The following is a 230686-nucleotide window of genomic DNA, read 5'->3' on the forward strand; positions in this document are numbered from 1 at the left end:
ACGGGTTCTTATAAACTGAAGCTTAGAGGTTTTTCTTGGAAGTTCTTAGCCGCACTATCCACGCGTCCGAAGAGTTGTGGTACTATCACATTTCAGCTAGGTCTGCGGATTTGCCTACAGTCCCAATACCTACGTGTTTCAACGAGCTATTCCGTCAGCTCGCGGCGGGTTCATTACTCCGTCACCCCATCGCATTTATAAGAAGTACAGGAATATTAACCTGTTGTCCATCGACTACTCCCTTCGGATTCGCCTTAGGTCCCGACTAACCCTCAGCTGATTAGCATCGCTGAGGAAACCTTAGTCTTTCGGTGAGGGGGTTTCTCGCCCCCTTTATCGTTACTTATGCCTACATTTTCTTTTCTATACGTTCCAGCATGCCTCACAGCACACCTTCAGCACATATAGAATGCTCCCCTACCACTTTATTAAGTCCATAGCTTCGGTAATATACTTATGCCCGATTATTATCCATGCAGAACCGCTCGACTAGTGAGCTGTTACGCACTCTTTAAATGAATGGCTGCTTCCAAGCCAACATCCTAGCTGTCTAAGCAGTTCCACCTCGTTTATTCAACTTAGTATATATTTGGGGACCTTAGCTGATGGTCTGGGTTCTTTCCCTCTCGGACATGGACCTTAGCACCCATGCCCTCACTGCTGAGAAACATTTTATAGCATTCGGAGTTTGTCAGGAATTGGTAGGCGGTGAAGCCCCCGCATCCAATCAGTAGCTCTACCTCTATAAAACTTTTACTCAACGCTGCACCTAAATGCATTTCGGGGAGTACGAGCTATTTCCGAGTTTGATTGGCCTTTCACCCCTATCCACAGGTCATCCAAAGACTTTTCAACGTCAACTGGTTCGGTCCTCCACTGTGTGTTACCACAGCTTCAACCTGCCCATGGATAGATCACTCGGTTTCGCGTCTACTACTACTAACTAATTGCGCCCTATTCAGACTCGCTTTCGCTTCGGCTCCGGACCTTAAATCCTTAACCTTGCTAGTAACAGTAACTCGTAGGCTCATTATGCAAAAGGCACGCCGTCACACAGTAAATGTGCTCCGACCGCTTGTAGGCGTACGGTTTCAGGTTCTCTTTCACTCCCTTACTTAGGGTTCTTTTCACCTTTCCCTCACGGTACTAGTTCACTATCGGTCTTTCAGGAGTATTTAGCCTTACCAGATGGTCCTGGCAGATTCATACAGGATTACACGTGTCCCGCACTACTCAGGGTACTGCTATATCCTCTTCGTTTACCTATACGAGACTATCACTCTCTTTGGTTAGTCTTTCCAAACTATTCTAGTTCACTTAGATTCTAATGTCGCAGCCCTACAACCCCCAATTTGCCGTAACAAATTAGGTTTGGGCTAATCCGCGTTCGCTCGCCACTACTAACGGAATCACTATTGTTTTCTCTTCCTCCGGGTACTTAGATGTTTCAGTTCTCCGGGTTTGCTCCTTTCGGTGACATGTCTTCAACATGCCGGGTTGCCCCATTCGGAAATTAACGGATCATAAATTATGTGCATCTCCCCGTTACTTATCGCAGCTTATCACGTCCTTCTTCGCCTCTGAAAGCCTAGGCATCCGCCATACGCCCTTATTTAGCTTATTGTACTTTTTGCTCTAGCATTACACTAGAACGAGCTCTTTATAATTCTTTATATTTTTATAAAAATAATTCGTTAGATATTTATCTAACTCTCTATCTTGATTCTTTACGATATCATTTTACCAATATGTCAATGAACTTTAGGTTATAAAAACCTCGTGGAGAATACCGGAGTCGAACCGGTGACCTCTTGCGTGCAAGGCAAGCGCTCTAGCCAGCTGAGCTAATTCCCCTTCTCTAGTAAGAGGAGCCTCATGAGCGATTAAGTTACTTAACACTCTCACCCAACTTCTAGAATTTCCTTACTTCGACCTTAATTAAAATAGTAGTCTCGGGCAGACTCGAACTGCCGACCTCTACATTATCAGTGTAGCGCTCTAACCAGCTGAGCTACGAGACTATTAAGATCTTAGTCTTTTTTTTAAAATTAACAGCAAAGAGTAAATTACCTCTTTTGTAACTCACCATCTTTCTCTAGAAAGGAGGTGTTCCAGCCGCACCTTCCGGTACGGCTACCTTGTTACGACTTAGCCCTAGTTATCAGTTTTACCCTAGGCCGCTCCTCTCGGTGACGGACTTCAGGCACCCCCAACTTCCATGGCTTGACGGGCGGTGTGTACAAGGCCCGGGAACGTATTCACCGGATCATGGCTGATATCCGATTACTAGCGATTCCAGCTTCACGGAGTCGAGTTGCAGACTCCGATCCGAACTGTGATATGGTTTATAGATTCGCTCCTATTCGCATAGTGGCTGCTCATTGTCCATACCATTGTAGCACGTGTGTAGCCCAGGACGTAAGGGCCGTGATGATTTGACGTCATCCCCACCTTCCTCGCGGTTTGCACCGGCAGTCTCGCTAGAGTCCCCAACTTTACTTGATGGCAACTAACGATAAGGGTTGCGCTCGTTATAGGACTTAACCTGACACCTCACGGCACGAGCTGACGACAACCATGCAGCACCTTGTAGAGAGTCCGAAGAAAGTCTATCTCTAGATCATGCACTCTACATTTAAGCCCTGGTAAGGTTCCTCGCGTATCATCGAATTAAACCACATGCTCCACCGCTTGTGCGGGCCCCCGTCAATTCCTTTGAGTTTCAATCTTGCGATCGTACTCCCCAGGTGGGACACTTATCACTTTCGCTTAGTCACTGAATAATTCCAACAACTAGTGTCCATCGTTTACGGCGTGGACTACCAGGGTATCTAATCCTGTTCGCTCCCCACGCTTTCGTCCATGAGCGTCAGTACATACGTAGTAGACTGCCTTCGCAATCGGTATTCTGTGTAATATCTATGCATTTCACCGCTACACTACACATTCTATCTACTTCCATATGACTCAAGTCAACCAGTATCAAAGGCAGTTCTACAGTTAAGCTGTAGGATTTCACCTCTGACTTAATTGACCGCCTGCGGACCCTTTAAACCCAATGATTCCGGATAACGCTTGCACCCTCCGTATTACCGCGGCTGCTGGCACGGAGTTAGCCGGTGCTTATTCTTACGGTACCGTCAGTTACCCACACGTGAGTAAGTTTCTTCCCGTATAAAAGCAGTTTACAACCCATAGGGCAGTCTTCCTGCACGCGGCATGGCTGGTTCAGAGTTGCCTCCATTGACCAATATTCCTCACTGCTGCCTCCCGTAGGAGTCTGGTCCGTGTCTCAGTACCAGTGTGGGGGATAATCCTCTCAGACCCCCTACCTATCGTTGCCATGGTAAGCCGTTACCTTACCATCTAGCTAATAGGACGCATAGTCATCTTGTACCGATAAATCTTTAATTAGATAGTGATGCCACTTCCCAATATTATGGAGTATTAATCTTCATTTCTAAAGGCTATCCTCCTGTACAAGGCAGATTCTATACGCGTTACGCACCCGTTCGCCGGTCGTCAGCAAAAAAGCAAGCTTTTCTCTGTTACCCCTCGACTTGCATGTGTTAAGCCTGCCGCTAGCGTTCATCCTGAGCCAGGATCAAACTCTTCATTGTAAAATCTTTAATAATTTTAAATGTTAAGCTTCAAAAGAATTTTTGGTAACCTAACCTAAATTAGGTCGCCGTGGTAATTCTACTCTTTAATTACGCTGTCAATTTCAATATTTTCAATGAACTTGGTTAGTCTCTAAATCACAAATAATTTCATTGTATTTTCAACTTAACCTCTTTGTAGAAACACTAGAATCGAACTAGTTGATTTGTCTTAAATCATTCCAAAATCTCTCTGAACTTTTGCTCTTTTTAAAAGCGAGTGCAAATATATAAACTCTTTTTAATCTGACAAAAACTTTTTTAAAATTTTTGAAGTTTATTTTTACACTATTTCAACGAACTTTCGTTTTTAAAACGGACTGCAAAGTTACCTATTTTATTTCCGATTAAACAAGAAAAAATTAAACTATTTTTTAACCCTTTCTTAACCCTTCACATATCCTATTTTAATGAACTTTGCAATCTTCTAAACACTATCCGTTTTGCGATTGCGGGTGCAAACATACGACGTTTTTTTAATCCCACAACACCTTTTTAAACCTTTTTTTAAACTAAAAAACTAACTACCTTAAAAACAACTACTAAACCTTCTAGTTTTTTTACTTCTTCTCTACAAAACCTAGCAGCCCCCCATTATAAGCTCCCTAAAAAAAGCCCAAAGATTCCTCTTTGAGCTTTATAAATACTACTATATGTAGTTTATTTTACTTTCAACTTATCTTTTACTTCTTTAGACAAAGCATCTTTATGAAGCAACACAGAAATTGTTTTCAATTTAAAATAAGGGATCGACATATATACATATCCTTTATTACCCTGATTTTGCCCCCAAGAATTCTTTACTTTAAAATATGTATTTCCTTTTTGATCTTTTACCAATCCAACTATATGCATCAAGTGATCATCAGTAGTATTAAAGTTTTCAAATTCAGATTGACGATACTCCTCTGTAATATTCTTTTCTTTTACTATTTCTTTTAAAGCCTTTTCATTCTCAAAACTACTTGCTGGAATTACAGCAACTCCAGCCTTTGATGAAAATGTCTTTTCAGAAACATCACAATCTAACTCTATCGTATACCCTTTTTCTATAGCTTCTTTTGTAATACTTGTTAACTCATCTAGCGTTACATTATAAAATGCTCCATTAGAAAAGTTATCAGGAATATTTAAAATGAATTTTTCATATTTCTTGGCATGTCCAAAAGAACTTATAGTTATATAATTTGACGGATCTATCTTCACAAACTCAGCAAAAGTTTGTGGAGTATACTTTTTCCCTTCAAAAACAAATTCTTTTTCATTCTTTCCTAAATAAACATCCAACACTCCTTCAATTGCTTGTTTCCATCTTGGACTTAGTTCTCCTGCAGGGTTCTTTATGTAAGTATTTAACATACTTTTTAAAACCGCTATCATTTCCGAATGATTATGTCTATCTACTCCTAATTCTAATCCCGTAAAGGTTTGTTCAGGAACCAACCCATACTTTCTAACAGCATTAATTACATCATGTGCTAAACCTCCCTCACTAAATTGCGCTTTTCCCTGACGGTATAAATAATTATTCGCTTTTTCTGAATATGTATTCCTTACTGTATACATCTCTGATAAATCAATTTGTTTACCTGTTAACCTAATGATTTCAGATTCTAAAAAAGAAGTTGTAGAAAAACTCCAACAAGTTCCAGTTCTTCCTTGACTTTTTACTTGTGTATTTTCAATATCTTTTATGGTTTTGAATTGATATTCTTGAGCTACCGAACAAAACCCTACCATAGCAGCAATAGCAGTTATAATAAATTGCTTCATTATTATTTTATTTGTGTTTTTTGAATGAGCAATTTAAGTTTTTTACACCTTATAAAAAGTTAAAGTGACTAAAAATCCATTATCAGCCCAATTCTAGGTAAAATTCTACCAGATGTATTTTCTATTTCTTCCAAAACATATCGATTCGAATCATTAGGATCAACTACTCTTGTTCCATCTGGGTTCTCGGTTGGTAATAAAAAGGCTTGTTGCTCGGTACTACTTGCGTACAAATTTTGAATATCTAGATATAGATTAATAGACCATTTCTTCAAGAACCAAGTTTTATCCACCCTAACATCTAATTGTGTATACGTTGAAAACCTTTCTTGATTTAATCGAGTATAATCTAAAACCCCTCCGTTTCTAACATTATATGTTTCTATTAAAGAAGATGCACTCTCATCATAAGGTGTATACGGTCTTCCTCCCACCAACCTAAACCTTGCTCCTACTTCCCAATTCTTATTTAATTTCTTACCACCAGTTACAGTTAATAAATGTCTGTTATCCCATGTGGAAGGCACATAGGTATTATTTACATCTTTGAACTCGCTCCTAACAAATGTATATGACAACAAACCATACAAACCGTTAAAAGATTTTTTTTGAGCTAGTAATTCAAATCCATATGCTCTACCTTCGGAATTAGAAACGACCTCCTCACTTCCGACTACTCCAAAATCCGCTCCCAGGTTTGCTAGACTTATTTGATCTCTTACAGAAAAAGGATAATTTCTATATTGTTTGTAAAATCCTTCTATAGTAACTTTTGAAGTTTTATTTGGTAAAAATTCTACACCGGTGACATAGTGGTTTGAGCGAATATATTTCAATTCGTTTTGATTTAACAAAACCCCTTGATCATTTCGATAACCTAATACTGTATAAGATGGTAACTGATAATAGCTTCCAATAGAACTATTCAAAGACCATTTATTGTTTAAATTATAACTTAAAGCTAATCGTGGAGACAATTGATTAAAAATATTACTCATATTTGAATTATAATCTACACCATCTAAACGAACCCCCAAAGAGACTCCTAATCTATTTTGAAAATACCTCTTAGACATTTGACCAAAAAGTCCATACTTAAGAAAACTTACTTCAGAAGAAAACTCATCTATTTCTACTCCATTTACATTGGCTATTTTTTGAAAAGTTGCATTAGTATATTTTGCAGTTTCTAAATTTCCGCCAAAAGTAATTTTGTAATCATTATTGGTTTTTAATTCATTTTCATATCGAAATTTATTCTCTATTTCTTTAGACTCATAATTCAATAATAGATTACTAGGTGTTTCTATATTTAAGAAATACTTTTCCGCTTTATTCTTCCATTCATTTCTACTTAATACAAAAGTGTGTGTAGAAACATTACCGAAATACTTATATCTAGCTCCAACTGTATAATTCCACTGCGTATTAACAGGCACTGCATTTAAAAACACTTTGTTCTTTTTGATTATATCTTCATCAGTTTCTCCATCATTCACTTCTGTGTTGATTTCGAAATCATCAATAGCACCTAAAGCTAGTATTGACAATTCACTATTCTTAGATAATTGGGAATTTAGGTTTAGTTGAAAATCGGTATAAGTTGGCAAAAAGGGAAGCTTTATCAACTTAAACAAAAATTGTAAATAGGATTGACGCACAGACAACATGTAATTTGTTTTTTCTCCTAATGGTCCATCAATGGTAATACCTGCGTCCGATGTTCCTACCGTAGCTCTTGTTTGTATTCTATTTGGATTTCCTCTTTTCTGCGTGAATTCAATTACAGAACTCAATGCATTCCCTCTGTTCGCAGGAAAGGCACTAGCATAAAAGTCTACCTTCCTAACTAAGTCTACATTTATAATTCCTACAGGTCCTCCAGTAGCTCCTTGTGTTTGGAAATGATTAATTACTGGTACTTCAATTCCATCTACATAAAACTTATTCTCTGAAGTTGCTCCTCCTCTAATGATAATATCATTTCTAAACCCTGGATTTGAAGCAACTCCTGGAAAAGATTGAATTACCTTTAAAACATCTCTATTTCCTCCAGGATTTCGTTCTATTTCTTCCACCCCCAAAGATTGTAAGGACAATGGGCTTTCCAATGGTTTCTGAAACAACTTCGCCGTCACCTCAACTTCTTCTAATGTTGCTACTTCTTGCTCAAGTTCCACTAACACAAAAGGCACCTTATCTTTGGTCACTAAATAATCACTTGTAACAAGAGTTTTATACCCTACAAAAGAGACCTGAATTTTATTATAACCTAACACCACTCCGGTAAGTTCAAACATTCCTTCATCATTAGTTGATACACCAACACTTCCTTCATTAACTGTTATATTTACAAAAGGCAATACTTCTCTCGTTTTTTTATCTATCACCTTACCCTTAATAACTCCAGTATTCTGAGAAAATAAACTAACACTACAAACTAGAAAAAATGCAAAAACATTAATTTTTAATAAGTTATTCATTGGAAATATATTTTGTTTAACAAATTTAATAAAAAATTAAACAACCAAACATTAAGATATAAAAAAACCTCAATCTTCTAATTGAGGCTGGTGGGGAGAGCAGGATTCGAACCTGCGAAGTCGAAAGACAACGGAGTTACAGTCCGTCCCATTTGGCCGCTCTGGAATCTCCCCAGAGCTATTAAAAAAAGCTTCCGTAAATGAAGCTTTCTTATAGTGACCGGGCTGGGGCTCGAACCCAGGACCCTCTCCTTAAAAGGGAGATGCTCTACCAACTGAGCTACCCGGTCATTGTATTTGCGAATGCAAAAAGACATAAAAAAACCTCAATCTTTTTAATTGAGGATAGTGGGGAGAGCAGGATTCGAACCTGCGAAGTCGAAAGACAACGGAGTTACAGTCCGTCCCATTTGGCCGCTCTGGAATCTCCCCAAAACTGTTAAAAAAACTTCAGTTATAGAAGTTTTTCTATAGTGACCGGGCTGGGGCTCGAACCCAGGACCCTCTCCTTAAAAGGGAGATGCTCTACCAACTGAGCTACCCGGTCATTGCATATACATTTCTGCGTTTGCGGGTGCAAATATAGGAGCTTTTTCTAGTTTGGCAAAAGTTTTTTTAAAATAATTTCTCAAAAAAAACACCTTTATATTTTAACTACTCATTCACAAACTTTTACCTAATGATCATTTAAATATGCTTGACGCACTTTTTTAAACAAATTAGAAGAATACACGAAATTGACCACCGATTCATTATCAGTTTTAAAGATTTCCTTGCTACTTCCTTCCCAGGCTTTATATCCTTTATTTAAAAAAACAATTTTATCTCCTATTTCCATAACAGAATTCATATCATGTGTATTTATAACTGTTGTTATTTGATATTCATCTGTAATTTCTTGAATTAAATTATCTATCACAATAGAGGTTTGAGGATCTAAACCTGAATTTGGCTCATCACAAAACAAATATCTAGGGTTCATAACAATTGCTCTTGCTATTGCGACCCTTTTTTGCATCCCTCCTGATAATTCTGCTGGATACTTTCCGTTTGAGTTTTCTAGGTTTACTCTTTTCAACACCGCATTCACTCTATCTAACATTTCATCTTCTGGTTGTTGTGTAAACATCTTCAAAGGGAACATTACATTTTCTTCTACAGTTTGCGAATCAAATAACGCACTTCCTTGAAATACCATTCCCAATTCTTGTCGAAACAATCGTTTGTCTTCAATAGACATTTCTGTATTTTTCCTACCGTCATATATGATTGCACCTTCTTCTGGTGTATGCAACCCAATTAAAGATTTCAAAAATACCGTTTTACCCGATCCACTTTGCCCAATAATTAAACTTGTTTGTCCTGGTTGAAAAGAGGTTGAAATACCTTTCAAAATCTCTACCCCATTAAATCCTTTATGTAAATTATTTACTTCTATCATAACTAAGTAAGCAGCATTTGTGTTAAGAAATAATTGGCTATAACAATGACTACAATAGTCCATACTACCGATTGCGTACTTGCCTTTCCTACTTCTAAAGAACCACCTTTCACATAATAACCATGATATGACGGTACTGTAGCTATTATAAAAGCAAACACAATTGTTTTAATAAGGGCATAGGTTACTAAAAATGGGTCAAACTCTAATTGAACCCCATTCAAATAATCTACTGAAGAAAATATTCCTGACGTAGCTCCTGCTACCCATCCACCTAATATTCCTAAAAACATTGATAATACTACCAAAAACGGATAAAAAAATACAGTTGAAATTATCTTAGGTAGCACTAAATAATTTAAAGAGTTAATCCCCATTACTTCCAGCGCATCAATTTGTTCTGTAACTCTCATCGTACCAATACTAGAAGTAATATAAGACCCAACTTTTCCAGCCAATATAATTGAACAAAATGTTGGTGCAAATTCTAGAATTATAGAGCGTTTTGTTGCGAAACCTATCAAATATTTAGGTATAAAAGGGCTTTCTATATTTAATGCAGTTTGCAATGCAATAACTCCACCAATAAAAAATGAGATAAATGCTATAATTCCCAAAGATTTATGCCCCAATTCTTCAACTTCCCTAAACAAAGCTTCTCTGAAAACTCGGCCTCTTTGAGGTTTGGTAAACACCTGCTTTAGCATTAGAAAATATTTACCAATATGCTCAATGTAATTCATCTAAAGTTTTTTCTTTTTGCTAAAATATTAAATTATCATCAACCAAGAGAATGTATTAGTTATTTACTCTCCATTTAATTAACTTTGGCCATGTTAAATCAAAATATATTATGAGAAAAATCTCACTTTTAATCATTGCTATTTCTACTTTTTTTAGTTCTTGTAAAATTGAACATAAAACTGACCAAAAACCAAAGTTAGTTGTAGGAATTGTAGTAGACCAAATGAGGTATGATTATTTAACCCGATTTGAAAGTAAATATGGAGAAGATGGGTTTAAAAGACTTTTAAACAATGGCTTTTCTTTAGAGAACGCCCATTATAATTACATCCCTACTTATACTGCTGTAGGGCATACTTCTATATATACTGGAACAACTCCTTTTAATCATGGAATTATTAGTAACAATTGGTATGACAAATTTATTAAAGAAACTATTTATTGTGTTGACGACAATAACTACAACACTGTTGGTAATGATGGTGATGGCGGAAAAAAATCGCCTAACAGAATGTTAACCACGACCGTTACCGACCAGTTACGTTTAGCTCAAAACATGAAAGGTAAAACTATTGGTGTTGCTATTAAAGATCGATCTGCTATTTTGCCTGCTGGGCATACAGCCAATGCAGCATATTGGTTTGATGGAGGAAGTAAAGGAGAATGGATTACATCTTCATATTATATGAATGAATTACCTCAATGGGTGAAAGATTTTAATGCTTCAAAAAAAGCAGATGAATACCTTAGTAAACCATGGGAAACCTTGTATGATATTAGCACTTATAATGAAAGTATAGCTGATGATAATTCGTTTGAACAGCCTTTTAAAGGTCAAGAGAAACCCACTTTTCCTCATAACATTCCTGAATTAAGAAGTAAAAACAATGATTATAGTATTTTAAAAGCTATTCCAGCAGGAAATTCTTTTACTAGTGATTTTGCCAAAGCCGCTATTGTTAATGAAAAATTAGGAAAATCGGAATACACGGACTTTATCACTATTAGTTTTTCTTCTACTGATTATGTTGGTCATCAGTTTGGAGTTGCTTCTAAAGAAATAGAGGATACTTACTTACGTTTTGATAGAGATTTAGCAGATTTATTTCAATTCCTAGATACTGAAATAGGAGAAGATAATTACACCTTGTTTTTGACAGCCGATCATGCTGCTGTTCAAGTTCCTTCGTACTTACAATCTGTAAAAATTCCGGCACATTATTTTAGCAATAAGAAATTTACAGCATTTGTAAACAACATTACCCAAAAACACTTTAACTCTGACCAGCTTGTTGAAAACATTTCCAATTTTCAAATATTTTTAAATAAAGAAAAGATTGAAGAATTAAAACTAGAAGCTAATACTGTTGCACAAAAAATTGCAGATGAAGTTATTAATTATAAAGGTATATATAAATCAGTAACTGCAAGAACTTTACAAACTACCTCATTTACCTCTGGTATTTTAAATTCGCTACAAAATGGTTATAACCAAAAATTCTCAGGTGATGTTTTATTAATTCCTAATCCTTCTACTTTAAGTACTTATTATAAAAAAGGAGGTACCTCACATGGTTCAGGTTATTCATATGACACCCATATTCCTTTAATTTTTTATGGTAACGGTATTCAACCAGGTAGCTCTAAAACGAAATATGAAATTATAGATATTGCTCCAACGATTTCTAATTTATTACAAATTGAATTTCCAAACGGAAGTACAGGTAAAATTATCGAAGAAGCTTTAAAATAAAATAGAAAAACTGCACTCCCCAAGAGTGCAGTTTTATTTTACATTTAAGGGAATTTATATGAAAGGGTCTTTACTTCTTTTTTTTACTTTTTACATACACCTTACTTGTTCTTAACTTATTAGAACTAGGCTTTATTGTACATAAAATAAATATTGTAATTAAGGTAGCTATAAATAATGTCATGTTTTATCTTTTTGGTTTCTAATAAATTAGACACACAAAAAAAACAAAAGGTCACAACTTTTTTTAAAAAAATTATTTTAAAATACTCAAATCTAAAAATTTAGAATCTAAATAAGTTATCTCAAAGGTTAAAGTTTCCTTTGATTTTAGATCTATAAACAAAGTATCTGTATCAATTTTCCAATTCCCTATTCTTTCTTTATAAACAGAAGAAAACAAATCAAAATAACAACGAACTATTTGTTTTCCCGATTCTTTTTTAAAGTCTTCAAGTTTTCTCTTTTCTTTATTCTTTAAAACAACTGTACCATCTTCTTCAAAATTGAAAAAAGTAGTATTATTAAAAAGTTTTTTTTTCAATCTCATTTCACCATTAAAATCGCTTACTAAACTCCAACTACCTGCGATATCTTTTACAGAAATATTTTTTTGAGTAATACATGAATTCAGTACAATAATTAAAACACAACTTATTGTTGCAAGTTTCATTTTAATTTGAGCTGTTTAAAATCACCAAGGCCCCTATAACTCCTGGAACCCAGCCACAAAGTGTTAGCAAGAAAACGATTACAATAGAGCCACATCCGTAGCCAATAACCGATAAGGGAGGAAAAAAAATTGCCAATAAAACGCGTAGTAAACTCATAGTCTTTTTTTGATTGTTTATTTAAAAGACGAATTATCTGGAGTTTTGTTACAGTGCCCGTTATTTAACATTTCTTTTTTTTAATATTTCTGTTTATACAAGTATATTTGTTTCAAAAATTGTAATCATGAAATATACTGGTGTAATTACCGTACTATTGCTCTTATTTTCTGCAACTTGTTTTTCTCAACTTGAAGCTCATCTAATAGACAAAGAAGGATGGGTAAAAGGGAATTATGTAGAAATTGGAATCAATCATCAAGGTGTTTTTGGTAACAAAACCGCCAACAAGCCTGCTTCTTTTCACGACAATAGAGAAAATGTCAATTTTTTGTTTGGATTTATTGCCAATCCACAAAAAGACAACTGGGTAGATTACGATGGTGATTTTTTCACTCCTGGATCTCCAGAAGAAGGATTTTCTATTGAAATAGATGGAATAAATTATAGTAATAATACTCTAGGGCCTACAGAACAAATCCCTGGAGAGGTTATAAGTAGTAAAACTCTTGAATCTGATTGCTTTGAAAGTTTAGCTCAAATTGAATGGGCTGGAAGAGTTAATGGACTAGAAATTCAACGTTTGTATAGTGTTACCGAAAATGGTTTATTCATTCAAATGATTACTTCTATTACGAACACAAGTTCAGAAATAAAAAAAGATGTATTTTTCATGCACAATGTTGATCCTGATAATAATGTTACTATTAATTTTAATTATTCAACTGCAAATGAAATCATCAGTCAACCAGACGCCACCTCAAGTGTTTCTCTTGTAAAAGCTTCTCAAGATCCTTTAACCACCTCACTTTCCACTATTCCAGATGCAGATGGTTCTAGTGTTAGTTTATATGCCAATGACAATAGAGCTAAAGTATCTTTTGGGGGGTTTAGTAATAGAAACGCTAGTGATATCTGGGAAGGTTTTGGTGTTGTACAAACTGTAGGAGCTTCAAAAACTGAAGATGAAGCGATATCAATAGCTTTCAATTTAGGCGATATTTTACCGAATGAAACTAAGACTTTCGTATACTATTATATTTTAAGAGAAATTGATGAAACTTTTGTTCCATTGATTGTTAATATATCTACGGTTAATCCAACTGGATGTAACACAAATGATGGTATTATAAGATTATCTGGTTTAGTAGCTGACGAAATCTATACCATAGACTATGAAAAAAATGGTGTAGCTGTAGCACCTCAAGATTATACCGCAAACTCTTTAGGAATTATTGAAATAACAAATCAAGAAGAAGGAGCCTACGGAAATTTCAATATCAAATATGATTCATGTAATACAGAACTCAACACGGTGTATAACTTAACGCCACCAGATCCTGTGCGTCCTGTTTTTTCAGAAACCAACCCTTCTAGTTGTGGAGGGAATGATGGTAGTATCGTTTTATCAAACCTTAATGCTGGTGATGATTATTTGTTAAGTTATGTTTATAACGGTACCACTACTATTGAAAACACTTATACTGCAAACGGTGGTGGCACTATTGAAATTTTAACCCTTGAAGAAGGAACTTATTCTGATTTTAAAATTACTTACAAGGGTTGTGTTACAGACTTTAGTGTTAATTACACCTTGGTCCCACCTCAACCTGAAGACCCTAGTTTTAGTTTCTCTAACCCTTCAAATTGTGAAGGGGATAATGGTGAAATAGTAATATCTAAACTTAGACCTAATGAAAATGTGGTGATCAACTATCAAATTGACGGAACAAATGCTCCTGAAACCACATATACCTCTAATGCAGCAGGGCAAGTTATTCTTACTAATTTGGTAAATGCTGTATATTCCAACTTTAGTTTTGTTCATGTAACAATATCTTGTTCCAACTCTCCTAGCGATAGTATTACTTTAAATGGAACTGCTCCGTTTACTATAGCAGCTATTCCAGATCAATTTTACTGTGATAATGATTTTGATTATATCAACACCATAGACTTATCACCTATTGACACAATTGTACTAGGGGGATTAGACAACACAATCTACTCTGTAAGCTATCACTCATCAATGGATAATGCTACTAATAACATTGCTCTTGATAAAAACAACTACATCACTAATGGAACAAATACTTATTCTTTATTTTCTAAGGTAACAAATAATGCTACTGGGTGCTTTGAAGTAGAGGAGTTTAATATCACTATCAATATTCCTGCTGAGTTTGATCTTGATAGTGCTTTTTTATGTAAACCAACGGATGACAATTTTGTTGTTCCTGAGATAGATACTGGTTTAAATAGTAGCGAATATACTTTTGAATGGTTTTTAAATAATGTTTCTTTAGGTTTTACCACCTCTTCTATTTCTGCCGAAGCATCAGGAACCTATAAAGTAACTGTTACCACTATAGCAACGGGATGTTCTATAAGCAACGAAACTGAAATTATACCTTCTGGTGAACCCGATATTTTACAACTAGAACTGGTTTCTGAATTATTTGCAGATAATCACATTGTAAAAGTGATTGCTTCGGGACCAGGAAAATATTTATATAGATTAAATGATGGATTGTATCAAGAAGAGCCTGTTTTTGAAAATGTTCCTGCAGGAAACAACACCTTCTATGTATTAGATGATAACGGTTGTGGAGAAACGAGTATAAGCAAGGTTATTATTGATTACCCTAGATTCTTTACACCAAACAACGATGGTACAAATGACTCTTGGCATATAATCGGAGTAGAAGAATTAAGAGAACCTGTTGTATACATTTTTGATAGGTTTGGGAAAGTTTTACATTCTTTAGATAAAAACAGTGAAAAATGGAACGGAACCTATAATGGTAAGCAACTTCCTAACAATGATTATTGGTTTGTTCTTACTTTTATAGATGAAAATGGTAGACATCAACAAGTTAAATCACATTTCTCTTTATTATATTAAATAAAAAACCCCGTCTTGTAGACGGGGTTTTTCTTTTATTTCTTAACAAACTTTATACTTCTTAAATCATCTTCTTCTTTAAAAATAATCGTGTACATTGCTGTTTTCAATTTACTTACATCGATATAATCTGTAGCTGTTCCTTTCTTTACTTCCTGTCCTAAAATATTATAAATTGTATAATCTGCAGATTTCATTCCAACAGGTTTTATCAATTTAATTTTATTGTATACCACAGGGTTAGGGTAAATTCCTAATTCTACAGAAGGAATCGTTTCGGCTCTACCAATAGCAGAAGCACTAGTTGAATTCAATTCAAAAGCATCTATAGCAATATCAGCTCTCCAGGTACTTCCTGTAAAACGATTAAACCTTAATTTGATTCCTTTACCAATATAACTACCTAAATCTACAGAAGCAGACAACCATGAGTTTCCTTTATTTCCAGATTGATTCCAAATAGAAGTCCAAGTTGCTCCATCATCTTCACTTATTTCTAAATCGATTGTTCCCATATCTGTTGCTCCATACATATGGTATTGGAAAGAAACAGACGCAGCAGACAATCCAGACAAATCAAAACAAGGTGAATTTATAATTGCTCTTTTATTTGGGTATCCTGTATTTCTTCCAGATGCTTCTACATATATATAATGAGAACCATTTGTAGCTGCACTTGGACCAGTATTATTTGAAGGTGTTCCTCCTGTTCTTCTAGACCAATCTAAATCATCTCCTCCAGCTTGAGTCCATTGGCCAAATGAGCTATCAAAAGATTCGGTATATGGATAACTCCCTATTCCTCCTGTACAACCCGCTACTACGGCATTTACATTGACCGTTCTCGTCACAGCTGTTGCAGCATTTCCAGCAGCGTCAGATACATTATATGTTAGTATATAAGTTCCTTGTGTATTTGTATCTACTGATCCTGAAACTACAATATTACTACTAATGTCTCCATCAACATTATCGCTTGCTGTTGCTCCTGCATCCGTATAAGTATCTCCGACCGAAATACTCACAACACTATCACCCAATAATGAAATTACTGGAGCCACTGTATCTGCCCCTGCATCTGCAATAGTTACTGTATAATCTTCCACTTCTCCATATGTAAATTCTCCACATGGACTTGGTATTGCATTATATCTTAAAATGACTCTCATTCTTGTATCTCCAGTAACTGCTGACGCTGGAACTGTGAAACTACCTGAAACCGGAGTATCTGTTGAAGCGGCTTTGCTCCAAACTAATTCACCGGCATCTGTAAACACCCCATTCTTATTATAATCTATCCATACTCCATAACCTTCGCTATAAACAGTACCCGTCCAAGTTGGTGTGATTGTTATGGTTTCTGAAGCTCCTTTTGTTATCGTTGTAGAGATATTGGTGAAATCTGAGTAAAATTGTCCGGTAGATGTATTATCTATAGTATTTAACTTAACATTCGATATATATTCATCATTTACATTTGTACTATTAGCTGTACAGTATACCAGTTGTACATTTGTTGTAGTAAAGTTAACTGCAGTACTAAAATTAGAAGAAGTTCCATCAGTACAAACACTTTTTACTCTTACTTCATAATTCGTACTTGCATCAAGCCCAGATAATGTTGTACTTGTCCCAGATGTATTACTCGAAGTCCAAGATGCATCAGATACTTTTTTATACTCTACAGTGTATGTTGCTCCTGAAACTGTATTCCAAGAAACTATAGCTCCCGAAGCTGTAACACTTCCCACACCAACACCTGTTGGCACTGTTGCTGTACATGGTTGGGGACTTGATATGGTAAAATTAGTATTAGAAATATCAAAGAAAATATGATTTGTTCCTTTCACCATAATTCTATTTTGGTTACCAACAGAATTTGGCACTGTTATATCGTGCGAACCATCATTAGGAACTCCACTTGCCAATACTACTGGATAAGTGTCTCCACCATCTGTTGACATTAAAATATCAACATTAGCCGCATTTACTCCATTTGCTGTTGTTCCTGCAACATCCCATGTTACTGTTTCTGTTGCTCCTGCACTTAAAGTTACATTTGTATTAGGAGAATTCACTACAAATGGTCCAGCAGTTCCATTCACAGTTACAACCATATCATCACTGTTATTTGTTCCTCCTCCTGCTCTATTATCTCTTACAGTTAATCTAAAGTTTAAACTTCTTGCCACATTTGGCACTGCTTCCCATTGCCAAGAAGTACTTCCTGTTTTGATAGTCTCCAACCTTGGAAAATATCTTGATGCATTTGTTGTTGGTGAATACGACCTAAAAGCTACTCCAGCAGTTGCCGTAACACTCGGGTATGTAGTAGCCGCATTGTTTTCATCCATTTGCTCCCAACAATAAGAAAGCACATCTGATGCATCTGCATCATTTGCTGTTCCTGTTAAAACAAAAGCTGTTCCTTTTGGAATTGTATAATCACTTCCTGCATTTACAGTTGGTACATTATTTCCTGTTGATGTATTTGTTTGACAAGAAGTTGTTTTAATATAATTCGTGATCTGTTGAATTGTAATCGCATGAAAATAAGGATCACTATTTGATTGCACATCTGTAGCTCCGGTGATACCCGCGTACCCCATTATTGTTGTACCACTTCCTGGCTCCATATGCACATTTGTTCCTTCATTTCTAATAGTAAACGTATGATTTCCTCCAAATTGATGTCCAATTTCGTGTGCTACATAATCCACATCAAACGGGTCACCTTCTGGAGTTGTACGAGAAGTAAAAGCACTTCCTTTACTTCCATTTACACAAACACATCCGATACAACCAGCATTTCCATTATTTGATGCTTTCGCAAATAGATGTCCTATATCATAATTTGCTTCACCAATAACACTTGTTAATGTTGATTGTACTTGAGAGTTAAAACTTCCATTAGAATATGGATCTGTTGATGCGTTGGTATAAATTACATCTTCATTATTTGCAATGATGATCATCGTTAAGTTAAAATCCATTTCATAGATTCCATTAACCCTTGTCATGGTAGTATTCATTGCTGCCAATGCTTGCGCTTTTGTTCCACCATGGTGCGCCGTATACTCTCCTGTTGCAGAAATTGCAATTCGATAAGTTCTTAGAATACCATCATCTGCATTTTTAAAGGAAGATGAACTACCAGTACTTTTACTCCTATTATTCGGATCAACATCACATTTAAAGCCATCTACCTCACGAGGTTTATCTGACCTCTTATAAATAGTATACTTTTTTAGGTCATCTGAATAAGGTTCGATAAACACTGTAGGTTTATCAATTCCTAAACGCATACTTTGTAAACCTTTAGCGTTTGAAAGGCTAAAACGAATTCTATCTGAAGGATCGTCTACCCCTACTCCCATATATGATTTAATATCTGGGTATTTTTTTGATAAACTCGGATGTAAAACTGAAGCTTCAGTGATTCGATACTTTTCCATTATTCCTTCCGCATTTGGAAAGGAAATAATTACGTTGGATCGTTTTCCAACATTTCTTTCTGGCGCATTGGTTAAAGCTTGTTTGAATGCCTTTAAATCCAACTGATAGATTTTTTTATCTGGCAGTCTCTTTTGTAAAGCAGCATTGCTTGCTTTAACCTTTACATTTTCTTGTTTTTTCCACAATTCGCTGTTTTGAGAAAATAAAACAGACGTAGCCAAGGACATGGCTAAGAATAGCTTGTTTTTCATTGAGGGACATTTTTGATTAGTTATGGTAAATATATAAAAACCCCTCAATAAAAAAAATAAAACACTAAAAAACAATCACTTAACTACATCATCTTTCCAAAGAAAATAGCGTTCGCCAACAACTTATTAGTACCATACCAAAAAGCTCTAAAGTTCGTATTATCGGTAAAAACAAGGACTCTTCCTCTTCCTAATCTTTGCGAAACAAATGGAACAGTATTTTTTAGTTCTTCTAAATTCTCTTTTGAAATATATCCACTTAATAATGGAGTATTTGTGTATTGAATAGGGTTATTATAACTCTTTTTATTCGCTTTAATAAACTGACGTGTATTTCTAAAAAGTGCAATCTTATCATTCTTGTATCCAAAATTGATTGGATGAGAACGATCTATATTGGCTTCAAAAATTGCTCCTCCGATTACTTGTGCTCCAGATTGTAAAGACCTATCCTCAAAAGAAACATTTTCAACAGTATCAATCTTGGTCTTGTTAAACTTCACGTTTACAAACCCTTTATTAGATAACCAATTTACAGCATTTCTATAACCAATTAATACTCCTCCATTACTTACCCATGTCTTTAATTTTTCTTCTAAATTTTTATCTAATGAGTAACTATTCGGAACAATTATCGTTGTATATCTGCTTAAGTCAACACGAGTTGCATAAGAAACATCTAGTTTAGTTAATTTGATATCAAAACGCTGATCTAATAAATGCCATATTTCACCTGCATCATAACTTGTTATTCCACTTCCTACTAACATTGCTACTTTAGGTTGTTTTACTGATCTAAAGTTTCTACTACCAAGGTCAATACCCTCATTCAATCCAGTATTAACTCCTTTAATTTCTATGGAGTTTTCTTTAGCTATAGTTTCTAAAAAACCAAAAAGTTCTTCTGCTTTCAAAGTTTGATTTTGAGCAGGTATAAAAATTGTTCCATAATCATAAGAGTCACCATTGTTCTTAAACTCTTTCATTGCAACCTTTGCTCTTAAGCCTTTTTCTAAAATTGTATTTAATGCTTTAGGAGTATTATATTCATTCCAAGAAAACAAATATCCTACAGAGCTTTTATTCGTTATACTTCCCTCATTAGCTTTTATTTCAACAACCTCTCTTCCCGCTTTGTTTAAAGAAATATTATCAGCATAATCAACTCCAAAAGCATGATTAAAGGTCCAAGCTGAAACATCATAAAACAAACTGTCTTTAAATTTTGTTCTAACATCAAACATCGCTTTCACCAAACGATGATTCTTCTGATTCATCGGTACTACATAACTATATCCTTTTTTGAATCTTTTTCCATTGGCAGTAAAATCATTTGATAATTCATGAATTTTTATTTTGTGACGCTTAAGTACTTTAGCCAATTCATTTGTTTTTGCTGCATCTTTTTCATCACCAAAAACAATAGCTTTCTCCATTCCTGAATTTCTAGAGTTTTTATGAAAATTTTGTTGATACTTTAGTATCTTAACTCTCATGTTTTTTGCTGCTTCTAAAGTAGATAAGGTAGCTGTAAACTGATTTCTAATTGTAAATGGAAACGTTAAAATACCATTCTCACTTTCTTGCGCATGTCCTCGAGAGCTTCCTTGTTCAAATAAAATTCCTATACTTCCATTAATATCGGGAAAGGTTGATCCTTTACCATAATAGAAATCATCAAAACTTTCTTCTGAATAATAGGTTGAGCCTATTTTATCAAATGCTTTAGCATGGTATCCTGCTATTTCTTTTGTTAAATCCTGATTCATTTGTGGTGTTAAAGGATTGGTTCTACTAGGTATCCCTGGTTGAAAAAAGAACGTAGAGTTTGTTCCCATTTCATGATGGTCAGTTAATATGTTCGGTAACCATTTATGAAAAGTCTTTATTCTTGCTTTACTTTCAGGTAATTGTACTGGTAACCAATCTCGATTCATATCAAACCAATAATGATTTGTTCTTCCTCCTGGCCAAATTTCATGATACTCTCTATCATTTGGATCTGGATTTATATTACTCGCTTTATTCGTATTTGCCCAGTACGCAAAACGTTGTAAACCATCAGGATTCATAGCAGGATCAAACAAAACAACAGTATTATTTAAAAGCTCTGATATTTTAGTTCCTTCTGCAGCAGCTAAATAATAGGCTGCTGCGAGCGCAGCATTAGCTCCACTTGCTTCATTACCATGAATTGAAAATCCTTGATACACCACAATAGGTAAATTAGATACATCTACCGTAGCATCCTCAGTTGCATTGATATGACTTTCTCTAATACTATTCAATTTTTGATGATTCTCAGAAGAAGTAATTGTTAATAATAACAAAGGTCTTCCCTCAAAAGTTTCTCCTCTATTTTCAATAGTGACTCTATCTGATGCTTTCGCCAAAGCTTTCATATAGGTTACTAATTTATCATGTGTTACATGCCACTCTCCTACTTCATGTCCTATGATAGACTTTGGAGTTGGAATAGTTTTATTGTAAGTTACATCGTTTGGTAGATAATATGATAAGTCAATTTTTTGTTGAGATAAGATTGATAAACTCACAAAAAATAATAGAAAGCTTAGCTTTTTCATGTAAAAGATTGATTTGTATAGACTAACAAATATATTGAACCTTTTTTCTATTTTTGAGACTATAACATAATATTAACGTATGTATATCAAAAGAACCTTTCCGCTTAGAGGAATGTTACGTTGGACAAGAAGAAATATTTATCTTTTCATTATTCTTGCAACCATTCCTGTTTTTTTATTTGACATTGTAGGTCTAAAATGGTTACATGTTCCATGGCTTCCATTAGGTGTTCTAGGTACTGCTATTTCTTTTTTAGTCAGTTTTAAGAATAACGCTTCTTACGACCGACTCTGGGAAGCTCGTAAAATCTGGGGAGGCATTGTAAATTCATCCAGATCATGGACCATCATGGTAAAGGATTATATTAATAATGATCATGCTAAAGACAAACTATCAAATGATGGCTTATTTGATATTCATCGCGAATTAGTTCATAGACATGTGGCTTGGCTCACTGCATTACGATACCAATTACGAAAAGATAAACCTTGGGAAATGCATTTAATTAAAGATAAATCAAATGCAGAGTTTAGAAAAGAAAACTTCTTTGTTTATGAAGATGAAATACCTATTGAAAATGTTATTAAAGATTATATTTCTACTGAAGAATACGAAGAGCTCTTTGCCAAGGGAAATCAAGCTTCTCAAATTTTAGGAATTCAATCTCGTCGTTTACGAGAATTAAAACAACAAGGTTTTATAGATGACTTTAGGCATGTAGAAATGGAAAATATGCTGGTAGAGTTCTACACCCTACAAGGAAAAAGTGAACGTATTAAAAACTTTCCTTACCCTCGTCAATATGCCACCATGAATTATCTTTTCGTTTGGTTATTTATTATTTTATTACCCTTCGGAATTATGGAAGGTTTTGAAAGTATAGGAAAACATATTATTGAAGATCTAACAACACATCAATCAAGGACTTCTTGGGGACACCAAATTCAAGAATTTCTTGCTGAACGTTTTGTTTGGCTTTCTATACCTTTTAGTGTGATTATCTCTTGGGTTTTCAATACAATGGAAAGTATTGGAGAAAATTCTGAAAATCCATTTGAAGGAGGACCAAATGATGTTCCCATTACAAATATGAGTAGAGGAATAGAAATAGATATCCGTCAATTGATTGATGATACAGATATTCCTGCTCCATATGAATGGAAAAACGATATTGTGTTATAATCGCTTTATTTATTATCTTTTATTCTTTTACTATCTTTAAGTCAAAGAATTACATCATGAAGTTAGGAGAAAACATAGCATCTGAATTTAACGAATTTGCGAAAGACTATACGAATGATATGATTCGTTGTGTTCCTTATTATGAAAAATTAATACTTAGCTTTACACAATATTTACCTGAAGGTTTTTCTCCTCATTCAATCTTAGAACTTGGAAGCGGAAATGGTAATGTAACTGCTACTCTTTTACAACATTTCCCAAATGCAAATTATACTTTAGTAGATGCTTCAAAAGAAATGATTGATTTATGTAAGCTACGATTTAAAGGTTTTTCCATGATCTATTCAAATTCTTATTTCAATGAATTTCATTTTAACGAAAATCATTACGACTTGATAGTAGCTGGTTTTAGCCTACATCATTGTAATGAAGAAGAAAAACAAGTAATTTTTGAAAACATTTATTCTTCTTTAAAGCCTAATGGCATATTTTCTTGCAGTGACTTAATGATCAACAAAAAGTGTCCAGAACATTCAGATTTATTAAAAAATTGGGAAGCATTTGTATTAAGCAATTACCCTACTAGAGAAAAGTGGGAATGGCTAATGGAGCACTATAATACTTTTGACAACCCTACAAATTACAATACCCAAATGGAGTGGTTAAAAAAAATAGGTTTTTCAAAAGTGCACACTCCTTTTAGAGAAGAATACTGGACATACCTACAAGCAATCAAGTAAATTCATTTTAAACCTTTTTACGTTTATAAGGTCATAGATATAGTTAACTTTAAAAATTATGTATTATGAATGTAAAAGTTTTATTTGTAGCGGTAAGTTTTACTTTTAGTGGAATAGCTTATAGTCAAAGTACTCCTAAAGTAGACAAAAGGCAAAAAAATCAAAAAACAAGAATTGTTAAGGGTGTAAAAAGTGGTGAATTAACAGCTAGAGAAACAAAACAACTAGCAAAGCAACAAGCAAACATCCGTAAAATGGAAAGAAGGGCAAAGAGTGATGGTGTCGTTACCAAAAAGGAAAGAGTTCGTTTACAAAATGCTCAAAACAGAGCAAGTAAAAACATTAAACGTAAAAAGAACAACAATCTAAACAGATAACAAAAAAGAGCTTACTATTAAGTAAGCTCTTTTTAATTTAGTTTCTTACAAAATAGACTTTTGCTATCTTACCTTTTTCTATTTTATAAATTGCAATAGCAGTAAACGAACCTTCTCCTATTCCTGTAATTCGCTCGTGATCTATCACTGTGTTTTTGTTTACAATTCTTTTTACTAATTCACAATGCAAATTTGGGTATTTTTCAAACATCTCCTTATATCCAGGTCTTATCTTATCTTTTCCTTTATTGGTCAAAGTATTTGGAAAGTTATAGATTTCAACATCTTCACTATAAGGAGCCAAAAATGCATCAATATCTCCGGCATTATATGCATTTAACTGTTGTTGAGCTAATTGTTCTGGTGTGTTATAAATAACTTTTTCTGGTGTATACACCCTTCCTGCCTTTACTATATGAGATATATTTTTTAATGCTTCTAAATTTTCTATCGGATTATTATTCAACAGAACCAAATCTGCTAATTTGTTTTTAGTAATACTTCCTAACATATTTTCTTTCCCTAATACTTTTGCTCCATTAATTGTCGAAGCCTTAATGATATCAATATTAGAAAGTCCACTTTTTTTCATTGCTGCTATTTCATCATAATAAGATGAAGCATGTAATGTTCCAATATTACCTGCATCGGTACCAGTAGCAATAATAACCCCTGCTTCATTTAACTTTTTCAAGTTTTTTCTCATTAACTTTTCTTCCTTTATTCCTCTTTCCTTATTCTCCTCCTTAGAATAGTACTCTTTATAACGTTTTAAGTTTTTATCGTTTAAATGAAAAACATCTTGTAACCAACCGATTGTTAACGGATTGGTTATTTCAAAATCTTCTGAACTAAACTTTATACTTTGAGCAAAAGACTTTTGATAATTTTTAGAAACAATCATTGTTGGAACATATACAATGTTCTTTTCTTTCAACATTTTAATAAATTCATCATCTACTTCCTCATCATCAACGCTATGAACTAGAATATCAGCACCTGCCTTTACAGCTAATTTTGCAGTATGCAATTGTGTTGCATGTACTGCCACTTTTAATCCATTTTTATGACTTTCGGCAATCGTTGCTTTCACAAGATCAAAATTCTTATTTGCTTCTTCCTTCCCTCTAGCGATGTACCAAATTTTTATAAAATCAGGTTTATGTTCTAACTGATTTTTAACCATTGCAACCGCTTCTTCTTTTGTTTTTGCTTTAAGAATTGGGGCATCTGAAACATCTTTATAGGCAGCAGGTTGATATGTTGAAACTAAAGGCCCCGCTAAATATAGATTCGGATATTCATTAATATCAGATAATTTATTTCTTATATCAAAATTATACATTGGTCCCCCAACATCTATTACCGAAGTAACTCCAGCTTTTAAATATCTTTTCAAGATGTCGGGAGCATTTTTTCTTAACCATGTTCTTTCCTCTTCATAGGGTCTAAACGTTGTTAAATCAATCACATCTGGCCTTGTATATAATCCTCCTGATTGAAACATATGAATATGAGCATCTACCAAACCCGGAATTAACCATTTTCCTTCCCCATTAATCACAAAAACATCTGTATTCTTAATTGTTTTTTTAGAAATAGCTACAATCTTACCATCTTTTACCAAAATGTTTCCTTTTTTGATCTTACCTTTAAGAACATCAACGTAATTCACATTGGTAATTAATACGTCATCACTATTTATATTTTCTGCATCACTCGTTACTTTTACAAAGGCATTTTCACCTTCATCTTGATAAATATTTCTACCCATCATTAATAAACTTCGTTTCCCTTTGTAAACAGCGTTTGTACTTGATTTTATTTCAAACTCTCTTACTTTCTTTTCCTTTTCATTGGTTCCTTCTTTCCATCCAATAATGTTTTCATTTTTCACCTCATCTTCAAAACCATTATTCACTACATTTACTGCTATCCATTCTCCTGAACCATTCTGTACCTCTAGTTTAAAATCATCATAATAGAAATCTCCTTCTCCATAACTGACCACTCCAAAAAACAATTTTACATCTTCTTCTGTTACTTGATGAGATATTGTCACCTTTTCCCAATTTTCTGAACCTTCATATACTTCTTGTGAGTTAGAATACCACCCCATTTCTCCATCTTCCTTTGCGGTACGCATCCATAAAAAAGAAAACACCTTCTTCTTCATTGATTTCTGTTTTAAAAAACCAGTAAACCTAACTTCTTTTACTTTAGAAAGAGAAATTACCTGATTAATGGAAGTCCATTCTTGTGACACCAATTCCTGTCCCTTTATACTGGTTACACTTAAACACACTAAAAGAATTGCTAACAATTTTTTCATAGTTCTATTTTATAAGTTTCCAACAAAAATAAAAATACTCTCTTTGGGAACTAAGTTTTTTCTTTAAAATATAAAATTGAAAGTTAAGATGGAGAATACCATACTCATCTCATGATAAAAGTATGTGGCTCAATAAGAAGTTTAATAATAAATCGACATACTTTTGAAAGTATAACCCAAACAGTATCACGGAAAAATAAAGTCAAATTGATTCAAAAAAAACTCTTTTTTTAGCTAAAACTGTCTTTTCAACTTCTCAAAACTTCCCTATAGAGTCAAATTAACCTAAAAATAAAAGATTTAAAACAAAATTCATTTTTGTTACACTTAAAAAAAATTAAATTCATTTAATTTGCAGTGAAATTTAATGAATTATGTCATCAAAAAACACAACAGAAAGTTTTAATCATACCACTGAGGGATTTGTCTCTCCAGAATACATTCGTAATCGATTTTCTAGGATTATGTCTGACATGTACAAAGAAGAAGTACCATTATACGGTGAGTTACTTGATTTGGTTCATGGAATTAATGAAAATGTTCTTTCAGAATCAAAAGAAGTTAAGCAACATTTAGCACACACTGGAGAAATAACTCGATTAGATATGGAGCGTCATGGAGCTATCCGTTTAGGTAAACCTTATGAGTTATTTACCATGAGACGTTTATTTAAAGTTATGGGAATGTACTCTGTTGGATACTATGATTTAGCACCAGCTGGTGTACCTGTACATGCTACAGCATTTAGAGCTATTGAAAGTACTGCTCTTAATCAAGCTCCTTTTAGAGTTTTCACCTCTTTATTACGTATCGATTTAATTGACGATGTACAACTTCGCAGCAATGTTGAAAGTATTCTAGAAAATCGTCAAATTTTTACAGAACAAGCTTTAGAGCTAATCGATAAATCTGAAAAAGAGGGAGGTTTAAATAAAGAAGATGCTGAAACTTTTGTTCAAGAGGCTTTAGAAACTTTTCGTTGGCATGACACTGCTACGGTAGATTACAAAATGTACGAAGCGTTATTAAATCAACATAGGTTAATTGCCGACGTAGTTGCATTTAAAGGACCACACATCAATCACCTAACTCCTAGAACTTTAGACATTGACAAAGTACAGGTAAGTATGGAAGCTCGTAATATTCCACCAAAAGATAATATAGAAGGGCCTCCTGCTAGAAAATGTCCAATTTTATTACGTCAAACTAGTTTTAAAGCATTAACCGAAAAGGTTACCTTTAAAGACAATATTGAAAATGAAGAAATGGGAGAGCACAAAGCTCGTTTTGGAGAAATAGAACAACGTGGTGCTGCTTTGACACAAAAGGGGCTTGATCTATATCATGAATTACTAAATAAAACTCGTAAAGCGATTGGTGGTTCTCCAACTGCTGAAAACGCTGATGAATACAACCAATTATTAGCAGAAAACTTTAAAGTATTTCCTGATAACTATAGCGAGTTACAATCTGAAGAATTAGCGTATTTCCACTATTTCACAACCGATAAAGCCAAAAACATTTCTAAAGAAAAAGAGTATACAAAAGTAGATGTAAAGCAATTGTTAGAAGACGGTTACTTAACGATAGAACCAATGGTTTATGAGGACTTTTTACCAGTAAGTGCAGCAGGAATTTTTGCTTCAAACTTAGGTACAGATGATGCAAAACGAGAATACCAAGGTACCTCTAATCAAGAATTGTTTGAAAATGATTTAGGTGAACCTGTTTATAAATTGACCAAATGGTATGAAGATATGCAGGATGAAACCATTAAAAAATGTTTAGCAGAAATAAATGCTTAATTATATAATATCTAAATTTTAAAATTGTGTAGTCGTATATTTACATTTTCGGCTACACTTTTTGCATTAAAGAGATTCTAAGCTTGTAGCTTACATTGAATGTATTCTAACAAACCAAAACTATTCTTTTGAAAGATCAATTTGATTATATAGACCAACAAATACTTCTCAAGCTTCGAAAAGATGCTCGTAAAGCCTATTCGCAAATAGCAGAGGAGCTAAAAGTATCAAACTCTTTAATTCACCAGCGTATTAAAAAGTTAAACGCTGAAGGTGTCATTCAAAATGCCGAATTTATTTTAGACGAAAAGAAATTAGGTTATAAAACCAAATCTTATACTGGAATTCGTTTACGTGAAGCACGTTTTGCCAAAGATGTTATAAAAGAATTAGAAAAGATTGATGAGATAGTAGAATGTAATTTTGTTTCTGGTAACTATGCAATATTCATTTTAATATATGCAAGAGATAACGAACATCTTAGAAAAATACTCTACGACAAAGTTCATTTAATAAATGGTGTAGCTGGTACCGATACTTTTATTTGTTTTGATACTGGTTTTAAACGTAATGTTCCAATAGGTTAGTTATTATGAATACAACGGCAGCAGTTTTATGGACTGGAGGAAAAGATTGTGCCTTAGCTTTTTATAAAGCACAACAAAAAGGGTATATCATTACTCATTTAGTAACATTTACTCCTGAAAACCCAGATTTTAAAGCACATAATTTATCTTTAATTCAAAAGCAAGTAGCAACTATTGGGCTACCACATCTTTTACTAACAGTAAAAGCTCCCATGCAAGAAAGTTATGAGGATAACATAGCTACCTTGAAAAAGCAATATAAAATTGACACTTTAATTACTGGTGATATTGATGAAGTTCAAAATCATGATAATTGGATTGAAAAATGTTGTCAAAAATCGGGAATGTTAGTCTATAATCCACTTTGGAAAAAAGACAGAAATGAATTACTCAATGAATTAATCAGTAAAAATTTCAAAATTATATTCTCATTGGTTAAAAAACCATTTTTTAATAAGAATTGGGTAGGAAAAGTAATCGACTCAACTGTTATAGAAGAATTAAAGAAATTAAATATTGATATTTGTGGTGAAAATGGAGAATACCATACGATGGTATTAGATACTCCTTTTTTTTCACAGGAGCTAAAAATAGATTCATATACTATTACTGAACATGAACACTATTTTTACCTTAACAAACAACTAACAACATCATAAGGTGTAAACCATGATACAGAAAGCACAATTACAAAGTTTAGAAAAATCGTTAACTGGCGAATTATTCTTTGACGATTTACATAAAAATATATATGCTACCGATGCTTCGGTATATCGTAAAATTCCTTTGGCTGTTGCCTATCCAAAGAACAAAAAGGATATTCAGCAATTAATTGAATTTGCTACAAAACATCAAATAACTTTAATTCCACGTACAGCCGGAACTTCATTGGCTGGACAATGCGTTGGAGACGGAATTGTGGTAGACGTTTCTAAACACTTTACCAATATTTTAGCTTTTGACGAACAAGCAAAAACAATAACCGTTGAACCAGGAATCATTAGAGACGATTTAAATCGTTTCTTAAAACCCTTTGGGTTGTTTTTTGGTCCAAACACCTCAACATCAAACCGATGTATGATTGGAGGAATGGTTGGAAACAATTCTTCTGGAAGTACTTCTATTCGCTATGGTGTTACCCGTGATAAAGTAGTAGCTATTGATGGTTTATTAAGTGATGGTTCTGAAGTTACGTTCGAAGAAATTTCTTCTCAAGAATTTAGAACAAAATCCTTGCAAGACAATCTTGAAGGAAAGATATATAAATCTATTTTCTTTGAATTAAGCTCTAAAGAGAATCAAGATGAAATAAAGAAAGAATTTCCAAAAGAAAGCATTCATAGAAGAAATACTGGATATGCAGTAGATGAATTCTTGACTTCCAATTTGTTTGGAGGAAATCAAGATTACATAAATCCTGCTAAATTTTTGTCAGGAAGTGAAGGTACTTTAGTTTTCTCAACAGCTATTACGATTCAATTAGACGACTTACCTCCTACACAGAGTATTATGGTTTGTCCGCACTTTACTAGTGTAAATGAAAGTTTAAAAGCGACTGTTACTGCCATGAATCATAAGTTATATGCTTGTGAGTTGATGGACAAGGTAATTTTAGACTGTACGAAAAATAACCGTGAACAAGCTAAGAATCGTTTTTTCTTACAAGGAGATCCAGAAGCTGTATTAATGTTGGAAGTTTCTGCAGAAACAATCGAAGAAGCAGAAATTTTAGCTGATAAATTAATTGAAGATTTAAAAGTTAATAACTTCGGATATCACTACCCAAAGGTATATGGTGAAGATATTGCCAAAGTACATTATTTAAGAAAAGCTGGTTTAGGTTTATTAGGAAATATTGTAGGTGATATGAAAGCTGTTGCATGTATTGAAGATACAGCTGTAGCTTTGGAAGATTTGCCAGAATATATCGAAGAATTTACCCAAATCATGGATAAATACCAGCAAGAAGCAGTTTATTACGCACATGCTGGAGCTGGAGAATTACACTTACGTCCAATCTTAAATTTGAAAAAGCAAGAAGATGTAGTCCTATTTAGAAAAATCACTACAGAAACTGCTGAATTGGTAAAAAAGTACCAAGGTTCTTTTAGTGGTGAGCACGGAGATGGAATTGTACGTGCTGAGTTTATTCCATTAATGATTGGAGATAAAAACTATGAATTGCTAAGACGTATTAAAAAAGCATTTGACCCAAATAACGTATTCAACAAAGGAAAGATTACAGATGCTTTTCCTATGGATCAAAGCTTGCGTTATATAATAGATAGACAAGAACCTGAAATAGAAACCATTCAAGATTTTTCTGATAGTGAAGGTATTTTAAAACTTGCTGAAAAATGTAATGGTTCTGGTGACTGTAGAAAATCTCCAGAAGCAGGTGGTACTTTATGTCCTAGTTATAGAGCAACCAGAAATGAAAAGGAAACTACAAGAGCTAGAGCAAATACTTTAAGAGAAGTACTCACCAATAACACTGCTAAAAACAAATTTGATTCTAAAGAATTAAAACAAGTTTTAGATTTATGCTTAAGTTGTAAAGCCTGTGCTACTGAATGTCCGAGTAATGTTGATATTGCTTCAATGAAAGCAGAATTTTTATATCAATACCAAGAAACAAACGGATATTCTTTTAGAAGCAAACTCTTTGCAAACAACGCAAAATACAATAAGCTAGGAAGTAAATTTCCTAACTTAACGAACTTCTTTACCAATACAATCGTTGCAAAAAAAGTAATGGGAGTAGCTACCGAACGATCAGTTCCTAAACTTGCAAAACAACCATTAGATGCTTGGTTAAAAAGTCATCAAACTAAAGCTAGTAATAAGACGGTTTATCTTTTTAACGATGAGTTTACCAATTATTATGACGCCGAAATTGGAAAAGATGCTGTAATTGTTTTAGAAAAGTTAGGGTATGAAGTTAAAACAATCACTCATGAAGAAAGTGGACGAAGTTATATTTCTAAAGGTTTTTTAAAAGAAGCCAAAGAAATTGCAAACAAAAACGTAGCTACTTTTAAAACTTTAATCTCAGACCAAACTCCTTTGGTTGGAATTGAACCTTCTGCTATTTTAACTTTTAGAGATGAGTACATCCGTTTAGCTGATGATAAAGCAAATGCTGAAAATATTGCTAAACACACTTTTACTATAGAAGAATTTTTAGCTTCTGAACATAAAAAAGGAAATATAGATACTTCTTTATTTACACCTGAAAATAAAGAATTAAAAATACATGGACATTGCCATCAAAAAGCATTGTCTAGCACCCATGCTTCTTTTTCTATTTTAAATATTCCAAATAACTATAAAGTTACCATTATGAACACAGGATGCTGTGGTATGGCGGGTTCTTTTGGGTATGAAAAAGAACATTATAAAGTAAGTATGCAAGTTGGTGAAGACACCTTATTCCCAAAAATTAGAAACTGTTCAGAAGCTACAGAAATTGTAGCTGCAGGAACCAGTTGTCGTCATCAAATCTACGATGGAACTAAACGCATAGCAAAACACCCTATTACAATTTTGAAAGAAGCCTTATCTTAGGCAGATGCAAAACAAGAACAAAATTACATCTATGCTTTCCTTGATCATTGCAGGGGAAGCTATTTTTTTATTGCCTTTTATCTTAATGCGTGTTTTTAAACCGGTAATTAGAGAGGCATTTTTAATTACGGATGCACAAATTGGAGAAGCGCAAGCCTTATATGGCATTACAGCTGTAATATCGTATTTCTTTGGAGGATTTATTGCTGATAAATGGGAAGCCAAGAAACTTCTTACACTTTCATTAGTACTCACCGCTTTGGGAGGAATATGGATGCTTTTCATCCCTTCTATTATTGGATTAAAATTCTTGTATGCATTTTGGGGTATATCTACCATCCTTTTATTCTGGGCCGCTTTAATTAAGGCCACCAGACAATGGGGTAATGAAAACAACCAAGGATTGTCATTTGGTTTACTAGATGGAGGTCGAGGTTTTTTTGCAGCAACTACTGCCCTATCTGGTGCAGCAATTTTAAGTTTTTTCTTTCCAAAAAGCGGAACAATAACTCTTGAAGACAAAATAACAACTTTGCAATATATTATAGGAGCTATTACAACAATTGTAATATTCGTTGCAATCTTTGTTTGGTTTTCGCTACCTAAAAATGAATTCAACCAAGAAGACAAGAAAGAATTTCAATTCGACTTTAAAAAAGCCCTATTACTCATTATTCAACCAAAAGTAATTTTTCATTCATTTATTATTTTTTGCGCCTATTGCGCTTATAAACTCACTGGTACCTACGGAACATATGCCAAGGATGTTTGGAATTACTCTTTAGAAGAAGCAACTTATTTTGCAGTATTTATACAGTATTTAAGACCTATTGCAGCAATCTCTATAGGTTGGATTGCTGATAAGTTTATTCCATCTAAGTTAATCATCCCTTGTTTTACCGTTTTGGTAATTATGTCTTCAATATTAGGTTTTATAGGGAACGTTCCGTTTTACCTATCGTTTACCACTTTTGTGTTTATGGCTTTTGGCACCTATGCTTTAAGAGGTTTATATTTTGCGATTATTGAAGAAACCAAAACACCTATACAACTTACAGGAACTTTGGTTGGAATTATTTCTGTTGTTGGATTTACTCCAGATATTTTCATGTCGCTTTTTATCGGTTACATGCTAGGCGATAACCCAACCATAACAGAATATCAAAATTTATTTTCTTATTTTTCAATTATCCCTATCGTAGGTTTATTAGCTACCATTGGCTTTAAAAAAACTTCAATTAGACTATAGAAAAGCACCATCAAACTTTTTTCTAATTGATTTTCAATTAGTTATTTTGTATATTTAAAGTGTAAATCATTTTTAAATATACATTTATGTCAAGTACCAAAATAATCATCAACAATGCCTTATTGATTTTTGGAGGGATTGTTGGGTTCTTTTTTTTGATGAAAATTTTTGGATTAGACAATGTTTCAGAACTTCGTTTATTAAATTTTGTTTTTGTGCTGTGGGGTATTAACCGAGCTATAAAAACAAACATTAATATCAACAAAGAAACATTTTATCTAAACAATCTTTCTATTGGAATTGGAACCTCAGTATTGGCAGTTGGATTAACCGCGCTTGGTTTAATTATTTATGTAGACTACATAGATAATTCTTTCCTATCTGTTCTAGAAGATTCGTTTTTCTGGGGAAGTAACCTCACATTGCCTTTAGTTGTTTTTGCCTTACTCATTGAAGGAGTAGCATCTTCGGTAATATGTTCATTCATTTTAATGCAGTACTATAAGAATGTTAAAGTAAATAGTACTTCTATAGCTTAGAACTTCGTTTTCATTCATATTAATAACAATTGTCTTAAGAGAATATTATAAATTCTTCTTAAGACAATTGTCGTTTATGACTTTGGTAAGAAAACTTCTGCCATCATGCAACGCGCACTTCCACCACCACATGTTTCAATAGTTTCTAAAGAAGAATGTACTATTGGATTATGCTTTTCTATTTTGTGGAGTTGCTCTTTAGTTAATGAATTGTAAGCAGAGGAACTCATTACTAAATACACCTGATCATTTTCTCCTTTTACTTGCAACATATTTCCTGCAAACTGATTTACTTGCTTTTCTGAAATAGCAATCACTTCTTTCCCGTCCGTTTTTAAATGCTTTAATAGGTTTTTCTTTTCCTTTTTATCATCTATGGCATCCAAACAAACAACTGCAAAGGTTTCTGCAACACACATCATTACATTTGTATGATAGATTTCTTCTCTGTTACCTTCTACCGTTTGATTTGCAGTAAAAACCACAGGCGTATATTCAAAATCTTCACAAAACTCAATAAAAAGTTCTTCATCTGCTCTTGGAGATAAAGCACAATAGGCTTTTCTATGCACTCTATCTAACACCATACTTCCTGTTCCTTCTAAAAAAATCTCTTCCTCTTCTGCTTCTGAATAATCAACTACATTTTCAATAGCAAAACCTTTCTCTTCCAATATTTCCAAAGCATCTTCTCGACGTTCTAATCGACGATTTTCAGCAAACATCGGGTAAATTCCCACATCACCATTTTTATGAAAAGAAATCCAATTATTCGGAAACAAAGCATCTGGAGTATTTGGCTCTTTGGTATCTTCTATTACCACTACTTCTACCCCAACAGCTCTTAACTTTTCAACAAAAGCATCAAATTCCTGTTGTGCCTTAGCGTTAATTGACGCCGGTAACATTCCAGATAATTCTTGTTGATAATAATTATTTACCGCCGTTTGCTCATTCATCCTGAAATTCGCAGGGCGAACCATTAATATTGTATTTGTAGTTTGCTGCATAACGCGAAGGTATAAGAATTATCGTTACAAAACATAAACATTTATTCAAGAAGTATATTTAAACTTAGCACTTTAACAATCGTAACATTTTTGTATCTTGCCCCACTGCTTATGATACAATTTATACTAAATAATCAACTAATAAAGACATCTGCACATGCAGGTATTACATTACTTGATTTCATTCGAGACAACAAACAATTAAAAGGTACAAAAATAGGATGTAGAGAAGGTGACTGTGGTGCTTGTACTGTTTTAGTTGGAGAATTAAAAGATAATAAAGTAACCTACCAAAGTAATACATCATGTATTTCTCCTTTAGGAAATGCTAATGGTAAACATATTGTTACTGTAGAAGGAGTTAATCTTCCTAATGAATTAAATACAGTGCAAAAAGCCATGACCGATAACTATGCTACCCAATGTGGTTTTTGTACACCTGGGTTTGTGGTTTCTATGACTGGATATGCGTTAGAAAACAATAAGGCTAACTCTTGTAATGATGCTATTAGCGGAAATATTTGTAGATGTACCGGTTATAAATCAATAGAAAAAGCTGGATTGGCTGTTGAAGAAAAACTACAGCAAAAGGATGAAAATAATGCTGTAGCTTGGTTAATTAATGAAGGATTTGTTCCTAACTATTTTGATACCATTCCTGAAAGACTATCGCAACTTCAACCAAAAACTTTTGAAAAGAATGGAGTAAAAGTTGCTAATGGTACCGATGTATATGTGCGTTATGCTGATCAAATGGCAGAAGAAGATGTACATTTATTAACCGATCAAAATGCGTTAAAAGGAATTTCTTTTTCTGAAGGAGTATGTACTTTAGGAGCCAATACGACGGTTACTGAAATAGCTGAAAGTAAAAAGCTGCAAACTGTATTCCCTAAGTTAAAACAGTTTTTAAAATTGGTTTCTTCTGAACAAATTAGAAACATGGGAACTATTGGAGGTAACTTTGTAAACGCATCTCCTATTGGTGATATGTCTATTTTCTTTTTAGCCTTAAACTCTACCTTGACTATTCAAAAAGAAGATGGAAGCGAGCGACAAATTCCTTTCCAAGAATTTCATCAAAATTATAAAGTATACGATTTACATGACAATGAGATTTTAAAAGACATTTCTTTTAAAGTGCCTCAATCAAATGATAAATTCAACTTTGAAAAAGTAAGTAAACGTACACATTTAGATATTGCTAGTGTAAATGCTGCTGGAAGAATAACTGTTGAAAATGACCTTATCACTGATGCTCATTTTTCTGTTGGAGGAACAGCAGCAATTCCTAAGTATTTATCTAAAACCAATGCGTTTCTTATTGGAAAAACGATCAATTCTGAAACAGTTAAAGAAGCAGAGACTATTTTACAATCAGAAATCTCACCGATTAGTGATGTTAGAGGAGCTTCAGAATACAAGCGTTTGTTAGCAAAACAATTGTTCTTTGCACACTTTATCGAATTATTTCCAAAGCAAGTTGAACTTAAAAAACTGATGGCCTAATGAAAACAATGAAGAATATTGACAGTTTTACACATGTTCGAGGAGAATCATTGTTTGTTGATGATTTAATGCTACGTCAAGATACCTTGTTTGGATTGGTATTTGACTCACCAAAAGCACATGGAAAAATAAAATCGGTAGACTATTCTAAGGCAGAAGCTTTAGAAGGAGTTGTAAAGATATTTACATACAAAGACGTTTTAGGAGAAAACCAAATTGGAGGAATCATTCCTGATGAACCTCTTTGGGCAGAAGATGAAGTACATTTCTGGGGACAACCTATTGCCTTTATCGTTGCAGAAAGCGAAGCCATTGCCAAAAAAGCAAGAACTTTAATTAGTATTGATATTGAAGAGCTTCCTGTAATAACTACCGCAAAACAAGCAAAAGAAAAGCAGAGTTTTATCAATGCTCCACGCTCCTTTAAGCTAGGAGATTCTAATGCTGAATTTGCGAATTGTGATTACGTATTTGAAGGAGAAACCTTTTCTAACGGACAAGAACATTTATATCTTGAAACGCAAGGATGTTATGCAGTACCTCAAGAAAACGGAAACATCAAATTAACCTCATCTACCCAAGGCCCCACTGCTGTTCAAAAAACAGCCGCAAAGGTATTAGGAATACCAATGCATAAAATTGAAGTAGATGTAATTCGTTTAGGTGGTGGTTTTGGTGGAAAAGAAGATCAAGCAACACCTTGGGCAGTAATGACTGCGGTTGCCGTACAACACCTAAATCGCCCTGTGAAATATATGTTGAATCGACATGATGATTTACGAATGACCGGAAAGCGTCATCCATATTCATCGTTCTATAAAATCGGTTTAACCAAAGATTTAAAAATAAAAGCTTTTGAAGTAGAGTTTTTACAAAACTCTGGAGCAGCAGCAGATTTATCTCCTGCAATTGCCGAGCGAACTTTATTTCATGCTACCAATAGCTATTTTATTCCTAATGTAAGTACTACAGTATATAGCTGTAAAACAAACTTACCTCCTAATACGGCTTTCCGAGGATTCGGAGGTCCGCAAGGAATGTTTGTTATCGAAAGTGCTATTGCCGATGCTGCAGCACAAATTGGAATTAACAGACGACAAATTCAAGAAGCTAATTTATTGGCAGAAAACGACGAGTTTTCTTACGGACAAATCGCTACAGAAGTACAGGCTCAAAAAGCTTGGTTCTCTGCTAAAGAAAAATTCGAATTTGAAAAATTAGAGCAAGAAGTAGCTCAGTTCAATCAAGAAAATGAATTGTTTAAAAAAGGAATTTCTTTAATGCCTATCGCATTCGGAATTTCTTTTACAAACACTCCTATGAATCATGCCAGAGCTTTGATACATATTTATCAAGATGGTAGTGTAGGTGTTTCTACAGGAGCAGTTGAAATGGGGCAAAGTGTAAATACTAAAATGCTACAAGTAGCACAATCGATTTTAGGTATTTCTGCGAACAAAGTAAAGCTAGAAACTACCAACACTACCCGTGTTGCCAATACCTCTCCTACTGCGGCGAGTTCTACTGCCGACTTAAATGGTAAGGCTGTTGAAATGGCTTGTAATTCATTAGTAGAGCGATTAACTAAGGTTGCTGCCGATCTGCTTTCTACACAAGAAACAAATGTTTCTTTTAAAGAGGATGCAGTTTTTGTTGACAATACCAAAACAGAGATTACTTGGGAAGCATTAATTGCAGAAGCTATGCTGCGTCGTGTTGCTTTGTCTGAAAATGCACATTACGCAACACCAATCATTCACTTTGATAAAACCAAAGAAAAAGGACATCCTTTTGCCTATCATGTATACGGTACCGCTGTTACAACGGTAACGGTTGATTGTATTCGTGGGAATTACGAAATAGACAGTGTGAAGATTGTACATGACTTCGGAAAATCAATGAATATCGGAATTGATGTTGGTCAGGTAGAAGGAGCTTTAGCACAAGGTATTGGTTGGATGACTATGGAAGAGATTGCCTATAACGATGATGGTCGTTTGCTTTCAAACGCTTTATCAACCTATAAAGTTCCAGACATCTTTTCTGCTCCAAAAACGGTAGATACGATTCCATTAGAAACAGAAGGAAATCCTTTGGCTATTCAAAAGTCAAAAGCTGTAGGAGAACCTCCATTAATGTATGGTATTGGAGCTTATTTTGCCATTCAACAAGCCGTAAAAGAGTTTAATCCGAATTATAAATTAAAGTTCCACGCACCTTTTACACCTGAAAAAGTGTTGATGAGCTTATACGAGAAATAGGAAAATTATCAAACTACAATACACGCGACATAATATAATTAGAGGTGCTATTATTTATAGTACCGGTGATACCATTGCTTCTTTGTTATTAAACGAATTTTCTATTTATAGATTAATCGGAATGATACTTATTGGAGCAACGGTATATGCTTTTGAAATTCCCAATTATTTTGCTTGGATCGATCGAAAAACAGGTTATCTAAATGGTATTCAAAAAACACTGGCTAAAACAGGATTGGCAATTGCTTATTTCAATCCATTGTGGATATTTAGGCATTTGGCTTTTATTAAATTATTTTCTGGAAATTATGAGCATATAAATAGTGGATTACTATTGATTGCCCTTTGGTCTTTTTTAGCAAATATTCCTATTTCGTTTATAGCGAATTTTATCATTCAAAATAAAATAAAACTAGATTGGCGCTTTTTAGCCAGTGCAATATTCTCTGCACTCATGGCTATTTACTATGCCCTAAGTGAAACAATTTTTAATTAACTCTCATGTCAGTTCGAGTGAATTTATGAAGAATGAATAAATTTGTATCGAGAACTTATTCTCTTCTCTATACGGTTTTCTTTCAAAAATCACTCGAAAAGATAACTTAGAATACAATGAAATTCTGGCAATACATACACGATAAACTTCAACTACAACAAAAAGTATTTGTTTTAACAGTCATTGAAAACTTTGGAAGTTCACCAGGACGCAAAGGTTTTAAAATGTTAATTGCTGAAGACGGATTTATCTATGGTTCTGTAGGTGGTGGTGTTATGGAATTTGCTTTGGTGGAAGAAGCTAAGGAATTATTACAAAAGGAAAACACGCCTCCTTTTATCAAAAAACAAATTCATAAAGGAAACATCAAAGATGGATCAGGAATGATTTGTTCTGGAGAGCAAACGGTGGCTTTTCATTGCTTAAACAAGCAACATATTTCTGTTGTTGAAAGTATTATTGATTGTTTAAAAAATGGCGCAAAAGGAACACTTTCTTTAACTCCGAATGCTTTTGACTTTAGCACAACGAAAATCTCTGTGCAATTTGAATATCAAATAAACACTAAAGTAGATTGGTTTTTTAAAGAGCATATTGGGTTTAAAGAAACCCTTTATATTGTTGGTGGCGGACATGTTGGAGTAGCTGTTTCAGAGCTTTTTGTAAAGTTAGGGTTTTATGTAGTTGTTTTTGATAATAGAGAAAACCTCAACACTTTAGAAAATAACCAAACTGCTCATAAAAAGTTGGTGATTGACTATAATAATATTGAAAACCATATTGACGCTTCTTCAAGCAGTTATGTAGCAATTATGACCAACAAATATACCGATGATAAATTAGTATTAAGTAAGTTAATACATCATAACTATGGTTTCTTAGGTGTTTTGGGTAGTAAAGCTAAATTACATACCATGTGGGAAGTTTTACAAAACGAAGGTATTACGCAAGCACAATTAGATAAGGTACATGCTCCTATTGGACTCTCTATAAAAAGTGAAACCCCAGAAGAAATTGCCGTAAGTATTGCCGCACAGGTTATTCAGGTAAAGAATCAAAATAGAACGTAAGTTTATTTTTAACAAGGTTAATATTTCTTCACACACCACTTTTTGAATGATAAAGAATATATTTGTTTCATAAAGGCTATAAAAATTGCTACTAATGAAAAAAACACTAAAATTTATACTTTTATTATCACTAATCCTCTCCTGCAAAAAAAACATTGAAATAGGTAACAATGGAATATTTATCAATGGAGGAATTAAAAGTGAACTTGTGATACAAAAAATAGTTAACAATAACCCAAGCGATACAATATCTTTTCCAAGTAATTTTTACATTAAAGAAAAAGTAAAACTTAAAATAGTTGGTGAAGGGATTTCAAAACAATATGAAAATGGTGTGGTTAAATTTTATATTGATGGAGAACCTCTAAAAATGAAAGCATTCATAGATCTCAAAAATAAAAATCAATTCTTTCAGTGGACAAGAGAAAAACCATCAGACAATAAGACTTATAGCACGTTTCCAATGGAGTTTGAAAAAGAGCACTGGTATTCTATTCGAAATATACATTTTAGAGGCTCTGATTGTTATTTTCACTTTTATATAAACAAAAAAGGAGAATTTGAGTATGATGATGTTGGCTACATCCATTTAAGTCCAATATAAAGTTCTAAACAAAAAGAATACAGATTAAAACCTGACTGAAAACTATTTAAATATGTATCAACATGCTCTGGAAAAGAAAAAACAAACTACCTATTACCCCAGAAGATAAAATCTGGATTGATGAAGATCTTCATTGGTTAAGAGAAGAACTGGGAGAAAAACATTTCTTGGAAATAAAAACCGTTACCCCTACCAAAGATTTTTATAATAGAGATTTTGATGGATCAGAACAAGATGCTCACTTTGTTTTAAAAAGAACTATGGAATTGATGTGCATTGGCAACATTGACATTAAATTAAAATTCTTTGATGATGACGTTGTAAAAACGGAGGATGGAAGTATATTATCAACACCAGCAGAAGGCATCGAAGGGAGTTGGGAAAGTGCTGCAGGAACCTATGAAATAAATCAAGATAAAGAAGTAACCTTATCTATTTCTACTAGAAAATTAAATGACCCAATCTCTTTAATTGCCACTATTTCACACGAATTATCCCATCAAATATTATTAGGAGAACAAAGAATAGAAGAAAATGATGAGTTCTTAACGGATTTAACTGCAATAACCTATGGTTTCGGAATTTTTATTGGGAATTCACGTTTTAACTTCTCTCAATTTCCTATTAATAGTGGACATGGATGGCAATACAGCGGGCAAGGCTACTTACCTGAGCAAATTATTGCATATGCCATGGCTTGGTTGTCTAATGAACGAAATGAGAATACAGAGTATTCACAGTATATGAAAAAGTCTATCAAAAAATATTTTAATAATAGTTTTGAGTATTTAACTAAGTAAAATGAACGAACAAGAAACAGATATCGAATTTTTAGTTGCAGCATTTACCTATTCATATGCTTCTATGAACCAAACCTTTTATTTAAGAAAAAGAGACTTAAAGGTAATTGGTGTCCATATATTCGATTATTCCCTAATGTCAGAATGTAAATCAGATTATGAAACTGGTTTAACCAAAGAAGAAGAAAGAGATATTAAAGAAGCCATTATTGCTAACGAAAAAGGTTATGACACTCATGTTTACATCCCTAGATTAACCAGAGAGCAAAGGTTTCAAATCATAGAGGAATTTATCAACATTAGTAATTCTTATAAAGAGAAACTCTTAATCAATAAAGAAGAGCTCATTCAGTCCTCTCAAAAATATAGTTCCGTTTTTTATAAAAAAGGAATTAAACCTGGAGTTGAAATGGAATATCTTACTAATGGAATCACTAATGAAAATTTTAAATCTGAATGGACCGATTTTTATGTTGCCAAAACTAGACCTATTGCTCTAGAATGGTTAGAAAAACAAAAAAGAAGTTTGCAACAAAACACATAACACAAACTAAAGCATAAGAAAACCAAAAATGAAAATAGATAAGTTAGAAGTACCATTAAAAATACTTTGGATAGGGTTAACCTTATACTCTATCTATATTTTTAGCTGGTTAACTTTTGGGTTTCTAACTTTTGGTAATCTCTTCAAAGAAAAATATACTATTTGGAATTTACTACTTCCTAATATTATAACTATTGGAATTGTAATATTTCATGCAAAAGAAATTGTCTTGGGGTATAAACCTGTATCGTATCGTAAAAACATAATATCATTAATTTTTTTTTCTATTGTTATTCTAATTTTAGTGGACCTACAAGCTCTTCAGTTTAAATTTCTATTTGAAAAATCTACCGTTGAAAATTGGGAAATTTCTATAACTCTAATCATGATTTTAGCTTCATACATTGGGATTATTATGAATAGAATTTTAAAAATGAAGAAATTAAAAAATCATCTTGACTAAAAATACTATGAAAACAGAAACAAACTTAATTAAAGACTATTTAAATGAGTTATTAGCATATGATTGGAATAAGTTTAATGACCTAGATTTTTTACAACAATTAACTTCATACAATTTATTAATTAATAAATTTCTTAAAATCATTGGCAAGCATGGAGAAATAAGTCCTATTCTTTTTAAAAGAATAACAAAGCCATATGAAAGTCATTTTAAAAACCTAGTAATCAAAGGAAAAAGCTTACATCATTTCCCTCCATCTATTGAGAATAAAAATGGGACTCGTTTAATTAAGTATGAAGGTAGCTTTATTCTACATCGATTAAAAAGTGTTTTAAAAGACTTAGAATATGAAAAAATGAAAAGCAATTTTAAGTGCAACTGTAAATTAGCTCTAACATATAACAAGTCTCCTGACTATGAAAATATGGAAAAGATTGGTTGGATTAATGATCATTACTATCTCCCTGAAATTTATAAATGTACTATCTGCGATTTTAAATGGTCTACTTTCATCTTAGATGATAGTTCAGGGAGAACTGTTTGGGAACAACTGGATTCTCAAGACTTAAAAAATATTATCTATGATAAATAATATTTCTCCTCTTTATTAATACTTACTTTTACTATAACTTAACTTATAAAAATTGTTACTATGAAAAAAACAATAAACACATCATTACTATTCATTCTAAGTTTTATATCACAAATCGGTTTTAGTCAAGAGTATCTTGAAGAATTTTACAAGTATCTCGACACCAACGACACCATCAATCAAGTAAAAATTTTAGAGAAATGGAAATCTGAAGAACCTAACGATCCTGAGTTATTTACTAGCTATTTCAATTACCACTTTAACAAATCGAGAAAAGAAGTACTAGCTTTAACAAATGACCAACCTAATGATGATAGTCTTATTATTAAAGACAGTTTAAATCAAAATGTTGGTTTCATTGGAAGTCAGGTAGTTTTTGATGAAAAAGAACTACAAAAAGGCTTAGACAAAATAGACGAGGGAATACAACGCTATCCAAACCGCCTTGATATGAGATTTGGAAAAATCTATGCACTTGGTCAGATTTATAAATGGAATGATTTCGCTTCAGAAATAATTCAAACAGTAAAATACTCCACTAAAAATAATAACAACTGGACTTGGACTAAAAACAAAAAGTATGAAGGAGGGCAAAAAGAGTTTCTCTTAAGTATTCAAAGTTACCAACTACAGTTATACAATACAGGAGATGATGCACTACTTAAACACGTACAAGATATTGCAAATACTATTTTAAACTATTATCCGAATCATATAGAAAGTTTATCTAATCTATCTATTACATACTTAGTAGCAAAAGAATATGACAAAGCAATAGCAGTACTTTTAAGAGCTGAAAAAATAACTCCAGATGATCCAGTTATTCTAGGAAATCTTGCACATGGATATAAGCTTAAAGGAAATAAGAAAAAAGCTATTGAATATTATAAAAAACTAGCTAAACATGACAAGGAAGATGTTAAAGCTTTTGCAAAAAAACAGATTACTGAGTTAAATCAATAAAATTCCTTTCAAGCTCTATGAGAAATTTAACCTTAATACTCTTTGCAATCTTCAATGCATTTGTGTATACCTTAAGAGGACAAGAATCAAGTTTCAAAGAATTGGATAAACTAATACACTTAAAGTCAAAAGATACTTTATGGTTAGATATTCGAAAAGGAGGATGTTTTAATGAAACATGGAACAAAATCATGTTTACTAAAAAAAATGACGATTACGAATTGGTTAAAATCAATGATATAACCAATATTCTTTTAAAGCATAATAAAACTCAATTCTTAAATGATAATCAAGATATCTGGATTAAAAAAAATATAAATCAAACAAAGACTAGCTCTACTTTAAAAACACTTAGCATTGAAGAATATCAAACAATTATTAATTATCTAATACGATCGCTAAAGGCTAATAAAAACTGTACAACCGAAGTTACCGGAGTATATCATACTATTTCACTAAAAACTAAAAAATTAAAACTAAAATATCACTACAATTGTACCCTTCAATTACCTTTCTAAAACAAGAATAAAATTTGATAACTAATTTAATTTAAAATTCTTTCTGTAACCTCATTTGATTTCTAATCGTCCAAAGACAAAACATAGAAATCAATCATGAAAAAAACACTTTTTATACTTTTTGTATATACACTACTACAAGCTGGAGTTATAACTACCAATGTACAAAACAGTCCGTTATATACTAAAATAGATAATTACTTAACCGCAGGAGTTGAGAATGGTTTTTCTGGCGCCATTGCCGTTGTAAAAAATGGAGAAACAATTATTAACAAAGGATATGGCTTTGCGAATAAAGACACACAAACATTGAACAATCCAAATACCATTTTTGATATTGGCTCTAACACCAAACAGTTTACTGCAACTGCTATTTTAAAACTAGCCGAACTAGGAAAGCTTCAACTAACCGATTCTATAGCAACTTATTTTAAAAACGTTCCAGCAGACAAACAAGGAATTACCATTCATCAATTATTATCGCACTCAGCAGGTTTTGTAGATGCCATTGGTCGTGATTTTACCAAAATTTCTCAAGAAGAATTCTTTACAAAACTCTTTGCTACAAAGCTACAATTCGAACCAGGAACAAAATACGCCTATTCAAATACTGGCTATAGTATTTTAGGTCGTATCATTGAAATTACTTCTGGACAGCCTTATGAGATCTTTTTAAAGGAACAATTGTTTCTACCTGCTGGAATGCATCAAACAGGGTACTTATTGCCTAAGTGGAACAAAACTCAAATTTCTCGTAGCTATAATAGAGGTATTTTAGAAAGTGACTCCCCTATTCTACGTTATCAAAAAGACAAAGGTCTTAATTGGCATCTAAAAGCCAATGGAGGAATCAACGCAACTCAAAATGATATGATACGTTGGTACGAGGCTTTAAAAACAAACAAAATTCTCTCTAAAGCATCTACACAAAAATTAATGACTCCACATATATCCTATACTCGAGGAAAGTATCAATTTGGATATACTTATGGTTGGGGACACCGTATTTTAGAGAACAAAATGCTACGATTGTCTCATAACGGTTCTAATGGAGCTTATTCACACACAATCATATGGTTTCCTAATGAAGATATTTATATATCGTATGCTACCAATGCCAATAGCGGAATGGTAGAATACTTAGCTTATGATATTACCAAAATGATATTGGATAATAATTACACTCCTGAACCAATTAAAAATAACATATATGCTTTTGTTATGGACTATGTAAAGAAACATCCAACACAGGCATCAAACAATCTCATCAATTCTTTAAAAGAACAATATGCAGATGAATTCAATGCACGACCTTTAAACACCATTGGAAATTTATTACTCCAAAAAAATGAACATATTGATTGGGTTGTAGAGCTTTTTAAACAAAATGTAATACTGCATCCTAAAGATGGTAATTTATGGGACTCTTTAGGGGATGGATACAAGGCAAATAAACAAACAAAAAAAGCCATAGAGAGTTATAAAAAAGCTATTGAGTTAGGCTATAAAGATGCTCAGAAAAAATTAACAGCTTTACAAGCGAATTAAAATTATAAATGAATCTATTTGAAAAACCATTGTGTTTCTTATAGATTCATTTTCTTTTAGTAATTTAGACTCATAACGTTGACGAATACTTCTATGAAAATTGAAAACTTAGATGAGTTGATACATCAATCTTCACTAAAACTACATGAAGATTATATAAAAAAACTTGTAAAACCTTGTCTTGAAATAGTACAAACCAATATTGAAATCAAGCTAGGTTCTAGTAAATTAGGAGGTATTCCTGATCTACCTATTAACTTTGAATGGCCTGCACATACATATGGAAACTACAGATTTGTAGCTCAATTTAATTTGGGAGAAATTCCACAAGGATTTCCTTACCTTCCTAAAAAAGGACTGTTAAGTATTTTTATTGCAGATGATGAAGACGGTAATTATTTCTGGGGAGATGATGGATATGCCAAAGTTTTTTTATTTGAGAATATTGAAGGATTATCATCTCCAACCAACCTCAATGTTCCTTTACAATCTGTAACTTCTATTTCATTTAAAAGTACCATTGATATTCCGCTTAGAGAAGAGCTATACGAGAACAATCCTTTAAATGAAGAAGAATTAGAAGAACTAATTTATGGAACAATAGAAGAGAATGAAAAAGAATACAACTATATGTTTGGATATCCATTTTTTTCAACATTGGCATACAATCCTATCCCCGATAAAAATTGGATTCCTTTTTTAACACTTTCTTCAATAGATAATTTAGATTGGAATTGGCATGATGGAGACTATTTAATGTTATTTATTGAAGAAGAAAAACTTCAGCAAGGTGATTTTTCTTATATTAAATCGGATGCTGGCTAATTATAAAAATTAGTTTTTCCACAAATAAAGCAACATGAATAATCTTAAACAAATAATTGATTTTATTAAGGAAGAAACTGGAAATAATCAAATTTCTAAAGATTCAGATATCTGTGATGGGATTGGAATTTATGGTGATGATTTTCATGAATTAATCGATGCTTATGCGAAAAAATTCAATGTTGACATGACTAATTACCTATGGTATTTTCATGCTGAAGAAGAAGGGTATAATATTGGTGGATTATTTTTTGACCCTCCATACAAACGCGTTAAAAGAATCCCTATTACACCTCAAATGTTAACCGATTTTTCTATGAGTGGAAAATGGTCATTGAATTACCCAAAACATTCTATTCCGAACAAAAGAATAGACCTTATTATCAATCGTTTCTTTTTCTTTTTAGCTATTTTATTTCTAGCAATATGGGCATTTACTAAACTTTAAATATTCTATGAAAAAATTAATTATAGCCTTCTTTTTGATATCCTGTAGCTGTTCTTCTGTAAAAAATAAATACAGAAAATATGATATAGAAAAAGGAATATTAACTTATTCTATTCATCATTATTTTAAAGATAGTATACTCCAAAAAATATATTTTACCAATTACGGAGCTACTGAATACATAGAACCACTAAGAAAAGATAATTCTTCAATTTTACCTATACTAAAAAATGAAAAATCCGAATATATCTTTGTGTCAGATTCTATGGTTATTTCTTCGAATAGAGGTTTTGATTATATATATGAAAAACTGGTTACTAATACTAGTTCTGAGCTATTCAACAACACTTTAAATATCACCCATAAAAAGGATACTGTTGTTAATAATAAAAAATGTGATTTCATCCATTTTCAAATATCTAAAACCGGACAATCTGGAAAAGCTATATTATGGAAAGGAATTCCTATTTGGGTAATCTCCCAAGTCGAGAAAGGACTTTTTGAAAAAGTTAATTTAATATCTATAGATTTAGAAAGTGATATTCCCATGCAAAAAAGAAAATTAATGCCATATGTGGATTCTGAATAAAAAACTACTGTATTTACTGCTTTTGATTTCTTGTACCATTCAAGCACAAGACATTTTATTTGTTGGTAATAGTTTAACCTATTATAACAACATGCCAAAAATTTTGGAACTTCTAGCTGAAGAAAACGGAGTTCAAATACAAACAACCAGCTTATGTTTTCCTAATTATGCTATTATTGACCATTTAGACAGTGGAAAACTTCAACACCTATTAAAAAAGCAATCTTTTGATTATGTAATTGTTCAACAAGGACCTTCCTCACAAGCACAAGGAAAACAAATGCTATTTGCCGATGGAGCCAAAGTAAAAGCCCTTTGTAAGCAATATAAAGCACAGCTTGGATATTATATGGTATGGCCTTCCCTTCAATATTATTATACTTTTGACAAGGTGATTAAAAATCATACTCTAGCCGCGCAAAAAAATAAGGCACTACTTTTTCCTGTAGGAGTGGTTTGGAAAAAATACAATACCTATAAAAGTAAAACTTTGTTGTATGATTCTGATAATTTTCATCCTTCCAAAGCAGGAAGTTTTTTAGCAGCACTTACTATCTTTCATACATTATATCCTAAAAAAAACCTTTACCAATTACCTTATGAAAACTATTCAAATTGGGTAAACGATAAAGATTCTTTTCAGTTAATTGTAAAACTAGTTAGCGAACCTAAGTAATACGTTTACTTAAAAGTTTTTAATTCGTTCAAAAGTAATCTCATTAAAATCAGAAACTACTTTTTGTGCTAGTTCATAATTTTGTTCTTTTGAATGTGTGCTTTTATATCCTACACAATAAATTCCAGCATCATACGCTGCTCTGATTCCATTGGTTGAGTCTTCAATTACCAAACAGTTCTCTCTATTTTCTTCGGCTATCTCTGCTGCTCTAATAAATATTTCTGGATGTGGCTTTGAAGCCTTTAAATCTGCTCCACTAATTTTTCCCTTGAAATATGGGTTCAAATCAAATCGATCAAAAACACTATTTATGGTAAACATGGATGCCGAAGATGCCAATACCAAGGTTACTCCGTTATCATAATAATTTTTAATCAATTCAAAAACACCTGGAATTAGTTGTAGATCATTAGTATCAGCAAAAAAGAGCTCTTTAAAAAAAGCTCTCTTATAGGCAACCAATTCAGTTGGTGCCAATGATAAGTTAAATCGATCTACTAAGTCTTCACAAATTTGTATGGTAGATTGTCCTGTGTAAGAATTGTATAATTCGCTTGAAACGGTAATTGCTACTTTTTCAAACATTAAGTGATATGCTTTTTTATGAAGTGGTTCGGTGTCTACGATTACTCCGTCCATATCAAACAATACTGCTTTTAAAGCCATGATTTTAGTTTTGTGTTGTGGCCGATAAAAGTAGTTAATTGTTCTTTAACTTTTTTATTTTCCTTCACATTGTTCTAATACTTTTTCTGCTCTTGTAACATCAAATCTTGGATAAAACTTAATACTTATTTCTTCTTTATTTCCTAAGTCAATTGCTTTTTGAATATTCTTACAAAATGGCTTTGTCGACTGCCCGAAAAAACGTGCTGCTCCCATATCAGACTCTGCCTTACTCAATATTACACGTGGATTTTCAGGTGCTAATTCAAATGCTTTCTTGTATAAACTTGCATTCTTCATAGACATGGTCATTCCGTATTTCTGACCATCAAATGCCATATAAGCAACATTTAACAATGCTTGACGTATTAAAATTTCTGGATTGTTAGGAGACAATGAGCTTGCCATATCTAAAAACTCTTGAGCCTTGTTAAGTTTAGCTATCAATTTAGCCTCTTCTTTGATTTGAAAAGCTTCTAAAATTTCGATAGTAGCAGCGTAATACGGTGGTAACCAATTTTCTTTTTCTGCATTAGCTATTCGTTCAAACAATTGGCTTGCCTCTTTTGTTTTATTGGCTCCCCAAAGTTCAAATGCTTTGTTCATTCCTTTTTCATACTGTGTTTGCGCCGATACTTGTATTGCGAATACGAATACAATAAGTGTGATTATTTTTTTCATTTTAATTGATTTTAGACATTACAATTCCTTGAAAGCAATCTGTATGGTTTAGATTACCTAGTATGTTGTTCGAAAGTTCGAATCAACTAATTATAATGTTGAATGATTATATTAGATTAGTTTACATTAATTGATAACTCTACGTCTTTATCTACTAAAAACTTAGCGTCTTTATACTTTGGAGGTCCCATAAAACCTTTAGCGTCATTTGACATTCCGATAGGTTCCTTAGGGATTCCGAAAATTCGAGTGTCCATTTTTTTATTATCGTTCTCATCGTGAAAACATGAGATTGCATATTCTCCTTTTGGAATATTTTCAAATACAGCTTTGGCAGTCTTATTATTAACCTTTACAATGCTTCCTTTAAAGGTCTTTTTTAAAAACTCCCCCTCTTTATTATATAAAGCCACATATAAATCTCCTTTATCAGACTCCATACCTGAGAAATTCGCAGTTATTGTAAAAGTTTCTTGTGCTAGAGAGCTCAATACTCCTCCTATTATAAATATTCCTATTAAAAATAAATTCTTCATGTCTTTTGTTTTGATGATTCAAATATCTTGTATTATGTGAGTTTTTAATAATTAAAACTACTCAACTGTTATTTTTTCCTACTGAATTGTTAAGAGTTTGTCTATTTCTTTAAATACCACTTTCGTTTCTAACTTTATGGCATTTAAATGATCTTCTTCTGACTCAAAGAAAACCTTCGGTTCTTGTGCATTTGAATATACAATTTTGGATTGCTCAATTGGTATTGATTTATCAGCTTTTCCATGAATAATCAACTTTGGCACATTTATAATTTCTTTTATTTCTTCTTTTGATGGATACATTTTCCCTAAGGCCATATCAATATAAGTATGTGCTTCTTTAGGTGCGTATAACTTAGCTACATCTGCAAACGATGCAAAACCTCCATCTAAAATTAAGCCATTTATTTCTTTCTGATGTTTATTTGCGATATATGTTGCTATTTGACATCCTAAAGATGCTCCATATACTATTAGTTTAGTATTCTTAACAGCTGCCGTATTCTGTACTCTTTGAAAAAACATCTCAGCATCTTGCTTAACATTTACATGCGTTGGTTTTCCTGTTGATTTTCCATATCCTCTAAAATCAACCGCATAGACCTGATATCCGTTTTCTACCAAAGGTTTAATCATATACATATAGGTAGAGATATTTCCTCCTGCGCCATGAAAAAATAAAATCGTCGCCTTTATTTTCTTATTAGTTTGAAAAAATGTAGTATGAATCGTATCATTTTCAACAGCAATAAACTCTTCAGAATGCGGAATGTGTACTTCTTTCCATTCTTTCTTCGGAAAGTAAAACTTCTCATCAAATTGGGCATTTACAAATTGGCAAAACATGACCAAAACTAAAAGTATATATCTGTTTTTTGTTCTCATTTTTATTTCATTAAAATCGTTTATCAACTATTTATTTGAACTCCTATAAATTATTTAACTGATTGTCTTTTTTATTATCGCTAATCGTCCAAAAGAATCCTACAAAGAAAAACCTATCTGCAGCGGGCACTCTTGCTTGCCTATCAAACATTCCATTTGCATTAGGTGTATTTTTATAATTGTATCCAAATACATTTTGCGTTCCTAAAACATTGTTTACAGAAAAGTATAAGATCTTTTGTTGACTTAATAAATACGCCCAATTTAAACTTACCGAATTATAGTTTTTAGTTTGTTGGTTTAAGAAGCCATTAATATTCGGGTTTGTGTAACTTCTACCTGAGGCAAAATTGTAGCTAATTCCTATTTGACTTTTCCATTTGTCTACCCAATATTTCCCTACAACTGATAAATTATGTTTAGTAGCAAAGTTTGGTGTTGCTTGTACCGGATAATTTTTAAAATCTCTTTCTGTATCTAAGTAAGAATAAGATACCCAATAATCTAAACTCTTAATATTTTTACCATCTCTCCAAAACACATCAATTCCCTTAGCAAACCCACTTCCCAAATTGGTGAAATTTGTGGTAGGTAGCGGCATATTAGTATCATACTTCACTAAATCTTTATAATCTTTGTAATATCCTTCAATTCTAAATATTTGTTTGTTTTTTACATATTGATAATTTGCAATTAAATGTGAAGTATTTTCAGCTTCAAAATCTGAACTAAACTTTAAATATTCATTTCTTGGATTTTGGTAAAAGCGTCCGTATGCCAATGAAAACTGACTATTATCTCCAGATTTATAAGCTATAGATGCTCTTGGCGAAATTGTAAATTGCTTTAATAATTCTGAATTTTCTACACGTACCCCTACTTTAGTTGCTAACTTTTTTGAGAAGAAAATATCTGCTTCTGCAAAGCTTCCGAAGATATTATTATTAAAACCATAGTTTGCATTTCCATTGGTAGTGCTTCTATATTTTTCTTTAAAATTGGTTATAAAATACTCGGTACCAAAACTTAACTTAAATCGATTAGAGAAACGCTTACGTAGTTTAACTTTAAAATGGGCTGAATTTTCAGTGTCGGTAATTTGATCCTCAAAAATTCCAATATTGCTATTATCATTTGTAAAAGAAGCCCCTCCTGAAACTGTCCAATCATTTTCCAAACGATGTTTATATGAACCATTGAAATACAAGTTTCTATTTTTTAAAGCAAATTCAAATCCATTTTCATAGTTAATATCTTCTTGTATTAAATCAAAATTCGTGTAACTGTATGCTCCATATAATTTTAACATGGCATCATCATTCACTTTATAACGATATACCATTTCTCCACTAGAAGCTTCAAACGGTTTCTTCCATGTATTTCTATCTGGAAATAATTCTAAGTAAGGCTTTAAATTGATATAAGAAACATTTACACTTAATGAATTCTTCCCGAATATTTGTGTATTCCCCACGGCTCCTCCAACCGTCATAAAAGCCAAATCGGTTTTCTCTTGTGTAGGCTCGTCAATAGTATTTAACAATAATACACTTGATAATGCTTGTCCGTATTCTGCTGAGTATCCTCCAGTTGAAAAAGTGATTCCTTTAAATAAAAATGGTGAATATCTACCTCTTGTTGGTATGTTATTCGTTGTTGGTGAATATGGTGTAAACACACGAATTCCATCAATAAATATTTGTGTTTCTTCAGCACTCCCCCCTCTTACAAATAAACGTCCATCTTCTGCTACCGTAGAAGTACCTGGTAATGTTTGTAAAGCTCCAACAAAATCTCCCAAAGCACTTGCTGTAGTTACTACATCTAAGGGTTTCAAAGCTGTTACTTTTGCATTGTCTCCTGCTTCAAAAGTTCCTGCATTAATATTTACAGCATCTAAAGTATTTACATCTTCTCTTAGTTTTATATGTACATCATGTAATTGAGCGATGTTAGTAGTTGTTATAAATGTTTCAAAAGAAATAAATGATACTATTAATGTTTGATTTCCCTTTTCTGAAGTAGTAAACGAAAAACTTCCATCGGCATTTGTAGAAGTACCGTCATATGTTCCGTCTAAATATACATTTGCACCTTCTATCACATTTCCTTTAACATCGGTTACTTTACCCGATATGGTTGTTTGTGCCATTAAAAAGCTACAACTAAAAACGATTAAAATGTTTATTATTTTTTTCATTGTTTGGTTTATTTACACTGCAAAAGTGTTTTAGAAAAAGAAAAAATTCTAAAAGAAAGTTCTCAACTGTATTATTTATAGGATGAACTGTAGCAAAAGTATTTTTAAGTCTAATATTGCCTTTTACAAATCTTGCTTTTTAATTGACAAATCTTGCTAAATTACCTTAGTATGTTGTATTTTTACTTTAGTTATAAAGATTCACATGTCACACGATTTAAGCGATTATAGAAAGTCTTATGAAAAGGAAGAATTACTAGAAAGTAATTGTCCTGAGAACCCAATTGAATTGTTTAGAAATTGGTTTTTAACGGCCGATGCTTCTGAAATGGTTGAGGAGGCTAACGCTATGAATATTAGCACTATTGGTTTAGATGGATTTCCAAAAAACAGAATTGTTCTTCTTAAAAAATATACTTGGGAAGGATTTATTTTTTATACCAATTATCAATCAGAAAAGGGACGCGCGATTTTAAACAACAATCATGTTTGTTTGTCTTTCTTTTGGCCTGGATTAGAACGCCAAATCATTATTAAAGGAAAAGCGGAAAAAGTAGCTACTAATTTATCTGATGGTTACTTTGATTCTAGACCCGATGGAAGTAAATTAGGTGCTTGGGCTTCTAACCAAAGTGAAGTAGTTACCTCTAGAGATGAGCTAGATGATAGCTTAATTAAGTTCGAAAAAAAATTTGAAGGCCAAGAAATTCCAAGGCCTGAGCATTGGGGTGGATTTATTGTAAAACCAGTTTCTATAGAGTTTTGGCAAGGACGTCCAAATAGAATGCACGATAGGATAAGATACTGTATGGAAAAAGAATTTTCTTGGAAACTTGAACGTTTGGCTCCTTAATTTTATATTTACATATCGTTTTTAACTAAACAATGAAAACATTATACATAGTTCGTCACGCAAAGTCATCTTGGGCTTACGATAGCGTTAAAGACATTGATCGCCCTTTAAAAGAAAGAGGAATCAATGATGCGCATTTAATGTCTAAAATTTTAGCAAAAGAAATTAAAAAACCCGATGTTTTTGTATCTAGTAGTGCAAACAGAGCTTTGCATACAGCGGTCATTTTTTGTGAAAATTTTGGTTACCCATTATCAAACTTGCAAATTAAGCGTCAATTATATAGTTTTAGCGACGGATACCTAGTAAAAACTGTAAAAGCTTTAGATGATAGTTTTGATAGTGCTATTATTTTTAGTCATGACCATGGTATTAATACTTTTGTAAATAAGTTTGGAAGCAAACCTATTGCACACGTAACTACCTGTGGAGTAATTGGTATTCAGTTTGACGAAAAACATTGGAAAAATATCAAAAAAGGTACCACTACCTTAATTGAATTTCCTAAGTATCATAAATAAAAGATTCTCATTTTGAAAATAAAGAAGTACGGAGCTATAGACATAGGATCAAATGCTGTAAGATTATTAGTAGCAAATGTGGTTGAGGAAAAAGATAAAGAACCCAAATTTAAAAAATCTTCATTAGTTCGTGTTCCTATACGTTTAGGTGCAGATGCCTTTGTTGAAGGGCACATTACTGAAAATAACATTCACAGAATGATTGAAGCTATGAAAGCTTTTAAATTATTAATGAATGTTCATGGTGTAGAAAAATACAAAGCATGTGCTACTTCTGCCATGCGAGAAGCATCTAACGGACAAGAAGTTGTTGAACAAGTTTTAAAAGACACCGATATTGATATTGAAATTATTGATGGTAAAAAAGAGGCGGCTATTATCTCTTCTACAGATTTAAATCAACTAATTGAATCTGATGCAACTTATTTATATGTTGATGTTGGAGGTGGTAGTACAGAGTTTACCCTATTTTCTAATGGTAGAATAGTGAATTCTAAATCTTTTAAAATAGGTACTGTACGTTTAATCAATAACAAAAAATCGGAGAACAAAATCTTATTTAAAAAGGTACAAAAGTGGATTGAAGAGAACACCAAAGACTTTAAACGTATCTCGTTAATAGGTTCTGGAGGTAATATTAACAAGATCTTTAAAATGTCTGGAAGAGAAATGGGAAGACCTATTTCCTATATTTACCTAAATGCTCAATATCAATTCTTAAAGAAAATGACTTATAAAGAACGTATTTCTGAATTAAGTTTAAATCCAGATAGAGCCGATGTGATTGTTCCTGCAACAAAAATTTATCTTTCAGCAATGAAATGGAGTGGGGCAAGAAAGATATATGTTCCTAAAATAGGATTGTCTGACGGAATCATTAAAAGCCTATACTACAACAGGTTGCACTAAGCAAAAAACTCTTTTAAAACCCCTCCATTTTTTCTTGCTCTTGAATAAAATGTGACTTTTTATGCCCTTTAGTGTCATATTGAAGAAAGCTAAATAATCATTAATTAAATTTTATTCATTATGAAGAAACTATTATTAGGGGCATTAGTAGTTACAAGTGTATCTGCTTTTTCACAAGATTTACCACAAAATCCAGAACCAGGAAAATGTTACGTACGTTGCAAAACTCCTGAGGTATGGCAAAACCAAGATGTAACTATTGAAGTAGCACCTGCCTACAAAAAAATAGTTACACATCCTGCTGAATACAAAACAGTAACGGAAAGGGTAATGATTAAAGAAGCTGGACAACGTTTAGAAGTTGTACCTGCTGTTTGGGAAAACAAGGTTGTCACCTATACTGCGAAAGAAGATGCTAACAGGTTAAGAGTTGTAAAAGCTACATTTAGACCTGATGAAGAAACAATTGAAACAAAAGCTGCTTCGGCGCGTTGGGAAATGAGTGAAAAGGCTCCTGATTGTGAATCTAGCGATCCAAATGATTGTAGATATTGGTGTTATAAACCTACTCCTGCAACATTTGTAACTATTCCTATTACAAAGTTAAGCAGTGATGCAAATACTCAAAAAATTGCTGTACCAGGATTTGAAAAAACATATACAAAGAGAGTAATGGTTCAACCACCAACTACACGTTCTATTGAAATTCCTGCAGTATATAAAGAAATTAGAAAAACTGTATTAGTAAAAGATGCTTGGCAAGAAGAGATTACTGTTCCTGCGAAATATAAAACAGTTACTAAAGAAGTATTAATCAACAAAGGAGGATTAACTACTTGGAAAGAAGTTGAGTGTGAGTTATTAACTTACAACCCATTACCTATTAATTGGAATTTAGGTAGTGCTACGTTAACTTCAGCAGCAAAAAGATTAATCGATTCTAGATTATTACCTGTATTAAAAGATGGTGTACAAGTAGAGTTAGCTTCTCACACTGATTCTAGAGGTTCTAAAGCTTCGAACCTAGATTTATCAGAAAGAAGAGCACAATCTGTAGCAAACTACTTAATGTCTAAGGGGATTAATGCAAGTCAGTTAGTTGCTAAAGGTTATGGTGAGTCTAAATTAAAGAACAGATGTTCTGATGGTGTTACTTGTACTGAAGCTCAGCATAGAGTAAATAGAAGAACTGAATTTAGAGTAATTAACCAAAAATAATATTACCTAAATCTAACACAAATCAATCATAAAAAAACGCTGCAAATGCAGCGTTTTTTATTTTATATAGCTTTCAAAAAAGGGATAATAATATTCGGTTAAGATCAATCCTTTTTTAATTCCTAATACTTTTTGTTTGTGATTTAAAACAAGTATTGTTGGATAAGAAGATACTTTAAATTGCTTTACTAACTTCTTGTTACTTGCAAGTCTTTCTTTTTCAACCAAATCTTGATTCATCGGAATATCTGCTTCATACAACACAAAATGTTTTTTAGACAAGTTGATAAATTTTTCTGCACTAAACAATTCTTTATCTAATGTTTTACAAGGCCCACACCAATCAGACCCTTTAAAATACACCAACAAAGGTTTCTTTTCATTTTTGGCTTTCTTTAAAGCTTCTTTATAAGAAAGAGACCAAATATTTTTTTCTTCTAAAGCACCTTTTTCCTCTTGGGCATATAACATATTGGTCGCAAGTACAAAAAATGCGAGGAATACTACTTTTTTCATTGAATCATTGTTAGATGTTTTAAAAATAACAAAAATAATACCAAATAAAGTGACTCTTTATAGATATCCGTGTCATATGAAATGTAATTAGTTTTCAAATACTATTTATTTGATACATCTAACAATTTATCAAAAAGAAAACCTCGCTAATGCGAGGTTTTTTATTTAAATAGCTCTTTTTATTCTTATTTTTCTGAAGCGATGTATTCATCAACCTTTGCTTCTAAAACATTTAATGGTAATGGACCACTTGTTAATACCACATCATGGAATTTTCTAATATCGAACTTATCTGCTAATGCTTCTTTTGCTTTTTTACGTAGCTCTAATATTTTCAACATTCCAATTTTATATGCTGTAGCTTGACTTGGCATAACAATATGCCTTTCTACCATTTTTATCGCATCTAACTCAGCATTTGGTGTATTATCTGTATAATATTTAATTCCTTCTTCTCTTGTCCATTTTTTAGCGTGAATTCCAGTATCCACTACTAAACGACATGCTCTCCATAATTCCATTGCTAAACGACCAAAATCTGAATAAGGATCAGCATAGAATCCCATTTCTTTTGGAACATATTCAGAGTATAATCCCCATCCTTCAACATAGGCAGTATAGCGTCCGAATTTTCTAAACATTGGTACGTCTTTTAATTCTTGTGCAATTGCTATTTGCATATGGTGTCCTGGGATTCCTTCATGGTATGCCAACGCTTCCATTTGATAAGATGGCATGCTTGCCATATCATACATATTTGCATAGTAAGTTCCAGGTCTTGAACCGTCAATTGCTGGTTGTTGATAAAAAGCTTTTCCTGCTGATTTTTCTCTAAATGGTTCTACAGCCTTTACAATTAAAGCAGCTTTTGGCTTGGTTATAAACAGTTCATCCAAACGAGTTTTCATACTGTCTATCATATGAGTTGCTTTTGCCATGTATTCTTCTCTTCCTTCCTTAGAATCTTCAAAGTAAAATTGCTTATCATTTTTCATAAACTTGAAAAAGTCTTGTAATGTTCCTTCAAAACCAACCTTTTTCATAATGGCACGCATTTCATCATGAATTCTTGCTACTTCTTTTAATCCTATTTCATGAATTTGTGCTGCAGTTAAATCTGTAGTAGTTGTACGCTTCAATGCATTGTTAAAAAATGCCTCTCCTTCAGGTAATTTCCATGCTCCATCATCAGTAGTAGCCACTTTTTCCTGAGCTTCTAAAGTTTCTATTAAACTCGTATAAGCAGGTAAAACCGATGCTAACAATGCTTCTTTAGCTCTATTTATCAAAGATTCTTTTTCTGAATCTTCCATTTCTAATTTTTCAACTTTTGATGTAAAGTCTTTTAATAAAGTACTTTGAGCATTCGATTTATCAAAAGGTACTCCTTTAATAATGTTTCTACTATCGTCTAATACTTTAGCAAATACAAACTTTGGAGGCATAATACCCTTTTCTTGTCTCAATTTTAAATTGTTAACCAATTGATCAAACAACGGTTTCAAGTTTTGTAAACGTGCAATATAATTTTCTGCATCCTTCACATTGGAAACCTGATGCATGTTTATTAAAAATGCAGGAATCTCAGCGTGCATTCCGTGCATTTGATTTACAGGATAGTTATGAAAACGATATTTAAAATCTTCGATTGTATTTTCTAATTGCTGCTTAAATAAATCGTAGCTTAATTTCGTATCTGCATTTAAAGCTTTTACATTCACCGAGTCTTTTAACCACTGTAAAGATTGCTCGGTTAAGGCCAACTCTTTTTTAACAAACTCATCAGATATATCATTCCATTTATCAGCATCCTTTTTAATACCAATATAGGTTTGGTACATTGGATGTCTATTTAAATTCTCTTGGAACTGAGTATCAAAATAAGCGTTTAATTTTTTCGATTCTTGCAATATTGCTTCTTCAGAAATTACTTCCTTGCTTTCTTGTTGCTTACAAGAAGTAAAGAAAGGGGCTACTAAAAGAATAGCAATCGTTATTTTATAAAGTTTCATTGGGTAATAATTTAAAACTGAAAGGTACAGAATTTAGTTCATACTATTTTTTAATTAACATATATGACTTTACATTGTCTTGTTTACTATAAATTCAAAACAAAAAAGATGAACCGTAGCTCATCTTTTTGCTTGTTTTAGTTATTAATTAATTCTTCTCACTCACTCTTACTCAACCACACGATACAATCGAGCGGGAGCGAGGTGAATAAAACTTTAAATTTACTTTTTTCCCTTTATATATTTCAGATAATATAATCCTTGTAAATTATCAGTTCTATAAACATCAAAATCACTTTTTTCTTTACTCCATATCAGTTTATCTCCAATATAAAGTTCTCCTGTCTCGAGAAATCCTATATTATAATTTACTTTTTTAAAATTAAAAGTATATTGTTGACCTACTTTAATATTGACTGCATTCTCATTCTTACAATTCTTTCTATTTGTCTTCCGATTTACTTTATCAACCCATAGTAGATACTTCTTTCCCTTTTCATTAGAACAACTTATCAAATGATGTTTCCCTATATTATCAATACTTTCAATCTTTAAAACTTCAATATCCTGATTGCTTTTATCCTGTCCATAAATATTGGCCACAAAAAACAAAAGCAGTATTAAAACTATTTTTTTCATTTATCTTATTTTTCTTTCCTATTTTCTTTGTCTTTACAGTAAATAACTCTCTACTTTTTCCTGCTCTATTAGTTATAATACGAGTTAATTTTTTTCCATTCCAAGAAACTGACGACTGTATAATTGCCCTAGCCAATCAAAGGATGCAATCTTTCGGGAGGAGATCAACACATAACATTTACTCTAAGATGTCATTTTACAAATAAACAAAAAACCGAAACTAAATCAGTTTCGGTTTTTTGTTTTATGCTTCTCCAGTAGTTCCACCAAAATTCATAGGAATTGGAGGTTGTTCATAGTCTTTAATTTCTCCATGTGCTTGCTCAAACTTTCTTACATTGTCTGCCAATGCTTTCGATAAACGTTTCGCATGCTGTGGTGTTAAAATTATTCTAGATTTTACTTTTGCCTTTGGAACTCCAGGCATAATATTTATAAAATCAACAATAAATTCAGATACCGAATGATTTATAATCGCAAGATTACTGTAAGTTCCTTCTGCAATTTCTTGGTCTAATTCAATATTTAATTGTGGTTCTTTTTTTTCGTCCATTTACAATAAGTTTTAAAAAAGAAAGACCTCTAAAATTTAGAGGTCTTTTCTAATTGAAATTATAAACTGTTTTCAATTTCGTCTTTCGGTCCTACAATTAATTTATCGTAAGATCTCATTCCTGTACCTGCAGGTATACGCTTACCTACAATTACATTTTCTTTTAATCCTTCTAAAGTATCTACCTTACCATTTACGGCAGCTTCATTTAATACTTTAGTAGTTTCCTGGAACGACGCAGCTGAGATAAACGACTTCGTTTGTAATGAAGCTCTTGTAATACCTTGTAATACCTGTTCAGCTGTTGCTGGTTGTGCATCACGAGCGATTACTAAGTTCTTATCTGCTCTACGTAAAATTGAATTTTCGTCTCTTAAATCACGAGCAGATATCATTTGTCCTGCTCTTAAGTTTTCAGAGTCTCCTGCATCTTCAACAACTTTCATTCCGAACATTGCGTCATTTTGCTCAATAAAGTCATTCTTATGAACTAATTGATTCTCTAAGAATAAAGTATCTCCAGAATCAATAATTCTAACTTTACGCATCATTTGACGAACAACAACTTCGAAGTGCTTGTCGTTAATTTTTACCCCTTGTAAACGATATACTTCTTGAATTTCATTTACTAAGTACTCTTGTACTGCAGAAGGTCCTTTAATATTTAAGATATCAACTGGAGTAATTGCTCCATCAGATAAAGGCATACCTGCTTTGATAAAGTCATTCTCTTGAACTAAAATCTGGTTAGATAATTTGATTAAGTACTTATTAACCTCTCCAGTTTTTGATTCTATAATAATCTCACGATTACCACGCTTTATCTTACCAAAAGATACAACACCATCTGTCTTAGCAACTACTGCTGGGTTAGAAGGGTTACGTGCTTCAAACAATTCTGTTACACGAGGTAAACCTCCTGTGATATCCCCTGCTTTACCAGATTTTCTAGGAATCTTAACTAATGTATGACCAGATTCTACTTTGTCTCCATCACTTACCATTAAATGAGCACCTACTGGTAAACTGTATGAACGTAAAGCATTTCCATCTGCATCTTCAATAATTAAAGAAGGAATAATCTTCTTATTCTTAGAATCTGTAATTACTTTCTCTTGGAATCCAGTTTGTTCATCAATTTCAACAGAGAAGTTAATTCCTTGCTCTAAATTGTCAAACTTCACTTTTCCTGAGAACTCAGAAACGATAACTCCGTTAAATGGATCCCACTGACATACAGCTTCTCCTTTCTTAATTTCTTTACGTTCTTTATCGAAAATAATAGATCCGTAAGGAATATTGTTTGTACTTAACGTAATATCTGTTTTCTTATCTAAAATCTTAATTTCAGCTGTACGAGAAATAACGATTTCAACTTCTTCTCCGTTACTATCTTTTCCTTTTACAGTACGTAAATCATCAATAACAACTTTACCGTCAAACTTCGCTATTAATTTATTCTCTTCTGAAATGTTTCCTGCTACCCCTCCTACGTGGAATGTACGTAATGTTAACTGCGTACCTGGCTCTCCAATAGACTGTGCAGCAATCACACCAACAGCTTCTCCGATTTGAACTTTCTTAGCATTCGACATACTTTGTCCGTAACACTTCGCACAAATTCCGCGCTTAGCCTCACATGTTAATGCTGAACGAACTTCTACTCTATCTAATCCTGAAGCTTCAATTACATCTGCTAATTTTGGTGTAATTAACTCTCCTGCTCCTACTAATAATTCATCCGTAGTTGGGTGATATACATCATATAATGCAGAACGTCCTGAAATTCTTTCGCTTAATGGCTCAACGATTTCATCGTTCTTCTTTAATGGTCTTACTTCTAAACCTCTTAATGTACCACAATCTTCTTCGTTTACGATAACATCTTGAGATACATCTACTAAACGACGAGTTAAGTAACCCGCATCCGCCGTTTTTAAAGCTGTATCGGCAAGTCCTTTACGAGCACCGTGCGTAGAGATAAAATATTCTAAAATTGATAACCCTTCTTTAAAGTTAGAAAGAATCGGGTTTTCAATAATTTCTCCACCTCCTGCAGTAGATTTTTTAGGTTTTGCCATTAATCCACGCATACCAGTTAACTGACGAATCTGTTCCTTAGATCCACGAGCCCCAGAATCTAACATCATAAATACCGAGTTAAATCCTTGCTGGTCTTCACGTAAACGTTTCATTGATAATTCAGTTAATCTATTGTTGGTAGATCCCCAAACATCAATTACCTGGTTATAACGCTCTTTTTGCGTTAACATACCCATGTTATAGTTCATAACGATTCCATCCACTTCTTTGTTAGCTTCAGCAATCATTGTATGCTTTTCTTCTGGAATAATGATATCTCCTAATGAGAATGATAATCCTCCTTGGAATGCAAACTTATACCCCATTCCTTTGATAGCATCTAAAAATCTACCTACAGATGGAATGTCAGTTACTTTTAAGATACCTCCAATAATTCCTCTTAACGACTTCTTTGTTAATACCTCATTGATATACCCTGCTTCTTCCGGTACTACTTCGTTGAATAATACTCTACCTACAGTAGTTGGTATAATCTTAGTTACTAACTCTTTATTTTCGTTTAAGTCTTGAGTTCTTACTTTAATTCCTGCATTTAAGTCTACTCTCTCTTCATTGTAAGCAATTGTTACTTCTTCTGGTGAATAGAAAGTTAACCCTTCTCCTTTAATTGGCACTTCTGGTGTAGACTTACGCTCTTTTGTCATATAGTATAAACCTAATACCATATCCTGAGATGGTACCGTAATAGGAGCACCGTTTGCAGGGTTTAAGATATTATGCGAAGCTAACATTAATAACTGCGCTTCTAAGATAGCCTCTGGTCCTAATGGTAAGTGAACCGCCATTTGATCCCCATCGAAATCGGCGTTAAATGCCGTACATACTAATGGGTGTAAACGAATCGCTTTTCCTTCAATTAATTTAGGTTGGAATGCTTGAATACCTAAACGGTGTAAGGTAGGGGCACGGTTTAATAACACCGGGTGTCCTTTAATTACATTTTCTAAGATATCCCAAACAACAGGCTCTTTTCTATCTATAATTTTCTTTGCAGATTTTACTGTCTTAACAATACCTCTTTCGATTAACTTACGAATTACGAAAGGCTTGTATAATTCAGCTGCCATATCTTTTGGCAATCCACATTCATATAACTTTAATTCAGGTCCAACAACAATTACCGAACGTGCAGAATAATCAACACGCTTACCTAATAAGTTCTGACGGAAACGTCCTTGCTTACCTTTTAAACTATCAGATAAAGATTTTAATGGTCTGTTAGATTCCGTTTTTACTGCTGAAGCTTTACGTGTGTTATCGAATAATGAATCTACAGATTCTTGTAACATACGCTTCTCGTTACGTAAAATTACCTCAGGAGCTTTAATCTCCATTAAACGCTTTAAACGGTTGTTACGGATAATAACACGACGGTATAAATCATTTAAATCAGAAGTAGCAAAACGACCACCATCTAATGGTACTAATGGACGTAATTCTGGTGGAATTACCGGAACTACTCTCATTATCATCCATTCAGGTTTGTTCTCTCTATTCTTTTGAGAATCTCTAAATGCTTCAACAACATTTAAACGCTTTAATGCTTCGTTTTTACGTTGTTTAGAAGTTTCAGTATTTGCTTTATGACGTAATTGATAAGATAATTCATCTAAATCAATACGAGCTAATAACTCCTCTAAACACTCAGCTCCCATCTTAGCGATAAACTTATTTGGATCAGAATCGTCTAAATATTGGTTATCTTGTGGAAGTTCATCTGCAATGTCTAAGTATTCTTCTTCAGTTAAGAAATCCATTCTTTGTAATGGTTCTCCTTCTGCATTTTTAGCAATACCTGGTTGAATTACTACGTAACGCTCGTAGTAAATAATCATATCTAACTTCTTAGATGGTAACCCTAATAAGTATCCCATCTTGTTTGGTAAAGATCTGAAATACCAAATATGAGCAACTGGTACTACTAAATTAATATGACCTACTCTATCTCTACGTACCTTTTTCTCAGTAACTTCAACACCACATCGGTCACAAACGATCCCTTTATAACGGATACGCTTATATTTACCACACGCACATTCATAATCCTTTACAGGACCAAAGATACGCTCACAGAATAATCCGTCACGTTCTGGTTTATGTGTACGATAGTTAATTGTTTCTGGTTTTAAAACCTCTCCTTTTGAAGCTTCTAAAATTGCCTCTGGAGAAGATAAACCAATTGTAATTTTGTTAAACTTCTTAACAGTGTATTTTTCGTTTTTTCTTGCCATGATAATGGATTCGAATTATAATTGAAAATAGCCTTTAAAAGACTGCTATTGAAAAAATGATTTGCCTCAGAGTCTAAACTCTGAGACATTTCACTGTGCTTATTCTTCTAATCTAACGTCTAATCCTAAACCTTTCAGTTCGTGCATTAATACGTTAAATGATTCTGGTAAACCTGGTTCTGGCATTGCCTCTCCTTTAACGATAGACTCGTAAGTTTTAGCTCTACCTAATACGTCATCGGACTTAACAGTTAAGATTTCTCTTAAGATACTTGATGCACCATATGCTTCAAGTGCCCATACCTCCATTTCTCCGAAACGCTGACCTCCAAACTGTGCTTTACCTCCTAATGGCTGTTGTGTAATTAACGAGTAAGGACCAATAGAACGCGCGTGCATCTTATCTTCAATCATGTGTCCTAACTTAATCATATAAATTACCCCTACAGTTGCAGGTTGATCAAAACGCTTACCAGTTCCTCCATCATATAAATATGTATGACCATATCTTGGAATTCCAGCCTCATCTGTTAATGCATTAATCTCATCGATATTTGCACCATCAAAAATTGGAGTCGCATACTTCTGATCTAATTTTTGACCTGCCCATCCAAGAACAGTTTCATAAATCTGACCAATGTTCATACGAGAAGGTACCCCTAATGGATTTAATACAATATCTACTGGTGTACCATCTTCTAAGAATGGCATATCTTCTGCACGTACTATCTTGGCAACAATACCTTTGTTTCCGTGACGACCTGCCATCTTATCTCCTACTTTTAATTTACGCTTTTTAGCAATGTAAATCTTAGCAAGCTTTAAAATTCCAGCTGGTAATTCATCACCTACAGATATAGTAAATTTCTCACGACGTAACATACCTTGTAAGTCATTTACTTTAATCTTATAGTTGTGAATTAATTCACCAACCATTTTATTTAATTCTTTATCTGTTGTCCAATTTCCACTTAAGTGTGTATAATCATCGACAGAATTTAACATCTTCTGAGTAAACTTCTTACCTTTTGGTAATACTTCTTCTCCTAAGTCGTTAAAAATTCCTTGAGAAGTTTTTCCGTTTACTAAGAAGAATAACTTTTCGATTAAACGGTCTTTTAAACCTTCAAATCTAGAAGTGTAAGATGCTTCTAAAGTAGCAATAGCTTCTTTATCTCTAGCTCTCTTATTCTTATCCTTTACAGCACGTCTAAATAACTTCTTATCTATTACTACCCCTCTTAATGATGGTGAAGCTTTTAATGATGCATCTTTTACATCACCTGCTTTATCACCAAAGATAGCACGTAATAATTTTTCTTCTGGAGTTGGATCAGATTCTCCTTTTGGTGTAATCTTACCAATTAAGATATCACCAGGCTTCACCTCTGCTCCAATACGAATCATTCCATTTTCATCTAAGTCTTTTGTAGCCTCTTCTGATACATTTGGAATATCATTCGTTAACTCTTCAGCACCTAATTTTGTATCACGAACATCTAATGAATACTCGTCAATGTGAATAGATGTGAAAATATCTTCTCTTACAACTCTTTCAGAAATTACAATCGCATCCTCGAAGTTATACCCTTTCCAAGGCATAAAGGCTACTTTCATATTTCTTCCTAAAGCTAATTCTCCTTTTTGTGTAGCATATCCTTCACAAAGTACTTGTCCTTCTTCAACTCTATCACCAACTCTTACAATTGGTTTTAAGTTAATGTTAGTACCTTGGTTAGTCTTTCTAAACTTAATTAAGTCATACGATTTCTCATCAGTATCAAAGCTTACTAAACGCTCATCATCAGTTCTATCGTACTTAATTGTAATTTTATTAGCATCAACGTATTCTACTACTCCAGCTCCTTCTGCATTTATTAAAATACGAGAATCTTTAGCTACTCTACGCTCTAATCCAGTTCCAACAATCGGTGATTCAGGTCTTAATAATGGCACTGCCTGACGCATCATGTTAGATCCCATTAACGCACGGTTTGCATCATCATGTTCTAAGAACGGAATTAATGATGCAGAAATAGAAGCGATTTGGTTAGGAGCAACGTCCATATAGTTAATTGCTTCAGGAGTTTCCACAGGGAAATCACCTTCTTCACGAGCAATTACTCTATCTGTTCCAAAACTTCCATCTTCGTTGATAGGTAAGTTAGATTGCGCAATCTTCATTCCTTCTTCCTCTTCAGCAGATAAATAGATAGGCTCTTCTGGTGCAACTACTCCGTTATCTACCTTCTTATATGGAGTTTCAATGAATCCCATATTATTTACCTTAGCGAAAACCGCTAAAGATGAGATAAGACCAATGTTCGGTCCTTCAGGTGTTTCAATAGGACATAAACGACCATAGTGTGTATAGTGAACGTCACGAACCTCGAAACCTGCTCTTTCTCTTGATAAACCTCCAGGTCCTAATGCCGATAAACGACGCTTATGAGTAATCTCTGCTAATGGGTTTGTTTGATCCATGAACTGAGATAACTGGTTGGTACCAAAGAATGAATTAATTACAGAAGATAAGGTCTTAGCGTTAATTAAGTCAATCGGTGTAAATACTTCGTTGTCACGAACATTCATTCTTTCACGAATGGTACGTGCCATACGAGCTAAACCAACTCCAAACTGACCTGCTAATTGCTCACCTACAGTTCTAACACGACGGTTAGATAAGTGATCGATATCATCTACTTCAGCCTTTGAATTGATTAACTCAATTAAGTACTTTATAATAGTAATGATATCGTTTTTAGTTAATACCTTTTGATCTAAATCTTCATTTAGATTCAATTTAGTATTCATTCTAAAACGTCCTACTTCTCCTAAACTATAACGTTGCTCTGAGAAGAATAACTTCTCGATGATACCACGTGCAGTTTCCTCATCTGGCGGTTCAGCATTACGTAATTGTCTATATACATGCTCTACTGCCTCCTTTTCAGAGTTTGTAGGATCTTTTTGTAATGTATTATGGATGATAGCATAATCTGCTTGTAAGTTATCTTCTTTATGCAATAAGATAGTCTTAGCGCCAGCTTCGATTATTTCATCAATATGTTCTTTATCTAAAATAGTATCACGGTCGAAGATGATTTCGTTACGCTCAATAGAAACTACTTCTCCTGTATCCTCATCTACGAAATCTTCGTGCCACGTCTTTAATACTCTTGCAGCTAATTTTCGCCCTAATACCTTTTTTAATCCAGCTTTTGAAACTTTAATTTCTTCTGCTAAATCAAAAATTTCTAAAATATCTTTATCTCTTTCAAAACCTATGGCTCTGAATAACGTTGTTACTGGTAATTTTTTCTTTCTATCAATATAGGCATACATTACCTGATTGATATCGGTAGCAAATTCAATCCATGAACCTTTAAAAGGAATTACTCTTGCAGAGTATAACTTGGTTCCGTTAGCGTGGAATGATTGCCCGAAGAATACACCTGGTGAACGGTGTAATTGAGATACAACAACTCTTTCTGCTCCATTAATAATGAAGGTACCAGAGTTTGTCATATATGGAATTGTACCTAAGTATACATCTTGAACAATTGTTTCGAAATCTTCGTGTTCAGGATCGGTACAGTATAATTTTAAACGAGCTTTTAAAGGTACACTATACGTTAACCCACGCTCGATACATTCTTGGATGCTATATCTAGGTGGATCTACAAAATAGTCTAAAAACTCTAATACAAATTGGTTACGTGTATCGGTAATTGGAAAGTTATCCATAAAGGTTTTATACAACCCTTCTTCACCTCGCTCTTCCGCTTTTGTTTGTAACTGGAAAAAGTCTTGGAAAGATTTCACCTGAATATCTAAGAAATCAGGATAATCAGCTCCTAAACGAGAAGATGCAAAGTTAATTCTTTCAGTAGTGTTTATCGTTGCCAAAAGAGATACTATTTTTAAATTAAAAATATTTTTTTTGAAACCTACAGGTTCAATATTGCAATTTTAATTGCTATTACTGATTAAAAATCAGTGCCTTATAATCGATTTACAGTTTCTTTGTAAGATACTATAAAATAACGAACGAATATATACACAAAATGGTTTAGGCCTAGAAACCTAAGTTTCTAATACCTAAACCTTTATTGTTTTTTCCCGATGTTAAACTCGGGATAGTGAGCTTACTTTAATTCTACTTCTGCTCCAGCCTCTTCTAAAGACTTCTTTAATCCTTCAGCTTCATCTTTAGACACAGCCTCTTTTACTGGTGCTGGTGCGCTATCAACGATTGCTTTAGCTTCTTTTAATCCTAATCCAGTTAATTCTTTAACTAACTTTACAACTGCTAATTTAGATCCTCCAGCTGCTTTTAAGATTACGTCGAATTCAGTCTTTTCTTCAGCTGCATCACCACCACCTGCTGCTGGTCCTGCTACTGCTACAGCTGCTGCTGCAGGCTCAATTCCATACTCATCTTTTAAAATATCTGCTAATTCATTAACTTCTTTTACTGTTAAGTTAACTAATTGTTCTGCGAAATCTTTTAAATCTGCCATTTTGATTTGTTTTTAAAAATTTTTATTATTTAGTTTATTAGTGCGCTTAATTATTTTTCCGATAAGGTCTTTAAGATACCTGATAACTTACCTCCACCTGATTGAAGAGCTGAAACAACATTCTTCGCAGGAGATTGTAATAATGTAATGATATCTCCAATAAGTTCTTCACGAGACTTGATGTTAACAAGAGCGTCTAATTGGTCATCCCCAACATAAACTGCCTCCTCTACATAAGCTCCTTTTAATAAAGGCTTATCAGACTTCTTACGGAATTCTTTAATTACTTTAGCAGGAGCATTTCCAGCCTCAGCAATCATTAATGATGTGTTACCTTTTAATACTTCTGGTAACTCACCAAAATCTTTATCAGAAGCTTCCATTGCTTTCTCTAACAATGTATTCTTCACAACAGCCAATTGTACGTTTGCTTTAAAACAAGCTCTACGTAAGTTAGATGTAGTTGTAGCATCTAACCCAGAAATATCTGCTAAATAGATAGTATTAGTATCTGCTAATTGTGCTGTTAAATCTTGAATTACTTGTGATTTTTCTTCTCTAGTCATAATTGAAAAGTTTTAACTGCCTTACGATACAGATTTTACATCTACTGGTACAGAAGGACTCATAGTTGAAGACATGAAAATACTCTTAATATAAGTTCCTTTTGCAGCCGTTGGCTTTAATTTAATAAGTGTTTGAACTAACTCGTTTGCGTTTTCAGCAATCTTATCAGCGTCGAAAGATGCTTTACCAATAGCAGCGTGAACGATACCAGTTTTATCAACTTTAAAGTCAATCTTACCAGCTTTTACTTCAGTTACTGCCTTAGCAACGTCCATAGTTACCGTACCTGTCTTTGGGTTTGGCATTAAACCACGAGGACCTAATACACGTCCTAAAGGACCTAATTTACCCATTACAGATGGCATAGTAATAATAACGTCTACATCTGTCCAACCTCCTTTAATTTTCTGAAGGTATTCATCTAATCCAACATAATCCGCACCAGCTTCTTTAGCTTCTGCTTCTTTATCTGGAGTAACTAATGCTAAAACTTTTACATCTTTACCAGTTCCGTGAGGTAATGTTACAACTCCACGTACCATTTGATTTGCTTTACGAGGATCTACTCCTAAACGTACTGCTAAATCTACAGATGCATCAAATTTTACATTTGTAATTTCTTTTACTAAAGCTGATGCTTCACTTAAATCGTAAACCTTAGAGCTATCAATTTTAGCACGAGCTTCTTTTTGTTTTTTAGTCAATCTTGCCATGTTCTAAATTGCTTTTAAGTTTACTCTGCAGGAGCATCACCTGTTACTGTTAATCCCATAGAGCGAGCTGTACCAGCGATCATTCTCATTGCAGACTCCACTTTGAAGGCATTCATATCTACCATCTTGTCTTCTGCAATTCCACGAATTTGATCCCAAGTAACGCTTGCTACTTTCTTTCTGTTTGGTTCTCCAGAACCTTTCTTAATTTTGGCCGCTTCTAGTAATTGTACTGCAGCTGGTGGTGTTTTTACAACAAACTCGAAAGATTTGTCTGTATAAACGGTAATAACAACTGGTAAAACTTTACCTTGTTTGTCCTGTGTACGAGCATTAAACTGCTTACAGAACTCCATGATGTTAACACCGGCAGCACCTAAAGCGGGTCCAACTGGTGGCGACGGATTCGCAGCACCTCCCCTAACTTGTAGTTTAACTAATTTACTTACTTCTTTTGCCATTGTTTAAAATTTAATAACGTGTTTAAAATTGGAAGCTAAAAACACATTTCTATGGTGTAACAATTAAATTTTCTCTACTTGCATGTAGTTTAACTCTAAAGGTGTCTTTCTTCCAAAAATCTTTACCATTACCTCTAGCTTACGTTTTTCTTCATTTACCTTCTCTATAATACCATCAAATCCATTGAATGGCCCGTCGATTACTTTAATAGTTTCTCCAACTGAGTAAGGTATTACTACATTTTCATCTTTTACAGAAAGCTCATCTACTTTACCTAACATTCGATTTACTTCTGCTTTACGCATTGGTACAGGATCTCCTCCTTTTGTTTCACCTAAAAAACCAATAACTCCTGTTACTGCTTTTATTACGTGAGGAACCTCTCCAGCTAAATTAGCTTCCACCATTACGTAACCTGGAAAATAAACACGTTCTCTGTTTATTTTTTTTCCGTTTCTAATTTGAATAACTTTTTCGGTTGGAACAATCACTTGATTCACAAAGTCCGACAAACCATGACGTGCAATTTCTGTCTCGATATAAGTCTTCACCTTATTCTCTTGACCTCCGATTGCTCTTACTACATACCACTTCATTACCGAATCAGCCATCATTAAAACATTTTAAAGAAGTTATCTAATCCAGTTTGAAAAACTTTATCTATAGCCGCAACTGCTAATGCAAAAATAATTGTAAATGCAGCTACCACTACTGTAGACTTTTGCGCCTCTTCACGAGATATCCAAGTCATATTAGTGTTTAATTCTTCAAAAGAATCCTTGATATATTGTATAAAGTTATTCATGTTCTTATCCTTTTAACGAGTTGCAGTAAAAACAACTACAACTCGCTTTATTTGCACGGGTTGAGAGACTCGAACTCCCGACACCTGGTTTTGGAGACCAGTGCTCTACCAACTGAGCTAAACCCGTATTTCATTTGAAAGGAGTCTCTCTTTTAAAGAGACTCCTTATAATTTATATTAAACTATAATTAGTCTAAAATTTCAGTTACCTGACCAGCTCCTACTGTTCTACCTCCTTCACGGATAGCGAACTGTAAACCAACGTTTAATGCGATTGGTTGGATTAAGTCAACAGTGATTGTTAAGTTATCACCAGGCATTACCATTTCAACACCATCAGGTAAACCAATGTTACCAGTTACGTCAGTTGTACGTACGTAGAACTGTGGACGGTAGTTATTGTGGAATGGAGTGTGACGTCCACCTTCTTCTTTCTTTAAGATATATACCTCAGCTTTAAACTTAGCGTGTGGAGTAATAGAACCTGGCTTACAGATTACCATTCCTCTCTTGATATCAGTCTTGTCAATACCTCTTAATAAGATACCAGCGTTATCTCCAGCTTCTCCTCTATCTAAGATTTGACGGAACATTTCAATACCAGTTACAGTAGAAGTTAACTTCTCCTCACCCATACCGATGATCTCTACAGGATCTCCAGAGTTGATGATACCAGTTTCGATACGTCCAGTTGCTACAGTACCACGACCAGTAATAGAGAATACATCCTCGATTGGCATTAAGAAATCCTTTTCAGTATCTCTTGGTGGCTCTTCAATCCAAGTATCAACAGCTTCCATTAATTCTAAAACTGTATCTACCCACTTTTGCTCTCCGTTTAAAGCACCTAAAGCAGAACCCATTACTACAGGACCATTATCTCCATCATACTCATAGAAAGATAATAAATCTCTAACTTCCATTTCTACTAACTCTAATAACTCCTCATCGTCAACCATATCAACTTTGTTTAAGAAAACAACGATACGTGGAATTCCAACCTGACGACCTAATAAGATGTGCTCACGAGTTTGAGGCATTGGACCATCTGTAGCAGCTACTACTAAGATAGCACCATCCATTTGCGCAGCTCCAGTTACCATGTTCTTTACGTAATCCGCGTGACCAGGACAGTCAACGTGTGCGTAGTGACGGTTAGCTGTTGCGTACTCTACGTGAGAAGAGTTAATTGTAATACCTCTCTCCTTTTCTTCAGGAGCGTTATCAATTTGATCGAAATCTCTTTGCTCAGAATATCCTGCGTCAGCTAATACTTTAGTAATAGCAGCAGTTAATGTAGTCTTACCGTGATCTACGTGACCGATAGTACCAACGTTTAAGTGTGGCTTCGAACGATCATAAGTTGCTTTTGCCATGATTATTAATTTTAATTCTTAGTTAAATATATTTAGTGTTACTTTAAAACTCGTTGTTTAACAAACTCTAAAAATAGAGCCAACAACGGGATTTGAACCCGTGACCTCATCCCTACCAAGGATGCGCTCTACCAACTGAGCTATGTCGGCAACAAATTTAGAGCGGGAGACCGGGTTCGAACCGGCGACATTCAGCTTGGAAGGCTGACGCTCTACCAACTGAGCTACTCCCGCAATAAAAAATTAAAGATTTTGTGGGGAGAGCAGGATTCGAACCTGCGAAGTCGAAAGACAACGGAGTTACAGTCCGTCCCATTTGGCCGCTCTGGAATCTCCCCGATAAAATCTTAATATTTTAATGAACTTTTGTTTTATTTGAGCCGATAGAGGGACTCGAACCCACGACCTGCTGATTACAAATCAGCTGCTCTAGCCAGCTGAGCTATATCGGCTTTTGCCATAAAAAAACAATCCGCTATTTCTAACGGACTGCAAATGTAAAAAGTTATTTCGAATTTCTAAAACTTTTTTTAAATATTTTTTCATGTTTTTATGATACTAAAGAATCTTTCAATTTCTCTTTAGATTTTCTCAACTGTCTTTTTAATGATTCTACAGCTACGCTTACCCCTTCCTCAAAGGTTTTACACTGTTTCTTCACAATAAGTTCACTCCCTGGAATATTAATTTTAACTTCCGTTATTTTATTTTCTTTTTCACTCGTTTTTTGGACTTTTAAAAATACTTCTGCATCTACAATCTTATCATGAAATTTTTCCAACCCGCCAATCTTCTTTTCAATGTAGTCTAATAATTTACGATCTGCGGTAAAGTTAATTGATTGTGTGAATACCTTCATAATTTTACAATTTTTAGGTCGACTCTCTAGGATGAGCCTTGTTATACACTTCTTTTATTTGTTCCAAGCTACTATGTGTGTAAACTTGAGTTGAGGCTAAACTTGAATGCCCTAGTAATTCTTTAACCGTATTGAGAGATGCTCCACCGTTCAATAAATGAGTCGCGAAGGTATGTCGCAACATGTGCGGACTCTTTTTCACCTTCGTTGAAGCCCTACTAAAGTACGAATTTATTATTCGGTAAACAAGTGTTTCATATAGTTTATTTCCTCTTTCTGTAACTAACAATTCATCTATATTCGTATCTATTTGTTTTTTAGACTTTAAATACCTTTTAAGAGTATCTAAAACCATATCTAACAACACCACATACCGTTCTTTATTCCTTTTCCCAACCACCTTAAGAGTCTTATCATTATAATTCACATCCAACTCTTTAATACGAATCAACTCGGCTCTACGTATACCTGTGGTGTACAACAATTCTACAATCAATTTATTCCGAATACCAACAAAATCATTTTCTTCTACCATTTCTTCAAACACTTTCAACACCTCTTCTTCAGAAAAAGGTAACTGAACCTTTGCTTGTACCTTTAATGATTTATGACTTGACAATGGATTTACTTCTATTTCTCCAATTTTTTGCAAAAATTTATAAAACGATTTTAACGAACTCACTTTTCTGTTAATAGACCTATTTGCAACATTAGCATTTACCAATGACACTATCCAATTTCGAATTTGATTATAATGTAACTCTTCAATATCCTCCTGATCAAACTCTTTTACACAAAACCTCTTAAAAGCCATCAAATCTGCTTCATAAGCTTTTATCGTGTGCTTAGAGTATTTCTTCTCTAACGATAGGTAATCAATAAATGCATCTATTAACATTAATTCAAGTATTTTATCAAAAATAAAGTTTTAAAAATAAAAAAACCTGTATTGAAACAATACAGGTTTTAATCTTTATAAGGTTATTGATTAACCTAATTCTTCTTGAGTTCTTAATCTTTGAACGTAAGATGCTTTAATTTTTTGAGCTCTTTTCGCTACAGAAGGCTTTGTAAACTGCTTTCTACCACGTAATTCTCTCATGATCTTAACGTTAGAATATTTACGCTTATAACGCTTTAATGCTCTATCGATATTCTCTCCTTCTTTAACTGGAATGATTAACATGTGTTTGCACCTCCTTTCATTGTAGTCTTCTATATTTTTTAATGTAACATTTAAGTTACTAATTGTTTTTATTTTCGGACTGCAAAGATACATAGAGTTTTTAAATTAACAACACTAAGTTCAAAAAATTATTTTGGTGCCCAAACTGAATAACTCTTAGGTGGTACTTGAATCTTTACCCAGCGTCCTCCTTGGGTTACAGGCTCCCAGTTAGAATGTCCTGTATAATCCTTTATACGAGTATTAGACCAATTGGTTTCTACCCATCTTTCTTGCCAATGATTTGCATTATTAATGTATACAATTAACCCAGCATTGTTATGCCCATTTCTCTTAGCTATATACTCGTCATTGTCAGTATATAATATATTCGTACCTCCTCCCGCAAGATTATTATGAATCCAAATCAAGTTATTCAATCGCTCTTTATTCAACCATTCTTCATAATCTCTATAAAAAATTGTAGGATATCCTTCATGCGTTAATATATAGGCATAGGCCAGCATTTTACCGTGATAAATCTCATTAGTGTCATGATTCGTTACGAAAGTAACCGCTCTCATTGAGTTTCTTTTCCATAACATATCATCATTTAGTTTATTTAAGTTATTTCCATCAAAAGCATCTTTCATTCTATAATAACATGCAAAATCAAAAGCACTTGCTTCCGCTTGTCCAGACCACCAATCTAATGTAGCTGCATTCCCATCCCAGTATTCTCCTACGGTAAACCCTCCAACTTCATTTTTCCAATCTTTTACTACCCAAGGTTCAAATCCTTTAACATAGTCGAAACGCCAACCATCAAAACCAATTACATTCTTATAATACTTTGCAACGGACTCTGGATTTTTCCATAGTTCATTTTGCACTCTAACTTGGTGATGAGACAAATCTGGAAATCCTCCAAACACTCCAGTATCACTTGTAAAGTTATGATTAGGATGAAAATCATTATAGTCTCTAATAAACCTTCCTGATGCTGGTGTAAATTTGGTCCAATAATTTTGATTACTTACTGGGTTAAACTCGCTATCTCCACCACTATTATGATTGATTACAATATCTGCTATAACACTTAATTGAGCATCATGCGCTTCTGTAATTAACCCTTTCAATTCATCTTCTGAACCAAAACGAGTTTCCACACTCCCCATTTGATCATACTTTCCGAAATCGAAATAATCAAAAGGATCATACCCCATTGACATTGCTCCATTTTGTGCCTTGGAAGCTGGTGGTAACCAAATGGCATCGATACCTGCATCACTCCAATCTTGCACCTTATCCTTTACCGTATTCCACCAAGTACCTCCAGCAGGAACATCCCAATAAAAGGCCTGCATCATTACTCCAGAACCTATTGGTTTTAATCCTGCTCTTTCCGATTGAACATAACTTTCTTTTACTTTACTCTCTTTTAACTGTTCTCCTATTTGGTTTTCATTAGAACAACTCAAAAAAACGGTTACCATTGGTACTATATACCAACTCTTTTTTAGAAGGGATCTCATACTTATTTATTTTAAAATTTCTTGAAATTAAAAATAGAAAATGAAACCACGAAATCGATATAGAGACGAAATCGTTTTCGTGTTGAAAACTTATTAATATTTCAATATCAAATGTTTAAAAAATTGTAATTCATAAAAAAACCACTCAAAAATTGAGTGGTTTTTATTTTATATAATTTCTTAAAGAATTAAGCAACTAGCTTATACTCTTTTCTATCGATTACCATTTTTGCGATATGAAAACGTATTTTCGCAAAAAGCTAATCTAGAAAGCTTATGTAGCCGGTTTATACTCTTTTTTATTAATTACCATTTTTGCGATACGAAAACGTATTTTCGCAAAAAGCTAATCTAAAAAGCCTAGGTAGCTGCTTTATACTCTTTTTTATCAATTACCATTTTTGCGATACGAAAACGTATTTTCGCAAAAAGCTAATCTAAAAAGCCTAGGTAGCTGGTTTATACTCTTTTTTATCAATTACCATTTTTGCGATAATCTCTTTCAGGATTTCAGAAGTTCCTCCTCCAATAGGACCCAATCTACTATCTCTTAGTAAACGAGCCATTGGATATTCTTCCATATAACCATATCCTCCTAATAATTGTAATGCATCATAAATAACTTCATCAGCCATTTTCGTAGAAAGTAACTTACTCATACTTGCCTCCTTTACTACATATTGACCGTCATTTAAACGTTTTGTAATAGAGTAATTATATTCCTTACACATATCTACTCTACTCGCCATCTCTGCAACTTTATGACGTAAAGCTTGAAACTTATCTAATGTCTTACCAAAAGCTTCTCTTTCACTCATATACTGTAAAACATAGTCTACAGCATATTCAGCTCTTGCATGAGCATTAACCCCCATTACTAATCGTTCTAAAGCAAAATGCTGCATGATATACGGAAATCCTTTCCCTTCTTCTCCCATTAGATTTTCTGCTGGAATTACCACATTATCAAAAGCTATTTCAGCGGTGTCTGATGCTCTCCAACCTAGCTTATCTAATTTGGTTGAAGATATTCCTGGAGTATCTCTATCTACAATAAAAATACTCATTCCTTTATGTTTATCTTCTGGATTTGTTTTTGCCGCTACTACTAAATAATCGGAATACACTCCATTTGTAATAAACGTTTTAGACCCGTTGATTACATAAGTGTTATCTTTTTTTATTGCTGTAGTTCTCATACCTGCTACATCACTTCCTCCAAAAGGTTCTGTAATACATAAGCATCCTATTTTCTCTCCATCAATACTCGGTGTAAGGTACTCTGCTTTAATTCTATCGTCTCCTTCTTTATTAACATGTGTCATGGCTAAATAAGCATGTGCCCACATGTTGGCAGCAAATCCTCCTGAATTAATTTTTTGTAATTCTTCCAAGAAAATTACAGTGTAAAACAAATCAAGATTCAATCCTCCATATTCTTCAGGTTGATTCAATCCAAAATACCCCATTTCTCCAAACTTCTTCCAAATGAAACGCTCTACAGTTCCATCTTTTTCCCATTTTTCTATATGAGGCACTACTTCTTTCTGTAAAAAATCTCTAAAACTATCACGAAAAGCTTCATGCTCTTCCGTAAAGTACATACTGTTCATCGGTTTGTTGTGAATTTGTTGTTGTTTGTTTATTTGGCTTCCAAATATACTATTATTCTATCGTATTTCTCTAAAGGAAAATCTTTAATATTTCTTAATTCTGATATATCTTGGAGCTCTGCTACTTCATCTCTATATTCAAAAATCTTTTTACAAAGATCGTAATTTATTCCTGGTATTTTTAACACTTCCTTAAATTGAGCCGTGTTAATATTTATTTTTTTAATTATTTGGAAAGATTCTAAATCACTAATCAAATTACTTTGTTCTACAATATCTTGTTGACGAATATTCTTTCCTAAATACTTTTCCTGTTTCTTTCTATTTTTTTCGAGTACCCAATCAGGAAATTTAAAATAAGGAGCAATACGTCTTAATAAGCTATCTGAAATCTTAGTAACTCTTTGAAAATCCCGAGCAGAATTAACATATCTTCCCTTTTTTCTAAACTCTAACAGCCGATCTATCTCTTCTGGTAACATTCCTAGTTTATACCCCTTAAAATCAGAAATAAAATTTGGGTTAAAAGGATAGAGTTTGGGCTTTCTACGTTCAATTTCTAAGAGTTTAAAACTATCTATTTTCTGTTGAAAAGCAATTAATTCTATCGATTCTATTACCTCTTTTTCTGTACCTTGATTAAAACCAATCATCCAGTACGTTACTTGAAGTACTAAGATTATTAATAGCAAAAAGAAAATCCCATTTCTTTGGCGTTTGTTATACCAGAAATGGGATTTAAATATTTTCATGTTATCTTTTCTTAGCTTTTTATAGCCTCAAGATAACGTTTTAATTGCTTTTTAACAACAGGCATTAAGAAATATAGTCCTATCATGTTAGGGAATACCATTGCAAAAATCATTGCATCTGAGAACGCCCAAATAGAATTCATACTTGCTGCTGCACCAATCACAACAAAAGTTAAAAATAATAACTTATAAGTTAAATCTGCTTTTTTACCTCTACCAAATAAGAATTTCCAAGATTGTAATCCATAATAAGACCAAGAAATCATTGTAGAAACTGCAAACAATACTACTGCAATTGTTAAGAACACATTTGAATAAGGAATGTACTGTGCAAATGCTTTTGATGTAATCCCCGCTCCTTCGTACGCTACACCATCAATAAATACAGATCCTGATCCATCTCCTCCATATTCAAATGCTCCTCCGAAGTTAAAAATGATTATTACTAAAGCTGTCATTGTACAAATTAATACTGTATCAATAAATGGTTCTAATAATGCCACCAAACCTTCAGAAGCAGAATACTTGGTTTTTACAGCAGAGTGTGCAATAGAAGCTGAACCTGCTCCTGCTTCGTTAGAAAACGCCGCTCTTTTAAATCCAACTAGTAATACTCCTATAATACCTCCAACTCCAATTGCTGTTGGATTAAATGCTTCACTAATAATTAATCCGATAGCATCATCAACTAAAGAGAAATTAGCTCCCAAAATATAAATACATGCTAATAAGTACATCAATGCCATAAATGGAACGACCTTTTCAGTTACCGTAGCAATTCTTTTGATACCTCCAATGATAATAATACCTACTACAATTGCTAACACAATACCAATCATTGCACCAGCTCCAGCACTCTCTAAACCTAACAATTCTTTAATTACAATAGTTGCTTGGTTAGACTGTGCAGCATTACCACCTCCAAAAGATCCTCCAATACAGAAAATTGCAAAAAACACTGCTGCAATTTTTCCTAACATTTCAAATCCTCTTTCTTTTAAACCTTTAGATAAATAGTACATTGGTCCTCCGTACACAGTTCCATCTTCTCCCACATCTCTATACTGAACTCCTAAAGTACATTCAACAAATTTTGTTGACATCCCTAACAAACCACAAACGATCATCCAAAAAGTTGCTCCCGGCCCTCCTAAAGCAATTGCTAAAGCAACTCCTGCAATGTTCCCGTTTCCTACGGTTCCTGAAACTGCTGTTGCCAATGCTTGGAAGTGAGACACTTCTCCTTCTTGACTTTCATCTCTAATTGTTTCAATTGAATCTCCCCCAGGAGTAACATCTCCATAAGCTGGTTCAACTACTGCATGATCAACATTGTCATACTTTCCTCTTACTACATTAATAGCTGTAAAAAAGTGACGTACATTAGGAAAACCGAAGTATATGGTAAAGAAAGCGGCACTCGCTACTAATAAAATCAATACGAATGGAGTTCCGAAAACTTGAAAGAAAATTACATTACTAAAGAAATCTGAAATTGGTTTAAATCCTTCATCAATTTGTTGATCTAAACCTTTTTCTTGTGCGAAGGTTAACATCGGTGCTATTAAAAATAACAACGTTAGAAGTCTTTTCTTCATGATATATGTGTTGGTTTTTTGAATTAGTAGCCCGCAATATCTTAAAAAAATGCACTTTCGACAAGTTTTCGTTGTTAAATATAAATTTTAGCCCAACTTTTCTTTAAATCTTTGTAAATCTTGTTTAAATGTTTTGGGATACAAACCTAAAACCTTATTTGTTTTGGTTAAATCGAAACCTGTTTTTGCTGGTCTTTTAGCTCTTTGGCTTAGTACCTTAGAAGAAATTGGTTTGAGTAAATTTTTATCTAAACTAAAGGTTACTGCTATTTGTTCTGCAATCTCAAACACACTCAATAACTGGCTTGATGAGACATTAAAAACACCTATAGTCTTTTTATCCATAGCTAACTTACATGCCAATGCTAAATCCTCCACATAGGTTGGCATTCGAAATTGATCATCAACTATTGTTAATTCTTTTCCTTCTTCTAAAGATTTTTTCACCCATAGAACTATGTTATTTCTAGACATATCAAATACTTGCCCATAAACTAAAATAGTTCTTAGAATGGTATAGTCTATTTGTGTTTGCACTAAAATTTCTTCAGACTTCAGCTTTGACATACCATAATAACTTAACGGATTTGTCTTATCTGTTTCTTTATATGGTCCGTTTTCTCCATCAAAAATAAAGTCGGTAGATAAATGAATTAAGTGTGTATTGTTTTTTTGAGAATATTCCTTTAAATATTCAACAACTTCTATATTGAGTTTATCACAAGCTTCCTTGTTATCTTCACAAGCATCTACATTAGTCATTGCCGCTGTATTCACAATCACATCAGGATTAACTTTATTTAATTCTGATAACAATTTTTCTTTATGGGTAATATCCATGGAAACATATTCAAAATCATCTCTTCCACTTCTATTCTCTCCTCTTGAGATTCCCATTACTCTATACCTATCTTTCTCTTGTAATAATAAATTTACTAAGGTTTGTCCTAGTAAACCATTACTACCAGTAATAACCACTTTCCTCATTAAAACAATTCTCTTAATTTAGTAATTTGTTCAGGACGTCCTAACACAATTAAATTTGACCCTGCTTCTAGCTTAAGTGATGCTTCCGGATTTATGATATATTCTTTTTCTGGAGTTCTATACCCAATAACTGTGCATCCAGTCTTTTTACGTAAATCTAAATCTAAAATAGTTCTATCTACATATTTAGAAGGTAAATCATCAATCGCAACTTCTTCTAAATTTGCAGTAGTATCTCCTTCAATAGTTAATCGATCTACAAACTCAATAACATCTGGGGTTATTACTAAAGTAGCCATATGTGCACCACCCAATTTATCAGGCATAATTACATTATCGGCCCCAGCAATTTTCAATTTACTATAAGATGTTTCTTTAGATGCTCTACTTATTATTTTACACTTCTTATTTAATTGATTTGCTGTTAATACTACAAATAAGTTATCAGCATCTGACGGCAATGCAGTAATTAAATAATTTGCATTTAAAATCCCTGCTTTTATTAAAGTTTCATCGGTTGTAGCATCACCTTCAATATTTAATATTCCTTCAGCATCAAGCCTTTTAATAAGCTCTTTATCTTTTTCAACAACCACAAAATCTTTCTTATAGCTTTTCAATTTTGCAATTGCCTGTCTACCATTTCTACCATAACCACAAACAATGGTATGTCCATTTAACTTGTCTATCATCCTTTGCACTTTTTTTATTTTTAATTGCTGAAAAAACTGACCACTTATTAAGTATTCTGAAAATGACGATACTGCATATCCGAAGATAAATAAACTAGATAATATCAAGCCTATTGTAAAAACCTTTTCTCCTGTTCCAAACGGATGTACTTCACCAAAACCAATTGTTGTAATGGTGATAACCGTCATATAAAGCGCATCAATAAATGAATAGTCAAATAACAATGCATATCCAGAAACCCCAATTAGTAAAACTAATGAAGAAAAGAAAATAGCTTTATATAATCTTGATTGAAAAACTTTATTCATTATAGATCAAAAACAGAAGTACGTTTGGTATAAATCATATCTTTTAATCGTAATAAGAAAGCCAATGTCAAATACAACCCAAACGACAAACCTACTGTTACGAAAGATATGTAAATAAAAAACAATCTTACATTCGTAGCTCTCATACCCAAACGATCAGCAAAACGAGAGGATACATTAAAACCGTGACGTTCAAAAAAATGGCGAACCGAGTTAATAAAATTCATATCAAACTTCCTTTTAAATGCAAGATACTATTTTTGATTGAGTTCTTTATATCTTCTATAAAAATACATTTGGTTTTGGTAACTTTGCATCTTTCTGTAAAATACTGGCCTTGAAAGAACAAGAATATATTGAAGTTTACGGAGCACGTGCTCACAACTTAAAAAACATAGATATTAAAATTCCTCGAGAAAAACTAGTTGTAATTACTGGTTTAAGTGGAAGCGGTAAATCATCTTTAGCATTTGATACTATTTATGCTGAAGGACAGCGTCGTTACATTGAAACTTTTTCTGCTTACGCACGTCAATTTTTAGGTGGTTTGGAACGTCCAGATGTAGATAAAATAGACGGTTTATCTCCAGTGATTTCTATCGAACAGAAAACAACCAATAAGAGTCCTCGTTCAACGGTTGGAACCATTACTGAAATCTATGATTTTTTACGCCTTTTGTTTGCAAGAGCTTCAGAGGCCTACTCTTACAATACAGGCGAAAAGATGGTTAGCTATTCAGATGAACAAATCAAAGATCTAATTTTAAAAGATTTTGATGGGAAACGTATTGCTGTTTTAGCGCCATTAATAAAATCGAGAAAAGGACATTATCGTGAACTTTTTGAACAAATTTCTAAGCAAGGTTTTCTACGTGTTCGTGTAGATGGTGAAATTCGTGAGATTGAAAAAGGAATGAAGCTAGATCGTTATAAAACCCACGACATTGAGGTTGTTATAGATCGATTAGTTGTAAATAACAGTGCAGAAAAAAGACTAGAAGAAACCATTAAAACTGCCTTGTATACAGGTGATAATATTTTAATGGTAATTGATGTTGATAATGAAAAACCTCGTTACTTTAGTAGAGAACTAATGTGTCCTACTACTGGAATTGCATATCCCAATCCAGAGCCAAATACTTTTTCGTTTAATTCACCAAAAGGTGCTTGTAACACCTGTAATGGGTTAGGAACTACCAATGAAGTAAATTTTCAAAAGATTATTCCTGACGATAGTATTTCTATCAAAAAAGGTGGAATTGTTCCTTTAGGTGAACAAAAGAACAGTTGGATTTTTAAGCAATTACAGACTATTGCAGACAGACATAATTTTAAACTTACAGATCCTATTCGTAAGATTCCTAAAGAAGCTATGGAAGTTATTTTGCATGGTGGAAAAGAAAAGTTTTCTGTAGAGTCTAAAAACTTAGGAGTTACTCGTAACTACGAAATAGATTTTGAAGGAATTATTGCTTTTATTGAAAATCAATATAAAAACTCTGATAGTTCTTCTATAAAAAGATGGGCTAAAGGTTTTATGGACGAAGTCACATGCAGTGCTTGTGAAGGAAATCGATTGAAAAAAGAAGCACTCCATTTTAAGATAGTCGACAAAAACATTAGTGAGTTAGCTAAATTGGATGTTACTGAATTGGCTAGTTGGTTTGAAAACATTGAACAACATCTTTCTGAAAAACAACTTAAGATTGCTTCAGAAATCTTAAAAGAAATCAGAACACGTATTCAATTTTTATTAGATGTTGGTTTAGATTATCTCACACTTGATAGAACTTCTAAATCACTATCTGGTGGTGAAGCGCAACGCATACGATTGGCTACTCAAATTGGTTCACAGCTAGTAGGTGTTTTGTATATTTTAGATGAACCTAGTATTGGGTTGCATCAAAGAGATAATCAGAAATTGATTGACTCACTTATCAAACTTCGTGATGTTGGAAATTCCGTTTTAGTAGTTGAACACGACGAAGATATGATTAAACATGCTGACTTTGTATTGGATATAGGGCCTGGAGCCGGTAGACATGGAGGAGAGATTGTAAGCGAAGGTAATTTTGAAGAGTTAAAGAATCACGATACACTAACAGCTGATTACCTATCTAAGAGAAAAGAAATTGAAGTTCCTAAACAACGAAGAGAAGGAAATGGAAATGTGATTAAACTTTTTGGAGCTTCAGGAAACAATTTAAAAAATGTTTCTGTTGAATTCCCTTTAGGTAAAATGATTTGTGTAACAGGAGTTTCTGGAAGTGGAAAATCTACTTTAATTAATGAAACCCTCTACCCAATTTTAAATGCACATATATATAGAGGTGTTAAAAAACCAATGCCTTATAAAAAAATTGAAGGTTTAGAACATATTGATAAGGTTATTGACATTGATCAATCACCTATTGGGCGTACTCCTCGATCAAATCCTGCAACTTATACTGGCGTGTTTAGTGAAATTAGAAGTTTGTTTGCTAAAACCCCTGAAGCCGCTATTCGAGGTTATAAACCCGGGAGGTTTAGTTTTAATGTAAAAGGCGGTCGTTGCGAAACTTGTCAAGGAGGTGGTGTTCGTGTAATTGAAATGAACTTTTTACCTGATGTTCATGTAGAATGTGAAACCTGTCAAGGAAAACGTTTTAATAGAGAAACTTTAGAAATTAGATATAAAGGAAAATCTATTTCTGATGTATTAAATATGACCATTAATGAAGCTACCGAGTTTTTTGAACATATTCCAAAAATTTATAGAAAACTAAAAACTATTAAAGATGTTGGTTTAGGATATATTACACTTGGACAACAATCTACCACGCTTTCTGGTGGAGAAGCGCAACGTATTAAACTAGCTTCTGAATTATCTAAAAAAGATACCGGTAATACTTTTTATATTTTAGATGAACCTACTACTGGATTACATTTTGAAGATATTAGAGTATTAATGGAGGTATTGAACAAGTTAGCTGACAAAGGAAATACAGTACTTATTATTGAGCATAACTTAGATGTAATTAAACTAGCCGATTATATTATTGATGTTGGTATGGAAGGCGGTAAAGGTGGAGGGAAAATTTTAACCAAAGGTACTCCTGAACAAGTTGCCAAGCATAAAACAAGTTATACCGCAAAGTTTTTAAAACGAGAATTAACTAAATAGATATTATCAACAAAAAAGAGCTTCTAAACATTTAGAAGCTCTTTTTATATCTTAAAACTAGACTAGTACCACTACTCTAACTTTTCTAATAATTCTCTTGCTTCTTTTTGTTTATAATTTGATTTAGAGACAAGTTCCTTTAAAACTTCTTTTGCCTTATCTAAGTGTTTTGATTTTATATATAGTAAAGACTTGTACCAATATCCTTTAGGAGCGTCTATCAAATCACTGTTAATTAAAAGATCTAGTTCATTTTCTGCTTCATTATACTCTCCTATTTCTATTAATGAAACTGCCTTATACACGTGGTAGTTTCCATCTTTTAATTCTTCATTTGAAACCTTATTTAAACTTTCAACTACCTCTTTGTACTTTTTCTCTCTAAACAGTTTTTCTGCTAAAATTAAATTCTCCGTCTCAGATACTTCTCCTCTATTTGTAAAAGAAGGTAATTCATTTAACATGATATAGTCATTATAATAATCTCCTGAATTATTTCCTCCACTAAAAAAGTTTAATGTAAGAATTACCAATACTGCGGCCGCTATACCTGCAATATAAAACAACTTACTTTTTACACCTGCTCCTTCTTTTTTAAAGTCTTTATTTACCTCAGAAAGTGTTGCTTTTAAACTATTTGCTTCGTCTGATCTAAATAGTTCAATATACTCCTCTATCTCTTTAGTATTTGTATTCTCTATAAAACTCCATTCTTCTTCATTTAGAGATTCAAAAAGCTGCTTTTCTAAAAGAAACTGTTCCTTGAACATTTCATCAGTATCTAACCTTTCAAGAAATTGATTACTCTCTTCATTAGAAAGTTCATTTCTTAAAAAACGTTCTATTAAAATATCATCTTCTAAACCCATGTTTCTCGTAATGAATTATACCTTTTATCTGCTTTAATAATTTCAGTCAATTTTTTCTTGCATTTAAAAACTCGTTGTCTTACAACTGTTTCTGAATTATATTCGGTACTAGCCACAATCTCAGCATAAGATGTTTTTGCAAAAAACATAAACAAAATTTTCCTACAGTTTTCAGAAATTTCATTCATCTTTTCAATAAACAACTCTTGCCTTTTCTGTTCTACTAATGCCAAAGAACTATCTCGTTCTTCATTAGCTAGTTCAACAACCTCACTGTTTGTTACCTTGTTTTTATGTTTATTTAGTTCTCTGCGCCATAAATTTTTACAAACTGTAAATAAATAGGCATCAAAACTAGTAGTAATACAAAACTTTTCTTTTTTGTATCGCATAGCTATCTGTAACAAAGCTTTTTGAAAAACATCTTCTGCGTCTTCAATATTACCATTGTTATGCAATACAAACTTTTTAACCTTAGGAAGGTTATTTTTATAAATAGTAAGTATGGTTCTTTTATCTTCTTTTACTAGCGCTTTTAAAAAAAAATCTCCTCTCATTTTTTTAAGTTAACACACAAAAATAAAGTTTTTATATTTTTGCGCGGGTAACATTTAAAAAATTCTTACACAAAGAAGAAGAAAACAATTTAAAACAAAACAAAATGAAGAAAATATTTTTATTGGGATTACTAACCTTAATTGTTATTGTTAGTTGTCAAAACAATCAAGAAGTTATACCTGAGGAAAAACAAGAAACAGAAGCACTTAGAACTAGTCCTATAAAAATTGAAGATTCTCATTTAGATCCAACTACACCTGAAGATTTAGGATTTGAATACGAAGAAGGCTCTAGTAGTAGTACGGCTAGTCACCCTTTTTTATACAAACTTATTAAAGTTCAATTTGCTAGTGGAACCACAGAAGAACAAAAAATTGCATTTCGTAGTAACTCAAGTCTTTATGGACTTAACGGTTGGGAATTTTTTTACTATGAAAAGTGTATAACAAAACCAAACATAGAGTTTTGGACAGTTAGAATTCAACAAAGTCAGTACGACCCTGCTGTCAATGATCCTGTAGAAGCTATAAAAGGAAATAAGGCTGGCCCAGGAAATGGAGGAACTGGAGGTGATGAACCTATTGAATGTACCGCACAAGAAATTGAAGATAAAGTAAAAGAATGTTTATAAAATCTATTAATCATCTTTTACTATTCTTTTGGCTATTCATAGGGTTTATTACCTCTATGAATAGCCAAAACTGTTTTGATTCTTTTTTAAAAAAACATAAAAATAAGAGTTATATATCTCCTGTTAAAGTTGATTCTTTATTAGAAAACTGCCAAGACCCGATAAATATTAAAATCAAAATTGCTGATCATTTTTCAATTTATTACAGAAGAAAAAGGAAACTTGACTTAGCCATTAGGTACGCTCAAAAGGAAATTGACTATTATAAAAACATAGAAGAAAAAGATTCCAAATATGAAAATGTTCTTTATAATAAAGGAAGATTTCACTACTACAATAATGAATATGACAAAGCTATTTCTCTATTCGAGGAAATAGTAGATTTAAAAATAACTTCAAAAACATACTGTAGAGCCCTAACACAGATTGGAAAGTGTTATGAAAAGAAAGGCGACTTCTTCAAAGCAAAAAACTACTACAACAAATCTATAAACTCTTTTAAACAAGAAGATTACGCAAGACACTTATTTAACACTTATCTCTACTCCATTAACAATAACAGACTTATAGGAGATAGAGAATCAACTGTTTCTAATATGTTTTTATTAAATCAAATAGAAGAGCTTTTAGAGATAAACAAAGACATACAGGCCCCTCATAGATATTTCATTCTTAATTTTTTAAATGGCAACGCCTATTCTTCATTGTTAAATTTAGATTATTCTTCCGATTCATTAAGAAATAAACATTTTAAAAAGAGTAAGTTTTTTTTTACAAAAGCGCTATCTACAGCAAAAAAAATTAAAGATTCAACTCGAATAGCAGTAACCCATATTAACCTTGCCAGTATTCATATTACACAAGAAAAGGACAGTGCTTTGTATTACTTACAAGAAAGTCTGAGGTACAACAATAAAAATAGCTACAATAAAGCTTTAAGCTATAACAATCTTGCCTACTACTACTTATCTAAAAAGAAATTAAACCTTGCTATTGAAAACATTCAAAAAGCCATTAATGTTAATTTCTCTATAGATGAAAATTTAAAAAACTTTACCCCTTCAAATTTACAATTACATCTCACTGAAGATAAAGCAAACACTCTTTTATATTTAACAAATAAAGCAGAAATATTATTAGATTTTTTTAATTCAACAAAGGATAATTCTTTCTTAAAAAGAATTATTGAAACCACACAAATAAGCAATAAACTTGTTGATATCATTCTTGAAAACAGTAACGAATTAGAAACTAAATTTTTATGGCGAAAAGAAATATCACAAGCGTATTTGTTAGGAACTGAAGCTGCTCGATTGCTTGGCGATTATAAAACTATGTTTTATTTCATGGAGCGTAATAAAGCTCTTTTATTAATTGAAAGTATTCAACAAAACTCAAATCTCTCTGATCTTCCAAAGAGAACTTCAAATCGAATTAAATTTTTCAAAAGAAAAATTTTTGAATTAGAAGATTCAATCAAGGACAACTCTGCAGATTCTAATTCTCAAAAAGATTCTTTATTCTTTATAAAAAAAGAGTTTGATATTTTCAATGATTCTTTAAAAAAACATTTTCCTGAATATTATTCGAATTCTATTTACATAGAATCAATGGATAATATTATTTCTAGCCTTTCAAAAAACTCAGTTATTGTTTCTTATATGTCTAACAAAATAAGTAATAAAACTGAATTTTTATTAGGTCTCATAATTTCAAAAAACAAGACTTTTAGTTTTAAAATAGAAAACTTAGAAGCTTTTAATAAAAACCTAATTCAATATAAAAAATTGATTTCGCAACCTTTAAAATCGAAAAACGATTTTAACACCTTCAAAAAGGTTTCTAATAATTTATATAACTTTTTCTTTCCTTCATATGAAATAAAGGAAATAATTAAGAATAAAGAGCTTACAATCATACCAGATATTAGTTTTGAAAACATCCCTTTTGAATCATTAAACACAGATAAAACTAATCTGAATTATTTAATTAATTCGAGTAATATCAACTATGCTTATTCCATTTCATTTAACAAATTCAATAGTAAGGTTGAGAGAAAAGCTTCTAAAGATTTAGCATTATTTGCCCCAATAACTTTTCATAATGACGCTACTAATTTAGAATATACAAAACATGAAGCTGAAGCTATAAATAAGATTATGGGAGGAGATCTTTCTATATATGAAGACGCCTCAAAGCATAACTTTTTAAACGAATCTTCTAATTATAAAATTATTCATTTAGCTACTCACGCTTCTGCTAGTAATAATCCAGAAATACGATTCTCACATTCTACTCTTCCTTTACGTGAAATATATGCTTATAAAACCAATGCCGATTTAGTTGTTTTAAGTGCTTGTGAAACCAATTTAGGAGAAACCAAAAAAGGAGAAGGAACTTTAAGCTTAACAAGAGGTTTCTTTAATTCAGGGGCTAATTCAGTTGTTTCAACCTTATGGAAAATCAATGATGCCAGTTCTTCTGAAATTATGCAAAATTTTTATCAAAATTTAAAAGACGAGCAATCTAAAAGTGAAGCTTTAAGTAATGCAAAAAGAACTTACTTAAAAAATCATTCTTTAGGAGAGAAAGCACCTTATTATTGGGCTTCATTTGTATTAATTGGTGATACACAACCTGTTTTTAGCAATAACTATATCGTATATGTACTAATTGGTTTAATAACTCTATTTTTTCTTGTTTTGTTTTTCTTTAGACGAAAGAAACAATAAATAAACTCCTTTGATGTTGTAAAAAAAGCTACTTTTTTTAATAAAAATGAACATTATAAATTTTCATACTTTTGCGAGGGTAACAAAATCAACTAAAATTGCACAACTAAGAAAACAACATTAAATTTTTAAATTTTATGAAAAAATTCAACCTACTACACTAGGCTTTGATTTTCTCTTTAACATTTTTAATCTTTAGTTTTAACTCTAAAGAAAACCCTGTAAATAAAAGTGTTATTACTAAAATTCAAAGTAACACAAATCAATTACCTAGCAACACCTTATTAATAATTTTCTTAGAAGGAACTTCCGATAGTGAAAAACAAACTATAAGAAACTGTATTTCTTCAAGTTTTAATTATAGTCTAGTTGGATATTCTAAATGTAAAAGTGATGCCAATGCTGAGTTATTAGTATTTAACAATACGGTCGTTTTCCCTCCTACTAATGGAAAGAACAATGATGATGATGATGACGGACTTCCACCTACTATGGATCTACCTACTTTAAATAGTGTTATTTTAAATTGTGGCGGACATCAAATAATTGCATACTCTACCGTATGGGGGTGCGGTGATTTAAGTCCTTTTAGTGGAATTTAATTTTCAAAAAACATGTCTAATAGAAAGCTTAAAAATTTAATTACGTGTTTATTCGTTTTCTATTTACATATTTCTATAGCTATAGGTCAATTTTCTTATAAAGAGATTTCTTATAAATATAAAAATGAAAAACTTTCTTTAGAAAAAGTTGATAGTATCCTATCAACTTTTTTACCTAAAGATTCAACCTATGCTCAAATTGCCCATAATTTTTCCTATTATTTCTACAAGAAAAAAAGGCTATATGATTTAGCTATACAATATGGAAAAATTGAGGTTGCCGTTTTAGATAGTTTAAATTTAAAAAATGATAATTACACCAATGCCCTCTACAATTTGGGTAAATTTCATTTCTATAAAAAAGAATTTGATACGGCTATTATGTATTATCAACAAGCGATCAATTCGAATAAGTTTCCTAAAAAAATTGGGCAATCTTATTGTGAGCTTGGTAAAATATATCATTTTAAAGGGGACTTATACAAAGCCCTAAATTACTACAATTACGGAATCAATATACTAAAAACACATGGTAGTTTAAAAAGTAAAATTTCTCAATATATCAGTTTAGCTTATGCTTGTAAAGACATGAATACAAAGAATACAACTATCTTAGGGATTGCTTCGCTTCAAAAAGCTGATAGTATTATTAAAGAAAATAACAATTTAAATACTTCTCATAACTTTTATACACTTAATACCAATTATGCCAATTTATACGCCTTAAAGCATCAGTATAACTTTAATAAAGCGAAAAAACACTATCAAAAAAACCTGAAAAGGGCCTTAAATGAGCATAATGAGGAGTATATCATCAATTCTTATTTAAACCTAGGAGAGTTATATTTGAATGAGCAAAAAGATAGTAGTTTATTCTTTTTACAAAAAAGTATTCAATTTGATATTGATGAAATCGAAGACAAAACCATGTTCTCGGAGGCTCATAGAATTTTATCAAATTATTATGTTTCTAAAAACAATCTTACTACAGCTCTTGAACATATTAATACCTCTTTAAGCATTAGTTTTAATAGCGAACAACTTAAATTGCTATCACAGGATGTCCTAATCAATGCCTTGGATAAGCCTAATATTATAAGAGCTTTGAAAGGTAAAAATGAAATTCTAATTAAGTTACATGAATTAGAGAAACAACAGCATTACCTTGATGAAGCGATATTCAATACAAATTTTGCGAATCGGTTTATCCAAACAATTATTGAATTCAGTTCAGAAACCGACACTAAATTCTTATGGAGAGCTGGTATTTCGGATATCTTTGAGCTAGGTATAAAGAGTGCATATCTTCTAAGTAAACCTTCTTTAATGTTTGAGTTTTCAGAAAAAAACAAAGCTTTTTTACTTACACAAAGTATCCATAATAATGAACAGAACTCAGGATTACCAGATAGAGTTAAAAATTTAGATATCTCTTTTCGAAAACAAATCTTACATCTTGAAGAACACAATAGTTCAACACTTAAAAAAGATTCTCTTTTCAATCTCAAGGAAAAATATATCAGTTTTAAAGATTCTATCAGTCAATTATACCCGTTGTTTACTAACTACAAAAAAAAGAGTTATTATACTCCTTTAAGCCTTGTTCAAAAAAAGTTATCTCATAACCAAATTGTTTGTTCTTTTTCTAATATCTCTTCAAATGATAGTATTAACAACATTTACGGAATAGTTATTTCAAAAAACAAAATATTTCCTTTTACCAGTATTCTTAGTAACCAAACCTACAACACTTATAAAGAATTAATTTCTAAACCTTTAAAAAACAAGTTTGAGTTAGATAATTTTAAGATAATATCTTTTAAATTATACAATCAACTATTCCCTTCGAATGAAATCAAGGAACTTCTTAAAAATAAAAACCTAATCATAATTCCAGATGTTTCATTCGAAAACATTCCTTTTGAAAGTTTAATTACTGAAGAGAATAAAGTTAAATATCTCGTAGAGAGTTCTAACATTAGCTATGCTTATTCATATTCTTTTTTAGATTACAATAAACAGTTAAAGCGAAATACAAACATTGATTTTGTGAGCTTTGCTCCAGTAAATTTTAGTAATCCAAAATTAAATTCTTTAAATAATACATTAAAAGAAACCAATAACATTGGTAATTTGATAAACGGAACACAGTACTTATACAAACAGGCTTCTAAAGCCAACTTTTTTGATTCTAGTTCACATTCTAAAATAATTCATTTAGCAACACATGCAAACTCATCTCAAACTCCAACTATCTATTTTACTAAAGACTCTTTAAAACTCCATGAACTCTATACTTTTAAAAACAATGCAGATTTAGTAGTGTTAAGCGCTTGTGAGACTAATTTGGGAAAGATAAAAAAGGGAGAAGGGACTTTAAGTTTATCCAGAGGGTTCTTTCACTCCGGTACCAATTCGGTATTATCTTCTTTATGGAATGTAAATGATAAATCCACAAGTTTTATTATGAACCAATTTTACAAAAACTTATTAAATAAACAATCTAAGAGTGATGCTTTAAACAATGCAAAAAGAGTTTATTTAAAAAAGCATTCTCTAACGGAACAATCTCCATACTACTGGGCTTCGTTTGTTTTAATCGGTGATACACAGACTGTTTTTAATTCTAATCTATGGATATATATCTATTCTGCAATAAGTTTAATCATATTCTTAGTGATATTTATTTATTTCAAAAAAACAAGTCTTAAATCTTCTAGAGATAATTAAACTATAAAATATTCAAGCTATATATTGGGTAACAGAATCCTTTAAATTGAACAATTAAAAAGAATATTAAAACATAAATTTCATGAAAAAACTCAATGTATTACGTAATTCCCTACTGTTAGCTGTAACTTTTATTATGCTTAGTTTTATTAATAAAGAACATTTATCAAATTTTGCTCTTAATACAGAAACTAAAGAAAGTACACCATACCAAGTTAATAACACCTTGTTAATTACTTATGTTTCTGGAACTACAGAAGCTCAAAAACAAGCTATTAGACTTTGTTTGGTCAACAGTTTTGAAGCTAGCATCATTAGTATAACTCCTTGCTCTGTGAATCAAAATGCAGAAGTATTAGAGTTTCATGAAACTATTTTTCCCATTGGATCAAACGGAAAAGCTAATGACGATGATGACGATAGTAAAGATTTTAACCAAATCACTTTTGCTACTTTAAATAATGCTATTAATAGCTGCAGCAATTTTAACATCCTTTCTTATTCAACAATATGGGAGTGTAGTGATCTAAGTCCATTTGTTAATGGAGACAGTGGCTTTTAAAAATAATTCATGTTGCATTTTTGAGATTTATATTATACGAGTATCTGTTCAATACAAATTTCAAATTAGAAAAAAGTTGATAGAATACTATCAGCTTTTTTTATTTCTAATTTCTAAAATCACTCTATAACTAACCTATTTTCTTTCTAGATTATTGATTTCACTCATCTAAACAACCATCATAAATACCAGTTTTTGAATAACTTTACTTACAGTCATCATGTTTTTTCATTTTTTTTCAAAAAAAAGGGTAACATAAAACTAAACACGTAACTGTTTAGTAAATACTCTTATTTTGAAAGACACATTATTTATTTTAGTTCAAAGATTATTAAAGAGCAATGCTATTTCATTTGATAAAGACGAATTAGCATTCCAAATACAAAGTCATCCATCATATCCAAGTTTACATGCCATTACAGGTGTGCTAGATCATTTCAATATTGAAAATGTTGCTGCAGATGTTCCTGCTAATAAAGAAACTTTGGTACAATTACCTGATTCTTTTCTTGCTCAAATATCCACAGATAAGGGAAAAGACCTTGTCATTGTACAAAGGAAAGGTTTAGACTATTTTATTTACAATTCAGAGAACAAAAAAGAAAAACATACTGAAGAAGAGTTTCTTCAAAAGTTTACAGGAATTATTGTTGCTGTAGAAAAAACAGGTGAGAGTGTTCAGCCAGAAAAGAAATCTAATCTTATCAAATTTATAGCTCTTGGTTTATTAATTGGTTTAACAGGTTTCTCTTTATATCAAAGCTCAGTTAATTTATTTACACTTGGCTATTTCGTATTATCTGTTGTTGGAATTGTTACAAGTATTGCTATTGTTAAACAAGAATTAGGATTAAAAACATCTATCGGAAATGCCTTTTGTTCAGGAGCAGATGATAAGAAAGATTGTGATGCTGTATTAACCTCTAAAGGAGCAGAAATTATAAAAGGATATAAACTTAGTGATTTAAGTGTGTTATATTTTTCTGGACTTACTCTATTAACGTTAGCACAAATTTCTAATCCTGCCATTGCCTATACCATTAGTTTATTAGCAATTCCAGTTACTTTATATTCTATCTATTATCAATATGCTGTTGTAAAAAAATGGTGTATGTTATGTTTGAGTATTGTAGGGGTTTTATGGTTACAAGCAGCAGTTCCTTTAATTACCAATACGTATATCACTGAATTTGTACCAACCAGCTTTGTTACTTTTGGTATCGTTGCTTCAATAACCTGGTTAGCTTGGTATTATATAAAACCATTAGTAGCAGAAGTAACTGAATTAAGAAAAGAAAAAATAGAACATGTTAAGTTTAAAAGAAACTTTACGTTGTTTGATAATTTATTACAAAAATCACCGCAATTACATACCCAAATAACAAACAGTCAAGAGATTGTTTTTGGAAATCCTAACTCAACTTTAGAGTTAACCATTGTAACCAATCCATTTTGTGGACATTGTAAGCCTGTGCATGAGCATATTGATGAGATTTTACATCGCTATGCAAATAATGTAAAGATCAAGATCAGGTTTAATATCAACATTCAAGACAAAGAAGGTGATGCTGTAAAAATTACTAGTCGACTCATAGAAATATACCATACCCAAGGAAGTGAGGCTTGTTTAAAAGCTATGGATGCCATTTATGGAGGAGAAAAGCCAGAAAAGTGGTTGCAAGCTTATGGTAATTGCACTCAAAAAGAATTGTATATCGAAGAATTAGAAAGAGAAAACACTTGGTGTCAAGACAACTCGATTAATTTCACTCCAGAAATATTAGTAAACGGAAGATCATTCCCTAAAGAATACAGTAGAACAGACCTAATCTTCTTTATAGAAGAACTAGAAGAAAAATATCAGGAATTTGTTTCAGTACCTCAATAAAATTGCTATTACTAAAAAAAGAAATGCCGTTTAGGGAAAATTGCTCAAATACTATGAAAACAATCAAAGCATAAGCTTTAAATATTCTCTCGCACTTAACATAGATTTTAATAAGACTCATCCCTTGAGGGTCTCTAAATGTTCGAGGATTAATTTAATTTAATTATTATTTAATCATGAAAAACCAAATTTTAAACTTCGGAAAAGCTTTAAACAACGCTGAGCAAAAAAAAGTAAATGGAGGTAAGTTCGAAATGTCTTGCGCAGAAGCAAACTGGACTCCTTACACTTGTGAGTTAGCTCAACAAAATCCACCAATGTATGATACTATGTATCGTAAATGCTGTTAAGCTAATTACCTACCAAATGAGCTTAGCCATTTGGTAGGTTTTTATATCGAAGATTTTAAAATAGCCCCTCAGCGTTTCTTATTACTTCGATTGTTTTATACATCTTAAACCTACTATATAGTTGAAAAAATTTCCATCATATCGACAAACTGAAGCAAAAGATTGTGGACCAACATGTATCAAGATCATTGCAAAGCATTATGGTAAAACAATTAACACACAACAACTACGTAAATTAAGTGAAACCACTAGAGAAGGTAGTAGTTTATTAGGATTAAGTGAGGCTGTTGAATCAATCGGATTCAAATCCTTAGGGATAAAACTAGCGTTTAATAAACTTAAAGAAGCTCCTTTTCCTTGTATTATCCATTGGAATAAAAATCACTATGTAGTTTTATATAAAATCAAAAAGGATACAGTATACATTTCTGATCCTGCTCATGGGCTCATCACCTTTACCAAAGAAGAATTCATTCAACATTGGATAGGTAACAATGCCGATGAAAACACAGAAGAAGGTATTGCGTTACTTGTTGAACCTACTCCTAAGTTTTACAGCGAGGAGTTTGAAGAAGATGAAAAGTTTGGCTTTGGATTTATTTTCAGATATCTCTTTAAATACAAAAAGTTTGTTGTTCAGTTAATCATTGGGCTATTAGCAGGAAGTTTATTACAATTAATTCTTCCTTTTTTAACCCAAAGTGTGGTAGATGTTGGTATTAAGAATCAAGACATCAACTTTGTGTACTTAATCTTATTTGCACAGTTGTTCTTGTTTATTGGAAAAGCTTCTTTAGAGATTATTAGAAGTTGGATTCTATTACATCTTAGTACAAGAATCAATATTTCTTTGATTTCCGATTTTTTCATCAAGTTAATGAAATTACCTATTTCTTATTTTGATGTGAGAATGACAGGAGATTTATTACAAAGAATCAATGATCATAAACGTATTGAGAGAATCTTAACGACATCCTCTTTAACAGTATTGTTCTCCTTTTTCAATTTAATCATATTCAGTTTTGTACTGGCATACTATAGCTTACAAATATTTGGTGTTTTTGTACTGGGAAGTGTCTTGTATTTCGGTTGGGTACTTTTCTTCTTTAAGAAACGAAAAGAGCTTGATTACAAACGATTCTCTCAAGTAAGTCAAGAACAAAGTAAAGTGATTGAGCTGATCAATGGAATGCAGGAAATAAAACTCCATAATGCCGAAAGACGTATGCGATGGAATTGGGAATATGTACAAGCCAGGTTGTTTAAAGTAGCGACCAAAAGTTTAGCCTTAGAACAAACACAAAGTGTAGGATCTAACTTTATCAACGAACTTAAAAACATGTTCATTACCATACTCTCTGCCAAACTAGTAATTGATGGAAACATCACACTAGGTATGATGATGGCTATTAGTTATATCGTAGGACAATTAAATGGTCCTATTACACAGCTAATCAATTTTATGAGAGATGTACAAGATGCACAAATATCGGTAGACAGGTTAGGAGAAATACACAACATGGAAGATGAGGAAAAACCAGAAGATGAAAAAGTAACACAAATTCCTCCAAATGCAGCCATCAAACTCAACAATATCTCTTTTAGATATACTGGAGGATTAGAACCTGTGTTAAAAGATTTATCTCTTGAAATACCGGCTAATAAGACTACCGCTATTGTAGGAGTTAGTGGTAGTGGAAAGTCTACACTTATGAAACTATTGTTAGGCTTTTACCAAGTAGACAAAGGAGATATTATGATTAACAATTTCAATTTAAAGAATATCTCACAAAAGGAATGGAGAAGAAACTGTGGAGTGGTGATGCAAGAAGGATACATCTTTAATGATTCTATTGCTAAGAACATTGCAGTAGGAGAAGATTATGTAGATAAAGAGAAACTAGCACATGCTATCGATGTAGCAAACATCTCTGATTATATAGAGAGCTTGCCTTTAGGATACAATACCAAGATAGGAAGTGAAGGTAACGGATTAAGTACAGGACAAAAGCAACGTTTACTCATTGCTAGGTCTGTATATAAAAATCCGAAGTTCTTATTCTTTGATGAAGCTACTAGTGCTTTAGATGCCAATAATGAAAAGGTAATTATGGGAAAACTGAATACCTTTTTTGCAGATAAAACTGCAGTGGTGATTGCCCATAGATTGAGTACGGTAAAAAATGCACATCAAATTGTGGTGTTAGACAAAGGAAAGATCATTGAAAAAGGAACTCATCAAGAGTTAATTAAAATAAAAGGAAGCTATTATCACCTAGTAAAAAATCAATTAGACCTAGGTAAGTAAACATATTTTTTCGCGAAAAATAGACACAAACCTTGAGTGTCTTTAAATAGTTCAAGGATTTTATCAAATTTTTAAATTATTAAAAAATGAAAAAATCAATTTTAAATTTAGGAAAAGCTATCGCTAAAGCAGATCAAAAAACTATTAATGGAGGTTTCTTTGATAAAGATCCATGTCCATGTTCTTCTAACTATGTAGTACATTCAGATGGAGCTTGTTCATATGTTTCTAGCTTCCCTGGATCTCCTTTTAGATGTTTCGCTCAACATGGGCCAGTTAACGGTCTTTGTTGCGAATAATTAAACTAAACCTATAAATTTATTATTATGAAAAAATCAATTTTAACTTTAGGAAAAGCTATCACTAAAGCTGATCAAAAAACTATTAACGGAGGTATTGCTCCTTGTGACTACTACCACCAATATAACTTATGTTTCGGACCAGTTCCTGGATGTCAACCTTGTGGTAGAATAGATGACTACGTTGGAGCAAGAAGTTGTGGGTTATTTATCCATTTTAGTTGTGAAGGTAGCGGTGGTTTCATTCCTAAATTCTAATATCTGATGAAAAAGTCAATTTTAAACTTAGGTACAGTTCTTAATAAAAAGGAACAAAAAGAAGTTAACGGAGGACTATACTGGTGTGCTGGTGGTAATGCCCACACTACAAATAGATGGTGTCCAGTACGTTGCTTCAAAGGGAACTGCTTGCTATAATTATAGCTGCATCAATTAGCTTAGGAGGGGGTAACTCCTCCTTTTTTTAAAACAATACTTATGCCTCAGAATAATTCAGACATAGAAATTCGCAGTGAAGAAGTACAAGAAATTTTATCGCATGTGCCCAATTGGATGATTCGTTGGGGAAATACCTTATTTCTTCTATTGATTCTCTTATTACTATTTATTTCATGGTTTATCAAATACCCCGATGTCATATCTACACAAGTTATGGTAACAACTTCTTTTCCTCCAGAAAAAATATACGCAAATACGCGAGGAAAATTCGAAGTTTTTTTAACAAACGAAAACAACCCAATACAAAGAGGAGATGTACTCGCAGTTATTGAAAATAGTGCATCTTATAAAGATGTTTTACTTTTAAAAAGCATCATCGATACAATTCACACAAATGTCAATAACTTCAAATTTCCAATAGATGAAATCCCTCCAATGATTCTTGGAGATATTACTACTAGCTACTCTCAATTTGAAAACGATTATTCTGAATATATCTTAAACAAAAAGCTAACTCCTTTTAAATCAGAAAACATTGCTAATCAAATGTCTGTGATAGAGTCCAAAAGCAGACTACAAATCCTATTATCTCAAAAAGAAATGAGTAGTAAGGAACTCAGTATAAAAGAAAATGATTTAGAAAGAAGTCTTAAAATGTATGAAAAAGGAGTTATTTCAGCAAAAGAAAAAGGACTTAGAGAAGTATCTTTTCTACAAGCTCAAAGAACACATCAAGGTTTAGAAACTTCTATTTCACAAATACGAGAACTTATTAGTAGTTCTAATAGAAATTTAAAAGGTTCTTCTATCAAAAAAATTCAAAATGACACCCGCCTTCAAAAGAAAGCGATTCAATCATTTTTATATTTAAAAAAAGCTATTAAAGATTGGGAAAGGCAATATGCCTTAACAAGTTCAATAAATGGCAAAGTATCTTTTTTGTCATATTGGAATGAAAATCAAACCGTTCAACAAGGTGATCTAATCTTTACAATTTTACCAGATAAAAACACAACTTTTATAGGTAAAATAAAAGCTCCTGCTACCAATTCAGGAAAAATTAAAAAAGGACAAAAAGTTCAAATAAAGCTACTGAACTATCCTTCTGATGAATTCGGAGAACTCAATGGAGAAGTACAGTCAATTTCACTTTTACCGGATGAAAAAGGCAACTACCTAATAGATGTTAAATTACCTCAGGATTTAAAAACAACTTATGAAAAAGAAATTGTATTTCGACAAGAAATGCAGGGGACTGCAGCTATTATAACTGAAGATTTACGATTGATAGAACGATTTTTCTATCAACTTAAAAATATAATTAAATAAAACATCATTCGCGAAGGATAGACACAAGCCTTGAGTGTCTTTAAAGTGTTCAAGGGTTTAATCAAATTAATCTTATTAATATGAAAAATTCAATTTCAAATTTAGGTTCAATACTAAGTAGTAAAGAACAAAAAAGCATTAACGGAGGGAAACATGAATCTTGTTTTACTCACAAAGATTGCCCTGCTGGTCAAGGTTGTTGTCCAATGCTCGGTTTGTGTTTTAGAGATGACTACCCTAGTTGTCATTTAATCTAAAATATCAACTTACGTAACCAAACTAACAAACTATTATAAATAAGATTTGAACTCTTTTTACATGTATAATTTATAACCCTTAAATTTTAAGGAAACAATCAAATTTTAATTATGAAAAAAAACATTTTAAACTTAGGAACACAGTTAAACAGAATTGAACAACAAACTATTAAAGGTAGTGATTTTGACAATGCTCCACTAGGGGAGTGCTTAGAGCCAGGAACATTTCCTCCAGTAGTTATTGCTAGAGTTCCTTGTAATCAAAAATGTCCAAATGGGTTAACTCCTTTTTGTTTTGCTACAGAAGGAGGAGAGTTATTTTAATATACTTATCTCGTTTAACTAAGAAAATCAAAGGAGAAGCCTAGGCTTCTCCTTATTTACATTATGTTACATATTAAGTCCAAATTAATCCAATTTATCTCTCAATATAAAAATTAAAGAATTCGCATTTTCAGGATCAAAATTTTCAGGCAAATAATGTCCGCTACCATCTGTTTTTAGAATCAGACCATCGCTATAAAAAGTAAACTTATCTAAACTCCACAAACAAGTCAATACATCATGATTATTTAGGTAATAAATTAAATCTTGTAAATCATTTATATACAATTCTTTATTTGGAAAGTAAATTTCTAATTTTCTATTCTCAATTATTTCGATTAAATATTGATAATAAGACATTTGAGAATCTAAGATACCTCCCCAACGAAAAGGGTCTGGTATTGCGGCTGATTTTGGAGGTGTTCCACCACTAGCAGTTGGGCTAGTATGCCAATTATAATTATTAAATTGTTCATGAAAAGCAATTTCAAATGGATTTTCATCTAACAAGTCTGAATCTAATAGTGACGCCAACTCTATTTTTTTTGTTCTCTTATTTGTTATAAACCTATTAAAATAATGTCTAGCATCTTTATTTTCTATTATTGCCTTTCCAATTAAAAAAGAAGCCATATACATGATACGTTCATTTTCATCTTTAACATTATCTTTTACAGGTTCTGTTAAAAATAAATTCCTCTCCTCCCCTTTTTGTAACTTTTGAACAATTTCAACTTCGTCGTTATTTTGTGTGCAAGACGCACAAAAAATAAGAGCCATACTAATTAATCTTAAAAACTTCATAAATTACTTTTAAATATTCATACTAAGTTCAAAAGTACAAAGGAACTTAGGGGCAACTTTATCCAGTTCAAATTCGTTCATGCTGAGTTCAAATACGTTATAAAAGAATTAAAACAAATCTTTTAAAACCATCTCTTTTCTCCTAGTAGCTACTGGGATTTGAGCTCCTGTTTTGGTAATTAAAAAGCCTTCATTTGTGTACTTAGTTATGTAGGCTTTATTTATGATATAAGATTGATGACACTTTATAAACCTTTTTTTATCTAGCAATTCTTCCACTTTCTTCATAGGCTTAGAAATGACAATATTCTCCTCAAAAAGATAAAAAGTTGTATAATTTCCTTCTGATTTACAATACAGTATATCGTCAAATGAAACTAAATGCTGAGTATCTAATGTTTTCAGTACTATTCTACGATGTTCTCCTTCTCTATAATAATGATTTGCAATATTAACAGAGCTTCCTGTAGTGTTTTCTTTTTCAATTGTATTAATTGCCTTGTTTACAGCCTCCTTAAATTCATCATCATCTATGGGCTTTAATAAATAATCTAATGCTCCCAAACGAATTGCTTTTATGGCATGAGAGTCAAAACCAGTTATAAAAATAATCTTGAAATCAATCTCGTTTAACTCTGATAAAATGTCAAAACTAGTACCATCTCCTAAATCAACATCCATAAAAACTAACTGAGGTTGGTACCTTATAATTTTTTCAATCCCTTCTTTAACAGAAATTGCTTCATCTATTATGGTTAACTCATTGCGAAAATCTTGAAAGACTCTCTTTTTTATGTTTTCCCTTACATGTCTTTCATCTTCAACTATCAATGTTTTTAGCATTTCTAATATAATTTATAAGGTATTTTTAATAACACCTTTGTTCCCCTATCTTGTTTGTTTAATTCCTTTTTATTAACAATAATTATTCCTTTTCCTGTCATTTTTTTTAAAAACTCATCAATTAACTTTACTGAAGATTTCTTATTCAAACCATTTTCATCAATTCCAACTCCATCATCGTCAATAATACAACTAAGAAACTTATTTTCTAACTCTAATTGAATTTTTATATTTCCTGTAACCTCCTCTTTTTTAAAGGCATGAAGTATTGCATTTTCAACAAAAGGCTGCAACAGCATGGGCGGTATTAGTACTTCATCTTCTTCATTTATGGTGTTCTCTATACTATAGTTAAACCTTCCTTGAAATCTAAATTGTTGCAGTTCTATATAGTTTTGTAAAGACTCTAACTCATCTTCTATGGGCACATAATTTTTTGTAGAATTTTCAAAAATAGCCCTTAACAACTTAGAAAATTTTTGAATATACTTTAATGACTTTTCTTTATCATCTTCAATATTATTCTTTATCAAACTTAAGCTATTAAATGTAAAGTGAGGATTCATTTGAGAACGTAACAAACGCTGATGTAATAAAAAGTTATCCTGTTCTATTTTAAACTTACGTTGTCTGTAAAAATTCAACACAAGTATTCCTATTACTATGGCTAATAACAATAATACTGCTAAAATGTATTGATTTCTTTCAAAAATAAAACTCTCTATCTCTGCTTCTCTCTTTTCTTTTTCTAAGGTAATCTCTTTTTCAAAAGCCACTTTAGAAGCTTTTAGCTCGCTATCAATCCTTTCTGAATAATTCTTATCCTGATACTTAAATATTGAATCTAACTTAGCCATCACTGAAGTCAAATTTTCTTTTCGGTAATGTGATACTTCCAAACTCTTTTTTAGAGCTGCTCGTTGATCATCATACTCAATATCACTGATTCCTAAATTGTATACAGAATCTAAATATTGTTCAGCGATGTTGTACTTTTTTAAACCGATATATGAATTTGACAGGTTAATATAATTATTAACCAACCTTTGTTTAATTAAATTCTTTTGTTTTAACTGTTTTGTAAAAAATAAAGCTTTATCAAATTCAACAATGGCCTTATTATAAAAACCATTCTTGTTATAGTAATAGCCTTTAGAAGCATAAAGTTGATATTTCCCAAGTGAATCTAGTTTATGTTCAAACTTAAAATTATCTAATATATCACCTGCCTTTTCTTGATTTTTTAAAGTACTATATAAAACAGCATTACTAATTTTTGACATACCATGATTAGCAGTATCTCCTGCTTTTAAAAAGTAATCTGCAGCCAATTTACTTGCTGCTAAAGCTCCTTCATATTCTTCTAAAGCTAACTTTACGTTGTGCTTAAATTGATAAACAAATGCTTTATTTTTATAGTCATCATCCTTTAACAAGGCTAACAACTTCTCATTTATTTTTTCTGCACTCAGATAATCATTCTTTTTACGATAATACACTAGAGACAACGCCCGGAAAAACAACACTTCTCTATCTGATTTTATTCTATCTGTTGTAAATGACGTTACATAGTTTAATATATTGATTGCTTCATCATATTTACCCAAACTATAATTAAACCTTGATTTAGCAAAACTATACTCTGCTTTTAATGAATCCGATAAGTGTTCTTTTGGTATATTTTCTAATTCTTCTAAGTAGTAGTTTAATGAATCTGTTTCTAAATAAACTTTCGTATTGTAGTAATGTGGTAAGTTCGGTTCTTCTAAATTGCTCAGTCTTTTTTGACATCCGAAAAACACAATAAAGCTAAACAATAGTTGTAGTAGTATTCTTTTCATACAAACTTATAAATAAATTTAACAAAGCTAATTATTTTCTATTTATGTTTTCTCTATATAAAGAACGTTCAGCTTCTGATTTTCTTTTATTTACTTAATTTTATAATGAAAACAGAAAAAATATAGAATGAAAAACAAATAATCACTAAATCTTAACAGTTTTGAATTCATTCTGCACAGATATGAATTTGTCTAAAAATGCTGTTCTTCTACTTCTATATTCGTCTTCACAATTAATAACCTACTACTTATTTTATGGAACACTCATTAACAAATCTTGTACAAAGATTATTAAAGAGCAATACAATCTCTTTTGATAAAGACGAATTGATTTTTCAAATACAAAGTCATCCGTCATATCCAAGTTTACATGCTATCACTGGTGTATTAGATCATTTCAATATTGAAAATGTTGCTGCAGATGTTCCTGCTAATAAAGAAACTTTGGTACAATTACCTGACTGTTTCTTAGCTCAAATATCCACAGATAACAGAAAAGATCTTGTTATTGTACAAAGGAAAGGTTTAGACTATTTTATTTACAATTCAGAGAACAAAAAAGAAAAATATACTGAAGAAGAGTTTCTTCAAAAGTTTACAGGAATTATTGTTGCTGTAGAAAAAACAGGTGAGAGTGTTCAACCAGAGAAGAAATCTAATCTTATCAAATTTATAGCTCTTGGTTTGTTAATTAGTTTAACAGGTTTCTCTTTGTATCAAAGTTCAGTTAATTTATTTACACTTGGCTATTTCGTATTATCTGTTGTCGGAATTGTTACAAGTATTGCTATTGTTAAACAAGAATTAGGATTAAAAACATCTATCGGAAATGCCTTTTGTTCAGGAGCAGATGATAAGAAAGATTGTGATGCTGTATTAACCTCTAAAGGAGCAGAAATTATAAAAGGATATAAACTTAGTGATTTAAGTGTGTTATATTTTTCTGGACTTACTCTATTAACGTTAGCACAAATTTCTAATCCTGCCATTGCCTATACCATTAGTTTATTAGCAATTCCAGTTACTTTATATTCTATCTATTATCAATATGCTGTTGTAAAAAAATGGTGTATGTTATGTTTGAGTATTGTAGGGGTTTTATGGTTACAAGCAGCAGTTCCTTTAATTACCAATACGTATATCACTGAATTTGTACCAACCAGCTTTGTTACTTTTGGTATCGTTGCTTCAATAACCTGGTTAGCTTGGTATTATATAAAACCATTAGTAGCAGAAGTAACTGAATTAAGAAAAGAAAAAATAGAACATGTTAAGTTTAAAAGAAACTTTACGTTGTTTGATAATTTATTACAAAAATCACCGCAATTACATACCCAAATAACAAACAGTCAAGAGATTGTTTTTGGAAATCCTAACTCAACTTTAGAGTTAACCATTGTAACCAATCCATTTTGTGGACATTGTAAGCCTGTGCATGAGCATATTGATGAGATTTTACATCGCTATGCAAATAATGTAAAGATCAAAATCAGGTTCAATATCAACATTCAAGACAAAGAAGGTGATGCTGTAAAAATTACTAGTCGTCTTATAGAAATATACCATACCCAAGGAAGTGAGGCTTGTTTAAAAGCTATGGATGCTATTTACGGAGGAGAAAAGCCAGAGAAGTGGTTGCAAACTTATGATAATTGCAATCAAAAAGAATTGTATATCGAAGAATTAGAAAGAGAAAACACTTGGTGTCAAGATAACTCGATTAATTTCACTCCAGAAATATTAGTAAACGGAAGATCATTCCCTAAAGAATACAATAGAACAGACCTAATCTTCTTTATAGAAGAACTAGAAGAAAAACATCAGGAATTAGTTACTGTTTGATCGGTCAATTGCTATTCTTAAAAGAAAACGTTTTTGGGAAAATTGCTCCTTTAAAATAAAATATTCTCTCGCGAAGAATAGACACAAATGGTGAGTGTCTTTAAATGTTCACCTAACAAATAACTTTAACTATTTTCTATTATGAAAAATTCAATTTTAAACTTAGGAACAGCATTAAAAAGAGCTGAACAAAAACAAATTAACGGTGGACGAAAATATTGCGAATCACATGAAGATTGTGGAACAGGATGCTGTAATACCTCGCGTTTCTGCCAAGTTTTTGGAGCTCCAAACACAGGAGGGCTTTTATGTGATGGGAGTTTATCTCTATAAAAAATCTCATTCATAAAAACTGCAAGACTAGTATTAATATAATTAAAAAACATGAAAAATTCAATTTTAAACTTAGGAACAGCTTTAAAAAGAACTGAGCAAAAACAAATTAATGGAGGTAGAAAACAATGTGATGCCAACGATGATGGAAACTGTGAAGATTTCGGAAGACATTGTGCTGAATTTTATTGTCGTTTTATTCTTCAATAAAACAACCTAAAAACAGTGTTATGCAGAATACTGTTTCTAATTTAAAAAGGAGAATTAAATGGTTCTCCTTTTATCTAAAACTATATATAGTTGAAAAAATTTCCATCATATCAACAAACTGAAGCAAAAGATTGTGGTCCAACATGTATCAAGATCATTGCAAAACATTATGGTAAAACAATTAACACACAACAACTACGTAAATTAAGTGAGACCACTAGAGAAGGTAGTAGTTTATTAGGATTAAGTGAGGCTGTTGAATCAATCGGATTCAAATCCTTAGGGATAAAACTAGCGTTTAATAAGCTTAAAGAAGCTCCTTTTCCTTGTATTATCCATTGGAATAAAAATCACTATGTAGTTTTATATAAAATAAAAAAGGATACAGTATACATTTCTGATCCTGCTCATGGGCTCATCACCTTTACCAAAGAAGAATTCATTCAACATTGGATAGGTAACAATGCCGATGAAAACACAGAAGAAGGTATTGCGTTACTTGTTGAACCTACTCCTAAGTTTTACAGCGAGGAGTTTGAAGAAGATGAAAAGTTTGGCTTTGGATTTATTTTCAGATATCTCTTTAAATACAAAAAGTTTGTTGTTCAGTTAATCATTGGGCTATTAGCAGGAAGTTTATTACAATTAATTCTTCCTTTTTTAACCCAAAGTGTGGTAGATGTTGGTATTAAGAATCAAGACATCAACTTTGTGTACTTAATCTTATTTGCACAGTTGTTCTTGTTTATTGGAAAAGCTTCTTTAGAGATTATTAGAAGTTGGATTCTATTACATCTTAGTACAAGAATCAATATTTCTTTGATTTCCGATTTTTTCATCAAGTTAATGAAATTACCTATTTCTTATTTTGATGTGAGAATGACAGGAGATTTATTACAAAGAATCAATGATCATAAACGTATTGAGAGAATCTTAACGACATCCTCTTTAACAGTATTGTTCTCCTTTTTCAATTTAATCATATTCAGTTTTGTACTGGCATACTATAGCTTACAAATATTTGGTGTTTTTGTACTGGGAAGTGTCTTGTATTTCGGTTGGGTACTTTTCTTCTTTAAGAAACGAAAAGAGCTTGATTACAAACGATTCTCTCAAGTAAGTCAAGAACAAAGTAAAGTGATTGAGCTGATCAATGGAATGCAGGAAATAAAACTCCATAATGCCGAAAGACGTATGCGATGGAATTGGGAATATGTACAAGCCAGGTTGTTTAAAGTAGCGACCAAAAGTTTAGCCTTAGAACAAACACAAAGTGTAGGATCTAACTTTATCAACGAACTTAAAAACATGTTCATTACCATACTCTCTGCCAAACTAGTAATTGATGGAAACATCACACTAGGTATGATGATGGCTATTAGTTATATCGTAGGACAATTAAATGGTCCTATTACACAGCTAATCAATTTTATGAGAGATGTACAAGATGCACAAATATCGGTAGACAGGTTAGGAGAAATACACAACATGGAAGATGAGGAAAAACCAGAAGATGAAAAAGTAACACAAATTCCTCCAAATGCAGCCATCAAACTCAACAATATCTCTTTTAGATATACTGGAGGATTAGAACCTGTGTTAAAAGATTTATCTCTTGAAATACCGGCTAATAAGACTACCGCTATTGTAGGAGTTAGTGGTAGTGGAAAGTCTACACTTATGAAACTATTGTTAGGCTTTTACCAAGTAGACAAAGGAGATATTATGATTAACAATTTCAATTTAAAGAATATCTCACAAAAGGAATGGAGAAGAAACTGTGGAGTGGTGATGCAAGAAGGATACATCTTTAATGATTCTATTGCTAAGAACATTGCTGTAGGAGAAGATTATGTAGATAAAGAGAAGCTAGCACATGCTATCGATGTAGCAAACATATCTGATTATATAGAGAGCTTGCCTTTAGGATACAATACCAAGATAGGAAGTGAAGGTAATGGACTAAGTACAGGACAAAAGCAACGTTTACTAATTGCTAGGTCTGTATATAAAAATCCGAAGTTCTTATTCTTTGATGAAGCTACCAGTGCTTTAGATGCCAATAATGAAAAGGTAATTATGGGAAAACTGAATACCTTTTTTGCAGATAAAACTGCAGTGGTGATTGCCCATAGGTTGAGTACGGTAAAAAATGCACATCAAATTGTGGTATTGGACAAAGGAAAGATCATTGAAAAAGGAACTCATCAAGAGTTAATCAAATTAAAAGGAAGTTATTATCACCTAGTAAAAAACCAATTAGACCTAGGTAAATAAAACAGACATACACCTTGAATGTCTTTAAATAGCTCAAGGAACAATTAATCAAACTTAAAATTTTTTAATTATGAAAAAATCAATTTTAAATTTAGGAAAAGCTATCACGAAAGCTGATCAAAAAACTATTAACGGAGGTAGAATGTTAGCTCATGGTGGTTACCAATGTTGTAATGCTTGGGGATGTGGTGCATGTGTTACTGGTTCAAATGAAGACTGTAGCGTATACGGAGAAGATGTATATGGGCAACATTGTACCGTAGGAGGAGCTTCTTTAACGGCAGCTATACAATAAAATGCTTCCAAAAGCCCACGTAATCGTGGGCTTTTTTAAATTAAACTTACTTAAAAATTGTAACAATATCATTGTTATAATGATTACACAAAACATATAAAACTTTCGCGAAGAATAGACACAAACCTTGGGTGTCTTTAAATAGTTCAAGGATTTTATCAAATTTTAAATTATATAAAATGAAAAAATCAATTTTAAACTTAGGAAAAACATTAGACAAAACTGAACAGCAAAACATTAACGGAGGTATGAGACGTTGTTCTTCATTATTCTTTTGCGCATTTGATTGTGGTGAAGGAGATGCATGTGCCGTTCCAAACGGATTAGGTGGAGCGAATAGAGGTACAATTGTTAACGGACAATGTTGTTTATAATATTATGAAAAAGTCAATTTTAAACTTAGGACAAGCTTTAAACAAAGCTGAGCAAAAACAAGTTAACGGAGGAAATAGTTGCCCAGGCCCAATTTGTTATGGAATTAGTGCAATGGGATGTGGTACTTGTGAGCAATATCATACACTTCCTGACAACTGTAAAATGAGAGTTTTAGTAAGCGTTAACTGTTTCGGAATTTAATTATAGAATGAAAAAGTCAATATTAACTTTAGGAAAAGCCTTAAATAAGGAGGCACAGCAAAAAGTGAACGGAGGTATGTTTACCAACAACTGTTTTAACATTACAGATAGCTCTAGCTGCACTGCTAAAAGAGGTTGTCAATGGTTTGGATGTTATTGTGGACCAAATACTCCACATTTTGCTCCTTGCTAGTATATAATCAAATCTTTCGCGAATAACGACACATTCCTTGAGTGTCTTTAAATGGTTCAGGGGTAAGATTCAATTATAAAAATCATAGAAATGAAGAAATCTATATTAAATTTAGGAAAAAGTTTAAATAAAAATGAGCAAAAGCAAATTGCTGGTGGTAAAAGACGTTGCGAAACTGTAAGCGACTGTCCACCTAATAATTGCTGCATGCATAATGCCTGTTTACCGGAAACACATTTTCTTTGTTTTTGGATTGGGTAAATTATTTGCTTTATTTGACAAATCAAATTACGATGCTCGTATCATATACGAGCATCTTTTAACAAAAAAATATGCCAGAAAATAATTCAGACATAGAAATTCGAAGTGAAGAAGTACAAGAAATTTTAAGCCATGTTCCTAATTGGATGATTCGATGGGGAAATACTTTGTTTCTTTTATTAATTATAATGCTATTATTTATCTCATGGTTCATTAGATATCCTGATGTAATTTCTACCCAAGTCATGGTAACCACCTCATTTCCTCCAGAGAAAATCTACGCGAACTCAAAAGGTAGATTTGAAGTTTTTTTAACCAGTGATGATCGTAAAGTACACTCGGGTGAAGTATTAGCCGTTATAGAAAATAGTGCCTCTTATAAAGATGTTTTATTATTAAAAAGTATTGTTGATAATATTAAAACCGACACTGACGATTTCAAATTTCCCTTAGATGATATTCCTCCTATGATTTTAGGAGACATCACTACCAGCTATGCACAATTCGAAAATGATTATTCTGAATACACTTTAAATAAAAAGCTCACTCCTTATAAATCTGAAAGCCTTGCCAATCACATGTCTGTCTTAGAAGCTAAAGGCAGATTGCAAATTTTACTATCTCAAAGAGAGTTGAGTAAAAAAGAACTTGAAATCAAACAAAATGACTTAGAACGAAGTCGCAAAATGTTCGAAAAGGGAGTAATTTCTGCTAAAGAAAAAGGGCAAAGAGAAGTAGAACATTTACAAGCAGAAAGAGGTCATAAATCACTAGAAACCTCAATTTCTCAAATTCGTGAACTAATCAGTAATTCCAATAGAAATTTAAAAGGCACATCGATTAAAAAGACACAAAACGATATTCGCTTACAAAAGAGGGCCATTCAGTCTCTCTTCCATTTGAGAAAAGCTATTAAAGATTGGGAAAGACAATATGCCTTAACCAGTTCTATTGATGGAAAGGTTTCCTTTTTATCATATTGGAATGAAAATCAAAACGTACAACAAGGGGATTTAATCTTTACCATTATTCCAACTAAAAGTACTTCTTATATCGGAAAAATAACTGCTCCTGCGGCCAATTCAGGAAAAATTAAAAAAGGACAAAAAGTACAAATAAAACTATTGAATTATCCTTCTGATGAATTTGGAGAACTCAATGGAAAAGTGAAGTTTATTTCGTTGCTCCCAAATGAAAAAGGAAACTATTTAATAGATGTTGATTTACCACAAGATTTAAAAACTACCTACGGAAAAGAAATTGCTTTCAGACAAGAAATGCAAGGAACAGCTGACATTGTTACTGAGGATTTAAGATTGATAGAACGTTTTTTCTATCAGCTTAAAAATATTATCAAATAATATTGAATCTCATATCATAAAAAACACTAAATTAGCAGGCTTGCTAAAAATGTAAGTTTAGCAAACCAAATTGTTAATTAATTTAAAAGATATATGAGTATGAGTCCGAATGATGACAGAAAAATAAAAGAAAAATTACAATCAAAAACTTGGAACGAAATAAAAACTAACGATAGCTGGGCTATTTTTAAAATCATGTCTGAATTTGTTGAAGGATATGAGAAATTAAGTAAAATTGGACCATGTGTATCAATCTTTGGTTCTGCTAGGACAAAAACAGACCACCCTTATTATAAATTAGCAGAAGAAGTTGCTTTTCAATTAACTCAAAACGGATTTGGAGTAATTACTGGTGGAGGTCCTGGTATCATGGAAGCCGGTAATAAAGGTGCTCATAGAGGAAAAGGTACTTCTGTAGGTTTAAACATTGAATTACCATTTGAACAACATGACAATCCATGGATTGACCATGATAAAAACTTAGAATTTGATTATTTCTTTGTTCGTAAAGTAATGTTTGTAAAATACTCTCAAGGTTTTGTAGTAATGCCAGGTGGTTTTGGAACTTTAGATGAACTTTTTGAGGCAATTACTTTAATTCAAACTAATAAAATTGGACGATTCCCTATTGTTTTAGTTGGAAAGAAATTTTGGAGTGGCCTATTAGATTGGATTAAAAACACCCTTTTAGAAGAAGGAAATATCAGTGAAAAAGATTTAAATTTGTTTAGAGTGGTGGATACGGCAGAAGAAGCGGTAGAGCATTTTAATAAATTCTATGCTAAATATCAATTGAAACCAAACTTCTAAATCATTATATTTAAAGCTCGTTAACGTTAACGAGCTTTTTTATTTTATACTTTGAAGTTAAACAAACCTCTTTTAATACTCTACTTATCTTGCTTGTGCTGTTTACAATTAATAGCACAAACGAATGTTATTGAAATAAAGGCCCGATTGAATGATGACCAACAAACGCTTTTTATTCAACAAAACACTTTATTTTACAACAACTCAAAAGATACACTTACCAGTGTTTTTCTACATAACTGGGCAAATAGTTTTAAAAATAATGACACCCCACTTGGTAAAAGATTTATGGAAGACTATAAGAAAAACTTCTATTTTTCTAAAGATAAAGACAAGGGGTACACAAAAATTAACAACCTAAGCGTTAATTTCGAACCAACAGCTTTTAAGAATGTTAGAAACAAACCGGACATTTTAGAAGTTCTTTTAAACCAAAAATTACTACCAAAAGATAGTATTAACATTACAACTACCTATAAAGTTAAAATTCCAAATGCAAGGTTTACTAGTTATGGTAAAACCAAAAATGGATATCATTTACGATTTTGGCATTTGATTCCTGCAGTATATGACGGCCAATGGAATATCATGAGTAATCTTAATATGGATGATTTGTTTCAAGAACCAACAAATTATAAAATCAAAATAGACTTACCCAAAAAGTTTGAACTTGAAAGTAATTTATACCAGTACAAAACTCCAAAAGACACTATTAATGAATATTATTTAATTGGGAATAAAAAGAAAGATATAATCCTTAATATCAATACACCTTCTAAATTCTATTCATTCAAAGCACATCAAAAAGAGATTAAAACAGATGCATTTAACGGTAAACTAACTAAAAATGAAATCTCTGATATAATTGACCGACAGCTAAAGTTTATTGAAAACTATCTGGGAAAAAATCCTCATAATGAATTTTTTTTAGACTCCAGAACTGTTAATAAAAACTCTTTAAGAGAAATTTATGGTTTACCTAGTTGGCTTAAACCTTTCCCAAAAACTTTTCGATGGGAAGTACGCTTTTTTAAAGCGCTCACAAAGAAATATATCGATGACGCTTTAAACTTTAATAGAAGGAAAGACTATTGGTTTGCAGATGGACTCGAAACTTTTTTAATGATGGAGTATATGAAAACCTATTATCCAGATATTACAATACTGGGTAAATACTCCAAATACTGGCCCATAAGCACCTATAACTTAGCCAAACTAAAACAAAACGATAAATACCCTTTTATTTACCAATTTAGTGCAAGAAAATTCTTTGATCAGGCATTAACAACAAGGGCCGATTCTTTGTCCAATTTTAATAGAAAAGTAGTAAGTAAATACAAAGCTGGTCTAGGATTTAAATACTTACAAGGTTTTATTGGTGATAGTATTTTAAAATCCTCTCTTCAGGAGTTTTATAAAAAACAAAGTTTTCGTACAACCTATAGTCAGGTATTCAATGAAATACTACAAAAAAACACTTCTGAAAACTTAGATTGGTTCTTTAATGATTACCTGAAAACAAGTAAAAAAATTGATTACACCATTAAAAAGGTAAAGTTTACAAAAAATAGAGATTCTATATTAGTAACAATTAAAAATAAAAGAAATGTAACTGCACCAGTAGCTTTATACGGAATCCAAGATAAAAAAATTGCTACTAAAACATGGATTTCAGGAATTGATTCTACAAAGACTGTAAAGCTTAAACTTGGTAATTATAACAAGTTGGCCTTAAACTATGAACAAATATATCCTGAACATAATTTTTTAGACAACTTTAGAAACGTTAATAATAGTCTTATTAACAAACCTTTACAGCTGCGTTTTTTTAAAGATGTGGAGAACCCGTACTATAACCAAATTTTCTATTTCCCAGATTTTAAATACAACCTATACGACGGAGTTATTTTGGGTATTAACTTTAACAACCAACATATTATAGAACGTAATTTTGAATTCAGATTAACTCCAACTTATAGTACCAGAAGTCAAAACTTTACAGGTTCCTATCTTTTTGCATACAATCACTTTCTCGAAGACTCTAAAATTTATAAAATACGATATGGAGTTAGTGGTAGTAATTTTCATTATGCTCCAGAACTAGGTTATAATACCTTCTACCCATTTTTTACACTTCAATTTAGAAGAAATACTTTAAGAGATGTAGGTTCTCAATTCATTTTAGGTAGATTGATTTATGTTAATAAAGATGTTGCTATCAATACCCCAAAAACAGATAGAGACAATTACAAAGTTTTAAACTTAAGATACATTTATAGTAAACCAAATGTTATTCACAGGCTTCAATATGCAATCAATGCAGAATATTCAGAAAACTTCTCAAAAATCTCTACAGATATTCGTTATAGAAAATTCTTTGATGTAAATAAAAGTTTTGACATTCGTTTCTTCGGAGGTGTATTTACCCACAATAATACAGAAGGAAACTACTTTAGCTTTGGTTTAAATCGAGGTACGGATTATTTGTTTGAACAAAACTTATTTGGAAGATCAGAAAACTCAGGTTTTTTTAGTCAGCAATTTGTTATTGCCGATGGTGGATTCAAATCCAACTTCGATCAACCCTATTTTGCCAATCAATTTATTGGTTCTGTAAATACTAGTGTAAGTATATGGCGATGGGCTGAGGTATATAACGATTTTGCTGTTTTAAAAAATAGAGGAGCCAACCCAAAGTTCTTTTATGAAAACGGAATTCGTTTAAATTTTATTCCAAATATTTTTGAATTTTACTTCCCAATATATACAAATCAAGGTTTTGAGGTTACTAAAGAAGCTTATCCTACAAAAATCAAATTTATAATTACCACAAACTTAGACCAGATTTATAATTTTTTCAGAAGAGGAATATTATAAAACATTCAATAAAAAGTCTTTTTTTTCTTTTTTTTTGAATTATTCTCAGTAAAAATTAAAATTTTTAAATATCAATTAAAAAAACTATCTTTGTAAGCGTATCAAAATTAGAAGATTATGACGCAGAATACCGAACTAGCTAACACTCAACAACTTTCTTTCGAAGATTTTAAAAATGAAGTTTTAAATGATTACAGAATTGCACGTATAAGTCGTGAATGTAGTTTATTAGGACGTAGAGAAGTATTAACAGGAAAAGCGAAATTCGGAATTTTTGGTGATGGTAAAGAAGTACCTCAACTTGCCATGGCCAAAGCATTTCAAAATGGAGATTTCAGATCAGGTTACTACCGTGACCAAACATTTATGATGGCTATTGGAGAATTAAATCCTCAACAGTTTTTTGCTGGATTATATGCTCATACCGATATTGCCATAGAGCCTATGTCTGCAGGACGTCAAATGGGAGGTCATTTTGCTACACATTCTTTAGATGAAAATGGAGAATGGAAAAATTTAACTGCTCAAAAAAATTCATCGGCTGATATTTCACCTACTGCTGGGCAAATGCCACGTTTATTAGGATTAGCTCAAGCTTCGAAGATATATAGAAACGTAGAAGGGTTAGAAAACCACACTAATTTTTCTAACAAAGGAAATGAAGTTGCTTGGGGAACAATTGGTAATGCCAGTACCAGTGAAGGGTTGTTTTTTGAAACAATTAATGCAGCAGGAGTTTTACAAGTACCAATGGTAATGAGTGTTTGGGATGACGAATATGGTATTTCAGTTCACGCTCGTCATCAAACAACCAAAGAAAACATTTCAGAAATATTAAAAGGATTCCAAAGAGATAATGAAAATAACGGATACGAAATTTTTGTTGTAAACGGATGGAATTATGTAGAGTTAATTGACACGTACAATAAAGCAGCTAAAATTGCTCGAGAAGAGCACGTACCTGTTTTAATTCATGTAAAAGAGTTAACGCAACCACAAGGACACTCAACTTCTGGTTCTCATGAACGTTATAAGTCTAAAGAACGTTTAGAATGGGAACAGGATTTTGATTGTATTGCTCAAATGAGAAAATGGATTTTAGAGTTTGAATTAGAAGATGAAAATGGAGCAACTTTAAAATTTATTGATACTGAAGAAGATTTAATTGCTATTGAAAAAGAAGCAAAAAAAGAAGTAAGTAAAGCAAAACGTGCTGCTTGGAGTTCTTTTACAAACGAGATAAAATCGGAAGTAGCTACAGCTCTTGATTTACTGGACAGGGTAGCTCAAAAAAGTAGTAATCGTACTTTTATAAGTAAATATAAAAGCGATTTAGCAGCTATTGACGAACCTATTAGAAAAGACATTTTAGTAGCTGCTAGAAAAAGTTTACGTCATTTAAAAGACGAAAGTTTTGCTGAAAAAATAGAATTACAAAATTTCATAAAAAATGCCATCGATGCTGCTGCAGTAAAATACTCTGCTCATTTACTAAGTGAATCTGAAAAGGCTGCTCAAAATATAGCATCGAATGTACCAACATATGCTTCAGAAAAAAATATGGTAGATGCTCGTGTTATTATGCGAGATAATTTTGAAGCTATCTTTAAAAAACATCCAGATGTACTTGTTTTTGGTGAAGATGCAGGACATATTGGAGACGTAAATCAAGGTCTAGAAGGTTTACAAGAAAAATTTGGTGAATTACGTGTATCGGATACTGGAATACGTGAAGCAACTATATTAGGACAAGGTATTGGTATGGCAATGCGTGGTTTAAGACCAATTGCCGAAATTCAATATTTAGATTATTTATTGTATGCTTTACAAATTATGAGTGATGACCTAGCTACACTTCGTTACCGTACTTTTGGAAAACAAAAAGCACCGCTAATCATACGTACTCGTGGACATCGCTTAGAAGGTATTTGGCACTCAGGATCTCCAATGGGCGGAATCATCAACAACATTCGAGGTATTCATGTATTAGTACCTAGAAATATGACAAAAGCAGCTGGTTTCTATAACACTATGTTAGAAAGTGATGATCCTGCTTTAATTGTAGAATGTTTAAACGGATACCGCTTAAAAGAGGAATTACCAACCAATTTAGGTGAGTTTAAAACTCCTATTGGTGTTGTTGAAACAATTAAAGAAGGAACAGATATTACCATTGTTTCTTACGGATCTACATTAAGAATCGTTGAAGAAGCTGCTAGAGATTTAGCTCAAGTAGGCATTGATATTGAAATCGTTGATGCACAAAGTTTATTACCTTTTGATATCAATCATGACACTGTAAAATCGGTAGCTAAAACAAATCGTTTATTAGTGGTTGATGAAGATGTACCTGGGGGAGCTTCAGCATACTTATTACAAGAAATTGTTGAAAACCAAAATGGATATCGTCACCTAGATAGTAAACCACAAACATTAAGTGCGAAAGCACATAGACCTGCTTATGGTACTGATGGTGATTATTTCTCTAAACCGTCTGCCGAAGATATTTTTGAAAAAGTTTATGAGATAATGCATGAAGCAAATCCTCAAAAATTCAAAAGTTTATATTAACAAAATAAAAAAAGCGACTTTGTTTAAAGTCGCTTTTTTTATTCTTTAGGTTAGTTTAAGTCTATTTAGAATCTTCATTCTCTGCCTTAGCTTCCTGAAGATCTACAAGAGTATTCTTAGATTTATAATCCTCTATTTTTGATTTTATCTTTTCGATAAATACAGAAGAAGATAAGTCTGAATTATCTATAATTTCTTGTAATGCCTCTATTCTTTCTGTAATTGTAGGTGCTTGATTTGCTAAAAAGGCATATTTAGCAGTAGCAATATCGACTGTGTTATTTGAAATATTGGAAGATTTTATCCATCCTTCTTCAATATATTCTCCATCAGTTCTTTTTCCTTTTACTTTAATCCACTCTCCTTGATTTTCTAGTGTTCCAATAATATCCATAACACTATATTTTTTGTCGGTCTTGGTAAGTAAATCAGGTCTCTTGTAAACGGTAGCATCTTCTAGGAAAGTCCCTACTTCACCATTAACAGCTAAAAAGCTAGCTCTCGTCCATCCTTCTTTACCATCTGTCAACTTTACTTTATAGTAAAGTTTTTTAGTTTTATCATCTGTAGTTTCTTCCCCTAATAAAGTAATTTTCTCTCCTAAACTCATAGAAGTTACCCATTTTCCTTTCGCATCAGGAGTTTCTCTAATAGATAATTTTTCTAACAAACAAATAGCAGAATTAGTTTCTTTGGTTTCTTTTTCTTGCAATTCAACTTTACTCTCGTTCGCAATGTTTTCTTTAATTTCATTTGATTTTCCGTTTTCTTTACAACTTGTCAAGAAAACTGACACTAACATAATAGCAATAAATATTCTTTTCATTTTAATTAAATTTTCAACAAATATAATTTTTTGAAAGAAGAATAACATGTTTATTTGAATTCTTAGCTAAAAACTCTTTATAAATATTCAAGCTATTAATTTCCTAATTCCAGTTGATTTTTTACTAGGTGATAATATTCTCCTTTACGATCTGTCAATTCCTTATGATTTCCAGACTCTACAATCTTTCCTCTTTTCAATACAATAATATTATCTGCATTTTTCACGGTTGAAAGTCGATGTGCTATGATAACTACAGTTTTACCCACAAAAAATTCTTGAAGATTATTGTGAATCAGTTTTTCATTTTCTGCATCCAATGCACTGGTAGCTTCATCTAAGAATATAAAATCAGGGTTTTTATAAATAGCTCTGGCAATCAATATTCGTTGCTTTTGTCCTCCACTTAGTTGCAGTCCAGAGTTACCTATTTTAGTATTGAATCTCATTGGTAAATGATTAATAAAATCGTTTGCACATGCAATATCACATACTTTCACCAATCTTTCATAGTCAATATTTGCATCAGAGAACGTTATATTTTCTGCAATGGTTCCGCTAAAAATATTTCCATCTTGCAGTACAATTCCACATTGCGATCTCCAGCTTGACGGTAATACATTATTCATATCTATGCCATCTACCGTAATTGCTTTAGGTTTGGTACTGTAAAAAGACAATAACAATTTTAACAACGTAGTTTTTCCACTACCACTCGCTCCTACAATTGCCGTTACTGTATTTTTCTTAATATTAAAACTAATATCATCAAGAATAGTAGGGCTAAATTTACCTGGATATTTAAACGATAAATTATCAACTACTATATCTGAAACTTCTCTCTTAGAAAAATCAATGTTTTTATTTTCATTCTCTTCCTTAGTTGCATAAATATCATTAACCCTATCATTAGATAATTTTGCGTCTTGTGTATCCTTAATAAAGGTGACTAAATTATTCATTGGACCAGTTAATTGACCAATTACATATGAAATACTTATCAAAGCACCCAATGTAATTTCACCCTCAATGATAAAATAAGCACAAATTCCTATGGCAATAATCTCCTTAATTTTGGTCAAAATATTTACTCCTACAAATTGATATGTATTGAGATACAACGAACGTAACTCTATATCATTCAATTTTTTTTGGATACCCGATATTTTATTAACAATATTGTCTTGAGCATTATTAACTTTAATCTCCGGCATATTCATAATAAATTCATAAATATGATTACTATTCTCTGAACTTTTCAAGAACATTGCATATTCTAAGATTGCCCTTCTTTTTAAAAATAGGAAAACCCATATAAAAGAAATGATACTCAAAGTAAAATAAGATATGAAAACCGTTGTATTATAATACAAAAGAATACTTCCAAAAATCAAAATATTTAAAATACTAATAACCAATTCTGGTCCTTTCCATGTCATATACGTTTGTATCTTATTCTGATCGTTAATTCTTTGAAGAGTTTCCGTATTTAATCGCGTATCAAAATATCTGACAGGTAGTTTGATTAATTTAAAGAGTAGATTTTCCTTTAAGTTAACACTCAAAGAAAAATTAAATTTCGTTAAGATGAGCCTGCTAAAAAATTCAGAAATAAAATAGGATAAAAACAATACTGCCTGAGACATAAGGAAAAAGTATACCATATTCATGCTCTTCGACATTACTCCTTCATCTATAATTTTTTGAAATAGAAATGGGATGGTCCAATTTGCTACCAAACTTATGACTAATAAGGTGAAGGCCAAGAGATACTTTACCTTATTTTTAATCAAAAACTTTTTGATATAATTGACAATAGGACTTGACAGTGGCTTTATAACCCCTTCATTATTTTTGAATTGAACTTTTTCAAAATCTTCATTGGGCTGTAATACAATTGCAATACCTTTTTCGTTGATACCTTTCCATTCATTTTCGAAAGTCTCTTTATCTAATTTCACTTTTCCATATGCTGGATCAGCTAAGTGAAACGTCAAATTTTCCCCTTTCTTATTTGCTTTATCATACACTAAAAAATGTTCTTGTTTCCAGTATAAAATAGTAGGATATGGAATGGTAATCAATTCCTCAGAACTCACTTTTATTACCGTAGGAGATAATCCAATCTTTTTTGCAGCATCTACAATATCATTAATAGAAACACCATTTCTTGTAAATTCAAAGTGTTTCTTTAACCCATTCAATGTTGCCTTTTTACCAAAATAGTTCACAATCATACATAAACATGCGGCTGCACAATCTGTACTAGTTAATTGGTAAACAAAAGGAAGTTTTTTACTCCTATTATACGGCAGCTTCAAGTATGTCTCTAACCTTAGCATAAATTACTTTATCTTTTTGAACATCATCAAATGAATACACACAATACCCTTCGTCATTCTCAAGGTTTTCTATTGCATGCTGCGTACAACCACCATTACAAACTGGCATTAACCTACAAGACAAACAAGGCTTGTTATTGAACTTAGAATTCATTCGTTTCTCTTCATATCCATCATCCCAAATTAAGTTTCCTTCTACATCAATATATCCGTTTCTGCTTTCCTTCTTGAAATCTCTTGCCGTGCATTTATACAAGTCTCCATTGTAATTAATAACGGCACTATTTCTCTTATCTGCATAACAAGAATCTAACACATTGTTTGCAGAGAACGAACCAGTAACTTTAAATCCTTTACTTGTAATTATTTCCATGTTTCTGTTCAATACAAGATCCAAATCATCTACTTGATCATTTTGCCATACTCTGTGGTAATCAATCAACAAGTTGTTTTCGATATTCTTCATATCAACATCTGCAAAATCATCAATTATCTTAAAGGTATTTTCTAAGTTTTCGTTGGTATAATTGATACGAAGTCTTACAAAAAATTCATTTTTTATAAGTAGTTTAATATTATCTACAATCTCAAAATAAGATCCTTTAGTTTTAGATACATATCTAATTTTATCATGCTCTTCTCTATATCCATCCAATGTGATTTGTAGGTTACAACTTAGGTCATTATCGTGGAAAAAGTCAACAAATTCTTGGTTTATCAAATAACCATTAGTGGTAAAACTAATATTATAGGTTTTGTCATACACCTCGCTTTCCTTTTTCAAATGCTCAATAATAGGAATGACATTTCGCTTAAAATACAGCAATGGTTCACCTCCAAAAAACGCCAATGTAAAATGTTTTAAGTTTTCATCTTGCAATTTTTTTGTAATGAATTTATTTACCCTTTCTACCATTTGATTTTTTAACCTAGAAGCTTTGATATGATCTTCATAACAATACCAACACTTAAAATTACAGTTCATGGTAGGGTTAATAGTCAAATGAAAAAACGAGTTGTTTTCATCAACTTTTTTTGAGACTTTTCTTACTTTTTCAACCTCATCAATTTCATTTTTAACTAAAAAATTATTTTCTGAAAGGTATTTGTAAAAAGCTGGATGAATTTGTTCTAATTCATCAATGTTTTCATTTTTCCCAGCTAAAAGCAATTCCTTTAAATCGTGTTCTAAAAAAATAACTTTATTGTCGAAAGAATTGTACAATGCATACTTATCTTGATATGGTATGACTGAGTTAAATTGACTGTATTTCATAATGATTTTATTTTTATTTAGAGTATAGAAATCCAACAGCTACCATGAAACTAAATATTCATGAATGCCTATAAGTTTTCTAAATAAATTTCTGATTAAATAAAATTGAAAGTTTTATTGAAGTAAGAGCACTTCTTTTAAACTTTTATTTAAACGAATATTCGTTTTTGGAAATAAACCAAAATGGTTTTCTTTGATACAAAGGAATATGTAAAACATATTCCTTTGTATAGTATCCTTATGCTTGGATTGAAGATGCTCCACCACCACATCCTGAAACGCAGTTACCTCCGTTACAGTTGTTTGTAGTTGCTCCACAGTTCTTAGCTAAGTTTAATGCTCCAATAATGTTAGTATCTAATCCAGCTCCAGTTGATAAAGCTTGAGAAAATCCTCCTTTTAAGATATCATTTGACGTTTCTAAAGATTCAAATTTCGTTAAGTCTAATTCTTGTTTTTTCATAATTAAATAGTTATAAGTTAATAATTAATTTTTTGAAGTTTTACACTTCTTCTTGTTGCAACTTTAGCTTACTTAGCAATTTATACTGCGCATTATAAAACACTTAGTAAACCTTTTTCTTTTATATTTTAATTTGTTCTATTCTTTTCATCTACATTACTCATTTTCCTATTCGTCTTTCTCACTTTTCTATTTCCAAAATTGTAATTGATTGAAAACTTTAGGTATTGAGTATCGTAATAACCATTGTAAATGGCATCTGTTTGATTTCTTGTACTTCGATTATTAAAATTAAATTCTCGTAAAATATTATTGACCGTTAAAGAAACCTCTAAATTATTAGTAGCGTTATATTTAATAAAAGCATTGAGTAAATACTGTTCAAAATTATATACGATATCTTTTGAGGTATTTGGAAAACGATAGGTAAAATCAAACCCAACTAATGTTTTTTGTTTTTTATCTAAAACAAAATGATTTGTAGTTTTTATGATTCCTCCGATACCAGTTACCGATGCAGGAGTAATCGGTGCAATTTTTGAATCTGATGTACTATGGTAAATTTGAAATGTAGCTAAACTTTGCCACCAAGTTTTCTTAGCATATAAGTAGTTCAACATAAGTCCTACATCAAAACTATCAAAGTAGTTTAATCTTGTAATTGACTGGGTTAAATTATCGTTGTCTAGAATTGCTACTTGTCCTGAGTTATTTTCCGTTTGAGAAGTATAAATTTCTGCACTAAAAAAGTTCTTGTATAGATATCCAAAAGTAACATTAGAGGATAACACAGGCCTTAAATTAGGGTTTCCTTCTGCATATGAAAACGGACTTGTATAGATTCTAAATGGATTAAGTGCACTAAAGCCTGGTCTATTTATTCTTTTCGAATAATCAAGAGAAAAATTATGATGTTGACCTGGCCTATACGTTACATACACTGTAGGAAAAAAGTTCACATAGTCATTTCTTACTTCAGTATCCAAAACATGTTCTTTAGACAATGTTTCGGTTCTTTCCATTCGTAAACCAGATTTAAAACTCCATTGTGTCAAACCAAAAGAACTGCTCAATGAAGCATATAAAGCTTGAATATCCTCTTTATATGTAAACATGGTTTCTTGATCAAACCCAACTCCTCCTGTTATAAATACATTATTATCTGTTTCTGAAAATGAAACCTTACCACCAAAGTTTAAGGCTACGTTTTTAATTGGATATTCGACATCAACCTGCGAAGAAAAATTAGAGATTTTTTGTAATGAATTATTGGTTATCCTAGTTACATCTGAAAGACTATTACCACTAGTTTGTATGGTATTTATTATACTTCCTTGTTCTCGTTCAAAATCGAAATAATCAAAATCAATATTAATAACTCTCTTTGGTGTTATATTAATTACACTATGAAAATTTAAACCATTTAATTTTCTTTCCCCTTCTTCTACTCCAGTATTATTAATTTTTGCAATAGAGTTACTCGGTTGCTCTACTTTAATAGTACCCTGACTAGTATTTCCTGGAGTATTAAAACTACCAACATATTGTGCTCCAATCAACCATTTAGAATTTATTCTATACTCTGAAGAAAGGTTGGCTGTAAATAAGTCTGTTTCATATGTATAGTTTGTTTCTTGGTTCCATAAATTATTAGGATAAAAGATTTTATTTCTTTCCTCTCCTCTCCACTTCCCATTTATATAACTAACATTTGTTGAGAAGAAAAATTTCTTTTTGTTATAATTAAACGATCCCGTACCTGACACCAATGCATTATGACCTTGACGGTAAGAAGCCCCTATATTACTATTCCAAAAATCAATCGTTTTCTTCTTGGTAATAATATTTATAAGGGCGACATTACCTTCTGCATCATATTTAGCCGGAGGATTCTTAATTATTTCTATACGATCAATATCAGTAGCTTTTAATGATTTCAAAAAAGCTGTTAAACTATTTCCCGATAACTTCGTTTTTCTTCCATTGATTAAAATGAGGGTTCCATCTTTTCCAAAAACTTGAATAGTTTCTCCGTTAACAAAAACCCCTGGAGTAAAACTTAACAGTTCTGTCATATCACCGTTAGCCTTCCCTATTAAACTATTCTTTACATCAAAGACAAGACGATCTGCTGTTCTTTTAAACACTTTTTTAGAGGCTTCTATTTGTACTGCTTCCAATTCTTGACTATTCTCTAAAAGTGTTATCGATTCTTCAACAGTTCCTACAGCATTTACTTTTTTACTCCAATCTTTATATCCTAAAAAACTAACTCTTAAAGTATACGTACCTTCTTTTGCAACTATTTCGAATGTTCCTTTATCATTTGTAACGGTACCCTTGTAAATTCCTTTATCAGAAAGTAATACCACATCAGCAAATTCAACAGGTTCATTATTCTTGTTAGTTACTTTTCCCTTATACACTACTTGCGAGAATCCATAAGAAGTATATAAGCCCAGTATAAAAAATATTATTCTGTGCATTGTTAGTTTTTGTTTACAATTCAAATTTATTTTAAAACATCTGTGCATGAATTACACTAAAGGGTAGTTATACGATTTACTTTTGTCTCTTAACATTAACTCATTGATTTTAAACGCTTTTAAAACATTCTCAGGAACCAAATTTTTGTTTTTATCATAAAACTTCACCAATCCTTCACTATAAATACATATAGGAACTTTTACAGATCCGACAATCTTCACACCTTCTCCTACCTGAATTATATCAATCCCTAAAGCACGCATTACTCGAATCAACTTTTCATCACACTCCGCAAAAACTATTGAATTTGGTTGGGCATATACTGGTGTTAGCGCACATGCAATTAATTTTTTAAACAACGATAAGTCTTTTACTTCTTTTCGTATTGCCAACCTTCCAATATGCCAAACGTGTTTAAGCATGGTATTACCTATTATATCTAATGGTTTAATTCCAAATAACTCTTCAATAGGCAGCATATCTTTATAATTCCATTTTAAAATTCGAATGGATGCTGCAATTTGCTGAGCCTCATTTTCAATAATAAAAATAGATGAGTCTTTTTTAGTTCTAATTTCTTGTTGAGTAAGAATAGAAACTAAATCTTGATAATCATCAGAGCTTTCACCATTACTATGATGGCATAGATTCTGTTCAACAATAAATCTTGATAAGTTCGTTAAGTTCTCGTTTGTTTTTGCAGTTAACATTTGAATGTTTGAAGTCATAATTGCTTAGCTTTTTCGAAATTTTTAATTCTTTTCAAGCCAAATTATCATTTCACTGTCTTCCTTTGCTTACACTAAATAGTAGTATTCTTTTGACAATCAATATACTACACAAAAGTGTAGAAGTTTATCGTATCAATAACTTTTACTAAATTTGCATAGCCCTCGAAATTTTGATTATGAAAAAAAAAGTAGATGATTTCTTCTCTCTCAAGAATAGTATTCAGAGGCTCACGGAGAAAGATTTTGAAAATGACTTTGATTACTTGGCTTCAATTGAAGCTTTTGCTAGAACTACTTATAAATCCATAATTGTAGTTGACTACGATAAAAAAGGTTTTGAATACGTTTCGGAAAATCCTTTGTTTTTATGTGGAGATTCTCCAGAGGATGTAAAGAAAATGGGCTATGCCTATTACTTTAAAAATGTAGCTGAAGAAGATATAGACTTACTTTTCAAAATTAATACTGTAGGTTTTGATTTTTACGAACAAATCCCTTTAGAAGATCGTCTACAATATACTATTTCATACGACTTTCATATCGTAAACCAAGAATCTCGACGCGTATTAGTTAATCAAAAACTTACCCCAATGTTCCTAACGGAAGAAGGAAAAATTTGGAAAGCAATATGTATTAAATCACTTTCATCTAAGGAAACTTCTGGTAATATTCAAATCTTTAAAGAAAACGAGAATAAAATGTTTTGTTATAATTTAGAGGGAGATTATTGGGAAACAAAGGAAAAAATTCAATTAACTTCTCGAGAACGTGAAATCTTGATATATTCTTCTAGAGGATTTACCATTAATGAAATTGCTGAAGCTATTTTTGTTTCTCCGGATACGGTAAAATTTCACAGAAAGAAAATATTTGAAAAGTTAGAAACAGCTAATATTACAGAGGCTATTTCATTTGCCACCAATAATAAACTTATTTAACTATCTATTACAGACAAATAAAATTCAGGAAAAACTTTTACCTCTTTTCCAATTACTATTTTATACAAAATACTGGTACACATTGAAGCTACCAACCATGATGATACACATAATTGAGGTGGTGGTAACGTTTCCTTTTCCTTTTTATATGCAGCTATGATTTCATCGAGCCAACTTTGTGGCTTACCCCAAAACCTCATATAACTTGCTGCATATCGAATAACCTCCATTTCATTTACATCTTCTTTCTTTCTAAAAATAGCATCCAATAATAAACTATTCGGATTAATAATAGTTACCAATCCACCCCACCCCAAATTGTATGAGTGCAGAACTGGAACCTCTTTATCTCTGCAAATCTCATCAAAAAGCAAAGGTATATTGGATGAATGGTCTAGTGTATTAATTGCTATTTTATGGCCTTCTATTATAGAGGTAATATTTTCTTCATCAATCATACAATTGAGAGCGGTAATAGTAGCTTTTGAATTGATGTTTAGGAGTCGCTTCTTTATTGCTTCTGACTTACTAGTATCAATATCACTTTCTATATAATTCTCTCTATTTAGCTTTGATACTTCAACAACATTACTATCTACAATAGTTATATTTTCAAAACCAAAACGTAAAATACATTCTGCAATCACACTCCCAATGCCAGCTCCTCCAATAAGAATGGGCACATTCTTTATTTTATCTTGCTCTTCTTTTGTTAAAAATATACGATTACTAGTGTACCTATCTTCCAAACCTTTCTGTTTTTAACAAAAATATATTTTACCCCTTTTTTGTGCACTACTCTAAAGAGTAGTCAATGGAGAAATTGTCTCTTTTTTCGATGAACTTTTATCAAAACTATACAATCAAGTTATTTTGTTTCGAAGCAATTTGTTTCCTACTACGCAACTTAAGCACAACTTTAAATCACAATACTTATTTTTTAATTCTAACAATGCTTGTGTTTCAAAAGCATTTGTTGATGATATATTTATTTCTGAAAACTTAGAAACAATTGTATTCTTTTCTGGTTTCATTTCTCTTAACAAAAGAAAGATATCCTCATGTAATGATTCTCCTCTACTCTTCATCCAAACAAATTTTAAAGGAACAATGGTATTAATGATGAGCAAATCAATAAACGATTTCGTTAACTTTTTATGTGTCTTTTTTGAGGTTGCTTCAAATGTGTAATGGTTTTTCCAAAATGAATCAACTTCTATTGAGAAAAACGTATACACTGCTTCCAAACTTTCTAAATTCATGAGCTCATAAAATAAATTTGAATGCCTATGATATAAGCCTATTAGCTGTGCCAATCGAACTGTTGGAAAATTGGCTGGACGCATCCTAAAAAACTGAAATTGTGCATAAATGCATGGTGAAATACCATGTTTCTTTTGTAGATATATATATGCTACTTTGAGTTGTCTAAAATAATCTTCATCAACTTCTTTTTCTAAAAAACCAGCCTGACCAAATAGCAATGCTGAAATCACTTTCCTATCGTGGCGCACTTTACGTAACAAAGAGAATTCAACCGATTGTGCTAAACTTAAGAAAGAATCTCCATTTACTTTTAATCCAAAGTTCTTGGCAAGCAACTGAAACAATACCGCTTCGAAATCATTATTAGATTTTTCAAGTAAGTCATAAATTAAAACTGACTTGCGCTCTAAACGTTCAAAATACAAACGTTCTAACCAATTATGAAATAAAAAAGTATCTACCTCAGTAATTTGGGTCTCACATGAAATCCAACGTTCATTTTTATGAAATAATCGATCATAATTTGTCAGAATGTTATCAGGTATATAGTCTTGTAAAACTATTGTAGGTAATGGCACATTATTCTTCATATATACCTCCATGTCGTGTTCCCAAACTACATGTAAAATTACTGCATCATAATTAGCGTCCATTTCATGTTGATGCACATACCAATCGGAGGATTTCACATGAATTTCTACAGTACCTACCCAAAGTTGATCACTTATCTTTAACTGAGCATTAAAAAAATCTGGGCCTGTATTGGTATTCAATACCCCCAGGTTTCAACACTTTAACTGTTTCTCCTTGAACTGTGGTTAACTTATTAAAATCAAATAGTTGTTGTTTCCATAAAAAATGTAAAAAGTTCTCTTTCATCTGTATTTGTGTTTAGTATCAGATGCGATTCACTATAAAACATAAAAATGGGTAGTACGTTATGATCATAGCACATCATAACATTTGAATATTTTTGTAAATTCACTCAATTTTTGTCGACCTTTAAGTTATGAAAAATTTCATTAAATCTCTCTTTATTAGTGCATTTCCATTATATGCCTTGGTTATTTCCATTAAGACACTCCTAACAAATAGCTTTACACTACATAACATTGGACTGTTAGTTTCGTCAATTGCAGTAGTATTGTTTTTCACAATGCTCTTTATAAAACCAGTTGCCAGAACCACCAAAACATTAACATTTTATTCGGCTTTAATTAGCATCGGTTTTGCATTAAACTTACTAGATTTCAATAGAGATTCTTTATTAATTCCGCTTTCAATTGCTTTGGGTTGGTTAGCTTATTTAACTTGGTACTCTACCTTTAACTCAAGAGATATGTCAGTTTTAGACTTTGGAAAAAAACTACCTGAATTTTCTCTTGAAAACACCAAGAACGAAATGGTTAATAGCCGCTCTTTTACAGGTGATTTTAAAATTTTCATCTTCTTTCGTGGTAATTGGTGTCCGTTATGTATGGCACAAATAAAAGAAGTAGTGGATCAATATAAAGAACTAGAAAAAAGAAAAGTAGATATGTTATTGATAAGCTCTCAGCCTCATAAATTCACGAAGAACTTAGCTAAAAAACACCAAGTCCCTTTTCATTTTTTACGAGATATAAACAACCAGGTTGCCCTACAGTTAAAAATAATTCACAAAAACGGACTGCCAGCAGGGTTTCAGGCACTAGGCTACGAATCTGACGTAGTATTACCTACCGTAATTATTACCGACAAAAACGATAAAATAATCTTTGCTGATTTAACTGATAACTATCGTGTTCGACCAGAACCAGCTACTTTCTTACGAATTATTGACAACTATAAAGGCTAATTGATAGTAGTATCAATTTTTATAATGAAGTTAACAGTCGATTTCTAATCGTCTGTAGTATTTTTGTTTCAAAATTATAACACATGAATAGTATAGAAAATTTACAATGGCGTTATGCTGTTAAAAAATTTGACGAACATAAATCACTTTCTACAGAACAAATCAACATTTTAAAAGAAGCTTTTAATTTAACAGCGACTTCTTATGGGTTACAACCTGTAAAAATGGTGGTTATTCATAACAAAGAACTACAACAACAATTAGTACCGCATTCTTGGAACCAACAACAAGTAGCTCAAGCATCACATGTATTGGTTTTATGTATTCCAAAAGAGTTTACACAAGAAGATGTAGAAAACTACTTTACCTTAGTAAAAAACATTAGAAATACTCCAGACGAAATTTTAAATCCGTTTAAAGAAATGCTTTCTTCTTCTGTCGCTAGTAAAACACAAGAAGAATTGCGTACCTGGAACAAAAACCAAGCTTACATTGCTTTAGGAAACTTAATGACCGTTGCCGCTAACGAGCAAATTGATTCTTGCCCAATGGAAGGATTTATTCCTGAAAAGTACGATGAAATTTTAGGTTTAGCACAGCACAATTTAACCTCTGTATTGGTATTACCTGTTGGATTCAGAGCCGAAGACGACTATATGAAAGACTTGAAAAAAGTTCGTAGAAAAACTGAAGAGGTAATTATAGAACTTTCTTAGACTTCTTAAATTATGAATTACGAATGAGAAATTTGTACATTCGTAATTCATAATTTAATTGTATGCAACCATTCCATATACTCCTACTTATTTTAGCTTATTTCGGTGTATTAATTCTAATCTCATACATCACTGGAAAATCTGCTAACAACAACACATTTTTTAAAGCAAACAACTCCTCTCCTTGGTATTTAGTTGCCTTTGGTATGATTGGTGCATCTCTCTCTGGAGTTACCTTTATTTCTGTGCCTGGTTGGATCGAGAGTCAACAAATGGGTTATATGCAAATGGTATTAGGGTATGTATTAGGATATGCTGTAATCGGACTAGTTTTATTACCACTTTATTACAAACTCAACCTTACTTCTATTTATACTTATTTAGAAGATCGCTTTGGTAAATACTCTTATAAAACAGGAGCCTCTTTTTTCTTATTATCAAGAACTGTAGGAGCAGCTTTCCGTTTGTTTTTAGTAGCTAACGTATTGCAATTAATTTTGTTTGATGCTTACGGAATTCCGTTTTGGGTAACCGTAACCATTACTATTTTATTAATCTGGTTATATACTTTTAAAGGAGGAATTAAAACCATTGTTTGGACAGACACCTTGCAAACCTTATTTATGTTGATTGCTGTAGGAGTTTGTATTGTGATGATTAAGGATGCGATGCAAATAGAAAGCTTATTCTCCTATATTGCCGATAATGAATTATCTAAAACTTTCTTTTTTGACGATGTAAAAGCGGGAAGTTACTTTTGGAAACAGTTTTTCTCTGGAGCTTTTATTGCTATTGTAATGACAGGATTAGATCAAGACATGATGCAAAAGAACTTAACCTGTCGTAATTTAAAAGATGCTCAAAAGAACATGTTTTGGTTTACCATTGTCCTAGTAATTGTAAACTTTTTCTTTTTAGCTTTAGGAGTATTGTTAACTGATTATGCAGCTGCAAATGGAATCGATGCACATAGAGATAACCTATTCCCTACAATTGCCATGAGTGGCGAATTAGGTATTGCTACTTCCCTATTCTTTTTATTAGGGTTAATAGCCGCAGCCTATTCAAGTGCCGATAGTGCTTTAACTTCTTTAACAACTTCTTTTAGTATTGACATTTTAGAAATTGATAAAAAAGAAGACGAACAAGAAAAAATAGCCCTTCGTAAAAAAATTCACGTGCTATTTTCATTGATTTTAATCGCTACCATTTTAATATTTAAATATTTTATTGCAGATGCCAGCGTCATTGCTAAAATATTCCAGTTTGCTGGATATACCTATGGTCCTTTACTTGGATTGTATGCTTTTGGATTATTTACCAAACTCAATGTAAAAGATAAACTTGTTCCTATTATTTGTTTAGTTGCACCAGTACTTACCTATTTCATAAGTGTATATAGCAAAAATAGTTTAGGGTTTGATTTCGGGTTTTTTGTATTGATTTTAAACGGAGCGATAACCTTCTTAGGGTTACTTTTAATAAGTAATAAAAACAAGAGTAAATCACTTGTTCTTCCATTAATTATGTCTCTTCTTGGTTTTATAAGAGCTATTTTAAATGGATTTGAAGACTGGAGAACAATCTTATTTATCTTTTTAGGAATTGCTTGGTTAAGCATAGCTATTTCAAGATCTAAAACCGACAAAAATGCCTAAAAAGGGAAAAGCAAAAAATACGGTAAATAAGGCGAAACATACACGATTAATGAAGCAAAAAGAAAACAAGCTTCGTGTAGAAAAGCAACGCAATAAAGAACGGTTAAAAGCCATTATTAAAAAAGCCAACGAAGCAAAAGAACAACCAGAAAATGACAGCACAACAGATCATTAATCAATTTGATTTAACAGCACACCCAGAAGGTGGATACTTTAAAGAAACCTACAGAAGTAGCGGAGTAATACAAAACGAACATTTATCTTCTGAATTTGTAGGAGATAGAAATTACTCAACATCGATTTACTTTTTATTAACTTCTGAAAAGTTCTCTGCTTTTCATAAGATCAACCAAGATGAAATTTGGCATTTTTACAAAGGAAGTACCTTAAAACTACATATGATTTCTCCGGAAGGAGACTATTCTTTTGTACTTATAGGAAATGATTTAGCACAAAACGAGCTACCTCAGTTTGTAGTACCAGCAGGGTATTGGTTTGCGGCAGAAGTAGAAGCAACAAATGCTTATGCCTTTACAGGTTGCACCGTAGCTCCAGGATTTGACTTTAACGATTTTGTATTACCAAAAAAAGAAGCATTGATTGCACTCTTCCCACAACATAAAGCCATTATAACAAAGCTGACACATCATTAATACTCATTATATGCTATGGAAAAAATATTAAATACATACATCGAAACTTTAAAAGAAGCGGGTGCTGGCAGCGCTAAAGTTATCAAAAAAGTAGATCATGCTGAGAGAGTTGCTACTCTAAATACTTTTGACAAAGTTACAGTACCTCAACAACTAGAAATATTACTATCGTATGAATATGACGATGATTTGTGTTATGAATTTGATTATAATGATCCGGAGTTTGCTTGGAGTATGTATTTACTAAGCTTTGATGAAATCCAAACGACCTACGAAAACTTAGCAGGACTTAATGGTGATGACTGCACCTATTTTCCATTGGGATTTGTGCCTATTTTAGGTGATTTTGGCGGAAGTTTTGTTGTCGTAAACTGTATTAAAAACTCCCCTACTTACGGAGCTGTATATAATATTGGAGATGGTGTCGGAGCCAATATGTTGGCAACAGACTTAGCGCATTTTTTCAAAGCAAGTACTGAAGAGCTCACCCAAAAACTACGTTTTTTTGAAGAACCTGAACTATCGGATGCCATAGATGCACGACTATGGTTTGAAGGTGTTGCTAAAATTTTTGGAAATACTCCTTATTTTAGTAGAAAAGGAAATATGGATCAACAAATTATAGATTGGATATAAAAAACATAAAGAATGTTAAAAAAAATTGATCATATTTTAGCCGCATTAGGCAATATGAAAGCTATGAAAAGAACGCATGTAGATACGTATACCGAAGAAAGAATGCGTCAAATTACAGGAGAACAGATTGCTGGAAACAATGAGTTTGGTATTTGGGTGTATCTAACAGAACTAGCAGGATATCAATTTTTAGAATTAACCATGCTTAGCAATGCTGAAATAAAAACATTTAAAGGAATTACTCTTTCTTTTTTAGGAGGAGAACTAGAAATGTATATCGATTCCGATACCAAAGAAATTACATCAGACTACTCTAATGTTTCCAATAGATGGATGACACAAGCGAGCTTTGAAGTGTCCGATGAAGACATTGAGTTTATTCGTAAAAAGGAATATCAAACTTTAAGTATTACTCATAAAAAAAGAACCTTTAATTTTCGAGTGATTACATAACTTCTTTCCAAACTTTTAAACTTGTAAACGCAATAAGTTACAACCGCTGTCCTTTTTCTGTAACTTAGTATCGCTAAAAAATTGGTCTAATACAATCTACAAACGCTATACTATGATGAAATTTAGGAATGCCACAAAAAATGACCTTGAGCACATCGTAGCGATGATAGCCGATGATGAACTAGGAAAAAAAAGAGAAAACTATCAGTTGCCCTTACCTAAAGCATATATTAGTGCTTTTGAACAAATAATTTCTGATAAAAATCAAGAACTTATCGTGGTAGAAAATGAACAAAATGAAATTATAGGTACTTTGCAACTCTCATTTCTTCAGTACTTGACTTATCAAGGAGGAATACGAGCACAAATTGAAGCCGTAAGAATTCGTAAAGACCAAAGAGGAAAAGGTATTGGAAAGAAAATGTTTCTATGGGCTATTGAAAGAGCTAAAGAAAAAGGAGCGCATTTAATACAACTCACTTCAGACAAACAACGACCTAAAGCCATTCAGTTTTATGAAACATTAGGTTTTAAAGCGAGTCATGAAGGAATGAAATTACATTTTGAGTAATTAAAAAAACGTACTTCAAGTAAAGATTAATGTATATTAGACTCCAAAAACTAAACAATTCACATAACTTTTGAACAAACTCAATCCATCTATAAAACACCATGTATGGGTAGGACTCTTTAGTAGTCTTTGGATCTTCATTTTCACTTATGCAATCAAACCTTTCGATAGTGGAAAAGCTGGACTAGAAGCATGGTGGTTGTTTTTAAGTGTTGGTTTTAGTTTGATTACCTTCATAAGCTATTTTATAACTATACTCGTTCAAGATAATATTTATGTACAAATAGAAAAATGGAATGTAGGACTGGAAATAAGCATCTTGTTACTATTTTTTCTATTGAACCATGTATTGAGTTATAGCTATTACAAAAGTCCTTTTTTAAAAGGTATTTGGAATTTCTCAGAGTTTTCTTATGCCTTTTTAAAATCCCTGTTCTTGTTTGCCCCTGTTGTTTTATTTGCAAGATGGTTTATTCTAAGGTTTATTCCTCAAAAAGCAACAATAACTACAACACCAAAAGACCCAATTTTAACAATTAAAGGAGAATATAAACTAGACCTTCTAAAAATCAGACAGTCGGAGTTAATCTGTATTTCGAAATCTCAAAACTATATAGAGGTTTTCTTTGTAGAACAAGAGACTTCAAAATCAAAATTGATTCGATCTTCCCTAAAGAAAATTCAACAGAAACATCCCTTTTTAATACAGGTACATCGCTCACATTTGGTCAATCCAGCACATTTTAAATCTTGGAAAAATACTCAAACACTTTCGCTCACTCATATAGAAATTCCCGTTTCTAAAAATTATAAAAATAATACCGCTGTTTTTCGTACCTAAAATCATCTTTTTTAAATCTAACTGTATATCAAAAGACTTTATAATACACAAAATAAAGAACAACAAGCATCATTCACTTAGCTTCCAAAACCTCTCTTAAGAGCTTTTAACTGCCATCCATCTAATTTTAATTTACTAACTTAGTTGCTTAGGCTTAATTTTAAGTATTACTACATTTTTAACCTTAAAACCTCATCTTATGAAAAAAGTTTTGACACTACTGTTCATTGCTACGGTCTTTTTAAGTTGCTCATCAAACAACAATGATCTAATTCAAGAAGAATCATTAGTGGGAAGATGGCATCTTGTAGGTTTTGAAAAAACAGTACTCTATGAATTTACCAATGATTTAAGACATACTATTTACAGTACCGATGGTAATTTTGGTTCCTTAAGTGATGCCATTCCTAATCCAAATCCTTGGACCTATGACGGAAAGGAATTGACCATTGATTTACACTTCGGAAATTCATTAAAAGCCTCCTTAGATTTTAAATGTAACAACAATGTAGTTCATCTCATTGCATCAAGTGGAACCACCATTTTATATCGAGAAGGCTACAACTATAAAAACTGCACCGAATAACTAACAAAATTCTCCTAACTTTTTATGATTCAATCCTACAAAAAGAAACCTACCCTACAAGAAAATTACGATACTATTATTATTGGCTCTGGAATGGGCGGACTTGCCACAGCAGCGATTCTTGCTAAAGAAGGTCAAAAAGTACTAGTATTAGAACGACATTATACCGCAGGCGGTTTTACCCATATCTTTAAACGTAAAGGTTACGAATGGGATGTAGGAATACACTATATTGGAGAAGTACAACGTGAAAAAAGTTTATTAAAAAAACTATTCGATTATGTTACTGATAGCCAATTAAAATGGCAAGACATGGGCCAAGTATATGATAAGATTGTTATTGGCGATAAACATTATGATTTTGTAAAAGGAGTTAAAAACTTTAAAAAACAAATGATTGCTTACTTCCCAGAAGAAGAACAAGCAATTCATAGCTATGTAGACACAGTTTTTAATGCTGTAAGAGCCAGCAAAAACTATTATATCAGCAAAACTTTGTCTCCTTTTGTCAATAGCCTTGTTGGTGGATATTTACGTAAGCCTTTTCATAAGTATTCCGATAAAACTACCTATCAAGTACTTCGTGAAATGACCGATAACGAAGAGCTCATTAAAGTACTTACAGGACAATATGGTGATTACGGATTACCCCCAAAGCAAAGTAGTTTCTCGATGCATGCCTCTGTAGCACGCCATTATTTTGACGGAGGAAGCTTTCCTATTGGAGGATCTTCTCAGATTGCCAAAACTATTGATCCTGTGATTGAAAAAGCAGGTGGAACTATTTTGGTAAGTGCTGAAGTAGATCAGGTATTGATTGAAAAAGGAAAAGCTACAGGAGTTCAAATGAAAGATGGCAAACAAATTTTGGCTAAAAACATTATTAGCAATGCCGGATTAATTACCACCTATAATAAATTACTTCCACAACAAACGGTAGAAAAGTATCAATTAAAAAAACAATTGCAAAAAGTAAAACCTTCGGTTGCCCATGTAAGTTTGTATATCGGATTAGAAGGTACTCCAGAAGAATTACAAATTCCAACCACCAACTATTGGGTATATCCTGAAAAAGGAGATCATGATAGCTGTGTACAAAATTATTTAGATGATTTATCACAACCTTTTCCTGTTGTATATATGTCTTTCCCATGTGCTAAAGATCCAGATTGGTCGAATCGTTATCCTGGAAAAAGCTCTATAGATATTATCACCTTGGTACCTTATGAAACCTTTGAACAATGGAAAGACTCTTCATGGAAAAAACGTGGTGAGGAATATGAAGATATCAAAGAAACCATTGCACAACGACTGTTACAGGAATTGTACAAACAATTACCTCATTTAGAGGGTAAAATAAGCTATTACGAGCTATCTACTCCTTTAACCACCGAACATTTTGTGAATTACGAAAAAGGTGAAATTTACGGATTAGATCATAGCCCTTCACGATTTAGACAAGGATTTTTAAAACCCAAAACACCTATTAAAAACTTTTACTTAACTGGGCAAGATATTGTTACGGCAGGTGTTGGAGGGGCCTTATTCTCGGGAATCTTATCGGCTACCGCTGTCACAGGAAAAAATATGTTGAAGAAGGTGTTGTAAAATACCTATTTACCTTTTATTATATCGATAAACGTACTTGACCTTTGGGTTCAGTACGTTTTTTTAGTTACATTAGATAATTCTACTTATTGAAAATTAAATAAATTGCATTTATATGAAAAGAATAGTTTATCTATTAATATACACCGTCATTTCAGTAAATTTTTGTTTTTCACAGAAAACACCTATTACATTATATGAACTTGATAAAAAAATAAAAAATTCAGAAAAAGAAAATATTGAAAAGTCTCCTTTTAAATCAGCGCAGTCAATGAATGCTAGGTTACATTTTTTTACTTACGAATTTAGAAAAGTATATCTCAAAGAATTTATCTACCTGAGAAATAAACATCCAGAAAAAGAAATTTTGCTTGTTGAGTCTTTTAGTCATAGCTGCTCAAATTGTGCTCCAAGTTATATTCAAATATACAACGGTAAAGATTATTTGTTTTACGATGTCGTATTAGAAAACGGCCGCTCTAAATTAAAAAAAAGGATGAATAATGAAATTAGTAAATATTTAGATGCCGATATAATTGAAATTTATGAAAATAGAAATCAAAAAGTAAACTGGAATTCAAATCCAGAAAAATATGGAACAGAAATATGCTTCGATGGTTCTCATTCTCTTTATCATATGCTTTACCCCAATAAAAAAGTTGTGAGCATGTACATGAGATGTTGGATTAGCAAAGAAAACAGAAAAAATCATGAATAAACAAAATCATTTATACCGAGGACTGTTCCTTGGGTCAGTATTATTATTGTTATTAAACGATTTATATTTAAAATATGAGTTTCATAATTACCTAACTGGAAAATTATCTGATTTTGTTGGTCTCTTTGCTTTTCCTTATTTTTTTAGTTGCTTCTTACCAAAAAGAACAAAATCTATTTACGTATTAACTGGACTCTTTTTTGTCTTTTGGAAATCAGAATTTTCGCAACCTTTTTTTGATTTTGCGCATTCCTATAATATTGGAATTAACAGAACCGTAGATTATTCCGATTTAATAGCCCTGCTCATCTTACCTATCTCTTATATCTATTGGAAACAAGAAACTTCTTTTTCCATATTTTCAAAACCAATTATAAAACCATTAATAATTGTGATAAGCTGTTTTGCCTTTATAGCAACCTCAATACCTCATCATTTTGAAAACATAGCTATCAAATCTAATATATCAACTCAAGTAAAAGTAGACTTTCAAACTGTAAATAAAAAGCTACATATATATGGAAACAGCATAAATGAAATAAACAATTACTCAATTAAGCTACCTAAAAAGAATGCCACCATTCATATGACAATAAAGGTCACTAAAATAGATAAAGAAATAACTAAAATTACTTTAGATAGCATTCATAGTTTTATTGTAGAAGGTAATGGTTTTTTATTTAGCAACGGTATTAATGAAGATCATGTTAAATACATTAGAAGTCTCAGTAAAAAAGAAATTGAGCAATTATTCTTAAAACAACTAACCCAAAGATTAAAAAGTAAATAAGAATCATATTTTTAATTAAATTTACCACTAAAAATTGCTTAACATGGAACTAACCATCATTAATCGAAACTATATTTACAGGCACAAGTACTTTGTTTTTGTCAAGCTCATAGCTCTTATATATATATTTCTTTTACTGAAATACACGTCCTCTGGTCCTGACCATTTTTTAAGAGCATATGAACATGAAATTCAATTTGCTTCTGCGTTATTTATATTTTTGACAATACTTATTTCTTTTCTAAATAGCCTTTTACATTCTAAATATGGTCAAGTAATTATTGAACGTGAATCAATAACCATTGTAAAAAATGGATGGGAGAAAAAAATTGACATGACCGAAATAAAATCCATCAGTGTCCTAAAGTCAAGTGGAAAAGAGTTCATTTTGAAATTAGACAAACTTCAGATAGAAATAGAAATCAACGAAACAGCATTTGAAGCATTGAAAAAATTAGAGACTATAGTTCCTATAAAATTTGATAAACCAACGATAGCAGATAGAATTAAAAGTAGAGTTCAAATACTTTCAAAAAACAAAGATTTTATGGAGGAACCTTATCGAAAATAAATGTGTAATCTAAAAAAGCTATGACTAATGAAAAAATAAAATATGGATTAAAAAATAAAAAACTTGCATTAAGTTTTTGGGAAAAGTTTTCTCATTATGAAATTGTATTTGCTCTTTTTATAATGCCTTTGATTACCGTTTTTATGTATTTAAAAGACTTCTTTTCCAATACTCTGGAACCTGTTAAGCCTGGAATTATTTGGATATCTATAACTTTCTCTGTTATTGGAGTTTTATTCATTTTTATACAAAAAAACAGACTAAAATTAAAACAAGTAACTACAAGTTTAGATAAATCAGAATTAGAAAAAATTATTGAAAATGTTGCAAAAGACTTAGAATGGCATTTATACTTTTCAAATTCAAAGGCAATTGTTGCTAAAACACATCCTAATTTTTTATCAGGAAGCTGGGGAGAGCAAATTACCATACTATTTAGCCATAATAAAGTATATGTAAATAGCATATGTGACCCTAATAAACACAGCTCTGTTGTCTCATTCGGTCGAAATAGACGGAATGAAGTAACACTTATTAGAACTATTAAAAAAACAGAAAGGTTATCCTCTATTTAATTAGCTTTACAGTAAAAAATAAAAACACTATGAAAAAAACATTTAAAATCGCACTACTTGCATTCCTTTTCTTTGGATTCTCTGATAATATAACAGCGCAAGATTTTATTACTAATTTGTCTAAAAAACTATGTAAGTGCATTGAAAAGAATGAGGTAAAAAACATGGATGAAGTTGCTCCTTGTTTTGAAGACTTAATCGTTGACAATTTAAAAGAGATAAAAAAGTATTATAATGTCAAATCAATAAATGATATTAATATTGAAGAACTGGGCAGTAAAATTGGTGTACAATTAACCAAAGATTGTCCGTATATCTTAAACACCTTCAAGTCTCAAGTTAGCGGTAATGAGGAAAAAGTTGTCAAACAAGCTAATTTACAATGTAACGATTTAAAAAATGGAGACTTTTATTACCTCGTTAAAAGTTCAAAAAATGCCAAAGTTGACACAACTTATGTTACTATATCTAACCATATGTTCTTAGAACGTATGAAAAACGGAAAAACATACTCTCTTTTAAACATTGAATGGAAAGAAAACTGCACGTTCGATTTAATTTTCAAAGAAAGTAATGACCCTATGAAAAAGGAGTTTAGTAAAGCTGGAGATGTTTACACATATGAAATATTAACGAACGATGACACCTCTGTTTTCTTAAAAACTATTTGGAGAGATAGAAGCTATCAATTTGAGCTTTTCAAAGTAAAATAAACTGTATTTCGAACTAAAAGAAATCACAAATTAGTAAAACTTAACTAGAATTAACTACTTTTAAACTACTCAGAAAAACCACATATGTCTTTATCCGAGAAAGCATAAAAAAAACATCTTACTTAAATTTATGAAAAAGGAATATTTAATAATACTAGTCATACTCTTCTTTGCTTGTGTTTCTAAAAATGAAAAAGCTCAAACAGTTCCCAAAAAACAAGTTCAAATAAGTGTACCTAAAAATGTTGATTCTGATTTTAAGTTGTTTTTAAAATACTTTAGTAAAGATTCTGCTTTCCAAATGAGTAGAGTTCATTTTCCAGTTAAAATAAAAGATTTTCAGAATTCGGAAAATGAACTAAAAGAAAGGTTATTAGGTATTAACGAATATCGCTTAAAAGAATTCTATGTTAATGAAACATCTGAAAAAGAAATCTTTGAAGAATATGAACAAACAATAATACTTGAAAATGATTCCGCTATAATTGAAATTAACGGAATTGAAAACGGGATTGCAATAGATTTTGAATTCAAAAAGGTAAATGGAAAGTGGAAATTAATTACGTGGACAGACCAATCAACATAAAACAGAAATAAATGAATCAAATTCTTTCGATAGGATTATTTCTGATAATGAACTTTAGTTTGTTCTCTCAAGTAAATAATCAATCAATTCTAATTGAGACATTACTAAAAAATCAAATTGGAAAGACCATAACCTATGGAAAATGGACTCAATTTGGAGGTACTGAAACTCAATTGACCTTTTTAGGAGTTATAAATGAAAACGGAATTGAATATAAGATTTTGAATTCAAGTTGGATTTGGGGAATATCAAAAAGAGCCACGAACAGAATAATGCTATTTTCGAATAAAAATGAATATTTAGGTCATTATTATATCACCGCCAAGTGTGATTTACCAAAGAGAATTAAAAACAACAAACTCATATTTGAACCTGATAAGTGTGACGACTGTAATCATAAACAAACAATTATTGATTTTAAAAAAGGAATTCCAAAACAACTCTTTATTACTTGTAGAGGTTCATACGGATCTATGTATATATTTAACACTAAAAAAATAGAATAAAGTTAATACCAAAAACCACACACAAATTCCTTGTAGCTAATTAAATAAAAATGTACAAATCAACCATAACCATAATATTTCTTATGATTTCATTCTTTTCTAAAGGACAATCTGATTTAGAAACTAAATTTTCGAAAGCAAATTCCGAAATGAATTTAAGAAACATGTACCAAAAAATAATTTGGAACATGCAACCTACCAATGAATATGTATTTAATCAAACAAAAGGAGAAGTTATATATACTGTTCAAAAAAATGGATATGAAGTAATTGCAAAACCAAAAATCTTAGGAACTTTCAATCTTAACGATAAAACATTTTTATGGTCAGATAAAAACCCTTCAATTAACGGCAAATTGAATGATCAAATAGATTCATTTAGAGAAACTCTTCCTAAAAAATATCAGAAAAACAAATTCAAGTCTGATATAGACTTTAACGAAAACATCCTTTCTTTATTTAGTTATTATTTAAATGCTAATGGATTTGACTATCAACGTCAAGACCAAACAATTATTTACTATGCTCTTTTAGAAATTAAAATTTTTAAAGCTGGTAAAGAAATCAAAATAATTGAACCAAGAAGTCATCTACATGTTTTAGACAATCAGCCTAAGGTTGCTCTTATCCGTCAATTTCACAAAGAGAAGTTAGCCATCAACAAACAACATATTAATGGAAAAATAGACTCTGACGAAGCTTTCAAAAAAATAGAAGATATCCATCTAAAATATTGGCTTAATGAAGACACCTACTTTTTCCCTTCTTTATCTTGGCCTTGTGACTTTGATGAAAAGTCAATACTTGAATGGAAAGAGTTTACAACGAATAACAATAGACATTTTGTTATGTATACTGCCAATGTAGGATATACTATACAGTCTTATGCTTATGAAATTGACATCAATGCAAAGGGCAACAAAATCATTATAAACGAATATTAAAAAAACACCTAATAGGAGAAAATTAACCGTACCTATATTTCTACGAAACAAATTCAATCTTATTAGTTATCTTTCCGCTACAATTGAAATAAGAAAATATAAAAATGAGTTTTTTAAAAAAATTATTTGGCTCAAAGAATAAAGAGAGCTATGAACAAGAAACAAAAAATGAAAACGGTTTAGAAATTTTTAAAAAAGTTCCTTGGATGACGGATCTAAGACTCAAAAATATTGCTATCTGTCTTGATGCAGGGTTTAGACCAGCAAGTTCTTTACCTACAGAATTTGAACGAGAAATCCGACCAACTATTGAAATTGCGCAAAGATTAAATGCCATAAAAGCACTTGTTCTTTGGTTAATGGTACCTGAAGAACATTTAGAGACTGAAACAATTCTGAATTTCATTGACAAAAATGAACTTACAGATTTTATGGATGAGGATGAAAAAGAAATTCTCAACTTATCTCGAGATGACCAGGAAGCAAGAAACCAAATTGGTTGGAAATTCGAAAATGCTTGGTCACTGGCTTGGTATTTCGGATATAACGAACCTGAAATTTCTGGTCAAATGATGTCTGGAGAACAAATGCAAGAGATTTTACAAGATTTTTGTTGTCCTTTAGATGAACTAATTGAAGATTGGATAAAAGACAAACAAACTATTTCTGAAGATCAATTAAAAGAGAAAGAAGATTTGTTTTATTGTTTACATAATGCCGTTAGAAGTGCTCAAATGGGAGGAAAAACTGTACCGAATGGTTTTGATCCAATGGGTAATGGTGGAGTAATTCATGAACGAAGACATTCTTTAACCTGGATGTTATCTAAAGGAGTAAACTGGGACGACACCGACTTAAGTACTTAATATACAAAACATAACGTTTAATTATTTACGGTTTCTCAATAGAAAACCTTAATACTCGTGCACTAAATCTTTATATACAACAAAGAAGTTAAAATGATAAAAAGAATATTCATCGGGATTATATTTTTTGTAGTTGGATTTGGAATAGCCATGTACGCTGATGCTTTTTTTCGTCAACTAATTCAAGATCTATTTCAATGGACAACCAATAACCATATAATATTTATTGGGAAGGACTTTTACCTTTTTGGAGATCCTGTTTATTTTACAAGTTTCGGGTTGGTGTTTTTACTATTTAGCATTGCCAATAGAAAAAAAGAAATCAAAAAAATAGCCATCAATGCCTTAATCCTATTTCTATTGTTTAGTTTGTTATTGACTGGAATTAGTGCATTTGATGCACATTTTAAATTAATTGAATGTACTGCTTGCGATGATGGAACGAGAAAATTAGGTTATAATGAAATAAACTACGGACTCATTCTAACAATCAGTGCTCTCTTATCTACAATTCCAAGTTTGATAACCCTATTAAAAAAAACAACGTAAAAATATACATGGGAGCAGAAGTTCATATAAGATTAGAAAATGACAAATATGATGAAAAGGGATTAGCTCCTTTTTTAGGAAGGGATTTTCAATCTGAAATTACAACAAGTGCCCTATGGGAAACACATGAACCATTTCTTGATCAAAATGAAATTGATCTGCTTTACGCTCCCTACTATGATTTTTTTGATGATAATACCGTACAACTAATCGAGCCTTCAAAACTAAAAAGTATTCTCGAAAAAATAGATTGCTACTTAGAACATAATAAAGATTCGCTTCCTTTTGAAATTGACATTGATTATGAAAGAATGGAAAAAGAAAATTTACCAACCGATCTAATTATTAATGATAGTAGTTGTTGGATTCAAGGAGACTCTTTTTATTATGATGTAACCGATAAATTTAAAATTGTCAATCACAATTTAGAAAGCAACGAAGTTGAATTATGGGTAGAATTTAAAGAAAAAGTAAAAATCGAAAACAGCTTTTTTTATTTAAAAAAAGAGTACAGATATGAGAAGTATAAAAACGATTTAAATGAAGTGATCAACTTCTGTCAATTAGCCATAAATACCCATCAAAAAATATATTGGTTATTTCAAATTTAAATAAGTTTCCAGTAATTCGAAAAACTCAATGAAAAGATTAATAATCATATTTCTAACTTTAACAATTCTCTCTTGCAATAAACAAGAGAAAATTCCAAAAGAACTAAAATTCTCATTTAAATACCTCGACAAAAATTGGGATCCAAAGGAAATTGAGATTTTTAAAAACATTCATAAAAAAGATTCTACAAAACCGAGAAATTATCACTTTGGAATTGGAATGTATTTAAGAAACAATCTTTTGAGACATCACGAGCAATCAGAAAATCTGACAAACTTTTTTGACTCCATTGGAATTCATCATTATGATGATATGTCTTCAATAATTCTAACTTCTTATCGTAGATATTTGAATAATCAAGACATAGAGTTACAATCTCAAGTTGATAGGTATGTAGAATATTGGAAACCAATAATTGAATGTGAAAAAAATCAGACAATAAAAGCAGTTGCGCTTTATAATAAATACAAAATTGGAGACACGTTAAAAATAAAGATGCCTGTAAGTGACAGCAATAGTGTTGTAGATTATCCTTGTTCAAATGGAACTTTAGAATGGGTATTTGATGAATCAAAAGACCTTTCTATTAGCGGGGTAATTACTAATAAATACAATATTAATGCTGAGACAAATGTTTTTTTCACAGTCAAAGTACTGACTAAAAACCATTTAGATACAGAAATCCTTATGAAAGAAGTAAACATCGGAGACGAATTCAAAGTTAAACTTTCAACCGCTTGGAAAATTAATTAAAAAAACGAAAATAGAAACCGATATAAAAAATGGCTAAATGAAATTCGACCCTAAAAAATTTTCTAAGAATATTGAATCGTACTACACCACCAAATATGGAGCTGAAATAGGTGAAGTATTTTGTGATATAATTTACAGAGATAAAAATGAAACCGACTTCAATAATTTCAAAAATGAAATTAAAGAATCAGACTTTTTTGATCTAGAAAAAATCAATATAGACTCTTTAAAAGCCCTTGATTTAGATTTTGCAAAAAAAGCTATAATATCATCAATAATTAAGGAATGTAAGTATAATGAATACTTCATGACATGGAATGAAGGAAATAAACTAGCTACTTCTTTTTTGAAAGAGTTCGATAATATTCAGAAAATTTACACCAACTCATATTGGCAAGTTTTTTTTGAAAACAATGTGCACGAAGATGAACTTAACATGACTGGATGGAATAACTTCAGTTATAACTACTGGTATGATTATGGCTTTTTAATTGTATCAGACAAAAAATTAGGAATCATATGGTTTGGAGATGAAAGTTAAAACCACTTCTAACTAGTTACTCAATTAACCTTATACTACTTAAAAACCGTGTTAAAAACTTACATATAATAGACCAAAACCATTATTTTTATAAGGTTTTTAGGCTATATTAAAAACAGATAAAAAGAAAAAAGTAAATGGAAATACTAATTATTACAGGACCCCCATATTCTGGAAAAGGAACACAATGTGAAATCCTAAAGCGTGAATTAAATTTTAATCATATTTCTACAGGTGATAGATGCCGACTTGAAAAAGAAAATCAAACTGAAATTGGAAAAGTAATGGCACAATATGAAGAAAAAGGTGATTTAGTTCCTGACTCTTTAATGAAAGAATTGTTTAGTAATATACTAGATGAAAATAAAGATAAAAAAGGCATCATTCTAGATGGTTATCCAAGAACCGAAGCTCAAGTTAATGACTTAATTCAACTAGTGGAGCAAAAAAACATGGAAATAGGAAGGGTACTAAATATTGAGGTACCTAAATCTGAACTTTTAGCCAGAGCGAAGAAAAGAGCAGAAACATCTGACCGAAAAGATGACAAAGACCCTCAGATTCATATAAAGCGAATTGAGGTTTTTGAAGCTTCAACAAGGCCAGCTATAACATACATGAAATCAAAGCTTGACGTAACAACTTTTGACGGACTTGGATCAATTAAAGAAATAACTGAACGTATCAAAGCCAGCTTATAATAAAGTGTACAAAATAACAATGGCTAAATTAAACAACAAATCATACACAAAAACGCTATAAAACATTAAAAAAATTATGAAGAGATTTTTAATTATACTTTTTATCATTCCACTTTTATCAATGAATATTAAAAATGATAAAGCAAAATTTATTGGAAAATGGATTGGAGAAGCTAAAAAGGAAATAGGATTCTTAAATTTTGATTCGGAGGGCTATGCCTATTTCGAAATAGATGGAGAAATATTAGGTGGAAAAGATTTTGTTAAAAATGGAAAAAGAGGAAGTATGACTTATGAAATAAATAACAAAACACAACCTATCCAAGTAGATCTAATACTTACAATGTTTGAGAGTAAAGAACAAAAGAAACTACTCTGCATCTCAAATTTTATTGATGATGACACCATGGAATTTGCTATTGGATTTGGAGGAATACGACCGACCGAATTTAATTCTGAGAACACCATAATTTTGAAACGTCAAAAATAAAAACAGATAAAGAGAAATACTAATTATTACAACCCCTCTTATTCTGGAAAAGGAACACAATGTGAAATATTAAAGCGTGAATTAAATTTTAATCATATTCCTACAGGTGATAGATACCGACTTGAAAAAGAAAATCAACATATTAATAAGTTTGACTCTCATTGTTTTTTGTTCGTGTAAAAAACAACATGAAACTCCAAAAAATGATGTTAAAGCCGCATTAGAAGAGCGATATTTTTTTGATTGTAAAAAGAAAACAATAAATGGAACTCTTTTTGAAGCTTGTATAAAAAGACCAGGCAATTTTACTGTAGTGAACGCTAAAGGAGAAACTGTTTATCAAAATAAGGAAAACCCCTTTGATTTTGAATTTTCAGACTTTAATGGTGACGGATACTCTGACATAAAAATGAATTATGTATCCAATACTCCTGGACTTCAAGAGTTGTTATTATTCGATAAAGAATCCAATAGTTTTGTAGAGGTACAATCATTTAACAAGTTTCCTAATTCAAAAAGAATACAAGAAACCGAGTTTTACTATTCATATAGAGGTGCTGGTTGTGCTGATTATGACTGGAAGAGTGAACTTTTTAAAATAACAGAAAGCCAAATAACAGTATATGGAATTATTAAAGGATTCAGTTGTTTAGAAAATGAAACCAATGGTATATATATTTATAAGATTATCGATTCTGAAAAGAAGCTTTTAAAATATATAAAAAGAGACCATGGCAACTGGAATAAAAAATGGGATTTTATAGAAAAATACTGGACCGAAAACCTCACCAAATTTGAATAGAAAACGTTATCTAACTGTTACTATAATTTAAAAATGAAAAAGAAACTTTACATAATACTTTTAACCTTTGGTCTTTCTTCTTGTGTAAAAGGCGAGTTATTTGATTCAAAAAAATCAAAATCATATTTCATTAAAAACAATAATATTTATTATTCGCCGAATGGTAATTGGTTTGAATTAGGATACAATAAGTCTGAAGCTGACAGTAAAACATTTGAGATACTTTCTGAACACATATCAAAAGATTCTAAATCAATATATTTTAAATATCACACACAACATCATATAGATTATTCTTCTTTTAAGATAACTTCCAGTGGAATCATTAAAGATAAAAACAATGTTTATGAACATGGAATTGACCGTCTGAATCCAGTTGACATTGTTGGAATTGACGTTGAAACATTCCAGTATTTACAAAAAAACAAATCGAGTAAATATTCTTGGACAAAAGATAAAAACAACTATTATTTCAAAGGAGAAAAATTGAATGTTGATTATAACAGTCTAAAATTTTTAAACGATGATTTCTTTTATGATAAAGAAAACCTTTATTCTGATTTAAATGACTGGAAAATAATTACAATTTCTAAAATAGAATCGTTACCTAAAAAAATCAATGAAAAATATATTTTATCGAACAACACGCTCTATTACGTAGGGTATGACAAGGATCGTCGAATTTCTTTGTTTTCGGAAAAAATAGAAACTTATGAAAAGCTATATTCAATTTCTAAAAATGTAGTTTTAATAGACACAACTGTTTTTGAATTTGGGACTAAATATGAACCTTTAAACCCTAAAACTTTAAAAAAAGTTAACATAGATTATAATAGTTTTGAATCTGTATATGAATCTCATTCAAAAAATAGATTTAATTATTATAAAGATGATCAAAATGTCTATTTTAACAATTTAATAATAATTCACGCAAACCCTAAAACATTTCAAGTATTAGATTATTGTTTTTCTAAAGACGATAGATATGTATTTTATAATTCAAACATATTAAAAGGTGCCGATCCTAAGACTTTCAAAAAAAACAATTATGGTCTTACTTGGAAAGATGATTTTGGAAATGAATTTGATTATCGTGGGAATAGAATTTCTCAAAAAAAATAATAGACCACAAGACCTATAATTAATTTCGATTGGCTTTTTACAACAGCAGAAAACCAAATAACAGTATACGGAATTATTAAAGCATTAAGTTGTTTAGAAAATGAAAAACACAATTCAATGATTCCAACAGACAGCGAATTTACAAGACTCTATTTCATTTATGGAATCACGTTAATCTTGATTTTATGCGGACTAATATTCAAATCAAACAAGAAAGAATATTGGTGTCATTTTATATGTTATGCTTTGTACACCGCATTTATGGCCTATGTTTTTAGTGATGAAGAAAATTTTAGTGGTGGAGGTTCTTTAGTAGTCTTATTTTATGGTTTAGCCTTTCCTGTTGTACATTTTATTATCTATGGAATTATACGATTAATAAAATCTGTACTACCCAAAAGAACCAGCAAAAGCAAGGAATAATCACCTACTTCTTCTCACCTACTAAAACAACTCAACTCAAAACAACTTCTTCTAAATGAAAACCGTAGTAAAACCATTCGTACTATGTGGTTTCCCGTAAGATTCTTTATTGTTATTCTTTTACATTCGAAACTTCTAAAAAACACCTATAGTTCCGTTAATACTTCCAAATGGGCTGTATAAGCGAACAAAAGACACGTATATAAATAAGTTAGCAGCAAGGAAAACAAAAATATCAATGAACATTCAAGACAATACAAACCCATTATTTGATTCTCAGAGAGAAAAGTCTGGTGCAAAAACCATTGATAAATATCTTTATCAATATCATTGGGCTTTATATAAAGTAATTAGCGAACATGACGTGAGAGATGAATATGCTGTTTTCATTGAGTTACACGAAGATGTAGTTTTAAGCAACTCATTAGAATCAACTGATGCAAGATTCGAATTCAACCAAGTAAAAACCAATTCAACTACCTTTACACAATATCAATTGGTAGAAAAGAAAAAGAATGGAAGATCTGTCTTAGGTAAATTAATTGAAAGTGTAAAATCAAAACCATATGCTAATAAGATTAGTTCTTTAAACCTTGTTTGTACAAGTAGTTTTAATCTCGAGTTAAAAACAAAAGATGTTGATTTAAAAATCATTAGAAAAGAAGACTTATCTGACAAGCAATTAAAAAAATTAGAAGAAGCTATAAACAAAGAAATTTCTGTTTCAAAACTACCATCTTCTTTAAAATTTATTATTCCTGATTTTACCGACACTAATTATCAGAAAGTCTTAATAGGAGAAATTTCAGGGTTGATTAATCGAATGTACCCTGACTCCTACTTTAATGATGAATCCATTTACAGGGTTTTAATGGATGAACTTATTCGCAAAGGAAAAGTAAGTTACGACTTCACTAAATGGGATGAGCTATTGAAAAATAAGGCGCTCACGTCTGTTCAAGTAAATACTGTAATTAATGAGTTTACTAATATCAAAAATGAAGAAAAGATTTACGTCGAATTTAATAAAATTTGTACAGAAATAGGGCTTAACTCTATAAAATCAAAATTATTGAAGCGATCCTTTTCGAGATACAAAAGACAAAGAATTAGTAATAGAAGTAGCTTACAACATGATACAAGTGCTTTTTTTCAAACAAACATTGAATCAATAATTTCATCTGGAACCACGGAATTTCTAGATGTTATTAACCAGCTAAAAAATAAATTACCCTCTAAGATTAGAAAGCAGTTTTCATGTGAGAATGAGGTGACTTCCGCTATAATATGCGAATATATAATGATGGCGTAATGGATAAAAACAACTTTAAAATATTAATTAGAAATCTAAGAACTAAACAAAATGAAAAGCTTAAAATTCATACAACTGCTAGTTCTGTCAAATTCAACAAAGTCAGCAAATCAGTTCAAGTTCAGCAAAAATCTGAATCTAGTAACAGCAAAAGATAACAGTGTTGGTAAATCAACATTGATAAAGTTAATTTTTTGGGGGCTTGGTTGTGAACCTGAACTTGATACAACATGGAATGCACAAGACTGTAAAACCATAGTAGACTTTGAAGTTGACGATAAAATTTATCGTGTAAAAAGGTACAAAAATGAAATTTCTTTAAAAGAAGAAGGTTATGCTTATAGGGACTATCGTAAAATCACAGGTAGTTTTTCAAAGAAATTTGCACAGATAGTCGGTTTCAATGCATTATTACCCAATCAAAAAACTGGTTCGCAAGAAACTCCCCCCCCCGCATATTATTTTATCCCATTTTATATAGACCAGAAAAGGAGTTGGGCAAATGCATGGGATAACTTTGAAAAGCTAGGTCAGTATCGTGGCTGGAAATCTACAATTGTAAAGTACCATGTTGGTTTACTAAAACCAGAGCACTTTAAATTAGAATCAGAAAAGACTGAAAAGAAAGAAAATCAAAAAAACATTGAATCTGAAGTAGCAAAAATTGAAACAACTTTGGATGTTATTGAAAGCTACATTCCTGACGCTGTAAATACAGTAACGACAGTACCAGCAATTGACAAAATTACAGATAGTATTAAAAAAGATTTAGAATTGCTTCAACTAAATCAAGAAGAATTACTTCATAAAACAGCCATTAATAATTCTGAAAAATCATATTTATATCAACAGCAAGTCATGACAGAGAAATTAATCTCTGAACTTGATAAAGACTATAAGTATAGCGTTGAAAATATTGCGGAAGATGAAATAGAATGTCCATTATGCGGAGTTGTACATGAAAATTCAATAGTTAATAGAACTTCGATCATGACAGACAAAACACAAGCAGAAAACCAGCTTGATGAAATCATTAAATCTATAGATAAAGTTGACAAGAAAATCACTTCCAATGCAAAAAAACTAGAAGATGTTAGGTCGCAAATATCTGTAATCAATGAAAAATATGTTATTGAGGATGAAAGTGACTCAAAAATAGATTTTAATCAGATAATCGAAAGTGTTGCTGGTAACTCAATAAAAACCAATGTCAGTAAAACCAAAGGTTTTAAAAAAACGCAGATTGCTATTATCACTAAAGAAATAAAAGAATTAAAAAAAGAACAAAAGGCGTTAACCACTAAAGATGAAACAGATACTATCTTAAACTACTTTAATTCAACATTATCAAACTACATAAAGCAATTGGATGCTGAAGCTGTTAATCTCTCAGAAATTAATTCTCCATTAGATTACAACAAGGTTATAAAAGAAGGAGGGGCAGCTGAAGGAGCTAGGGCAATTCTAGGATATTATTTAACAATCTTTTCAATGGTAGAAAAGTTTGGTAATGAGACTAAATCACCTTTAGTAATAGACACTCCAAATCAACAGGAGCAATCTTTTACAAATTACGAAAAAATAGTAAATATACTTACAAGCAGTTTATTAAAAAAGAATCAAATAATATTAAGTGCTATGGAAAATGAACAATTGAAGCCTTACACTGATGAAGCTCATATAATAACATTGGATGACAAAAAACTACTGCATAAGGATAAGTATGAGTTAGTTAAAATTGAATTCGAATAAAACACTCAACTGCGAACAAAACCTATACACAAGGCCAAATCGGACACTGCGCATAACCAAAACATTAATACACATTTATACAAAAAATTATGACAGAAGAACAATATCAAAGAATAATCAAAAACCAAATAATTCTTGATAACAAACTTAATGGAGTAGTAAATGAATTGAGAGTGATAAAAAATGATATAAATGTAGCAATAAATAATCAAAAATTACTCGAACAATACGAAATCGATATTACTGAAAGATTAAAACGAATTGAAAACGCATAAACTACTTTGAAGAAAAAAAAATCATATAAAGATTATTTAGACAAAACTTTCATCGAGGAACTAAATTATAAAATTTGGTCAACTAAAGGAAGTAGATTTAATGCAAGTAAAAGACTTTTAAAGGTAGCTGAATTATCAAATTTATGTTTAAGTATGTTATCTGTTTATCTTATTGCTGTTGGACTTTTATCTGTTTATAACATTTATTCGACTGAATCTATCGACGAAAATTTGATTGCCTATTCTATAACCTGCTTATCGATATTATTATTAGTTTTTGGGCAAATTGAAAACGCCAAAGATTTTAGTACAAAAGCAAAGCAATATCACAATTGCGGATTAGAATTATCTAAATTATACAATGATTTAAGAATTTTCAAAACATTAACTGATAAACCAAAGTTAAAGGAAAAGAAAGAGTTTGCGGAACAAATTTCAAACAAATACGAACGAATCTTAGAGAGACATGAAAATCACGAACCTATTGACCATAATATGTTCAGAGCATCAAAGGCTGAATATCATGAATTGACAAAACATGATGTTTTTAAAATAAAAACTGACTATTATTTAAAAACGGGATTGATTTATCACGCTTTGATAGTACTACCGCCAATAATTATAATCGGACTTTTAATAAAAACTAACATTTAAATGACAACAGAAGAATTTGAAAAAAAATCTGAGATAATTAGAAAAGAAATTTTTAACGAGAGTCTTTTAAAGCAGCCAAGTATTTACTCATTAAAAAGAACAGGCCATGAGCTTTTAGAAATTGTAAAAAAAATGGAATCAGAAAATACTGAATTTATTCCTACTCTTCAGTCTTTGAAAATGGACTTAGATATATATTTAGCTGATTTAGAGGGAGAACTTCAGCACGATTATGATAAAAACAACAAAAGATATAAAGGAAAATGGTCGAATGAAAGCAGAAAAATTAGCGGATTTATTTCTCGATTAAAAACATATACTTCGGAAAAAGAAATGGAATAAAAACGTGTAGTAACAACGTCTATAATTTATTAATCGTTATCACTTAATTATCAATTTCTTACAGATTTTCTAACGTTCTTTCTTTATTTAGTAATTTAATATCATAACTAATCATCTAAAACAAAAACCCCACTTACGTGAGGTTCAGAATCAATAAAAATAAAACGAAGTATGTAATTATTAAAAATCAAAACGATAATTCATTTTAAAGGCTACTCCCCAATTGTTACGAGTGAGGTGTTGGCTATAATTGTCAGAAATTACGAGGTAGATATACGACAAAGGTTTGTACTCCCATTGCAAACGGCTGTTGATATTAAAATTATCAAATTGGGTGTTGTATTGCACATAGGTAGTCCAGTTCAAACGGTTGGAAAAGAATATCTCTCCTATAAAACGGGCCAAATGAAAGGTTTCACTTCCCAATTCGTTTAAATCAATTCCATTACGTTCATAACGTACTTGCAAACGTGCCAACGGCATAAATCGGTACTGCATGTTCAAGCTAATACGATTTTTGGTACCGCTATAATAACTTCCATAACTGAGATTACCACCGTACTGAAAGTCTTTATTATCAGGAGAAGCATAGCCCATGCCTGCATCAAAATATTTATAGGTATCTGCCACAATCGGATTTCCGTTTCCTAAAGGATCAAAAGCATATTTTAAATTCACATGCTCAAAACGAACTCCTCCATATAAAAACGACTGATCTTTAAACACCAAATCGTTGTTAATAACCAAAGTAGATTGCGCTACCTTTCCATCTTCATCCCAATAGGTATTATTCGATAGGTTCAAATAACGATGACGATCAAGATGTGCAGAGTTTTTGTAGAATTTTGTTAAACTAATACGTCCACTTGCCTGTGTATATCCTTCACGTACCACAGCGTCTGTACTAGCATCGTAATTGTATAAACGCGGTACAAAACCAACATCGGTTATATAATTACCCCCAACTTTTCTAATACCCGCATAACCAGACACATTAATCTTGTTATACCACATACCCAAATTGTAAAATTGGTTGTCTCCAGAAATCCCATCAGAAGCACTACTCGCAATATTCGCAACTCCCGTCCAACGGTTATTTCTCGATTGGTAGTTCACATTCATTCCTGAGATGCGGTTATAATCATCTTTAAAAGAAAAACCATCGGTTTCTTGTCGGTTAATTAAAAATCCTGTCGCTGTAAAACTTTTAGACAACTGTTGCTGTACCACCAAGGCACCATAATTTTGTGCAGGGGTATCTCCTTCTTCTTTAGTAGCCACATTCAATACTCCCAAACGTGTTTTTTCGGCAATATTTCCAGACAGTTTTAATCCGAAAGAAATCTCGCTATTGGCTCCAATTCTTCTAGAGTAAAAAGGATTCACTCCACTTACTCCTAAGTTGGTAAACAAATCGCTGTTTTCTAAAAAGAAATTACGTCGCTCTGGAAAAAACACCGAGAATCTACTTAAGTTGGTTACTTGCCTATCTACATCTATCTGAGAAAAATCTGGATTTATCGTTGCATCCAATTTTAACGATGAACTCACATTAAACTGAACATCAACACTTGGTTTGAGCATGGTATCATCCGTTCCATTAGTTACATCTTCCGCATAGTTCATCGTAACCGATGGCGTTACCGCAAAACGAGAAGTACTATTTCGCTGCAAGTTTTCTACGGTAAATGTTTTGGCAAAACGCAAATCAAACTGGTTATAATTTCTATCAATAGGCGTGCTGGTGGTCCATTCATTCAATTTGATATTTCGGGTATGAAACATCACTCCCCATTCAGAAACTCCCGCTTTGTACCCTAAAGTTTTGAGCGGTATAGACACTTCGTATATCTTTTGATTCCCTTTGGTAGACGTTCGTGCATTCCAAATGGTATTCCAACTGGTACTTACACGAAATCCATCGCCATTTCTCGACAACAAAGCATCGATCAAAGCACCTCCCATGTTCACAATAAAAAAGTACCCTGATTGCTGTTGATTATAGGTATCTAACATAATCGCAAACGAATCACTTTCTGCTCCAGAAACACCAATATCATCACGTTTTAAAGAACCTATTTGTACTTTTGAAGATGGATCATTATACACCGCGCTGATGTATAAATTCTTTCCGTTATGAAACATTTTTACCTCAGTTTGGTTAGGTGCTACCTCGCCATTGTTAGGAATATAGTTTATAAATCCACCTTCAGGAGTTAACGTACTCCAAACCGCTTCGTTTAACTGTCCGTCTAAATCTATGTGGGTATCGTTAAAAACAATGCGTCCTTTGGTAATATCTGTTTGTGCTTGTATTGACAGCGTGATGAATATGCACCCTACCAATAATATGATCTGTTTCATGTATTTCAATTAAAAAGTTGAACTTGGTGTTGGCAAACAACACTTCGGCGGGCTAAACTATAGCAAAGAGGTCCCTCCTATTTAAAAAGTAGACCAAGCAGGTTTTCTCGACTTTAGAAAGTGCTTTTTTAACGAATGTTGTTTTGGTCGATGTTATTTAGATTTCTAGCGACAAAACAGCAGATTTAAGCTACTTTTCCTTTACAACTTTAGTAATATTGTATTTTAGCACGCATATGACTAGCTTACAAAAAACACCCGCAATTTTTAAGAATTCAATCGTACACCATATCCTATTTTGGTTAGGTGTGTATGCCTACTTTATAGGTACCGTAAACATGAGCTATTATAGTGGGTATGGAGAAGTATTGAGTCATTATGCCATCTATGTTTTTTGTCAGATTTTAGTGGCCTATACCAGCTTGTATGCACTCATTCCTTGTTTTTTAAACACTAAAAAGAATGTGCAGTTTATAGGAAGTATGCTACTCTTATTAATGTTGGCATTTGTACTTTTTGTGGCGTATCATGAATATTACCACCTTCCTAAATATCATGAACCCAAAGATATGCCTTACGATTCCTATGGGATCTTTTGGGAAAAGCTATTAAACATTCGCATTTTTATAGGAAAATCTACCATCATCTTAACCCCTACCGTATTATTAATCATTGCGAAGTTTTACAAAGAAAAACAAGCCTATTTACAACTCAACGAACAGAAAAAAATCACTGAACTTTCTGCCTTAAAACATCAATTGAATCCGCATTTTTTATTCAATACCTTAAACAATTTATATGCTTTAGCTATTAATAAATCAGACGAAGCTCCCGAAGTAATTGCCAAGCTATCTGAAATGCTCGATTATATGCTTTATGGTTGTAATGAGAAATATGTGCCTTTGACCAAAGAAATTGATTTGATTGATAATTATTTAGCTTTGGAAAAAGTGCGTTACGGAGATCGTGTTGCAATTCGTTTTGAGAAAAACATACAGCCTGAAGTAAAAATTGCTCCTTTAATACTGCTTACCTTTATTGAAAATGCCTTTAAACATGGGGTTTCTCAAGAGTTAAAAAAAGCTTCTATCAACATTGTTATTTCGGTGGAAGGAAATCATATTCTTTTTAATATTGCCAACTCAGTTACAAAAAACGCAGCCAATTCTACGAAAGAAGCTATTGGATTGAGCAATGTTAAAAAACAGTTGGAATTGTTATATTTAGACGGATATTCTTTAAAAATTGAAGAAGATGCCAATTATTTTAATGTACACTTAAAATTACCCATCAAATGACCTACAAATGTTTAATTGTTGACGATGAAGCACTCGCGAGAGGATTGATACAAACACATTTGTCTCAACTAGATGATTTTGAAGTGGTAGCTTCTTGCCCTAGTGCCATTGAAGCAAGCAAAATTCTACAAGAAGAATCTATTGATTTGCTGTTTTTAGATATTGAAATGCCGGTATTGAAAGGAACCGATTTCTTTAAACATTTGGTCCACAAACCCAAGGTAATTTTTACTACAGCTTATAGAGATTATGCCATTGAAGGCTTTGAATTGAATGCAGTGGATTATATTTTAAAACCGATTACTTTTCAACGTTTTTTCAATGCCATAGAAAAGTTTAGAACCTTGCAAAGAGGTAGTATGGTTACCCAAGTAAGTAGTCCGCAACCTAAAAACCATTTTATTTTTATCCGAAAAGATCGCAAGCAGGTAAAGGTATATTTAGATGCTATTTTATATATAGAGAGCTTAAAAGATTACGTAAAAATTCACGAAACGGAAACACAGCATATAACCAAGTCGAGTATTTCTGCTTTTGAAGAAAAATTAGATGCTCGTTTTGTTAGAATTCACCGTTCCTATATTATCAATAAAGATCAAATTACGGCTTATACCAAAAATGATGTAGAAATTGGAAATATTGAAATTCCAATTGGAGAGAATTATCGCGAAAACCTAACTGACTTATAAACTTGCCAATACCGAATCGACCATTTTTTTATTGTAGGCATTTATCTTTTGATGTGTAGGCATCCATCCTAATAAAAATCGCATAAAATCGGTACAAGCCACTGGGTACATAGCTCTCCATTCTTGCTCTAAATCTTTAAAATCAAAAGTAAATTTCTGTTGTACAAAGGCCTTGTTCAATGCTTCGAAATAATAGTTAAGTAATGCTGTTTCATAACGTTCCAATTCGGCATTCGATAAACAGCTTCCCAAGAAATACCCTACGTCCTTCATTCCGCAACCACCTCCTACATATTGAAAATCTACTGCAGCCACTTGTCTACCTCCTTCTGAAAAACAAAAGTTAGCAAGTTTGGCATCGCCATGCACAAAGGTTTTAAACTGGCAATTGTTTAATACAGTATCAATAGCAGGTGCCTTTGCTTTTAATTGTTCATCTGCTATCAAATCCAATTCATCAGGTCGGGTAGCTAAATGCCAATAAGTACCTACTTCCCAAAGTCCTTTTGGTTGTTGTTGTAAAAACTGGATATGAAAATTTGCCAACCATTGTAAACACAGTTTTACCTCATCTAAGGTAATAGACATTTTACGCAAAGGATAATTCTCGTTTAAATCTTCCATTATAATCCATTGTTGCATTCCTTCGGTAAAAGATCCCATTAACTGAGGCGTTTTACAGTCATTGGAGCAGTGCTCATTATACTGTTGATACCAATATGTCTCTACCTGGTAAGATCTTACCTTTCGTTGATGTGAAAGATTGGTATTCCAACCTCTTGGGTGTTTGGCTGCTTGTTGTAAATCAATAAACTTTACAACTACCGTTTTAAAATCAGCATTTTCTAACTGAAAACGTACAATACGTCCATAACCACTCCATAAACTTTGAATGGTTTCTACTTCTTTACAATTGGAAGCTTTGGTGATTTGTAAAAGGTATTGAATAAAGTTCGAATTCATTGAAATTACTTGTGCTTGCGAAGATAGTATAAAACGAAACTAAGACATCAAGCATTGCATTCTTTCTAGTTTGAATAAACCTTTTAACTATTTAATAAACCTCTTACATAATACAATCGTCGTTCTACTATTCAATGCTTTAATATTTGCTCATAGTGGCGGACATTCTATTGAGTGGATTGAAGAATGAAGGCTGCATAAGTTACTTGAAAAAATAAAATAAAGAGAATTAATTTTAATTAATTACCTTACATTCAGTAAATTAAAATTGTATGATTACAGACCAAAGTTTAAAAAAATTCTTATCCTGTAACTATGAGGATTTAAAAAAAAGTGATTACAAATTTCTAGTCGAAAGTTATTTTAAAACTCATAGTAAAGAATGGTATGTAGAAAACGAAGATGAACCCATATTAAATCTTACTCAAAAAGAATTCATTTTCTGGGAACTTATTCGGCGCCATGCGATGCCACATGGTATTAAGGAACAGTTTTTCGATTTTAGTGGCTTTATTTTTCCAGATTTTGCAGGTATTTCTCTACTGCATAAGGAAATAAAGACTGTTGGTTTTGATTTTGATTTTTGGTCTAAGGGTGAAAAAATGGAATTTACATATGATGTTGATTTTTCATATGCTAAATTCTTAGGAATAGCTAACTTTAAAAGTGTTAAGTTCTCTGGAAATGTAGATTTTCAGTCAACAAAATTCTTGGGAGATGTAAACTTTCCTAATGCCCATTTCTTTAAAAAAGTAAGATTCTCAAGCACAGAATTCGATGGTTTGGCAAATTTTTCAGAGGCTCAATTTTCAAGTGAGCATCGAACAATATTCCGTTATTGTAAAGGCAAAAATTCCAGAGAAAATTCAGAAAACGAACCTTGGAACTATCAAATAGAATTTAATTTTAGCAGTGTAGAACTCAATAATATGGTGAGTTTTAAAAGAGTTCATTTTCATAAAACAAATTTTTCTGGAACCAATATTCCCAAAGATCTTCGATTTGAAGAGTGTAGCTGGGCAGGGACTAGAAGATTGGTATTATGGAAAGAGCATACAATTTTTAGACTTTGGAATAGAAATAATTCACATTTTAAAAATTATATTGAACGATATCGGCAAATAAAACTGAACTATGCTTCTTTTCAAGAATGGGAACTTTCTGGAAAGGCATATAGAAGTGAGATGTATATTCGACAATGGTTGGCTTTCTTTGAGATATTTAACTACAAGAAACCACTTATGATTCCTATTCGTATTATCGAATTTCTTTTGTCTTCGTTTTATGGGATTTTTTCAGGATATACTCAAAGTATAACAAAACCATTTATTTGGTTGATACTATCAACAACTTTAATCTTCCCTTTTTTCTATAGTGAATGCCAACTCATTGAGTTATTTGATTGTAATTATTCTAAAACATTAGAAACAAGTGCAAAGAATACTTTTCCATTCTATAGACTTGAGAATGATAAGTTCTGGGTAGCTTTAACTCAAAAAATATTTAGTAGTACACTTCTTGCTTTTTTTATTCTTGCTCTGAGAAAGAGGTATAAACAGTAAAAGTTTGAAGATTAGAAATAATTAGATTTGAACGTAAATAAAAACAAAAACCAAGCAAATGCTCGGTTTTTTTTATCTAACTATCTACAAAATAGTCTAACTCTTCTTCTTTTATAATATCTTCCATTATCCCTCTAACCATGTACGTCACATTGGTTATCAGCATCATATGTACCACTACCTTCTTTATCAATTCTTAAAAACAACATTACTTTCAAAACTTGTTTACCTGTAAGAGTATTTGCGAACTAGTACATTTCATTCCAAAAGACTTCATGAAATTGGCAGACAGCATTCTTGTTTAATATTTTCAAATATACGTATCAAAAACATTATTTTATTGAAGATACAACAATAAAAACAAGGTTAAACTTATACTATATTTAATAAATATTATAAAATATTAACAAAACATCAAAATGTTGTTATTATAATATTAATAGCTAATAATATCCTATGAAAAAAAACACCCCAGTTAAGATAGATTTGCTGATTATCAACACTTAACATAAAACAAACATTCAAAACCCTTCAAATAATGTTCAACTACTATAACACACAAACCTTCTAAATCAGGCATCTATTTTTCAATTTTTTAATAATACAAAAAATGAGTATCGACCTGTGTGATTGGACTCATAAAAAAACGCACAAAAAAATGTAAACCTCATAAAATGTAAACCTATAAGAACAAAAACAAACACCCAAGACTAAAAAAATAATTAATCAAACCTTTAACAACATAAAAACATGAAAAATAAATTCACATTGCTAATAGCATTCTTATTTGTTTTTTATTCCGGATTTTCACAAACCAACAACTTCTGGAAAAAAGAAGCTATTTCTTTACAAAATAAAACAAACCTTTCTTCCATAGAAACCTTTAGTTTAGAAATAAGAAAATTAAAAAACACATTATTACAAGCTCCTAAGATTAACAACTATACTGCGAAATCGAATCTTGTAATAACCTTTCCAAATGAGTTTGGGGAGTTAATCGAGTATCGCATGTTTGAAAAATCAAATTTGCATCCAGAATTGGCTAACAAATTTCCGAATGCTAAATCTTATATAGGTAGCTCTGTAAAAGAAAATAAATCTATATACTTAAGTGTAAATCAACACAGTATTAGTGGAGTAATTATCAAAGCCAATTCAAAACCTCAATACATTAAACCTGTTGACATACAAAATAACCTTTACACTATAAGTTCTAAAACCACAGAAGAAGAAGAAAAAGGTAACTTTAATTGTGGATCAGATAGTGATCGTCATCATCATAATTTAAAAACTAAGCTAGAATCAAAAACAACAGTACAACGAAATGCAAATGACGCTACGTTAAGAACCTATCGTTTTGCTATAGCTACTACCGCTGAATTTTCACAGTTTTATATCAATCAAGCAAATGTAAGTAACGGTACCGTTCAACAAAAAAAAGCAGCCGTAATTGCTGGATTAAACGCTACGTTAACCATCATAAACGCAGTATATGAAAGAGACTTAAGCGTTCGTTTTGAATTAGTAGCAAATAATGATGCTCTCATATTTTTAGACACTAATACTGATGGTTTTACACATGACAATAGCAGTGCTTTAGTAAATGAAGCTCATGGGGTAATTAGCAACACCATAGGAAATGCGAACTTTGATATTGGTCATGTAGTAGACTTATCTAATCGAGGTGGTTTTGGAGGACTCGGAGTTCTTTGCAACGATTCTAGAAAAGGAACAGGTGCTAGTACTGCTAACAACCCTACTGGTAATTTTTTTTATGGATTATTCCTTCATGAAATAGGTCATCAATTAGGAGCACAACATACATTTAATAATGCTTGTAATGGCAATAGAGTTAGTTCTAGTGCTTTTGAACCTGGTAGTGGTTCAACGATTATGTCATACTCAGGAGTATGCGCACCAAATGTTATTAATGACAGAGATACCTACTTCCATGCTAAAAGTATAGAACAAATGTGGAGCGTAATATCCAACACCAATTGTGCTACTCTTACGAATACAGGCAATACCCCTCCAACAGCAAATGCGGGTAACGACTTTACCATACCAAAATCTACTCCTTTTGTATTAAAAGGAACAAGTAGTGATGCCAACAACGCTGCTAATAGTTTAACACACACTTGGGAACAAATAGATGCAGGAACAGAAGCTATTTCTCCATATGCAATAACAGGACCAGCTTTTCGATCTTTAGCCCCTAGTTCATCAGCAGAACGTTATTTTCCAGCCATAGGAGGTGTTTCTAGTGGATATGTTTCTCAATGGGAAAGTCTTCCTGCTGTATCAAGAGAAATGAACTTTAGATTAACCGTTAGAGACAACCATAATGGTGGTGCAAGTACCGCTTCAGATGACGTAAAAATTACGGTAAACGATAATGCAGGGCCTTTTGTAGTTACTTCTCCTAATACCGATCAAATCATCTGGACACCTGGAACAAACGAAAACATTACTTGGGATGTTGCTGGAACAACTAGTAATGGAATAAATGCAACCACAGTAGATATTTTATTATCTATCGATGGAGGAATCACATTCAATACTACTTTGGCTTCCAATGTTCCTAATGATGGATCACATCAAATTACCGTACCCAATACAACCGGTAGCCAAAATAGAATTATGGTAAAGGCCACCAACCATATTTTCTATGATATGTCTAATAAAAACTTTTTTATCTCTAATGGTTCAGATACTGTAGCACCAAGCACACCAACAGGTTTAACCGCTACGAATCCTGATAATGATTCTCATATTTCAGCCAAGTTAAATTGGACTGCTTCTACAGACAACGTGGGTATAGCTGGATACATTATTGTACAAAATGGAGAAGAAATATTTACTTGGAACAGTACCAGTACTAGTGACCTTATTATGCGTGGTTTAAATGATGGAACTGACTATGCTTTTCAAATAATTGCTTTTGATGCAGCCGGTAATAGATCTGCCGCCAGTGCTGTTGCAAATGTTAAAACTACAGGAAACGCACCAACTGCACCTTTAAACGTTATTGCAACAAACATTACACAAACAGGTGCTTCATTAAGTTGGGACCCTTCCACTAGCCCAGGTACACACATTGATGGATATAGTGTATTTGTAAATGGCGTATTTACCCTTTATACAAAAGATGTTACACCTGATAATCTAACCTCAGCTGTACTTAATACCTTAAATCCTGGTAGAACCTATAGTATTACAATTGGAGCAGTAGATGGTAACAATATAAGGTCTCGAAAAGAATCTATTCCCATTGAAGTAACAACACTAGAAGACAACACACCTCCTTCTACTCCAACTAATTTAGTAGCGAGTGTTCCACAAGCAACTGGTGAAAACCCAGAAACTTCCGTAGATTTAGATTGGACTGCTGCTACCGACAATACCCGTATTGCAGGATATATTATTGAATGGGAATGGAACAACGGGACAGATTCATTTACTTGGAACAGTACAAGTGCAGCCATCACCATGCGAGGTTTAACCCCTGCAACTGCCTATACGTTTAGAGTAAGAGCTTTTGATGCTGCTGGGAATACTTCTGAACTTAGTGGACCTGCAACAATAACAACGGCAGGTACTCTTCCAAATGACACAACACCTCCATCTAATGTAACAAACTTACAAGTTAACAATATAACAACCACCACAGCTAACTTAACTTGGAATGCAGCTACAGATAATGTAGGGGTTACTGGGTATGATATTTTTAGAGGTACAGAAACTACTGCATTTGCAACTTCAACTACCAACAGTTTTCAACTTATAGACTTAACTCCTGGAAGTACTACCACCTATGTTGTAAAAGCAAAAGATGCAGCTGGTAATACATCTGTAAACAATAGTAATACAGTTACTGTAACTACTTTAGAAAATACAGACCCTACATATTGCGATATGAAAGGCAATAACAGTAATGATGATAACATTACAAATGTAACTTTTGCAGGAATCAATAAAACATCTTCTAATACTACTGCTGGTTATCATGATTATACAGATAATATTGCCAATGTTACTAAAGGAGAAACTCAAAGTATGACTGTCACATTTGTTGGGTGGCAAGGTGGAGACAATAACGAAGTATATGTATGGATTGATTGGAATAAAAATGGACTTTTTACAGATGCGGGTGAAAAATTTGAAGGAACTGGAACGGGTAGCATTCGTACCGTATCTATAACCACTCCGAATACCGCAACGACAGGAAATACAAGAATACGTGTTGTATTAGGCTATAATAATAGCGATGGAGACAACGCTTGTACGAATATTAGTTTTGGTGAAGTAGAAGATTATACTATTTCAATTAGCAATGGTGGTGGTAACAACGATACGACTCCTCCTTCAAATGTAACTGGATTGCAAGCAGAAAATATAACACAAACAACAGCTGACTTGACTTGGAATGTAGCAACAGATAATATAGGCGTTACTGGATATGACATTTTTAGAGGTACAGAAACTTCCCCTTTCCAATCAACTACCACGAATAGTTTTCAACTAATAGGATTAAGTTCTGGGAGTACTACAACCTATGTTGTAAAAGCAAAAGATGCCGCTGGTAATATATCAGTTAACAATAGTAATACGGTTTCAGTTACCACACTTACTGATACAACCAATCCGACCTATTGTGCGGCGGGTCATCAAGGAACCAATTATATAGCGCAAGTTACTTTTGGAAGTATCAATAATTCAAGTACAAACAATAGTTATACTAACTTTACTAATCAAAGTACTACAGTTCAAAGAGGTCAGTCTTTATCTCTTACGGTTACCCCTGGAATTACAGCAAACAACTGGTCTAGCAATGTCGTTGCTGCTTGGATAGATTGGAACAGAGATGGTACGTTTTCTATTGCTGAAAGAGTATTATTAAAATCTCCAGGAGTTGGTGGTCAAACCACTACTGTAACAGTACCGAATGATGCCCAATTAGGAATTACTAGATTAAGAGTACGTTATAGATGGGCTAGTAACCCTAACCCTTGTGGTACCTCATCTAATGATGGAAATGAAGTAGAAGATTATAACATTATAGTTAATGGGGGCAATGGAAATGATGATACAACTCCTCCTTCTAACGTAGAAAATGTTACTGTTGCAAATATTACACAAACAACAGCCGATTTAAGTTGGACTCTAGCAACTGATAATATAGGGGTTACTGGATATGATATTTTTAGAAATGCAGAAACTACTGCTTTTGCAAGTTCAACTACCGCTAGTTTTCAATTAACTGGATTGGCCCCAGGAAGTACTACAACCTATGTTGTAAAAGCAAAAGATGCCGCGGGTAATACATCAATTGCCAATAGCAATACTGTAACCGTAACCACACTTGGAAATACTACTCCAACCTACTGTTCAGCAGGTGCAAGTCCTACTGCGAATTATATAGGTCAAGTTATATTTGGTACTATAAACAATACCACGACTAGTGACGCAAGTTATTCCGATTTCACCTCTCAAAGCACTACAGTACAAAGAGGACAATCAGTATCTCTCACCGTAAATCCTGGAATTTCATTTTGGAGTAGTAATGTAGTAGCCGCATGGATTGATTGGAATCAAGACGGAACTTTCTCTACTACAGAAAGGATATTAATAAAATCACCAGGAACTGGAGGGCAAACAACTACCGTAACAGTGCCTAATGATGCTCAATTAGGAACTACTAGATTAAGAGTTCGTTATAAATGGGCTGGTGATCCTAACCCATGTGGAACCGCATCTAGCGATGGTGACGAAGTAGAAGATTACACGGTTAATGTAACTAATGCTAACAGTGCTAGTCCAGGGTTATTAACTGAAAGTTATACTAATAGTAGTAAGAAAAAGCCTAGTGTTTTTCCAAACCCATTTAATGAAAATGTTGTTTTAAATATCAACTCTTTTAAAAATTCAGCATTTAACTTAGGAATATACGATTTAGCTGGAAGAGAAATTTTCTTTAAACAATATAACGGTTATCAATCTAAAATTGAAAATATTGGTGATTATATCAAGGCTACAGGAACCTATATTATTAGAATAACATCTGAAAAAAATTCACAAGTTTTAAAAGTGATTAAAAAGTAAATTCTTAAAATATAACTTCTAATAACATAAAAGCTCAAGGTATTTAAATACCTTGAGCTTTTTATCTTTAAAATGATTTCCAAACTAACACATACGTTCTTATATAATATACTATAGTTTGGTTTTCATTAATAACTTGCTATTTATCAATAGAACCTAAAACACGTTGCATAAAGTTATTCAACGCTTCTTTTTTAGGAGTTCCTTCTTTCATCATCTTAGCAACTTCAATTGCTCCGTACATATTAGAAATTAACTCTCCAATAACATCCAGCTCTTCATCTTTTAAAGATGGAACCTCTGTTAAAGCTTCTAAGGTTTCGATGGTTTCTAATACATAATCTTGATCGTTCTCTTCTATAAAAGAAGTCAAGTGCTTAATTACTGGTAATTTCATATGTTATTTTTTATGGTCTCTACAAAGTAAATCGTATGCTATAAATAGATTACTTTGCTTTACTTGTATTGACAGTATATTATACTACTTCGTTTACCAATTCTTTTAATACATCAAACTTGTTTGTTTGTACTTGATTTACAAATTTTCCGTCTACAAACGTGGCAAATGTTGGTAAATTATCTACTGTTGCCAATTCTCTACTTCCTGGAAACTTTTCGGCATCTGCTATAATAAATACAGTGTTCTCATTTTCCGTAGCTAACTTCTTAAATTTTGGCTTCATAATTCTACAATTACCACACCAAGTAGCAGAATATTGCACCACTACAGTTTTATTATCGGAAACAATTTGTGCTAAATTGTCTTGATTTAATTCTTGTACCATAATTAATTTTATTTAATAAGAGTAAAAACTCAAAGATATGCTTGGGTAAGCATGTTAGAAGATAAGTTCGTGTTTAACATATTTGAAAAACACGAACTTAAAATTTATTAGTTTACAGCTAAGTACTCAGCAGTAGCTTTAGCGTTAGGTTGCATTGCTTGCTTTCCTTCTTCCCAGTTAGCAGGACAAACTTCACCTTTTTCTTGTACGTGTGTATACGCATCGATTAAACGTAAGTACTCATTTACGTTACGACCAATTGGCATATGGTTAACACCTTCGTGTACAACTGTTCCTTCTTCGTCGATGATATATGTAGCTCTATAAGTTACATTATCTCCCTCAACTTGTACAGTTCCAGTAGCCTCATCATACGTTTCGTTAGTGATATCTAAAATACCTAAGATTGAAGATAAGTTACGGTTGCTATCTGCGATTAATGGATACGTTACTCCTTCGATTCCTCCGTTATCTTTAGAAGTATTTAACCATGCAAAGTGAACCTCAGCAGTATCACAAGAAGCACCGATTACAACAGTATTTCTTTTTTCAAACTCTGGTAAAGCAGCTTGAAAAGCGTGTAATTCTGTAGGACATACAAAAGTAAAATCTTTTGGATACCAAAATAATACTACTTTCTTTTTGTTGTTTACTGCTTCTTCTAAAACATTTAACTTAAACGTATCACCCATTTCGTTCATTGCGTCAACGCTTAAATTTGGAAATTTCTTACCAACTAATGTAGCCATCTTTTAATTTTTATGTATTAATATTTAATTTAAAACGATGACAAAAATATTCGGTTTAAGGAGATAAAAAGCCTAAAATCAAAAATATTTTTTTATTCCAATATAAGATAATTCAATACTGAGCTATAAGTACTCTTTATCGCAAACAAAACAACTATATAAGAATCTGTAAAACAACCACTTAACAGTAAATCAAATCTTTAAAATAACTTTAACTTATGATTAAATAAAAAATATAGATAAAAATTATTCATTGATTTATCGTAAATTTGAGTGTATCTAACCTATAAAAAAACAAACAAATGACAGATGGTAAATCACACAACTCTAATGGTTTAGAAAAATGCCCTTTTCATAGTGCGCAAAAAAAACCTGCAGGAGGAGGAACTACCAACAGAGATTGGTGGCCCAATGAATTGAAGTTAAACATACTTCGTCAAAACGCTTCAAAAAACGACCCAATGGGAAACAGTTTTAACTATAAAGAAGCCTTTAATAGTTTAGACTATGCTTCCCTAAAAGAAGACCTTATTAATTTAATGACCGATTCTCAAGATTGGTGGCCAGCCGACTATGGACATTATGGTGGATTAATGATTCGTATGGCTTGGCACAGTGCAGGAACCTATCGTGTAGGTGACGGTCGTGGAGGTGCTGGATCTGGAACGCATCGTTTTGCGCCATTAAATAGTTGGCCAGATAATGGAAACTTAGACAAAGCACGCCTATTATTATGGCCAATTAAAAAGAAATACGGTAATAAAATTTCTTGGGCTGATTTAATGATATTAGCAGGAAACTGTGCTTTAGAATCTATGGGCTTTAAAACCTTTGGTTTTGCTGGTGGACGTGAAGATGTTTGGGAACCTGAACAAGATATTTACTGGGGTAGTGAAAACCAATGGTTAGGAAATGATAATCGATATGATACAAGTGATGGTGAATTAGAAGGACATTTAGGTGCAGTACATATGGGATTAATTTATGTAAATCCTGAAGGACCTAATGGTGAACCTGACCCATTAAAATCGGCACATGATATTAAAATTACCTTCGGAAGAATGGCAATGAACGATGAAGAAACCGTTGCTTTAGTAGCAGGTGGACATACTTTCGGAAAAGCACACGGTGCTGCTGATCCAGACAAGTATGTGGGTGTTGAACCTCATGGTGCTTCGATCGAAGAAATGAGTACTGGTTGGAAAAATTCTTTCGGAACAGGTGTTTTAGATGATGCTATTACTAGTGGTTTAGAAGGTGCTTGGACTCCAAACCCAATTCAATGGGACCATGATTATTTTGATGTATTATTAAATTATGATTGGGAACTCACCAAGAGTCCTGCTGGTGCACATCAATGGACACCTACGGCTGCTTCTAATGCAAGAATGGCTCCAAAAGCAGGAGATGCCAACGAAAAACAAGCTTTAATGATGTCTACAGCTGATATGGCTTTAAAGATGGATCCTACCTACAGAGAAATTTCAGAGCGTTTCCATAAAGACCATGCTGCTTTTGAGGATGCTTTTGCGAGAGCTTGGTTTAAACTAACTCATAGAGACATGGGACCTATTGATCGTTATTTAGGCCCAGAAGTACCTTCTGAAGAACTAATTTGGCAAGATCCAGTGCCAAAAGTAAACTATACCTTAAGTGAAAGTGATATCGATTCTTTAAAGAAAATGATATTGGCTTCTGGATTATCTGTTGGAGAATTGGTAAAAACTGCTTGGGCATCAGCCTCTACATTTAGAGGATCTGATAAACGTGGTGGTGCCAATGGAGCGAGAATTCGTTTAGAGCCACAACGCAGTTGGGAAGCCAATAATCCTGAAGAGTTAAACAAGGTTTTAAATGTTTTAGAAGGAATTCAAAAAGAATTTAGCGGTACTGTTTCTATGGCTGATTTAATTGTATTAGCAGGAAATACTGGAGTTGAAGAAGCTGCTAAAAAAGCAGGTCATGATGTAAGCGTTCCTTTTACTCAAGGTCGTGGTGATGCTACACAAGCGCAAACAGATTTAGAATCATTTAGTCATATGGAACCTTTGGCTGATGGGTTTAGAAACTATCAAAATGCCAAATTGAATGTTGCTGCGGAAGATTTACTTGTAGACAAGGCTAACTTATTAACTCTTTCTATTCCTGAAATGACCGCTTTGGTTGGAGGAATGCGAGTTTTAGGTACAAATTACAACGGATCTAAACACGGAGTATTCACTGATAATGTAGGGCATTTGACCAATGATTTCTTTAGCAACGTTTTAGACTTTTCTTTAACTTGGAAAGCTGCTAATAGTGAAGATAAAGAATTTATAGGAAGAAATAGAGCTACAGGAGCTATGAAATTTAGCGGTACAAGAGCAGACTTGATTTTTGGTTCCAACACCGAACTAAGAGCTGTTTGTGAAGTATATGGTGCAGATGACGGAGAACAACGTTTTGTAAACGACTTTGTTGCCGCTTGGACGAAAGTGATGAACTTAGATCGATTTGATTTAGCTTAAAACAAAACTTAGATGATAAAAAAAGGAGGCTTAAAAGCCTCCTTTTTATTTATTTACTAGCAAACAACTGTACATCATTTCCTGATACTTCTTTTTCTCCGAGAATAATTAAACGTTCTACTACGTTTCTCAATTCACGAATATTCCCTGTCCAATCATATTCTTGCAACAACTTAATAGCATCATCAGAGAAATTTTTCTTTGGAGTACCTTGCTCTTTTGAAATCTTATCTGCAAAGAAATCTACCAACAACGGAATATCTTCACGTCGATCATTTAATGCAGGTACTTTGATTAAAATTACTGCCAAACGGTGGTATAAATCTTCTCTAAAACGTCCTTCTGCAATTTCCTTTTTTAAATCTTTATTCGTAGCCGCCACTACACGAACATCTACTTTGATATCTTTATCAGAACCTACACGTTGAATTCTATTTTCTTGTAAGGCACGTAATACTTTTGCCTGTGCTGACAAACTCATGTCTCCAATTTCATCTAAGAAAATGGTTCCCTTGTTAGCTGCTTCAAACTTCCCTGCTCTATCTTTATTGGCTCCTGTAAAACTACCTTTTACGTGTCCAAATAATTCACTTTCAATTAATTCAGAAGGAATTGCCGCACAATTTACTTCTATCATTGAAGATTTAGAACGATCTGATTTTTCGTGTAACCAATGCGCTACTAACTCTTTACCAGTTCCATTTGGTCCAGTAATTAATACACGTGCATCTGTAGCAGCAACTTTTTCTATGATTTCTTTAATATGAGTAATGGCATCACTCTCACCGATCATTTCATAGTTCTTGCTTACTTTTTTCTTCAACCGTTTGTTTTCAACTACCAGCTCTTTTCTATCTAAAGCATTACGTACAGTATTTAACAAACGATTTAAATCTGGTGGTTTTGATATATAATCAAAGGCACCTAAACGCATTGTATTAACAGCAGTATCTAAATCACCATGGCCAGAAATCATCACCATAGGTACTTCTGGTTTTAGTTTTTTAGCTTTCTCCAATACCTCAACACCATCCATTTTTGGCATCTTAATATCACACAATACTAAATCGTAATCTTTATCTTTAATCATTTCAATTCCTGCCAATCCATCTTCAGCTTCTTCTACTTCATAGGCATCATTTTCTTCTGAAATAATTTTTTTTAAAACTCTACGGATTGCCGCTTCGTCTTCAATGATTAATATTTTTGACATCTTCAGTTAGATTTTTACTTAAACTTTCTATTATTAATTCCTCTTTTCCTTGAAGGGATTCATCATAGGTAATAAAAAGGAATTTACCATTTTTCTTTTTAAAACGAATCAAAGACTGTTCCTTTATTATTTTATATCCTAAAAAATCATTCCAAAAATACGATTCAAAATAATTCCCTCTTGTTACTAAACCTTTATCTGTTGCATAGAACACTCTTCTATCATTGATTAATAAATTCGCAATAAAAGTTCCTATAACTATATAAAAAGGTATATTCATTTTTGATTCTAAAAGAAAAAATCTAGTAAAATCATTACTTTCAAAATTTAAAAAGTCAAGTTTGCTTATTACTAAATACAAGATGATTGGTAAAGCTATTGAGACAAGTACTCCCAAAAACTCTGATCTAAACAATTCAATACACCCTAATTTTAACAGTTCCTTCTTTCTTTGAAAAAATTGAATTAATTCAAATACTCCTATTAAAACATATCCAAAAATTAGAATTAACGTTATAATAATTGCTCCATTCCAATCAATGTAACAAAACGTTACAAACAACGTCAAAATCAAATACATTAATAACTGTATTAATTTTCTGTTTCTCATAAACAAATCTCACTAACAATTAAACTTCCTGTCTCCTGTTTCCTGTTTCTTGCTATCACGCTTCTCTATCCCTGTTCTTTTATAATATGTATATCTCTTTGTGGAAACGGTATACTAATATTGTGTTCTCTAAATAATTCGTCTATTCTAAAGCGAATTTCACTCTGTGGTATAATAGCTTTAAAACTATCATTCAGTGTAAAAATAAGTTTAAAATCCAGTGAGCTATCTCCAAAGTTTTCAAAAATCACTAAAGGAACTGGTTCCTTCAAAACTTTAGGATGTTCTGTAGCCGCTTGAAGCAATAATTTTTTAACCAATTGCACATCACTTCCATAGGCAACTCCAACTGAAACACTTTCTCTAGTAGTAGTTCCGTTTTGCGTCCAATTGTATAAACTATTTGATAAATATTTATGATTCGGAATTACCAATACTTTATTGTCAATGGTCACTGCTCTGGTAGTTCTCAGTTTAATTTCCTCTACTCTACCGACCTTTCCATCTATTTCAATAATATCTCCAACATGCACACTCTGATCAAGAATAATAAAAATCCCAGAAATAATATCTTGAAAAAAGGTTTGTAATGCCAAACCAATACCAATTAACAATGCTGAAGAAGCAACTAAAATTGCACTTAAATTTACTCCAGAAGAGCTTAATATCATTGAAAATATAATGGCATAGATAAACCAACTGGTAAAAGAAAATACCGTATTAAACTTGTTCTTATCTTCTTCTTGCAGCCTTCTTCTAACAAACTTTTTAAAATATTTAAAAACAATATTTGCTATAATGAGTGATACAATGAGTATTAAAACTGTTTTAATCGTAATATCTACACCTTTACCTCCAATTGGCAATCGGTAGTTCAATATTTCAATAACCTCTTTGGTAAATTCTTTCATTATTTTTTTAATTTAATAAAGGTAGTATAATAGATAATACTAAAAAAAAGATATAACCTACTATGGAAATATAATACTGATAATTCTTTTCTTCTTTTTTAACAATACTCAATATTGTAAAAATAACTCCAGTAACAAGAATGATAGTTCCTATAGTGGAAAATATAAACATGTTTTGATTGAATCTTGCAGAGTCATGTAATCCTTCTGCAAAATTAATTACCAAATAAGCTACTGCTATATTTAGTACAACTAAATAAATAAGAAACTTAAAAGCCCACCTTTTATAATTGGTAGGCTTTTCGTTTAATTGAATATTTTCCATCTATAAATAACTTCTTATCCGCTATAGCGAATCCACTTCCATAAATCTTTATAGGTAGGTTTTTTACCATAAGATAAAATACCAACTCTATAAATTTTAGCAGCAAACCATACCATAAACATAAAGGTAGCTACTAACAGTAACATTGAAATTGCAATCTCCCACCAAGCTACTCCAAATGGAATACGCATCAACATCACAATTGGAGAAGTAAACGGTATATGAGAAAATATAATTGAAATAGGTCCATGCGGATCATTAATTACCGTAAAAAATCCAACGTATACTCCTAATATTAAAGGTAACATAATAGGCATCATAAATTGTTGTGTATCGGTCTCATTATCTACCGCTGCACCTACAGCTGCAAATAAAGAACTATACAACATATATCCTCCTAAAAAGTAAAAAATGAATATTACAAACATTTTAAATAAAGGAAGACTAAAAAACTCAACAGCTATTTGTTCCAATTTATTTCTTTCTGCTGCCTGTTTCATTACTTCCATTTGCTCTGCAGGAATTTTTGCTGTTTGCATCTCTACTAAATCAAGTCCTAAAAGAGACGAAGCTACCAGGGTAATTATAAATAGTAACACTCCCCAAATAAAGAACTGTAATAACCCAGCAGAAGCGTTTCCTATAATTTTACCTAACATCAATTTAAAAGGTTTTACAGAAGACACTATTACTTCAATAATTCTACTAGTCTTTTCTTCAATTACACTTCGCATTACTGAAGTACCGTAAATCATAACAAACATAAACAGCATATAACCAGCTAATCCTCCTGCAATGATACTTGCTACACTCTTTGCTTTGGATGATTTTTCTCCAGAAAAATTAAACATTTTTATATCTGAAGAAATACGTGATTCTTTAATATGCGCTAAATCAATACCAAAACTCGTTAACTTTTCATTTCTTAGTTTCTTTTCAATTCTATTTTCTAAACTTCCCATTACGGTCATACTTGGGGAATCTTTCGAGAAAAACTCAATTGATTGTGCTAAGATTTCTAAACTGTCTTTTTTGGGAATATATAATGCACCATAATAGTCTCCTTCTTCCACTTTCTTCTTAGAATCTTCAAGTCCTAACTTGGTAAAATCTTCAAATTTTAGTGTTTTTGAATCATTGAAAGCATCATTGGCAAATAATCCTGATTCGTCTACAAAAACTATTTTCTTAACCTTTTCATCATTCTTTTTCATTAAGAAAAAAACCAATGCTCCCATTCCTACCATTAACAATGGGCTCAGAAAAGTCATCATAATAAATGACTTGTTTCTAACCTTAGCAATAAACTCTCGTTCTATAATTAATCTTAATCTACGCATAGCTTAATTATTTTTATTTACCGCCTCAATAAAAATATCGTTGGCACTTGGTATTAGTTCTACAAAATGTTGTACCTCTCCTTGAGAGGTTAAAAAAGATAATAAATCGTTAGCTGAATTTCCTTCAGTTAACTTTACGTTCAATTTAAGTCCGTCATTTAACAATCTAAAATCTGCTGGTAATACTTTAAAGTTCTCTTTCAACTTTGCTTCTACCTCTTTTGGGCTCGCAGTATTTAAACCAACTTGGAAAGTGTTGGTTCTAAATTGTTTTTTTACATCGTCTAGCTTTCCTTCTAAAATCTTATTTGATTTGTTAATCAAAGCTATATAATCACACATTTCTTCTACACTCTCCATTCGGTGTGTTGAAAATATAATGGTAGCCCCTTCATCTCTTAATTGTAAGATCTCTTTTGCTATTAATTGTGCGTTGATAGGATCGAATCCAGAAAAAGGCTCATCAAAAATTAATAATTTAGGTTGGTGTAACACCGTAACTATAAACTGTACTTTTTGGGCCATTCCCTTTGATAATTCCTCAATTTTCTTTCCCCACCAAGCGCCAATATCAAACTTATCAAACCAATATTTTAATCGTTTTTTTGCTTCAGATTTACTCAATCCTTTTAATTGAGCTAAGTATAAGGCTTGCTCTCCTACTTTCATAGATTTGTACAAACCTCTTTCTTCTGGTAGGTATCCAATATGTTCTATATGATTAGGAGCCAATTTTTCTCCATCTAAAATCACTTCACCAGCATCAGGCATGGTTATTTGATTAATAATTCTAATCAAAGAAGTTTTACCCGCTCCGTTAGGTCCTAAAAGTCCGTAAACACTCCCCTTTGGAATTTCAAGAGAAACATTATTCAATGCAGTAAATTCCCCATAGCGTTTTACTACATTATTAATTTGTAATAAGTTATTCATTGAATTTATTAGTTGATTTACTTTAAATAAGTTATCAGTACAGACAAACTTACATATTTTCTATTAATAAGTAAGATATAAACCCCAATTGTTACAAGAAGTCAAAAATAAAATTTACTATGCATGCATAATTTTTTTACGATTTACTATGCATGCATAATAAATTTTTATATCTTTGACGGGCATGGATAAAAATAAATCAATAGATCATCAATTAAGAGCTACATGGCAAGCAGTTGCTAAAATGTATAATGAGCAAGCTGCAAAGCATGATAGCACAATGGCTACAGCCTTTGTTTTATTGAATATAGATTACGAGAACGGCACCCCTTCAACGGCTTTAGGCCCACAAATGGGAATGGAGCCAACCAGCCTTTCTCGTTTATTAAAAAACATGGAGGACAAAGGTGTGATTTGTAGAGAAAAGAACCCTAATGATGGTAGAAGTGTTATCATAAAACTTACGGAGTATGGTAAAGAAATGAGAGAAGTTTCTAAGGGGCATGTATACCAATTTAACAATAAAGTAAGGGAATATATTACTGAAAAAGAGTTAGAAACTTTTTTTAAAGTAACCACTACTATAAACAAGCTTATCACCGATAAGTTAATTTATGGAGACGAAGACATTAACAAACAAGCTGTATAAAACAAACCAATAGACAAATGACAAGAAGAATTAAAAAAGTAGCGATTATCGGTTCTGGTATCATGGGATCGGGTATTGCATGTCATTTTGCAAACATTGGCGTTGAGGTTTTATTATTGGATATTGTACCAAGAGAACTTAACGACAAGGAAAAAGCAAAAGGATTAACCTTAGAAGACAAAGTAGTTCGTAACCGTATGGTAAACGATGCTTTAACAGCTTCTTTAAAATCAAAACCATCACCTATCTACAACAAAAAATTTGCAGATAGAATTACTACTGGTAACCTAGAAGACGATTTACACAAGATTAAAGATGTAGATTGGATTATGGAAGTAGTTGTGGAACGCTTAGACATTAAACAAAGTGTTTTTGAAAAGGTTGAAAAATACCGTACACCTGGTACTATTATTTCTTCTAATACCTCTGGTATTCCAATTAAATTTATGAACGAAGGACGTAGTGAAGATTTCCGTAAGCATTTTGCGGTAACACACTTCTTTAACCCTCCTCGTTACCTAAAATTATTTGAGGTTGTACCAGGTCCAGATTGTAAGCAAGAAGTTACTGACTTCTTAATGGATTACGGTTCTAAATTCTTAGGAAAAACTTCAGTATTAGCTAAAGATACTCCAGCGTTTATTGGTAACCGTATTGGTATCTTCGGAATTCAATCTTTATTCCACCAAGTAAAGGAATTAGGATTAACTATTGAAGAAGTTGATAAATTAACAGGACCAGTTATTGGACGTCCTAAATCAGCTACTTTCCGTACAGTTGATGTAGTAGGATTAGATACTTTAGTACATGTTGCTAATGGTATTTATGACAACTGTCCTGATGATGAAGCTCATGACTTATTTAAGTTACCTGACTTTATCAATACAATGATGGAGAATAAATGGTTAGGAAGTAAAACAAAGCAAGGTTTTTACAAGAAATCTGTTAATGCTGAAGGTAAAAAAGAGATTTTATCTTTAGACTTAGACACGATGGAATATCGTACTAAGAAACGTGCAAAGTTTGCTACATTAGAATTAACAAAAACTATTGACAAACCAATTGATCGCTTTAAAGTATTAGTTGGTGGTAGAGATAAAGCGGGAGAATTCTACCGTAAGAACTTCGCTGCAATGTTTGCCTATGTTCAAAATAGAATTCCAGAAATTTCTGACGAATTATACAGAATTGACGATGCCATGAAAGCTGGTTTCGGATGGGAAAATGGACCTTTCGAAATTTGGGATGCTGTAGGTGTAGAAAAAGGTATCGAATTAATGAAAGCTGAAGGAAAAGAGCCTGCTGCTTGGGTTACTGAAATGGTAGCTAAAGGAGAAACTTCTTTCTATACAGTAAAAGATGGTGCTACATACTATTATGATGTAGAAGCTAAAGAACAAGTTAAAAAACCAGGTCAAGATGCATTTATCATCTTAGATAACATCCGTAAAACTACTGAGGTATTTAAAAACTCTGGAGTTGTTATTGAAGACTTAGGAGACGGAATATTAAACTGTGAGTTCCAATCTAAAATGAACACTATTGGTGGAGATGTTTTAGCTGGATTAAACAAAGCAGTTGATTTAGCCGAAAAAGACTTCCAAGGATTGGTAATTGGTAATCAAGGAGCTAACTTCTCTGTAGGTGCTAATATTGGAATGATCTTTATGATGGCTGTTGAGCAAGAGTATGACGAGTTAAACATGGCTATCAAGTATTTCCAAGATACTATGATGCGTATGCGTTACTCTGCTATTCCAACAATTGCAGCTCCTCATGGAATGACTTTAGGAGGTGGATGTGAATTATCATTACACGCAGATAAAGTGGTTGCTGCTGCCGAAACATATATCGGTTTAGTAGAATTTGGAGTTGGAGTAATTCCTGGTGGTGGTGGATCTAAAGAAATGGCTTTAAGAGCGCAAGATTTATTCCACACTGGTGATGTTCAATTAAATGTTTTACAAGAGCATTTCTTAACTATTGGTATGGCCAAAGTGGCTACTTCAGCACATGAAGCATTCGACTTAAACTTACTTCAAAAAGGAAAAGATGTAGTAGTTGTAAACAAAGATCGTCAAATCGCCGAAGCTAAAAAACATGCTTTATTACTAGCAGAAGCTGGATATTCTCAGCCTGTAAAACGTAAAGATATTTTAGCATTAGGAAAACAAGCATTAGGGATGTTCTTAGTAGGAACAGACTCTATGAATGCTTCTAAATATATTTCTGAGCACGATCAGAAAATTGCAAACAAACTAGCTTATGTAATGGCTGGTGGAGATTTATCAGAACCAACAAAAGTTACTGAACAGTATTTATTAGACCTTGAGCGTGAAGCTTTCTTAAGTTTAACTACAGAAAGAAAAACCTTAGAGCGTATTCAGCACATGTTAAAAACTGGTAAACCATTACGTAACTAAACGTTACGAGTTATTAGTGATGAGTTATTAGTGATGCGTTAGACTCACTAAAAAACTTAAAACTAAACACTAAAAACTTTAAAAATATGAAAACAGCATATATAGTAAAAGGATATAGAACCGCCGTAGGGAAATCTAAAAAGGGTGTGTTCAGATTTAAAAGAGCTGACGAATTAGCTGCTGAAACCATCAAGTATATGATGACGAAGCTTCCAGAATTCGACGTAAAACGTATTGACGACGTTATTGTTGGTAATGCAATGCCAGAAGGATCTCAAGGATTAAATATGGCTAGAATCATTTCTTTAATTGGATTAGATTCTGTTGATGTTCCTGGAGTAACTGTAAACCGTTTCTGTTCATCAGGGTTAGAAACAATTGGTATGGCAGTAGCAAAAATTCAATCGGGAATGGCTGATTGTATTATTGCTGGAGGAACAGAGAGTATGAGTTCTGTACCAATGACTGGTTTTAAACCAGAATTAAACTACGATATCGTAAACGCTGGTCATGAAGATTATTACTGGGGAATGGGTAATACTGCTGAAGCAGTTGCTCAACAGTACAATATTTCTCGTCAAGATCAAGATCAATTTGCTTACGAGTCACATATGAAAGCTTTAAAAGCTTTAGATTCAGATCGTTTCCAAGATCAAATTGCTCCGATCAATGTTGAAGAAACATACATTGGAGAAAATGGAAAACGTGCAACAAGAAATTATACAGTTACTAAAGACGAAGGTCCTCGTAGAGGAACAAGCGTAGAAGCTTTAGCAAAATTACGTGCAGTATTTGCTGCAAACGGTTCTGTTACTGCTGGTAACTCATCACAAACAAGTGATGGTGCTGCCTTTGTAATGGTAATGAGTGAAGATATGGTAAAAGAGTTAGGTATTGAGCCAGAAGCACGCTTAGTAAGCTATGCTGCTGCTGGAGTACCACCTCGTATTATGGGTATTGGTCCTGTAGCTGCCATTCCAAAAGCTTTAAAACAAGCTGGTTTACAACAAAGTGATATTGAATTAATTGAATTGAACGAAGCATTTGCTTCACAATCATTGGCTGTTATTCGTGAGTTAGATTTAAATCCGGATATCATTAACGTAAATGGTGGAGCAATTGCTTTAGGTCACCCATTAGGATGTACTGGAGGTAAATTATCAGTTCAGTTATTTGATGAAATGCGCAAGCGTGAAATGAAAGGAAAATACGGAATGGTAACCATGTGTGTAGGTACTGGACAAGGTGCTGCTGGTATTTTCGAATTCTTAAGTTAACAACCTAAAAAATCAACAAAAACAGATGTCAGAATTAAATAAAGATATTTTACGTGGAGGGCAGTTCCTAGTAAAAGAAACAAAATGTGAGGATGTATTTACTCCTGAAGATTTTTCAGAAGAGCAAACAATGATGCGCGATGCAGTTAAAGAATTTAACGATCGTGAAATCATTCCTCATAAAGAAAGATTTGAGAAGAAAGATTACGCTTTAACAGAAGAAGTAATGCGTAAAGCTGGTGAGTTAGGTTTCTTAGGTGTTGCTGTTCCTGAAGCTTATGGCGGATTAGGAATGGGGTTTGTTTCTACTATGTTAACTTGTGATTATATTTCAAGTGGAACAGGATCTTTTAGTACTGCTTTTGGTGCACATACAGGTATTGGTACAATGCCAATTACTTTATATGGAACAGAAGAGCAAAAGCAAAAGTTTGTTCCTGCTTTAGCAATGGGAGAACGCTTTGGAGCTTACTGTTTAACAGAACCAGGAGCCGGATCGGATGCAAACTCTGGTAAAACGACTGCTGAATTAACAGAAGACGGAAAGCACTATAAATTAAACGGGCAAAAAATGTGGATTTCTAATGCAGGTTTTGCTGAAGTATTCATCGTATTTGCTCGTATCGAAGACGATAAAAATATTACTGGTTTCATTTTAGAATATGACAAAAACAATCCTAATGGAGTTACTTTAGGAGAAGAAGAGCATAAATTAGGTATTCGTGCATCTTCAACTCGTCAGGTATTCTTTAATGATACATTAGTACCAGTAGAAAACATGTTATCTGTTCGTGGTGGTGGATTTAAAATTGCTATGAACGCATTAAACGTAGGACGTATCAAATTAGCAGCAGCTTGTTTAGATTCTCAAAGAAGAATTATTGATCATGCTGTAAACTATGCAAATGAGCGTAAGCAATTTAAAACTCCTATTGCTGAATTTGGAGCTATCAAAATGAAGTTAGCAGAAATGGCTGCTAGCGCATATGTTGGTGAGTCTGCTTCTTATAGAGCTGCTAAAAACATTGAAGATAGAATTGCTATTCGTGAAGCTGAAGGAAATACACATCAAGAAGCAGAATTAAAAGGAGTTGAAGAATACGCTATTGAGTGTTCTATCTTAAAAGTAGCTGTTTCTGAAGATGTACAAAACTGTTCAGACGAAGGAATCCAAATTTACGGAGGTATGGGATTCTCTGAAGAAACTCCAATGGAGTCTGCTTGGAGAGATGCTCGTATTGCTCGTATTTATGAAGGTACAAACGAAATTAACCGTTTGCTTTCTGTAGGAATGTTAGTAAAGAAAGCAATGAAAGGTCATGTAGATTTATTAAATCCTGCTATGAAAGTTGCTGATGAACTAATGGGAATTCCTTCTTTCGATACTCCAGATTATTCTGAGTTATTCTCTGAAGAAAAGGAAATCATTGGAAAATTAAAGAAAGTATTCTTAATGGTAGCTGGAGCTGCATTACAAAAGTTTGGTCCAGACTTAGAAAAGCACCAACAGTTATTAACTGCTGCATCTAATATTTTAATTGAAATATATATGGCAGAATCTGGAATTTTAAGAACTGAAAAGAACGCAAAGCGTTTTGGAGAAGATGCTCAAAAAGAACAGATTGCTATGGCTAAGTTATACTTATACAATGCAGTAGAAACTATTACTACCAATGCAAGAGAAGGAATTATCTCTTTTGCTGAAGGTGATGAGCAACGTATGATGTTAATGGGGCTTAAGCGTTTTACAAAATACGCTAACTACCCGAATGTAGTAGCATTACGTAATACAATTGCAGATAAATTAAAAGCAGAAAATAAATACTGCTTCTAAACATATTAAAACTGCCAGGCGTTGCTAACAAGCGCTGGCAGTTATAAAAATTTCTTCAACTTTTATAGGTTTTAGAATTTAGTTGTTTGTTTAAAAGGTCGTCGAATTAGGTTTTGACGGTCTTTTTTTTGTTTTGTTGGGTAACAATTATAATTGTTAGACACTAGGTTATAGAAAACAAAATAAAAACAAATCATGAAACATTTAAAAACTATTTTTTCACTAGTAATTCTTGCAACTTTAATTATATCATGTAATCAAGACAATGATATTGCTGTACAACAAGACAAACTAACCAAAGAAAAATTAATTAAACATTTAAAGGAAAGAAATCCAAATTACATTTTCAAAGAACCTCAAAACCATGTTACAGCTAGTAAAAAAGAGGCTCTTCATTTTAAAAGCTTAGAAGAGTTAGATGCTTTCTTAGACACTTTTGATAAAAGAAAAAAAGCAATGTTAACAAATGCTAAACATGACTTTGTTCACGTTGGCCCTGAAGACGGTAGTGGTACAAACGAAGATTATAGTGGATACTACAGAACATCATTCTATATCGGAGGTTTCATCCCTGTTTATATGAATATCAACTTTAATACAAAAAACTGTGAAGGAAGTAATTTGAATTCTTATATATCTGGAGGAACCATGGGGGTAACCTATATGCATTCAGGGGGAAATCTTTACTCTAATAAAAAGCTTGGTTATATTAGTTACTATGTTGAAGGTGTTCTTAATTACAATATATTTATAGAAGGCATTGGAACAATTTATTCTGAAAATGTGTCTTATGGAGGGAAAGCTTCATGTAAATAAAGTTATATTACATAGGATTTATAAAGTAAAAGGGCACTATTATAAGTGCCCTTTTCTTATTTATTAGTAGAGTTTTATCTTTTGTTTAAGACATTTTGAACAGATTCAGCAGTATCTAAAACCATTTTATCAAATGCTACAGGCGTCCAATTAAATGTTTTTTTAGTTTTACTTATATCTCCTTGGTATCTTTTACCAACGTAAGGCATCATTCCTTTCATTTCACTATTAAAATTTGCCAATAGTTTCACCATAAAATTAGGCGCCACCCCTGTTTTTACCTTTTCATAACCAGATTCTTTCAATAGCTTGGTCACTTCAGTATAAGCATATGCATTTTCTGAAGCTACAATAAACCTGTTATTTGCTGCCTCACTATTTTCCAACGCTTCCACATGAATCTTTGCAACATCTCTTACATCTGACATGTTAATACTTGCCTTGATCATTTGTTTTAACTCTCCTGTAATAATTCTCTTAAATAATGACATTGACTCACCAGATAAATTACTTGAGGTAGTTGGACCATATACTGGCCCAGGGTGAATTGTTACCAACTCCATATTTGTATCCTTTACAAAATCCCACGCACTTTTCTCTGCCAACGTTTTACTTTTCAAATAAGCCGTTGCATTTTTAGCATTCACATTTGTCCAACTATTTTCGTTAATAGTATCATCTCCTATTACATCTCCTAACATCGCTACCATAGAAGAAGTTAAAACCACTCGTTTTATACCTGCTTTATCTGCAGCTTTTAACGCTCGTAACGTTCCTTCTACCGCAGGTTTTATAAGTTCATTTTCATCTTTCGGAATTTTAGATATAAACGGAGAAGCAACATGCATCACAAAATCGCAATCGGCTACCGCTTGATCCCATCCTTCATCTTCAAGTAAATTAAGCTCGTAAAATTCCAAATGCTCAGTTGAGTCTGCATACTTCTGAATGATGCTTGAAATAGCATCTGCTTTCTTAAGACTTCTTAAAGAACCTTTTACTTTATATCCCTTATTTAATAACTCAATTGCACAATGCTGCCCAATAAAACCCGAAATACCAGTTAACAATACTTTTTTCATTTGACTTTATTTTTTACTTTTGTTTTGCAAGCAAAGATATGTTATTACTTTTATTTTGCAAGTGATAATTCAAAAAATTTAATATGCCAAATACATTTCGATCAAACTGCCCCATCACCTCAGCACTTGATATTGTTGGAGATAAGTGGTCATTAGTTATTATAAAACAAATACTTTTTGAAAGAAAAAGTACTTTTAAAGATTTTACAGGTAGTACCGAAGCTATTGCCACGAATATCCTCTCGTCCCGATTAAAAATGTTAGAAGAATATGGCATTCTTTCAAAAACCAAGTTACCTGAAAATAAAAAAACCAATATCTATTTCTTAACAGATAAAGGACTAGGACTAACCCCCACCCTTATGGAACTTACTTTTTGGAGTAAAGATCATATTCAAGAATTTCATCCAAATTTAAATTTAGATCAACAAATAACAGCTGCTCAAAAAAATAAAGAAGCAGCTTATGAGAGCATTATCAAAAATTATAAAAATTGGTTACAGGAATTATCGTAACTCAAAATAACGATAGTATTAGCTTAATTACTTGCATATTGTACTTTTACCATTTAGATTAAAAAAACGTATTTTTAATACAAAAATCATATTGCATACTTTATGAAGTTCATTTTTCATGTTTTAATTTTAAGTTGTTTTCTTTTTTCTTGTAAAAAAACAGTCTCTACAACTGAGCAGTCAAAAATAGCTTCACATAAAAAAGAGTTGAAAAAAGAAGTTCTAAAACTAAAAAGTATTCCGTACCATGGTACTCACAAATCCATACATATTATTGTAGCTCTTTGTGATAACAAATACCAAGGAATAGTACCTGTTCCTAAAACGATTGGAAATGGACAAGACCCTAAAAACAATCTTTATTGGGGAACAGCCTATGGTATTAAAACTTTTTTCAAACGAAGTTCAGATTGGACTTTTCTAAAACAAGAAAAACTCGATTCTCTAATTTTAGAACGCATTGTTTTCAAACATAAGGATAAAGACTTTTATCTAGTTGCTGATGCCTACAACGGAAAGTATATAAAACAAGCAACCGAAACCTTTTTACGCAGTAGTGCGGGAATCACAAAAGATACTATTCAGATAAAGAAACAAGTAATTGGTATAAATGGCAATTCCCAGCTCGTAGCATATATAGGACATGATGGATTAATGGATTTTATGCTACATGAAAAGTTTATAAATATCGATCAAAAGAAAAGGGATGTTATTATATTGGCTTGTTATAGTAAAACTTACTTTCAACCTCACCTTCAAAATGCTAAGGTAAACCCATTAGTTTGGACAACTGGTTTAATGGCTCCAGAAGCTTATACCATTCATGACGCTATCTCTGGTTATTTACAAAACGAATCTAATGACCAAATAAGACTTAGAGCAGCAAAAGCCTATCATAAATATCAAAAATGTGGGCTAAAAGGTGCAAAGAATTTATTGGTAACCAATTAAAAAACCCAACTAAATTTTGTTCATATTATAGTTCTGTACTTTTCCTGATTCCGTATTTTTATAGGTTCAAAAAACATCTGTATAGTTTATTATAATTATACAAAAAACTGAACCAAATTGAATAACCAACCTACTACTACAACAAAGAGAATTGAATTATTAGACGTGTACCGAGGGTTTGCTATTCTCGGTATTTTTGTGGTTAATATCGTCATCATGAATTCGACATTTCTGAATCAAGACGAATTTGCGAAACAATGGACTTCGAGCATCGATACCATCTCCGAGAAAATTTTACAGCTATTTTTTTACACCAAATTCTTTCCTATTTTCTCATTGCTTTTTGGATTAGGAATTTCAATGCAAGCTCTTAAGCTTGCTGAAAAAGGGAAACTTTCTTTTTCCTTTTTTGCCAGAAGAATGTTTTACCTATTTCTTTTTGGAGTATTTCATATTGTATTCCTGTGGTCTGGAGATGTATTAAATATCTATGCTGTTCTTGGGTTATTAACCACCTTATTAATCAAAAAATCTAATAAAGTCATTTTAATTGCAGCCGGAGTTTTTCTCTTTTTTCCTTTTTACGATCAAGTATTCGGATATTTTTTTGAACTCATTAATTATCGTCCTGAAATTTATTTACAAGAACATACTGGAGCTACCGTAAATCAAATCATAAAGAATGGAAGTTATGCAGAAGGAATACAACTAAGATTATTAGAATACCTTTCTAACATTCCAATGTTATTCGGATTTTTAGCCCCCATTGCCTTATCCATGTTTCTAATAGGATTATATTTAGGTAAAAATAAAATTTACGAATCTTTAGATTCTTTCATTACTAAACTCACAAAACCAGTACTCTTAATCACTATACTAACAAGTATTTACAGAGTTTGTTTTTTACTTGTATTTACCAAACTTGACATTTATAAATTAGAATTGGCTAGAACCCTATTTATTAAACTAATGGTACTTTCAGATGTTATTATGGGATTATTTTATTTATGGGGAATTGGATGGCTTTGGTACAATACCCAATGGAAAAAAGTTCTAGCTCCATTAAGGTTTGCAGGTCGTATGGCATTAACCAATTACCTAATGCAAAGCTTGATAGGTTTGATTTTATTTTCTTCTATAGGGTTTCAACTTTATGAAACTTTAAGTCCGTCACAAACGTTACTAACCGCTATTTTAGTTTTTGCCTTCCAGGTTATTTTGAGTAAAATATGGTTACGCTATTTTAAATTTGGACCTTTAGAGTGGTTATGGAGATGTTTGACCTACAAAAAAGTACTCTCAATTAAAAAATAATAGTTTTACAAATATTTAAAAGAAAATGATCGAACCTGTAAACATCTATTCTGAAAACACCACTATTCACTTATCTATGGGGACTTATGATGTTTATATTATTGGTGGTTGGTATGTGAAGTTAGAAAAATTTAATTTTCAATTAAAAAGATTGAACTCTGATGAAATGGTGCAACTGGAAAAAGACATATGGCCAATTCAATCTCACTATAAAGGCACAAAAACAAGAAAAATAGCTTCGCTACAAATTAGAAAAGGAGGTAAATACAAAATAAATTTTGAAAACTCAGAGACTTTAATCGTAAAACAATCTAACTTATTCATCACACCTTACTTTGAACAAAAAATATCTCCACAAAAAATTGATTTACTTTTTGTGAAAAACTAAAACTATCAACAATGATAAATAGGATACTAAATTTTATTTTAAAAAAATTAGGTACTTCAAAGAAAAGCACCTCAAATAAACCTCGATTAAAACCTGCCAATACTATTATACTTGAAGAAGGTAAAACAGAAACTATCTGCCTTCCAGATTTTAATAAATATCAAAACTTGACTATAGCAAAGTGGCATTTTCACATTGGTGATATGATTGAAGGAGGAGATATTATTTGCGAAATTCAGAATAATCAGGTTACAATAGAATTCGAAAGCTTGATGGAAGGAGAACTCATATGGAGTTGTGAACCTAACAAGAAATTAACCACAGGAATGGACATTTGTACGATTCGTGGAGTTGCAAATGAGTAAGAATATCAATCATAAAATGAGACATGAAAAACTTAAATTATTATGTAGCCATTTACAAAGAGCAACTTACTAAAGGGGATATACTCATAGCCTACAATGAGTTAGTGAAATTTGTAATGAAACTACGAGTTAATTTCATTAAAAATCTTTCCAACCAATATACATTTACAGGTATTCTTCATGGGTACATGGATTACACCTACTTCTATTATACCAATGACTTTTTAAAAAACAACAAACTCAAATTAGGACTTATTTTAAACCATATAGAAATGCGCTTTGAAATATGGTTACTCGGTAACACCGTTAAAGTTCAAAAAGAATATTGGGAGTTACTTAAAGAATCTAAATGGAATAAAAACAACAATGAAATGCCTACATATTCAATTTTAGAGGTAATCATTGAAGACACTCCTGATTTTGATAACTTACCTATATTAGCAAAAGATATAAAGCAAAAGTTACTTCAAGAGTCTGAAATGATAATTTCAACCCTAAAAAAGCTCATATGAATATCAAAACTCTAAAAGAAACAAGTATAGAAGAGATCTTAGAAGTTTTTAATCATTCTTTTTCTGATTATTTTGTTCCGTTCAAACTAACATACGAACAGTTATTAGCTAAAATGAAAGCTGATAAAACAGATTTATCTCTATCTGTAGGTACTTTTGAAAACGAAACACTTGTTGGTTTTATTTTACATGGATTTGATGTAATCAATCATAAAAAAATTGCATACAATGGTGGTACAGGAGTTATTCCAGAAAAAAGAGGTTTGGGGCTCACCAAACAAATGTATTCTTATATCCTTCCTATTTTAAAAACCAAAGGCATCAACAAACTTCAGTTAGAAGTAATTTCAAATAACATTCAAGCCATCAAATCTTATCAAAAAGCAGGCTTTGAAATTAAAAGAAACCTATCTTGTTTTAAGGGTACAATTACAAGTTTACCTACCAACTCAACAATTAAAATCAAACCAATAACTTCTTATCACTGGGAACTCATGGAGTCTTTTTGGAGCGTTTCTCCTACCTGGCAAAACGCTAGCAATACGTTACATGAATTAACTCATATTCATACCTCTTTAGGAGCCTATTATCAGAATCAACTTGTGGGATATGTAATTTACAATCCTTCGAGTAACAGAATACAACAAATTGCCATTGATAAAGCTTTTAGAAAACAAAAAATTGCTTCATCCTTGATTAACAAACTATTAAAAGGGAATGAAACCAAAATTTCAGTAATTAATGTTGATAATAGTAATCAAGAACTGTGCTTGTTTTTTGAAAAAATAGGGCTCTCTTACTATCTTGAACAACTAGAAATGCAATTAAATTTATAACGACAAATATGTCTTTTTTTGAGATGACCTCCCCCCTTTCTTTTATCTTTGTTTGCAACAAAAAATAATTACTCTTGAAAGAACTTTTTACTTTTCTCCTATATTCTGGTTCTAGTCTCTGTATTTTATTAATTGTTTTACTCACTAAACGAATTCATGAGCATTTTTCTAATAAAATTCTCATTGGTATTATTACTTGCCTACTTGTTTTGTTTTTAACTTATGGTGCTTCTTATATCTATAGTCCCAAACTTTTGTTTTTTGTACTCCCTTTGGGTTCTATCATTCCTTTTGCACTTGGTCCTTTATTGTTAGGATATATTAAATCCATATACAATACGAAGATCAATTCAAAAAAAATAATAAAAGACCTTATCCCATTTTTCATCTCCTTTATACTATTTAGCATTCCTAAATATCTCCTGCCTGATTTAAGATATAATATTGAAAACAATCTCGTTTTAATTAGTTTTCTCATTCCCTTTCTAGGTTTTGTTTATTTCATCTATCATTTAGTTTTAAGCTTTCAATTTCTAAAAAAATATAGACACCTCTTAAAAAACAATTATTCTTATGTAAAAGGAGTTAATTTAAATTGGCTTTCTATATGGATTTATGGATTGATTTCTTTTGTAGTTTTAGATGTTATTTCTGGAGCAATATTACTTGTGCACCCTTCCTTAGAACACATACTTCTATTTAATTTAACCTTCTTAGCCTGTTTAATATGGTACATTGGATACTATAGCTTGAATCAAACACATATTTTTCTTGTGCAACAAGAATTACCTCAAAACAAAAAGTCTACTCATCCTACTAAAAAAGAAAACCGTATTACTGAAATACAAAACCTCCCAGAGTTTTCTGAAAAACTTGAAGTACTTTTTAGATCAGAACAACTTTACAAGAAGCAAAATTTAACCTTAAGAGAAACTGCTGCGTTGTTAGATATTACAGATAAAAAACTATCAAATTACCTAAACACTTCTCTTAAAACTTCTTTTTATGAATTTGTAAACTCTTACCGAATAAATCACTTTAAAAAAAGCATTCAAAACGGACAATCTAAAAACTTAACCTTACTGGCTCTAGCTTTCGATGCTGGCTTCAATTCAAAAGCAACTTTTAATAGAACATTCAAACAAAAGGAAGGAATAACACCTTTACAATTCAAAAAAAGCATAGAAAAAAGTCTCACTGCTTCTAGTGAGTCGATTTAAAAATTGTTTATCAGTTGTTTTGCTCAAAATTTAAATGAGTAACAACAATTATGAATACAACAATTAACAGCGCAACAGAGCGACAAACAAACTTTAATAAAGCGAAAAAATATACCCTTTGGGTATTAGGACTTTCTTGGGGACTCGGATTCTTATTTCTAAATCTTTTTAATTTTTCAAATCTTATCTTTAGAAGTGCTTTTTCATTAATCTATGGATTTTTACCTGCCATCATTGCTTTTATAATTAACCGAAAAGAAGGTCGTAATTGGACTTCACTACGCTTTATCAAACCTTCATTACGCACGTGTATTTTGGCTATTCTTATTCCCATAATCTATGTAATTGTCGGGTTTTATTGTCAAATAGAGTTGGGCTATCGTTCAAGTCCAAATTGGGCTATTCTTGGTAGTCCTATGGAAATCGCCTTAGTGATAGGCCTAGGTTTTTTAGCAACTAGTGTTTTGGTAATGGGAGAAGAAATTGGTTGGAGAGGTTACCTACAAGAAAAATTGTTTAAAGCTTTCGGTGAAATCAAAGGAGTAATCATTTTAGGGATAATTTGGGGATTTTGGCATTTACCAGTTGCCTTAAAAGGGTACAATTTTCCTGACCACCCGTATATGGAAGCTTTTATTACCTATCCTTTGGCATGCACTGCTTTCTCTCTAATCATTGCATATCTAGGATTTCAAAAGTATTCTATTTTCATTGCTATTCTATTTCACGGTGCCAACAATCATTTCAATGCAATTGCCTTGTCGGTTTCAGAATTGAATAATGAATTTGGTTTTGCCATGCTGAGTAATTTTATATGTATTGATCTCATTTTAATATTTGGCTTTCTATTCTGGAGAAAGCTCAAAAATAAACAACAAGCTTAGTGGGAAAAATGCTATTAAATATTAGAAAGTTGCTCTTTATCTAGAGCAACTTTTTCTTGATTGAATCCTAAACAAAAAATTAATCTTTTTTTCATTCAATTTAAAATGTAATTTTAGCGCGTATTTTTTGAATTCCATGAAATTAAATCCATCAGTAGAACACCATACGATTGTAGCCATTGTACTCACCATTTGGAGCTTCTTGTTTAGTATTTTAGCGAGGCCCTTTGAACATGGTTATATGGATTTAAAAATATGGCTAAAAGTAAGTACAGGGTTTGGTCTTGCTATTTTTATAAGTTACTTTATTATAAGTCTAGTACAAAAAAGTGTTTTTAATAAAACTAAAAAATGGACACTTCTTAATGAAATTTGTATCTACATTCTTCTATACACCATTTATACAATTATCACCTACACTTTTTATAAAAGTTCAATCATAAAAGGGATTTATCATTTCTCTGAGTTTTTTTTCAACATCAGTATTAATGTTTTTTTAATTCTAACTCCAATAATAGTTATAGCAAGGAAATATACACTTAAACTAATTCTTCATAAAGAAACCAACGAAATTACCATTAAAGGAACCAATAAACTAGATTTCTTAAAAATTAAACAAGCTGAATTGGTATGTATTTCCAATGCACAAAATTATGTAGAAATCTTCTACATGGAAAATGAAGAACTAAAAACAAAATTGATTCGTAGTACCTTGAAAAAAATTCAAACAGATTTTGATTTTCTTCTCCAAATTCATAGGTCACATTTAATCAATCCAACGCATTTTAAATCGTGGAAAGACACGAATACAATCTTCGTTGCTCAACTGGAACTTCCTGTTTCAAAAAGCTATAAAAACAACCTACTTAACCTATAAAATTCGTACCAAAAAAGGGTGGTTTTATACCACACTACTTTATTTTAACCAAAAAAAAGTGGTTTTATACCTTCACGATTCTTTTTGATTAAATCCTTCTTTTTTGATTCTATTTTGAGCTTATAAAACTTAAAAATTCAATCAAAATGAAGAGATTATTATGGCTCATTTTTATTTGCCTTTGTTTATTTATTGGTATTACAAGACCACTAAAATATTTTCTCGCCGATGGTCCAATTGACCTATTGGCTATGAAACCCGAAGAAGTACTCAACAGTATAATATACAAAGTTTCATTTTTTATACATATTGCTTTTGGAGGGATTGCTTTACTAATTGGTTGGATACAATTTATAGGTAAAATTAGAAACAAGTATCCATCCTTTCATAGAATCATAGGTAAAATATATGTAGGTGCTATTTTTATAGCTGGCCCTGTTGGATTTTATATAGGGTTCTTTGCAAGAGGTGGATTACCGACTGAAATAGGTTTTACCTTTGGAGCTCTTTTATGGATTGCAGCAACATACATGGGCTACAGAACTATTCGAAAAGGAGATGTCGCAGCTCATAAAGAATATATGACCTATAGTTATGCCGGTACTTTTGCTGCGGTAACACTGCGATTTTGGTTACCAATGTTAATTTCAATTACCAAAAATTTTGACTTAGCTTATGGAATTTCTGTTTGGTTAAGTTGGATTCCTAATTTTTTTGTAGCTTATTTGATCATCCATAAAAAAGATACTGTGCGCTACTATTATAAAAAGTATAAAATTGAATTTGTCTTAAAAGGAACTGCCGCTATTGCCGTTATTATGCTTATTTTATCATATACAAGCTTACAAACTTGGTTTTATAGCAAACCTTCTTTCCAAGGCACAGCTATAACAAAGAAAGCCATTGATGATACTTCCTACTTTACTAAAGAAAAATTTAAAGAGATACGTACCTATTTAAAAGAAGAATCAGAGACCACGAGTATGATGGTATTAGAAAATGGTAAAGTGGTATTTGAATATGGAGATGTTTCTGAAATTAGTAATATCAAAGATTCTAAAGCAGGATTTATAAGTTTACTTTTCGGAAAATATGTAGAAGACAGCACGATTAATTTACACGAAACACTGAAAGCGAATAATATCAACGAATACAATGGATTGTTACCTATTGAAAAACAAGCTACCATAGAAAACCTTCTTACCTCAACATCAGGTGTATTGTATCCAAAAAACCAAAGGTACATTTATACGTTTCCAAGAGAACGAGAACGAGGAAGTGTAAAACCAGGTGACTATTTTATGATAAATAATTGGGATTATAATGTTGCTAGTTCAATTCTTCAGGGTAAAACGAGAAACAATCTTCATTGGGAGTTAGAAAATCAATTGGCTATTCCACTGGAATTTGAAGATTGGAATATCAAAAATCAATATACGACTAGAGATTTAAAAAAATCGATGTTTACCTCGTATCAAATGCATCTTTCTACTAGAGACATGGCTAAAATAGGACAACTTCTTTTACAAAAAGGAGCTTGGAAAGGTAAACAAGTCGTTTCAGAAAATTGGATTGATAAAATAACTTCTTCTGTAATTTCTAAAGATTCTGTAAGAGTAAGATTGGGGAGAGATATCTCTAGTCCAATGCAACAATCATATGGATATTCTTGGTGGCTTTTTGAACGTTTTTATGATAATCCTGATTTTGAAGGAGCCTATACTTCATGGGATCGATCTGGGCAGTTCATTACCGTGATACCAAAAAGAAATGTGGTAATTGCGCATAAAACCAAACTAGATTATTTAACGCACACCAATCTTTCTGACAGAACCAAAACCCCTTCATGGCGCTATTGGTGGATTGTAAGAAAGCTGATGCTCAATAGAAAACTAATCGCAACACTAGCACCAAAAAAATCTACAGAAGAAATTCTAGAATTTATTAAGCGTGAGTATAACAAGGATTCTGAATATGCTATTTCAGAACGCCTGATTAATGAGTACGGTCAATCTCTTGCTGAGAAAGGGAATTATAAAGATGCTATTAAATTCTTTGAACTTAATTTAAAGCTATATCCTAATCATGGTTACTATACCCATCGTATTTACAATTATTACGGTAATAGTTTGCTAAAACTAAATAGGAAAGAAGACGCTTTAAAAGCTTTTGAGCAATCACTCAAATGGAATTCCGATAATCCGGAAGCCAAAAAAATGATCGAGCAACTGAACGCTACTCCATAAAAAAAGCTTCCTATTTAGGAAGCTTTTTAATTTATATAAATCGAACTTTTATTCTAAAGCACCTAAATAACGTTCAGCATCTAAAGCAGCCATACATCCTGTACCAGCAGCAGTAACCGCCTGACGGTACTCTTTATCTTGTACATCACCAGCAGCAAATACCCCAGGTAAATTTGTTTTTGTAGACTTTCCTTTAGTGATTAAATATCCTGTATCATCCATATCTAACACACCTTTAAATAATTGCGTGTTTGGTGTATGACCAATTGCAATAAATACCCCAGTTACTGGAATATCTTTCTTATCACCTGTTTGATTGTTTACAGCACGTACACCTTCTACAACATTGTCTCCTAAAACTTCATCAATCTCCGTATTGTATAATACTTCAATATTTTCTGTTTTATTTACACGGTGTTGCATTGCTTTTGAAGCACGCATGTAATCTTTACGAACCAACATAGTAACCTTGCTACAAATGTTAGCTAAATATGTAGCTTCTTCTGCAGCAGTGTCTCCTGCTCCAACAACAATTACATCTTGTCCTTTATAAAAGAACCCGTCACAAGTAGCACAAGCAGAAACTCCACCACCAATTAAACGTTGTTCACTTTCTAATCCTAAATATTTTGCAGTTGCTCCTGTAGAAATAATTACTGTTTCAGCTTCTATTTCTGTAGTCTCATCAACCATTACTTTATGAATTCCTCCTTCTTCATTAGAAAGTTCCACTTTAGTAACCATTCCAAAACGAACATCAGTACCAAAACGCTCTGCCTGACTTTTTAAATCTTCCATCATAGCTGTACCATCAGTTCCATTTGGATATCCAGGGAAATTATCAACCTCTGTAGTTGTTGTTAACTGCCCTCCCATTTGCATTCCTGTATACATCACTGGTTTCATATCTGCTCTAGCTGCATAGATTGCCGCTGTATAACCTGCAGGACCTGAACCGATAATCAAACATTTTATTTTTTCTGCCATCGTTTTTAAATTTTGAGATACAAATGTAATTTTTTTTTATTTCTATCGTAATTTTTTAAAATATAATTTGATTATTAGACGATAAAGAAAGGTTATCTTACATCTAAAATATTTTTTTGCATTTTTTTCTTTTTCAATTGTATTTTTTTTCTACATTTGCAGTCCGATAATTATTCGGGGTGTAGCGTAGCCCGGTTATCGCGCCGCGTTTGGGACGCGGAGGTCGCAGGTTCGAATCCTGCCACCCCGACAAAACCTTGTTAATCTAACGATTTTCAAGGTTTTTTTTATTTCATTACTTTTCAATTATCATTATATTGATACCTCAAATTAAAAATTAGCTATGCAACATCTAAACTTCTGCACAACCAATAAATTGACTATATAAAAGATAAAACTATGTGTAATCGAACGGAAAGATTAGAACTATGTGCTTGTTCAGACATGAATACTGTTAAAATTCAAGAACTCTATTCTGATGAAATAAAGCATTTGGGTAAAAAAGATATTCTAAAGGTAATTAGATGGAAGTTAAACCGTTATTTAGGAAAAGAATGGAGCGGAATGGACGGTTTAATGATTATGCCTTCTCAAAACTTGACAAAAACTCTAACTGAAGATTTCATATTAAAAGAATTGAACGGGCAAAATTGTTTCGATTTTGACTACAAACCAACTGAAGGAGATAATTTAATTTTCGAAATAGGCTGGTTACTGAATAAGAGAGGAAAAAAAATTAATCGTGAATTAGAATACCAATACTCTTCCTACATTTTTAAAAATGGAGAATGGAAAGCCGACTCGTATAATCCATTTTATGAAAAAACAGAAATTATTAACGAGGGAGTATTAAAAAAAAGCATTGTACAACAAAGTATATAGTGGATTGCTAATTTCAGACTGCTTTAGAAAGTGCTGATAAAACTAAATGCAATAATTTTTATGAGCGAAAAAATTGAACATAATGTTAAAATTTATGAATCTAAAAAATGGAAAATTATCACAATAGTATATATTTTAATTCTTTATTCATTTTTTTGTTATCAGGCGATTAAAGAAGATAATCACGAATTGTATTGGCTTATCGGCATATTCTCTCCCCTACCATTTTATTACATATTTAAAAACTTAAAAGAAATTAATAAACCTCCTAAAAAAATAATTGTCATATCTATAGATGGTATCAGCGTTCCTATGTATGGTTTTATAAAATGGGAATTAATAGAAAATGAAGAAATTACTTTCAAAGGGTCAGGAATACCAAGAGGTTGGGCTGCCTACCTAAAAATTAAAATAAAAGAAAAGAAAATTGTTGAAATTCCGATTGATAATCTATCTAAAAACATCTTTCAAATAAGACGGATTCTTAGAAAATACAGAAAACATTATGACGAATATGTAACACCCAGATATAACTAATTACATACTTTTTATTAATAATTCAAACAGAGTTGTATGGAAATAACAGTGATATAGTCAGTATACAACAAAAAGCACAAGTAACAATACAAAAAACATTGTGAATATTTAAAAAATAAAACTAAATGTGTGATTTTAATAATGGATTTATATTGTGCCAATGCAATGACTCAAAAGCGATTGTTCACAATAAAAAGTCAAAACGAAATAGAAATAAGAAAAAGAATCAACAAATTGAATATACTTGGACTTTGTTTAAGTTTCTCGGAATGTCTAAAGAAAGAGAAATGGGAAGATATTTATTTCCTGTAAGTAATATTGGTAATGGACTGACTTCTGATTTTGTTCTAAATGAGTTAAATAATAGAAATTGTTTTGATTTTGAATACGTACCAAATCAAGGAGACAACTTAATTATTGGTAAGGCAGACTCTTTTAATAGAATTGAATTCATTTTCAGAAATGGTAAATGGGAAGAAGACCATTATTCTCCATTTGACCATGAATATAAAAAGTTTAATAATGGAAAAATAATAAGAACTTAATAAATAACATTATGCAACTACATATAAACCGATTTAAAATACAGCTTAGCTTGAATATGTGTTTAATACTGAAAAGGAAATAAAAAAAAGATTGAAAATTTTATTTGCAATAATCGGAATTATTTTTGCCTATGGTTTCTATGTTAATTCAGCATATTACATAAAAAATCAAGATTGGAAATATGGAGAAGGAACCTCTATTGGAGATTGGTTAGGACAAAATAGTTTTGAAATCGAAAACAGCACAATAAAAACAAATAGAGAAACAGTAAGAATAATTTTCTCTTATGGCAGAAAGTTAATTATAGAAAATATTGAAACAAAAGAAAGAGGTTTGTACTTCAACAAAAGCTGAATAAAATGATTATACCTTTGCTTATCGGGTTTTCTTTAATTCAGTTAGGACTGTACCATCTGAATCGTAAATATGGACAAAAAGTTCCAGAACTTCTTATTCTTCTGACTTTTCTTGTTTGTTATTTTTTAGTCATCCCAAGATTTTTTTATCCCGATCCAAGACCTGATGGGATTAATTGTGCAATGCCCACACTTGGAATAACACTTGCTTTTTGGATTTTCGGAACAATAGCTGGGTTTTTAACACATGCAATTTGGATAATAATAAAACGTATAAGCACCAAAGTACAACACCATAGATAATTATTTCAAACTCAATTTCCACAACATAAATTCAATCTTGTTAATTATCTTTCCAAAGTATAGGGAAAAGACTCGTCTCTTTTTCTCGAAAAAAATCACACACTAATACATTAAAAAATGATGATAAAAGAGTATAAAATAGGAAAAGGTTGGGCGATTTTCGTTTACATTTTTGCACCATTACTAATTGCTCTTTTCGGATGGTTATTAATAATGCCATTCGTATTAGATGATACCTCTATTGAAATGTTGTATTTTTTTGTTCCGCTTTCATTAGGTATGATTGGACTAATGGTTGTTGGATTATTAGATACGATTAAAGGAAAAGTTATAGTATCATCTGACACATTAAGTATAAGAAGTACTTTTATTAATCGTGATTTGAATTTTCAAGAAATTAAGGGGTTTCAAGTAGAACAGAACTATATTTTTGTACTTCCAAACACTAAAAAAAAGAAGAGAATTAAAATAAGTACATATATTGGTAATTCAAATGAGTTAATAATGTGGCTTAGCTCTAATTTCCCCGATTTACATCAAACAAATGAAGAAAAAGAAGAGGCTGAAGTCTTAGAAAGTTTTGAATATGGGAGAAATGTAGAAGAAAGAGCCTCTAAACTTAATCAAGCTAAAAAAGTTGCTAAAGCTTTAAACTGGATTGGTGGACTCCTACTTGTTTGGAACTTGTTTAAACCGGAGCCTTATGAATATTCTATTCTATCTTTAATTGTATTACCAATTATTACTACACTAATCTTAATCTACTACAAAGGACTCATAAGGATTGATGAGAAGAAAGGAAGTGCTTATCCTACTGCGATCTATGCTATGTTAATGCCCTCTTCTGGATTGTTTTTAAGAGCTCTTCTTGATTATAATATTTTTGATTATTCTAATATTTGGATTCCATCAATTACTATCGGAATTACTTTGATAACTTTAGTGATTTATGGAACAAAGGAATTTAAATTTAAAAAAGTCAAAGATTACTTTACTGTTTTATCTCTTAGTATTTTATTTTGGGGGTTCGGTTATGGGGCAGTAGTTACTTTAAACTGTATGCATGACGAAAGTACTCCAAAGACTTACCTCTCAAAAGTATTAAACAAACGCATTAATTCTGGTAAAGCAACAACATATTACTTAGAGTTAGAATCTTGGGGTCCGCAAACTGAAAATGATGATGTATCCGTATCTAAAGAACTTTATGAAAATTTAGAAATTAATGATAACGCAAATATTTATCTAAAAAAAGGACGGTTTGAAATTCCTTGGTTTGTTGTAACTAAATAGAAAACTAAAACCCAGTTAAGGTGTATCGCTCATAGCGAGTTTAAAGATAAAATTACAAGTCCTTGAGCAAGCAACGCCAAAAAAAGTTTCTACATTTAATGAAATAAATACAATAGAATTACAAAAAATTATAGAAGAATTAATTAATCCGTATACAACAAATACATAATGAATTGGTTGCAAATTTATATTTTGACAAAATCTCACAATACTAAAAGTTCATTCGGTTTATTTAACTTTACAACAAAAAAGTATTGAAAACAATAGTAGTATCACTTCTGATTTTAGCCTCAGGATTTTCCTATGGACAAGGAAATGGGCTTTATAGATTCCAATCCGAAAATGACAAGTACGGATTTATGGATAAAAACGGAAAAATTAAAATAAAAGCAGAATATCTCAAGGTTAGTGATTTCAGCGAGGGACTTTGTGCTGTTTCCAAAAAAGTTATAAAAAAAGGTTATAAATGGATTTTTATTGACACTTTAGGAAATAAAGTTTTCGATATTAAGAATAATTTTCCAGAAACAGGATTTAGTGAGGGTTTTGCAAGAATTTCAAGTTTTGAAGAACATTGGTTCGTAAATAAAAAAGGAGTAAACGAATTTGAAAAAACTTGGAAAGATGGAGATGGGGAATTTAGAAATGGAATTGCATATGTGAGTGACAAGGAATTCTCCGATTTTTATCCTATAAATACAAAAGGAAAAAGAATTGACTCAAAAACTTTTTCAAGAATAGAAATCTATGACTTAAGAGAAAATGATAGTTTAGAATCAAAAAATAAAATGGATTTTAGGTCCGATAATTTTATTCCTTTTCAAAAAAATGACCTTTGGGGTTTTAAAGACAATTCAAACAATGTAATTATTAAACCTCAATTTTATAAAATAGATGAATTTAAAAATGGAGTATGTGCAGTAAGAATTGAAAAACGTGTATTTGAAACTACTAACGACTATTTTTTTGATACTCTGATTGACGAAAAAGGAAAAACTCTTATTAAAATAGAAATGCATTGCTATATGGGGTTTCAAGGAGAATTGATAGAATTTTATGGAGCACCTCATTTTGGAGGAGGAATTCATTATTTAAATAAAAAAGGAAAAAAAATAATACCAATGGAATAAAAAAATGTGTAATAAGAATAGTTTACTCCTGTCTATCCATGAAAATTCTCGTAGATTTTCAGTTTAGCATACACTTCCTAAACTAAATCTTGAACTACACAACAAAATATGATCAAGACCATTTTATATAATCATTTATACTACCTTCTTCTACTCCTTCATTTTAGAAAACTAATGCAACTAGTTGTTAACCTTTTCTGCAACCAATTTCCTATATGACTTTCCTATGGGAAGCTTCACGTTATTTCGCAATACAAACTGATTCCCATCTATTAACTTTAAATGATTAAAATTGACCACATATGATTTGTGAATACGTATAAAGTCACTTGAAAGTTTTATTAAAAAATCTGATAAAGTCAATGGTGTCAAGATCATTTCATCAGCAAAAATCTTGATATAATTCCCATAAGCCTCAATATGCGTTATTTCATCAAAATAAAGTTTAATCGTCTTTTTATCACTTTTTACAAATATTGATTGTTCTTTAGAAACTTCTGAAGAAACCACCCTTTTTTCTAGCATTACATTTTTATTCAATTTTGCGATTGATTGTAAAAAACGTTCTAAAGAAAAAGGCTTTAATAAATAATCGGTAACTGATAATTCAAAACCTTCAATAGCATACTCTGGATAGGCTGTTGTAATGATAACTTCTGGTCTATGTTGCATTGTTTTCAACAAACTAATTCCAGACAACTTAGGCATATTAATATCTAAAAACAGCACATCAATAGTTTCCTTTTGTAAAACCTCCATTACTTCAAATGCATTTTTACAAGAAGCCACTAACTCTAGGTTGGGAATATCCTGTATATAATTTTCAAGTATTTGACGAGCAATAGGCTCGTCATCTGCCAATATACATCGAAATGTTTTCATGCTAAAAATTCAATTTTAAATCTACCAAAAAGCTATTTTCTTTATTTTTTACTGTTAACGTATGATTGTTCGGATACAACAATGTTAGTCTTTTTTTAGCATTCTTCAAACCAATACCACTTTTTCCAGTTTCAAGGTTTTCAGAAGGCATATTTTCTTTTGTATTCATACAAGAAAAATGCAAACTATTCTCATTTACTATCATAGATACTTCAACCCTCTCATCTTTCCCTCCTAAATGTTTAAAGGCATTTTCAACAAACACAATCAACAACATTGGAGCTATTTTTTTATTTGAAATAGCTCCTTGAATAGACATTTCTATTTCAACATTCTCTAATCTAATTTTTTCCAGAGAAATATAATTTTCTAGATACTTAATTTCTTTTTCTAAAGACACAAATACAGAAGAAGTATCATATAAACTATAGCGCAACAAGTCAGACAATTTCAACATTAGATTAGGCAATTTATCAGATTTTATAACCGACAATCCATACAAATTATTCAAAGTATTAAACAAAAAATGAGGATTCAACTGTGCTTTTAATAAGTGTAACTCTGCTTTCTTTTCCTCTTGTCTTCTCACAAAACTATCTCTAGCTATTTTTAAGGCTGCCCCAAAAGTTAATGCTAATAATAAAATGCCTAAAAAATTGATATATGATTTAAATTGTTGTTGCCCTAAAACCAATCCTACGATATAAACCGATATCGCCGAAAATATTACCGTATTTAAAAGAAATAGCCCTAAAAATACCCAAGGTTTATTTTTAAAATAGGGTAAAATATAAAAGTTACTTACATAAATAGGTGGAGCTAAAATTCCAATTACAAACAACGAAGCCATCCATTTATTATCTGCAGTAATGGTAAAAGCAATCAGAAAAAACAGTACTCCCCAAACAGCTATGTTTTGGAAAATTTTATTATCAATAAGGGCATCAAATTTTGACATGATATCATTTTTCAAATTCTTTATAAAAGTAAGTTTTATATCCCAACCGCTCATATTTTAATGATAAACGGACTAAAGCACCATGTCAAAGGAAGTTTTTTAATGATATTGCTAAAAAAAGTCCTTCATCATTTTTATTAAAGGGTTCATCATGTAAACTTTTAAGTAAGCAACTATAACCCCAATTTTGAGGTAATAATCATAAAAACTTTTATTATGAATTCTTCAAAACTCATTACTTTAATCTTATTGTTACTATTACAGCAGATTGCTTCTGCACAACAGTCTTTAACTCAATTAACCGAAAAGTATACTCCATACCTAAAAGAGTTAAATCAAGACATTACTATTCTAACAAGTACTAAAGGAAAAACAGCAGTTGCCAACATTGGTAAAAGAAACTTTAATGAACACACTGTTTTTAACATTGGTAGTGCTACCAAAAAAATGACCGCTATTTTAATATTACAAGAAGCTGAAAAAGGAAATTTAAAACTTTCCGATTCCATAGGTACTTATTTACAGGCTATTCAAAATGTAGACAATTCATTAACTATAGAAGCACTATTGCGTCATCGAAGTGGTTTAGGTGAGATTGTTGGTCGTAATTATACAGAAGAGTACTTTGCAAAAAGTGATAGCGCTTATAATCAAAACATTTTAAATAGAATTCCTGCTGGAAACTTAGAAAAAGTAGGCAAGTATCAGTACTGTAACACCAATTATATCTTATTAGGTAAAATACTAGAAAAAGTAGCCGATAAAAGTTACTTCGATTTACTAGAAGAACGTATTTTTCAACCAGCAAATATGCAAGAAAGCTATCCATATCTTTCTAAGAGCTTAAACAACCTTGCTCCTCCTACACATCGAGGTAAAGATGTTTCTAAATTCTTAGATCATCGCTTCTTTTCTAATTATGCCTATGCGGCAGGATCTGTTGCCTCAACCTTACACGATATGCAACTATTTTACAATCATTTATTTGAAAAGAAAACCTTGCTTTCTGAAAACTCTTTAAAGCTCCTAACCTCTTTTGATGATGCTAATTATGGATTGGGAATGATTCAATTTAAGGATGGATATATCGGACATGGAGGAAACAACTTAGGGTATGCCTATAGAGAGTATTACAATCCGCAAGAAAAGAAACTTATACTTTGTTTCTCAAATGGAGAAATTATCCCATTCAATAAAATTTTAAAGAAAGAATTATTTGATTATATAAACGGAAAACCTTCTACCATTAGCTTCAGTAAAAACATTACTTCTCAATTCAAAGGCGCCTTAGGAAAATATCAATTTGATACTCATGGTATGAAAATGCAAATGGAAATCATAGAAAAGAACAACCATATCTATTTCTTAACCCAAGGAGCGCAAGTAATTCTTGTTAGCAAGGAAGAAAACAAATTATACAATGGTTCTTTCGGAATAGAGCTAGAAGTAAACCCTCAAAAAAACGATGAATTAATTTTCAGACAAAATGGATTAGAAACTACTATCAAACGAATTAATCCTTAATTATTATGACACTCAATATTAAAAATGTATCTAAAAAATATAGCAGAGATAAATTCGGTTTAAAAGACTTCTCTCTAATTATAGAAAATGGAATTCTAGGATTATTAGGCCCGAATGGTGCAGGTAAATCAACCCTATTAAAAATGATTGCTACCGTTAGTAAACCAACCAATGGACATATATATTTAGATCAAAATAACATTGTTAAAAATCCAAATTTTATGCGAAAACAACTGGGTTTTTTACCACAAGACTTTGGTGTATACCCTAACCTTAATGCCTATGAGTTTTTAGAATATTTAGCGGCATTAAAAGGTGTTGGTGGCAACGGTTTAAAAAAACGTATTACTCACTTACTCGAAAACCTGAATCTAATTGATACAGCACAGAGACCTATTGGTACATATTCAGGCGGAATGAAACAACGTATTGGTATAGCACAAGCTTTATTAAATAATCCGGAAGTAGTCATCTTTGATGAACCAACGGTTGGACTTGATCCTGAAGAACGTGTACGTTTTCGAAATCTCATTTCGAATTTAGCACAAAATTGCATCGTTATTTTATCTTCTCATATCGTATCTGATATTGATACTATTGCCGATAATGTCGTTGTTATGAAAAATGGTTCGTTGATTTCTCAAGGGAATCAAGAAGACACTATCAACTTAGTTCAAAACAAAGTTTTTGAAACGGTTATTAGTAAAGATTTTTTATCGCAACTTAAAAATGAACATTTAGTAGTAAGTACAACTCGAAAACAAGAAAACTTAACTGTTAGATATATTTCTGAAAAACCTATTGAAAACTCAATAAAACGCAATGCAAATTTAGAAGACGCTTATTTATATCTAACCAAAACAAATTAGCATGAAACATCTTATAAACAAAAAGTCATCACAAAAAATTATCGTCGCTGGAATTATAGTACTTATTATTATCCTACTCTTTTCTAGCAAAATTCACTTTGGAGTATACAATGCTCATTAACAGCAAATTTCTAAAAGCCTTTTGAATTTTTAAAACACCAATTATGAGCTTTATAAAAACTATAAAATACGATTATCTACAACGTACTAGAAGCTATGCTTTTCTCATAACTTTATGTGCAAGTTTAGCTATTGGATACACGTTTGTACCAGAGCCTAATGCCAATTACTCCACAATTAGAATAGATGATTATGTTGGTGTATATAATGCTGCTTGGTTTGGCTATGTCACGGCAATTATGACTTCTATCTTCTTATCTCTTATAGGGTTTTACTTAGTAAACAGTGGAATAAAAAAAGATATTGATACGAAAGTAGGACAGATTATAGCGGCTACTCAATTGTCTAACTTTCTTTATATCTTATCAAAAGCAATTAGTAATTTTTTAATACTACTTACCATTGTTGGTGTAGTTTTTATCATGAGCATTGCACTCTTCTTTTTATATAACGATGGAGGGGCTTTTGAAATATGGAAATTCGTAAAACCATACTTGTTAATTCCGATACCTGCTATGTTTTTAGTAGGGGTTATTGCGGTATGTTTTGAAATTATTTTGAGAAAGTATACTGTTCTTCAAAATGTTATTTACTTCTTTTTATTTTCTTTTTTAATGATACCTCAAGCAACAACAGAAGCAGAATTCGCTACAGATGTTTTTGGTAGTAAAATTGTAATTCATCAATTGGAACAAAAAGTAAGAAACATCAAAGGTTTAGAACAAGACATTGATATGACCGTTGGATATGTTTTAGGAAACACAACAAAAGCAAAGACTTTTGAATTTAACGGTATTGATTTTCCAAAGAGTTTTATTTTAAGTCGTATAGTATGGATTCTTTTAGGCCTAATTATTATGACTATGGTAACTCCACTATTTCATCGTTTTTCCTTCAAAAAAGTAAACTCAAAAGCAAAAATCAAGATACGTTTAGATTCAAAAGGAATGAAAGATATTAACCTTTCTCTTCTACCAAAAGTGCAAAACAACTTTGGAATTTTTCCTTTAGTAAAAACAGAACTCTTGTTACTTATAAGAAACGGTAGCAAATGGCTCTGGTTTCTAAATATCATTGGAATGATATTCCTAACAACGCTACCTGTTAGTATCTCACATCAATTTGTATTACCTATTTTATGGTTTTTCCAAGTAAGCCGATTATCTAATTTAACTTCTAAAGAAATTAACAACAATATACATTACTTTGCTTTTGCCTCGTTTAAACCAATCCAAAGAGTTTTGACTTCACAAATTCTTTCAGCATTTCTATTAATGTTGTTCTTAGCTACTCCTCTCTTCATACGATTAGGTATTCAAACAAACTTTCTTTCTATAATATCTGTTAGTCTTGGAGCATTCTTTATTGTCTTACTCGCATCAGTATTTGGAATTTTAACAAAAGGTAAAAAACTATTTGAAGTAGTATTCTTTTTGATAACCTATGCAAACATTAATAGCATTCCAATAACGAATTACTTTGGTTTTCTAGAAGTTTCAAATCAGTTTTTCTCAACCATACTGATATGTATATGTTCATTGCTAATTTTAATATATCTTTCTAGAATCTATCAACTTAGAAAAGCATAAAACTTCAGTAATATTTTATAAACCACTGCAATCTATTTAGTTAAATCAGAAAACAAATTAATTTAAGCTAAAAAGCCTCATTAAAAAAACTAATGGGGCTTTTCATTCAATTTATTATACTATTAACTTCTTTAACTCATCTTTTTATTTAGATTTGTGTTCGATTATAATTAACCAGTCAAAACAATGAAAAGATTAATTGTATTATTACTGTTAATATCTAACATCGTAAGTGCTCAAATTTTAGAGCCAGTAAAATGGAACTTTAAGGCTGAAAAAATTAATGAAACTGAATTTAATTTAATTTTTACAGCTAATTTAGATCAAGGATGGGCAATATATTCTCAACATATTGAGAAAGGAGGCCCTGTACCAACCGAGTTTTTCTTTGATGCAAATGATGCCGTAGAACTTATCGGAAACGTTATTGAAAGTGAGACCAACAAAAAAACCTCTCAAGACCCACTGTTTGATAACATGACTGTTTCTAAGTTTACAAAGAAAGCCGTGTTTACTCAAAAAATAAAAATCAAAGATTTACAAACAAAACTAATAGGTAGTGTTAATTTTATGGCCTGTGATGCAGAACGATGCATTCCTCCATCGGATGAAAACTTTGAATTCACCTTTAACAATGAAACTTTAGACAAGGGTGCTCAAGAAGAAACTATTAGCGTAAATGATACTGAAGTAAATCAATTACTATATGGTTTATCTCCAAGTGAGATGAATCCAACTACTACAAATTGTAATGACGAACTAGCAAGTACCACAAACGAAAAAAAGGAAGGAAAATCGCTGTGGAATATTTTTATGCTTGGTTTTTTTGGAGGGTTAATAGCCTTGCTTACACCATGCGTATTTCCTATGATTCCTTTGACAGTTAGCTTTTTCACTAAAAAAGGAGCACAAAGCAAAAGCTCTGGAATATACAAAGCTTTGTTATATGGATTTTTCATTTTAGCAGTATACTTAGTACTAAGTATACCTTTCCATTTAATGGATTCTATCAATCCAGATATCTTAAATGAAATATCAACCAACGTATGGTTAAATGTAATTTTCTTTGTCATTTTTCTATTCTTTGCGTTCTCATTCTTTGGATATTACGAATTAACCTTGCCAGCTAGCTGGACGAACAAAACAACGCAAGGAGAAAATATTGGAGGTATTCTAGGAATATTCTTTATGGCCCTAACACTTGCCATTGTATCTTTCTCTTGTACTGGACCAATTTTAGGATCATTATTAGCAGGATCACTAACTACAGATGGTGGTGCATGGCAATTAACTGCCGGAATGGGTGGATTTGGTGTAGCCTTAGGGTTACCTTTTGCCTTATTTGCAATGTTCCCTAATATGCTTAACTCTTTACCTAAATCTGGTGGGTGGTTAAACACAGTAAAAGTAGTATTAGGATTCTTAGAATTAGCATTAGCTTTTAAATTCCTTTCGAATGCAGACTTAGTACAGCACTGGAATATATTAAAGATTGAACCTTTCTTAATTTTATGGATTATCATTTTTGCTGGACTTACTCTTTATTTATTTGGTAAGATTAAATTCCCACATGATTCACCGATTAAAAAATTATCTTTCTTTAGAATTTCTTTTGGAGTATTGGTATTGGCCTTTACCATATATTTAGCCTCTGGATTTAGAGTTAATGAAGAAACAAAAACATTTACTCCTTTAACTTTATTAAGTGGTTTAGCTCCTCCTGTCGGATATAGCTTTATCTATCCAAATGATTGCCCGAACAACTTAGAATGTTTTAAAGACTTGAAAACAGGAATTGAATATGCTAAAAAAGTAAACAAACCTATTTTACTAGATTTCACAGGATATGCTTGTGTAAACTGTAGGAAAATGGAAGAGCATATTTGGCCATTAGCAAAAGTTGACAACTACTTACGAAATGATTATGTATTGATTTCATTATATGTTGATGATAGAAAAACACTTCCAGAAAACGAGCAAGTTCATGTAAATAGGATTAATGGAGGTACAAGAAAACTGGAAAGTTATGGTCATAAATGGGCTAACTTCCAAACACAATTTTTTAAAACAAACTCACAACCTTTTTATGTTTTATTAAGCGCTGATGGAAAACAGATCTTAAATAAACCAGTGGGATATACTCCAGACGAAGGTGACTATACCAACTTTTTACAATGTGGTTTAGATGTGTTTAAAGAATTAAACAATACCATTACACAACCAGCAATAGAACTGGTTCCAACATTAGAATCAACAGATCAAAAAGATCTAGTTCAATAAAAATAAAAGAGCAGTAATTAATTACTGCTCTTTTATTTTTTTACATATTATTTTCTAGACTAAATCAGCTAACGTATTATTTCTTAGTACTTGTAAGGTGTTATCTCTAACCTGAATCATTAATTTATGAACGGAACAAGCATCTTCATCTGGGCAGTCTTCACATTTTTCATAAAAATTCAAACTTACACAAGGCACCATGGCAATAGGACCTTCTAAAGTTCTAATAACATCTGTCATTTTTATATCTTCCGCCTCTTTTAATAAATAATATCCTCCACCTTTACCTTTCCTTGCTCCTAAAAACCCAGCTTTTCGTAAAGTAAGTAAAATACTCTCTAAAAATTTATGCGAAATATTTTCACTTTCAGAGATCGTAGCGATTTGAACCTTGTCTCCTTTTGGTTGTTTCGCAATAAACGTTAATGCCTTTAAACCATATTTTGTTTTCTTTGATAGCATAATGCAAAAATAACTTTTATATCTAAACCATTTCCTCTAATATAGTACAATTATTTATAGTAATAAATATGTAACTTCGTAATTATGGAATTACTGTTTTTAGGCTTAGCGGGAGGCGCAATCATCTCATATTTTGTTTTTCAAAAATTTTCATATTCAAACAAGAAAAGTATTACTGAAAAACAGTCAGTTGTGCTTTTAGACAAAATTAAAAAAGTATCGAAGCTGATTACTGTTGAAGGAGAATTTGCTGAAATTTATCATCATGAAAATACCAAAGAAAAATTTTTAGGTTTATTTAATAGTAAGAAAAAAGCCATCATATTAATCAACGCAAAAGTGCATATAGGCTTTGATTTCAGAAAGATTCAAATGGAGTCTAACACAAAAAAGAAAACCATCATACTTTCACACTTTCCAGAACCTGAAGTTTTTTCCGTAGAACCAAACATCCGTTTTTATGATATTCAAAATGGGTTATTAAACAAATTCAGTTCAGAAGATTTAACTCAAGTAAACCAAGAAGCCAAAGAACATATTTTACAGAAAATTCCTGAAAGTAACCTTATGCAAACAGCTAATAAAGAAGCTCTAGAGGCTATCGTATTAATGCAAAACCTAGTAGAAACGATTGGTTGGAAATTAGACTATACTTCTTTAGAACTACCCACGTCAGATCAAAAATTTTTAGAATAAAAATTTCTTAAGGTTGGACAATTATCGAACATATTTAAAGTTATTTTTAATCTCTGTTGTTTCCCTATTTGTGTATTCAATAATACTTAACTCTGAAACAATTCAGGAAATTCAACAGAAACTTGACCATGATTATTTAAGCGATGGCTTTGAATTTTTCCTTTTTACAGCAATTCTAAAATATTTTTTCTTGATACTTGGTGTACTTTCTCTTATATTTCTAGGATATACTTTTCTTAAAAATAGAAAAAATGCATATTGAACAATTCAGAAACTATTGTATTACTAAAAAAGGAGTTACAGAGCATTTTCCCTTTGACGATAATGTTTTAGTTTTTAAGGTAATGAATAAAATGTTTGCTTTATCTGGTTTAGATAGCTGGGAACAAAACGAACCTCAAATTAACTTAAAATGCAATCCAGATTGGGCATTAGAATTACGAGGTGAATATGAAAGTATTAATCCAGGGTATCATATGAATAAAAAACATTGGAATACGGTTACAATTAACCAAGATGTTTCAGATACTTTTGCTTTTGAATTAATAGACCATTCTTATGATCTTATTGTAAAAAGTTTACCTAAAAAAATAAAAGCTGAATTAGAAAACCTTTCCTAATGATAAAAAAAGAGCTGCGAAAAATCTATAAACAAAAGAGAAAAGAGTTAACTCAAGAACAAATAGCAGGTTTTCAACAAAGCATTGAAGCACAAATAGAACGTTTAGATTTCTCAAAGATTCAAAACATTCATATTTTTCTCCCTATTGAAAAGCAAAAAGAAATAAATACCTATCCTATTATAGACTTTTTACAAGCTAAAGGGAAAAACATTATTATTAGTAAAAGTAATTTTAAAGACAATACACTAACTCATTTTATCTTCAAAAAAGACACTCTTTTAGAAGTGAATAATTATGGAATTCCAGAGCCAGTTAATGCCACTCCTTTTGAAGTAACGGAAATCGATTTAGTATTTGTACCGCTATTAATTTCTGACCATAACAATTATAGAGTTGGCTACGGTAAAGGCTTTTATGATCGTTTTTTATCAGAATGTAAGTCTACGATAAAAACAATTGGATTGAATTTTTTTAAACCTATTGATAAAATTTCAGATACTAATGCATATGATATTCCACTAGATATCATGATATACCCTAAATAAAAAAATCTCGCTAATAGCGAGATTTTTTATTTAATATTATTTGATGAAATTATCCGTTCATAGAGATTAAAAACTCTTCATTATTTAAAGAAGTTTTAATTCTATCTTGAATAAACTCCATTGCTTCAATCGGATTCATATCTGCTAAATACTTACGTAACACCCACATACGTTGAACTGTCTTATCATCTAATAATAAATCATCTCTACGAGTACTTGATTTAATTAAATCGATAGCTGGGTAAATTCTACGGTTCGCAATATTACGCTCTAATTGTAATTCCATGTTACCAGTTCCTTTGAATTCTTCGAAGATTACTTCATCCATCTTAGAACCAGTTTCTGTTAATGCAGTAGCAATAATTGTTAAAGAACCTCCATTTTCAATATTACGAGCCGCTCCAAAGAAACGTTTTGGTTTATGTAATGCATTTGCATCAATACCTCCTGATAATATTTTACCAGAAGCTGGAGCTACCGTGTTATAAGCTCTTGCTAAACGTGTAATAGAATCTAACAAGATTACTACATCGTGCCCACATTCTACTAAACGCTTTGCTTTTTCCAATACTATGTTTGCTACACGTACATGCTTATCAGCTGGCTCATCAAAAGTAGAAGCTACTACTTCTCCTCTAACACTACGCTGCATATCGGTAACTTCCTCCGGACGTTCATCTATTAACAATACAATTTGATAAACTTCTGGATGATTCGCTGCAATTGCATTTGCCACATCCTTTAACAACATTGTTTTACCAGTTTTAGGCTGTGCTACAATCATACCACGCTGCCCTTTTCCTATTGGAGAAAACAAATCGATAATTCTAGTTGATAAAGAACTTCCTTTTTGAGCTAAGTTAAATTTTTCATCAGCAAATAACGGAGTTAAATGCTCGAATGACACCCTATCTCTAACAATATTCGGGTTTAAACCATTAATTTTTGAAACTCTAATAAGTGGAAAATATTTTTCCCCTTCTTTTGGTGGACGTACATTACCTCTTACGGTATCTCCTGTTTTTAAACCAAATAATTTAATTTGAGATTGAGAAACATATACATCATCTGGAGATGACAAATAATTATAGTCTGATGAACGTAAAAAACCATAACCATCTGGCATCATTTCTAATACACCTTCACTTTCGATTATTCCATCAAATTCAAAATCAGGATCACGATACTTATTACCACTCTTATGTTGGTAATTTTTACCGTTTTGCTTATTATGATGTTGACGCTGCTTATTTTGGTGCTGGTTACGTTGTTTATTTTGCTGTTGCTTTTGCTGCTGTTGTGGAGGCTTTTGATCTGAAGTATCTTTTCTTTTAGCCTCTTGCTGAACTTCTTTTTTAGGAGCTTCTTTTTTAGGAGCCTCTTTCTTAACTACCTTTTCTTCCTTTCTTTCAGTAGCTTCTGCCTTTTTATCTTTAGCCGGTTCTTGCTTAGGTTTTTCTTTACTTTCAGCCTTTTTAACTATTCTTTTTCTTTTAGGTTTCTCTTCCTTTTTAGTTTCCACCTCTTTTGGTGATGATTCAGCTTGCGCATCAAGAATCCTGTAAACTAAATCTAACTTTTTTAGTTGGCTAAACTTAGTTAAACCTATTTGCTTTGCAATAGCTTGCAATTCAGCTAATTTTTTAGCTTTCAATTCAGAAATTTCAAACATTTCGTCAATTAATTAAATTAAAATCCTTTTAATAAGGGTGAAGAATCTTTTATTATATTTTATTTTTGATTGCTATTATAATTGAATATTATAACAGAGTTAGTGCGGTTTTATGCAACAAATATAGATAAATAATTTAATATACAATGTTTCTTTCTTAAAAAAAGAAATATTACATTTGCTACCCAATTACAAAAAATGATACAACGAATACAATCTATATATTTATTAATAGCCGCAGTTTTAGCTGGTGTTCTAACTTTTGTTTTTAAGTTATGGAGCGATGCAAATGCTACACCAATTAATGTAATAGATTTGTTTTCGGCAGAGACACTTACTGAAAAGTTGGTTCCAGTATTATTTTATGGTTCTGCTATTATATCGTTAGCAACCATTTTTCTATTTAAAAACCGTCAATTACAATTTGTATTAGGACGTGTTAATGTATTGATAAATCTTTTTTTATTAGGATTGTTGATATATCTATCACTAACATTATCTGGAGAAACAGCCGTTTCTGAGAAAGGTATTGGGATGTTCTTTCCTGTTCTAATTATTTTGCTAGTAGTTTTAGCAAATAAAGCCATTAAAAAGGATGAAGATCTTGTAAAATCTGTAGATAGATTACGATAAACCTAACATCTTAGTATATTTAGTGCGAAAAAACCGAAGTTTTTAACTTCGGTTTTTTATTTTTGAATACTCCGTATTTACTGGCCTTTTTCGTTAAAATGTTAAAGAAATGTTAAAGAAAACTCAGGGTTATCCCTGATACGCTCAGGGTAAACCCTGAGTCAACGTATAGGGTTATTGAGTATTGTGTAAACTAAACTCCTAGTATAAATTTGTAAGTGTAAAAACAATGAGTAAGATACAAGTTCACATTGCAGATGACCATAAGATATTAATAGAAGGTGTCATTGCATTATTAAATACTGAAAACGACATACAAGTTCGTGATTTTTCTTTAACAGGAAAAGAAGTTGTACAATGGTTCTCAAACAACAAGGCAGACGTTTTGATTCTAGATATAAACATGCCTGAAATGGATGGAATAGATGTACTTAGAACCTTTAAACAAAGGGGTGTCAAAGTAAAAACAATTATTCTATCTAGTTTAACAGACCCAAAACTTGTTCAAGAAATGATAGCACTTGGTGCTAACGGTTTTTTAGACAAAAGTTGTGCATACGAACATATAATCGACGCTGTAAAAGCTGTACATAAAGGATTACAATACTTTAGTGATGATATTAAAACTAGTTTATTTAACCTATATGTTACTGAGTCTAAGGAAGAAGAAGAAGCTTCTGAAGTAGATGAGTACTTAACTGACCGAGAGGTAGAAGTTTTAAAACTTATCGCAAAAGAAAAAAATTCTTCCGAAATTGCAGAAAGTCTGAATATAAGTTTAAAAACTGTTGAGACATATCGACGAAATTTGTATAAGAAATTACAAGTGAAGAATGTAGTAGGTTTAGCGATGTACGCCGTTAAAAATAACATTGTATAGGAGAAAATTTGCTTTAGTCCCCCGAGTTGTATATCCCCCGCAAACTTTTATACTAAAGTACATCGCTAATAACTACTAGACTTTTTACACTTGAAAATATAAAACCTAAAAGTGGTGTACATATAATTCCTTGAATTAGGAAGAAAGAGAAAGAACCCTTCATTTTGTTTTCTTTACCCCCTAAACCAAGAACGTCCCCCGTTTCTATTATACAGTACACCGCTTTTTTTAATTTATTAGAAGTCCCAAATCTTTATAGAGGTCCCTCGATTTCTTATTACCAATTATTAAATAATTTTATTCAACTTAAATTCTAAAAACTTAAATTATGAGAAAAATAGCTCCTTATTTTTTAGCCCTTAGTTTAGTTTTTGCATCATGTTCATCTAATGAAGGGGAGGTTATTGAAAACAACAAACCAGGACAAAAACTATTGACATCATATACTTTAAAAAGAGACGGTAGCGGTGCTTACTCTGTTGATTTTGACGTAAACAACAATACAGAAGTTGCTACGTTTAAAGGTAAGAACAACTCCAATGACATATTATTATCTGAATCAAGTACTCCAACTAAAAGAAGTTATTCTAACGAATATGCCATTGAGAATGATCAATTGCAAATTGGATTCATTGAAAACAATTCTGGTAGAAAGCGAAGAATTACAGTTACCGACGATAATATTACCTTTGCAAAAGGAACAGTTACAGAATTTTTAAATTCCTATAGTATCACTTCTAATGAAGATAACACATATCAATTAGATTTTAAAGTAAATGAGGATGTACAAACCGAATTCATTTATAATGAAGATATCGAAACATATGAAATACATTTATCTAAAGGAGAAGCAAAACAACAAAGTTTTTCAAGACATTTTGAAAGTTTAAACTCAGGTGTTTTAAAAATAAACTTTGTTAATCATAAAGAAGTAGTTGCTAAAACCGAAGAAAGCAGTGAGACAGGTAGAAAACCAAGAATTGTAATTACGGATGGAGGAGATTTTGGTGATTAATAAATATTAAAATACTTAGTTGTATAAATGTCTAAGATATATACCATATTTTTTTTAACATTATTTCTTTTAACAGGAAACACTGTTTTGTCAATGGCATCAAATAATGCCAATACAGTTGCTTTAAACCGTGGTAAAACTGCTACAGCACAAAAAGACAAAACAAATGATTCAATATATAAAGTTTTAAAGAAACTCTATAAAATAAAAAAATATCCTGAAGTATTAAAAGAAGCTCTTATTGTTTTCAATAATGCAAAAAACGACAAAGACTTTTTCTTAATGTATCAGACTGCTGAAATAATTGCAGATGTTTATAAAAAATCCTTTAATTATAAGTTATCTATTAAGTATTACAAGCTATCTATTGAGAGTTTGAATAATTATAAAAACTTAAATAACGAAAAGTTACTTCAGAATGATAACCTAGACTTGTTATCTAAAAGTTATTTAAAAATTGGAGCTACTTATTTAAGTATTTACAGAAACTTAAAACATAAATATACAGATTCTAATTATCAGAAATTATTGGATGTTGGAGTTTCTAAAAGTTATGATACTGAGTTTAGTTCAGTAGAAGACATAACAAAATTTAAAGATAGCGCTTATTATTATTTTTCTAAGCTTGAAGAATTACCTTCACTTAATGATGAAATACTAAAGAGTAAAGCTATTTCACATATAAATATGTCTGCAATGTATCAGTTAGACTCCATGTATGTTGAAGCAAAAGAATCTGTTTTAAAAGCTATAGAAATTCACAAAAAAAGAAATGATAAAATTAGATTAGCACAATCATTAACAAACCTTGGAGGTGTATATAGTTCTACAGGTGAATATAATAAAGCTAAAGAAACCTATTATAAAGGTATTGAAACAATTAAAAAAAATGAATCTGAAGAGGCTATCAAACTTAAAGCTGATTTATATTTTAATTTGGCATGGGCCATGCGCAATTTAAAAGATTACAAGGCCTATGACTACCAAGAATTATCATATGAAATAGAAGATGTTTTAAAGGAGAAAGATATTAGAGATATAATAAAAAAAATAGAGGCGAATCATAAAGAAAATTTAGAAGCTCAAAAAATAGATTATATAAAAGAACAAAGAAAACTTAAGGAAGCTGAAGACTCAAGAGCAAAATGGCTTTTTAGCCTATTAAGTGTTTTAGTTTTATTAATCTCTGGTGTAGTGATATACAACTATAAGCTTCGACAAAAGAATCTTAGTTTAAAGCTATCTGAAAGTAATTTATTACAACAGCAAAGTATAGAGAAACTAAAATCTGAAGCGCAAATAAAAATATTAAACGCCACTATAGATGGTAAAGAATCTGAGCGTAAATTAATTGCAGAAACTTTACATGATAATGTAAGTGCCTTATTGTCTTCTGCAAACATGCATTTAAGTGCCACCAAAAAACAATATAACGGAGATACTCCGTTAGAAGTAGAAAAAACACGTGCTATTATTTTAGAAGCCTCTCAAAAAGTAAGAGACTTATCACACAATTTAGTTTCTTCTATTTTATTAAAGTTCGGACTAGAATATGCCGTAAAAGATGTAGCTAAAAAATACTCTAACAGCCAATTAGCTTTTGAAGTTTCCGCTCAAAACATTAATAGGTATAATCAAGAGTTTGAAATAAAAATCTTTAATATTATTCAAGAACTGATTAATAATATTATTAAACATAGTAAAGCGAACCATGCTAAAATTGCATTAAAAGAAGAAAAAGATCAACTAACCATTCTTATTAGAGATGATGGGGTCGGTTTTGCCCCCTCATCATCCTCTATTAAAGACGGAATTGGTTTAAATCAAATTGATGCTCGCGTACATGTTATGAACGGTAAGTTTATTATGAGTTCTGAAATTAATAAAGGTACAGAGGCAATTATTACGGTACCTATTCAGCAACAAAAAAAAGAATTTAAGTTAACCTCGGTGAGCTAATTCAATTACCTCCATATTTTTAACTGCTGCATTTTCTAACTCAAAACGTAACATAGTTCTTACCTTATGAAAACCATGATTACCAGCAGCACCAGGATTTAAATGTAATATATTCAGTTTTTTATCAAACTGAACTTTTAATATATGCGAATGACCACAGATAAACAACTGTGGTTTTTCTATTTTTAAATCTTCCCGAACCCTTTGATTGTATTTATTCGGATATCCTCCTATATGCGTTATCCATACTCGAACTCCTTCTACCTCAAATTTATTATCTAAAGGAAACTCTGCCCTAGCATCTTTATCATCAATATTGCCATATACCGCTCTCAAAGGCTTGTACTCCTTGATAGTATCGGTTACTTTTAAATCACCAATATCTCCAGCATGCCAAACCTCGTCCGCTTGTTTTACAAACTTTAAAATTTGATCATCAATAAAACTATGGGTGTCTGATAAAAGCAGTATTTTTTTCATGAAGATTTAATTTCAAAACGAAATTAAATAAAAAAACTCGCAACACAAGGGGTCACGAGAATAGAGGGGTTTATATAAAGGGGATTTATATAAGGGGAAAATTCACTGTCTTGAATACCTTCCAAAGGTAAAATATTTCTATAGATAAAAAATTAACATATGGTAAAAAAATAAATCCAAGTATAATTTAAAGCTTGTTCTTTCAACAAAAAGAACCTAAAAATTCCATAATTTAGCCTTTTAAACTTTTCATATATCTTGAGGTATTTTATTGAGCTTTCATATTTGGGTAAAAACTATCATGGATGGCAAATACAGCCGCATGCAACATCAGTTCAGGAAGAAATAAGCAAAGCAATTAGCACTATTCTTCGTAAAGAAATAGCTATTACTGGTGCAGGTAGAACAGATGCAGGTGTACATGCTTCTCAAATGTTTGCTCATTTTGATACAGACACTCCAATAAATGAACATTTTACCTATAAATTAAATGCTATCTTGCCAAATGATATTGTTATTTACAATACCACATTAGTTGACAATGAAGCACATACTCGATTTGATGCAATAAGTAGAAGTTATGAGTATAAAATAATTTTGGGACGAAATCCTTTTTTGTTAGATACCACTTGGCAATTAAATTACAAAAATTTGGATGTACCCTTAATGAATAAGGCTGCTGAGATTTTATACGAATACGAAGATTTCGAATGCTTTTCAAAGGTTAAAACTGATGTGTATACATTTAATTGTAACGTAACCCATGCTAAATGGGAACTGGTTAACAATGAGCTAACTTTTTACATTTCAGCAAATCGATTTCTACGAAACATGGTACGCGCCATTGTGGGAACCTTATTAAATGTTGGCTTAGGTAAAACCAGTTTAGAAGAATTTAAACAGATTATAGAAAGTAAAAACCGAAGCAATGCTGGAGTTTCAGTTCCGGCAAAAGGTTTATTTTTAACAAAAGTAGCATATACATATATATAGTGAGTAAATCTACAGGAAACGCATTTGACATTAAAGTTTTCGCAAGACTAATGGGTTTTGCAAAACGATACCGTACACGATTTTTAATAGCTGTATTTTCAACCATATTATTGGCAGCAGTAGCTACTGCTAGCCCGTATATACTTATACAAGCCATTGATGATTTTGTTGATAATCAAGATTTAACTCGTTTACTCTACTTTGCTACTTTAATGCTTGCCGTATTACTTTTACAAGTCTTACTACAGTTTACTTTCATATACTTTGCAAATTGGGTAGGACAACATGTAATTCGTGACATACGTACCAAAACCTTCGAAAAAATAACACAATTTAAAATGGGTTATTTTGACAATTCATCTGTAGGTAAATTGGTAACACGTGTCGTATCTGATATTGAAACCATTGCCAATTTTTTTACACAAGGTGTTTTTATGATAGTTAGCGATATCTTAAAAATGATTGTTGTTATAGGAGTTATGTTCTATTTGAATTGGAAATTAGCTTTAATTGCTTTGGCGGTATTACCTATTTTAATTTATGCAACTAAACTTTTTCAAATTGCTATCAAAGCAACCTTTCAAGATGTAAGAAACCAAGTTGCGAACTTAAATAGCTTTGTACAAGAACGAGTAACAGGAATGAAAATCGTTCAGCTTTTTCATAGAGAAGTTATCGAATACAAAAATTTTGTAGACATCAATGATAAACATAAAAAAGCTCACATTAAAACAGTTTGGTACTACTCTATCTTCTTTCCTATTGCAGAAATTTTATCTTCTATTGCTATTGGATTGATTGTTTGGTATGGCGGTTTGCAAGTTATTGAAGGAAAATCAATCACTATAGCTTCTATTATTGGTTTTATTCAAATGGCTCAAATGTTGTTTAGACCATTACGTCAAATCGCAGATAAATTCAACCAACTTCAAATGGGAATTGTTTCTGGTGAAAGAGTTTTTGAAGTACTAGATACGGAGAGCTCTATTGCTAAAGACGGAACAACTTCAACAGAACAACTTGAAGGAAATATTTCGTTTAACAATGTACACTTTAGCTATATTAAGGGTGAAGAAATTTTAAAAGGAATTTCTTTTGAAGTAATAAAAGGAGAAACCGTTGCGATTGTTGGAGCTACGGGAGCAGGAAAATCTACAATAATTAACTTAATCAACAGGTTTTATGAAATTGATGCAGGTACTATAAGTATCGACGGTATTCCGATACAAGAATATGACTTACCATCTTTAAGAAATAAAATAGCTGTTGTTTTACAAGATGTATTTTTATTTTCTGACACCATATTAAACAATATTACGCTAAAAGACGAGAATATCTCTTTAGAAGAAGTTCAAAAGGCAGCCAAACAAATTGGCATTCATGATTTTATTATGAGTTTGCCTAACAATTACTCTTACAATGTAAAAGAAAGAGGTGCAATGCTATCTTCTGGTCAACGTCAATTAATTGCATTTTTAAGAGCTTATGTAAGTAAGCCTCGTATTTTAATTTTAGACGAAGCTACTTCTTCTGTAGATACACATTCTGAACAAATGATTCAGTACGCAACAGATACTATTACCAAAAATCGCACTTCAATTGTTATTGCCCATAGACTAGCTACCATAAAAAAAGCAGATAAAATTATTGTCATGGATCAAGGGCAAATAGTAGAGTTAGGAACTCATAAAACACTGTTACAAAAGGAGAATGGATACTATAAAAACTTGTACGACAAACAATTTAGTTTAGAAAATGTTTCTAAATAATTTGTTAAAAAGTTTCAAAACAATACATTTGTGTAGAATCAATCTATTAAACTAAATATCATTAAACAATGAAAAAAGTAATTCTATCTGTATTAGTTGCTGGTTCGTTAGTAGCAACTTCATGTAAAAAAGAAAAAGAGGCGGCAAAAGATGCAACTCAAAATGTAACTGAAACTGTTGAGAAAGCTGCTGAGGCTGCTGAAGAAACTACTACTAAAGTTGTAGAAGAAGCTAAAGAAGCAGTTGATAAAACTGTTGAAGCTGTAGAATCTGCAATTGAAGGTGTTACTATTCCTCAGTTTGAAGATGCTAAAGTTGGAGAGTATTTACAATCTTATTCTCAATATGCTAAAGATTATATTGAAGCTAAAGGTGATGTAGTTAAAAACGCTGACTTAGCTAAAAAAGGAGTTGAATTAGCTGCAAAAGGTAAAGAAATTATGGCTTCTTTAGATGCTGAAACTGCAAAGAAGTTTAACAGTACATTAGCTGCCATTCAATCAAAAATGGCTCCAGCTAAATAAGCTGTATTAAATAAAACTAAAAAGGCTCTCAATTAAATTGGGAGCCTTTTTTATGTTGTTAAATCTTTCTGTAACTTCTTACTTAATTCTTCTATACTTTTAAATAGCACAAATTCTCCATCCTTTATATAAGAAACCTCTCCTGTTTCTTCAGAAACAATCAAACAAACTGCATCAGTTCTTTCTGTTACCCCAAAAGCAGCTCTATGCCTTAGTCCAAATCGTGCTGGTATCAATGTACTTTCTGAAACAGGTAAAATAACTCTTGTTGCCACCACTTGATTGTCTCTTATAATTGTTGCTCCATCATGAAGAGGACTGTTTTTAAAAAAAATACTTTCCAGTAAAACTGGTGTAACCAATGCACTCATTTTATCACCAGTATTGGCAATAAAATCTAAATTATTTGTTCTTTCAATTACGATTAATGCTCCCGTTTTTGTTCTTGCTAAACTTGTACATGCCTTTAAAATTGCATCTGTATCTATTTCTGCATTTATTTCAGATTGTAAAAACTTAATCTGATTTAGAAAACTTCGTTTCGAATTAAAATTTGTTGTTCCTATCATTAATAGGAATTTTCTTATTTCTTGTTGAAAAACTATAATTAACGCAATCACTCCCCCAGATAATAAATATCCTAAAATACCACTCAACATTTCCATATGTAATGCCTGAGTAATTTTCCATATTAAAAAGATTAATGCAATCCCAATAACAATATTTATAGCTACGGTTCCTTTTAAAAGTTTATAAATATAATATAGTAAAACAGCCACTAGTATTATATCTAGAATATCAAGAATTGAGAAATTGATAAAGTCTAAATTCATTTATCTTAATTGATTTAAGTAAATATAGGTGATTTATAATCTATTTACAATTTTAACTGCTTCAACAGCTTCTTTTACATCATGCACTCTTAAAATATTTGTTCCATTTAATAAAGCTACTGTATTCGCTACAGTTGTTGCATTTAAAGCTTCTTTAGGTAAAATATCTAATGTTTTGTAAAGCATAGATTTCCTAGAAACCCCCGTTAAAATTGGAAGTTCTAATTCTTTAAAAAATGACAACTTACTGAGTAACTCAAAATTATGTTCCATTGTTTTTCCAAAACCAAAACCAACATCTATAATAACATCATTTACCTTTAATTCTTTCAATTGCTGAAGCTGTGCAGCAAAAAACGAAATCACTTCGGTTACTATATTTTTATACATTGGATTTACTTGCATATTTTGTGGAGTTCCTTGCATATGCATCATAATGTATGGAACTTGAAGTTTAGCTATTGTTACAAACATATCTTCATCCATTTTTCCTCCAGAAATATCATTTACTATACTCCCACCAGCATTAATTGCCTCATTGGCAACCGTACTTCTAAATGTATCAATAGAAATTAGCACCTCTGGAAACTCTCTAACGATTGATGTTATAATAGGTATCACCCTAGTTAGCTCTTCACTTTCTGAAATGTGCTTAGCTCCAGGTCTAGAAGAATACCCTCCTATATCAATAAATGTAGCACCATCGTTCAACATTTTCTCAACTTGACTCAGAACAGCTTGTTCATTTGAATATTTTCCTCCATCAAAAAAAGAATCTGGAGTAACATTCAATATTCCCATTACTTTAGGAGTGGATAATTCAATCAGTTTTCCTCTGCAATTAATCGTCATTCTTTAATTTTTAATTACGATTTTATAAATTCTTTGGTAAAAATAATCGAAAACCTATTTGATTTGCTATTTTTACGTGATTATTTGAGAAAACAAACATGCAGAATACTTCAAAACAATATGATACGGTAATTAATGGATGCCGTAGTTTATTTGTTAATAAGATGAGTGACTATGGTAGCGCTTGGCGAATTTTAAGACTACCTTCTTTAACCGATCAAATTTTTATTAAAGCCCAACGCATACGTCAATTGCAAGAAAACGCAACACGTAAAGTTGATGAAGGTGAAAAATCTGAATTTATTGGTATCATCAATTATTCTGTAATGGCTTTAATTCAACTAGAATTAGGCGTTGTAGAACAACCTGACTTGTCTACAGAACAAGCAACAGAGTTGTATGATACTCATATTAAAATCACCAAAGAACTTATGGAGAACAAAAACCATGACTATGGTGAAGCTTGGAGAGATATGAGAATTTCTTCTTTAACCGATTTAATTTTGCAAAAATTATTGCGAGTTAAACAAATAGAAGATAATAAAGGAAAAACCTTAGTTTCTGAAGGTATTGATGCCAATTATCAGGATATGATTAATTATGCTGTTTTTGCATTAATTCATTTTTCAGAAGCTGAAACTCAATAATAATAAATACCCCTAACTATGATTTTAAAATTATTAACTCACATTTCAAGAGTATTAGTAGGACTATTATTCATTTATTCTGGATTTGTAAAACTAGTAGACCCTATAGGTTCTCAATATAAATTTGAAGAATATTTTAGTGCCGATGTTTTAAACCTAGAATTTTTAATTCCTCTTGCACTTCCGTTCGCTATTTTATTAATTGTATTGGAATTAGTTTTAGGAGTTATGCTTTTAGTAGGCTACAAACCAAAGTTAACTGTTTGGAGCTTGTTTGGACTTAACTTGATATTCTTATTTCTTACTTGGTATTCATATACCTATAACAAAGTAACGGATTGTGGTTGTTTTGGAGATGCCATTAAATTAACTCCAAAAGAAACTTTCTATAAAAATGTGATTTTCATGATTTTTATAGGGATTCTAATTGCAGGAATAAAATATATTAAACCTTTGGTATCTGAGAAGTTATCTTCTATTGCTACTTATGCATCTGTTTTCTTTTCTTTAGTAATTGCGTACTATGTATTAAATCATTTACCAATTATTGATTTTAGAGCCTACTCTATCGGAACTAACATTGAACAAGGAATGCAATATCAAGATGATAGTGATGAAGCTCCTCCAATTCACGATTTCGAAATTGGTACAGTTGATGGAGATAAACTAGAAGAAATGTTATCAAAAGATAAAGCAATGATGATTTTGATGACAACCGTTGAGAAGGTTAATAAAGAAGGTTTACATGAAGTATCTAAAGCTGCTGCAAAAGCAAAGAGTTTAGGGTATGAAATTTATGTATTAACTTCAGATATGATGATGGCAGATGTTATTTATGAGGAAAATTTTGATGGTCTAAATGCCTTTATAAAAGAATACAATTTACCATACACTTTTGGTAGTTGTGATGAAAAGGCTATCAAAACTGCTATTAGAGCAAATCCAGGTATTATTACTGTTGAAAAAGGAGATATAGTTGGTAAATGGAATTGGAATGATGCTAATGATGCTGAGCTAAAATAGTATATAAACACACCAATAAAAAGAGGAGTTGCAATGTGCAACTCCTCTTTTTTTAAATATACTTAAAAACATAATACTCTAAAAATGAGTATCTTTATATCATAACTAAAACTTTATACACAAATGAAAATCTTGAAGTACATTCTACTATTGCTACTTGTATTAATTGTTTTAGGTCTTATTTATGTAGGAACCTATGACGGAAAATATGATGTAAAAAGAAGTAAAGTTATCAAAGCACCTATTGCACATGCTTTTAACACAGTAAACGATTTAAAAACATGGGAAAAATGGGGGCCATGGCACGATGAAGACTCAACAATTGTAGTTACTTACGGAGAAAATACTGTAGGAGTTGGCGCTAGCAGTAGTTGGACCAGTAAAGACGGACCAGGAAGTATGAAAACCATTGCCATAGAACCTAATAAAGCTATTCAACAAGAAATATCATTTATGGATAATGATCCAGGGGGTATTTATTGGAATTTTGAAGAAGTTGAAGGCGGAACAAAAGTTACTTGGGGAATGACTGCTGAAAAATCTCCATTCATGTTTAAAGCCATTGCAGCTATGGTTGGCGGTTGGGATAACATGTTAGGCCCAATGGAAGAAAAAGGTTTAGATAATTTAGAAAGAGTTACTGTAGCAAGTATTCCCGAGGCTCCAAAGTTTTCTTTAGGAAATGTAAGCACTACCGATGTGGGTGGTAAAGTATTTATAGGTTACCCACATAAAGTAAAAATCGACCATGAAAACATGACTAAATTATTTATGCAAGATATGCCTAAAGCAGGTATACATGCAGCTAAAGCAGGTTTAAAACTAGGAGACTATACTCCTGGAGCTGTTTTTTCTAAATATGATGAAACTACCAATGAAACTGAGTTTTATATAGGCTTATTATTAAATACTAAATTAGCTCCTGCTGAAGGAATGCAAGTAATTAATTTACCTAAAGGTAAAGCAGTTACTATTTCTAAATTTGGTAATTATGGTGTTGGTGATCAAGAAGCTCATGTAGCCATAGATAACTATATTATTGCCAATGAACTTGAAAGAACATGGCCAATATGGGAACTTTATGTCAATGATCCTAGTAAAGTAAGTCCAGATAAAATTCAAACAGATATATACTATCCTTTAAAATAAAGTATATAAAAAAAGCCTTAAACATATGTTTAAGGCTTTTTTATCTAACCAAACTTAGTATAAAAACTAACTACTACTATTTTTATATTGTATTTACAATTATTTCTTGTTTCTACTATTATGACACATTGTTTTTAAAAAAGTCACTTTTAAAATGAAAAAGACTCTAAAAAAATATCTAGAGTCTTTTTGTCTAACCAAACTTAGTATAAAAACTAACTACTACTATTTTAAAACTACTATTCTTTCTTTTTATAGAGGAAACCTCTCTTTTCAGACATCTGTAATAGACAAATAAGGGGTAAAGCCCTACTCAGAGAAGTTTTAAGGGTAACTATATATTAAAAAAATTATCTTCTATTTTAATGAACTTAACAAAACACTTTTTCTGTTTCGTTTTCATAGATTAAGACCCATCTTTTTTTTAAAAGTCACTTAATAACAAAAAAAAATCTCAAAATTTTATTTTGAGATTTTTTAATACAAATATTTTCGTAAAACTACACGATGTTCTGGAATCGATTTGTCGTAGTTTCTTATCAATAATTCCAGTATTTCTGGGGGTTTAATTCCAATATCTTTTTGAGAAGTATATCGAGACACATATAAATTATACGTCTCTTTTTCTTTTTCAAAAATTAAGAAATGTTGTTCATTTAACACGGAATAACAAATTTCATCTCCTGAAAAGGTTTCTGATGTGTCTTTTAAAAAATCAGAAAATTCATAATACTTAAAAACGTTTTCCATCTTATACTATTTCAGCAGATAAGCCTAACTGAAGTAATTTTGAACAACGAGGTTCTAAGTCATTATATTCGCCCGTTTTAACCGTGCATTTACCTTTATAATGAACCAATACGGTACATTGTTCTGCCTGCTCTAATGTATGATCACACACACTAACTAAACTATCAATAACAAAATCGAACGTATTTACATCATCATTATATAAAACGATTTCATGCTTTTGTGTTTCCTGAAACAAAACATCTAACTCCTCTTGAATTTTTTCTATTGTACTCATTTTGTTTTATTTTTTGTAACGTAAAGCTACCCAGTTGTTTCTATAAATAGTTTTTTGCAAAGATAAATTATATTTCGATACCTCTTTATCTATCAAAGGAATATCCTCTTTGTAAAACCCACTTAGTAACAACTCTCCGTTATCTAACAAACAATTCGTATACGTTTCCATATCCTGAAGCAAAATATTCCTATTAATATTAGCAATAATTACATCGTATTTTTTATCCTTTAATAAGGTTGCATCACCTTCATAAACAGAAATATTTTTACAATTATTTCTTTCAGCATTTTCTACAGAATTTTCATAGCACCATGCATCAATGTCAATTGCGTCAATAGGCTTTGCTCCTTTCATTTCAGCAAAAATTGCTAAAATTCCAGTTCCGCATCCCATATCCAATACTTTTTTGTCTTTTACTTCTAAATCGAGCAAATGTTGTAACATCATGTGTGTTGTTTCATGATGACCTGTTCCAAAACTCATTTTAGGTTCAATAACTATATCATAAGCTAAATTAGGGTTTGCATGAAACGGAGCCCTTACACTTACTTTATCATCTACCTGAATAGGATTAAAATTTTTCTCCCATTCTGCGTTCCAATTTGTTTGTGCTATTTCTTTGTGAGAATGCTCAATATGAAACTCTGAAGATGACAACACAAATAGGTTTTCTAAAATAGTTTCATTCCATTCAATTTTTTGAATATACGCTACAACTCCATTATCATTCTCTACAAAACTCTCAAAACCTACGCTTCCTAATTCAGCAATTAAGATCTCTGTAGCTGGTTCTTTTGGAGTTACTGTAAAATCGTATTCAATGTAAATATTATCCATTAATATTTTCTTTTCTTCTTTGTTCTTTAATAAATTCTACACCACAAGAAAGTTTTTTTGCCAAGGGTGTTTTGGGGTCTACAACTCGCCAAAAGGGAGTTATATTATTCGTAGTTTTTCCTTTTACTAAAGATTCTAAAGCTACTTCAGCTACTATTCTTAAAAAAATACTTGTAGTTACTGGACATGAATTTTCAGCAAAATGTTCAATTGCAATATCCTTACGCATTACTTTTATATCAACCGAAGTTCCTTTAGGAATCTCATTAACATAGTTATCTATAATTTTCGGAGTCGCAATAAACATTTTAGTGCCTTCTTCTAAATCAGCAAAGCGCTTATCGATCACCTTAACAACAGGTGGTTTCGTCGAATTATATTTTTCTAACCATGTCTTAGGCATTTAAATTGCCTTTACTATTTCTATAAAATCATTCACTTTTAAAGATGCTCCACCAATTAAACCTCCATCTACATCAGGCTTAGAAAATATCTCTTCTGCATTTGCAGGCTTAACACTTCCTCCATATAAAATAGAAGTTGCTTCTCCAATCTCATCTCCATATTCGTCTTTCAGTAAACTTCTAATAAACTTATGCATTTCTTGTGCTTGATCTGGAGTAGCAGTTTCTCCTGTACCTATAGCCCAAACGGGTTCATATGCCAAAACGATCTTTGAAAAACTATTCCCTTCTAAATGGAACAATGCATTTTTAATTTGGTTTTCAACCACTTCAAAATGCTGGTTGTTTTTTCTATCTTCTAATTGCTCTCCAAAGCAGAAAATAGCTTCCATCCCTTTTCCTAAAACGGCGTCAACCTTTTTAGCTAATAATGTATCTGTTTCATTAAAATAAGTTCTTCTTTCAGAATGACCAACAATTACAGAGTTCACTTCAATATCACTTAACATATCCACAGAGACCTCTCCTGTAAACGCACCACTCTTTTCATGAGATACATTTTGTGCTGCAACTTCAATCGCAGACTTT

Annotated in this window: 215 protein-coding genes, 12 tRNA genes and 2 rRNA genes (2 of these 229 only partly in view); 139 read left to right on the forward strand and 90 right to left on the reverse strand. The window is 31.8% G+C overall.

The genetic code is table 11. The features are described 5' to 3' along the window. The 12 genes from ABNT22_RS14075 to ABNT22_RS14130 all read right to left on the reverse strand — a co-directional run. A 23S ribosomal RNA gene (locus ABNT22_RS14075) occupies positions 1 to 1624 on the reverse strand (it extends 1244 nt beyond the left edge of the window). 156 nt (positions 1625 to 1780) lie between these two features. Continuing rightward, positions 1781 to 1854 (reverse strand) — tRNA-Ala (locus ABNT22_RS14080). A 93-nt stretch (positions 1855 to 1947) separates the two neighbouring features. After that, positions 1948 to 2021 (reverse strand) — tRNA-Ile (locus ABNT22_RS14085). 78 nt (positions 2022 to 2099) lie between these two features. Beyond that, a 16S ribosomal RNA gene (locus tag ABNT22_RS14090) occupies positions 2100 to 3620 on the reverse strand. The 16S and 23S rRNA genes sit together here with 2 tRNA genes alongside, the layout of an rRNA operon. A 699-nt stretch (positions 3621 to 4319) precedes the next feature. Beyond that, positions 4320 to 5432 carry an aminopeptidase C gene (locus tag ABNT22_RS14095; RefSeq protein ID WP_348714164.1) on the reverse strand — a complete coding sequence of 371 codons (1113 nt, stop codon included), beginning with the start codon at positions 5430 to 5432 and terminating at the stop codon, positions 4320 to 4322. 68 nt (positions 5433 to 5500) lie between these two features. After that, positions 5501 to 7915, reverse strand: coding sequence for a TonB-dependent receptor (locus tag ABNT22_RS14100; RefSeq protein WP_348714163.1), 2415 nt, complete (start codon positions 7913 to 7915; stop codon positions 5501 to 5503). Between the two features lie 88 nt (positions 7916 to 8003). Next, positions 8004 to 8089: transfer RNA gene (locus tag ABNT22_RS14105), tRNA-Tyr, on the reverse strand. A gap of 43 nt (positions 8090 to 8132) precedes the next feature. After that, positions 8133 to 8205, reverse strand: a tRNA-Lys gene (locus tag ABNT22_RS14110). 59 nt (positions 8206 to 8264) lie between these two features. After that, positions 8265 to 8347, reverse strand: a tRNA-Tyr gene (locus ABNT22_RS14115). A 42-nt stretch (positions 8348 to 8389) separates the two neighbouring features. Next, positions 8390 to 8462: transfer RNA gene (locus ABNT22_RS14120), tRNA-Lys, on the reverse strand. Positions 8463 to 8591: 129 nt separating this feature from the next. Next, a complete protein-coding gene (locus ABNT22_RS14125; protein WP_348714162.1) occupies positions 8592 to 9356 on the reverse strand; it encodes an ABC transporter ATP-binding protein in 765 nt (254 codons plus the stop codon). 2 nt (positions 9357 to 9358) lie between these two features. Beyond that, positions 9359 to 10099 carry an ABC transporter permease gene (locus tag ABNT22_RS14130; protein WP_348714161.1) on the reverse strand — a complete coding sequence of 247 codons (741 nt, stop codon included), beginning with the start codon at positions 10097 to 10099 and terminating at the stop codon, positions 9359 to 9361. A gap of 110 nt (positions 10100 to 10209) precedes the next feature. Here ABNT22_RS14130 and pafA point away from each other — a divergent pair, with 110 nt between their 5' ends. Beyond that, a complete protein-coding gene (gene pafA, locus ABNT22_RS14135) occupies positions 10210 to 11853 on the forward strand; it encodes an alkaline phosphatase PafA (protein WP_348714160.1) in 1644 nt (547 codons plus the stop codon). Between the two features lie 256 nt (positions 11854 to 12109). Here pafA and ABNT22_RS14140 read toward each other — a convergent pair whose 3' ends face one another. Beyond that, entirely contained in the window at positions 12110 to 12526 is a 417-nt protein-coding gene (locus tag ABNT22_RS14140; protein ID WP_348714159.1) for a hypothetical protein, read from the reverse strand. A gap of 1 nt (position 12527) precedes the next feature. Then, on the reverse strand, positions 12528 to 12683 hold the full coding sequence (locus tag ABNT22_RS14145; RefSeq protein WP_348714158.1) for a YqaE/Pmp3 family membrane protein: 156 nt from the start codon (positions 12681 to 12683) through the stop codon (positions 12528 to 12530). A gap of 127 nt (positions 12684 to 12810) precedes the next feature. On the opposite strand from ABNT22_RS14145, the gene ABNT22_RS14150 reads away from it, so the two are divergent. Next, positions 12811 to 15588, forward strand: a complete 2778-nt coding sequence (locus tag ABNT22_RS14150) for a T9SS type B sorting domain-containing protein (protein WP_348714157.1) — start codon at positions 12811 to 12813, stop codon at positions 15586 to 15588. Between the two features lie 35 nt (positions 15589 to 15623). Here the strand turns inward: ABNT22_RS14150 and ABNT22_RS14155 are convergent, their stop codons facing one another. After that, positions 15624 to 19295, reverse strand: a complete 3672-nt coding sequence (locus ABNT22_RS14155; RefSeq protein WP_348714156.1) for a reprolysin-like metallopeptidase — start codon at positions 19293 to 19295, stop codon at positions 15624 to 15626. An 83-nt stretch (positions 19296 to 19378) separates the two neighbouring features. After that, positions 19379 to 21880, reverse strand: a complete 2502-nt coding sequence (locus ABNT22_RS14160; protein WP_348714155.1) for a M14 family metallopeptidase — start codon at positions 21878 to 21880, stop codon at positions 19379 to 19381. Between the two features lie 79 nt (positions 21881 to 21959). On the opposite strand from ABNT22_RS14160, the gene ABNT22_RS14165 reads away from it, so the two are divergent. From ABNT22_RS14165 to ABNT22_RS14175, 3 genes are all read left to right on the forward strand, one after another. Next, positions 21960 to 23063 carry a bestrophin family protein gene (locus tag ABNT22_RS14165; RefSeq protein ID WP_348714154.1) on the forward strand — a complete coding sequence of 368 codons (1104 nt, stop codon included), beginning with the start codon at positions 21960 to 21962 and terminating at the stop codon, positions 23061 to 23063. Between the two features lie 56 nt (positions 23064 to 23119). Beyond that, positions 23120 to 23803, forward strand: a complete 684-nt coding sequence (locus ABNT22_RS14170) for a class I SAM-dependent methyltransferase (RefSeq protein WP_348714153.1) — start codon at positions 23120 to 23122, stop codon at positions 23801 to 23803. 65 nt (positions 23804 to 23868) lie between these two features. Further along, entirely contained in the window at positions 23869 to 24180 is a 312-nt protein-coding gene (locus tag ABNT22_RS14175) for a hypothetical protein (RefSeq protein WP_348714152.1), read from the forward strand. Between the two features lie 37 nt (positions 24181 to 24217). Here the strand turns inward: ABNT22_RS14175 and ABNT22_RS14180 are convergent, their stop codons facing one another. Beyond that, positions 24218 to 26512 (reverse strand): amidohydrolase family protein, encoded by a 2295-nt coding sequence (locus ABNT22_RS14180; RefSeq protein ID WP_348714151.1) that lies wholly within the window; start codon positions 26510 to 26512, stop codon positions 24218 to 24220. Positions 26513 to 26886: 374 nt separating this feature from the next. Here ABNT22_RS14180 and ABNT22_RS14185 point away from each other — a divergent pair, with 374 nt between their 5' ends. The 6 genes from ABNT22_RS14185 (at position 26887) to ABNT22_RS14210 (ending at position 34259) form a co-directional block, all read left to right on the forward strand. After that, the gene (locus tag ABNT22_RS14185; RefSeq protein WP_348714150.1) at positions 26887 to 28317 is read left to right on the forward strand and encodes a VOC family protein; all 1431 of its coding nucleotides are present in this window, start codon (positions 26887 to 26889) and stop codon (positions 28315 to 28317) included. A 128-nt stretch (positions 28318 to 28445) separates the two neighbouring features. Beyond that, positions 28446 to 28904 (forward strand): Lrp/AsnC ligand binding domain-containing protein, encoded by a 459-nt coding sequence (locus ABNT22_RS14190; protein ID WP_299106970.1) that lies wholly within the window; start codon positions 28446 to 28448, stop codon positions 28902 to 28904. 5 nt (positions 28905 to 28909) lie between these two features. Beyond that, on the forward strand, positions 28910 to 29563 hold the full coding sequence (locus tag ABNT22_RS14195) for a diphthine--ammonia ligase (protein WP_348714149.1): 654 nt from the start codon (positions 28910 to 28912) through the stop codon (positions 29561 to 29563). A gap of 10 nt (positions 29564 to 29573) precedes the next feature. After that, a complete protein-coding gene (locus ABNT22_RS14200) occupies positions 29574 to 32471 on the forward strand; it encodes an FAD-binding and (Fe-S)-binding domain-containing protein (protein ID WP_348714148.1) in 2898 nt (965 codons plus the stop codon). A gap of 4 nt (positions 32472 to 32475) precedes the next feature. Further along, positions 32476 to 33720, forward strand: coding sequence for an MFS transporter (locus ABNT22_RS14205; protein WP_348714147.1), 1245 nt, complete (start codon positions 32476 to 32478; stop codon positions 33718 to 33720). Between the two features lie 86 nt (positions 33721 to 33806). Next, the gene (locus ABNT22_RS14210) at positions 33807 to 34259 is read left to right on the forward strand and encodes a hypothetical protein (protein ID WP_348714146.1); all 453 of its coding nucleotides are present in this window, start codon (positions 33807 to 33809) and stop codon (positions 34257 to 34259) included. 74 nt (positions 34260 to 34333) lie between these two features. Here the strand turns inward: ABNT22_RS14210 and ctlX are convergent, their stop codons facing one another. Continuing rightward, positions 34334 to 35269 carry a citrulline utilization hydrolase CtlX gene (ctlX, locus tag ABNT22_RS14215; RefSeq protein ID WP_348714145.1) on the reverse strand — a complete coding sequence of 312 codons (936 nt, stop codon included), beginning with the start codon at positions 35267 to 35269 and terminating at the stop codon, positions 34334 to 34336. 111 nt (positions 35270 to 35380) lie between these two features. Between ctlX and ABNT22_RS14220 the strand changes: the two genes are divergently transcribed. The 16 genes from ABNT22_RS14220 to ABNT22_RS14295 all read left to right on the forward strand — a co-directional run bounded on the left by ABNT22_RS14220 (position 35381) and on the right by ABNT22_RS14295 (position 49175). Beyond that, on the forward strand, positions 35381 to 36778 hold the full coding sequence (locus ABNT22_RS14220) for an FAD binding domain-containing protein (RefSeq protein WP_348714144.1): 1398 nt from the start codon (positions 35381 to 35383) through the stop codon (positions 36776 to 36778). Further along, on the forward strand, positions 36778 to 39039 hold the full coding sequence (locus ABNT22_RS14225) for a xanthine dehydrogenase molybdopterin binding subunit (protein WP_348714143.1): 2262 nt from the start codon (positions 36778 to 36780) through the stop codon (positions 39037 to 39039). Before ABNT22_RS14220 ends, ABNT22_RS14225 begins: the two co-directional genes overlap by 1 nt. Positions 39040 to 39160: 121 nt before the next feature. Further along, positions 39161 to 39535, forward strand: coding sequence for a hypothetical protein (locus tag ABNT22_RS14230; protein ID WP_348714142.1), 375 nt, complete (start codon positions 39161 to 39163; stop codon positions 39533 to 39535). Between the two features lie 116 nt (positions 39536 to 39651). Further along, positions 39652 to 40605, forward strand: a complete 954-nt coding sequence (locus tag ABNT22_RS14235) for an XdhC family protein (protein WP_348714141.1) — start codon at positions 39652 to 39654, stop codon at positions 40603 to 40605. A 94-nt stretch (positions 40606 to 40699) separates the two neighbouring features. Beyond that, a complete protein-coding gene (locus ABNT22_RS14240; RefSeq protein WP_348714140.1) occupies positions 40700 to 41209 on the forward strand; it encodes a hypothetical protein in 510 nt (169 codons plus the stop codon). A gap of 62 nt (positions 41210 to 41271) precedes the next feature. Then, positions 41272 to 42009 carry a hypothetical protein gene (locus ABNT22_RS14245; RefSeq protein WP_348714139.1) on the forward strand — a complete coding sequence of 246 codons (738 nt, stop codon included), beginning with the start codon at positions 41272 to 41274 and terminating at the stop codon, positions 42007 to 42009. A gap of 1 nt (position 42010) precedes the next feature. Then, the gene (locus ABNT22_RS14250) at positions 42011 to 42553 is read left to right on the forward strand and encodes a hypothetical protein (RefSeq protein ID WP_348714138.1); all 543 of its coding nucleotides are present in this window, start codon (positions 42011 to 42013) and stop codon (positions 42551 to 42553) included. 28 nt (positions 42554 to 42581) lie between these two features. Next, positions 42582 to 43016 (forward strand): hypothetical protein, encoded by a 435-nt coding sequence (locus tag ABNT22_RS14255; RefSeq protein ID WP_348714137.1) that lies wholly within the window; start codon positions 42582 to 42584, stop codon positions 43014 to 43016. Positions 43017 to 43023: 7 nt separating this feature from the next. Then, positions 43024 to 43608: a hypothetical protein gene (locus ABNT22_RS14260; protein WP_348714136.1), complete on the forward strand. Its 585-nt coding sequence runs from the start codon at positions 43024 to 43026 to the stop codon at positions 43606 to 43608. 60 nt (positions 43609 to 43668) lie between these two features. Continuing rightward, positions 43669 to 44571, forward strand: coding sequence for a tetratricopeptide repeat protein (locus ABNT22_RS14265; RefSeq protein WP_348714135.1), 903 nt, complete (start codon positions 43669 to 43671; stop codon positions 44569 to 44571). Between the two features lie 17 nt (positions 44572 to 44588). Further along, positions 44589 to 45089, forward strand: coding sequence for a hypothetical protein (locus tag ABNT22_RS14270; RefSeq protein ID WP_348714134.1), 501 nt, complete (start codon positions 44589 to 44591; stop codon positions 45087 to 45089). Positions 45090 to 45185: 96 nt separating this feature from the next. Then, positions 45186 to 46637 carry a serine hydrolase gene (locus tag ABNT22_RS14275; protein ID WP_348714133.1) on the forward strand — a complete coding sequence of 484 codons (1452 nt, stop codon included), beginning with the start codon at positions 45186 to 45188 and terminating at the stop codon, positions 46635 to 46637. A 93-nt stretch (positions 46638 to 46730) separates the two neighbouring features. Continuing rightward, positions 46731 to 47462, forward strand: coding sequence for a YwqG family protein (locus ABNT22_RS14280; RefSeq protein WP_348714132.1), 732 nt, complete (start codon positions 46731 to 46733; stop codon positions 47460 to 47462). Positions 47463 to 47496: 34 nt separating this feature from the next. Then, positions 47497 to 47910 carry a DUF1493 family protein gene (locus ABNT22_RS14285; RefSeq protein ID WP_348714131.1) on the forward strand — a complete coding sequence of 138 codons (414 nt, stop codon included), beginning with the start codon at positions 47497 to 47499 and terminating at the stop codon, positions 47908 to 47910. A gap of 7 nt (positions 47911 to 47917) precedes the next feature. After that, a complete protein-coding gene (locus tag ABNT22_RS14290) occupies positions 47918 to 48499 on the forward strand; it encodes a hypothetical protein (protein WP_348714130.1) in 582 nt (193 codons plus the stop codon). After that, on the forward strand, positions 48483 to 49175 hold the full coding sequence (locus ABNT22_RS14295) for an SGNH/GDSL hydrolase family protein (protein WP_348714129.1): 693 nt from the start codon (positions 48483 to 48485) through the stop codon (positions 49173 to 49175). The genes ABNT22_RS14290 and ABNT22_RS14295 overlap by 17 nt, the downstream gene beginning before the upstream one ends. Positions 49176 to 49184: 9 nt before the next feature. Here ABNT22_RS14295 and ABNT22_RS14300 read toward each other — a convergent pair whose 3' ends face one another. From ABNT22_RS14300 to ABNT22_RS14320, 5 genes are all read right to left on the reverse strand, one after another. Further along, positions 49185 to 49844 carry an HAD-IA family hydrolase gene (locus tag ABNT22_RS14300; RefSeq protein WP_348714128.1) on the reverse strand — a complete coding sequence of 220 codons (660 nt, stop codon included), beginning with the start codon at positions 49842 to 49844 and terminating at the stop codon, positions 49185 to 49187. Positions 49845 to 49898: 54 nt separating this feature from the next. Continuing rightward, positions 49899 to 50525 carry a hypothetical protein gene (locus ABNT22_RS14305; RefSeq protein WP_348714127.1) on the reverse strand — a complete coding sequence of 209 codons (627 nt, stop codon included), beginning with the start codon at positions 50523 to 50525 and terminating at the stop codon, positions 49899 to 49901. Between the two features lie 116 nt (positions 50526 to 50641). After that, positions 50642 to 51061 carry a DUF2141 domain-containing protein gene (locus ABNT22_RS14310; RefSeq protein WP_348714126.1) on the reverse strand — a complete coding sequence of 140 codons (420 nt, stop codon included), beginning with the start codon at positions 51059 to 51061 and terminating at the stop codon, positions 50642 to 50644. 78 nt (positions 51062 to 51139) lie between these two features. After that, positions 51140 to 51946, reverse strand: coding sequence for an alpha/beta hydrolase (locus ABNT22_RS14315; protein WP_348714125.1), 807 nt, complete (start codon positions 51944 to 51946; stop codon positions 51140 to 51142). A 43-nt stretch (positions 51947 to 51989) separates the two neighbouring features. Next, on the reverse strand, positions 51990 to 54146 hold the full coding sequence (locus ABNT22_RS14320; RefSeq protein ID WP_348714124.1) for a TonB-dependent receptor: 2157 nt from the start codon (positions 54144 to 54146) through the stop codon (positions 51990 to 51992). 205 nt (positions 54147 to 54351) lie between these two features. Here ABNT22_RS14320 and pdxH point away from each other — a divergent pair, with 205 nt between their 5' ends. The 4 genes from pdxH (at position 54352) to ABNT22_RS14340 (ending at position 57647) form a co-directional block, all read left to right on the forward strand. Continuing rightward, positions 54352 to 54999, forward strand: coding sequence for a pyridoxamine 5'-phosphate oxidase (pdxH, locus tag ABNT22_RS14325; RefSeq protein ID WP_348714123.1), 648 nt, complete (start codon positions 54352 to 54354; stop codon positions 54997 to 54999). A 32-nt stretch (positions 55000 to 55031) separates the two neighbouring features. Then, on the forward strand, positions 55032 to 55520 hold the full coding sequence (locus ABNT22_RS14330; RefSeq protein ID WP_348714122.1) for a histidine phosphatase family protein: 489 nt from the start codon (positions 55032 to 55034) through the stop codon (positions 55518 to 55520). Positions 55521 to 55529: 9 nt separating this feature from the next. Further along, on the forward strand, positions 55530 to 56429 hold the full coding sequence (locus tag ABNT22_RS14335; RefSeq protein WP_348714166.1) for an exopolyphosphatase: 900 nt from the start codon (positions 55530 to 55532) through the stop codon (positions 56427 to 56429). Between the two features lie 120 nt (positions 56430 to 56549). After that, entirely contained in the window at positions 56550 to 57647 is a 1098-nt protein-coding gene (locus ABNT22_RS14340; protein ID WP_348714121.1) for an OmpA family protein, read from the forward strand. Between the two features lie 57 nt (positions 57648 to 57704). Here the strand turns inward: ABNT22_RS14340 and ABNT22_RS14345 are convergent, their stop codons facing one another. The 28 genes from ABNT22_RS14345 to ABNT22_RS14480 form a co-directional block, all read right to left on the reverse strand. Beyond that, a complete protein-coding gene (locus ABNT22_RS14345) occupies positions 57705 to 58163 on the reverse strand; it encodes a thioredoxin family protein (protein WP_348714120.1) in 459 nt (152 codons plus the stop codon). Positions 58164 to 58348: 185 nt separating this feature from the next. After that, positions 58349 to 60175: a DUF885 domain-containing protein gene (locus tag ABNT22_RS14350; RefSeq protein ID WP_348714119.1), complete on the reverse strand. Its 1827-nt coding sequence runs from the start codon at positions 60173 to 60175 to the stop codon at positions 58349 to 58351. A 222-nt stretch (positions 60176 to 60397) separates the two neighbouring features. After that, complete coding sequence (locus ABNT22_RS14355) at positions 60398 to 60814, reverse strand: hypothetical protein (protein ID WP_348714118.1); 417 nt, start codon at positions 60812 to 60814, stop codon at positions 60398 to 60400. 244 nt (positions 60815 to 61058) lie between these two features. After that, on the reverse strand, positions 61059 to 61367 hold the full coding sequence (locus tag ABNT22_RS14360; RefSeq protein WP_348714117.1) for a DUF3467 domain-containing protein: 309 nt from the start codon (positions 61365 to 61367) through the stop codon (positions 61059 to 61061). A 59-nt stretch (positions 61368 to 61426) separates the two neighbouring features. Continuing rightward, positions 61427 to 65701 carry a DNA-directed RNA polymerase subunit beta' gene (gene rpoC / locus ABNT22_RS14365; RefSeq protein WP_348714116.1) on the reverse strand — a complete coding sequence of 1425 codons (4275 nt, stop codon included), beginning with the start codon at positions 65699 to 65701 and terminating at the stop codon, positions 61427 to 61429. A 99-nt stretch (positions 65702 to 65800) separates the two neighbouring features. Then, positions 65801 to 69610, reverse strand: coding sequence for a DNA-directed RNA polymerase subunit beta (gene rpoB / locus ABNT22_RS14370; protein WP_348714115.1), 3810 nt, complete (start codon positions 69608 to 69610; stop codon positions 65801 to 65803). A 239-nt stretch (positions 69611 to 69849) separates the two neighbouring features. Next, on the reverse strand, positions 69850 to 70224 hold the full coding sequence (rplL, locus tag ABNT22_RS14375) for a 50S ribosomal protein L7/L12 (protein ID WP_299107044.1): 375 nt from the start codon (positions 70222 to 70224) through the stop codon (positions 69850 to 69852). A gap of 50 nt (positions 70225 to 70274) precedes the next feature. Further along, the gene (gene rplJ, locus ABNT22_RS14380) at positions 70275 to 70790 is read right to left on the reverse strand and encodes a 50S ribosomal protein L10 (RefSeq protein WP_299107046.1); all 516 of its coding nucleotides are present in this window, start codon (positions 70788 to 70790) and stop codon (positions 70275 to 70277) included. Positions 70791 to 70811: 21 nt separating this feature from the next. After that, positions 70812 to 71504 carry a 50S ribosomal protein L1 gene (gene rplA / locus ABNT22_RS14385; protein ID WP_348714114.1) on the reverse strand — a complete coding sequence of 231 codons (693 nt, stop codon included), beginning with the start codon at positions 71502 to 71504 and terminating at the stop codon, positions 70812 to 70814. A gap of 20 nt (positions 71505 to 71524) precedes the next feature. Then, positions 71525 to 71965, reverse strand: a complete 441-nt coding sequence (gene rplK, locus ABNT22_RS14390) for a 50S ribosomal protein L11 (protein ID WP_086030475.1) — start codon at positions 71963 to 71965, stop codon at positions 71525 to 71527. Positions 71966 to 72028: 63 nt separating this feature from the next. Then, a complete protein-coding gene (gene nusG / locus ABNT22_RS14395) occupies positions 72029 to 72577 on the reverse strand; it encodes a transcription termination/antitermination protein NusG (protein WP_348714165.1) in 549 nt (182 codons plus the stop codon). 2 nt (positions 72578 to 72579) lie between these two features. Continuing rightward, positions 72580 to 72771: a preprotein translocase subunit SecE gene (gene secE, locus ABNT22_RS14400; protein WP_348714113.1), complete on the reverse strand. Its 192-nt coding sequence runs from the start codon at positions 72769 to 72771 to the stop codon at positions 72580 to 72582. A 54-nt stretch (positions 72772 to 72825) separates the two neighbouring features. Continuing rightward, positions 72826 to 72898 (reverse strand) — tRNA-Trp (locus tag ABNT22_RS14405). Positions 72899 to 72959: 61 nt separating this feature from the next. After that, positions 72960 to 74147 carry an elongation factor Tu gene (gene tuf / locus ABNT22_RS14410; RefSeq protein WP_348714112.1) on the reverse strand — a complete coding sequence of 396 codons (1188 nt, stop codon included), beginning with the start codon at positions 74145 to 74147 and terminating at the stop codon, positions 72960 to 72962. A gap of 77 nt (positions 74148 to 74224) precedes the next feature. Beyond that, positions 74225 to 74297: transfer RNA gene (locus ABNT22_RS14415), tRNA-Thr, on the reverse strand. An 11-nt stretch (positions 74298 to 74308) separates the two neighbouring features. Beyond that, positions 74309 to 74381, reverse strand: a tRNA-Gly gene (locus ABNT22_RS14420). Positions 74382 to 74402: 21 nt separating this feature from the next. Further along, a tRNA-Tyr gene (locus ABNT22_RS14425) sits at positions 74403 to 74485 on the reverse strand. Between the two features lie 40 nt (positions 74486 to 74525). Beyond that, positions 74526 to 74599: transfer RNA gene (locus tag ABNT22_RS14430), tRNA-Thr, on the reverse strand. Positions 74600 to 74697: 98 nt separating this feature from the next. Next, positions 74698 to 75006 (reverse strand): ribosome hibernation-promoting factor, HPF/YfiA family, encoded by a 309-nt coding sequence (gene hpf / locus ABNT22_RS14435; protein WP_348714111.1) that lies wholly within the window; start codon positions 75004 to 75006, stop codon positions 74698 to 74700. Between the two features lie 13 nt (positions 75007 to 75019). Beyond that, entirely contained in the window at positions 75020 to 75904 is an 885-nt protein-coding gene (locus ABNT22_RS14440; protein WP_348714110.1) for a tyrosine-type recombinase/integrase, read from the reverse strand. 90 nt (positions 75905 to 75994) lie between these two features. Continuing rightward, complete coding sequence (gene rpsU / locus ABNT22_RS14445; RefSeq protein WP_299107060.1) at positions 75995 to 76192, reverse strand: 30S ribosomal protein S21; 198 nt, start codon at positions 76190 to 76192, stop codon at positions 75995 to 75997. 128 nt (positions 76193 to 76320) lie between these two features. Then, a complete protein-coding gene (locus tag ABNT22_RS14450; RefSeq protein WP_348714109.1) occupies positions 76321 to 77706 on the reverse strand; it encodes an alpha-amylase in 1386 nt (461 codons plus the stop codon). A gap of 446 nt (positions 77707 to 78152) precedes the next feature. Further along, on the reverse strand, positions 78153 to 79319 hold the full coding sequence (locus ABNT22_RS14455) for an acyl-CoA dehydrogenase family protein (RefSeq protein ID WP_348714108.1): 1167 nt from the start codon (positions 79317 to 79319) through the stop codon (positions 78153 to 78155). A gap of 29 nt (positions 79320 to 79348) precedes the next feature. Continuing rightward, positions 79349 to 80071 carry a ComEA family DNA-binding protein gene (locus ABNT22_RS14460; protein ID WP_348714107.1) on the reverse strand — a complete coding sequence of 241 codons (723 nt, stop codon included), beginning with the start codon at positions 80069 to 80071 and terminating at the stop codon, positions 79349 to 79351. Positions 80072 to 80082: 11 nt separating this feature from the next. Then, positions 80083 to 81669, reverse strand: a complete 1587-nt coding sequence (locus ABNT22_RS14465; RefSeq protein ID WP_348714106.1) for an alanine/glycine:cation symporter family protein — start codon at positions 81667 to 81669, stop codon at positions 80083 to 80085. An 87-nt stretch (positions 81670 to 81756) separates the two neighbouring features. Further along, entirely contained in the window at positions 81757 to 82656 is a 900-nt protein-coding gene (locus tag ABNT22_RS14470) for an SDR family oxidoreductase (RefSeq protein ID WP_348714105.1), read from the reverse strand. Beyond that, positions 82656 to 83657: a potassium channel protein gene (locus ABNT22_RS14475; protein ID WP_348714104.1), complete on the reverse strand. Its 1002-nt coding sequence runs from the start codon at positions 83655 to 83657 to the stop codon at positions 82656 to 82658. Before ABNT22_RS14475 ends, ABNT22_RS14470 begins: the two co-directional genes overlap by 1 nt. Beyond that, positions 83657 to 83884 (reverse strand): PspC domain-containing protein, encoded by a 228-nt coding sequence (locus tag ABNT22_RS14480; RefSeq protein ID WP_348714103.1) that lies wholly within the window; start codon positions 83882 to 83884, stop codon positions 83657 to 83659. The genes ABNT22_RS14475 and ABNT22_RS14480 overlap by 1 nt, the downstream gene beginning before the upstream one ends. A 110-nt stretch (positions 83885 to 83994) precedes the next feature. Between ABNT22_RS14480 and uvrA the strand changes: the two genes are divergently transcribed. Then, the gene (gene uvrA, locus ABNT22_RS14485) at positions 83995 to 86820 is read left to right on the forward strand and encodes an excinuclease ABC subunit UvrA (RefSeq protein ID WP_348714102.1); all 2826 of its coding nucleotides are present in this window, start codon (positions 83995 to 83997) and stop codon (positions 86818 to 86820) included. 71 nt (positions 86821 to 86891) lie between these two features. Here the strand turns inward: uvrA and ABNT22_RS14490 are convergent, their stop codons facing one another. Both ABNT22_RS14490 and ABNT22_RS14495 read right to left on the reverse strand, forming a co-directional pair. Further along, the gene (locus tag ABNT22_RS14490; protein ID WP_348714101.1) at positions 86892 to 87689 is read right to left on the reverse strand and encodes a hypothetical protein; all 798 of its coding nucleotides are present in this window, start codon (positions 87687 to 87689) and stop codon (positions 86892 to 86894) included. Continuing rightward, positions 87680 to 88246 (reverse strand): sigma-70 family RNA polymerase sigma factor, encoded by a 567-nt coding sequence (locus tag ABNT22_RS14495; protein WP_348714100.1) that lies wholly within the window; start codon positions 88244 to 88246, stop codon positions 87680 to 87682. Before ABNT22_RS14495 ends, ABNT22_RS14490 begins: the two co-directional genes overlap by 10 nt. Before the next feature lie 104 nt (positions 88247 to 88350). Here ABNT22_RS14495 and ABNT22_RS14500 point away from each other — a divergent pair, with 104 nt between their 5' ends. The 13 genes from ABNT22_RS14500 (at position 88351) to ABNT22_RS14560 (ending at position 102697) form a co-directional block, all read left to right on the forward strand. Beyond that, positions 88351 to 88878 carry a hypothetical protein gene (locus ABNT22_RS14500; protein WP_348714099.1) on the forward strand — a complete coding sequence of 176 codons (528 nt, stop codon included), beginning with the start codon at positions 88351 to 88353 and terminating at the stop codon, positions 88876 to 88878. Beyond that, positions 88869 to 91610, forward strand: a complete 2742-nt coding sequence (locus ABNT22_RS14505; protein WP_348714098.1) for a CHAT domain-containing tetratricopeptide repeat protein — start codon at positions 88869 to 88871, stop codon at positions 91608 to 91610. The genes ABNT22_RS14500 and ABNT22_RS14505 overlap by 10 nt, the downstream gene beginning before the upstream one ends. Before the next feature lie 167 nt (positions 91611 to 91777). Then, positions 91778 to 92212 carry a hypothetical protein gene (locus ABNT22_RS14510; protein WP_348714097.1) on the forward strand — a complete coding sequence of 145 codons (435 nt, stop codon included), beginning with the start codon at positions 91778 to 91780 and terminating at the stop codon, positions 92210 to 92212. Positions 92213 to 92224: 12 nt separating this feature from the next. Next, positions 92225 to 94942, forward strand: a complete 2718-nt coding sequence (locus ABNT22_RS14515; RefSeq protein WP_348714096.1) for a CHAT domain-containing protein — start codon at positions 92225 to 92227, stop codon at positions 94940 to 94942. Positions 94943 to 95024: 82 nt separating this feature from the next. Continuing rightward, complete coding sequence (locus ABNT22_RS14520; protein WP_348714095.1) at positions 95025 to 95504, forward strand: hypothetical protein; 480 nt, start codon at positions 95025 to 95027, stop codon at positions 95502 to 95504. A gap of 295 nt (positions 95505 to 95799) precedes the next feature. Next, the gene (locus tag ABNT22_RS14525; protein WP_348727144.1) at positions 95800 to 97392 is read left to right on the forward strand and encodes a vitamin K epoxide reductase family protein; all 1593 of its coding nucleotides are present in this window, start codon (positions 95800 to 95802) and stop codon (positions 97390 to 97392) included. 176 nt (positions 97393 to 97568) lie between these two features. Further along, positions 97569 to 97742, forward strand: a complete 174-nt coding sequence (locus tag ABNT22_RS14530) for a hypothetical protein (protein WP_348727146.1) — start codon at positions 97569 to 97571, stop codon at positions 97740 to 97742. Positions 97743 to 97863: 121 nt separating this feature from the next. Beyond that, positions 97864 to 100050: a peptidase domain-containing ABC transporter gene (locus ABNT22_RS14535; protein WP_348727148.1), complete on the forward strand. Its 2187-nt coding sequence runs from the start codon at positions 97864 to 97866 to the stop codon at positions 100048 to 100050. Between the two features lie 86 nt (positions 100051 to 100136). Beyond that, entirely contained in the window at positions 100137 to 100349 is a 213-nt protein-coding gene (locus tag ABNT22_RS14540; RefSeq protein ID WP_348714288.1) for a hypothetical protein, read from the forward strand. 27 nt (positions 100350 to 100376) lie between these two features. Continuing rightward, entirely contained in the window at positions 100377 to 100607 is a 231-nt protein-coding gene (locus tag ABNT22_RS14545; RefSeq protein ID WP_348714287.1) for a hypothetical protein, read from the forward strand. A 6-nt stretch (positions 100608 to 100613) separates the two neighbouring features. Next, positions 100614 to 100766: a hypothetical protein gene (locus ABNT22_RS14550; RefSeq protein WP_348714286.1), complete on the forward strand. Its 153-nt coding sequence runs from the start codon at positions 100614 to 100616 to the stop codon at positions 100764 to 100766. Between the two features lie 60 nt (positions 100767 to 100826). After that, positions 100827 to 102116, forward strand: coding sequence for an HlyD family secretion protein (locus tag ABNT22_RS14555; protein ID WP_348714285.1), 1290 nt, complete (start codon positions 100827 to 100829; stop codon positions 102114 to 102116). A 368-nt stretch (positions 102117 to 102484) separates the two neighbouring features. After that, positions 102485 to 102697 carry a hypothetical protein gene (locus ABNT22_RS14560; protein WP_348714284.1) on the forward strand — a complete coding sequence of 71 codons (213 nt, stop codon included), beginning with the start codon at positions 102485 to 102487 and terminating at the stop codon, positions 102695 to 102697. Between the two features lie 84 nt (positions 102698 to 102781). On the opposite strand, the gene ABNT22_RS14565 is transcribed toward ABNT22_RS14560, so the two are convergent. From ABNT22_RS14565 to ABNT22_RS14575, 3 genes are all read right to left on the reverse strand, one after another. Continuing rightward, positions 102782 to 103501: a hypothetical protein gene (locus ABNT22_RS14565; RefSeq protein WP_348714283.1), complete on the reverse strand. Its 720-nt coding sequence runs from the start codon at positions 103499 to 103501 to the stop codon at positions 102782 to 102784. A 108-nt stretch (positions 103502 to 103609) separates the two neighbouring features. Continuing rightward, positions 103610 to 104344: a LytTR family DNA-binding domain-containing protein gene (locus ABNT22_RS14570; protein WP_348714282.1), complete on the reverse strand. Its 735-nt coding sequence runs from the start codon at positions 104342 to 104344 to the stop codon at positions 103610 to 103612. Between the two features lie 2 nt (positions 104345 to 104346). Further along, positions 104347 to 106185: a histidine kinase gene (locus ABNT22_RS14575; protein WP_348714281.1), complete on the reverse strand. Its 1839-nt coding sequence runs from the start codon at positions 106183 to 106185 to the stop codon at positions 104347 to 104349. 255 nt (positions 106186 to 106440) lie between these two features. Between ABNT22_RS14575 and ABNT22_RS14580 the strand changes: the two genes are divergently transcribed. The 13 genes from ABNT22_RS14580 to ABNT22_RS14640 all read left to right on the forward strand — a co-directional run bounded on the left by ABNT22_RS14580 (position 106441) and on the right by ABNT22_RS14640 (position 119791). Next, entirely contained in the window at positions 106441 to 108027 is a 1587-nt protein-coding gene (locus ABNT22_RS14580; RefSeq protein WP_348727150.1) for a vitamin K epoxide reductase family protein, read from the forward strand. 141 nt (positions 108028 to 108168) lie between these two features. Then, the gene (locus ABNT22_RS14585) at positions 108169 to 108360 is read left to right on the forward strand and encodes a hypothetical protein (protein WP_348727152.1); all 192 of its coding nucleotides are present in this window, start codon (positions 108169 to 108171) and stop codon (positions 108358 to 108360) included. A 51-nt stretch (positions 108361 to 108411) separates the two neighbouring features. Continuing rightward, positions 108412 to 108570 (forward strand): hypothetical protein, encoded by a 159-nt coding sequence (locus ABNT22_RS14590; protein WP_348727154.1) that lies wholly within the window; start codon positions 108412 to 108414, stop codon positions 108568 to 108570. Positions 108571 to 108660: 90 nt separating this feature from the next. Further along, on the forward strand, positions 108661 to 110847 hold the full coding sequence (locus ABNT22_RS14595) for a peptidase domain-containing ABC transporter (RefSeq protein WP_348727156.1): 2187 nt from the start codon (positions 108661 to 108663) through the stop codon (positions 110845 to 110847). 70 nt (positions 110848 to 110917) lie between these two features. Next, positions 110918 to 111142, forward strand: coding sequence for a hypothetical protein (locus tag ABNT22_RS14600; RefSeq protein ID WP_348717952.1), 225 nt, complete (start codon positions 110918 to 110920; stop codon positions 111140 to 111142). Positions 111143 to 111321: 179 nt separating this feature from the next. Then, entirely contained in the window at positions 111322 to 111516 is a 195-nt protein-coding gene (locus ABNT22_RS14605) for a hypothetical protein (protein ID WP_348717950.1), read from the forward strand. Positions 111517 to 111520: 4 nt separating this feature from the next. Beyond that, positions 111521 to 111718 (forward strand): hypothetical protein, encoded by a 198-nt coding sequence (locus ABNT22_RS14610; RefSeq protein ID WP_348717949.1) that lies wholly within the window; start codon positions 111521 to 111523, stop codon positions 111716 to 111718. Between the two features lie 7 nt (positions 111719 to 111725). Continuing rightward, positions 111726 to 111911: a hypothetical protein gene (locus ABNT22_RS14615; RefSeq protein ID WP_348717948.1), complete on the forward strand. Its 186-nt coding sequence runs from the start codon at positions 111726 to 111728 to the stop codon at positions 111909 to 111911. Between the two features lie 90 nt (positions 111912 to 112001). After that, positions 112002 to 112172, forward strand: a complete 171-nt coding sequence (locus ABNT22_RS14620) for a hypothetical protein (RefSeq protein ID WP_348717947.1) — start codon at positions 112002 to 112004, stop codon at positions 112170 to 112172. 71 nt (positions 112173 to 112243) lie between these two features. Continuing rightward, positions 112244 to 113533 (forward strand): HlyD family secretion protein, encoded by a 1290-nt coding sequence (locus ABNT22_RS14625; RefSeq protein WP_348717946.1) that lies wholly within the window; start codon positions 112244 to 112246, stop codon positions 113531 to 113533. A gap of 99 nt (positions 113534 to 113632) precedes the next feature. After that, positions 113633 to 114343 carry a TIGR00730 family Rossman fold protein gene (locus ABNT22_RS14630; RefSeq protein WP_348717945.1) on the forward strand — a complete coding sequence of 237 codons (711 nt, stop codon included), beginning with the start codon at positions 113633 to 113635 and terminating at the stop codon, positions 114341 to 114343. Between the two features lie 93 nt (positions 114344 to 114436). Continuing rightward, complete coding sequence (locus ABNT22_RS14635; RefSeq protein WP_348717944.1) at positions 114437 to 117220, forward strand: aminopeptidase; 2784 nt, start codon at positions 114437 to 114439, stop codon at positions 117218 to 117220. Between the two features lie 117 nt (positions 117221 to 117337). After that, the gene (locus ABNT22_RS14640; protein WP_348717943.1) at positions 117338 to 119791 is read left to right on the forward strand and encodes a thiamine pyrophosphate-dependent enzyme; all 2454 of its coding nucleotides are present in this window, start codon (positions 117338 to 117340) and stop codon (positions 119789 to 119791) included. A 61-nt stretch (positions 119792 to 119852) separates the two neighbouring features. Here the strand turns inward: ABNT22_RS14640 and ABNT22_RS14645 are convergent, their stop codons facing one another. From ABNT22_RS14645 to ABNT22_RS14670, 6 genes are all read right to left on the reverse strand, one after another. Then, positions 119853 to 120617, reverse strand: a complete 765-nt coding sequence (locus ABNT22_RS14645; RefSeq protein WP_348717942.1) for an SH3 domain-containing protein — start codon at positions 120615 to 120617, stop codon at positions 119853 to 119855. 95 nt (positions 120618 to 120712) lie between these two features. After that, entirely contained in the window at positions 120713 to 122959 is a 2247-nt protein-coding gene (locus ABNT22_RS14650) for a peptidase domain-containing ABC transporter (RefSeq protein WP_348717941.1), read from the reverse strand. Then, positions 122922 to 124235, reverse strand: coding sequence for a radical SAM/SPASM domain-containing protein (locus ABNT22_RS14655; protein WP_348717939.1), 1314 nt, complete (start codon positions 124233 to 124235; stop codon positions 122922 to 122924). Before ABNT22_RS14655 ends, ABNT22_RS14650 begins: the two co-directional genes overlap by 38 nt. A 238-nt stretch (positions 124236 to 124473) precedes the next feature. Continuing rightward, complete coding sequence (locus ABNT22_RS14660; protein ID WP_348717938.1) at positions 124474 to 124698, reverse strand: hypothetical protein; 225 nt, start codon at positions 124696 to 124698, stop codon at positions 124474 to 124476. Between the two features lie 128 nt (positions 124699 to 124826). Then, the gene (locus ABNT22_RS14665; protein WP_348717937.1) at positions 124827 to 127184 is read right to left on the reverse strand and encodes a TonB-dependent receptor domain-containing protein; all 2358 of its coding nucleotides are present in this window, start codon (positions 127182 to 127184) and stop codon (positions 124827 to 124829) included. Between the two features lie 51 nt (positions 127185 to 127235). Then, complete coding sequence (locus ABNT22_RS14670) at positions 127236 to 127913, reverse strand: hypothetical protein (protein ID WP_348717936.1); 678 nt, start codon at positions 127911 to 127913, stop codon at positions 127236 to 127238. Between the two features lie 179 nt (positions 127914 to 128092). Between ABNT22_RS14670 and ABNT22_RS14675 the strand changes: the two genes are divergently transcribed. Further along, complete coding sequence (locus ABNT22_RS14675) at positions 128093 to 128854, forward strand: response regulator transcription factor (protein ID WP_348717935.1); 762 nt, start codon at positions 128093 to 128095, stop codon at positions 128852 to 128854. On the opposite strand, the gene ABNT22_RS14680 is transcribed toward ABNT22_RS14675, so the two are convergent. From ABNT22_RS14680 to ABNT22_RS14690, 3 genes are all read right to left on the reverse strand, one after another. Next, complete coding sequence (locus tag ABNT22_RS14680) at positions 128851 to 129603, reverse strand: ThiF family adenylyltransferase (RefSeq protein WP_348717934.1); 753 nt, start codon at positions 129601 to 129603, stop codon at positions 128851 to 128853. The two genes, ABNT22_RS14675 and ABNT22_RS14680, sit on opposite strands and share 4 nt — an antisense overlap. A gap of 114 nt (positions 129604 to 129717) precedes the next feature. Continuing rightward, positions 129718 to 130893 carry a DUF2851 family protein gene (locus tag ABNT22_RS14685; protein WP_348717932.1) on the reverse strand — a complete coding sequence of 392 codons (1176 nt, stop codon included), beginning with the start codon at positions 130891 to 130893 and terminating at the stop codon, positions 129718 to 129720. After that, positions 130862 to 130999 carry a DUF2851 family protein gene (locus ABNT22_RS14690; protein WP_348717931.1) on the reverse strand — a complete coding sequence of 46 codons (138 nt, stop codon included), beginning with the start codon at positions 130997 to 130999 and terminating at the stop codon, positions 130862 to 130864. Before ABNT22_RS14690 ends, ABNT22_RS14685 begins: the two co-directional genes overlap by 32 nt. A gap of 130 nt (positions 131000 to 131129) precedes the next feature. Between ABNT22_RS14690 and ABNT22_RS14695 the strand changes: the two genes are divergently transcribed. The 35 genes from ABNT22_RS14695 (at position 131130) to ABNT22_RS14865 (ending at position 156276) form a co-directional block, all read left to right on the forward strand. Further along, positions 131130 to 131957, forward strand: a complete 828-nt coding sequence (locus ABNT22_RS14695) for a peroxiredoxin family protein (RefSeq protein WP_348717930.1) — start codon at positions 131130 to 131132, stop codon at positions 131955 to 131957. An 83-nt stretch (positions 131958 to 132040) separates the two neighbouring features. Beyond that, positions 132041 to 132673 (forward strand): NAD(P)H-dependent oxidoreductase, encoded by a 633-nt coding sequence (locus tag ABNT22_RS14700; RefSeq protein WP_348717929.1) that lies wholly within the window; start codon positions 132041 to 132043, stop codon positions 132671 to 132673. A gap of 62 nt (positions 132674 to 132735) precedes the next feature. Continuing rightward, positions 132736 to 134331 (forward strand): sodium:solute symporter, encoded by a 1596-nt coding sequence (locus ABNT22_RS14705; protein WP_348717928.1) that lies wholly within the window; start codon positions 132736 to 132738, stop codon positions 134329 to 134331. Next, positions 134324 to 134506: a hypothetical protein gene (locus ABNT22_RS14710; protein ID WP_348717926.1), complete on the forward strand. Its 183-nt coding sequence runs from the start codon at positions 134324 to 134326 to the stop codon at positions 134504 to 134506. Before ABNT22_RS14705 ends, ABNT22_RS14710 begins: the two co-directional genes overlap by 8 nt. Continuing rightward, complete coding sequence (locus ABNT22_RS14715) at positions 134484 to 134984, forward strand: cupin domain-containing protein (protein ID WP_348717924.1); 501 nt, start codon at positions 134484 to 134486, stop codon at positions 134982 to 134984. Before ABNT22_RS14710 ends, ABNT22_RS14715 begins: the two co-directional genes overlap by 23 nt. A 15-nt stretch (positions 134985 to 134999) precedes the next feature. After that, positions 135000 to 135620 carry a hypothetical protein gene (locus ABNT22_RS14720; RefSeq protein ID WP_348717923.1) on the forward strand — a complete coding sequence of 207 codons (621 nt, stop codon included), beginning with the start codon at positions 135000 to 135002 and terminating at the stop codon, positions 135618 to 135620. Positions 135621 to 135632: 12 nt separating this feature from the next. After that, positions 135633 to 136073: a hypothetical protein gene (locus ABNT22_RS14725; protein WP_348717922.1), complete on the forward strand. Its 441-nt coding sequence runs from the start codon at positions 135633 to 135635 to the stop codon at positions 136071 to 136073. Positions 136074 to 136185: 112 nt separating this feature from the next. Continuing rightward, positions 136186 to 136644 carry a GNAT family N-acetyltransferase gene (locus tag ABNT22_RS14730; RefSeq protein ID WP_348717921.1) on the forward strand — a complete coding sequence of 153 codons (459 nt, stop codon included), beginning with the start codon at positions 136186 to 136188 and terminating at the stop codon, positions 136642 to 136644. A gap of 70 nt (positions 136645 to 136714) precedes the next feature. Next, positions 136715 to 137485, forward strand: coding sequence for a LytTR family DNA-binding domain-containing protein (locus tag ABNT22_RS14735; protein ID WP_348717920.1), 771 nt, complete (start codon positions 136715 to 136717; stop codon positions 137483 to 137485). 199 nt (positions 137486 to 137684) lie between these two features. Then, positions 137685 to 138071 carry a hypothetical protein gene (locus ABNT22_RS14740; RefSeq protein WP_348717919.1) on the forward strand — a complete coding sequence of 129 codons (387 nt, stop codon included), beginning with the start codon at positions 137685 to 137687 and terminating at the stop codon, positions 138069 to 138071. A 24-nt stretch (positions 138072 to 138095) separates the two neighbouring features. Beyond that, positions 138096 to 139679, forward strand: coding sequence for an NAD(P)/FAD-dependent oxidoreductase (locus ABNT22_RS14745; RefSeq protein WP_348717917.1), 1584 nt, complete (start codon positions 138096 to 138098; stop codon positions 139677 to 139679). Between the two features lie 115 nt (positions 139680 to 139794). Then, the gene (locus ABNT22_RS14750; RefSeq protein WP_348717916.1) at positions 139795 to 140397 is read left to right on the forward strand and encodes a hypothetical protein; all 603 of its coding nucleotides are present in this window, start codon (positions 139795 to 139797) and stop codon (positions 140395 to 140397) included. After that, positions 140390 to 141187, forward strand: coding sequence for a hypothetical protein (locus ABNT22_RS14755; protein WP_348717915.1), 798 nt, complete (start codon positions 140390 to 140392; stop codon positions 141185 to 141187). The genes ABNT22_RS14750 and ABNT22_RS14755 overlap by 8 nt, the downstream gene beginning before the upstream one ends. A gap of 43 nt (positions 141188 to 141230) precedes the next feature. Beyond that, entirely contained in the window at positions 141231 to 141758 is a 528-nt protein-coding gene (locus tag ABNT22_RS14760; protein ID WP_348717913.1) for a hypothetical protein, read from the forward strand. A gap of 20 nt (positions 141759 to 141778) precedes the next feature. After that, entirely contained in the window at positions 141779 to 142333 is a 555-nt protein-coding gene (locus ABNT22_RS14765) for a hypothetical protein (RefSeq protein ID WP_348717911.1), read from the forward strand. A gap of 29 nt (positions 142334 to 142362) precedes the next feature. Next, positions 142363 to 143046 (forward strand): hypothetical protein, encoded by a 684-nt coding sequence (locus ABNT22_RS14770; RefSeq protein WP_348717910.1) that lies wholly within the window; start codon positions 142363 to 142365, stop codon positions 143044 to 143046. A gap of 130 nt (positions 143047 to 143176) precedes the next feature. After that, positions 143177 to 143632, forward strand: coding sequence for a DUF4348 domain-containing protein (locus tag ABNT22_RS14775; protein WP_348717909.1), 456 nt, complete (start codon positions 143177 to 143179; stop codon positions 143630 to 143632). Between the two features lie 11 nt (positions 143633 to 143643). Beyond that, entirely contained in the window at positions 143644 to 144138 is a 495-nt protein-coding gene (locus tag ABNT22_RS14780; protein ID WP_348717908.1) for a hypothetical protein, read from the forward strand. Positions 144139 to 144221: 83 nt separating this feature from the next. Further along, the gene (locus tag ABNT22_RS14785) at positions 144222 to 145082 is read left to right on the forward strand and encodes a DUF6882 domain-containing protein (RefSeq protein WP_348717907.1); all 861 of its coding nucleotides are present in this window, start codon (positions 144222 to 144224) and stop codon (positions 145080 to 145082) included. Between the two features lie 104 nt (positions 145083 to 145186). Then, positions 145187 to 145948 carry a DUF4272 domain-containing protein gene (locus tag ABNT22_RS14790; RefSeq protein ID WP_348717906.1) on the forward strand — a complete coding sequence of 254 codons (762 nt, stop codon included), beginning with the start codon at positions 145187 to 145189 and terminating at the stop codon, positions 145946 to 145948. Positions 145949 to 146041: 93 nt separating this feature from the next. Beyond that, positions 146042 to 146497: a hypothetical protein gene (locus ABNT22_RS14795; RefSeq protein WP_348717905.1), complete on the forward strand. Its 456-nt coding sequence runs from the start codon at positions 146042 to 146044 to the stop codon at positions 146495 to 146497. Positions 146498 to 146505: 8 nt separating this feature from the next. After that, entirely contained in the window at positions 146506 to 147108 is a 603-nt protein-coding gene (locus ABNT22_RS14800; protein WP_348717904.1) for a hypothetical protein, read from the forward strand. Between the two features lie 28 nt (positions 147109 to 147136). Next, positions 147137 to 147862, forward strand: coding sequence for a DUF6794 domain-containing protein (locus tag ABNT22_RS14805; protein ID WP_348717903.1), 726 nt, complete (start codon positions 147137 to 147139; stop codon positions 147860 to 147862). 37 nt (positions 147863 to 147899) lie between these two features. Then, complete coding sequence (locus ABNT22_RS14810) at positions 147900 to 148403, forward strand: hypothetical protein (protein ID WP_348717901.1); 504 nt, start codon at positions 147900 to 147902, stop codon at positions 148401 to 148403. A gap of 137 nt (positions 148404 to 148540) precedes the next feature. Then, positions 148541 to 149104, forward strand: coding sequence for an adenylate kinase family protein (locus ABNT22_RS14815; protein ID WP_348717899.1), 564 nt, complete (start codon positions 148541 to 148543; stop codon positions 149102 to 149104). A 76-nt stretch (positions 149105 to 149180) separates the two neighbouring features. Continuing rightward, entirely contained in the window at positions 149181 to 149594 is a 414-nt protein-coding gene (locus tag ABNT22_RS14820; protein ID WP_348717898.1) for a hypothetical protein, read from the forward strand. A 66-nt stretch (positions 149595 to 149660) separates the two neighbouring features. After that, positions 149661 to 149774 (forward strand): hypothetical protein, encoded by a 114-nt coding sequence (locus tag ABNT22_RS14825; RefSeq protein ID WP_348727302.1) that lies wholly within the window; start codon positions 149661 to 149663, stop codon positions 149772 to 149774. Then, positions 149746 to 150396 carry a hypothetical protein gene (locus tag ABNT22_RS14830; RefSeq protein WP_348717897.1) on the forward strand — a complete coding sequence of 217 codons (651 nt, stop codon included), beginning with the start codon at positions 149746 to 149748 and terminating at the stop codon, positions 150394 to 150396. Before ABNT22_RS14825 ends, ABNT22_RS14830 begins: the two co-directional genes overlap by 29 nt. A 33-nt stretch (positions 150397 to 150429) precedes the next feature. Then, positions 150430 to 151518, forward strand: coding sequence for a DKNYY domain-containing protein (locus tag ABNT22_RS14835; RefSeq protein ID WP_348717896.1), 1089 nt, complete (start codon positions 150430 to 150432; stop codon positions 151516 to 151518). A 117-nt stretch (positions 151519 to 151635) separates the two neighbouring features. Beyond that, positions 151636 to 151941: a hypothetical protein gene (locus ABNT22_RS14840; protein ID WP_348717895.1), complete on the forward strand. Its 306-nt coding sequence runs from the start codon at positions 151636 to 151638 to the stop codon at positions 151939 to 151941. 238 nt (positions 151942 to 152179) lie between these two features. After that, complete coding sequence (locus ABNT22_RS14845) at positions 152180 to 153253, forward strand: DUF4297 domain-containing protein (protein ID WP_348717894.1); 1074 nt, start codon at positions 152180 to 152182, stop codon at positions 153251 to 153253. A 51-nt stretch (positions 153254 to 153304) separates the two neighbouring features. Further along, the gene (locus ABNT22_RS14850; protein WP_348717893.1) at positions 153305 to 155005 is read left to right on the forward strand and encodes a hypothetical protein; all 1701 of its coding nucleotides are present in this window, start codon (positions 153305 to 153307) and stop codon (positions 155003 to 155005) included. An 89-nt stretch (positions 155006 to 155094) separates the two neighbouring features. Further along, on the forward strand, positions 155095 to 155280 hold the full coding sequence (locus tag ABNT22_RS14855; protein ID WP_348717892.1) for a hypothetical protein: 186 nt from the start codon (positions 155095 to 155097) through the stop codon (positions 155278 to 155280). Positions 155281 to 155286: 6 nt separating this feature from the next. Further along, positions 155287 to 155934, forward strand: a complete 648-nt coding sequence (locus ABNT22_RS14860; RefSeq protein ID WP_348717891.1) for an SLATT domain-containing protein — start codon at positions 155287 to 155289, stop codon at positions 155932 to 155934. Continuing rightward, positions 155935 to 156276: a hypothetical protein gene (locus tag ABNT22_RS14865; protein WP_348717890.1), complete on the forward strand. Its 342-nt coding sequence runs from the start codon at positions 155935 to 155937 to the stop codon at positions 156274 to 156276. 180 nt (positions 156277 to 156456) lie between these two features. On the opposite strand, the gene ABNT22_RS14870 is transcribed toward ABNT22_RS14865, so the two are convergent. Further along, positions 156457 to 158640, reverse strand: a complete 2184-nt coding sequence (locus tag ABNT22_RS14870; protein ID WP_348717889.1) for a DUF5916 domain-containing protein — start codon at positions 158638 to 158640, stop codon at positions 156457 to 156459. A gap of 236 nt (positions 158641 to 158876) precedes the next feature. On the opposite strand from ABNT22_RS14870, the gene ABNT22_RS14875 reads away from it, so the two are divergent. Further along, complete coding sequence (locus ABNT22_RS14875) at positions 158877 to 159938, forward strand: sensor histidine kinase (RefSeq protein WP_348717888.1); 1062 nt, start codon at positions 158877 to 158879, stop codon at positions 159936 to 159938. Continuing rightward, entirely contained in the window at positions 159935 to 160627 is a 693-nt protein-coding gene (locus ABNT22_RS14880) for a LytTR family DNA-binding domain-containing protein (RefSeq protein ID WP_348717886.1), read from the forward strand. The genes ABNT22_RS14875 and ABNT22_RS14880 overlap by 4 nt, the downstream gene beginning before the upstream one ends. Here the strand turns inward: ABNT22_RS14880 and ABNT22_RS14885 are convergent. Further along, positions 160622 to 161590, reverse strand: a complete 969-nt coding sequence (locus ABNT22_RS14885) for an oxidoreductase family protein (protein ID WP_348717885.1) — start codon at positions 161588 to 161590, stop codon at positions 160622 to 160624. The genes ABNT22_RS14880 and ABNT22_RS14885 overlap by 6 nt on opposite strands. Positions 161591 to 161862: 272 nt before the next feature. On the opposite strand from ABNT22_RS14885, the gene ABNT22_RS14890 reads away from it, so the two are divergent. Both ABNT22_RS14890 and ABNT22_RS14895 read left to right on the forward strand, forming a co-directional pair. Further along, a complete protein-coding gene (locus ABNT22_RS14890) occupies positions 161863 to 163152 on the forward strand; it encodes a pentapeptide repeat-containing protein (protein WP_348717884.1) in 1290 nt (429 codons plus the stop codon). A 750-nt stretch (positions 163153 to 163902) separates the two neighbouring features. Then, positions 163903 to 169254, forward strand: a complete 5352-nt coding sequence (locus ABNT22_RS14895) for a GEVED domain-containing protein (RefSeq protein WP_348717883.1) — start codon at positions 163903 to 163905, stop codon at positions 169252 to 169254. Between the two features lie 139 nt (positions 169255 to 169393). Here ABNT22_RS14895 and ABNT22_RS14900 read toward each other — a convergent pair whose 3' ends face one another. The 3 genes from ABNT22_RS14900 to ABNT22_RS14910 form a co-directional block, all read right to left on the reverse strand. Then, positions 169394 to 169651, reverse strand: a complete 258-nt coding sequence (locus ABNT22_RS14900) for a DUF6952 family protein (protein WP_348717882.1) — start codon at positions 169649 to 169651, stop codon at positions 169394 to 169396. A 79-nt stretch (positions 169652 to 169730) separates the two neighbouring features. Continuing rightward, positions 169731 to 170039 carry a thioredoxin family protein gene (locus ABNT22_RS14905; protein WP_348717880.1) on the reverse strand — a complete coding sequence of 103 codons (309 nt, stop codon included), beginning with the start codon at positions 170037 to 170039 and terminating at the stop codon, positions 169731 to 169733. Positions 170040 to 170146: 107 nt separating this feature from the next. After that, the gene (locus ABNT22_RS14910) at positions 170147 to 170788 is read right to left on the reverse strand and encodes a peroxiredoxin (protein ID WP_299107206.1); all 642 of its coding nucleotides are present in this window, start codon (positions 170786 to 170788) and stop codon (positions 170147 to 170149) included. A gap of 302 nt (positions 170789 to 171090) precedes the next feature. Between ABNT22_RS14910 and katG the strand changes: the two genes are divergently transcribed. After that, complete coding sequence (katG, locus tag ABNT22_RS14915) at positions 171091 to 173295, forward strand: catalase/peroxidase HPI (RefSeq protein WP_348717879.1); 2205 nt, start codon at positions 171091 to 171093, stop codon at positions 173293 to 173295. 49 nt (positions 173296 to 173344) lie between these two features. Here katG and ABNT22_RS14920 read toward each other — a convergent pair whose 3' ends face one another. The 6 genes from ABNT22_RS14920 to ABNT22_RS14945 all read right to left on the reverse strand — a co-directional run bounded on the left by ABNT22_RS14920 (position 173345) and on the right by ABNT22_RS14945 (position 178627). Then, positions 173345 to 174508, reverse strand: coding sequence for a sigma-54 dependent transcriptional regulator (locus ABNT22_RS14920; RefSeq protein WP_348717878.1), 1164 nt, complete (start codon positions 174506 to 174508; stop codon positions 173345 to 173347). Next, positions 174486 to 175118, reverse strand: coding sequence for a hypothetical protein (locus tag ABNT22_RS14925; protein ID WP_348717877.1), 633 nt, complete (start codon positions 175116 to 175118; stop codon positions 174486 to 174488). The genes ABNT22_RS14920 and ABNT22_RS14925 overlap by 23 nt, the downstream gene beginning before the upstream one ends. A 65-nt stretch (positions 175119 to 175183) precedes the next feature. Next, entirely contained in the window at positions 175184 to 176029 is an 846-nt protein-coding gene (locus tag ABNT22_RS14930) for a mechanosensitive ion channel family protein (protein ID WP_348717876.1), read from the reverse strand. Positions 176030 to 176036: 7 nt separating this feature from the next. Continuing rightward, on the reverse strand, positions 176037 to 176354 hold the full coding sequence (locus ABNT22_RS14935) for a hypothetical protein (RefSeq protein WP_348717875.1): 318 nt from the start codon (positions 176352 to 176354) through the stop codon (positions 176037 to 176039). Between the two features lie 14 nt (positions 176355 to 176368). Next, positions 176369 to 177694, reverse strand: a complete 1326-nt coding sequence (locus tag ABNT22_RS14940; RefSeq protein ID WP_348717873.1) for an ABC transporter permease — start codon at positions 177692 to 177694, stop codon at positions 176369 to 176371. Positions 177695 to 177697: 3 nt separating this feature from the next. Then, entirely contained in the window at positions 177698 to 178627 is a 930-nt protein-coding gene (locus ABNT22_RS14945) for an ABC transporter ATP-binding protein (protein WP_348717872.1), read from the reverse strand. 184 nt (positions 178628 to 178811) lie between these two features. Here ABNT22_RS14945 and ABNT22_RS14950 point away from each other — a divergent pair, with 184 nt between their 5' ends. From ABNT22_RS14950 to ABNT22_RS14970, 5 genes are all read left to right on the forward strand, one after another. Continuing rightward, entirely contained in the window at positions 178812 to 179276 is a 465-nt protein-coding gene (locus tag ABNT22_RS14950) for a MarR family winged helix-turn-helix transcriptional regulator (RefSeq protein WP_348717871.1), read from the forward strand. 17 nt (positions 179277 to 179293) lie between these two features. Beyond that, positions 179294 to 181699, forward strand: coding sequence for a 3-hydroxyacyl-CoA dehydrogenase/enoyl-CoA hydratase family protein (locus ABNT22_RS14955; RefSeq protein ID WP_348717870.1), 2406 nt, complete (start codon positions 179294 to 179296; stop codon positions 181697 to 181699). Positions 181700 to 181785: 86 nt separating this feature from the next. Continuing rightward, complete coding sequence (locus tag ABNT22_RS14960) at positions 181786 to 182976, forward strand: acetyl-CoA C-acyltransferase (RefSeq protein WP_348717869.1); 1191 nt, start codon at positions 181786 to 181788, stop codon at positions 182974 to 182976. Between the two features lie 25 nt (positions 182977 to 183001). Continuing rightward, complete coding sequence (locus ABNT22_RS14965; protein WP_348717868.1) at positions 183002 to 184810, forward strand: acyl-CoA dehydrogenase family protein; 1809 nt, start codon at positions 183002 to 183004, stop codon at positions 184808 to 184810. Between the two features lie 195 nt (positions 184811 to 185005). Beyond that, complete coding sequence (locus tag ABNT22_RS14970; RefSeq protein ID WP_348717867.1) at positions 185006 to 185626, forward strand: hypothetical protein; 621 nt, start codon at positions 185006 to 185008, stop codon at positions 185624 to 185626. 74 nt (positions 185627 to 185700) lie between these two features. Here ABNT22_RS14970 and ABNT22_RS14975 read toward each other — a convergent pair whose 3' ends face one another. Next, positions 185701 to 186708, reverse strand: coding sequence for an NAD-dependent epimerase/dehydratase family protein (locus tag ABNT22_RS14975; protein WP_348717866.1), 1008 nt, complete (start codon positions 186706 to 186708; stop codon positions 185701 to 185703). 83 nt (positions 186709 to 186791) lie between these two features. Here ABNT22_RS14975 and ABNT22_RS14980 point away from each other — a divergent pair, with 83 nt between their 5' ends. The 11 genes from ABNT22_RS14980 to ABNT22_RS15030 all read left to right on the forward strand — a co-directional run bounded on the left by ABNT22_RS14980 (position 186792) and on the right by ABNT22_RS15030 (position 196816). Then, positions 186792 to 187223: a helix-turn-helix domain-containing protein gene (locus ABNT22_RS14980; protein WP_348717865.1), complete on the forward strand. Its 432-nt coding sequence runs from the start codon at positions 186792 to 186794 to the stop codon at positions 187221 to 187223. A 207-nt stretch (positions 187224 to 187430) separates the two neighbouring features. Continuing rightward, a complete protein-coding gene (locus tag ABNT22_RS14985; protein WP_348717864.1) occupies positions 187431 to 188174 on the forward strand; it encodes a hypothetical protein in 744 nt (247 codons plus the stop codon). 216 nt (positions 188175 to 188390) lie between these two features. Beyond that, positions 188391 to 189488, forward strand: coding sequence for a DUF418 domain-containing protein (locus ABNT22_RS14990; RefSeq protein WP_348717863.1), 1098 nt, complete (start codon positions 188391 to 188393; stop codon positions 189486 to 189488). A gap of 25 nt (positions 189489 to 189513) precedes the next feature. Further along, positions 189514 to 189876 carry a hypothetical protein gene (locus ABNT22_RS14995; RefSeq protein ID WP_348717862.1) on the forward strand — a complete coding sequence of 121 codons (363 nt, stop codon included), beginning with the start codon at positions 189514 to 189516 and terminating at the stop codon, positions 189874 to 189876. 11 nt (positions 189877 to 189887) lie between these two features. Next, entirely contained in the window at positions 189888 to 190241 is a 354-nt protein-coding gene (locus ABNT22_RS15000; RefSeq protein ID WP_348717861.1) for a lipoyl domain-containing protein, read from the forward strand. Positions 190242 to 190264: 23 nt separating this feature from the next. Beyond that, positions 190265 to 190753 (forward strand): DUF7000 family protein, encoded by a 489-nt coding sequence (locus tag ABNT22_RS15005; RefSeq protein ID WP_348717860.1) that lies wholly within the window; start codon positions 190265 to 190267, stop codon positions 190751 to 190753. After that, positions 190750 to 191589, forward strand: a complete 840-nt coding sequence (locus tag ABNT22_RS15010; protein WP_348717858.1) for a GNAT family N-acetyltransferase — start codon at positions 190750 to 190752, stop codon at positions 191587 to 191589. Before ABNT22_RS15005 ends, ABNT22_RS15010 begins: the two co-directional genes overlap by 4 nt. Before the next feature lie 620 nt (positions 191590 to 192209). Continuing rightward, positions 192210 to 192809 (forward strand): helix-turn-helix domain-containing protein, encoded by a 600-nt coding sequence (locus ABNT22_RS15015; RefSeq protein ID WP_348727159.1) that lies wholly within the window; start codon positions 192210 to 192212, stop codon positions 192807 to 192809. 50 nt (positions 192810 to 192859) lie between these two features. Beyond that, positions 192860 to 193693 (forward strand): type II CAAX endopeptidase family protein, encoded by an 834-nt coding sequence (locus ABNT22_RS15020; RefSeq protein WP_348717856.1) that lies wholly within the window; start codon positions 192860 to 192862, stop codon positions 193691 to 193693. Between the two features lie 136 nt (positions 193694 to 193829). Continuing rightward, positions 193830 to 194570, forward strand: coding sequence for a LytTR family DNA-binding domain-containing protein (locus ABNT22_RS15025; protein WP_348717855.1), 741 nt, complete (start codon positions 193830 to 193832; stop codon positions 194568 to 194570). Positions 194571 to 194716: 146 nt separating this feature from the next. Further along, positions 194717 to 196816, forward strand: coding sequence for a DUF2306 domain-containing protein (locus ABNT22_RS15030; RefSeq protein WP_348717854.1), 2100 nt, complete (start codon positions 194717 to 194719; stop codon positions 196814 to 196816). Positions 196817 to 196864: 48 nt separating this feature from the next. Here the strand turns inward: ABNT22_RS15030 and trxB are convergent, their stop codons facing one another. After that, entirely contained in the window at positions 196865 to 197803 is a 939-nt protein-coding gene (gene trxB / locus ABNT22_RS15035; RefSeq protein WP_348717853.1) for a thioredoxin-disulfide reductase, read from the reverse strand. A 175-nt stretch (positions 197804 to 197978) separates the two neighbouring features. Here trxB and ABNT22_RS15040 point away from each other — a divergent pair. From ABNT22_RS15040 to ABNT22_RS15070, 7 genes are all read left to right on the forward strand, one after another. Continuing rightward, a tRNA-Pro gene (locus ABNT22_RS15040) sits at positions 197979 to 198053 on the forward strand. 149 nt (positions 198054 to 198202) lie between these two features. Beyond that, the gene (locus tag ABNT22_RS15045; protein WP_348717852.1) at positions 198203 to 198685 is read left to right on the forward strand and encodes a hypothetical protein; all 483 of its coding nucleotides are present in this window, start codon (positions 198203 to 198205) and stop codon (positions 198683 to 198685) included. Between the two features lie 60 nt (positions 198686 to 198745). Further along, the gene (locus ABNT22_RS15050) at positions 198746 to 199222 is read left to right on the forward strand and encodes a hypothetical protein (protein WP_348717851.1); all 477 of its coding nucleotides are present in this window, start codon (positions 198746 to 198748) and stop codon (positions 199220 to 199222) included. Positions 199223 to 199347: 125 nt separating this feature from the next. Continuing rightward, positions 199348 to 199767 carry a hypothetical protein gene (locus tag ABNT22_RS15055; protein ID WP_348717850.1) on the forward strand — a complete coding sequence of 140 codons (420 nt, stop codon included), beginning with the start codon at positions 199348 to 199350 and terminating at the stop codon, positions 199765 to 199767. 91 nt (positions 199768 to 199858) lie between these two features. Then, positions 199859 to 200122, forward strand: coding sequence for a hypothetical protein (locus tag ABNT22_RS15060; RefSeq protein ID WP_348717849.1), 264 nt, complete (start codon positions 199859 to 199861; stop codon positions 200120 to 200122). A gap of 422 nt (positions 200123 to 200544) precedes the next feature. Then, positions 200545 to 201720: a hypothetical protein gene (locus tag ABNT22_RS15065; RefSeq protein ID WP_348717848.1), complete on the forward strand. Its 1176-nt coding sequence runs from the start codon at positions 200545 to 200547 to the stop codon at positions 201718 to 201720. A gap of 254 nt (positions 201721 to 201974) precedes the next feature. Beyond that, positions 201975 to 202850 carry a WG repeat-containing protein gene (locus ABNT22_RS15070; protein WP_348717847.1) on the forward strand — a complete coding sequence of 292 codons (876 nt, stop codon included), beginning with the start codon at positions 201975 to 201977 and terminating at the stop codon, positions 202848 to 202850. A 180-nt stretch (positions 202851 to 203030) separates the two neighbouring features. On the opposite strand, the gene ABNT22_RS15075 is transcribed toward ABNT22_RS15070, so the two are convergent. Then, a complete protein-coding gene (locus ABNT22_RS15075) occupies positions 203031 to 203732 on the reverse strand; it encodes a response regulator transcription factor (protein ID WP_348717846.1) in 702 nt (233 codons plus the stop codon). A 1-nt stretch (position 203733) separates the two neighbouring features. Then, positions 203734 to 204690 carry a sensor histidine kinase gene (locus tag ABNT22_RS15080; RefSeq protein WP_348717845.1) on the reverse strand — a complete coding sequence of 319 codons (957 nt, stop codon included), beginning with the start codon at positions 204688 to 204690 and terminating at the stop codon, positions 203734 to 203736. A 216-nt stretch (positions 204691 to 204906) separates the two neighbouring features. On the opposite strand from ABNT22_RS15080, the gene ABNT22_RS15085 reads away from it, so the two are divergent. The 4 genes from ABNT22_RS15085 (at position 204907) to ABNT22_RS15100 (ending at position 211072) form a co-directional block, all read left to right on the forward strand. Next, the gene (locus ABNT22_RS15085) at positions 204907 to 206214 is read left to right on the forward strand and encodes a serine hydrolase domain-containing protein (protein WP_348717844.1); all 1308 of its coding nucleotides are present in this window, start codon (positions 204907 to 204909) and stop codon (positions 206212 to 206214) included. 5 nt (positions 206215 to 206219) lie between these two features. Next, the gene (locus tag ABNT22_RS15090) at positions 206220 to 207083 is read left to right on the forward strand and encodes an ABC transporter ATP-binding protein (protein ID WP_348717843.1); all 864 of its coding nucleotides are present in this window, start codon (positions 206220 to 206222) and stop codon (positions 207081 to 207083) included. A gap of 164 nt (positions 207084 to 207247) precedes the next feature. Beyond that, a complete protein-coding gene (locus ABNT22_RS15095) occupies positions 207248 to 208792 on the forward strand; it encodes a hypothetical protein (RefSeq protein WP_348717842.1) in 1545 nt (514 codons plus the stop codon). Positions 208793 to 208978: 186 nt separating this feature from the next. After that, entirely contained in the window at positions 208979 to 211072 is a 2094-nt protein-coding gene (locus ABNT22_RS15100) for a protein-disulfide reductase DsbD family protein (protein ID WP_348717841.1), read from the forward strand. 54 nt (positions 211073 to 211126) lie between these two features. Here the strand turns inward: ABNT22_RS15100 and ABNT22_RS15105 are convergent, their stop codons facing one another. Then, entirely contained in the window at positions 211127 to 211534 is a 408-nt protein-coding gene (locus tag ABNT22_RS15105) for an Rrf2 family transcriptional regulator (protein ID WP_348717840.1), read from the reverse strand. Between the two features lie 84 nt (positions 211535 to 211618). On the opposite strand from ABNT22_RS15105, the gene ABNT22_RS15110 reads away from it, so the two are divergent. From ABNT22_RS15110 to ABNT22_RS15120, 3 genes are all read left to right on the forward strand, one after another. Continuing rightward, the gene (locus ABNT22_RS15110; protein WP_348717839.1) at positions 211619 to 212230 is read left to right on the forward strand and encodes a DUF4230 domain-containing protein; all 612 of its coding nucleotides are present in this window, start codon (positions 211619 to 211621) and stop codon (positions 212228 to 212230) included. 251 nt (positions 212231 to 212481) lie between these two features. Next, positions 212482 to 212850, forward strand: coding sequence for an MmcQ/YjbR family DNA-binding protein (locus tag ABNT22_RS15115; RefSeq protein WP_348717838.1), 369 nt, complete (start codon positions 212482 to 212484; stop codon positions 212848 to 212850). Then, complete coding sequence (locus ABNT22_RS15120) at positions 212850 to 213398, forward strand: 5-formyltetrahydrofolate cyclo-ligase (RefSeq protein ID WP_348717837.1); 549 nt, start codon at positions 212850 to 212852, stop codon at positions 213396 to 213398. Before ABNT22_RS15115 ends, ABNT22_RS15120 begins: the two co-directional genes overlap by 1 nt. Before the next feature lie 49 nt (positions 213399 to 213447). Here the strand turns inward: ABNT22_RS15120 and rho are convergent, their stop codons facing one another. After that, complete coding sequence (gene rho, locus ABNT22_RS15125) at positions 213448 to 215070, reverse strand: transcription termination factor Rho (RefSeq protein ID WP_348717836.1); 1623 nt, start codon at positions 215068 to 215070, stop codon at positions 213448 to 213450. A gap of 198 nt (positions 215071 to 215268) precedes the next feature. On the opposite strand from rho, the gene ABNT22_RS15130 reads away from it, so the two are divergent. The 4 genes from ABNT22_RS15130 to ABNT22_RS15145 all read left to right on the forward strand — a co-directional run bounded on the left by ABNT22_RS15130 (position 215269) and on the right by ABNT22_RS15145 (position 219557). Further along, positions 215269 to 215703, forward strand: a complete 435-nt coding sequence (locus tag ABNT22_RS15130) for a DUF4293 domain-containing protein (protein WP_348717835.1) — start codon at positions 215269 to 215271, stop codon at positions 215701 to 215703. A gap of 229 nt (positions 215704 to 215932) precedes the next feature. Then, the gene (locus tag ABNT22_RS15135) at positions 215933 to 216583 is read left to right on the forward strand and encodes a response regulator transcription factor (RefSeq protein ID WP_348717834.1); all 651 of its coding nucleotides are present in this window, start codon (positions 215933 to 215935) and stop codon (positions 216581 to 216583) included. A 328-nt stretch (positions 216584 to 216911) separates the two neighbouring features. Continuing rightward, a complete protein-coding gene (locus ABNT22_RS15140) occupies positions 216912 to 217598 on the forward strand; it encodes a hypothetical protein (protein ID WP_348717833.1) in 687 nt (228 codons plus the stop codon). Positions 217599 to 217691: 93 nt separating this feature from the next. After that, positions 217692 to 219557, forward strand: a complete 1866-nt coding sequence (locus ABNT22_RS15145; RefSeq protein ID WP_348717832.1) for an ATP-binding protein — start codon at positions 217692 to 217694, stop codon at positions 219555 to 219557. Here the strand turns inward: ABNT22_RS15145 and ABNT22_RS15150 are convergent. After that, positions 219540 to 220037 (reverse strand): metallophosphoesterase family protein, encoded by a 498-nt coding sequence (locus ABNT22_RS15150; RefSeq protein ID WP_348717831.1) that lies wholly within the window; start codon positions 220035 to 220037, stop codon positions 219540 to 219542. The genes ABNT22_RS15145 and ABNT22_RS15150 overlap by 18 nt on opposite strands. Positions 220038 to 220295: 258 nt before the next feature. On the opposite strand from ABNT22_RS15150, the gene truA reads away from it, so the two are divergent. The 3 genes from truA to ABNT22_RS15165 all read left to right on the forward strand — a co-directional run bounded on the left by truA (position 220296) and on the right by ABNT22_RS15165 (position 223323). After that, a complete protein-coding gene (gene truA, locus ABNT22_RS15155) occupies positions 220296 to 221030 on the forward strand; it encodes a tRNA pseudouridine(38-40) synthase TruA (RefSeq protein WP_348717830.1) in 735 nt (244 codons plus the stop codon). Next, positions 221030 to 222799: an ABC transporter ATP-binding protein gene (locus ABNT22_RS15160; RefSeq protein ID WP_348717829.1), complete on the forward strand. Its 1770-nt coding sequence runs from the start codon at positions 221030 to 221032 to the stop codon at positions 222797 to 222799. The genes truA and ABNT22_RS15160 overlap by 1 nt, the downstream gene beginning before the upstream one ends. 68 nt (positions 222800 to 222867) lie before the next feature. Then, positions 222868 to 223323 carry a hypothetical protein gene (locus ABNT22_RS15165; protein WP_348717828.1) on the forward strand — a complete coding sequence of 152 codons (456 nt, stop codon included), beginning with the start codon at positions 222868 to 222870 and terminating at the stop codon, positions 223321 to 223323. Between the two features lie 50 nt (positions 223324 to 223373). Here the strand turns inward: ABNT22_RS15165 and cdaA are convergent, their stop codons facing one another. Beyond that, positions 223374 to 224156 (reverse strand): diadenylate cyclase CdaA, encoded by a 783-nt coding sequence (gene cdaA / locus ABNT22_RS15170; protein ID WP_348717827.1) that lies wholly within the window; start codon positions 224154 to 224156, stop codon positions 223374 to 223376. A gap of 33 nt (positions 224157 to 224189) precedes the next feature. Beyond that, entirely contained in the window at positions 224190 to 225008 is an 819-nt protein-coding gene (folP, locus tag ABNT22_RS15175; protein ID WP_348717826.1) for a dihydropteroate synthase, read from the reverse strand. 98 nt (positions 225009 to 225106) lie between these two features. Between folP and ABNT22_RS15180 the strand changes: the two genes are divergently transcribed. The 3 genes from ABNT22_RS15180 (at position 225107) to ABNT22_RS15190 (ending at position 227827) form a co-directional block, all read left to right on the forward strand. Further along, positions 225107 to 225655, forward strand: a complete 549-nt coding sequence (locus ABNT22_RS15180; protein ID WP_348717825.1) for a DUF1599 domain-containing protein — start codon at positions 225107 to 225109, stop codon at positions 225653 to 225655. 18 nt (positions 225656 to 225673) lie between these two features. Next, the gene (locus ABNT22_RS15185; protein ID WP_348717824.1) at positions 225674 to 226678 is read left to right on the forward strand and encodes a BT_3928 family protein; all 1005 of its coding nucleotides are present in this window, start codon (positions 225674 to 225676) and stop codon (positions 226676 to 226678) included. Between the two features lie 123 nt (positions 226679 to 226801). Continuing rightward, positions 226802 to 227827 (forward strand): SRPBCC family protein, encoded by a 1026-nt coding sequence (locus tag ABNT22_RS15190; protein WP_348717823.1) that lies wholly within the window; start codon positions 226802 to 226804, stop codon positions 227825 to 227827. A 477-nt stretch (positions 227828 to 228304) separates the two neighbouring features. Here ABNT22_RS15190 and ABNT22_RS15195 read toward each other — a convergent pair whose 3' ends face one another. The 5 genes in view from ABNT22_RS15195 to tpiA are tightly spaced (at most 6 nt apart) and all read right to left on the reverse strand, a layout consistent with a single transcriptional unit that may run on beyond the window. Next, positions 228305 to 228577, reverse strand: a complete 273-nt coding sequence (locus ABNT22_RS15195; RefSeq protein ID WP_348717822.1) for a hypothetical protein — start codon at positions 228575 to 228577, stop codon at positions 228305 to 228307. Between the two features lies 1 nt (position 228578). After that, complete coding sequence (locus tag ABNT22_RS15200; RefSeq protein WP_348717821.1) at positions 228579 to 228854, reverse strand: ATP-dependent Clp protease adaptor ClpS; 276 nt, start codon at positions 228852 to 228854, stop codon at positions 228579 to 228581. A 6-nt stretch (positions 228855 to 228860) separates the two neighbouring features. Next, entirely contained in the window at positions 228861 to 229694 is an 834-nt protein-coding gene (gene prmA, locus ABNT22_RS15205) for a 50S ribosomal protein L11 methyltransferase (protein WP_348717820.1), read from the reverse strand. Then, positions 229687 to 230097 (reverse strand): hypothetical protein, encoded by a 411-nt coding sequence (locus ABNT22_RS15210; RefSeq protein ID WP_348717819.1) that lies wholly within the window; start codon positions 230095 to 230097, stop codon positions 229687 to 229689. Before ABNT22_RS15210 ends, prmA begins: the two co-directional genes overlap by 8 nt. Next, positions 230098 to 230686: the 3' portion of a triose-phosphate isomerase gene (gene tpiA / locus ABNT22_RS15215; RefSeq protein WP_348717818.1), read on the reverse strand. The gene runs 173 nt beyond the window's last position; only the last 589 of its 762 coding nucleotides appear in the window; the start codon falls outside the window, past its right edge; its stop codon occupies positions 230098 to 230100.

The organism is Tenacibaculum sp. 190130A14a (genome assembly GCF_964048965.1).
Lineage (GTDB): Bacteria > Bacteroidota > Bacteroidia > Flavobacteriales > Flavobacteriaceae > Polaribacter > Polaribacter polynesiense.

Coding starts and splice junctions, on each gene's coding strand:
- ABNT22_RS15045 (WP_348717852.1), top strand. CDS start 198,203: ATGTGTAATCGAACGGAAAGATTAGAACTATGTGCTTGTTCAGACATG.
- ABNT22_RS14455 (WP_348714108.1), bottom strand. CDS start 79,319: ATGAACAGTATGTACTTTACGGAAGAGCATGAAGCTTTTCGTGATAGT.
- ABNT22_RS14950 (WP_348717871.1), top strand. CDS start 178,812: ATGGATAAAAATAAATCAATAGATCATCAATTAAGAGCTACATGGCAA.
- ABNT22_RS14785 (WP_348717907.1), top strand. CDS start 144,222: ATGATTTCATTCTTTTCTAAAGGACAATCTGATTTAGAAACTAAATTT.
- ABNT22_RS14300 (WP_348714128.1), bottom strand. CDS start 49,844: ATGGCTTTAAAAGCAGTATTGTTTGATATGGACGGAGTAATCGTAGAC.
- ABNT22_RS14540 (WP_348714288.1), top strand. CDS start 100,137: ATGAAAAAATCAATTTTAAATTTAGGAAAAGCTATCGCTAAAGCAGAT.
- ABNT22_RS14625 (WP_348717946.1), top strand. CDS start 112,244: ATGCCAGAAAATAATTCAGACATAGAAATTCGAAGTGAAGAAGTACAA.
- ABNT22_RS14465 (WP_348714106.1), bottom strand. CDS start 81,669: ATGAAGAAAAGACTTCTAACGTTGTTATTTTTAATAGCACCGATGTTA.
- ABNT22_RS14310 (WP_348714126.1), bottom strand. CDS start 51,061: ATGAAGAATTTATTTTTAATAGGAATATTTATAATAGGAGGAGTATTG.
- ABNT22_RS15165 (WP_348717828.1), top strand. CDS start 222,868: ATGAAAAAAGTAATTCTATCTGTATTAGTTGCTGGTTCGTTAGTAGCA.
- ABNT22_RS14240 (WP_348714140.1), top strand. CDS start 40,700: ATGAAAAAAACACTAAAATTTATACTTTTATTATCACTAATCCTCTCC.
- ABNT22_RS15080 (WP_348717845.1), bottom strand. CDS start 204,690: ATGTCAAAATTTGATGCCCTTATTGATAATAAAATTTTCCAAAACATA.
- ABNT22_RS14475 (WP_348714104.1), bottom strand. CDS start 83,657: ATGAATAAAGTTTTTCAATCAAGATTATATAAAGCTATTTTCTTTTCT.
- ABNT22_RS14305 (WP_348714127.1), bottom strand. CDS start 50,525: ATGAAAAAAATAATCACACTTATTGTATTCGTATTCGCAATACAAGTA.
- ABNT22_RS14790 (WP_348717906.1), top strand. CDS start 145,187: ATGAGTTTTTTAAAAAAATTATTTGGCTCAAAGAATAAAGAGAGCTAT.
- ABNT22_RS15135 (WP_348717834.1), top strand. CDS start 215,933: ATGAGTAAGATACAAGTTCACATTGCAGATGACCATAAGATATTAATA.
- ABNT22_RS14810 (WP_348717901.1), top strand. CDS start 147,900: ATGAAATTCGACCCTAAAAAATTTTCTAAGAATATTGAATCGTACTAC.
- ABNT22_RS14650 (WP_348717941.1), bottom strand. CDS start 122,959: ATGCTAAGGTTAGAGACATACTTGAAGCTGCCGTATAATAGGAGTAAA.
- ABNT22_RS14225 (WP_348714143.1), top strand. CDS start 36,778: ATGAAAACAATGAAGAATATTGACAGTTTTACACATGTTCGAGGAGAA.
- trxB (WP_348717853.1), bottom strand. CDS start 197,803: ATGGCAGAAAAAATAAAATGTTTGATTATCGGTTCAGGTCCTGCAGGT.
- ABNT22_RS14740 (WP_348717919.1), top strand. CDS start 137,685: ATGAAAAAAGTTTTGACACTACTGTTCATTGCTACGGTCTTTTTAAGT.
- ABNT22_RS14970 (WP_348717867.1), top strand. CDS start 185,006: ATGAAACATTTAAAAACTATTTTTTCACTAGTAATTCTTGCAACTTTA.
- ABNT22_RS15030 (WP_348717854.1), top strand. CDS start 194,717: ATGAAGAGATTATTATGGCTCATTTTTATTTGCCTTTGTTTATTTATT.
- ABNT22_RS14865 (WP_348717890.1), top strand. CDS start 155,935: ATGACAACAGAAGAATTTGAAAAAAAATCTGAGATAATTAGAAAAGAA.
- rpsU (WP_299107060.1), bottom strand. CDS start 76,192: ATGTTAATCATTCCAGTTAAAGAAGGAGAGAATATCGATAGAGCATTA.
- ABNT22_RS14125 (WP_348714162.1), bottom strand. CDS start 9,356: ATGATAGAAGTAAATAATTTACATAAAGGATTTAATGGGGTAGAGATT.
- ctlX (WP_348714145.1), bottom strand. CDS start 35,269: ATGCAGCAAACTACAAATACAATATTAATGGTTCGCCCTGCGAATTTC.
- ABNT22_RS14520 (WP_348714095.1), top strand. CDS start 95,025: ATGAAAAAACTCAATGTATTACGTAATTCCCTACTGTTAGCTGTAACT.
- ABNT22_RS14675 (WP_348717935.1), top strand. CDS start 128,093: ATGAAAAAAAAAGTAGATGATTTCTTCTCTCTCAAGAATAGTATTCAG.
- ABNT22_RS14530 (WP_348727146.1), top strand. CDS start 97,569: ATGAAAAACCAAATTTTAAACTTCGGAAAAGCTTTAAACAACGCTGAG.
- ABNT22_RS14730 (WP_348717921.1), top strand. CDS start 136,186: ATGATGAAATTTAGGAATGCCACAAAAAATGACCTTGAGCACATCGTA.
- ABNT22_RS14590 (WP_348727154.1), top strand. CDS start 108,412: ATGAAAAATTCAATTTTAAACTTAGGAACAGCTTTAAAAAGAACTGAG.
- ABNT22_RS14545 (WP_348714287.1), top strand. CDS start 100,377: ATGAAAAAATCAATTTTAACTTTAGGAAAAGCTATCACTAAAGCTGAT.
- ABNT22_RS14935 (WP_348717875.1), bottom strand. CDS start 176,354: ATGGAAAATATTCAATTAAACGAAAAGCCTACCAATTATAAAAGGTGG.
- ABNT22_RS14095 (WP_348714164.1), bottom strand. CDS start 5,432: ATGAAGCAATTTATTATAACTGCTATTGCTGCTATGGTAGGGTTTTGT.
- ABNT22_RS15140 (WP_348717833.1), top strand. CDS start 216,912: ATGAGAAAAATAGCTCCTTATTTTTTAGCCCTTAGTTTAGTTTTTGCA.
- ABNT22_RS14925 (WP_348717877.1), bottom strand. CDS start 175,118: ATGAGAAACAGAAAATTAATACAGTTATTAATGTATTTGATTTTGACG.
- ABNT22_RS14235 (WP_348714141.1), top strand. CDS start 39,652: ATGAAATTCTGGCAATACATACACGATAAACTTCAACTACAACAAAAA.
- ABNT22_RS14705 (WP_348717928.1), top strand. CDS start 132,736: ATGCAACCATTCCATATACTCCTACTTATTTTAGCTTATTTCGGTGTA.
- ABNT22_RS15075 (WP_348717846.1), bottom strand. CDS start 203,732: ATGAAAACATTTCGATGTATATTGGCAGATGACGAGCCTATTGCTCGT.
- ABNT22_RS14715 (WP_348717924.1), top strand. CDS start 134,484: ATGACAGCACAACAGATCATTAATCAATTTGATTTAACAGCACACCCA.
- ABNT22_RS14220 (WP_348714144.1), top strand. CDS start 35,381: ATGATACAATTTATACTAAATAATCAACTAATAAAGACATCTGCACAT.
- ABNT22_RS14265 (WP_348714135.1), top strand. CDS start 43,669: ATGAAAAAAACAATAAACACATCATTACTATTCATTCTAAGTTTTATA.
- ABNT22_RS14815 (WP_348717899.1), top strand. CDS start 148,541: ATGGAAATACTAATTATTACAGGACCCCCATATTCTGGAAAAGGAACA.
- ABNT22_RS14330 (WP_348714122.1), top strand. CDS start 55,032: ATGAAAACATTATACATAGTTCGTCACGCAAAGTCATCTTGGGCTTAC.
- ABNT22_RS15085 (WP_348717844.1), top strand. CDS start 204,907: ATGAATTCTTCAAAACTCATTACTTTAATCTTATTGTTACTATTACAG.
- ABNT22_RS14695 (WP_348717930.1), top strand. CDS start 131,130: ATGAAAAATTTCATTAAATCTCTCTTTATTAGTGCATTTCCATTATAT.
- ABNT22_RS14295 (WP_348714129.1), top strand. CDS start 48,483: ATGTGGATTCTGAATAAAAAACTACTGTATTTACTGCTTTTGATTTCT.
- ABNT22_RS14170 (WP_348714153.1), top strand. CDS start 23,120: ATGAAGTTAGGAGAAAACATAGCATCTGAATTTAACGAATTTGCGAAA.
- ABNT22_RS14845 (WP_348717894.1), top strand. CDS start 152,180: ATGAACATTCAAGACAATACAAACCCATTATTTGATTCTCAGAGAGAA.
- ABNT22_RS14260 (WP_348714136.1), top strand. CDS start 43,024: ATGAAAACAGAAACAAACTTAATTAAAGACTATTTAAATGAGTTATTA.
- ABNT22_RS15055 (WP_348717850.1), top strand. CDS start 199,348: ATGTGTGATTTTAATAATGGATTTATATTGTGCCAATGCAATGACTCA.
- ABNT22_RS14250 (WP_348714138.1), top strand. CDS start 42,011: ATGAACGAACAAGAAACAGATATCGAATTTTTAGTTGCAGCATTTACC.
- hpf (WP_348714111.1), bottom strand. CDS start 75,006: ATGAAGGTATTCACACAATCAATTAACTTTACCGCAGATCGTAAATTA.
- rho (WP_348717836.1), bottom strand. CDS start 215,070: ATGTTTGAAATTTCTGAATTGAAAGCTAAAAAATTAGCTGAATTGCAA.
- ABNT22_RS14575 (WP_348714281.1), bottom strand. CDS start 106,185: ATGAAAAGAATACTACTACAACTATTGTTTAGCTTTATTGTGTTTTTC.
- ABNT22_RS14145 (WP_348714158.1), bottom strand. CDS start 12,683: ATGAGTTTACTACGCGTTTTATTGGCAATTTTTTTTCCTCCCTTATCG.
- ABNT22_RS15050 (WP_348717851.1), top strand. CDS start 198,746: ATGAGCGAAAAAATTGAACATAATGTTAAAATTTATGAATCTAAAAAA.
- ABNT22_RS14275 (WP_348714133.1), top strand. CDS start 45,186: ATGAAAAAAACACTTTTTATACTTTTTGTATATACACTACTACAAGCT.
- ABNT22_RS14885 (WP_348717885.1), bottom strand. CDS start 161,590: ATGAATTCGAACTTTATTCAATACCTTTTACAAATCACCAAAGCTTCC.
- ABNT22_RS14450 (WP_348714109.1), bottom strand. CDS start 77,706: ATGAGATCCCTTCTAAAAAAGAGTTGGTATATAGTACCAATGGTAACC.
- ABNT22_RS14775 (WP_348717909.1), top strand. CDS start 143,177: ATGAAAAAGGAATATTTAATAATACTAGTCATACTCTTCTTTGCTTGT.
- ABNT22_RS14600 (WP_348717952.1), top strand. CDS start 110,918: ATGAAAAAATCAATTTTAAATTTAGGAAAAGCTATCACGAAAGCTGAT.
- ABNT22_RS14910 (WP_299107206.1), bottom strand. CDS start 170,788: ATGGCTACATTAGTTGGTAAGAAATTTCCAAATTTAAGCGTTGACGCA.
- nusG (WP_348714165.1), bottom strand. CDS start 72,577: ATGGCTGATTCGGTAATGAAGTGGTATGTAGTAAGAGCAATCGGAGGT.
- ABNT22_RS15210 (WP_348717819.1), bottom strand. CDS start 230,097: ATGCCTAAGACATGGTTAGAAAAATATAATTCGACGAAACCACCTGTT.
- ABNT22_RS14610 (WP_348717949.1), top strand. CDS start 111,521: ATGAAAAAGTCAATTTTAAACTTAGGACAAGCTTTAAACAAAGCTGAG.
- ABNT22_RS15110 (WP_348717839.1), top strand. CDS start 211,619: ATGGAATTACTGTTTTTAGGCTTAGCGGGAGGCGCAATCATCTCATAT.
- cdaA (WP_348717827.1), bottom strand. CDS start 224,156: ATGAATTTAGACTTTATCAATTTCTCAATTCTTGATATTCTAGATATA.
- ABNT22_RS14585 (WP_348727152.1), top strand. CDS start 108,169: ATGAAAAATTCAATTTTAAACTTAGGAACAGCATTAAAAAGAGCTGAA.
- ABNT22_RS14930 (WP_348717876.1), bottom strand. CDS start 176,029: ATGAAAGAATTTACCAAAGAGGTTATTGAAATATTGAACTACCGATTG.
- tuf (WP_348714112.1), bottom strand. CDS start 74,147: ATGGCAAAAGCAACTTATGATCGTTCGAAGCCACACTTAAACGTTGGT.
- ABNT22_RS14350 (WP_348714119.1), bottom strand. CDS start 60,175: ATGAAACTTTATAAAATAACGATTGCTATTCTTTTAGTAGCCCCTTTC.
- katG (WP_348717879.1), top strand. CDS start 171,091: ATGACAGATGGTAAATCACACAACTCTAATGGTTTAGAAAAATGCCCT.
- ABNT22_RS14205 (WP_348714147.1), top strand. CDS start 32,476: ATGCAAAACAAGAACAAAATTACATCTATGCTTTCCTTGATCATTGCA.
- ABNT22_RS14895 (WP_348717883.1), top strand. CDS start 163,903: ATGAAAAATAAATTCACATTGCTAATAGCATTCTTATTTGTTTTTTAT.
- ABNT22_RS15200 (WP_348717821.1), bottom strand. CDS start 228,854: ATGAGTACAATAGAAAAAATTCAAGAGGAGTTAGATGTTTTGTTTCAG.
- ABNT22_RS14660 (WP_348717938.1), bottom strand. CDS start 124,698: ATGAAAAAACAAGAATTAGACTTAACGAAATTTGAATCTTTAGAAACG.
- ABNT22_RS14185 (WP_348714150.1), top strand. CDS start 26,887: ATGTCATCAAAAAACACAACAGAAAGTTTTAATCATACCACTGAGGGA.
- ABNT22_RS14560 (WP_348714284.1), top strand. CDS start 102,485: ATGAAAAAAAACATTTTAAACTTAGGAACACAGTTAAACAGAATTGAA.
- ABNT22_RS15005 (WP_348717860.1), top strand. CDS start 190,265: ATGAAAAACTTAAATTATTATGTAGCCATTTACAAAGAGCAACTTACT.
- ABNT22_RS14165 (WP_348714154.1), top strand. CDS start 21,960: ATGTATATCAAAAGAACCTTTCCGCTTAGAGGAATGTTACGTTGGACA.
- ABNT22_RS14340 (WP_348714121.1), top strand. CDS start 56,550: ATGAAGAAACTATTATTAGGGGCATTAGTAGTTACAAGTGTATCTGCT.
- ABNT22_RS14210 (WP_348714146.1), top strand. CDS start 33,807: ATGTCAAGTACCAAAATAATCATCAACAATGCCTTATTGATTTTTGGA.
- ABNT22_RS15065 (WP_348717848.1), top strand. CDS start 200,545: ATGATGATAAAAGAGTATAAAATAGGAAAAGGTTGGGCGATTTTCGTT.
- rpoC (WP_348714116.1), bottom strand. CDS start 65,701: ATGGCAAGAAAAAACGAAAAATACACTGTTAAGAAGTTTAACAAAATT.
- ABNT22_RS14820 (WP_348717898.1), top strand. CDS start 149,181: ATGAAGAGATTTTTAATTATACTTTTTATCATTCCACTTTTATCAATG.
- ABNT22_RS14480 (WP_348714103.1), bottom strand. CDS start 83,884: ATGAATTTTATTAACTCGGTTCGCCATTTTTTTGAACGTCACGGTTTT.
- ABNT22_RS14230 (WP_348714142.1), top strand. CDS start 39,161: ATGATACTTATTGGAGCAACGGTATATGCTTTTGAAATTCCCAATTAT.
- ABNT22_RS14980 (WP_348717865.1), top strand. CDS start 186,792: ATGCCAAATACATTTCGATCAAACTGCCCCATCACCTCAGCACTTGAT.
- ABNT22_RS14760 (WP_348717913.1), top strand. CDS start 141,231: ATGGAACTAACCATCATTAATCGAAACTATATTTACAGGCACAAGTAC.
- prmA (WP_348717820.1), bottom strand. CDS start 229,694: ATGGATAATATTTACATTGAATACGATTTTACAGTAACTCCAAAAGAA.
- ABNT22_RS14470 (WP_348714105.1), bottom strand. CDS start 82,656: ATGAGGAAAGTGGTTATTACTGGTAGTAATGGTTTACTAGGACAAACC.
- pdxH (WP_348714123.1), top strand. CDS start 54,352: ATGTCACACGATTTAAGCGATTATAGAAAGTCTTATGAAAAGGAAGAA.
- ABNT22_RS14725 (WP_348717922.1), top strand. CDS start 135,633: ATGTTAAAAAAAATTGATCATATTTTAGCCGCATTAGGCAATATGAAA.
- ABNT22_RS15145 (WP_348717832.1), top strand. CDS start 217,692: ATGGCATCAAATAATGCCAATACAGTTGCTTTAAACCGTGGTAAAACT.
- ABNT22_RS14140 (WP_348714159.1), bottom strand. CDS start 12,526: ATGAAACTTGCAACAATAAGTTGTGTTTTAATTATTGTACTGAATTCA.
- ABNT22_RS14490 (WP_348714101.1), bottom strand. CDS start 87,689: ATGGGTTTAGAAGATGATATTTTAATAGAACGTTTTTTAAGAAATGAA.
- ABNT22_RS14130 (WP_348714161.1), bottom strand. CDS start 10,099: ATGAATTACATTGAGCATATTGGTAAATATTTTCTAATGCTAAAGCAG.
- ABNT22_RS14270 (WP_348714134.1), top strand. CDS start 44,589: ATGAGAAATTTAACCTTAATACTCTTTGCAATCTTCAATGCATTTGTG.
- ABNT22_RS14630 (WP_348717945.1), top strand. CDS start 113,633: ATGAGTCCGAATGATGACAGAAAAATAAAAGAAAAATTACAATCAAAA.
- ABNT22_RS15190 (WP_348717823.1), top strand. CDS start 226,802: ATGAAAATCTTGAAGTACATTCTACTATTGCTACTTGTATTAATTGTT.
- ABNT22_RS14100 (WP_348714163.1), bottom strand. CDS start 7,915: ATGAATAACTTATTAAAAATTAATGTTTTTGCATTTTTTCTAGTTTGT.
- ABNT22_RS14975 (WP_348717866.1), bottom strand. CDS start 186,708: ATGAAAAAAGTATTGTTAACTGGTATTTCGGGTTTTATTGGGCAGCAT.
- ABNT22_RS14870 (WP_348717889.1), bottom strand. CDS start 158,640: ATGAAACAGATCATATTATTGGTAGGGTGCATATTCATCACGCTGTCA.
- ABNT22_RS14580 (WP_348727150.1), top strand. CDS start 106,441: ATGGAACACTCATTAACAAATCTTGTACAAAGATTATTAAAGAGCAAT.
- ABNT22_RS14565 (WP_348714283.1), bottom strand. CDS start 103,501: ATGAAGTTTTTAAGATTAATTAGTATGGCTCTTATTTTTTGTGCGTCT.
- ABNT22_RS14765 (WP_348717911.1), top strand. CDS start 141,779: ATGACTAATGAAAAAATAAAATATGGATTAAAAAATAAAAAACTTGCA.
- ABNT22_RS14355 (WP_348714118.1), bottom strand. CDS start 60,814: ATGAAAAAAATAGTTTTAATACTGCTTTTGTTTTTTGTGGCCAATATT.
- pafA (WP_348714160.1), top strand. CDS start 10,210: ATGAGAAAAATCTCACTTTTAATCATTGCTATTTCTACTTTTTTTAGT.
- ABNT22_RS14960 (WP_348717869.1), top strand. CDS start 181,786: ATGAAAACAGCATATATAGTAAAAGGATATAGAACCGCCGTAGGGAAA.
- ABNT22_RS14700 (WP_348717929.1), top strand. CDS start 132,041: ATGAATAGTATAGAAAATTTACAATGGCGTTATGCTGTTAAAAAATTT.
- ABNT22_RS14605 (WP_348717950.1), top strand. CDS start 111,322: ATGAAAAAATCAATTTTAAACTTAGGAAAAACATTAGACAAAACTGAA.
- ABNT22_RS14855 (WP_348717892.1), top strand. CDS start 155,095: ATGACAGAAGAACAATATCAAAGAATAATCAAAAACCAAATAATTCTT.
- ABNT22_RS15010 (WP_348717858.1), top strand. CDS start 190,750: ATGAATATCAAAACTCTAAAAGAAACAAGTATAGAAGAGATCTTAGAA.
- ABNT22_RS15025 (WP_348717855.1), top strand. CDS start 193,830: ATGAAATTAAATCCATCAGTAGAACACCATACGATTGTAGCCATTGTA.
- ABNT22_RS14620 (WP_348717947.1), top strand. CDS start 112,002: ATGAAGAAATCTATATTAAATTTAGGAAAAAGTTTAAATAAAAATGAG.
- ABNT22_RS14945 (WP_348717872.1), bottom strand. CDS start 178,627: ATGAATAACTTATTACAAATTAATAATGTAGTAAAACGCTATGGGGAA.
- ABNT22_RS14255 (WP_348714137.1), top strand. CDS start 42,582: ATGAAAATAGATAAGTTAGAAGTACCATTAAAAATACTTTGGATAGGG.
- ABNT22_RS15180 (WP_348717825.1), top strand. CDS start 225,107: ATGCAGAATACTTCAAAACAATATGATACGGTAATTAATGGATGCCGT.
- ABNT22_RS15000 (WP_348717861.1), top strand. CDS start 189,888: ATGATAAATAGGATACTAAATTTTATTTTAAAAAAATTAGGTACTTCA.
- ABNT22_RS14770 (WP_348717910.1), top strand. CDS start 142,363: ATGAAAAAAACATTTAAAATCGCACTACTTGCATTCCTTTTCTTTGGA.
- ABNT22_RS14800 (WP_348717904.1), top strand. CDS start 146,506: ATGGGAGCAGAAGTTCATATAAGATTAGAAAATGACAAATATGATGAA.
- ABNT22_RS14955 (WP_348717870.1), top strand. CDS start 179,294: ATGACAAGAAGAATTAAAAAAGTAGCGATTATCGGTTCTGGTATCATG.
- rplK (WP_086030475.1), bottom strand. CDS start 71,965: ATGGCAAAAGAAGTAAGTAAATTAGTTAAACTACAAGTTAGGGGAGGT.
- ABNT22_RS15130 (WP_348717835.1), top strand. CDS start 215,269: ATGATACAACGAATACAATCTATATATTTATTAATAGCCGCAGTTTTA.
- ABNT22_RS14495 (WP_348714100.1), bottom strand. CDS start 88,246: ATGAGAGGAGATTTTTTTTTAAAAGCGCTAGTAAAAGAAGATAAAAGA.
- ABNT22_RS14890 (WP_348717884.1), top strand. CDS start 161,863: ATGATTACAGACCAAAGTTTAAAAAAATTCTTATCCTGTAACTATGAG.
- ABNT22_RS14710 (WP_348717926.1), top strand. CDS start 134,324: ATGCCTAAAAAGGGAAAAGCAAAAAATACGGTAAATAAGGCGAAACAT.
- ABNT22_RS14875 (WP_348717888.1), top strand. CDS start 158,877: ATGACTAGCTTACAAAAAACACCCGCAATTTTTAAGAATTCAATCGTA.
- ABNT22_RS15095 (WP_348717842.1), top strand. CDS start 207,248: ATGAGCTTTATAAAAACTATAAAATACGATTATCTACAACGTACTAGA.
- ABNT22_RS14835 (WP_348717896.1), top strand. CDS start 150,430: ATGAAAAAGAAACTTTACATAATACTTTTAACCTTTGGTCTTTCTTCT.
- rplA (WP_348714114.1), bottom strand. CDS start 71,504: ATGGCAAGATTGACTAAAAAACAAAAAGAAGCTCGTGCTAAAATTGAT.
- ABNT22_RS14515 (WP_348714096.1), top strand. CDS start 92,225: ATGTCTAATAGAAAGCTTAAAAATTTAATTACGTGTTTATTCGTTTTC.
- ABNT22_RS14180 (WP_348714151.1), bottom strand. CDS start 26,512: ATGAAAAAATTGTTAGCAATTCTTTTAGTGTGTTTAAGTGTAACCAGT.
- ABNT22_RS14280 (WP_348714132.1), top strand. CDS start 46,731: ATGAAAATTGAAAACTTAGATGAGTTGATACATCAATCTTCACTAAAA.
- ABNT22_RS14440 (WP_348714110.1), bottom strand. CDS start 75,904: ATGTTAATAGATGCATTTATTGATTACCTATCGTTAGAGAAGAAATAC.
- ABNT22_RS14720 (WP_348717923.1), top strand. CDS start 135,000: ATGGAAAAAATATTAAATACATACATCGAAACTTTAAAAGAAGCGGGT.
- ABNT22_RS14505 (WP_348714098.1), top strand. CDS start 88,869: ATGTTTATAAAATCTATTAATCATCTTTTACTATTCTTTTGGCTATTC.
- ABNT22_RS14795 (WP_348717905.1), top strand. CDS start 146,042: ATGATAAAAAGAATATTCATCGGGATTATATTTTTTGTAGTTGGATTT.
- ABNT22_RS14315 (WP_348714125.1), bottom strand. CDS start 51,946: ATGAGAACAAAAAACAGATATATACTTTTAGTTTTGGTCATGTTTTGC.
- secE (WP_348714113.1), bottom strand. CDS start 72,771: ATGAATAACTTTATACAATATATCAAGGATTCTTTTGAAGAATTAAAC.
- ABNT22_RS14665 (WP_348717937.1), bottom strand. CDS start 127,184: ATGCACAGAATAATATTTTTTATACTGGGCTTATATACTTCTTATGGA.
- ABNT22_RS14805 (WP_348717903.1), top strand. CDS start 147,137: ATGAAAAGATTAATAATCATATTTCTAACTTTAACAATTCTCTCTTGC.
- ABNT22_RS14900 (WP_348717882.1), bottom strand. CDS start 169,651: ATGAAATTACCAGTAATTAAGCACTTGACTTCTTTTATAGAAGAGAAC.
- ABNT22_RS14290 (WP_348714130.1), top strand. CDS start 47,918: ATGAAAAAATTAATTATAGCCTTCTTTTTGATATCCTGTAGCTGTTCT.
- ABNT22_RS15100 (WP_348717841.1), top strand. CDS start 208,979: ATGAAAAGATTAATTGTATTATTACTGTTAATATCTAACATCGTAAGT.
- ABNT22_RS14175 (WP_348714152.1), top strand. CDS start 23,869: ATGAATGTAAAAGTTTTATTTGTAGCGGTAAGTTTTACTTTTAGTGGA.
- ABNT22_RS14345 (WP_348714120.1), bottom strand. CDS start 58,163: ATGAAAAAAGTAGTATTCCTCGCATTTTTTGTACTTGCGACCAATATG.
- ABNT22_RS14245 (WP_348714139.1), top strand. CDS start 41,272: ATGCTCTGGAAAAGAAAAAACAAACTACCTATTACCCCAGAAGATAAA.
- ABNT22_RS14880 (WP_348717886.1), top strand. CDS start 159,935: ATGACCTACAAATGTTTAATTGTTGACGATGAAGCACTCGCGAGAGGA.
- ABNT22_RS14500 (WP_348714099.1), top strand. CDS start 88,351: ATGAAGAAAATATTTTTATTGGGATTACTAACCTTAATTGTTATTGTT.
- ABNT22_RS15020 (WP_348717856.1), top strand. CDS start 192,860: ATGAATACAACAATTAACAGCGCAACAGAGCGACAAACAAACTTTAAT.
- ABNT22_RS14155 (WP_348714156.1), bottom strand. CDS start 19,295: ATGAAAAACAAGCTATTCTTAGCCATGTCCTTGGCTACGTCTGTTTTA.
- rplJ (WP_299107046.1), bottom strand. CDS start 70,790: ATGACTAGAGAAGAAAAATCACAAGTAATTCAAGATTTAACAGCACAA.
- ABNT22_RS14150 (WP_348714157.1), top strand. CDS start 12,811: ATGAAATATACTGGTGTAATTACCGTACTATTGCTCTTATTTTCTGCA.
- ABNT22_RS14360 (WP_348714117.1), bottom strand. CDS start 61,367: ATGGACGAAAAAAAAGAACCACAATTAAATATTGAATTAGACCAAGAA.
- ABNT22_RS15185 (WP_348717824.1), top strand. CDS start 225,674: ATGATTTTAAAATTATTAACTCACATTTCAAGAGTATTAGTAGGACTA.
- ABNT22_RS14195 (WP_348714149.1), top strand. CDS start 28,910: ATGAATACAACGGCAGCAGTTTTATGGACTGGAGGAAAAGATTGTGCC.
- ABNT22_RS14965 (WP_348717868.1), top strand. CDS start 183,002: ATGTCAGAATTAAATAAAGATATTTTACGTGGAGGGCAGTTCCTAGTA.
- ABNT22_RS14555 (WP_348714285.1), top strand. CDS start 100,827: ATGCCTCAGAATAATTCAGACATAGAAATTCGCAGTGAAGAAGTACAA.
- folP (WP_348717826.1), bottom strand. CDS start 225,008: ATGACGATTAATTGCAGAGGAAAACTGATTGAATTATCCACTCCTAAA.
- ABNT22_RS14745 (WP_348717917.1), top strand. CDS start 138,096: ATGATTCAATCCTACAAAAAGAAACCTACCCTACAAGAAAATTACGAT.
- ABNT22_RS14460 (WP_348714107.1), bottom strand. CDS start 80,071: ATGAAAATATTTAAATCCCATTTCTGGTATAACAAACGCCAAAGAAAT.
- ABNT22_RS14285 (WP_348714131.1), top strand. CDS start 47,497: ATGAATAATCTTAAACAAATAATTGATTTTATTAAGGAAGAAACTGGA.
- ABNT22_RS14780 (WP_348717908.1), top strand. CDS start 143,644: ATGAATCAAATTCTTTCGATAGGATTATTTCTGATAATGAACTTTAGT.
- ABNT22_RS15115 (WP_348717838.1), top strand. CDS start 212,482: ATGCATATTGAACAATTCAGAAACTATTGTATTACTAAAAAAGGAGTT.
- ABNT22_RS14990 (WP_348717863.1), top strand. CDS start 188,391: ATGAATTCGACATTTCTGAATCAAGACGAATTTGCGAAACAATGGACT.
- ABNT22_RS14570 (WP_348714282.1), bottom strand. CDS start 104,344: ATGCTAAAAACATTGATAGTTGAAGATGAAAGACATGTAAGGGAAAAC.
- ABNT22_RS14995 (WP_348717862.1), top strand. CDS start 189,514: ATGATCGAACCTGTAAACATCTATTCTGAAAACACCACTATTCACTTA.
- ABNT22_RS14670 (WP_348717936.1), bottom strand. CDS start 127,913: ATGACTTCAAACATTCAAATGTTAACTGCAAAAACAAACGAGAACTTA.
- ABNT22_RS14940 (WP_348717873.1), bottom strand. CDS start 177,694: ATGCGTAGATTAAGATTAATTATAGAACGAGAGTTTATTGCTAAGGTT.
- ABNT22_RS14840 (WP_348717895.1), top strand. CDS start 151,636: ATGATTCCAACAGACAGCGAATTTACAAGACTCTATTTCATTTATGGA.
- ABNT22_RS15195 (WP_348717822.1), bottom strand. CDS start 228,577: ATGGAAAACGTTTTTAAGTATTATGAATTTTCTGATTTTTTAAAAGAC.
- rplL (WP_299107044.1), bottom strand. CDS start 70,224: ATGGCAGATTTAAAAGATTTCGCAGAACAATTAGTTAACTTAACAGTA.
- ABNT22_RS14920 (WP_348717878.1), bottom strand. CDS start 174,508: ATGTCAAAAATATTAATCATTGAAGACGAAGCGGCAATCCGTAGAGTT.
- ABNT22_RS14615 (WP_348717948.1), top strand. CDS start 111,726: ATGAAAAAGTCAATATTAACTTTAGGAAAAGCCTTAAATAAGGAGGCA.
- ABNT22_RS15120 (WP_348717837.1), top strand. CDS start 212,850: ATGATAAAAAAAGAGCTGCGAAAAATCTATAAACAAAAGAGAAAAGAG.
- ABNT22_RS14160 (WP_348714155.1), bottom strand. CDS start 21,880: ATGAAAAAGCTAAGCTTTCTATTATTTTTTGTGAGTTTATCAATCTTA.
- ABNT22_RS14850 (WP_348717893.1), top strand. CDS start 153,305: ATGAAAAGCTTAAAATTCATACAACTGCTAGTTCTGTCAAATTCAACA.
- ABNT22_RS15150 (WP_348717831.1), bottom strand. CDS start 220,037: ATGAAAAAAATACTGCTTTTATCAGACACCCATAGTTTTATTGATGAT.
- ABNT22_RS14655 (WP_348717939.1), bottom strand. CDS start 124,235: ATGAAATACAGTCAATTTAACTCAGTCATACCATATCAAGATAAGTAT.
- ABNT22_RS14750 (WP_348717916.1), top strand. CDS start 139,795: ATGAAAAGAATAGTTTATCTATTAATATACACCGTCATTTCAGTAAAT.
- ABNT22_RS14690 (WP_348717931.1), bottom strand. CDS start 130,999: ATGAAAGAGAACTTTTTACATTTTTTATGGAAACAACAACTATTTGAT.
- ABNT22_RS15090 (WP_348717843.1), top strand. CDS start 206,220: ATGACACTCAATATTAAAAATGTATCTAAAAAATATAGCAGAGATAAA.
- ABNT22_RS14200 (WP_348714148.1), top strand. CDS start 29,574: ATGATACAGAAAGCACAATTACAAAGTTTAGAAAAATCGTTAACTGGC.
- ABNT22_RS14645 (WP_348717942.1), bottom strand. CDS start 120,617: ATGAAAAGAATATTTATTGCTATTATGTTAGTGTCAGTTTTCTTGACA.
- ABNT22_RS14640 (WP_348717943.1), top strand. CDS start 117,338: ATGACGCAGAATACCGAACTAGCTAACACTCAACAACTTTCTTTCGAA.
- ABNT22_RS14905 (WP_348717880.1), bottom strand. CDS start 170,039: ATGGTACAAGAATTAAATCAAGACAATTTAGCACAAATTGTTTCCGAT.
- ABNT22_RS14320 (WP_348714124.1), bottom strand. CDS start 54,146: ATGAAAAAAATAATAAACATTTTAATCGTTTTTAGTTGTAGCTTTTTA.
- ABNT22_RS14755 (WP_348717915.1), top strand. CDS start 140,390: ATGAATAAACAAAATCATTTATACCGAGGACTGTTCCTTGGGTCAGTA.
- ABNT22_RS14550 (WP_348714286.1), top strand. CDS start 100,614: ATGAAAAAGTCAATTTTAAACTTAGGTACAGTTCTTAATAAAAAGGAA.
- ABNT22_RS15105 (WP_348717840.1), bottom strand. CDS start 211,534: ATGCTATCAAAGAAAACAAAATATGGTTTAAAGGCATTAACGTTTATT.